This window comes from Photobacterium sp. GSS17 (genome assembly GCF_028621875.1).
GTDB classification, from domain to species: Bacteria; Pseudomonadota; Gammaproteobacteria; order Enterobacterales; family Vibrionaceae; genus Photobacterium; species Photobacterium ganghwense.
This window is the reverse complement of record NZ_CP117517.1, coordinates 1,614,804-1,845,489: the sequence shown is the minus strand read 5'-3', so window position 1 is coordinate 1,845,489 and position 230,686 is coordinate 1,614,804. Positions and strand designations below refer to the sequence as shown.

Sequence of the window (230,686 nt, the reverse complement as noted above, 5' to 3'; positions counted from 1 at the left end):
CTACCCTTTCAGTGTAAATAATATTCACTATCAGTGTTGGTTCACTGAACTAAATTGTAATTTGCCAAAATTACAACTTTTATGTCAGCATTTGAAAAGAGAGCAGCTACCTGTTGGTCAAAACAGCTTTACTCTTGATTTTGATTTGATTTCAAACATCGAAAATGATTCCTTCTTTGAGGAGCCAGAACAAAATGAGAAGCAAACTTATTCTGGTTTAAGGGTTCTCTCCAATTTTTTGATAGAAATCATTACCGCTCATAATGATACTTATGGGGCCCTTTTCTACTTTGCTCAGCCAGCTTCGGATAAATTATGTTCGTTTTATGAGCGATTTGTTGTTTTAAAACTAACTGATTTAGGCTATAACTATTATCATGACGAAGATGGGGATGGTTGGTATGTCTTCAAAAAAAGCTAATGAAAATCATAAGCTTAGGGTTATGAACGATCTTGTGGAGCGTTCGAAAGAGCTTAAATACGCCCGTATTAAAAACGAGTATGTCCAATCGGCAGGTACTTGTGAAGCTAGCATAGCACGTGAATCAGCGATTTATCATTGTAACAGTAGTAGTAGCAATAACTGTTTCTTAAAATCGGAAGAAAGTAAAGGTAAGCGCCTTTCTAAGAAAGAGTTTATTGATGAACTTTCGAATAAAAAACATGCGTATTAAGTTTTTTTGAAGCCCCTAATTGGGGCTTCATTCATTTGTATCTAATTTTTTGTAGATTTCTAGCTGTTTCTATTATCAGAGCTTTCATTCTTCTATCATCATCCGAATTTATTTCTAATAATGCGTTCCCAGTTATGATCCTATCAGGTGTCAGACTCCAGCCGTTTGGCGTAATCAATTCTCGTTGTATTATCTTCCAACCTCGCCAATCCTCATGCAACGGTCCTAAATCCCTTGATGAATAAAGCTTCATCAGCCGTTTGCATTCCGGAGGTATAGGGCTACCCCTATCCCAATCCGTGACAGTTCTCACAGATTTAAAACATAATTTCGCAGTTTCTTCTATGGATAAACCGCACTTGTACATCCTGAAAATCAGATTGTCTGTAATTTTTCTACGTTGATAGTTTGACGTCATGTTTCTTAAAGGAAACATCATAACGCAATATGCATGCTGTTTAACATAAACGACCATAATGCGCACTGAAGCTTCGGATTGTTAAACGCCAGAATCCCAGCCATACCAAGGGCTAAACCCCTAAACCCTTGGCGGCTTAACACCGTTATTTAAGGTTTTTCTTGTGGTGCGCACTCGTAGTTTGATGAATATCATTCCTAAAGCGGTGTGCCGGTACGCTCTAACGTGGTCACGCCGCTGCCGTTTCGTGGTGGCCGTCGCATGACACAGCCCCAACAGCAAACTGTGACAAAGGAAAAGAAAAAGGAAGTCAGGAAAGCCCAAGCTAAACGTGCGAGCCGAGCATCACCACCATAATGGCTAATAAGCAAAAATGAGAAAGCGTGCTATTTTTAAAATTGTAAATAAAGTGATATCTCGATTTAATTAACAGTTGATACAGTCCAAGCCATGAACTTCACTTTAGCTGTTAATAAAGGCCCCTTACCGGGTCCTGTTTTTTACTTTTGTTTTTTGTGGAAATCGAGCAATAGAAACAGCGCTGGAATAAGTGAGAAAAAATAGATAAACCCAGCGAATTTGATAATGAAAATCAATGCGATGCTGAAGGTGTCCGGTATTCCTTTTTGATACTCCCAGCTAACAATGACTGTTGCTATACCGACCCACCATACGAACAAAAAGCAAAAAGGCATTTGGCGTTCCCTCGCTTTTTATTTGACATTGCCTACAAAGATAATCCATCTTCTAACGAGATGGTGGCATATTTTATGGGGAACGTGAGTTGAAGTTCAATTAGTGCTTCTATTTATTTTTTGTCTCCTGACTCCCACTCTAATTTCATGATCCGCTTCTCATGCAATTGCAGCATTTCCTTTAATTCGCCCAACACCGATTCATGGGCTTTGACGGCGCGGACAGCAGATAACACATGATGAGAGTTGGAGGTGTCACCCCCAACTCAGCAAACAGCTTGATGAGCTCTCGCATACAAAACCGTGTCAAACAGGCCGCGATGAGTGCCGCCAATTTGCGCGCAGTTTTCACCGATAGTGACCTGGACTAACTCGCTGTGCCGGTTATAAGACTAGCTGCCATGATTTTTCGTGTTTCGCGAGGAATATAGTCAAAGGGTGACAGTGTCACTATTGGATTGTATGCTTTATCCCGTAAGCTGTTTGAGGAAAACTCTTCATCCAAGGCTCCGTGGAAATTCAGATTTGTGAGGTGGCGTGCTGATAAATATCTAGTGGGTAATGCGATGCAACCGCTTTGCTTTTAGCTAAACTCTTTTGGTCCAATCTTGTAGCATTCTCTGTTTTCCAAAAGGCACTTATCAAACATCAGCGATTAGTTATGTAAAAAATGCCAGGTACAAAAAAGCCCGCTTAACCGAGAGGTTTACGGGCTTTGGTCGTTGTGATATGAATCACGGAGTTCAGTTCAGTAGTTGATAAAACTTCCTGAGTATAAATTGTCTTAGTTCGTCTTCTTTACCGCTTGATACAGACTGCAACCACATAAATTGTGACTTGGTGGACATTTTCAGGAAAGCACATGAATCGATTTTATTCTCGCTAGGTACGTTGATAAAAGCTCTTTCAAGAGAAGTTTGTATGGCAGAAGAGATAAAAATATTTGTCGACTCTAGGTAGTCGTCCAGTTTTGACAGATCTTCCAATGGTAAGCGAGACTTCCTACTCATGTATAACGTTTATAATTTTATTTTTGTTTCTAAACCAGCATTGTAAACCTTATAAAATTTAATGACAATGCAATTAATGTTGCTTTGCTTAACACTGACTCTTACCCTCACCTATCCTAATTACTTAACAGCACTTGATTTAGCATTTGTGACACCGTGACATTTTTTAAAATCACTGATGTAAAAGCCATAGAGTCATATCCTATGATGTTGAAGGACCAACCTATCTCCTTAAATGACAGTGATTAAACGGGCTGTGTTTCATGGGTATTGGAACAACAGTGCTCACAGAGTGCTGCGTTGTGATAAATTTTTCTTGCATGTTCGCTGGCCACATGACTTGAATCAAAATAGCCGACACAAGTCATGCTTTCCGGAGAAGGTAGATTCAGGCAATCATTTCTATGTACTTCATGAATTTTAGTGTTTCTTTGAGGCTTATCACTTACAAAATATACAGAATACGTCATTTCTTACACCATATAACGTTCGATGACACTACTATTATGGCTCGGTAAACATGAAGGAATGATTACTTGCTTCAGAGAAACGTCTAAGCAAAAACTAATTCGTAAACTCTGCCAATGCTTCCATCGCTTCTTCTGCTCTCTGGCTTGGAACAAAAATATGATCGTGGTAATACGCGGCAATGACATTTGCACTGATACCCCGTTCACTTAGTTTTGATGCAACACTCGCGGTAAGCCCTACGGCATCCAGGCTTGAGTGAACGGTTAAAGTGATCATTTTGTATGTACTAGAGAAGAAAAGATCTTTATCTTCAGCCACATTTTTAGGAAGGATGATAGTTAACCCCTCTTTTTCCAAGAATGTCGCAATGGGTTTTAATGCCAACATTTCGGACAAAGTGTTTGGAACTGAACAAAAAACATATTCTTGAGGTTGGAGTTCCGGTGATAAAGATTTGAGTAACGATTCTAGCTCTAGAATTCCAGACATTGACATCCCTCTCTTTTTGCAAGACTTAGTATAAGCTAAAACACTATCAACATTTTTCAAAGAAGTTTATTTTTTGTTTTTTTAAACAAAAGTTATAGTGCATTAGATGATATGTTGAAATTTATAATTCGCAATTTGCGAACCTCAAAAAAACATAAGCATCTGTTTTAAAAGGATAATATTTCTGGCCAAAATATTGCTTTAAGAGCTATATGGCTAGAAAAGGATTACGGTATATAAGGATGAGACATAAGATCAGTAAGTCTCTAATGCTTCTACTAATACTCATTCCAATGGTGCTATCGGATATGACAGTGCCAGGTAGTCACGACCAATCAAATGAGAACATAATGGATGCGTCTCAACTGTCGAATAACAATGTGTTTAAACATGTTTCCAATCGTTCTTTTATTGAAAGTCAGCGTGAAGAGTTTACTCAACTCTCAGATCTGTATGCCACCTTACAGCAGAATGAAGTCAGAAATGAACAATTGCTATTTGGTGAATCAAATAGCGCTTCTTTACTTCCCTTACCTGGTTTTTTGTTCGATACAGCCACCAGCAGTGGTACTCCTTTAATTCAATTACCTGTCATACAGTTTATGTTTCCTTTTACTGTCTCCGACTTTCTACCACAGATGTCCAATCAGGTAGGAAATATGTTTAATCATCAAAGCCACACTTCCACCGGAATCCGCTACTCTGCTTCAATAGGTAATAATCTTGCAGCAGCAGCCCCCTCACTTTCAGTATCTCCAGCGCAATCCAGCTCGGTGAACTCAGGTAATATGACATTGAGTGGCGTGGGAGGCAGCACTGCTTCACCACAGCAAATGCAAGAGGACCCTGACCAAAACGAGGCTCAAGATAATAATACAAATACCAGTTCCAGTAATAAACCAGCTCCGAGTGGTAACGAGAGCAGCACGGCAGTATTACCATTAAACGAACCAATAATCACAGCGCAATCTACCCCATCCCACAAGGTGTCTAATGTTCCAGAGCCTCCTTCATGGGTACTATTTCTTTTTATAGTGATGTACATTCTTATTCAAAAAATTAATTGTTACCACGTCACTACCCTGTTACGGTCAGAGCCTAACAAAAGGCCAAGAAATTTATAAAAAACAGTCATGCCCTTTCATTTATCTGCTAATAAATCTCTTATCTTCGATGGATTAGCCTTTACTGATTATTTCATGATTAAGTGGTGGTTACAGACAAACTAAAGTTATAGTGCATTAGGTATTTGTGAGTGGGCTTGGGTCACATTTCTTCTGCTCAAATTTGAGCATTTGGTTAATAATCCTCCTCCAGATAGCTTATGATTAGAAAACGGTTGTTAGTTGTTTAAGGGATTCTGCATGAGCCGCTTTCTGATTATTGAAGACAATAAGATGATGACGCATATTCTGGCGCAATTGTTACGTAAATCGACAAAGATAGAAAAGTTGCTTTACGCCACTACTGCGCAGCAAGCATGTAGTCAGCTTAATCGGTTTGAATTCGACTGCATTTTTTTAGATTTAAACCTCTCCAAGCCATTGGATGGTATTGAGGTGCTTGAATTTATTCACTCCCACCAGCTACAGATTCCCGTCGTGATAGTCAGTACTGATAGTGAAATGGACGTCGTCAAACAAGTGATAAAATACAATCCAAGTGATTATCTGGTGAAGCCGATTTCTCTGCAAAAAGTAAAAAGGTGTATTGAAAAGCTTCGCCAGTCTCGTCAGGTTTATTTACTGGGCTAAACTACTCTTCTCTATTGATGTTATGTTCGCTCTTTTTAACTGTTTGCCCTTTATGTAGTCAGCTTATTAAATGACAGCTTAGAACCATCAAAGATAAGTTTGGATAGTAAAGATTTGGCATTTTCCCCTCCATTCACATCAAACAACACGCCACATTGATTTGCATTACCAGACTTTACAATGTTCTTTGTCACTCCAGACAAACGATACGGTTCCCCGCTCGACGGATGAACCACCCGAATGCTAAGCGGCATTCCTGGCGAAAATTGCGGGCCATGAAGCTCTGTCAAAAAACAGCAACCGCTGCTTGATATATCTTTAAGCTCAACGGTCAGCTTTCTGCTCCCTAGTTGAATTATCCCTGTTAGATTCACTTCATAACGTGGCTCCTGACGCAATTGCGTCAGTGTGGCCGTGACAGGAATATCCACTACGAATAAACGAACAGGATCTGTCACGAGATGCTTAATACGTGTTTTAAGAGTGATCTGAGCACCTTCCCCATGCTCCGAGATGGCTTTAATAGTTATCCAGTATCCCTGTTGAAAGAATTCTTCGCACTCGATTTTCGATATTTTTGGAGGCGCCAGATAAATCCGGTCAAGACCATCCGACCCGATGAACGTGGTTTCAGTCCGGTACAAATGTCCTAACGGAGTTTTAACGCTCACCATAACATCAGAGCCATGACGAATCATTTTTACACTTTTCAGGCCTGGTGCTTCTTCCTCTCGCGCTCTATTGGCCAGAATTTTTTGTTTCAACATTTCCGCTTGTTGATTCATGCTAAGCCTTATGTTTTTACTCTCCGTATTCACCGATTTTAATATTAGCGGTTCCCTATTTACAATCTGCTTACTTTTATTTCTGAGCAAAAAGACATCAATTAAACTTCGTTGACTCCTTTCACGCTGTAGCTTGTGATATCACCGACGAGGCAATTTGATTGCATTCTGTATTTCATCGATTTTTACCAACCCTCATATAAAGCTATCTTTTAGTTGAATCAGATGAAAATATAAATGACAATGCTATCAAACAAAAGCAATACAATAACTTATGGCAATTACGATTAGAAACATTGAAAAACATGCTTATATGATTGAAGAGCTAAAATCTTTAACAGAAAGCAATGTCACAACAAAAGCCTTAATCAAGGGTGGCTATTTAGCCGTCGAGTTAGGAAAGAGCTTGGAGGAAGAACGAAAACAGCGGCTTCTTGCCGAAGAAAAGCTCTCTGCTCTGCAGAACAAAATACAACAATATCTCGTAAGCCAAGCTGCACTGGTTGATGCCGTGAATACAGCACCCGGCAAAACCCAAGACTAAATATTTGACGATGAGTTACCCTGATTAGACCATTCATCATTTGTTTTCGTCATATACAAAGAACACTCCAAAGCATTCCCATAACCTTTTGCAGGTTTACAGGTCTTGCTTTCTAGAGGTCATTTACAGCCTCTGTTTTCCCCTGGCAGTGATACCCATATGAAAAGAAACCAGTAAATGATTTTGTAGACCGTCAATAGACTCGGGTGAAACTTCAAAGCTTCACCCGAACAATGTCACCAAGACGCTTATTTGATAGCTTTAACGACCAGCTCCGTGAACCCAGTTTGATTGTCCAGCTCACGACTGAAACTCAGGTTACGATACTCGGCAAGACAAATTTCTGCCGTAAACGAAACTAGCGTTCCTTCCAGCAAGTGGCCTCCATACACCTTACCTTGCTTGTCAGCGACGGATATATGTAGGTGAACATGCTCGGGGGTTAATGTGCCGGACAGTGTCAATATTTCCAGAGGCCCGTCTAAAAGTAATGAATCTGCCTCATTCGCCAGCCTAATCGTCGCGGCAGATAAGCAACCGACACCACTCAGTAAAGACCCGGCTTGAATCCCCGTTTCCTGAACATACTCTAAAATGGCATTACGTAAATCAGCACCTTGGGTTAGCCTGAAAGCATGCGGAATTAACATATGAAAGTGACCTCCCTGAAAGTCAGCCAATGCACTCACAAATTTAATCGATGAAAAAGGCTTCCGAAGAAGCCTTGATAACTCACCCATTGTAACGCCCTAGCACCAAAGACGCTCAGACATAATCACGTAGAAATATGAGTAGATTGCGCTATGCGCGTTTACCTGAACGTTTTTTGCTACCGCCAGAGTATGGAAATACGTTATGAACGCGTTGTTTAACTTTCGCGGGTACGGTTTTCGAAAAAACCAGCTTTGTGGTGAAACGGTTCTTGTAGACTTTGATTTTCCCGCTGAATGGCTGCTTATGAGCGATATCTTTACACCCATTCAGAAAACCAGCCGGAATTGTGCCTTTCTGTTTGGTGAGCTTACCGTCTTCAAACTCCATCACCATAACCGGGCGGTCTTTAAACACCAGAATAAAAACGACAATAGCGAGAACGATGACATATTCCATAGTGCACTCCCTATAAAAACACGGACGCGTTCAGTACATCGTATTCTGGGTTAACCAACAATTCTTCAGGTAGGAACACCATCTAATGGTATGAACGCAAAGTAATCTCAAATCAGTCGAGATTCAGCAACTCGTGCAGATCCTGTTTCAGGTCATGCACCTGACGACTTGCCATCTCAGTTTTACTGGACTCACTTAACAAGTATTCGATAGCATCTGACAAAGTACAGTCTAACTCACGGGATTTTTCCGCCAGTTTTTCCCATACCCGGTAGTCCAGATCGATAGATTTCTTCCGCGTATGAACCTGCTCAGCATTAAAATGTCGCTTACGCTTGGCACGGATCGCTTGCTTCAACTTGTTGTCTAGCTCCGGTGACATATGCTTATCAATCCACTTCAGCACTCGAGTCGGTTCATGCTCGATAGCAAAAAGTTCATTGATGGCAGCCTCCGCTTCACTGGTATCGATATAGCTGGTAATAGCTTCGCCTTCCTTCCACTTCTTAACCAGATACTTCCATTTCCAACCGGCTTCCAGATTTTCAAGCTGCTGATATTTCATAGTCGTCAGAATATCTCAATATGTCTACACTTAAGAGTGACAGTGTAACCTCAGTGTATTAAAAGCACAATTCTTTTCGGTTTTAAGCATTTGTTTTTAAGCCAGTCTCGCCTGACCTGCAAAACAGCTAAATAACATCACGTCACCGCTATTATGCGGCTATTGATTCCATTATACTGCTGTCTTTTTCACACTAACGATAGAAAAGCACAAAGCCTATGCATGAAGAAACCTGGCGTACGATGAGCCCAGATTATTCCCCGTACCACGCTATTTTAGCGCAGTATGACGATCTCTCCCCCGCTGTAACAGGAACGCTGCAAGATCGCCTAAAGGATGCTGTACGCCGGTTTACTGCTATTGAGCTACAACCTCGAGTGCTTTGCATTACTGCACCCGATAACAAAGTATATCGCGATTATGTCATTGAGCTGATTAATTTAACGGCGCCTCAACGCGACGAACCACCAGTAATTGTAGCGGGTGAAAATGTTACTGAGCTAAACTTGTTTGGCGCGGTCTACCCGCCTGAAGATGGCAATACTATGGCCAAACATCAGGTTAAGCATGGTTTAGTACATCAAGCTCATAATGGCTATCTGGTACTATCGATTGGGGCGATTTTATCAAACCCCGGCTTGTGGCCACGACTGAAAAGCATACTTATGAATGGCCAACTGGAATGGCAGCCATCAACGAATAAGAGGCTCTACCCACTGCCACCAGCAGAATCACTCAATATTAAGCTGGTTCTTATTGGCGATCGTTACCTTATGGCTGAGCTTGAAAATGCGGAGCCGGATATCTCTTCCGGATTTAGCATGTACGGTGAATTTGAGCAGGACCTGCTGCTTAGCGAAGATAATCTGCCACAATATATGGCTTACCTGAAAGCCATCATCACCAATGCATCCCTACCGGACTTGGCTGACCAGCAAGCTCTGGAAGCCGTAATGAAAACTGGCGCCCGCTATGCCGAAGATCAGGAGCGTCTTCCTCTATGTCCTATCTGGCATCTCAGTCTGCTGAGTGAAGCCAGCATCGAGTCTCAGGGTGCGCCGATTACGGCAGAGCATATAAAAGCCTCACTGAAGGCCCGTGAGTATCGTGAATCCTACCTGCCGGAACGCGCTATCGAAGATATTCATCACGGCCAGGTATTGATTGACTGCCAAGGCCAAGAGATCGGCCAGGTCAACGGCTTGACTGTGGTTGAAGTACCGGGTCATCCCCGTACGTATGGCGAACCGGCACGAATTTCCTGTGTTGTCCATTTCGGTGACGGGGATATTTCCGATGTTGAGCGTAAAGCAGAGCTTGGCGGTAACATCCATGCCAAAGGTATGATGATTATGCAGGCTTTTGTCAGCACCGCACTGGATTTGGACCAGCCGCTGCCATACTCCGCGTCCATCGTTTTCGAGCAGTCATACTCTGAAGTGGACGGAGACAGCGCATCGCTGGCTGAATTGTGCTCTTTAGTCTCAGCTTTGGCTATGCAACCTATTAATCAGCAAATTGCCGTGACGGGTGCGGTCGATCAGTTCGGCCGGGTGCAGGCTGTCGGTGGTCTAAACGAAAAGATCGAAGGTTTCTTTAAAGTGTGTGCCTATCGTGGCCTGACCGGTACCCAAGGTGTCATTTTACCGAAAACTAATTTGACTAACCTATGCTTAAATGACGATGTACTTGAAGCCGTAAAAGCGGGTCAGTTCCATCTGTGGGCTGTCGAAAGTGTTGATGATGCTCTGCCATTATTAACCGGTAAAGTGTTCCGCAGTGACGATATGGAAGCCGACACCCTTCTGGCCCGAATTGCGGTCCGGATTGATCACTTCCATAACGGCGATCACGATAATGAAGTCAATTGGTTATCGCGTATCAAAAACTGGTTTGTCCAGAACTGATCCGAGTTGTATGGCGTACATGTGTAAGCTAAATTGCCAGCATACTTTTTAAGGAGCTTAAAAGTCTGATGAAACGCCAACAATCTTATAACTACGACGAACTTGTTGCCTGTGGTAAAGGTGAGCTTTACGGTCCTGAATTCCCTTCACTGCCATCTGACAATATGTTGATGATTGACCGTATTCTTACTATCACTGACGAAGGTGGTGAGCACGGTAAAGGCTTCATCCAAGCAGAGCTAGATATTCGTCCTGACCTGTGGTTCTTTGATTGCCACTTTAAAGGTGACCCGGTAATGCCAGGCTGTCTGGGTCTGGATGCTATGTGGCAGCTGGTTGGCTTCTTCCTGGGCTGGGCTGGCGGCGAAGGCAAAGGCCGTGCGCTGGGTGTGGGTGAAGTGAAATTTACTGGCCAGATCCTGCCGGAAGCGAAAAAAGTCACCTACGAAATTCAGCTAAAGCGTGTTATCAATCGTAAGCTGATTATGGGTGTGGCTGATGGTCGCGTGCTGGTTGACGGCAAAGAAATCTACGTAGCGAAAGATCTGAAAGTCGGTCTGTTCAAAGACACGTCATCATTCTAATCAAGATTACGCTTACGAATAATAAAGAAAGGTCGCCCAGGGCGGCCTTTTTTGATCTCTGCTCTCGAAAAAAGTGACATCGTCACATGTAATACTATCGACTCTGCTAGCCAATGGGTTAACAAAGCATGAAAAATGGCAATCACGCCCAACCTATCAATAACATACAGACCATAAAATACAGTCGGCAAAAACAGTCCATATGTGACAGCGTCACCCAAGTGCACACCTCTTCTTCAAATACTACTGAATGATTGGATGATGAATGATTGGCTGAAAGTCTGAATGTATTTGGAAAATACCCAACTTAGCGCCGCAGAACCAAGAAGCACCAACGAAACGACAGATAAGAAGTAGCAGATATGATAGAGCCCCTATTCCTGGTAGGGGCTCGATAAGGGTGATAAGACGGAGGGATTTATTTATAGAGGCCAGATTGCAGATCTTGTCTTGCTTCTCGCCAGCCACCTAGCCAATTCGTACGGGCGTCCGTAGCATGATACGGACAATCTTCGCTGGAGCGACCATTAATACCAGCTTTATAACCTTGCGATTGAGCGCGTTCCAGGCGATCCCGCTTTTGTCTCTTCATAGTTCGATCCTCATCCTTATCGGTTCAGTCACTACTATTGCATAATGATGGAGCTTTTGTGACTCCACTATTAAGAATTGGCCAAACAGACTTTCAAATCAACCCTTGAAATGAAACAGGCTCACGATTTGTGAGCCTGTAGAAGTTTTGCGCAATATTTACACAAAAATCACTTGCGACGACGGAACCCTAACCAGCCTAGCACTGTCAAAGCCAATACACCCAAGCTACCACCGCCAGAACGTTCGATTGACGCTTCCTGCGTAGGACGTGATTCAACCGACGGAGATTGTGCTGCGTCAATTGGTACCAGTTTAACCGCAACAATACGCTCGACATTTGACGCGCCGCCCTGACAGAACGACTCTTTCGTCAAATCATCGTAACCGCCTTCACATTTGTAAGCCGTCGCTGAAATGACACCCGCATCATTGATACCTGTAGCTTCAAAGATACGGTATTGGTTCGCGACACCGTCACCCTTCACAACGCCATCATTAGTCAGGTCATCCAGCAGGTACACATCACCCTTCTTCAGTGCGGCTGAACCAGGAATGTCAGACATTACATATGTAAACGCACGCTGGCGACGGAATCGGCCATCAACCTGGTTGACAGACTCAGCATCCAGACGACCAACAATCTGATCATTGTTGTTAATTGCCGCTGCGTAACCATTCGCACCTTTGAAGAACAAAGATGAAATGCTGCTATCCAGGAACGTTGGGCTAGCACTTGGGTTGTTATTGTCATACACAAACATACGCTCAGAGTATGAACGGTTATCAACCAGGTAATTCTTCGCGACGCCGATTACTTTGTTGTTTTCATTCACGTCGGTCGCGATGCTGTAAGTCAGCTTACGCTCGCCGCCCCCGTCTTCGATATCCAGCCCAGGGATAATCTTACGGGTGAATGACTCGCTGCTGGCGGTTGTTGAACCATCTGGCAGTTCCCATACAGAAGCACGAATCGCGTAGTAATCTTTATCCGCTTCATCGATGGACGTCTTATCAACAGAGTCAGTTGTGAAACCAACCACTACTGGCTTGTCAGAAACCAAAGCAACAGCACGCGCACCTGCTTGATAGCTGCGATCGTTATTGTCCGGGTCAAAGGTCTGGTAAGTGTTACCATTTTTATCAACGCGCTTAGACAGCAAGTTCGCTTCAGCGTTGTTAGCAGAAGAGCCATCTACAGTCCAGAAGACCGCATCATTAGCAAAGACAGACAACTGGCACTCTTTAGTGCTGTAAAAACTGTCCGGGCTGGTTGAGAACAAGTTTGCACATTCACGGAATGTACTATCACTGAAGGTCGGATCACCACGGTCACTGCGGTTATTTGGCACCTTCAGGTCAGAGTCACGGAAGTCACTTGGTGCAAAAGAGGCACTGCCCACCACCAGCAGTTTGCCCTCAAGCTTTAACTCTACCGCATCAAACGCAAGAGACTGACCTGCAGTTTTGGTCAGTTCGTTGGCTGAGCTAACAGCTCCCAGGCTCAATTGCGAACCGTTAACGTTCACAAAGCCACGTTTGGCAAATTGACGAGCATAGCGGCCGTCTTTACCAAAATACGCACTGCTGGCGATACCCAATTCGTAAGGCTGACCACTCAGATCACCTACCTGAGTCACCACAGAATTCGAAGTCTCTCGGTCAGCAACCAGATCACCCAGCGCTGCGGATGCGGAATAATTAGCGGAATCAGACGCAAAAGTCTCAACCACACTAAACTCGTTACCATTGGTCAGTAACGCCTGTGAGTTTGCATAGAAGTTTTTAGTCCAGGCTTCTTGCTCACGAACTAAACCACCAAGCCCGGAACGGTCACCAATGTCATTGGTGTTATACCCCTTTCCGTAAAATTCGCTGCGTGCCCATGTATCACAGGTATTCGGCCCTAGATTGCGATCACAGTAACGGTACAGGCGATCTTCATCGTTGATCTCCTGATAGTTATCACTGATGAAAGGAACCACATCACGCATACGAAGACCTTCAGCCCCGAAACGGCTTTCGCCGAAGACCTGATAGTTATCACTGCTACACCCGCCGCTGACAAAACAGTTTTCGTCAGCAGAAGGGCTAATACCCTGACCATGATATTCAATCTGGCTGCGCGCTTTAACCTGATCCACATTCTCAGGGAAGTAATCGCGATTTGCGACAGTCGAGTTTGGGTCAATTTCTATTTCTACAACCTTATAAACGGCCGCGTTTGCACTTGTGGCACCGGCGATCAGTATCGCCAGTGTAGATAGCTTCAAGGTGTTATGTTGCATTAAGATTCCTTTTGCATCGCTTCAAGTTCTTCCCAACGTTCAAATGCCTGCTCAAATTCCGCTTCAGCATCAGCTAAACGGGCCAGGACCGCTTGGGTATCATTTTTGACGTCCTGAAAGAAGGCAGGATCATTGATTTTTTCCTGCAAATCAGCAATTTCATTTTCCAGTTGTTCAATTCGTTGCGGCAGGTCTTCCAACTCTTTCTGCAATTTATAAGAGAGCTTCTTAACATTGCGGGGGCGATCAGCCTGACGCTGTTTGTTGTCTTCTTTCTTCTTCGCAGTTTCAATTTGAGCCGCATGTTCTTTGGCTCTCTGGCTGTGCGAATTGGCACGCTGTTCCTGAGCGTCATGGTAACCACCGACATATTCTTCGATGACACCATTGCCTTCAAAAATCCAGCTGGTTGCTACTGTGTTATCCACAAACTGACGATCGTGGCTCACCAACAACAAAGTACCTTGGTAATTGGCAAGTATATCTTCCAAAAGTTCCAAAGTTTCAATATCTAAATCGTTGGTTGGTTCATCTAGCACCAACAGGTTGTTAGGCTTCAGGAACAACTTGGCCAGTAACAGTCGGTTTTTCTCGCCGCCGGACAAGGCTTTTACCGGTGTACGTGCACGTCGCGGATGGAATAGAAAATCCTGCAGGTAGCCCAGTGCGTGGCGCGTACGGCCATTAACGGTCACTTCCTGTTTACCATCTGCCAAGTTATCCATTACCGTTTTTTCCGGATCCAGCACTTCGCGGTACTGATCGAAATACGCGACTTCCAGCTTGGTACCACAATGGAAATGACCCTGGGCTTGCAGATCGCCCAACATAATTTTCAGCAGGGTACTCTTACCGCAACCGTTCGGACCAATCAGAGCAATCCGGTCACCACGCATTACATTAAAGCTGAAATCATTAATGATTTGCTTGTCGCCGTAGCTGTAGCTGATGTGTTCAGCTTCAAACACGATCTTACCGGAGCGATTAGCTTCCTGAAGCTGCATGTCAGCCTTACCCTGCACATCTCGACGCTCGCTGCGTTCACGACGCAGTTGTTTCAGCGCACGTACACGGCCTTCATTGCGGGTACGACGGGCTTTAATACCCTGACGAATCCACGCTTCTTCCTGAGCCAGCTTCTTATCAAACTCTGCATTTTGCTCTTCTTCAACCCGCAGCATCTCTTCTTTGGTTTCCAGGTACTTGTCGTAGTCACCCGGGAAAGAAGATAAGTTCCCTCGGTCCAGGTCGACAATACGGGTCGCCATGGAACGAATGAATGCACGGTCGTGCGAAATAAAGACAATAGAGCCTTTAAACTCTTTCAGGAACCCTTCCAGCCACTCGATAGTCGAGACATCCAGGTGGTTCGTCGGCTCGTCAAGCAGCAGAATGTCTGGATCGCACACCAGAGCTCGCGCTAGCGCTGCTTTACGTTGCCAGCCACCGGACAAATCTTTCAGCAATGTCCCTGGCTGTAACTGCAGGTGCTCCAGCACAGAAGTAATTTTGTTATCAAACTGCCACGCGTCGGCATGGTCAATTTTTTCCTGAGCACGAGCCAGCTTGGCAAAGTTTGACTCTGTTGGTTCATGAGAAATCAGATCGAGCAAGTGGTGATATTGCTTCAGAACTTGACCAATTTCAGCCAGCCCTTCAGACACAAAGTCAAACACCGTCCCTTCGGCGTCACGAGGCGGATCCTGCTCAAGGCGAGACACTCGCAGTTCAGACTGCTGTTGGATGCTACCATCATCAAGTTGAACGTCGCCGGCAATCACTTTCATCAAAGTGGATTTACCCGTGCCATTACGGCCTACCAGACAGACACGTTCGTTAGGTTGAAGAATAAACTCTGCTTTATCGAGTAAAGCATGGTCGCCATACGCCAGTTGGGCGTTACTGATGTGAATTAAAGCCATTATTGTTTAACCATGCAGCCAGCTTCTCGGCATCAAACGGCCAGCCGAGTTCCGGGCTTTGTTGTTCAGAATCAGGATATTGAATTGCAAGCACAGGAATAGTGACACCGTAACGAGCAAAGAGCGTATCATCAAAGGCAATATCAACCACCTCAACGCGATCTGCTACGCCGGCATGAACGAGCAGGCCATAGGCCTGCTCGCATAAGTGACACCCTTCTGTGCTATAGAGCGTAATTAGCACTTAACCTTCCTTGTGGGTAATGATCCAGCAGTTATGAATATGCTTATTACGACCGAAATCCAAAGGCAACGTTTTATCAGAAATGTTCTGCGCTTGTAACCCAAGTGCTTCAAGTTTCTCGAAATCCATTTTGAAATGGCGCTTATTGTTCGAGAAAACAATCTGACCATTCGGACGCAGCATACGTTTCAGGTTTTCCATTAACATGATGTGGTCACGTTGAACATCAAAACTTTGATTCATACGCTTTGAATTCGAGAACGTCGGCGGATCGATAAAGATCAAATCGAAACTACCGTCCGCTTCCTGCAGCCACTGCAGGCAATCTGCCTGGATGAACTGATGCTGACGACCTACTTTACCGTTCAGTTCCATATTCTCCTGCGCCCAGCGCAGGTAGGTGTTAGACATATCAACGGTTGTCGTCGATTTTGCCCCACCGCATGCGGCATGACAGGTCGCCGAACCTGTGTAAGCGAACAAGTTCAGGAAGTCTTTCCCTTGGGCCATTTCACCCAGTTTGCGACGGGTAATACGGTGATCAAGGAACAGGCCGGTATCCAGATAGTCAAACAGGTTAACTTTCAGTTTCACGCCGTATTCATCAACGACCATGTGACGCTCAGCACTCGACAGTTTCTGGTACTGGCTCTTGCCTTTCTGGCGTTCACGGACTTTGAGTACCACTTTGCTGGTATCAACACCGGTTACCTGAATTGCAGCACGCATAACATCCATCAGGCGGCGACGTGCCGTTTCTTCAGGGATAGATTTTGGCGCAGCGTATTCCTGAATAACCAGGTAATCCTGGTATTTGTCAATCGCAGCGTTGTAATCAGGCAGATCCGCGTCATACAGACGGTAGCAATCCAGCCCTTCTTTGTTTGCCCACTTAGACAACTTACCGATGTTCTTTTTCAGACGGTTGGCAAAATCCGGCGCAACCTGAGTTTCTTCAAGTGTCCCTTCTTGCTCGCCTTCTACGTGTTTCACGCCACCTGCCGAGATCAGGTACGTTTTCAGCACACAGTCCAGCGCACCATTTCGCAGCTTGAATTGCTTATCAGCACGCATACGCAGGCAGCTAAGCAACTCGTTTGATGACGAGTAAATCGCAGCCGTTGAACCCGCAAATGCCAGTTTCAGGCGATTACCAAACAAGGTGTAAAGGGAAATCAGCTCAGGTGTTGTACCCAAACGCTCACCGTATGGCGGGTTACACAGGATGACACCTTCTGCAAACCCTTCAGGACAAGTCAGTTGAGTCGCATCTTCCTGCTTAAATTGGATCAGTTCAGAAACACCAGCACGACCGGCATTATCACGCGCAATGCTCAGCACACGCTGATCTTTTTCACGACCAAAGAACAGTGGTTCAACGTTCGCAGGACCACGGCGAGCTTTTACTTTCGCTTCAGCATGAATTTCCATCCAGGCTTCTTTATCGAAATCGCTGATGAACTCAAAGCCCCACTGTTTACGCTTAAGACCTGGGGCAATGTCTGCTGCGATCATCGCCGCTTCAATCAGCAAAGTACCGGAACCACACATAGGATCCAGCAAAGGCTTGCCAAGAACCCAGCCAGATTTCAGAACCAGTGCTGCGGCATGGGTTTCGCGAAGAGGCGCTTTACCGGCATCAGTACGATAGCCGCGCTGGTGCAAACCGCTACCGGCCATGTCCAGACCCAAAATGCCGTTTTCGCCTGACAGACGCATATGAATACGAAGCTCAGGACGGACGCGGTCAATACTCGGACGAGGAAGATCAGCCTTAGTGAACTTATCCACAATGGCATCTTTTACTTTCATTGCGCCATACTGGCTGTTACGAATTTCGCGGTTAGTACCGTTGAAATCGACAATGATTCGAGTATTGAAGTGGAAGTAAGACGGCCAGTTGATAGCCGTCGCGCCAAGGTACAGATCCATATCATCACGAACAGTGAATTCACCCAGTACCTGAATGATTCGTGAAGCCAGTCGTGTCCATAGACAGCAGCGATATGCTGTACCCTGTTCCGCCTTAAAACGCACGCCGGCGTGGACAACTTTAATTTGTTGAGCACCAAGTTGCTCGAGTTCTTGGGCCAGAAGATTCTCAAGGCCACGGGAAGTGATTGCTAGATATTGATTCATGAGGTTCATTTCGCACTTATGTTGCGGTGAATTATAACTGAAAACCCTCTAAATACCTTGCACCAAAGGGATCTCCCGACCCATTTAGTTAAAAAAACAGCAATTATTTCACTCAAATTACGCTGCCCTGATTCAGCATACAGATTCAAAGGTAATGTCAAGGGCAATTCAAGCTAAAAGATTCACTCTGAATTGATGTCAAAGAAAAAGCAAAACAGTCCAAATGAGCACTCAATAGTATACAACCCCACCCATCTAAATTGTTCACATCAGGAAACAACGAGCAATCATCACAACCGTTTCCATTTAGAAACGGTCAGGGAAACCGTAGCAAAACAACGCCCACCAATCCCTCCATAATCGTCCACCCCTAGAAACAAACAATTAAAACCACTAATTATCAATGATTTGAAATCATAAAACAACAAGATGACTACGCACTTCCTGTCTGAGATGATTCATGCTTTCCCCAATTAATGAGTTTGCACTGACTATCACCAAAGGCGAATTAAAACAAAACACTCGTTAGTTTCCCGACTGGAAATAGTTCCGGTTTGTAACGGATATCTCTCATACATAACTTGTAATTTAATTACACGAACAAGGAAATTGAGGAAATAAAACAAATCACCATGTAGATTCAGGTGCAAAATATTGGTGTTTTTTTGCCCTCAGAAGACAAAAAGAGGCAGAAAAAACATTAAAAAAAGATAACTTTTTTAGACCCAGCTCACTAATTTTGAACATATTTTGCACAAGCAAATGGGCATTCCCTTACCTTCACGTCTGCTCAGGCAGACAGTTTTTGACGCGCAACGTCAAAAATACGCCACATGCTGACTCTGTTACTTGGTGATGCCCCGGTAATGAAATACTTCAGACCAGAGCATTGCCTTTATTTTTCCCTTAGATTCATCCTGCTTTTGCGGTGTAGAAAAGATCGCTCAAGAGCATACAATTTATCTGTCTACTAAGGCTGAGTAGGCCAACTATGTGTTGTAAACACACCCACTTCAGATATATGTGAACAAAGCGACGAAAAAGTATTTGGTAGACTTGCTGACACTCATTGGGGCTAATGTGCTTAGGGATCCACTTGAACGACGCATTAACATACCGACAGAACGCGTCCATACATGAGTATAAAAACCTAACGGCTCTATTTTCGACTTCCCTACCCTTTCTCATTAATATACAAACAGTTATGACCGCCACATGGTAAGTAACCACTCGTCTCTTTTTTGTTCAGTACATGGGGGATTTCGTTAGAAATTGCACCTGATGGTTTGGTCCGTGCATTGAGAGTCGTTCAGAGGCCATGAGTGAAAGTCGTTTTAGTGAGAGATGTCGACCATGGGTAACGAGTCAATAGAGATAGACAGGCACTCTCTCTCCAGTTGGTACACAAGCGATAGCGATTGGCCCCTGGTAGAGATTGAACTCAGGTAGCAATTGGCCACAAAATGAAGGGAGACTAGAGTACGCAGCTGTGGTTTGGTTGCCTGTGGCTGCTTAAAGTTAATGGAGGTTAATGTTTCCAGGGTTAGTTTTTCGGGGCAATGGACAAGCTTACAACGCGCTATTTTCAGCGAGGAAGGAGATATAACACTGTTTCATGTGCAGTTATCAGGCAGAAATAAAGGGAACAATTGAGCTGGTACGCGCTGGCTGTGAATGCCATGGAGAAACATTTCAGAAGGTAAATCAGCCTACCAGTGCGAAGCTGACAGGCATTTCTACGTGCGCCTCGAATGCTTCCATACGGTCATTCATCACTTTGATCGTATCGCAGAACTGCATTTGCTTCGCATTGTTCAGGTTAACGGCCTCCACTTCAGCCGACATACACAGGCTGGCGTTTCCGTTATTTTCAATCACCAGGAAGTTAGCCTGACCATCTTCCGTATACAACGTGACAACGTCACCTTCAGACGGGCAATGTGCGTTTTTAAGGTCTTTAAAAAACCAGCTTTTCGGCATCATTGGTTTATGAAAGCGGTTTGCAGCCACTGCATTCAGAGCAATTTCAACTTTGCGCGGTGCTGGCAGATCGAGAGCTGAAACGCCCTCAAGGTAGGTTTGGTAGGTACTGGCGTCGTCAACAGTAAATACAGAACGGGTAAATGCACAAGGCACCAGATTTTTGGTTGGAATAGAGACGCGAAAAATCATCTCCTCCCCTAGATCCAGCATCAGAGCGTCATGTTTTTGGTCGTAGTACCACATCCATGAATTGTTAGGTTTCAACATGTTCTCGCTCCAAAATCCGTTCGTTATACTGCTTTATCCAACGTTCGAAACAAAACTTTAGAACAATTTTACTGTGGTCAGGCCAAATAAAAAGAGGAAATAAACAGGGCTAAGTCGATGAAAAAAGGTGTAAGTTTGACAATTGCCCCTGACTTGAGTGTCTGTCATATACCTTAAACAAAAAAAAGTGCCTGCCGATGAACATCGACAGGCACGATATACATTTTTTCTCGAACCGCTTACTTCAGGTTAGAGACAATGTCCTTAACCAGTTTTGGTCCGTGGTAAATAAAGCCGGAGTAAACCTGCACCAGACTTGCGCCAGCCATCATTTTTTCTCGGGCGGCAATAGCAGAATCGATACCACCCACCCCAATGATAGGTAATGCGCCATCCAGTTCTTGTGCCAACAAACGAATCACTTCGGTGCTGCGGTTTTGAAGCGGACGACCACTCAGGCCACCCGCTTCATCGCAATGAGGCATCCCTTCAATCAGCGAACGATCCAGAGTCGTGTTCGTCGCGATGACACCATCAATTTCATTTTTGATCAGTGACTGGGCAATCTGGGCAATTTCGTGATCTTCAAGATCCGGCGCGATCTTCAATGTCAGCGGTACATACTTGCCATATTTCTCACACAGCTCTTTCTGCTTCTCTTTTAGCTGTGCCAGCAGCTCATCAAGCATTTCACCGTATTGCAAGCTTCGCAGGCCCGGTGTGTTAGGAGATGAAATATTGACTGTGATATAGCCAGCATATTCATATACCTTCTCCATACAGATCAGGTAGTCCTCAGCCCCTTTCTCAATCGGTGTATCTTTGTTTTTACCGATATTGATCCCGATGACACCGTCATACTTGGCCTTTTTGACGTTCTCAATCAGGTTATCAACGCCCAGGTTATTAAAACCGAAGCGGTTAATAATGCCTTCGGCAGGAATGACACGAAACAAACGAGGCTTATCATTACCAGGCTGAGGGCGTGGTGTGACTGTACCGACTTCGACGAATCCAAAACCCATCGCGCCAAATGCATCAATACATTCGCCGTTTTTATCAAGGCCAGCAGCCAGACCAACAGGGTTTTTGAATTTGATACCCATCACTTCGACAGGATGATCAGGGACGTGTTGACGATAGAAGAGATCGAGAGGTGTACCGGTGAAGCGAGAAAAGTTCTGAATAGCAAGATCATGCGCCTTTTCAGCGTCTAGCTTAAAAATAGCGGATCGTGCGAGGCGGTAAATCATTGTACCTCCTAGTAAAAGCCCCGTATAAACGGGAGAACATTATTCCTACTTTGTGCTGCCAATTCAACGATTATTTTATAGTTTAACGATAAAAATACTCGCTACCCTATAAATTGACTGGCTAATGCAAATAATTAACAGTTTGTTTTTTAACAGAAATAGCAAACGATTAACTTACATGTTAACCAGAGATAAAAAAGGCCACCTCACAGATGTGGGTGGCCTGAAAATCAAACAATTTGAGCAGTTGCTATGGTTTATTCACCAATTTTGCAGAATTACATTGCCGGACGGCAGTGCAGATTCAGCAGCATCAGTTCACGCAGTGCAACAGAGAACTTGGCAAATTCATGAGTTGTACCTACCTTGAACTCAGTCAGCACGGTATTCCAGCGACGAATCGCCTTCTTGTGTTCCTTCATCCAGCTCTCAATCAGGCCTTCTGCGTCACCCCCTACTAAACCACTGCTGATAACAGCAGAAGTCAGCTGACGCTGTTGCCAATCCAGATCTTCGCGGAATGAAGCACGCGCCAGTGCCTGCCAGTGGTTTTCTACAGGCTGATTGTGAACCTGTTTCAGGAACCAGTGCAGTGACAATTCAGCACCCAGGACAAAGTACACTCGAGAGATAAGGTCGATATCTTTATCCATCTCACTGGTAATTTGTGCAATATCCATTGCTGAGTACAGGCTGCTCAGGCGCGCAATATTATGCGCCAGTTCTGCCGGTACACCCTGTTTGATCATCGATTCAGCCTGATCGTTGTGCTCTTTCACTTCTTCAGTGACAAGGTAACGTTCCAGATTTTCACGCAGTTTGCTTACTACCGGCTGGTAGAATGCAATTTGCTCTTCGATGCTTAGCTTACGGTCGCGGTTACGCAGAATCCAGCGTGTCGCACGACGCAACATACGACGGCAACGGTACATAATGTCATACTGCACATCGGCCGGTATTACGTTATCCAGCTCACGAACCTGCTCGAAGTACTGAGCAAAGTCGAAAATGGCACGGCCAACTGAGTAGGCAGATGAAATTTCGGCCACTGTTGCACCGGTTTCTTCCTGCAGACGAGTAACAAAGTTACAACCCATCTCATTCGACATCTGGTTTGCCAGAGACGTCGCAATCAGCTCTTTACGCAGTGGATGCTGATCCATTTGCGTGCGGAATCTTTCTTGCAGCTCTTTCGGGAAGTAAGCCGGCAGCAAACGCGCGTGGTACGGATCATTTGCAATTTCATCCGTTGCCATTTCTTCTTTCAGAACCATCTTGCCGTAGGCAACCAGTACTGCCAGTTCAGGGCGGGTCAGACCCATACCTGATTTTTCACGCTCAGCCAGTGCATCGTCATCCGGGATATTTTCCAGAGCGCGATCCAGCTTCCCTGCTTTTTCCATGTGATGGATAAAGCGGATTTGCTCTTTGAGCAGTTGGACTTCCTGATGCTGTGTCACGGAGATTGACTCGCTCTGACAGTATGCATCATCAAGAACGATTTCAGACACTTCGTCTTCCATACGTTCCAGCAGTTCATTACGCTGCTTGTAAGTCAGATCTCCGCCGGCAACCAGTGTGTTCAGCAGGATCTTAATGTTCACTTCGTTGTCTGAACAGTCAACACCGCCTACGTTGTCGATAAAGTCGGTATTAACACGACCACCGTTCTTCGCGAACTCGACACGGCCCAGCTGAGTCATACCCAGGTTACCGCCCTCGCCCACAATCTTCGCACGTAGCTCACTACCGTTAATGCGCAGACCATCGTTTGCACGGTCGCCCACATCAGTATGCGTCTCAGCCTGAGATTTCACGTAAGTACCGATACCACCGTTCCACAGCAGATCCACTTCCATTGTCAGGATCAAACGGATCAGCTCATTTGGCGGCATGGTTTGCTTACGGGTGCCCAGCAGTTTCTGAATTTGTGGCGTCAGCTTGATCGCTTTACTGCGACGAGAGAAGACACCGCCCCCTTCAGAAATCAGCTCTGGGTTATAATCTTCCCAGCTTGAGCGAGGTAGATTGAACAGACGGTTGCGCTCTTCCCAGCTGGTTGCAGCATCCGGATTAGGATCCAGGAAGATATGCATGTGGTTAAAGGCAGCGACCAGGCGCGTATGCTTAGACAGCAGCATGCCGTTACCGAATACATCACCAGCCATGTCACCGATACCGGCACATGTAAAGTCTGTATTCTGGCAGTCAATACCGATTTCACGGAAGTGACGCTTGACTGATTCCCAGCCGCCTTTCGCGGTGATACCCATGGCTTTGTGGTCATAACCATTAGAGCCACCGGATGCAAATGCATCACCCAGCCAGAAGTTGTAGTCTTCCGACACTGAGTTAGCCAGGTCAGAGAACGTCGCAGTCCCTTTATCGGCTGCAACAACCAGATACGGGTCGTCTTCATCATGACGAACAACGTTCGCTGGTGGAATTAGATCGCCGTCAACAATGTTATCAGTCACATCCAGCAGCGCACGGATGAAACGTTTGTAACAGCGTTGACCTTCAGCCCAGATCTCTTCACGAGTTGACAGCTGAGGCTGACGTTTACAGATGAAGCCACCTTTTGCACCTACCGGTACGATAACAGTGTTCTTAACCTGCTGAGCTTTTACCAGGCCCAGAATTTCTGTACGGAAGTCTTCCTGACGGTCAGACCAACGCAGGCCACCACGCGCAACTTTACCGCCACGAAGGTGTACACCTTCCATATCCGGTGCGTACACGAAGATTTCGAAGAACGGAACCGGTGCCGGGATTTCAGGGATCTCAGACGGACGCAGTTTCAGTGACAGCCATGGTTTCGGCTGACCGTTTTCGTCCAGCTGGTAGTAGTTAGTACGCTGGGTAGCACGGATCATTTCCATGTAACGACGGATAATACGGTCGTCATCCAGGCTTTCTACTTCGTCCAGCTTCTCATGCAGTTTTGCAATCAGATCCTGCTCTGCTTTTTCTGTGTGCTTGATTTCAGGATCAAAACGCAGTCGGAACAGCTGAACCAGATCACGAGCCAGATCATTGTGATTTGACAGCGTTTCTTCGATGTAGTGCTGGCTGAATGGGAAGCCAACTTGGCGCATGTAACGGGCAAAACTACGCAGAATCGTGATTTCACGACCTGTCAGACCGGCACACAGTACTAGACGGTTGAAGCCATCACTTTCGATTTCGCCGTGCCAGATAGCAGAAAATGCTTCCTGGAAACGATCACGCGCTTCAGCCAGATCAATCCCTGTGCAGGCATTGTGGAGCATCGCAAAGTCCAGGATCCAGTACACCGTACCGCTCGCAGTCTTCACTTCATACGGTTCTTCACCAATCACGCGCAGGCCAAGGTTTTCCAGCATAGGCATAACGTCTGACAGGTGGATCGGCTCATCACGGTGGAACAGCTTCAGTTTCACGTAACGTGAATCGGTCGCTTCTTCCTGCGGACGGTAGAACAGCATGCCCAGCTTGTTATCTTCGCTCAGGCTTTCCAGTTGCTCGATATCCGCAACCGCGAAACCTGGCAGCATCTGCTCTTTGTATGAACGCGGGAATGCACGGGCATAGTTTTTCGCCAGCAGCGTCCCTTGGCTTTCACCAAAGTTTGCGATCAGAGATGAGCTAAGACGGTCTTCCCAGGAAGAAGCCGCTTCAACCAGATTGTGTTCGATGGCTTTAACGTCGACATCGAAGTTATTGTTTTCTACGCGCACGATGTAATGGGTTCTTGCTAGTGGGCTCTCAGAGAAGAAAGTAGTGAATTCAACGTCCTGTTCAGAACCAAAGTATTCTTTCAGTACGCGCTGCGTCTTACGACGAAGCTCAGTGTTGTAACGCTCTTTCGTGACATACACCATGCAAGAGAAGAAACGACCGAATGGGTCGCGGCGCACAAACAGGCGTAGCAAATCACGATCCTGCATACGTACAACACCACAGCCCACATCCAGCATTTCTTTTTCGCTGGCCTGGATCAGTTCGTCACGCGGATACGTTTCCATCAGGTTATTCAGCGCTTTCCAGGAGTGAGAACCAGCAGAATAGCCACTCTCTTCCAGAATACGGTTAACCTTATTGCTGATCAGAGGAATGCTCATGATCGACTGATTATAAGCCGTTGACGCGTACAGACCCGTGAAACGGTGCTCACCGATCACATTGCCGTCTTTATCAAAACGCTTGATCCCGATGTAATCGGTATAAGCCGGACGGTGGATCTTCGACTTCACATTGCCTTTTGTCAGGATCAGCAGATCCGGCTTACGCGCTTCAAAGCGGGCAGTCTCAGGCAGCTCAGACAGACGCAGTGTTTTCACCTTGCTTGACTTGCTCAGCAGGCCAAGGCCGTCTTCATTCGTCGGGCGCAGTTCATAATCACCTTCAATCGGCACCAGATCATAGTTGTGGTAACCCATGAAGGTGAAGTTGTGGTGAGTCACCCAGTCAAGGAAAGCAATCGCTTCTTCGCGCTTGTCTTTCTTAACTGGCATATTTGCATTTTTCAGTTCTTCAACGATTGACTGCAGTTTTGCCTGCATCAGTTGCCAGTCATTGACGACCAGATCAACATCCTGAAGCACTTGTTCTAGTTCTTGTTTTAATGCTTCCAACTCTTGTTTGTCGTTCAGGCGGTCCACTTCAATGTGGAACAACGTCTGAAGATCGCCGTCTTTACCACACGCTTCAGTAATGACACCTTCCGCGTTGCGTTTGAAGAAATACGGGCCGTTCAGCATCAGGTGACTGGTGATACCCAGACGGTTCAGTGTCATGCGTACTGAATCAACTAGGAATGGGCGGTCCGGAGTAATAATTTCAACAACAGTGTGGGTAGACTGCCAGCCGTAACGGCTCAGAGTTGGGTTGTAGACACGTACTGAGATTTGATCAGGTTTATTTTGTACCAGGTGGTGCCACAGACTTAGTACAGCACCGTAGAGGTCAGATTCATTCCGTTGAAGCAGATCATCTTCTGCCAGTTGTCCTAACAATCGCTGAGCAAACACTTCTACTAATGACTGCTGAGGGGTCTCAATCTTGTCCTGGATTAAGCCATAAACTTTCTCAAGCAATACCGGCACTATAGGGTCAGGTGCGGTCATAGCAATGCTCCATCGTTATATTTTTACAATAAAGTATAGAATTTTTATAAAAACACTCATGAGCAGAATTGGGGATAAACAACTCACGAATGACGGGTAATCCGCGAGTGCTATTGTAGGGCCTTTTGTTGCGAAATGGTTACGTTAATATCACTGTCTGAGCAGGAAAAAATCGAATATGTGACTAAGGTAGAGATTTTGACTGGTCGGATTATCTGGGTCTGATGAAAATAGCGTCAAAATTCCCACAGGCCCTTGTCAATTGGTCTAACCATTTATTTTTAGGGTTATTTTCAGCTTTCATTCAGCTAAATAAAACTAATGCAAATTAACTGCATAACTTTTATTTTTGCTCTTTCATTAAATTCATTGGTTACAAAAATGTTATCAAGATATTGGCAGCAGTTTTATGCCAGCTGCTCCAGTGAATGGAATCGATTTTCACTGTTTACTGTTAAACGAAAACGCCCTTTTATTCCTATTTGGCTTAAAAATGGCCGCAACCGGGCCGCAGGTAACTGCAACCTTAACCCTTCATCTGTGACCACCTGGACCGTGCTGGCTGCGCCGTTGTAGTAGTTAAGGTAATTCTGATATGTGATATAGATTGAAAAAGTATACGCTTTCATGGTTTTTCCTAACTCGGCCTCCTGCACCTTCTCACGCTATGTCCAGAGAACGTTCTGTATGGCATGACGTAAGCATACCGACTGCTCAAAAAATAAAGGGCAGGTCTCCCTGCCCTTTATAACGGTTAAAACATAGCCGTTAAAACATAACTGCTAAACCATCGCGGTTAAATCAGCGTTTAAAGCCGCTGGTTTACTGTTGCAGCGCTTTTTGAACTTTCTCGTACAGATCTTTTGCCAGATTTTCCAGCTTAGCCAGTTTCTCAAGCTCAGCGCGCATCAGTGACTGGCGGGCTTCGTCATACTGACGAAACTTTAGGAACGGCTCAATCAGACGAGAGGCGACCTGCGGGTTGCTGGTATTCAGCGTTGTCAGGATTTCAGTCAGGAACTGATAGCCTGAACCGTCTTTCGCATGGAAACGAACTGGGTTATTGGCACAGAAGCTGGCAACCAGACTACGGGTACGGTTCGGGTTTTTCAGATCAAACGCCGGATGCTTCATGGTTTCACGCACATTCTCCAGCGCATTCTCCGCCGGGTTCTTACCTTGCAGAATGAACCACTTGTCCATTACCAGACCATCGTGCGTCCATTTATCACTGAAATCAGTCATCTGAGCTTCGCGACAAGGAAGTTCCGCGTCATTCGCGACAGCCATCGCGGCCATGGTGTCAGTCATGTTATCAGACACCTGATACTGCTTGCTGACCAGCTGATTACCCTGCTCAGTCTGACCCAGATAAGCCAGACAGGTATTCCGCAATGCACGTTTGGCCATCGCGTCATGCTCAATGGTGTAAGCCCCCTGATTCAGGGCATGGTAGATCGCAGTAAACTCATCTTCCATTGCCTTCGCAAAAGCAACTTCCAGCTCTCCAACAACCTGGTGGATCGCATCCACATCCACCGTTTTGTACCAACCGGCAATTTCGTTTTCGTTTGGCAGTGTCAGGACTTCAGCGATGAAAGCAGGATCCAGCTTCTCATCCAGCAGCACGCCACGGAAGGCATCAATCACGGCTTCAGGCAGTTCAAACGCCTCACCCTGGCGAACGCGCTCTACATTGCGCTTAATGTACTTCGCCAATAGCATCTGACCCGCATCCCAACGTGCAAATTCGTTACGAGCATGCACCATCAGGAAAATCAGCTCGTCGTCGCTGTAATCGTATTCCAGGATCACCGGAGCAGAGAACTCACGCAGCATAGAGATCACAGGTTGCTCGTCGATGTTTTCGAACTCAAACACCTGCTCGGCTTCAGTCACATTCAGCACATGATGCATGGCTTCACCGTTACATTGTAACGGAAGAACATCACCCTGGCGGTTATACAGCTCAATATCAAATGGAATATGAAGCGGCAACTTCTCTTCCTGCTCAGGTGTTGGTGCAGTGTGTTGTTTAACAGTGACACGGTAACGCTTAACATCCGCCAGATACTCAGTATCAACCGTCACAACCGGTGTACCGGCCTGGCTGTACCAACGACGGAAACGCTCAAGGCTGATGCCCGATGCGTCTTCCATCGCCTGAACGAAATCGTCACAGGTTGCCGCAGTGCCGTCATGGCGCTCAAAGTACAGCTTCATGCCAGCCTGGAAGTTTTCTTCGCCCAGCAATGTGTGCATCATACGAATAACTTCGCTGCCCTTCTCATAGACGGTCAGGGTGTAGAAGTTATTCATTTCGATCACTTTGTCCGGACGGATCGGATGAGACATCGGGCCACGGTCTTCCGCAAATTGCGGGCCACGCATAATACGAACGTTGTTGATACGGTTAACCGGACGAGAACCCAGATCAGAGGAGAATTCCTGATCACGGAATACCGTCAGGCCTTCTTTCAGGCTCAGCTGGAACCAGTCACGGCAAGTCACACGGTTACCGGTCCAGTTGTGGAAATACTCGTGACCAATGACCGACTCAATACCCTGATAATCGGTGTCCGTCGCAGTATTCGGGTTAGCCAGTACATATTTAGAGTTAAAGATGTTCAGGCCCTTGTTCTCCATGGCGCCCATGTTGAAGAAATCAACAGCGACGATCATGTAGATATCCAGGTCATATTCCAGACCGAAACGCTCTTCATCCCACTTCATGGAGTTGATCAGCGAAGTCATGGCGTATTCCGCACGATCTAGGTTGCCTTTGTCGACAAAGATTTCAAGATCAACCACACGATCGCTTTTCGTCGTGTACTTATCACGCAGTACGTCAAAATCACCGGCAACCAGTGCGAACAGATAGCTTGGTTTCGGGAACGGATCCTGCCACTGAACCCAGTGACGACCATTATCCAGATCACCGCTGTCAACACGGTTACCATTACTCATCAGGTACGGATACTGAGCCTTGTCGGCAATCACTTTTGTGGTGTAACGCGCCAGTACATCCGGGCGATCCAGATAGTAAGTGATATTGCGGAAGCCTTCAGCTTCACATTGCGTACAGAAGGCACCGCCTGATTTGTACAGACCTTCCAGCAGCGTATTTGCTTCAGGGTTGATTTCTGTTTCGATCAACAGTTCAAACTCAGCAGGCACATTATAGACAGACAGTTTGCCCTCGCCTTCAGCAAAGTCGCTCCAGGCTACACCGTTAATTTCAATGCGCACCAATTTCAGGTGGTCGCCATCCAACTCCAGCGTCGTTGCGGTGTCTTTCTGACGGATAACCTTGCTGACCGCCAGTACTTTCGTGGCAGTGTCATACAGGTCAAATTCCAGGGAGATATCGGTGATGGTAAAGTCAGGAGACTGGTAGTCAGAACGGTATTTTGCCGTAGGCTGAGTCATCGTAGGTTGTTCGGCCATGTAAATTCCTTATTTCTATCCGCACAATTACCATAAAGGCAGAGCGAGAAGTCGCTGGCGGTTGTTTCCATTATTCTGTCTTTAACTGCGACAGACAAGAGCCACTGCCAGAATCGCTCTGAAGTTCAACACCAGATATGACAAGTGGTGAATATTCATGCAATGCAGGCAGACTTCAAACTAGTTATTCAGCTAAATGACAGGGCATCATTTTTACTATAATTAGTTTTATAAAAGATAATGGTTACCCAAAATCTTTCTCGCAGCAAGATCCTCGCATAAACATAGTGTTAACACTATGACACCAATTACCATAAAAAGTGCTTGGTAGGCTTGTCGTTGATGGCTTTTCAGCGTATGGTACTCGCCCTAAAAATTTCAACTATCTGAAACATTTTGAGGCAATCTCGGCTCAAAATAAGGTAAAATCCTCGGATTGCAAAAAACGACCAAACTAGTTATGAATCAATTAGGACACATTGGGATTATCGACTCCCTGCTTGATACCGATGCATATAAATTACATATGCAGCAAGCAATTTTTCATCAATACCCAGATATTGAGGCGGTCGCAGAGTTTCATTGCCGGAGCGAGGAAGACCTTCGTCCTTATTGCCAAGAGATTCAGGATCACATCAACCGTCTTGCCGGCCTGTCATTCACCGGTGAAGAGATTGCGTACCTGTCGACACTCAGCTTCTTTAAAGAAGACTACCTTGAGTATCTCAAGTCATTTCAGCTTAAGAGTGAGCAGGTACATATCGATGCAACCGGCGATCAGCTTGCTATCACGATCACCGGTAAGTGGCTGGATATCATTCTGTGGGAAGTCCCGCTACTGGCTATCATTTGCGAAATTCGCTGCAAACACCTCTACCCTGATGCCAGTTCAGACGACGCCCTTGCACAGCTGAAAGGAAAACTTGACCAGTTTTACCACCGTGCATCCGAGGAAGGTATTGATCTTGACGCCTTTGCACTGGTCGATTTCGGCACCCGTCGCCGCTTCTCTAAAGATGTGCATCACCACGTTGTGGATTATCTGAAAACAAACGTGGCTGAATTTAAAGGCACCTCAAACTATCACCTGGCGCGTACCCGTGGTTTGACACCTGTAGGCACACAAGCGCATGAGTGGTTCCAGGCGCATCAGCAACTGTCCGGTGAACTGGCAGATTCCCAGCAACTGGCTCTGAATCGCTGGCTACAGGAGTACCCGGACTCACTGGGTATCGCCCTGACGGACTGCATCAATATGGATGCTTTCCTGCGTGATTTCGATCTGCGCTTGTCTGAGCGTTTTATTGGCTTACGCCATGACAGCGGTGACCCGATTGCCTGGGGTGAAAAGGCCATTGCTCACTATGAAGCACTGGGCATTGATCCGAAAACCAAGTCTCTGGTGTTCTCAGACAGCCTGACTCTGGACAAAGCACTGACAATTTACAAACACTTTGCACATCGCATCAATATCAGCTTTGGTATTGGTACACAGTTGACCTGCGACTTACCCGGAGTGAAAACGCTGAACATCGTGCTGAAACTGACCGAGTGTGAAGGCCGCCCTGTGGCGAAAATTTCTGACGAACCCGGCAAAAGCATCTGCCGCGACGAAGATTATCTTTCCCAGCTGCGTCAGGCTTTCAAGATTGTTGGATGATGATACAGCACCGAGCGTTATTGACTGAGGCAAAGAACTAATTACCTCTGACCGCCAATTTACGTTCAATGCTCTTCCAAAAAAATAAAAAAGGCTTGTGAAAACAAGCCTTTTTTACATCGCTATTTCACCCTAACCTTGCGTCTTTTATTGCTTGATTCGTGTTGCTTGATTCGTATTGCTTGGTTCGGTGACCGATCAGCCAGCCACTCACCACTGTCCTCTCATAACCAATCTTTCATATGGACAACAACGCGATCAAGAAACCGTTATTCACGTTGCATGATAGCTTCCATCCCGAACAGCTTGTTAGTGAGAGTCAGAGTGTTACTGCCTAAGCGGAATTGACTGTCATGCTGGCCGTCTTCGTAAATCAGCACGATTTGATCATCTTCGATGTAGTAAATTCCGCGATGTTCGATTTTCTTGCCATTTTTGCCAGAGACTTCTGCTGAAAACAAAAAGTCAGGACGAAGCGATAATGATAACTGAGTGACAGCATCTCCCACATCCTGGCCGCTGATACGCGATGAACGCCAGTTGCCCGCCAGATGTTCAGGAGCCAGTTTTGTGAATCGCGCACCATCTAATAAAAACTGGTTGTAGCTCAGCATGTAAGTATGCTGTTGCTCAGGCTGGCCGCGACTGCGAAAGGTTACTGTTGATTCATCAATGTCGTAAATGCCGCTCCATTCTTCAACATTTCCGTCTACCTGCAACAGACGAATCACATAATGGTAGTCTGATTTAAACTTGATGTTCATTGCACGATAGCTGCTCCCTTCGCTTTCTACGCCCTCTTCCGTGTTGCTAAACCAGTACCAGTCACCAAGCAGCAACGGGTAATCAAATTCTGTCAGGTCAGCCTTTGCCTGCGCGGTGCCGGTTAAGGAAGCCAATAACATTGATACTGCCACTAACAATGATCTCACCATAGCGATTCCCTCGTGCAGAGTAAAACGGCCAGAATTTTGACATCTACCTTTAACCCTAGCTTTCATTGCCAGGAATGGATGAGAAATATGATGAATATCACGGTTATTAGGCAAGGCGTCTCAGCCATGAGACATGGTTTTAAAATAAAAATCGGACAAGAAAGTCTGATAAATCAAATAGAAAAGCGGCACCCTAAGGTACCGCTTTCGAAGGTTATACAGAATCTGTATGCCGTTAGCTCTGTACGCTGACAAGATCAGCGGTTACAGCAAGGGCTTCGTCCAGATACGCATCCGGCGCTTCGTAGTCTTTCGGCACATCATCCAGTTTGGCAAACGGCTGCTTGCCAAGTGCTTTCTGACGCTCGTTCAGACGAGTCAGACGCTCAGTATCTTCTTTATTCTGCTCCGCAATACGCTTCTTCTCGTTCAAAGAGATGGTGTTAATGTCCTTCTCTTCTTTATAACGATCGATGTCTTCCTGAATAAAGCCGAACTCCATATCCTTGTCGATACGTTTTTCGTGCTTGGTTTTCAGTGAAGGCAGAATCGGCGAAAAGTTATACATCTTCGAGTATTGCGCCGCTTTGATGCTGTCCCACGGAAGTGCGTTATCTTCGACGCTTTCACCGGTTTCAGACGGATCTACCGCCGTCGGGAATGGCACATCCGGAACAACACCCAGATTTTGTGTACTACCGCCGTTGATACGGTAGAACTTCTGAATGGTGTACTGAACGTGACCCAGCGGTTTATCGAACAGATCATAGATATGGTTCAGCGAACGGTGTTGCTGCACCGTACCCTTACCAAATGACTGCTCACCCAGAATGACCGCTCGTCCGTAATCCTGCATCGCAGCTGCAAAAATCTCGGATGCTGACGCACTGTAGCGGTTAATCAGCACCGTCAGAGGACCATCGTAGTAAACACGATCATCTGAATCACCGTTGACTTTAACCCGGCCATAGCTGTCACGCACCTGTACAACCGGTCCGCTGTTCATGAACAACCCGGTCAGTGCCGTCGCTTCCGTCAGTGCACCGCCCCCGTTGTTCCGCAGGTCGATCATCACCGCATCCACTTGCTCATCGCTAAGCTTCGCCAACTCTTTCTTGGTGTCTTCTGCCAAACCCACATAGAAGCTTGGGATTTCAATCACCCCAATCTTACGGCCGTGCGAGATTTTCACCTCTGACTTGGCTGCACGGTCTTCCAGACGGATTTTGTCACGGACAATTGTGACATCGTAACTTTTGGCATTGTTACCTTCAGGCAGGATCTCAAGCTTAACCTTGCTACCTTTAGGGCCTTTGATCAACTGCACAACATCATCAAGACGCCAGCCAATCACGTCCACCATGTCTTTGCCGTCCTGCGCCACGCCAATAATGCGATCACCGGCGGCCAGTTTCTTCGAGGCTGAAGCCGGACCACCAGCCACCAGCGAACGAATCACGGTGTAATCATCGACGACTTGCAGAACCGCCCCAATCCCTTCCAGAGACAGATTCATTTCTGACTGGAATTGTTCGGCGTTACGAGGAGACAAATAACTGGTATGCGGATCGACCTGACGCGCAAAAGCGTTCATGTAGATCTGGAATACGTCTTCACTGTGACTCTGAGTCAACCGCTTCAGCGCATTGTTGTAGCGCTTCTCAAGCGTTTCTTTGATATCAGGCCACTCTTTACCGGTCAGTTTCAGGTTCAGCGCGTCGTATTTAACGCGTTTGCGCCAAATCTCATTCAGTTCATTACGGTCTTTCGCCCAGTCCAGCTTGGAACGGTCGATCACCATGTCTTCATCGATATCAAATTTGATCTCACGATCAAGCTGATTCAATGCAAACTGGTATCGGTCATAACGACGCTTGAGCAGCGTATTGAACATATCAAAGGCAGCAGAGGTTTCGCCCCGTTTCAACTGATCATCGAGTTGGGTTTTCCACTTTTCAAACTGCTTGATATCTGAAGCGGTAAGGAAGCTTTTGTTGAAATCCAGCATTTCGAGATAACGATCAAACATGCCGGCAGAAAAGTTATCATCAAGTGAGAATTGCTTGTAGTGAGAACGAGTAAAGCGAGAAGCAACCCGCTTACTGGCAGTCGCATGCTGCTTTTCGGGTTCTAACTGAGGAATGTCACTTAATGAGTATTTGGCCTCAAGGGCCTGAGCTGAAGCTGCCAGCATCATGCCGGCAGCAATCAGTGAGAAACGGTATCGACATTTCATGCGTCGAACATTCTCCTTTATGAACGAAGGTGCTCCGCTTTCACTACCATGGTCAGACCATTTGATAGTCGCACTCGCACGTCGTCCTTACTAATTTCAACGATAGTCGCCGGCATGTTTCCGTTGCCCATGTTCACACTAACGTCTTTGCCGACAACAACTTCATCAGCAGCCAGTGCACGGGTCGTTTCTGCAGGCTTTTTATTTAGCTTAGTCGTTTTTTGCTTGGTGTTCTTTGGTTTAGCAGTTTTGGCGCGAATTTTTTTCGCTTTAGCTTCACCGTCTTTCTCACCCGCTGCCGCTTTCGCTTCAGCTTGTGCTTTACGACGTTCACGAACCTTGGCTTTGCTTTCTTCAAGTGCCTTTTGCGCGTGCTCAACATGTTCTTGTTCTAGCACACCGCACTCGTTGCCATCAAGGTCTACACGACTTACGCCTGCTTTCACACCGTGAAGATAACGCCAGGAAGAAGTGTATTGACGAAGCGCTGTACGCAGCTGAGTCTTGCTTACCTTCGGGTCATCACTAAGGCGCTCAGCCAGATCCTGGAAGATACCAATCTTCAGAGGCTTGGCTTCACCTTCAACAGTAAAACATTTCGGGAAACGCTCAGCAATATAGGCAATCACTTCTTTACTGTTCGTTAGCTTTTCAGAGTTTTCCATGGACTTTCCTGACACATGCGAGTCTTCCCCGCAGTTAGTACATAAATCAAAAAGAAATTGTTCCGCTATTATAATTACCTAACGCCGAAAAACCACCGAAAGCATCTAATTAGAGTCTTTTTTGTAGTTCTTCCAACATATATACCAAACCGTCTTCATCGGATTGGCTAAATCTTGATAATTTTGGACTATCAATATCCAATACACCGTATAGCTCACCATTCACATGAAGTGGAATGACAATTTCGGAATTGCTGGCTGCGTCACAGGCAATGTGGCCTTCAAACTGATGAACATCTTCAACACGCTGCACTTTGTCTTCCGCAACCGCAGTACCGCAAACACCACGGCCAACCGGAATACGTACACATGCCGGTTTACCCTGGAACGGCCCCAGAACAAGTTGATCCTCTTTCAGAATATAGAAACCTACCCAGTTAATATCTTCTAACTCCATCGCCAGCAGCGCACTAATATTAGACATATTAGCGATCAAATCAGGTTCACCTTCAACCAGCGCGACGGCTTGCTTCGTTAGTGTGTCGTAAAACCTCGTTACATTTTCCATGGCTTACTCCTTATATAGCCGTTAAAATGACACCAATATTAGTAATAGGAATCATTATCATTGTGAAAGAAAATTCGAAACAAATGATTAACTGGTCTTGGCTGATAAAGCAAGCAAAACATCACAAATCAAGACTGGTTGCTGCAAACGTTATCGCTCTTGCTGCGACTCTGATCAGTGTCCCTATTCCGCTATTGATGCCATTGATGGTGGATGAAATTTTATTGGGTAAGCCCGCCGACGGTATCCGCTTTCTGAACCTGTTTCTTCCTGAGTCCTGGCAGCAACCCACCGCTTACATTTTACTGGTTCTGCTGTTTGTAGTGCTGATGCGCATTTCCAGCCAGGCGCTGAACATTTTACAAAGCCGTCAGTTCACCCTCGTAGCGAAAGATATTACCTATAACATGCGCCGCCACCTGATCGACAAATTGGGTCGCATCAGTATGCGTCAGTACGAAGAACGCGGCAGCGGTGGGATCACCTCTCACCTGGTAACCGATGTGGAGACCATCGACAAGTTTGTAGGTGATACTCTGAGCCGCTTCCTGATTGGTTTACTGACCGTCATCGGCACGGCCATCATTCTGCTGTGGCTCAACTGGCAGTTGGGGCTGTTTATTCTGCTGGTTAACCCCCTTGTTGTTTATGCCTCTAAGCTGATGGGCAACCGCGTAAAAACGCTGAAGAAACAAGAAAATCAGTCCTTTGAGCGTTTCCAGCAGCGGCTGGTTGAAACCCTTGACGGTATTTATCAGCTTCGTGCGGCAAACCGCGAACGTGATTTCCTGGCTCAATTGAAAAGCAGCGCCAATGACATTCGCCGCGATGCCGATAAATATGCCTGGCAATCTGAAGCCGCCGGGCGTATTTCCTTCCTTTTATTCCTGGTCGGTTTTGAACTGTTCCGGGCAATGGCAATGATCATGGTGCTGTTCACCGATTTGACCGTGGGCCAGATGTTCGCCGTGTTTGGTTACCTCTGGTTTATGCTTGGGCCGGTTCAGGAACTGCTGGGCATTCAGTTTGCCTGGTACAGTGCATCCGCAGCGATGCAGCGCCTGAATGGCCTGCTGTCTATAGAAGAAGAACATCGTCCGGTGCAGAAAGTTTCACCGTTTAATCGTGACAAACTGGTGGATATCGACGTCCGGAATCTACGTTTTTCATACGATGAAGATAAAGAAGTACTGCGAGGGCTGAACCTGACTATCCCTGCCGGCAAACGTGTTGCTCTGGTGGGCTCTTCCGGTGGTGGCAAGTCGACGCTGATTCAGCTGTTACTCGGTATCTACCAGAAAGACGACGGCGAGATTCTGGTGAACGGCCATCCGATCGAAGATGTCAGCTACGAAGCCCTGCGTGACAGGATGGCAGTGGTCTTACAACATCCTGTTCTCTTTAATGATACGATGCGCCACAACCTGACTCTGGGTGGTGAGTACAGTGACGAGCAGTTGTGGCAAGCTCTGAAAATTGCCCAGATGACCGACGTCACCCAGCGCCTGACCGAAGGGCTGGATACGATCATTGGCCGTCAGGGCATCAAGCTTTCCGGTGGGCAACGCCAGCGATTGGCTATCGCACGTATGATTCTGACCGATCCTGAGTTTGTGATTCTGGATGAAGCGACTTCTGCCCTAGACACCGCGACGGAAGCGGCACTGCACACGGCACTGAATCAGTTTTTGGCAGGCCGCACGACGCTGATTGTGGCGCACCGTTTATCTGCCGTTAAACAAGCCGATGTAATCTATGTGCTGGAAGATGGTCAAGTCAGTCAAAGTGGTACCCACTATGAACTGGTCAACCGGGAAGGGCTGTATCAGACCCTGTATGGCAGCGTTCAGTCTGCTGAGCCGGTAAATTCTGAGTCACCGGCCACACTCTCAGTAGCCAGAGCTAACTTAAAATAATAATATAGCGTTCATTTTTAAGGGCTTAGTCCATTATTGTTTTACCAGTACTGATAAATCGAATGATGGGCAGGCCCTTTTTGATAAAAATTGCCCAAGCCTTAACCAAATTTTGGGATTGTTAAAGGATTAAACCCTCATGACAACAGCGAGACGATGTCCCGGTTGCGACCTGCCCGTTATGCCGCAAGTTGCCCGACACGGACAAAGCGCTTACTGCCCGCGATGCCAGACCCGGCTTTATCGCGGCAGTACTGTTCGCTTTACCGGCGAACTCGCTATTGCCTGCGCCTGCCTGATACTGTTCATTCCGGCGCATTTTTTTCCGTTGATCACCATTCGTCTGTTCGGGGTTATGATTCCGGCAACACTGCCTTCCGGCACCCTGACGCTAGCCAGTGATTTTCCGGCGGTTGCTTTACTGATCCTGTTTTGCAGCTCGATTGCCCCATTTCTGGTCAGCACTGCGGTTATTACTGCCCAGCTTGGCCTGAAGTTTCGCAAGTTCGGGTTATTCCATCGATCAATGTGGATTCTGGAACATCTCAAGCACTGGGCCATGTTCGATGTCTTTCTGGTCAGCCTGGGCGTCTCCTGCTTTAAAGTGCAGGATTATGCCGATATTTTTGTCGGCCCCGGTTTGTACTCTCTTGTGCTCCTCCAGTTACTGATGGGGATCTTACTGGCGCGTCTGAGCGTCAATCGCTACTGGGAAGCCTGGCAGCCTGAGACCGACCATAAGCAAACCGAGTTTTCGTTACATTGTCACAGCTGCCATATGACACAGGGCGACCACAGCCATTGTGTGCGCTGTGGTGAATCTCTTTACAAACGTATGCCCCATTCCATCCAGAAAACCTGGGCATATTTACTGGCCGCTACCGTCTTTATTTTTCCGGCCAACCTGTATCCAATTTCAATCTTCCTCAATAACGGTAAACGTGTTGAAGACACCATTTTTTCGGGAGTCGCGACACTGGTAAAAACCGACATGGTGGGCATCGCCATCATCATTTTTGTTGCCAGTATCGTGGTACCTGTCGCCAAGATCCTTGGGCTAGGATTCATTCTGCTGACCATCCAGTTCAAGCGCAAAGTTAACCATCTGCAACGAATGAAGCTCTACCGCTTTATTCAGTGGATTGGGAAATGGTCGATGATGGACTTGTTTGTTATCTCGATCATGGTGACGCTGATTGACCGCGACCAACTCCTGGATTTCACGCCCGGCCCGGGGGCAATTGCCTTTGGTGTCGTAGTGGTGCTAACCATGCTTGCCGCTGAAAGCTTAGATTCTCGTCTGATATGGGACAACTATGAACAACGGACTCAACAACCAACAACCCGAACCGGTCAACATCAAGCGTGATCGGGGCATCTCGCCGCTGTGGATATTACCGTTACTGGCATTAATGCTGGCCGGATGGCTGATTTATCAGGCGGTCAACGACGCCGGTGAACGCATTCGTATTCACTTTAACGATGCCGCCGGTCTGGTCGCCGGGCGCACGACGATCCGCTATCAGGGGCTTGAAGTGGGTATCGTCCGGGATGTTAACCTGTCTGATGACCTGCAAAGCATTTATGTTGAGGCCGATATTTATCCTGAAGCCGTTCAGACCCTCAAAGAAGGCACCCGTTTCTGGCTGGTGAAACCCAAAGCGTCGATAACCGGTATTTCGGGGCTCGATGCACTGGTTTCCGGTAACTACATTGCCCTTCAGCCGGGTCAGGGAAAATTCGCCAATGAGTTTAGCGCGCTGGACAGCCAACCGGCAGATACCCCGGTAGGCGAAGGACTGAAAATCCAGCTACGCGCCCCTAGCCTCGGTGCGCTGACTATTGGTTCCCAGGTACTGTACAAACAGATCCCGGTTGGTGAAGTGTTCAACTATACCCTGAGCAAAGACCGCAAGCGCGTGGTCATCGATGTGCTGATCAAACCGGCGTATGCGAGTCTGGTCACAAATAAAAGCCGGTTCTGGAATGTCAGCGGAATGAGCGCGAACATCGACTTTAATGGTGTCGATATTCAGTTTGAAAGCCTGTCAGCCATGCTCAGCGGCGCAATCGCATTTGACTCGCCTGACGAAGGACTGGCCATTGAGGCTAATCACCTTTTCCGTCTCTACCCGGATCTCAACACTGCCGGTCGTGGTATTGCGATCAGCGTTGCTCTGCCTGAAGACAACAACATCAGTGCCAGTGGTGCGCCGATTGTTTACCGTGGACTGAAGATTGGACAGATATCAGATGTTCGTCTTGACCACGACCGCAAGAAAATCATTGCTCAGGCGGCGATTGACCCAAGCATGAGCGATCTGCTGACCACTGGTTCAAAAATGCTGCTGGAAGAAGCTGAGCTTTCTCTTAACGGAGTAAAAAACATCAGCAACCTGATCCGTGGCAATTACCTGACGCTGATTCCCGGCGCCGGTGAAAGTACCCGAAAATTCGTTGCTATCAGCCAGGATGAACTGCAGGAGCAGCAACCGGGCGTGGCCACCTTCTCACTCTACGCTGAAGACAGCTATGGGATTAAGCGCGGCACCAAGATCCGCCATCGCGGCCTGGAAGTGGGTCGGGTGAAATCTGCCCGTCTGCAAGGTGATCGCGTACGTTTTGACGTTATTATCATGCCGGAATACACCGCACTGGTTCGCTCCGGCAGCCGCTTTTACATTGACGGCGGTATTCAGGCTAACCTGAGCACTCGCGGACTGGACGTCAACATCCCGCCCGCCGATCAGCTCATCAATCAGAGCATTTCGTTTACCACCAGCGGGAGTCATAAGATTCAGTCAACGTACCCGCTTTACCGCAGTAAGCAACTGGCAACGCTGGCCGCAGAGAAAGCACAAGGATTCTCCAGCTTTACCCTGTTTGCCGAAGAGCTGCCGCCTGTTACGGAAGGTTCCCCGGTGTTGTACCGCAACATGCCAGTGGGTGAAGTGCAAAACTACGCCCTCACCCGTGACGGCGTCACCATTGGTGTTCGTATCAGTAACAGTTACCGGCATTTGATCACGCCTGACACCGTATTCTGGAATCGATCCGGCGTCGAAGTTGAAGCCGGATTATCAGGAGTGAAGCTAAAAGCCGCCCCTATTGCTGCTCTTGTTCAGGGTGGGATTGCCTTTGACAATATCAGCGGTGTGGCGAACCGGGTCGGCAACCGATACAAGCTGTACAGCAGCCTGCAGGATGCGCAGGATTTCGGCCTGCTGATTACCCTGACAGCCGACGATGCCAGAAATATCACGACCAACACCGATATTCGTTATCAGGGGGTCAATGTCGGTAAAGTGATTGAAACCCACCCGGATTTCAATACCGGCAAAGTGCTGATTAACGCCCGCCTGTTCCCGCAGTATGCGAAAACACTGGCGAAGAAAGACAGTTACTTCTGGGTTGTGACGCCAAAAATCAGTCTGAGCGGCACCAAAAACCTCGACTCTTTGCTGAGCAATTACATTTCGGTTGCCCCGGGTACCGGTTATTACGCCCAGGACTTTACCTTAGGTACATCGGAGCGCATCAATTCCGGGCTGACAGTAATTCTGGAAAGCGAAAAACGCAATTCAGTCTCTGTCGGAACCCCATTGCTATACCGTGATGTTCAGGTAGGCCAGGTGGTGGATGTTGCATTGGGCGATTTGGCAGACCGCGTGATCATTAAGGCCCATGTGGAGCCTAACTTCGATCATCTGGTACGCACCAATACCGTGTTCTGGAATGTCTCCGGGCTGGATGTGACAATCGGGTTGACCGGCGCATCCGTGCAGAGCGGTACCGTCGACAGCCTGATTAGAGGTGGCATCGCCTTTGCCACCCCGGAAGCGCAACCGCTGTTGCCGCGCGCCAAAGGTGATACCCACTATCTGCTGCATGACATTGCCAAACCGGAATGGCACACATGGCGAACTGCAATACCAAGACATTAAGTCCTTGGCATCTGTTCACATTTTATTGAAAAGGAGCGCACAGGCGCTCCTTTCTTTTACGACAAGCACCACAAGTGGTAGACTCTGCGGCCATTGCCAGATAACTGAGATTCCCATCTTGCATCCTAATATTTTTATCCCGGACGCTTTCATCGAACAAATTCGCCAGATCATGCCTGAGCACCTCAGCATGGATGAATTTATCGCTATCTGTAAAACCCCGCTTCGCCGCAGCATTCGAGTCAACACACTAAAAATCAGTGTCGACGATTTTCTAGCCCGCGTAGCCGATAAAGACTGGACCCTGACGCCGGTTCCATGGTGTGACACCGGCTTCTGGATTGAACGCGAAGATGAAGACACCGTCTCACTGGGTAACACAGCCGAACACATGGCTGGCCTGTTCTATATTCAGGAAGCCAGTTCCATGATGCCGGTTGTCGCATTACTCAAAGACAACGACCGTCTGGACTGCGTGCTGGACATGGCGTCTGCTCCAGGTTCAAAAACCACCCAGATTGCCTGTGCGATGCAAAATCGTGGCGCATTAGTGGCCAACGAACTGGCAGCCAGCCGTATTAAAGTGCTCCATTCCAACCTGCAGCGTTGCGGGGTTCATAATGCGGCGCTGACCCATTTTGACGGTTGTGTATTTGGTGGCTGGGCACCAGAAGCGTTTGACTCCATCCTGCTTGATGCTCCTTGCTCCGGTGAAGGAGCCATTCGCAAAGATGATGATGCAATGGAAAACTGGAGCCCGGAACACGTAGAAGAAATCGCGGCCATTCAGCGCGATTTAATCATCAGTGGTTTTCAGGCGCTGAAACCGGGGGGCGTAATGGTCTACTCCACCTGCACCCTGAACCTGAGTGAGAATCAAAAAGTCTGTCACTTCCTGAAAGACACCTTCGGTGAAGCGGTGGAATTTGAATCACTGGCTGGACTGTTCGACGGTGCCGACAAAGCACTGACGGAAGAAGGCTTCCTGCATGTTTACCCACAAATTTATGACAGCGAAGGTTTCTTTGTTGCCCGTATCCGGAAGTTGGCTTCTGTCGAATCTCCGGAAGTGAAAAAACGCAAAGGCAAATTCCCGTTCAGCCAGGCCAGCCGCAAAGAGGCAGACGAGATTGCCAACCAGTTCAGGCTGGATTTGGATCTGTCGATTCCTGAGGACAGCGAAATCTGGCTAAGGGATAAAGAAGTCTGGCTGTTCCCAGCCAAACTGCATGCTCTCCTGAGTGAGATCCGTTTTCAACGTATCGGTATCAAGCTGGCAGAGACCCATAAGAAAGGCTATCGTTGGCAACATGAAGCCGTGATGACACTGGCTAGAGGCAATGAAAGCACCGCTGTGGCGCTTAATGCTGAGCAAGCCAAAGAGTGGTTCATGGGACGCGATATTCGCCCGGATATGCCTGCCGGCAAAGGCGAGGTTATTGTCACCTATCGCGACTACCCGATTGGCATCGGTAAATGGGTCAGCAACCGAATTAAAAATGGCCTACCGCGCGAGCTGGTGCGTGATACGAACTTATTTGAGATCTGATGTTCATTGCTGACACATAAAAATGCATGTTGTCACTGGCAGGTATACAGATAGTCAACAGAATCTGGCTATTAGGCTGAAATATTTGTTAACTATCAGAGTTGAATGACATTCTAAGCAGTGATACTGGCAAATTATACTGCTTGAACTACCATTGATAGTGTAATTGATCTCCATTTACTAACCAGTTAGCGCAAGGCTCTCACGAGCCATTCCCCTAAGCCCGAAACAGGAGTCGTTTCGGGCTATTTTTTACCTTGTCAGCCGCCCCCTAGCTATTCAGTTTTTTCCACCTCGTATCTGAAATCACATTAAAACGCTGTCTTGAAAACAAAATCCGCTGGGCCATCCGCCAAAAAATTAATTGAAAATCAGATAGCTACATGGATTGATTTGTAATTCAATTTTTTTGAACAAGTCGCGCGATTTTTTCCGCTATCATCCTCTGCGCCTGACTCTTATAGTTCTCATCAAGCACTACTGATTGAGATATTAAGGAATAACATCATGGCAAACGTACTCGTACTGAAATCAAGCATCCTGGGTGACTACTCACAATCAAACGGCCTGATTGATCACCTGGTTGATTCGTTACAAGGCAGCAGCATTGTAGAGCGTGACCTGGCCTCTAACCCACTGCCGGTACTGGATGGCGAGATTGCCTTTGGCCTGCGTGGCGGTGAAGAGCTGAGCCAGAAGCAGCAAGATGCATTGGCGCTGTCAGATACACTGATTGAAGAAATTAAAGCCAGCGACACCATTGTTATTGGTGCGCCTATGTATAACTTCTCTATCCCTACCCAGCTGAAAAACTGGTTTGATTTGATTGCACGCGCCGGTGTGACATTCAGCTACACTGAGAATGGACCAGTTGGTCTACTAACCGGCAAAAAAGTGATTGTGGTTACCACTCGTGGTGGTATGCACAAAGGCGGCGCAACGGATGTCATGGTGCCTTACCTGAAAACATTCCTGGGCTTTGTGGGCCTGACTGATGTTGACGTCGTGTACAGCGAAGCACTGAACATGGGTGAAGAATTGGCTGCCGAAGGCATCAAACAAGCCAAAGCAGAGCTGGATAAACTGACCGCGTAAATACGCAACACTTATCCCTCGCTATCCACCATTTTTCTATTAGGCTGAGCGTTCCATTTGCCATCGCCTTACCCGACCTGCTACCTAGCCAACATCATTCGGGTAAGGCTTTTTTCTTCCTCACTCGCAACTTTTCATTAACGCTCTACAACTTCTTCCGAAATCGTTTAAGGTCTTTCCCAATCACTAAACAAACGGAGAGCCCCATTCATGCTTTCAACCAATCCGTTTTCAGGTACTGACGCTGATCGTACCGCCATTTGGAATATGCTGGTACAGCGGGATATACAAGCTTACTGCCAGGCCAACTGGCAACTGGTAGAAAAGGACTTTTTGGCCAACGAATTCTTTGCCGTCAATGCCGGTAATCAAGCAGATCCCGGCAAATGGAACCTCGCGTTTTCAAGTCTGGAACAGTACCGGGACGAATGGCTGCGTCAGGCTAAACTGGCATCAGACACTGAGTATGCTGAACCGCTGGAGGACGCTGTCCATGCTGCTACCCGGCTTGAAGAAATTGAAATTGCGGATGGCCGGGCGATTGCTCGGAAGCAGTTTAACGGCAAGATTAAGAAAACCAATGGTGAGGTAGACATTTTACTGTGGCAAACCCTGTACTATCTGAAGAAAACAGAAGACGGCTGGAAAATCTGTGGCTTTACCGGCTACTTACCATATACGGCCTAACCACCCGCTGATTCATTGAAACAAAAAACCCGGCAACGGCCGGGTTTATTTAAGCGTTAAAGCAAGTCTCTACACGTGTATAAAAACAAGCCTCAAATTAGCGCCAGGCTTACACGTTGTGAGTGGCCAGATCCGCTTTCTTCAGCTCTTTAATGCTCTTGCTGACTTCACGGCGCTCTTTCGACAGCTCTGCACTGATGATGATGTGGTCATCCACACGATCTTCGTAATCCGCTTTCATGTTTTCGATGATTTCAACAATCTGATCGTGGGTCATGTCTGACTTGATGTAGTCCATCAGGTTTTCAAGAAGCTCAACACGCTTACGGTTGTCGCGAATTTTACGATCGTTATCCAGGATCTCGCGTTTCAGCTTGTTCTTACGGCGAGTTTGGCGAACTAGCTCTAGGATAGTGTTCATTGTTTGTCCTTATATGAATCTACAAAACCCAACTGACCCCGTTATAGCAGAAACCGCAGATGTTACTCAAGTCACATTTTAGCCAATCAGGCTGAATTTGCCCTATCTTTGATTTTTCTCAGAATTCATTAACAAATTTAATAATACCGTCTGATATCAAGTTTTTATGAAAAGGCTGTCTCTATATACAGTCTTAGGCATGGACTGTTTAACAATCTTGTATTTCATCACTTTTATCCTGTGAATTTAAGCACAATTTTCTCAGAATTAGATTTGCATTTAAGCCGGGTATGCCTAGGCTTGAAGAGACCAGTAATGTTTGGCAGTGACGCAACACCGTTAAGAATCGCTTCATCTTGCAATACTTTCAGAAGTACAGAAGAGCAAAGGGATTCATCAGTTGTTTTCAAGGTTAAATAGTATTGGCATGTATGCAGATGTAAGTTATTCAGGAGTCACCATGTCTAAAGCAACAGGTACCGTTAAGTGGTTCAATGAAGAAAAAGGGTTTGGTTTTATCACGCAAGACAACGGCGGTGCCGATGTGTTTGTTCATTTCCGCGCCATTACTGGTGATGGATTTAAAACTCTTGCAGAAGGCCAGAAAGTCAGCTTCGATACTGAACAAGGGCCAAAAGGCTTGCAAGCGGCAAATGTAGAAAAGATTTAATATTTTGTTCATTTCTGTCGATTTTAAAAAGGGCAAATGATGCCCTTTTTTACTTTATAGCTACTTTTCAGCACAAAAATTCATTTTTATTTTCTTTTTCACTATCTTAACCTACAACCGACCTCACATTTTTCCCCTAAATCGTTATACTTTCAAAGTATTTGCTTGCCACACACTTCCGGCTGTGGCCTAATATTCCTCGGCCTGTAATGCAGTCCTATTTATGTTACAAAGTGAAATAGAAACTTCGTTCCACCGCTTTACACAGCGTCGTCCTGAAGCATTCAACGTTCTTTTGTCCATAAGTAATTCATTATGCTGGCTTAAGTGCGCAATCTAGCGTGACATCTATATTATTTTCAGGAGACACATCATGTCTAAAGCAACTGGTATCGTTAAGTGGTTCAACGACGAGAAAGGTTTTGGTTTCATCACTCAAGACAACGGTGCTGACGTTTTCGTTCACTTCCGTGCTATCACTGGTGAAGGCTTCAAATCTCTGGCTGAAGGCCAAAAAGTAGCATTCGACGTTGAGCAAGGCCAGAAAGGTCCTCAAGCTGCTAACGTAGAAAAAATCTAATTTTAGTTAGATTAAAGAATTTTTAAAGGGCGTTTTTAACGCCCTTTTTTATTTTCCGATTACCCTCGCCGCTTTCTTCTTTTCTTACCCGTTTCTTTTTCACATTCCGGGCAATCTTCATTATTCTCCCACCCTCGGTGAAATACGTCTTCTTGGCGTTTTTTAGCTTTTACTGTCTACCCTTCTCACTCCAATACCCGGGCTGACGGCAAGCGGCTCTGCAAACTGTTATCAGCAAGTGGCCCACAAGTGCAACTACGCGCAATAAAATTACAAGCACATAAAAACCACTCAAACGGTAACTTTTGATTTTCCAACCACCTGTCAGCGGCATAAATGTGATCCCACGCAATCTGCCACCTGGGGACATTTTTCTATAGTCAGCACGCAAACTGTTAATCAACACTTTAGGATGATCCCACAATGAAACTGACTTCAAACACACCGCTGGCAGCAGGTTTGCTGTTTACGTTAGCCACTCTGTCCGGACAAGCACAGGCCGAGATTAAAGAAATTACTCTGCTCCACACTAACGACATTGAAAGCGTGTATGAGCCTGTTGACGCCTTCTGGAATGATAACATTGAACGCATTGGCGGAATCCCTTACCTCGCCAGCCTGATTAAACAGGTACAGGCAAAGGAGCCAACCAGCTTTCTGATGGATGCCGGTGATATTTTTACTGGCTCTCTTGCCAAAAAAACGCAGGGTAAACTCTCTTTTGACCTGTACAGTGCCATGGGATACGACGTCATCACATTGGGCAATCACGAATTTGAGTACGGTTGGGAGACCCTGCGCGATACCATGCCGAGAGCCAGCTACCCTGTGTTGAATGCCAATATTGTGTATGAAAACGGTGATGTACCATTTGCCCAGCCCTACACTATTTTAGAGCGCGACGGCGTACGCATTGGCGTTATCGGCGTCATGGGTGTTGATGCATTCTACAACACCATGTGGAAAGGCAACCGTAAAGGGCTCACAATTAAAGACCCGACAGAAACTGCACAATACTGGGCCGATAAAATTCGTGATGATGTGGACATGATTGTTGTGCTGACTCACCAGAACAAAACAGCCCCCATGCAGACGGATAAAGAAGCCGATGATGAAGTTCAGCGCGGCTTTGACGAAGACTACGCAATGGCAGGCAAACTTAAAGGCGTGGATGTAATTTTCGGCGGTCATTCTGATCACGGCCTGTGGCAGCCAGTTGTCCACCCTGACACGGGCACCGTCATCGGTCTTACGTTTGGCCAGGGCAAATACTTGGGCTACACCAAGTTCTCCGTTGACACAGATAAACACGATGTGAAGCTACTCGAAGGCAAACTGATTCCGGTTGAATCGAACAAGCTGCCACGTGATCAAAAAACAGGGGCTCTCATTGACCACGCCCGGGCGGCTTACCCGCAATTGGCGCAGGAGATCGCCACCATTGACGCAACGGCATATCGCCGTTATTACCGTGAATCCAATATCGGTAACCTTATCGCAGACATTATGAAGGATGCCGGTCAGGCAGATATTGCGATGATCAGCTCTGGCAGCATCCGGGCCGATCTGAACAAAGGGCCGGTGACCATGGAAAAAGTCATGGATGTGTTCCCGTTTACCGACAAGCTATCAGTGGTTTCCATCAACGGTGTCCAACTGAAAGAACTTATGGAGTACAGTTACACACTGCCGTACGGTCTGGCACAGTTTGCCGGTATTCAGTCAACCTATGACAGTACTCGCCCTGAAGGAAAACGCCTGATCTCGCTGAAAGTTAACGGAGAACCAGTTAAAGCAGATAAGATGTACCGGGTCGCGACATACTCTTATGCTGCCAGCGGCGGAGATGGTTACCACATGTTTGCCAAAGGTCAGCTAGAGTCAGAAGGTAAGTCGGTAACTCAGGTACTGATTGATGGATTCAAACAACGTCAAAAACTGAACGTACCTGAGATTGGCCGCCAGACTGATGTTAGCCGTGAGCTAGCGGCTGCCGGTCAGTAAGTCCTGTTGAGCCCATGCAAACCATGGGCTCAATACATTCCCCCAGCCATCTCATCAGACAAGGTCTGCACACTAAGAGGTTTACGGTGTTTCGTAGCGAATTCAATGGTTGTAAATCCTACGGGTGCGATAATCTCGGCAATCCCGATCTCGCTCTTTACACTTATTCCGAAAGACTGGGCTATCCGGCATACCACTGTCCGCTGTGTGGTGCCTATCCTCCCGTTCTGCACAATGCTCCCATTATTCAGCTCACGAAGCAGATATATTCCCCGGTCGCAATGCATTTACACTGGCCCCGCTGTCGCTGCACACCTCAGCGTTTCGCGTTTGAGACTAACGCCAAAGATGTACACCACGCCAACTTCGCGACAAAACTAGCCAGTCAAACACTGACCAAGCAAGAACCTGCACGATGGATTAAATATGGCCACACCAGTTCCGGTACGCCGCGAGTGCGCTGCCTGCAGTGTTTGGGAGTCACCAGCTTGCTCAATCCTTTGTCGCTCAGTCGCAGCCTACAGCCGCTTCTGACCGCGTTACTGGTTGCGTTCCGCAATAACGAGCCGCTGGAAACAGCCCTGACATCACTTTCACTGTCGAACAAAGTCCTCTATGAAAAATTAGGTAAGCTGCAACAGTTGTTGGAACATGCCAGCCGTTGCTACGAACGCCAATGGTTCTCCACATTACCCACAATTACCGTACAGACACACAGTACGGTCAGCCATTGTCGTTCAGGATTACAAGGTTATGACAGTACCGCATGTTGGTATCTCTCCACAGCAGAAAGTCGCACCGGTTATCAAACATTGATCAGTGATAATTTACTTCTGAATAACGTGCGTAGCGATGCTCACCAAACCGGCAGGTATTTATTGGATTATGTGGAACCGGATATGGCCGCGACTCAGTCCGTGTTTGAGAAAGCCAGGCTCACCTATGAAAGAATCATGTCGCGCAGCCAATTTGATCAACGGGGATATTGCTTACAGCAACACGCCGCCAGCAAAGAAGGTACGGTTTTGCGACCTGTTTACAGCGCCCACGCCCACATGCAGACCTTACAGGCACTGCTTCCACCCAACAAACCGTTGGCACTGGTACTTGAACATGAAAGTTTTCTTCGCGGAGCCGCCATTACCACCTTTGCCGAGTCAGTCCGTCTGCAGACTGCACAGCTGTACTATTTACATGCGCTGCCTCGCTCAATGCATTCAGAATCAACCAAACACTATCTGGCAAATAACAATCAACAGCCTTTGAATAAACCGGTCAGCGATATCCAGCAAAGCAATTTACCTCCGATAAATTTACAACAGAGCAATTTACAGCAGAGCGATAAACAGATTTTGAGCTGGTGGCAGGAAAGCTGGCACCAGTATGATCATTACTTTCCGGCGAAAAGTGGGTCAACAGCCTGGTCGCTGGGAATTGGCGTGCTCACCGGAAAGACTGCTAATGAGAAAACCCCAAAAGGAACCGCTACCGAGCAGTTAGCTTCGTTGCTGGTACCGACACATCCGAAGTGGCATGAAGATTTCTGGTCCACATTTGAACAGTGGTTGCCGGAGCAACAGCGCCGTCGATTGTCCCATCAGCGCGTGTCACAGTGGCTGGGTATTTTCCGTTATCTCTATAATTTTTGCCAACAACCCGCCAGCAATGGAGCAGCGCCTGGTTCTAACAATCATGTTGTTCCGGCAACTCGTACTAAACCAACATTTGAACCAACGCACATCGCGAGTATCGCCGAATACATTAACAGCCAGCCCCTGAAACAATCACACTAATGAACGAACTTGGGGCTGGCTGTTTCTGCATCATCTTAAAAATAAGGCTAATTACTGAATGCTATGCAGCTCTTTCCAATTCCCAGGATGGACCACATAGCCAAATAGCGCATGGCCGCCATAAACCAGCTCTGTGCCTTCCGGAATCCATAACATCTGCCCCGGATACACCTTATGGGTTTCCCCGTTGGCGGTCAGCTCAAAACATCCTTCAATGACGAAGACCACTTCGTCATACAGAACTGTCCAAGACACTTCCGCCCCTTCCCACCGGGCAAAACCAACACCAATATTGGGAGACACTTCAGGGCTCAGGGCGCGAGCCACATACGCCATACCCGGTGAATCGCCACGTACACTAAAATCGAGTGTTTGGCTATCAATCACTTTTACTTGCTTCATAGCTCACTCCGACTTTGCCATTTTGCCAGTTGAATTCGGCTTTTCACGCCCATACCAAGAAAAGGTTCCGGCGGATTCAGACTTGGCATTCCTGTCACTTGCTGAATATCTTTCAACGCAGAGGAAGATTCACCCGCTACAAGGTCTGCCAATAAAGTACCGGAGATCGTCCCCCAGGCTGCGCCCACACCGTTATCGCAGGCACTGGCATAAACCCCATCATCCAGTTGACCAAAGAAGTTAGTAAAGTTACGGGAAATCGCGTAAACGCCACCCCAAGTGTGTGTAAACGGTACGTCCTCCAGCTCAGGATATCGTGCCAGGAAAACCTGCCGATGATCATTTTGGATCTGTTGTTTTACTCTATCACTCACACTGGCGCCGTACTTCGGTACATGCTTATAAGTGTTACGGATTAGAATCCGACGATCCGCCGTCATACGTAGCGTTGTACCGGCATGATCGGCAGGAGTCAGCCCCCAGTTTAACTGTCCACCGTAACGTTGCATCTCTTCATCGGTCAGTGGCCGAGTCCAGCTGGCAAATGTCATTACCGGCAGCAGTCGGTTTTTCAGGTACCCAAATTCGCGGGTAAATATACTGGTACCCAGTAGTAGCTCTGGGGTTTTCACCACACCATGATCGCCCTGCAGCACCCAATGCCCGTTTTCTTTGTACAAACGACGTATTGGTGAATTCTCAAAAACTTCAATATTCTCAGGCAGACTTTCCCCCAAGCCGCGTACTAATGCTGCTGGCTGCATCAGGTAGCCACCGGGTGTATAAATAGCTCGACTGTAATAGTTCGTCCCCAGCACTTTTGCCAGCTCAGCACCATCAACATGTTCAAACGGTTCACCTAAATCTTTCATCAGGTGTTCAAAATGGTCTAGGTAAGCTTCACCTCGAGACCCAACCGCCCCCTGGTACTTACCGACGGCCGACCACTGACAGTCAATGCTGTACTGCTTCACCAACTTCGACAGCTGTGAAATAGCAGAGCGGTTCAGGGATAACAACTTTTGCTTATGTTCAGGATTCGGATGCTCCAGCGCAAACTTGTGTGGCAAATCGATCACGAAACCTGAATTACGCCCGGAAGCTCCCTGCCCGATACGCTGGGCATCGATTAACAAAATGCGGGCATAAGGGCTATGTTCAGCCAGTCTTCTTGCCATTGCCAATCCGGCAAAACCGGCGCCCAGCACCACATAATCTGTAGATACTTCGCCGATGAGTTGAGGCTTCATCGGAGTTGGTGGCAGTGCCTGATACCAGCCACAAGTATTATCGTCATTGGGTAAGTGAATCATTTTTCCTCCACTCACGCTGCTGTTTGTTTAAGGGACAATTGTCCCAGCCATTTTGCCCGCATTGACTGAGCATGCTTGCCTAACAAGGCAAATCCGGTCATTACCCCTTCAGGTGTATAAAATGCGGCTGTCATATCTTCACCCTGTTGCTCGATGCTCCATTCCCCGTAAGCAGGAGTTGAAACAGGGAAAACAGAAAGTGGCATCAACGGGGTTTTGACTATTACCGGGGTCGCAGACAGTATTACGGGAGTCACTTCACCGAGCAGACTTTTTGCCATAGACGGGATAGCCTGATTAATTGGCGCAATATACGGCTGCCAACCTTGAGATGTTTCGGCGCAATCGCCCAGCGCAAATATATGCTGGTCACTGGTTTGGCCATAGCTATTAACTATGATCCCACGTCCTGTTTCCAAACCCGCTAACTCGGCAAGTTGCACATTGGGTTTCAAACCGACGGCGCTGAGTATTAAATCGGCTTCAACCTGCTTTCCGCTATTAAGATGTAAGAGGTAATCGGTTTGGTCTGCACTTGTTCTCTGAGACGGCTCGATAAAAGAAATGCTGTCTTGCAATGCCCACTTGACCCCACGACTTGAAAAGGTGGCTTGCAAAGCTTCGCCAAGCGGTTGCGGTATCAATCGCTCCATCGGCCACTGCCCCAGACCGATGACCGTTACGTCAAAACCGCTTTCGATTAGATCGTTGGCAAACTCGCAGCCGATTAAACCGTCCCCCAGAATGGCTACTCGTTTTTTCTCTGCCAGGTGTTGGCGAAAATGGCGATAATCCACTAAATCATTGACACTGAAAACACCGGAACAATCACCGCCGATAGGAATCGCTATTGGTGAAGCACCCGTTGCCAGCACCAAGCGACTATACGCATAAGTGCCGATATTGGTATGCAGTGTGTGATTTTCACGATCGATATGCTCGACGCGGGTATGCGGATAAATTCGAATGTTCAGGCGGCTTTCCCACTCCAAAGCACTTTCGCTTTGCAGGCTTTCGCCATCTTTACCCACAGCCAAAGCATTTGACAGAGCTGGCTTGCTGTAAAGTGCCCCATCATCTGCAGTGAACACGGTGATGGGCACATCGACTGACTGCGCCCGAAGTGCAGCGGCCAACTGGTAGCCACTGTGACCACTACCGATAATGACAATAGGTTCAACCGCAACAAACAACGTTGGATTTACTTCCTGCTGTGAAGGTTGCTCGGCAGGAATCATTGATTCAGATGAACCCGACGGGTCTGCTACTACCTGTTCTGCAACAGCAGTGACATCAACAACTGACTCAGCTTCGTCCCTCGTAATTTCAATCATCTCGAAGTCAGCTTTACTTACCAGGCAATCCGGACAAAGCCAGTCATCCGGTACCTCTTCCCAGCGCGTTCCCGGAGCAATGCCATCTGCTGGCCACCCTTCAGCTTCATCATAAATCAAGCCGCAAATGATACAGAGCCACTTTTTCATCACTTTGTCTCCAAACTACCTTGTTCTGCTTTTACCGCATTGTTCTGCATTTTCCGCATTGCTCTGTCAGAGCAGTCCGGTGGCAATGAGCAACCTGCTTGTTGCAGGCTGTTCGGCACAACCTCTCCCTCACCGGCTCCGACGCCTTCCTTACCCGTCCCGTTAATCAGGTTGACGCCGGGCCGATGAAAGAGAGAATTGTTTCGGGTTACTCGTTGTCGTGTTGCAATCGAATTGCGATATTGCGGGTATGGACATAGCTGTAAATCGCCTCTTGTCCTTTTTCCCGGCCAAAGCCGGACAACCCAACACCACCAAATGGTGTTTCAATACCACCGGCAAACCACTCATTAATGAACACCTGGCCACCACGAAGTTGCTGCGCCACCCTCAAAGTCTGATTTAGGTTTTCACCGAATACGCCAGCAACCAAACCAAAGTCGGTGCCATTGGCGATATCTACCGCTTCTTTTTCGGTTTCAAATGATGTAATAACCAATACCGGGCCAAACACTTCTTCCTGAGCAATCTGCATATCCGGTGTTGCTTCTATCACCGTCGGCGCCACGAAGTAGCCTGACAACTCTGGGGCATAGCCACCGGTCAGAATGGTCGCACCTTCCATTCTGGCTTGCTCAATCATTGCCAGCACTCGCGATTGCTGATCTTTGGAAACCAATGGTGTAATGTCCGACTGGCTTTCACCCTGACCAATACTGAGCCCTTCAGCCAATGCCACAACCGCCGCTTTCACTTCCTCGTAGCGCTCTTTTTGCACCAACAAACGCGACATTGCTGAACACACTTGTCCGGCATTGAAGAAAATCCCAGTCTGAACACTTTTCAGTAAAGTCCCCAACACAGCATCTTTGAGCACAATGGCAGCTGATTTCCCACCTAATTCCATAACCGATGGCGTAGCGCGCTGCGCCGCATCTTTGAGGATCCGCTGACCGGTTGGTACTGAACCGGTAAAGACAATCTGATCCACTTCTGGATGCTGCACCAGATGACTACCCACTTCCGACCCTTTACCACACATCAGGTTAATAGCCCCTTGTGGAAAACCAGCTTTTTCGATGGCTTTGACCAACAAGGTCATCGCCAGCGGCGAGATTTCTGGTGACTTGATAACCACCGCATTACCTGCCGCCAGTGCCGGAGCTAAAGAACGAGCGCAAATCGAGACAGGAAAATTCCAAGGCACGATCTGCACCGACACACCAAACGGCACGTACTGGGTAAAATCGACATAGTCTTTGCCAAGCGGGATCGAGGTGCCTTCCAGTTTATCTGCCATGCCTGCGTAGTATTCGAAGTAGCGGGCCGATTCCAAAAACTCATCTTTGGCATCCTGCAGTGACTTGCCGTTTTCACGACAGGCCACCAGCCCGCCTTCGTCTACCATTTCGCGAATAGCGGCTGCGGCTTTCAGCATCCACCCGGTTCGGACTGCCGGGCGTACACCCGACAGCAACCCCTCATTAACACAGCGGCGAGCTGCCGCCATGGCACGGTCGGCATCAGCAATACTGGCCTGCGCAATGGTTGCGTAAGGCTCTGCCGTGCCTGGGTTCATCACCGTAAGGGAACGTTCAGCATCACACCACTGACCATCGATGTAATTAAGGTAATGCATCATGATCAGTCCTCCATGGCCGATTTCACTTGCTTCGCCAGCCAAGTCTGGAAAAAGTGTGTCGGTACATCCATCTCCGGTGAGAATACGCCGCCACTAAAGCCAGGAGAGTGACGTCCCTGCTGCATCCCTTCTACAGCACCAATATCTTCACCGAACACAACACGCCATGATTCAACGGTAGCGGTACGGCAGGCTGCAAACTCATCTTTGGTTGCTTCATCGCCGACATAGAAAATGCGCAGATGCTCAACACTCTTCTCGGCAGAAATTGGCTCTATCATCATGGCAAAAGCATGATCCGCCTGAATGCCCAGGAGCACGTTCGGAAACAGCGCAACATATTCCGCATGACGCAGCTTATCTTCCGGCCAACTCGGGAATTTAGGCAAATGCGTGCCTGCCGTGTCAGACAAGTTATAAGCCAGGCTGCCTTGACCGGCAAAACGTTCGTCAAACAGAATGTTGTAGTGATCTTCAAGACGCGAATAGCTGTTCAGACTTGGGTGAACCCAAGGTAGGTGGTACGCTTCACAGTAGTTTTCAACGGCCAGTTTCCAGTTGCTATTTACTTCAATTTCCAGGTTTCCGCCCATATTCACGCGGCGCAACAGGCCCAAACCGTCATCCCCCAGAAAGGTCTTCCAGCGTTGCTCAAGCGGGGCAATGTGCTCCGCAAAGCTTGGAGCTTCACCTGACAAATTGACGAACACCATGTCCATCCATACAGCAGAGCGCAGCGGCTTCAGACCGTGTTTCTCACACTTAAAACGCTCATCTTTGTGTTTTGCAATTCCGCCAATGTGCGGTGTGCCTTTCAGGTTACCGTCAAGGTCGTATGTCCAAGAATGATATGGACAGCGAATCATTCCCTGTACTTCGCCTGCTTCATGCACCAATTTCATGCCTCGGTGGCTACAAACGTTGTGGAACACCTGCACTTCACCCTGACGATTTTTCATCAGCAAAAGAGGCAGATTCATAAAATCGACAGGCATGACATAGCCGTTTTTTATCAGATCAGAAGCAAATCCAATACATACCCAGGTATTGCCAAATACATAATCACGTTCAAAGGTGAAATACTCAGCATTGGTGTAGGCGTCGTTTGGCATACCTGTCGCTTCGCTGATCGGATTCAGAACGTTTTCGACCAGCTCAATAGGGATAATGGTTTGATTGACATTGCTCATATTCTTATCTCCGCAAAATAGAGTTGCTTCCAGTGCTCACAATATCGTGTCGCGTTAATGGAGAAGATTCTGGTTAACAATGCCGTAACAAACAAACGACTTTTTTGGAGGGTGTTAATGAGATTTTGTCATTGATGCATGATCTCGAACAATTAATTTATCCACACTAATAACAAGACTATTATTTGCATGATTAATTATCATCAATTGATGATAATTAATCAGTTGAAACACATTTCCGCACTCACTACCCTTTCGAAAATTAACAATAACGTAACAACACTAAAAGCACTGAACAGCAAAGAACTGAGAGGGATGTTTATGAGAGCAACATCAGGGATACTGAAAGGGCTAAACCCTACTGTTACGATTGCATCAAAAATAGTAGTAATAGGATTTGTACTTTTCTGCGCCATTCTCGCTAATCAGGCCGGACAATATTTCGAAACGATTTCCGGCATTTTATTGCAGAATATGAAGTGGTTTTACATTGGTCTGGTGTCACTCGTTGTCGGATTTCTAATTTATTTAATGGTCAGTCGCTATGGCCATATTCGACTGGGTAAAGATGATGAAAAACCGGAGTTCAGCTATTTGTCATGGATTTCGATGCTGTTTTCCGGAGGTATGGGAATCGGCCTTATCTTCTGGTCAGTCGCCGAACCCATGTGGCATTACGCAGATAATCCATTTACGGAAGGACTGACCAATCAATCAGCAGCGACAGCAATGAGACTGACATTTTTCCATTGGGGTCTGCACCCTTGGTCAGTCTTTATCATTGTCGCACTGGCATTGGCTTACTTTTCCTACCGTAAAGATCTGCCTTTCACTCTGCGCTCCATCCTTTACCCGCTAGTGGGTGAACGTATTTACGGCCCAATCGGGCATACCGTGGACATACTGACCGTTGCAATAACCGCCTTTGGTATCTCACAAACATTAGGCATGGGCGTTATACAGATTAATTCCGGGTTAAATCAGGCGTTCGGGTTTGATATCAGCCTGGGAACACAACTAATTATTATTGTGACACTGTGTACCTGCGCAGTAGCATCGGTTCTGTCTGGGGTAGGTAAAGGGATACGTCGCCTGTCAGAGTGGAACATGCTTCTTTCACTGTTATTGGTGTTGGTAGTGCTATACATAGGTCCAACGCGTTATATTTTAAACACGATGCTGGAAAGTACCGGTGCCTATGCGCAGAACCTTGTAGGGATGAGTTTCTGGAGTGATGCGCAGAATGATTCTGGCTGGCAAAACTGGTGGACAGCCTATTATTGGCCATGGTGGATGACATGGGCACCGTTTGTCGGCATGTTTGTGGCACGTATTTCGAAGGGACGTACGATTAGAGAACTGATTGGTGGTGCCTTGATAGTACCAACCCTGATCACTTTCCTGTGGATCTCTGTTTTTGGTGGCGCAGCACTGAAAGTGGAGCAAGATGCCCGTATCGCTTATCAAAATAAGGTTGTCGCCGCCCAAGAAGCTAACCAGCCAACCCCACCCGCTTTTACCGGAGGTCCAATTCTGGAAGCAACAAAAGCCGATACAACTCGTGCCCTGTTTACCCTGTTTGATAATCTGGATACTGACCTGTTTGGGAAACTACTTAGTACTCTTGCCTGTTTGTTGCTAGGAACCTATTTTATTACCTCGGCAGATTCCGGCACACTGGTTTTGTGTACACTTGATGCAGCTGGCGACAGTGAGCCTCCGAAATCAATTCGGATTTTATGGGGTATTATGATTGCAGCCATTGCCGGCGTGTTGCTATATGCAGGCGGACTGAAAGCTATGCAGACGGCCTCTATTATTGCAGGCTTCCCAATTGCTATCTTTATCGCGGTGATGAGCCTTACACTGTTCCATTGTATTCGCCGGGAGCCTAAACCGTGGGCAATGCTGCCTGAACATGTACACCCAGAAAAAGATAAATTAGACGGGCCAGTTGAACCATTGTTAGAACCGAAGACAGAACTGAATACTGCGACAGCAACAGCAACGGCCGTTCAAGCAAATCTGGCTGATAAACCGGATACCGATCTCGCAGTGGACCAAAAACCTCTCTTAAGTTAGCCGTTTGATTCAAAAACGATTATGTAAAACAGACGCTTCATAGCATGCGACGAAATAAAAAGCTGGAATATATATTCCAGCTTTTTATATTCAGAGCTTCAACCTTATTCCAGGAGTCTAAACCAATCCTTTTTGTCCCACTCCATCGGGCAGTTGCCGCAACAACCACTCTCGAAAAAGTTTGACGCTGGATGGAATGACTCCTCTTCCCAACGGCTCCAACATTGAAAAATTCGATGGTGTCGACAGAACGTGTTCAACAGGCCTTACCAAAGCTCCACTTTGCAAATAGTCGTCAACCAGCGATCCCCAGGCCAACGCTATACCCTGCCCATTAATAGCTGCCTGCAGCAACATTGGATAATTATTAATGTTCACTCGATTTCTGGGAGTATAGTGAGGCAGACCAACAGATTGGAACCACTCTTCCCAGTTAATCCAGTCACGCTGTGATTCTTCCAGATATAAAAGGGTTTTATTAAAGACATTCTCATGATCGGTCGGATGACCTATTTTTTCCAGATATGTAGGACTACATACAGGAAACACTTCTTCAGAAAATAACGTCGTCACCTTCATTTCCGCAGGCGGAGTACGGCAATAAAATAAAGCTATATCGCAATCCAAACGTCGTAAATCCAGAATATTGTCCGAAGCCAAAATCCGAAGATCGATATCTTCATGGTCATTCTGAAACTCTGCTACTTTTGGAAGCAACCATAGCGCAGCCATCGCATTGGTCGTTGCTACGGTTATCTTTTGATCACCTTGCCATTTTTTAACATCACCGGTCACTTGCGCAATGTCCATGAGTGACTGGCTAATCGAATGGTAATATTGCAGTCCGGTCGGAGTAAGATGAATACTACGATTGGCTCGGGTAAACATCGCTTTTCCAAGGTACTCTTCAAGCTGGCGAATTTGTCGGCTGATCGCCCCTTGGGTCACATTGAGTTCATCAGCTGCCATAGTAAAACTCAGGTGACGAGCTGACGCTTCGAATGCAATTAAGCTGTTCAAAGGAGGTAACGGTTTGATTTTCATTGTACTTCCAGTAAGGCGTGTTCTGTAATTATTATGATTTCTATGCCCTTATCGGCATGAAGAACATCAGCACATTCTGAGCGGAATTCACTAAACAACAATTGATAAAAGTAAAAAAGGAGACTTGAGTCATAGTTAACCCAAGTAAATTCGCACTTTTTCGCAAGTCGCATCCTTTGACCGAAAAAGTGAGGTCAATACATAGAAAGGGTCTTAGGCAGCTAAAACCCATTACTGTACGCAAGGTTCAATGTTATCTCGTTATAACGATAGGAATTGTGCTATTCCTATATGCAATACACCGACCTAATTGAAGATAACAAACAGCACACTTTGCTAGCATTTTTCAATTTCAACGATTTCAACCGTATGAGAGATTGCAATCTTTGGCTGTAGCATCAAGCAGACATGGCAGTACTTATTGATAGCATCTGATGCAATTTCAGAAATTTGTGGTTCAGACACATTGTCCCCATCAACCACAAAATGTAAATTGACGGTTTCATACAAGCGCGGCGAAGATTCTGTCAGTGTGTAAGTCACTTGATTGCGAAAAGATTTCAGGACGACACCCTGCTCTTGCAATCCCATGACGACATCCGTTGCACTGCATGTTCCAAGGGCTGACAGTAGCACTTCTGTCGGACACGGCGCAGACTGGTTATCAGCATCAATATTCAGCGAAAAGCCACCGGATGTTTCAACGTTAAACTGGCAATCCTGTTGCCACTGTATTGTCAGACTCATTTCTTCCTCGTAATACACTCTCAGATGGGTATGTGGGTATGCGTTTCGCATACCAATCGTGCCACGATGACTATCACACCATACGCACATGATTGAGTAAACGGTAATTTCGAGCAGTCTTTACTTTCTCCCCGCTGGCCTCTGAAAAACAAAGCTTCAAAGTAACTAAACGTCTGCGGCCAAGGGCTTATAATCAGCAGTAAAAACCATTTTTTGTCATAGGGGGGATTGATTAACCTGACTTTCGGTTTCGGAATCGCGTTACCAGACAAGCCACAATCGACAGCAGAAAAAACAGCCAGAACAGTGGAATCAACCCGAACGGCTCCACCAATTGACCGCTTTCAGCCACATACGCACCTATCATGTTGTATCCAACCAAACAGCCTAAACCAAGAATTAAAAAGGTCAGAGATAACCAGTATTTTTTCAAAATCGTCATGAACTACTCACTCAATAAACCGGAAAGAACTGTCCTTAAGACTTGCTGCGAGCGCCAGAGTTCACGAGCGAATACCCAGACTTCAAGGGATTGACACGGTACTGACAAAATTTGCTACTATTACCGCCTCCGCCGTAACGTTATCGATGGAAAAATGTAACTCTTCCGTTCCTGCATTAATCCGCCTCAGTTGTATCAATCTCACTTTATCAAGCTAGCTTTGATCAATCTCTTTTTCACCAGCCTTGCTTTCATTTGCATTTTCGTTACGCATCTTTCCTGAAAATCCCGTTTTCTTTTCTCTCTAATTTTCATCTACCATTTTTAAGAGGTTCATCCATGAGTCAAAACGTCATTTTTACCGGTAGCCCCGGTTCGGGTAAAACCACAGTGATTCAAGCCTTAACTCGGAGAGGGTTTAGGTGCTCGGAAGAAGTCGGTCGCGCGGTTATCCAGAGCCAACTAAAGCATGGCGGCGACGCCCTGCCCTGGAAAAATAAAGCCGCGTTCCGTGATGCGATGGTTCAAGCTGAATTGAAAAACTACAACGCTTATCAAGCGCGGCAAAACACCCTCTTTTTTGACACCGTCTTTTTTGATCGCAGCATCATTGACTGCGTGGGTTACTCTAACCTCGAAAACTTGAGCGTTCCGGTTGAGTTAGATGCACTCTGCCAGTCATTGACATACCATAAACAGGTTTTCATTTTCCCGCCGTGGGAGGCCATTTTCACCAATGATGCAGAGCGTAAACAAGACTATGCCGAAGCGGTGAGAACCTACGAAGCCATGGTCGCGACTTATACCCAGTATGGCTACACACTTATTGAGGTTCCCAAAGTACCCGTCACACAGCGTGTCGCGTTTATTCTCGACAGGCTGGCTTAAAATAAAAGCGATGGGGAAATGAAACGATAAGGGGCAAGAACTGATGCTGAAAACTGCTGGTCTACCAATGGGCTAAACCAGCGGTCTCCTGATGAACCATCTCAATAGTTAAAACCAACCACTCTCTTCTGCTGTTGATCATTACTACTATTGAGCACCACTTCATTCTCTGTTTTTTGTCTTAGTACTCAGCTATAACTGAGCGATAAGCCAACACCCACATCTAATACATCAGAAAATTTTGAGAGCTTAATTTTGTATTCCAGACTGGTACAGTGACACGGATGAATATTGCTGATTGTATTTTCTTCAAAATACTTAAGTGTTCCTTTCGATTGAAGGTCACTGGGTGAAATCAAATGAAAACCACCTATAACATCTACAATTCGGTCATCATTACAGACTTTCTTTGCATATTCGATAATGTTGCAGATACCCGCATGGGAACAACCAGTAATGATCACTAAGCCTTCAGGGGATTTATACACCAAAGAAGAGTCGTCTTTGACGTGATCATCAACCAGTTGTCCATCCTTCTCACACAAGCCGATGGGATCGATATTTTCGAAATCATTCCCCCTTTCGATTTCCCCCAGGTAGACAAGGTTTTCAGTAATCCAAACCGGTGCTTTCGATAGCTGAATGTCATAGTACTGGCTCAGTGTCTGCTTATCCAAAGTCGAGCCAATGCCATCACCGTCATACTCTTTGTGTGAAAGTGCATCAGGATGGGAAATAATCATTGGCTTGGTAAAGCTAACGCCTGCATCCTGCGCTTGCGAATAATGTTTAATAAGAGGAACCAGGCCACCGGTGTGATCGTTATGGCCATGCGAGAGCACAATAAAATTAACGTCCATCAGCGATTCATTCATTTTTTCAGCATTTTGAATGAAGACATCTGAGTAGCCAACGTCAAACAACAACTTCACATCACCCTCTGTGATCAAATAAGAGACACCTGGCTCTCCCAGATAGTACTTATCAATAATTGTGTTGTTATCAACCAGAACTTTTAGCTCCATCCTGTGCTCCCTTCCATCATCTATCGCGTATTATTTGAACTGGCATCAAAGCATATAAAACAGAATGCGTAAATGCGCTCACCGCTATTTTCTACAGCATCTCTGTCAACTTTTCGCATACAAAAAGCACTGAGCACTGAAGCTTCTCTGATAACAGGTGACGCTCACCACGATGCAAACTTGTGTTCTGCGTGAGCAATCAATACGCCTCTACTTAAAAGATTTAAGTGACACAGGTCTCACATGAAAGCCAATGAAGCACAATTATCACGTTAATCATGCAGCATGACAGACACCTAAGAAAATAAGCACATTAATGCATACTTTGGCTATGTGATAATACGTGAGTTCAAGAAATGGATGATTGCCTTTAAATAGGCTTATCAATAAAAGGGCCAACTGCTCACGGACAAGTCACCCACTCGTTCATGATGAACATTAATGAGGGAGCCACATGAAAATATTGAAAATTGCCGGAGGATTAACAGCGCTCGCTGCTGTCGCCCACATAGCGATTATTGTTGGTGGTGCGGATTGGTACAGATTTTTCGGCGCCGGGGAAGAGATGGCAACAATGAGTGAGCATGGGTTTCTCTACCCTGCGTTATTAACTGGTTTGATTGCCACAATGCTTGCGATTTGGTCAGCCTATGCGTTCTCCGGGGCGGGTGTCATTCGGTTACTGCCATTTACCAATAAAATATTGGCACTCATTAGCATCGTATTTTTAGTTCGGGGGATTTTCGCCATTCCTGCGGTTTTGCTGTCTAGTTCACCCTATATGCTTGAACTAACTGATAAAATGCCATTTATGGTTATGAGTTCTCTCTATTGCTTGCTCTTAGGTTCCTGCTTTGGGTACGGCGTGTATTGCCGAACCAAGCATCAAGGTCATGCCTAAAACATGTAGCACTAATAGTGGTACTTTTAGTTTTCGCTTTTCCTGGTAATCCGCCCTCATGCATTAACGCGGCGAGCTCTTTACTCATTATTAATCGATGAATTAAAAGTAAGTTAACTTGAACAACGTCATTATCAGGGAATATAAAGACAGCAATTGGCCGGACGCCTGTGCAATTCATGATAAAGCCCGGCTCATTGAACTTAAAGGTTCGTGCGACGAAAGAGCATTTGTACCACTCACCACCGATGAATGTGATTTGTAGAATTTCTATTTATCCAGAAATTTTGTTGCTTGCATCAACGATAACCTTGTCGGATTTATAGGTATATAAGAGAACTAAGTCGCATGGCTGTGTGTCGATCCCGATGAGTTCAATAAAAGCATTGGCCGTAATTTGCTCAAACACGGTTTAAAGATTATTAATGACAAAGCGATTACCTATGTTCTCGATAGTAATCACACTGCTCGCAAACTGTATGAAAGTGAATGTTTCAAGCTTAATGCGGTATTTGATAGTACTAACACTAACAATGGCTACCCGTGCACGGTACTAAAGCTGTCACAGTGAATACATCCAAACTGTCAACCATAAGGATAGGATTAGTAAAATGGAATTTAATGAGAAAATAGTGATTAAAGCGTTGCCCGAAAATATCTATCCTTTTTATTCGCAGGTGAGCGAATGGAAAAATTGGGATCCTGACGTGGTTTACTCGTCTATTGAAGGAGATTTCACCCAAGGTGCTACCGGTACATTAAAGCCCCAAAAAGGGCCAGAAGCGAAAATCGTTTTCACCGAAGTCACACACAATAAATCGTTCACAACCATTACAAAACTGCCCTTTTGTACAATCACGTTTGTACATTTGTTAGAGCAAGTTGGGGCTGATACCGAAGTCACTCATGCAGTCAATTTTACGGGTTTCCTGTCTCCTTTATTTGGACAACTGATCGGAAAACAAATTAAGAGAACACTACCAAACACCATGCAAGGCTTAAAAAAGGCTGTTGAAATGTACGACGACGTACAAGCTGCATAATCATTCGACATACTAAAGGCGATAACCTGTAACTTCCCCCACTCGAAATCATGCGGGTGGGTTCATCCACATGTTTACTGTCCCAAGCTCTTAGCCCGATAGCGCATACAACAATTATATTCCCATCAAGCATCATCCCTCATCGAACATAAGAAGCCTGCGTCATTTAAGGGCCTAGCTCATCCACAACTATCATAGCTGTGTGTTGATAGTCCCATATCGCCACCATTGAGGGGCTTTGTTGATCAAATCAGAAAGCCAACTGAACATCAAGATGCGAAATTTATTGAGCAAGGAATATGGATGCTTGGTTGGGAAGAAATAGCTCAACCAGCACAATACAAAAACGCATCACAAATTAAATCTGGTGACAAAATAGCAATCAAACGAATGAAAGGTCGTGGTCAAACGGGTATTAAAATACTTCATCTTGGTATTGTTAAAGGAGTTATCCTCGATACAGATAAAGTTGTATGCACTATTGATTGAGTTGCAACCAACTTGAACCGTAATATCGAAGAGAGCCGTGACTGTTTCAAATCTATCCATGGACCATTTGAAAAAGATACATGGGTAGAGCAGGTTTTTTGCTTATAGCGACTATACGCATAACAAGAAACTATGGCGTCAATACTTAAATCTTGGCGTTGTTTCCCCCCAAGTATGCCCCACTTCCCTGTGGGGCTATGTAAATCACACCCTTTAGCTTCAGCCTCCATCTCCTCTTGTTCCATCTGCAGATCAGCCATTTCACCACGTTTTCCAGTACCGGTTTGTAACGCTTGAAGCGGATATATGGCAAAGGCAGAACTTGGCGAAGCGGGTTTCGTTCATTCAGGGTACGCGGCCATCTCTGCAGGCCGGGCATTGGCGGGTAACGCGGTACTTGTTGGTGGTGCGCCCTTTTCCCCGGCATTCTGGGCATAGCTGGCCGTGTTTCAGAGTGGCTTAAACTATCGCCGTATGTATATAGCAGGTTCAGTAAATGCTTCCAAAATCAAACCCGCACCCAACTCAAATCTTTGTTATTATGAGGGCAGACAACACTTTTACCTGTGTGTATTGATAATAATGAGTAACAACAATAACCAGCCAACATTGTTTTGGCTCGATTATGAAATATCGATTACAACTTATTGTTATTTTTAACTTATGCTGATAACCAGTCATAATTGGACACCGACTGGACACACTCCAGCTCACTTTTCTTATTGATACCTGACCAACCATGCATCTCAAACTTTTCAGAAGAATATAGTTAAGGTAGTTTAATTTTGAGTTCATACAGATAATCAAACCTATGTCGACAATAAATCAAACTCTAAGATACGAATCCTTTGCAATCGGTGATTTCTACACCAGAAATACTGTAGCTGACACAGGCAAAGTGCCGAGGCCAAACCAACCTCGTGATTGGACGGGTATTGTTCCATTTTCTAACTGCGTCCTTCTCTTCGTAACCTTGAACAAAGAGAGCTTCAAAAAAGAAAATCAGTACTACGATATCTTCAATGATGACGGCAAACTGTTTTATTGGGACTCACAAAACAACAACACCCCTAAAACCCCCTCTATCGCCAGAATCATTAGCGGCACACCAGTAATCCTATTCGCACGTGTAGATGCCAAACAGAATGGTAAATCCCAACCGTTCGTTTATGTTGGCCCCCTTAACTACATCGAGCATGAGAGTGAAAAGCCTGTTCACTTTTTATTCATGAATCTACAGCATTCGTTCATTGATCACAGAAACTTACAATCTCTATACACCTGGTTCCCTGCCAAAAGAACAAAATCTCTACCGAAACTAATTCAAAAAGCTAAGACAGCAAAGTACGGCCAAGGTAGGCTCATAGATCCAAAGAAAAAAAAGGCTATAGAACTGCATGCCATGGCAATTGCCAAAGCCCATTATGAAACAAGCGGATTCGCAGTAGAGGATACTTCTAGCTTTGCGCCATATGATTTCAAATGTTCGCGAGGTAATGAAATTCGGCTTGTCGAAGTTAAAGGGACACAGGGTGAGCCATCTTCTGTAAATGTCACATTTAATGAAGTTGAATCAGCGCGTAACAACTCATCTACCACTGATCTTTTCATAGTTCACGGTATAGAAATTGTTCAAGTGGAGAGTGATTACAAGGCGAGTGGTGGAAAAGTTGAGAAGATTGATGATTGGTTTCCAGAGGATCAACACTTAAAGCCTACCGCATATACCTACTTTATCCCTACCGAATAATTTCCTAGATGTTACGCATAATAACGCGTTCAGAAAATGCCGCCAGACAATGGCGGTGTATCTGAACCGGTGGTGATGACCATAGAGCCGATAAAAGAACCTTTATATTTTCTTGCCAACTCATCGGACCTCTTCTATTGTTATTTTAACTAACTTGCTTAACACTGGAGGGAATATGTTTAGACATATGTTTTTACTTCCTGAACTTCTCAGGAGCGCCATATCCTGATACTTGTGCATAGGGGAGTTAGCGAGGAATAGGTATAAGTGTGACCGCAGCTCGTACTTTATGGCGATGGTACGTGTGCTCTGTGAGACGACCATCTCACAGACCAAAGACTGATAAGGCATAGGAGCACAAGGGGCTGTATAGTATGAGCAATACTATTGCATTAAGAAGTTGCCTATGCTTTTCCTCAACCGAATATAAGATGCTATAACTGTCAATGGATTACTTGAATTCAAATTTACAATACACGAGTAATATCGCAACAAAACTGTAATTATTTTTTGGATTCACAACAATGGAAAACAGATCATGAGCAACAACCTAAACAACGTGAACGCGAAATTTGTATTTTCTTCCAAAACGGCAGGTGTGATATGGGGTTCTAACAACCAAGGCTACAACGGAATGACTGTAAGTCAGGTAAGAAAAGACCTCCATTCTATTGCAGATGTTCGCGAAGATACCGCCCTCATAGATGCGTTGAGACGATTAGCGAATGCACCAGATCTAACAATCACAACAAACTAAACAGTCCATGTAAGGTGTAATGATTCCGAGACCCTACACCTTTTTAAATCAACTGGGTTTTATATGACTATATTCAAAACCACCTGCTATCCCTCATCAGATAATGCCTCTCAAACAACCTCTTCAATAAACTGCTCGCCCGGAGTTCGACATGCAACTGCGTTTTACTCAGCTTCACCTGTCCGACCTAATTAGGAACGAAATGCGCTGCGTTCACTAAACTAGGGCTTATCCGGCCTAATATTGCGTGATCACCCATTTTTTATCATCCTCTGAGGTTTAAAAACGGATCCTACAGGAATCCAGCTATGGCAATTAAAAAGCGAAACTGGTAATAGCCACTTTCAATAGCTGTTGTAGCTTATTGTATGTGCTCCATGGTCACCAGAAATCCTCAGCTGCAGCCCGGTTTCACTAAGTGACCATTCCACCGCCTTAACGCGCCATTTCCCGTCTTCCACATCACCGAAGCCATCTAGGGTTACATGACCTTCAACGACCAAGGCCATCAGTGATGCTCTTGCTGGCAGGGTAATGTCCAGCGTATCACTGCCAGCTTTAACCTGTTTGGCGCGAGCAACCACTGCAGCTTTGGCTTCCTCATAGTTCGGATATGTATAAACAATCTTGAATTCAGGCTCACCGATCCCTGTCGAGACTTCCTTCGTATCGCCGCTCTCCAGGTCATGGTAGGTAGCCACCACCCGGCGGACATCATTCCGGCTGCTGAACCGACACTGCCAGGTCGTCACTTGGTGAGGATGGAGTGTGATGTTCTTTAGTGCTTTTCCTGATGCTGATTTCCCTTCCCCCTCTTTCAGAAATAGCCAATAGCCATTGGCCGGCTTACTGACTGCCCCATAGCGTTTTGCCAACCGAGTAAGCAGGTTCATGTCACTCTCACCGACCTGATCAATATGAGTCAGCTGGATGCTGGCCAGCTCGCTGCTGACCCGCGGCACCAGGCCGTGCTCTGACACGACGGTTTTCACCAAATCCCCCAGGGTAACGTCATCGAAACTGCGGGTTTTCTGGGTCTGCAAACTCCCGGGCTGCTTGCGGTTATCCATCGGGGCGGCGTTCGCCACTATCTGCACCCGCCTGGGTGGGCCACTGGAGGTCACCTCATCCACCACAAACTGCCCTTTATCAATCAACTCACCATTAAACCCCAGCCCAAGACGCAGGACAGCCCCTTTCTTCGGGGTGGCCACGGTGTCAGGCAGGCTCACGGTAATGGCAAGGCGATCCGACTCACTGCCAGCATTGTCGGTCAAGGTCAGGCTGATCAGATTTCGCTGGATGGCAGCCGTGATGTCGTTGCCATCGGCTGAGAGAGAAAAGTCCGGACGGTAATCTAATCCCATAAGCTCGAGGACTCCTTAGCTACAGGAGGCGGCAGGTCAGGCAGCGTGATTTGAATGCCACTAGGCAGAATGGCCCCACGGTCTGCCAGACCCGGATTGGCGTTTAACACCGCCGTCACGGCGTTTTCCCGCCCGTAGTGACGCCAACAAATGGCATCAAGCATGTCCCCCTCACGGGTTCTGTACGTCATCGCCATAAAATGCCAACTCCAGAGTAAACGCCTGGCGCCTTGGCAGGCCACCTTTGATGAATTTGGTATTGGTTTCACTTAAATCTGTCATCACCCAATACCCCATGACATCGCCAAGGCCGCTGACGAGCAGCTGAGGTCTATACTCATTGCCCATTGCGGCCAATTTTTCAATCTGATGGGTGCCAACCTCCCGGAACGTGGTCGCGATTTGCCCGTTCAGAGAGATTTTGACGGCGGCTTTGCCGGTGTACTGCAGCAGATCAGACTGGCCAATCCGAGACTGGGCATGCCATCGCCACTGCCACGTTCTGACCAGTTCATTGTAAGCGGCGGCATCAATGTGGAACTTGAAGCCGCCCAGGGACAACATGACTTGAGCCATTAGCCTGCCTCCGGTAAATCATAGAGCGCACTGTCCTGGTAACCACCAAGCTGAGAGTGAACAGCCTGCGCCACGTCTGCCGGGGATTGCCCCGGGGCGGCATACACTTTGATTTCACCCACGCTCTGGTGAACCGTATGGCCTTTACTGGCGGGATAGGAACTGTTGATAGCGGCAACGGTCCGGCTTTGCGCAGCGTCCTGCTGGACCTGGTGATAAGATTTCACCTGCGGTGCCGGGGAATCGCTCTCCCAGAACGTCAGCGAGTCCATCCAGCCGCTGACGGTGTCCCAAATGCCTGAGATCCTGGCGAGGCTCGCATCGAAGATCCCGGTAATGCCACCCCAGAGATCAGTAAAAAATCCCGTGATCGGCGCCCAATGGTTAACAATCAGCCCCAGGGGCGACCAATCAAATAGTGTCTTGATGACGTTGAAGGTGGCCGGAAACTCGGTCTTGAACCAGGTCAGTTTTTCGCTAAACCACCCTGTGACAGCATCCCAGTTTTGATAAAGCTGAATACCTGCGAAGATAAGTGCACTGACCGCTGCCACGGTCAACCCAATCGGGTTGGCGGCCATGACCGCATTAAAGCCAGCCATCCCGACTTTCATCGCACCGATGGCTTTAGCCGCCTGGTAACCGGTGGCTATCATACTGCCCAGCCCCACAACCAACTGACCCGCCATCAGGGAGGCAACCGCCAGACCCACCGTTTGCCAGCCACCGAAGGCCTGCACCACCCGGTTAACCGTGGCGCCCACATTCCACACGGCCACGGCAAAATCTTTGGCACCGTAGACAATGCTTTTTAATGTACCGACTACGGCCTCCTTGTTCTCCCGGACGTACTGGCTGACAGTTTGGCCAAGCCGTTGGATATCGCCTGCCATTTCACCGCCAACGATGCCTGATATTTCCTGCCAGGCTGAACTGATGACCGTTCTGAGGTTTTTGAATGACTGACCATACGCGACCGCACCACTCGCACCTTCCTCGGTCAGCATGTTGAACTGGCGCTGCTCATCCAGCAACGCATTCAGGCTTTTCCCCGTATTGCGGATATAGGTGGTGACCTTGTTCCCTTCACCGCCAAAGAGCATGTCCGCTAAGGAGGCAGCTTGCTGCTTATCCGTCACCCCTTGCAGGCGTGCCATGATGAACTCAAACTGGTCGGCCGCCGCCATGCCGTCCATCATGGCTTCATCGATCCCCAGCGCCCCAAACACATCCGCCACCGATGACTGTTCGCCCAGGGCTTTGAACTCACCGAACTTGTTGCTGAGCTCTTCAATCAGATCACCGATGTGCTCCCCGTTCAGGCCTGCCTGCTGGGCGACCCCACTCCATGCCTGGAAGCGCTCAATGCTCATGTCATAGGACTTGGCCATCCCCGCCAGGGTGGCGGTGCTGTCATTGGTGACGGTCATCAAACCGGTGATCGCCGTGGTCGTGGCCCAGATACCCCCCACGGCGGTCGCACCTGCCGCGCCAATCCCGAGTAAGCGGTCGCCCAGCCCGGACGCTTCTTCAAACGCCTCGGCTTTTACCCGGGCATCATCCAGCTCCTCACCCAACTGTTGATACCGGCGGGTGAGCAAGCTGACATCGGCACCGGCTAATTTTGACTTCCGGATCGATTTGGTGAGCTTGCCCTGCTCCCGCTCGAGATCCTTGACCGTTTTGGTTGCCTTCCCCATCGACTCATTGAACGCAGAGCCCATTTTATTGAAACTGCCATCCACGGTACCGCCAAGGGTAACCACCGTTTTAAGGTTTTGCGTGACCATCTGATTTTTCCTTTTTAGGCAGCAGTTCAATGAATTCCGTGAACGTGTTCAATGGCAGATCCAACAATTCAGAGAGTGACCAGCCGGTGTGGCTGGCCAGCACAATCAACCCTCGCTGGATGTGCCGCTCGCTGAGCGCTTCTGGCGAAAACCCACGATGACTTTTTGCACCTCCGTATAGTCATCCAGATCCAGCTCCTGGATCACGACGGGGTCCACTTCGGCTAACAGCGACATTAAATGCACTTCTTTGTCGGCGTCGCTCTTGTTCTGTTTGTCCGCAATCAGCTGATCGCGAACCTTCGGACGGCGCAGGGCAAGCACCTCAATGGTCTGGCTGCCTACCGTCACGGGATAGTCCAGTTTCACTTCTTTTTTTTCAGCTGCTGGGTATGTCATGATGTCACTCCAATAAAAAAGGCCGCATAAGCGGCCATAAAACGAATGCGACCGCGGGCGCAGGGTGTTAGGCGAGTTGCAGGATGGCGCGGATGCCCTCAAGGACATCGATGCCGCCCAATTTGCGAACGTGGTTAACCGGGTCAATTTCAATCAGCACGGCACCAGACCGCACCACTTTGTAATAATCCAGTTTCATGGTCACTTTCATGGCCTTGTCACGCTGGCTGCCGGTGTCCTGGGTGTCACGCTCAATCTTGGTGATCATGCCGCCCAGCTCTTCAACCAGGTCATAACTGTTACCGTACAGGTCGGTATAGGTCGAACGCACCGACACCGACGTTCGTGACCCCTGGCGCAACCCGAACAGCGGCAGCACCGTGATATCCATCCCGAACAGGGAAAAGCTGGACTCCATGCCTGCCATGCCATCATCCACAGGGATCGGCATATCCATATCACCGGCCTGAAAGTCAGAGGTCAGCACCTCAAGCACCGGTGGCGTGTACTCTTTGGCATTCCCGGCTTTGCCGACACCATCGACCCAGATAGCCCAGCGGCTCAGTAAGTTGTCCCCTGCCATCAGCTAAATACCTCTTCCAGATAATCATTGTTTAAGCGGCTGCGGAACACGATGTGCTCAGCCGGATACGGCGGACAGAAATCAAAATCAAAATACACCAGGCCTTTTTGAATGGTCGCAGGTGTGTTCAGCTCTTTATCCGCCCAACATTCTCCGCCAAGAATCGCCCCGAGCGCCTTTAATTCACGCAGATAAGCATTGACCCCGGCCGTCACATCATCGACGTAGGTTTTGGTGATGTTGCGGTCTACCGCCCACATGTGCGAGCGCTGTACGCTGTCATTGATAATGTCTGCCGTTCGGCGGGTCTGCTCAAACGTCCACTTAGGATCCACACTGCAGGTACGGTTCCCCCAGTGACGAAAGCCCCCTTCACGGATGATGGTGCTGACCTTGTTTTCGTTCAGCATGTTCGCCGTGGTGTTCGCATCCCCCAACGACCAGTCGACGGGTTGAGATGTCCCCACAATGCCATAGACCTGCTGGTTCGACTTCGACCACCAGAAGCCCTTCTCCGCATCGATGCGGGCACGCAGGCCTGCCGCCCGGGCGGAATAGGGACGATCAATCTCTTTGGCCAACTCGGTGTCGAACACACGCACCCATGGCCAGGTCACTTCAACCCGCTCACCAAACTGGCGGGCACGTTTGATAGCATCGGTATAACTGGCAGTACGTTCACAATCTGAGTAGAAGATAGCGCGCAGGCGTTTGGCTTTGGCTTCCCCTTCACTCGATACCGCATCCACCTGGCTAAACTCTGGCGCCACCAGGATGCGCGGGGTGTAACCGGTCTCCGTCTGGCTGTCCAGCCAGCCCTGCATGGCCTTGATGATGTTTGCCTGCGTGGTTGCCTCATCCGCCCCTTGTTCGGCACGCACCACGATGACCAGGGCACCGGTCTGGTCAAAGATGTCATCAATGGCCGCGGGTAACGTGCCAGCCGTCCCCAATCCTTCCGCCCGTTTGCGGCTGCCTGCCACTGCAACCGGCTTATACAGCGGGAAAGGTTCATTCTCGCCGCCAGTAAGGTAAGTACGCGGCGTTGCTGCCACATCACCACTGCCATCACCCAGCACGGCCACGCTTACTAAGCCAGCCGCATCAGCATCGGCGTCAATCGCGGCTTTGATGTCGGCGGCAGTCGATGTGACCACTTTGCTGACATCGGTGGCCAACGTAACCTTCACTTTGCTGCCGTCAACGTCGACGGCCAGCGCGGTATCGGCTGCAGCGGGGGCAACCATTTCAATGCTGATGGCGTTGCCTTCCGTGCCTGCGGTTTTCGCGGTAAACACCAAGCCATCATTGAGGATGGCACTGCCCAGGGTGTGCGAGGCTTTAACTGCTGAGGATGCTGCTGGGGCTGTCCCAACAAGGCCAATCACAGCGGATTTAACGGTTTGAATCGGGCGTGACCCGTCATCAATCTCGATGACTTCCACACCATGGAGAAATTGCGTCATTACGATTTCCTTTTTTGGGACAAGCTGCCCCGTTAAGAATTTTGTGTATACATCTCTAACAATCTAAACCGCTTATTAACCCTTTAGATTTGATAAATTCATAAATGGTCTTCCTTAACGTTTCACTCAGCTCAGCACTTTCATCGAGTGTTAATGAAATATCATCGATAAATAAAGGAAGATATTCTTGAGATAATTTATGCTCAATATTGATTGAAACTGATTCATCGTGAATTCCCACGAATCCAATTTTTTTATATGGCAATAAAACACCATAAATCTTCTCAGAATTTTGATTTAAAACTGCCATATTCAATCCTCGGACGCCTGCCAATGAACGGTAGAAGTCACATCACCTCTATTCGTAATAGTAAAACCATTAATTGTTGGTGCTGTCATAACAGGCTCTGAACGTTCCCCACCACCAAGTGTTCCTGTTGTAACTTTGGGAGGCGTGTAGAATGCCGTGGAAAAACTGACTGCCTTTGTTTCACCAGGAAGCAGCGTAACTGCCCCACTTTCCACTTGACCTGTTGTGTGATAACCATACTTTTGAGCTCCTTCACCGACGGCACTGTTAATTATTCGCACTAATCCATTGGGGTCATTCCTATTAAAGTCATCCCTTTTGAAAATACACTCTTTCATGGTTAACCGACGGCCATGCAATACTGAATATAATTGAACTTGAGGGTCTGGGATTTGGAATTCAACGCCTTCAAACGTATTCCCTGCCTGGACATTGCCGCCTAAAACGAGTCCCCTTTCATCAGGGTTATTAAAGGCCATCGTCCCGCCCAACATTCGAAAACCAGAAAACGCTTTTTCTGCATAAATCTGAGTGCCATTTTCCTCAAACCATGCGCCACTTAAAAGCACTCCCACAAGATTTTGATAGGCGCGAATACCGGCTGCATTATCTTCAACATTTGTTCCATATAATTGTAGGTTCTTAGTAAACTGACCCGCGGCGACATCTATGGCAGCAACTTTGGCTTGAGTGAGTGAACCACCAAATAAACGAATATTATTCACCCTGGCCTCAGCACCATTTCTTGACGTGGTAGCGATATTTTTATTGTTCGCCCTTAATTCACAGTCTCGCAATGTACCAATATATGTCTCAGATAATTCTACCGAGTTATCACAATTTGTTATGAGGAGATTATCCAGTATCCATTGACCGGCGTTTTTTTTAGATACCAGCCCATTACTTTTCATATCACCAATAATTGCAAAATCACTGGCATCAAGAAATGAGCCCAACCATAAGTGGCTGCCAATCCCCATCGGTCTTAATATTGACTTTCTACGGCCATGTCCTATCAAAGACACATTTTCAGTATCAAGGACACCAGAAAACTCATAATCCCCATCAATAATCAATGCTCTTTTTTCTGACACTGAAACTGCAAATAGCTTCTGTAAGTGAGAACGATTGTCTATCCCAGAACGGCATTTTCCCTCTGATAATGCAATAGGAGAAAGGTTTGGCTTTTTTAGCCGCCCCCCATTTTTGGGCGTAATTACGGTAATGCCATTTTCTTCTGTTTCAGCGTCTGATTTGTCATAAACAAAATCGCCACCTCCACCTGATAAATGCTCATTAAAATCAGCAACAGATGTTCGATAAACGGCTTTATCAGAAGCAATAATGTTTTTAAGAGAAGCTAAATCATGGCCACGTAAATCAAGCACATCCCGAGTAACAAATTCAAACTGACCATGCTCAGTCGTTACATAGTAACCAGCAATTTCATTGGGCTCTATATTTTTAATGGTATGGGTTGTTGCCCCAAAATTACCGCTGGGAGGCCAGGGAAAAATTAACACTCCGTGTTGATTCGATACCGATTCAATTCTTAAACCAGTCACTCCCTGCAATGAGACAACCGTATTTTGCAATCCCAATGGTAAAACTTTGTCTATATTCTCTGGCCAAATCACGCCATATTGTTGAAGTTCCAGTAAACGCAATTGATTCCTGGACCACTCACGGCTGGCCGTCACCACATTCGGATCAATCTCCACAATCGGCTCGGCACTGGTAATGACAAAGATCATCTCCAATGTCACCGGTGTGCTGACGTTACCGTTATTGACTGGGGCGGGGACATAAATACGAGCGCAGTTGCCCACCGCATGAAAGTAGGTATTGCCATCAAACGTCGCCACGGCGGCAAATTCACGGATAATCAGGTCATTGACATCATCAGGGAGAATCGCCTCGACCTTTAGCATCGGGGTGCTGTCGGGGGTGGGCTGCAGCACATCCACCGAATTCACCGGAATACGGGCCAGCTCATTGACCAATGCGGTCTGTTTACGATCAGGCTGCACATAGGTGTCATTGGCATCACCAATCGCAATATGGGTGAAGGTGATTTGTTTGTTCTTCAGCTTACCGTTCTGCTCGGCGTTTTCGCCGAGGATGGTCAGAATTGAGCCATATTGTTGCTGACTCTCAGGGGGTTGACTCATGTTTGTTACTCCAACACTAACGGTATCGGGCCGGACTTGATCTGTATGCCCTGGCGTGAAATGCAAGCCATGCCGTTATTTGACGAACTCACCATTGAGGAAATAATCCACGGACCCGCTTTCAGCTGCATCGCTTGCCGGCTCACGGCAACATGCTTTTCCGGCGCTTCCACCCGGCTGGTAATGGCGACTTTGGTTAAGGTGCTGCGGACATTTTTCGCCGCGTTGATAGCAGGCACGAGCTTGGCCAGCTCAGAGCCGTCAACCGGGGTGCCGGTTGATACGTAATCCACCGTGAACTCACCGGGAGCCAGGTTTGCTTTGTCTTCAAACCACTCGGTAATTTTGGTGTCATCCCCGCGGATGGCGCTTACAGCTCGCTCGACCGCATCCCGGGTTCCCTTTTTCCGGTGAATATACAGACTGTCTTTGATGACCTTGCGCTTGCGCTCAACTGGCCAGGTAGAATCCCAGTTATCCACCGACAACGCCCACGCCAGATGCGGCAGGAGGTGCTCAGGGCATTTGTCCGGGTTCCAGAGATCACGGTTGGGAAAAGAAAGAGGCGGTGAAATCACCGCCTCGATGTCTTTTTCATGTTTGCTGGCATTGGGTGGCAGCAGGCTTTTTCCCGTCACGTTGTCACCCTCGCGGTCAGTGTGATGCTTGAGGCAAACCCGGCACTGAATCGGTCATTGATGATGTCGGCCGCCGGCGAGGTTAAATGGACTTTGTAGACACCCGGTACCCTCAGCGAGGCATAGAAACCATCCAGGGTTAAATCCAGGCCCTGACGATGAGATTCACTTAACCAGGCATCCAGTTTTTGCCGGGCCGCATTCAACACTTCCGCCTGGTCCGGCCCCGAAAACAGCTCCAATTCAGCCTCCACCGCAAACTCATTGATGTGGGCACTTTGCACCACCACCTCATCACTGAGCGGCCTTGTGCCTTTTGGCGTGAGCGTGTCTTCAACCAACTGGAGAAGCTCCGGGGTGGCCGTGCCGTTCCCCTCATGGGACAGCACCGACACCGTCACGGTTAACGTGCCTTTGGGGGAGTCAGTGGCAATACTCTTTACCCGGCCATCTGCTGACAGCGCCCAGAACTCATAATCATCCGCGCTGCCTGCCGTGTTCTTGGCCCGGTTGGATAGCTGTATCCGGTACCGAAACGCTTCATCTGACTCCATAATGCGCGGGCGTGGCGGCAGGGCTTCGGGATCCCCGTGATCAATCACCAGGCGCTCAACATCAAAATCAGCCCCTCGGATATCCAAGTCGGTACCAGTCGCATACGCCAGCATCGTGGCATGCGCACCATCATTCACACGCTGACGCAGCACCATTTCACGAAACGCGGCAACCTCCATCAGCTTGTAAACCGGATCAGACTCGTTCACATCCTGGTAGTCCGGGTCGAGTCCCTGATAGCGAACAATCCATTCCTGGAGGATTTGTTCATAGTCTAACTGCTCTATCACCGCAGGTTTTGGCAGTTGGCTCATGTCTACATTCACGACTGCCATTAACTCACCTCAATGCCTTCCAATGTGATGGGCTCACCATTGGGTTTGTATTTCCCCTCGATGGTGAGTATTACCGAGCCCGGCCGGGCTGATGTCACCCGAACCCGAGACACCTCAATCCGCTTTTCCCACTTCTTCAGGGCCTGGGCACTTTCTGCCACAATGTCCGCCACCGTTTCGGGGTTACCCGGGTTATCAATCAAATCGAACAGGCGGCTCCCGTAGTCACGGCGCATTACCCGTGAGCCAATGGGCGTGGTGAGGATATCCCGTACCGACTGTTTGAGGTGCTCCATTCCGCTCAGTGCGCGGCCTGTCGCGGCATCCATCCCTTTCATACCTGCCCTTACTGTTGCGAATTTGGCTCACTGGTGTTGGGCTCACCATGGCGGTGAGTATGGCCGTTAAAGATGTCCCGGTCGTCGCCCATGCTCCGCACGGCGTCGGTCACCGTCTTTCCTTTCACCTGCTCTGTCGCCGTCACGTTATTTAGGACGGTCATGTCACCGGTCGTGGTCTGGTTGCCGTCATGCTGGATATCCGCATTGATGTAGAACGTTTTGCAGTTGAGCTCAGCATTGCCGTCACTACCCAGCGAAATGGTAAGCTTGTGTTCGGCGCGGTTGTATTTGATCTCGGTGCCATCGGTATACCGGCTGACATGCTCATCGGGCGAGGTGCTCGGTACCGGGCTGGACGCATCGGCCAAAGAGGGGATCACCACACCGGCAGCCAATTCGCCAGACTCTGACAGAATGATCACCTGCTCCCCGACCGCCAATGGTTCCCAATCTGATCGACTGCTTTTCGAGGCCCGGCCCGACACCCAGGGTAACCAGGCAGTCACCGCGCCTTTGGCATACTCAACCCTGACCCGCGGCGGCAGCTGGGTGAAATCAACACTGTGGACACGCCCCCGGCGAATCATGTTGGCCATCCGCCGCTGCAGATCCCGGACGATATAATTCAACTCACTCATTCGGTACCACCTGCACGTAATCCGCCTCATGTGCCGCCCCAATCTCCGGCGCGACGCCAACCAGCACAGTGGCGGGCGTCAGTCCTTCCGGCTTGAACGCATCCTCACCCACTTCCACGTTCTGGCTAAACCGAATCGACCAGACCGCGTAATCATCCAGCTCGGGGTTGAAGCCATCGGGTTCCGCGCTGATAAACACGGCAGGTTCTACCGGCAAACCAAAACGGGCGCCTTCTAGCTTCAGGCCAATGGCCATCGCCGCGTTACGTACTTCAATCTGATATTTCGCATCGGCCATGCCAAGAACTGCAAGGATTTCACAATTCAATGTGACCGCCAGCTGTCCATTCATGGGCTGATTTTCAGCTCGTTCCCAATCCATCACTCCGAAAAACGCACAGGGGGTGACCATAGATGTGCGTGTTTCCGGGTAATACTCTATGGAAGCCAGCCACGGCAGGTTATCCACCAACCATTGCCTGACTTTGTCGTGATACTCAGTTAAATGAATGCCATCACTCATGCCAACCCTTCCGATTCAGACCCATTTTCACGCGACCCTTCAAGTCAGTTTCAAAATGCCTGAGGAAAATCTCTGGCAGACGCTCAAATACCTTATCTTCAATCGTCACATGAAGATCATCAGAAACAGGCACCCTCGCCTCCTTTATTGGAAAACGCCCTTCCGTCGTTCGCGTGAAAATCGAACGTCGCTTATAACGCCTCGCGATGAAGCCTTGTTCGTAAGTTTGCGAAGACATTTTCCCCTTAGGTACAAACGTGGCGCCATTGGGAGAACGCTGAGTACCATTGCGGCGAATTCGGCCTTTTAAATAACCAACGGAGATATCATTCAGACCAAACCAAAGCCGAAGCTCATCAAGCTTCTTCTGCTTACTGGGACTTTTTAATCTGAAATGCTGAAACCTTTTTCTGATGGCCTTCAGGCTTTTTACCTGCATAGCATCGCGAACTTCTTTGTTCGCGAGAGCGCGCACCGTTCTTGCCGTGCGACTCAATGCTCGGTTGTATGCCGCTTTTACCTGGCTCTCTGTAGCGCCAAGGATATTCTGGATGGCTTCCAGCTCTTCGAGATCAATATCGAATAGCAGATTCTGAGGATTGCTGGCCATTATGATGCCCTAAAATCAGTTTCGTCATGCCTGTCCCGTCAGGCTCAGGCGGTTTCACCACCAACCAAACTTTCCCACCAACTGTTACAGCGTCACGAGTATGAATACCCACTGCATCAGCATCCTGCAAAAACAGCTCAGGGTCAGAGTCAGCCACGTACCCTCCGCCTGATATCAAACTCAAGCTTGTGGGATTATCAAAGATCCCGCTCACTTGTCGGTCACCGGAGACCAGATGCAGAACAACTGGCTGCCCGAATCCATTCGTCAGTTTGCTGTTCATTCGGTTAACCCGTCTAAGCCACTTACTCATCAGTTATTCCCTGCTGAACGCCCCGAATCCCGAGGCATTCAGCCTTAGTTTAAAAGCCCTAAACCCCACCCACATTAATCGCGACATGCACTGACGTGGTACCGCCACCAGCCGTGATCCAGGCTTTGCCTGCATATACCCCGGTGTTATCAGTGCCGATTTCGCCGTCTTTCAGATACACACTGGCACCTTGCGCAATGTCGGCGGCGGCAGTCTTAGGCAGGTCGAACACGCCAACCGCATGCCCGACACCAACTTGTCCGGCTGCCACATCACCATGAGACACCACAATCATGTCGCCGATGGCCACAGCCTGGCCGGACATTACCGCCGCGGCTGCCGTGAAGTTCAGGGTTTGGCCACTCTGAACGAGGTTCTTAGCCATGTTGTTTCTCCGTATCGAATTGGATTCATTAAAAAAGCCGGAGCATTCCGGCTTTCACAGCAGGCTTAGCTTTTCGCCGGACCTTTTACTTTCACTAGGCCACGGTAATCACGCGGTGCGACACCGGCATCAATACGCACTTTGGTCGCTACACCATCGACATTAAAGCCCTGTTGCTGCTCGATGTACGGCGTTTCGACCCCGTTGAGATATGCCACTTCGATGGTGTCGCGGCCACGGGCGGCAGCCAGGTACCAGTCCAGCGTTGCGGCATCATCCAGGCGAGGTTCGGCAACCACTTCTGCGAAGTTCTGGATTGGGTTAATGACACCTGAGTTCACATCCGCCCCTTTCACGCTGGCCGATTTCACCGCCTGATTGGTGGTGGTTTCCAGCGCCGTTGGTACCAGAATGAAGCCCGGACGGATATTCAGGTGACGTTCACCGCTCTTCTGGCTGCGCATCAACTGACGGCCTTTATCCAGCCCCGCCACATCTGTCGTGGTGCTATCCGTGATCAGGTTGTTGTGAGTGGCATGGAACAGGTCTGTGCCGTCACGCATCTTATGGCCGTTGGTCAGTACCCCATAAACCAGATCCCCAATCGTCGCTTTGGCCGCTTCACCCATCAGCATCGGGATATCCGTTAAGGCCTGCATGTCATCGTTGATGATGGTCTGGCGGTCGATATTGAACAGCTCGCCATAAGTCGCCAGCGCAATCTGCTCACCACGGTCACCCAGCGTGATGTACTGGTATTCCGCCCCCGGACGGATCTGACGCAGGTTCGGGAACGTCTCTAGCCCGACGCGGTGCGCGATCTTGAAGTCCGTCAGCGTGCCTTTCATCGTCCAGCGCTCAAACGTCTCTTCGGCTGTTTCCCAGCCCTGCAGCAAAGACTTATGCGCCACATCCAGCAGGATCTGCCCGAAATCACTGGTACCGTGCGTGAACGCCATCCCCACCATTTGCATTGGGTTGTAGCTGGCGACACCGACACCGCGTTCCGTCAGCGACATCCGCGCCAACTCACGCAGCGTCATGTGCATGTACGGGTTATCCCGGGTGTCGTTTTGCTGGGTACCTTCCGCATTGTGACCTGCACGCACCATCAAAGCTGCCAGCATCGCATCACCCACAATATTGCCGTTACCCGCGAAGATGTGGGTCGCCGCACTGGCCGTATTGGTCGGCTCGGTATTGCGGCCCAGCTCGGCCAACAGCTTGTCTTTCACCTGTTCGACGGTCAGCGACACATCCATCAGGCAGTCATTCATCAGCGACATGTGACGACCGCCGAAGTTAGCGAACAGATCTTTAATCGCATTGTTGCGTGACTGAATGATGGTCGCGTTATCCGTAACGCTGGCACTTGGATTGGCTGGCGCTGGTTCTGCAGGCTCAGGGGTTGGACTTGGTGTTGGCGCCGGAGTCGGCGCATTCGCAGGGGGTGTCGTCTGGCTGCGAGGTTGCATTAAGCTTTTGAATGATTGAGGCATATGTTCAAAATCCGTCAGTCGGTGTGAATTAAAACAAGCGGCAACTTCAAGGGGTGACAGCAGCGTATCGGCAAAACCGGCAGCAACCGCTTCTGCGCCTCCCATCCAAGTTTCGTTTTCCAGCAGTTGGGTAATCTCGTCGTCCGATTTCCCCGTTTTCTTGGTGTAAGCCGAGATAAGCGCGCCCTCGACTTTATCCAGCAGTTCGGCATAGCGGCGCATGTCGGCCGCATCGCCACCCTGAATACCCCAGGGCTTGTGAACCATGATCATCGCGTTCTCGGGAATTTGGATTTCATCCCCGACCATCGCAATCACAGAACCCATCGACGCAGCCAGCCCATCAATCTTGACGGTGATCTGCGCGGGGTGCTGAGACAGCAGGTTGTATATCGCCATCCCTTCGAACACGTCGCCGCCCGGGGAATGAATGCGTAGCGTGATTTGGCGAATATCGCCCAGTGCTTTCAGTTCATTGGCAAACTGACGGGCTGAGATTCCCCAGCCCCCAATTTCGTCATAAATCCAGATTTCAGCACTCTGGTTGGCACTGGCCTTAATCGAGTACCAGTGGTTATTCCTCGTCGGCGTCTGACTTGCTGACGCCATCGGCATCATCATTGTCGTCTTGCTCTTCTTCACCGTTGCCTCCGGTTCGTTTAACAGGCTCAAGGCCATGCGTTTTAAAGAATTCACTGTCAGCCAAAATCTGGCGGAAGACTTCATGCGGGTTCTGGCCACTGGCCCGAATCCACTGAGAATGGCTGGCGCCGTAACTGCCAACCCGCTCCTGCCACGCTTTCACTTCTTTGACCGGATCAATCCATGGCATCACCGGACCGAGGTAAACGGCATCAAACAACGTGTCCTTGTCGATGCCCTCGGGAATCTCCAGCCCGTTCAGCAATTCCATTTGCAGCCACTGGCGATACACAGGCCGCGCCCAGTGCGCAATAAACCACTGCTGCAACACGGTCACACCGTCCCAGCTTTCCACCAGTTCCTGCCGTTGTGCCGACCAGGTACCGTTGTAATCACGCGCCACGCTCGAATAACCCGAGCGGGTACCGGCAGCCACCATTCGGATCTGCCCGTTCCGGAAATCCGTCAGGTGAACATTGGGCCGGTTGGATTCCACCATGCCCAAATCCTCACCCATGCGGAGATCGTCAAAAATCATCCCCGGGGCGATATCGATATAGCGTGGTGTCTGCCGCTCTGACGGTTCGTCATACGCAGAGGCCTCACCCTTTTTGATGTAGAAACCAAGGGCTGCCGCGATTCGCGCCGCGACACGTTCTGCCTCTTCGTAATCTTTGATGTCTGAAAGACGGGTGATCACCCCGTGCAAAATAGAAACGCCGCGAACTTGGTGTAAGCGGCGTCTGAAAGCGAGATGAAGCATGCGTTCTTTGGGGACCGGTTTCGTTTTGAACCGTATCCCCGTGGTGCTGCCGGGGTGATCGTAGAGCTTCATGAACTCCAGCGGTTGCCCCCAGGCATTGTGGCGAATCCCCTGCTTGATGCCTTTGCTGACATCGTTGAGCTGGTACGGGATGAAATCCGGCTCCAGCGTCTCAATGGAGAACGCGGTGCCGTTCGGATTGGGATGGACCAGACTGGGCACCTTGCCGATCACCAACTGGCCGAAGCACTCGCCATCGCGTAACGCGGTGCGCAGTACCAGCCGCTCCAGTTCAGGGCGGGCAAAGATGCCGGTGACCTCTGGCTTAATCGACCACGCCGCCCAGCGACGGCGGATGTCATTGGCCAGTTTGGTATTCACGGTTCCATCGGCACTGAGCGGCTGAGGCTCAATCATGATCCCGTCGGCGCCTATAACCCGGTCTTCCAACTTATCGAGCAAGCCAATCACCAGATCATGGTTTTCATCCAGCCACCGAGCCTGTTCGCGTAAGCTCTGCCCGGCAAAGTTCATCGCATTATCAGCACTGCGGCCTTCGCGTTTCGCTTTATGCAGGCGCGACGGCGAGGCCGCTTCATACGCCTGAATCACCGCTCGGGATTTCAGACGACTTGCCGCCCATCCCGGCGCAATAGGCGCGATCACTTTATCGAGAAAATTCATCAGAACCTCGCCAGCCCGTATTTCACCCGGCTGCCACCTGATTTCAGGGTGGCCAGCTTCTGCTCCCACTCCTGCCGGGCTTTACGGATATCCGTCAGGTTTTCCATCGTCACGGTACGACCACCAAACGAGGTGGTTTTCCCGTCGAGCACATCCAGCTCAGCCTGAAAGCAGGCCTGAATCATCTGCTCACATTGTTGTTGGGTTATAGCCACCCACCACCTCCTCCCCGATTTCCGCCATTAAGCCAGCCGCTTGAAACAGGTGCGGTCGGCATTGCCGGCGATGGTTGGGGTTGTTGATTTACAGGTTTAGGTTGAGACTGAACTGTCTCATGAGACGGCACTGAAGGTTGAACCTGAGACGTCTCCACCGCATCGGCCTTACGATCCAGCCTCAGCATTCGGGCGACCATGTAGTTCATCCCTTCACAGTCCAGAAAGTGGTTATCACGGTGAACCTGTTTGAACACGCCTTTTTCGTCGTCAAACTCTTCCGCGATAATCTGTTTACAGTAGTCTTCGGTGATATCAGCCGGCAGCAGCCAGTCGCCAACGGTTCCCCGTTCCCAGCGAACCCGACTGTGTACCCAGGCTTTGGCCGAGGTGGCATTGAAGTCCCAGCGTTTATCACCGCGTTTTCGTGTCCGGCCCCGTTTGTCCACTTCCACATTCACCATGCGGAAAGGCTTAGGCATTGTCTGGAATCCCATCAATGCCCGGGCACGAGCCCGATGTTTGCGAACCCAGGCATACACCTCATCGGTTCGGTAACCGGCATCCACCCCACACATCGCGAGGGGCATGCCTTGCCAGTCCTGATCCATCAGCAAGTCCAGCTCTTCCCAGACTTCCGGCTTGTCCGTATCACCCCACAGTTCGCCGAATTCAATCAGACGTGACGACATCCCCGCCATCCAGCCACGAACCACGTAGACCAGACGGTTTTTCTGCACGTCCACCGTACAAATCAGCGACTGCACACCGTCCGGCACCGTGCCGGATGTGTAACTGGAACGCTGGGCAAACACCTCTTCCCATTCCGGCGCTTCACCGGCAGTGGCAAACACTTCACCGAATCCGGTGTTGTATACCGCCAGCAGCTTGTCATGCTCACCGCTTCGCACCGCCTGCAGCAGCTTACGCGCCAGATATCCATAGCTCTTTTTCGCAGAGAACGAGCACAGCCCGCTCACCCAAATACTGAAATGGTTGTTGTCTTCCACCGGATGAATCATGGAGTGGTAAGGCATGATGACCGTCTGGCCGTCCTGCTCGAATTCAACATGCTTGTCGTCATGCTGGCGAGCCATCTGACCGGGTGCGATCCCCACGCCTTTGGCGTTCATCCCTTTGCGGTGCCTGTCTTCGATTTGGGCGCCGCAGTGAGGACAAATCAGCCGCGCGGCGGTAGAGGCTCTGGCCGGGGAACATTCATTACCCGTCCCCTTGCCCGGCCACCACAACAACTCGCTGCGTGGAATGAAATACTCATGGCAGTGCGGACAAGGCACCGACCACTCATGCCGTGTCCCCTGTTCCCACTCCAGCCAGATAGGACTGGACACTTTCCCTTTCGGCGCAATCGCCCAATGGGTCATGTCGGTATCGGGGTGTATCCAGGTCGATACCTTCCCGTAGGTCGGCGTGCTAGTCAGGCCCAGCTTGGAGTCGATATACGCATCGCCCCGCGCCTCGGCAATTTCTGCCAGCGAACCTTCACCGGTCGCATTCGCATCCGGTCGGTCAAGTTCATCCACCAAGGTGATCACCGCCGAGTCCGACGCCAGCTCCGTGGCCGACCCCGCCCAAGCAAAACGCAGCGACACACCGCCAATGCGCTTTTTGTGTTTCGGGCTTTTCACGTCGTACTTCATCCAGAGACTCGAGCACTCCCTGAACATGTCCATGATTTTGGGTTCAACCACGTTGTTGATGTTGGACTCGGTCGGCCCGACGTAAATAATCGGCGCCGGGTGATCATCCAGCCGCCAGCCAATCACGTTCTGCATGGTGGCCGACTTCCCCATCTGGGTACCCATCACAAAGGTAATCTTGTTGAAGGCCGGATCAGCAAAGGCCTGACAAACCGGAATCATGTATGGCGTTGACGTGGTATCGAACGGCCCCGGTATCGGCGAGCCCGGCGGCATAATCCGGTTTTCAGACGCCCACTGCGCTGCGTTCCTCAGTGGTTTCCCTCTCACCATCTCTGCTGTGTTCTGCAAGATAGTCAGCAACGAACGCACAGATGCCGTCGGCGGTGGAAGCCCGGATACGTCGGTTTTCCTGGTCGATAATGAATTTACATTTAACTGGGTCATTTTCAGCAGCTACCTCTTGCGCGGTCCTCGCACCTGCACCATCTAGCTCACTGCCAAACAGGTTGGCGATGGAATACAAGAACTGAGTGAGGTCACCCAAATCAATCACCGCTTCTTCTGCTTTCTTGGCTTCAACATCTGCCTTCCGGCGTCTGGCCTGAGTCAGCAGCAGGTCTTCACCATCTTTCGTTCCCTCCTTAGGCGAGGCGTTTTCCTTTTCATAAATCCCGACCTGCTTTTGCACTTCGCGGTCGATAATCCACTGAATCGCTTCTTTCGTATCAATGACGACCTGCTTACCTCGACCACCGCCCCCTTGGTGAGGAAGGCCATCTTTAATGAGGTCGCCAATCCACTTGGGCGAATACCCCAGGATTTCAGCGAATTCATTTCGGTTTACTTCAGCCATATCAATCTCTGTTACGTGTGACGGTTACTCCTTTCTTTTTCCCAAAATAGAAAGGACCTGATTTTGCCTTTCTCAACAAGGCAGAAACGGCGAGTGTTGACCCCGTGGTAATTCAGGCTCTCCGGGAGGACCCAAAATCCTTGCGAAGCCTTGCGGCGCAAGGGTTCATCGAAGCACGTAAATTTAACCGTATGGAATTCGATAAGAGCCTATTTTTACACCGTTTTTTTAGGCAAAAAGAAAGGACCACTTTTTGGCAAAATCGCGATTTACTCCCTTCTCGATTTTTCTCCATTTAGCCATCTATACATCCAAAATCAGGCACTTTAGGGTAAAAGACAGATTTTCTTATAGATTAAATCGGTAATGGGTCGCTCAGCCCTTGTGGGATCTGGCTTCAGGGCAAATGATCCCATTTCAGGATCTTCCTTCTGTCTTCCCATGGAAAAATAAAAAGCCCTGCAAATCTAACCAATTGTGGTAGGTTTGCAGGGCCTTTCGTTTCAGTGTTTCTGTTGTGGTATGGATGTATGCCTGATCAAGATCTGACATCTTATGATTGAGTATCCGTTCACCCACAAACTTATCGATACCCAGGTCAGCCAACCGGCTGCGAGCCAGCTTACGGCAATGATGACTGGTCCACTCGCCGCCACTCAGTGACGCATAAATCGTATTCGCCGTGTCTTTACACATAGGTGCAGTCGACTTTGCGTTCGGGAACAGGAACAACTGCCCTTCCCGTTGTGTTGTTCGGTATTACCTCAGCAGGTTCTTCATCTGCCAGGTCAGTGGCAACGTCAGCGCTTCCCGGTTCTTGGTGTAACTGGCCGGAATGCGCAACAGGCCTTCATCCCAGTCAATCCACCGCCAGCGCGCCAACCGAGTTTCCGTAATTCGCGTACCGTGTCCCAACTGCATCAGCACAAACACCTGCTGCTGTACCGGCACCGCTTTCAGTTGCTCAAATAACACAGTCACCATATCGGGCTGTAACCTCCCTTCATTGGGCGGAATCTTCTTACTGATGAAATCACTGAAATTCATGGCCGCTATCGGGTTCACCGTCAGGTGCTCTTCCCGCACCGCCTGATTAAACGCCGCCTTCAGAATCGCAAAATAGCTCTTCACCGTGCGCAGCGAATACCGGTTGTGCAACGGCCATATCAGTTGATCTTTAATGTGATGTTTGCGCACTCCCGCCAATGGCAGCTCCGCCACCGCAGGCATCAAATGCCGACGAATCGCCGACTTCACCGTGCTTTTGCGCTCTTTACTCAGGAAATGACTGCTCTCTACATGGTCGGCATACCAGTTCAGGCAATCCCCGAACGTATACCAGTCGGTCACAATCTCATCCGTGCCGGTTGCCATGCGCGCAATCTTTAGCGGCAGCAGTTCAAACAGCGAACCCGCCGTTAACCGCGGCCATGTGCCTAAGCGCTCCCAGTTTGGCCTGCCTTCCCGGCCATTGCTTTTCCGTTTATCGATAAGCCACCAGGTCGCACTCTCACGGCTTTTATGAAAGCGAAGCTCCAGCGCGTAACGTTCATCCCGTAAACGCGTGACAGCATCACTTTTTAAATACTTCCGGATATTACTGTCTGATATTCGTAATCGCTTGGTAGACATAACCATTAAACCAGTTGGTCCCGTCTCTCCGGGTGTCACGCCACTTTCTCGCATTCGGCTGACGTTTCCGTTAATGGGGCTGTTCTCGGCCCTGCTTGTACCTTATTGAATGACTCATTGCGCTCGCGCTCAAGGACGAGCAGCCTACAGCTGCTCACGGTCATCGCTAACAATGAACACAGCGAGGTACCCACGCTCTGGAGAGTTACTAGAAGAGAATGACTTGAAATGAGAAGAAAAGAATAAGGACGGGCGACGTAAGGTAACGGTGGACGACCACCCAATAGGTAATGACTTATTCGCCCGTATTCGGTAAAGCCTGAAAGCCCTGATCAAAACCAGTTTTAAAACCAGGCTCAAAACCATAAAAGGCTCTCAGGCGCAAAATCTTGTTGGCGCACTCTTTCCATGCCGCAAACCACACAGGATCGCGTTCGACTGCCTCCCCATACGTTGCGGGAGGCAAATCAAAAGGCTGCAGACACACAGTTAAGTCAGAAGCGGGAGGCTTAATCACCACCTCCCGGTATTCCGTCACAACGTCAGTCGTAGTGCATCCGGTCAGTAACAGCACGAGGCAAAGGCCGGGTATAGCAATCTTCATGTTGAATCACCGTCCGAATCCCCTCAACACGCACCTTCGCATCGTGCCGCAGCTGCGCCACCTCCTGCTGAACCACATCTGCGGCCAGTTGCGCCGCATCACGCGCCTGCACCCAACCCTGCACCTTATTAGCCAGTGCATGATTGTTAGCCTTTAATGATTCAACAGATTGCTGAGAAGCCGAGAGCGATGTGCTCAAGTTCTGATTGAGGAGAGATTGGGAATAATTGAACAATAGGCTGACCGCCAGCGACCCACCCAGCCCGACACCAAGGTAAAACCTAAGGCGAGTGAGCATTCAGGCACACCTCCCTTTCGGCATGTCGGCGCCGTACTAGCCCGCTCAGGCGCTGGCCATCGGCATACACCCAGCGGGTTAACTCGTTACACGCGCCGGTGTAATCTTCGGCGTTGAGCTTTTTCAGCAACGTAGACCGCTGAAAATTCCCTGACCCGACGTTAAACACAAAACTGACGAACGCATCGAACTGATGCTGCTGCATAGGCACCGTCACCCACTTATCAACCACCGCTTCCGCCGATTGCACATCGCTAACCAGGTTCCCGACCACTTCTTCATGGGTCACCACCGAATTCGGCGTTACCCCAACCGTGTGGCCATAACCGTTAGTCCAGACATTGGCAGAACATTGATACGCGTTTAACTGGCACCCCTCGTAATCCATAATCAGCTTCATGCCGGTTTCACTGGTTTTCAGCGAACCGGACGGCAAAAGCGACAGCAGACCCAAAATTACAGCAGCCGAACAACGCTTAACTGTTGACGTCTTCATACAGCTCCCTCAACTGAGGGTGCTGCTGCAGCAACTTATAGCTCTTCTTACGGTAGTACCAGTTATTGGCAAACGTGCCCGCGGCAAACAGAATACCGATGACGGTAGCCCAGTCCTGCAACGAGAACGCCCCGAAGAAAGCCAGCAGCGAGGCACAAAAGTACGACAACGCTGACGATAGCTTTTCCTGCATGCTTTCCACCCATACAAAAAAGCGCCGCGAACCCGAAGGTCAGCAGCGCCGTTTGGTGTTGATAGTGCTAAAACGAAAAAACCCCGCCATCAGGCGAGGTTTTCCAACGTGGAAAGTGTGCGTCATTTAGGGGTGAGTGTCAACACTCACCCACTACATATAGTGGCTGTATGATGTGAGTCACATATCAACCCCATTGAGACACTCCTTTCACCTTTCTCAGTTACACATGATACGCATCAAATAGATCAGTGTTTGATCACACAAATCACCAATAGTGTGACGCAGTGTATACATCAAAACTGGAACCAAGGTTAACATTGGCAATAATGAAATCGTTATCGTAACCAGTTGAAAATACTGAATATATATACAGGTAAGCGGCATAGTCAGTTTTGGGAATACTATCGGGCACAAAGCCAGAATGTATGCAGCTCAACGAGCACCGCCTGCCCTATTGCATTGATTGATATATGTTCATCGTCGGTGGTTTGGGAACTAAACGGCAGCCTGGAAACGGACTAAACAGGCGCGGAGCCGTCTAATAAATTGTTATGCGCCAGAGACCGATGGCATGAAAACGAACTTAATAAATATCAAACTCTTCATCTTTCTCTAGCTGCTTTACAAGTTTCATCTCATTAATCTTGTTCAAGATCTCTGTTTTGGTTGGCTTCTTACGATCTGCTTTCTTTTTCTCAAGGATCTCTCTAGCTCTTTCGACTTGTTCAGGGGTTATTGGTTTCATCGGTACTTTCCTGCATCAAACATAATCTGAATATCACCGTTGTAATTATAGACATCTTCAAGGTTGTGAGCAATTTGACTATTCGAAGCCCTAAAGTGCTTCATCATACTATCAAATACGTTGTCAAACCTAGTGGTTGTATTGATTAATAGTTGATAACCAGTAGGATAAGGAGGGGGTAAAGTGTTGGCAAAGATGACCTCACCAGTATTGCTACTTGGCACTGGGGTGCGTGGTTTGTGGTACACTAACGATAGTGAACGCTTTACGTGTACTGTAATATTTGTCCTTTTTTTATTATAGAAAACGTAGTAAGCAAATAGATATGCAGCAGAACTAACAGCATAACCAGAAAAAACTAAGTGTACTTGGAACGCTTTTGTTTTATCTATGGCATCAACGAGCCTTTCAATTGCAGGTGTAAACCCCCCATTGTTGAAAATAACAACAATTGTAATAATATCGGAGCTATTTGCCTGCTTCAGTCTTCTGGTAGCATAAGCAATTCGTTGATCGGCTTTACGGATATCCTTATCAATGGTTATGTTCATAACTTAGTACTAGCTAGGTAAAACTTCAATTATATCATTGGCATAAGGCGCATAACAAACAATTTAAGAGTGATTCAGCACGCTTGGCATTTTAGGTTTGAGTTAAATTCAGTGATTACGGGGGTCAAGTTAAGTGTCGTGGTCGCGTGCTTCACACCTTAATTGGGCGTTAGTTTTAAGGAAATATCAGAATGTATTGGGAATTGATTGGTTCAGTATTGGCATCACTTGGTGGTGCTTCGGTCGTAATTGCGGGCTTCGCTCACTTTTTAGGAAAAATTTGGTTAGATCGAATTTCGAAGCAAACTGCAGCAAAGTATGACGCGGAGTTACTAACACTTAAATCAAAATCAGAATTCGCACTTTCTAGCTTTAAAACTAGAGCTGATGCGGAATTGAAAAGTAGAGAAGAGTTTAATGGAATATCCTTGGAAGTGTACCAAGGCTTCTTTCAGAATCGAGTGTCAACTTATCTCGAATTATTGAAAATTAAAAATGCTTATACTACCAAAATGAATGAAGATTTCGTAACTGAGGAAACCGAAGATTGGGGGAATGCATACTACTCAATTTACTCATCATTACGAAAGCTGGTTATCGAAAATCAGCTGTATATCTCAAATGAACTTGAACAACGGTTTTCATTTCTTCGAATGAACGCTGCTGAGTATATTAAAGAAGCAGATATGACGGAAGGTTATAGTGTTGGGGATGGTGATGACCCTAATGTTACCCAAGAGCAGCTATCTAAAGTCTATAAAAAGCTCGCTGGTGAAACATATCAAGAAATGGAAGATTTCTTTAACCAACTAGATGCGGACGTAAAAAAGCTTCGTTCTCGTATCGAAATGGACAAAAACTAACAAACTGTTTAAGAGTGATTCGCAACGCGTGGCATTTTAACTATGCGTTGTGTTCAGTGTTTAAGGTGGCATGCGGAAGCATCGGTATTGCGTTGCTCACACCTTAACAGGGCGTTATACCTATACAACCACTTGAGTTTCCGAAATATGCCCACATATTGATATTGTCAATTAATCAAATGTAGGGATACATATGTCAATTCAAAATCTAAATGCTGGCGATATTGTTGTCAGCAACTTCGGTGTTTATCAGCACTGGTCTCTAGTTTCAGATTCTTTATGCGAAAAGGGTCTACCTATGCTTATTTCTGCAACTCAGCGAAATGGCACTGTTCAAGAAGAAAGTTGGGATGTTGTAACTCAAGGTAAACATACCTATCCAGCTAAAGTTACTTACGACCGCCCAGTGCCAGAGGTACTCGAACTTGCTCGCTCTCAAATTGGAGCGTGGAAATACTCATTAACAGATCGAAACTGTGAGCATTTTGCTAAATGGGCTACAGGGTTAAAAATGTCTTCGACTCAAGTTGTCGCTGGTGCAACTGGTGCTGTTTTAGGCGCAAGCTTAGTTGGTTTATGTTCGGAAAATCCGAAGTTTGCTAAATTTCTCGGTGGTGCTTTAGCTCTTGGTAGTTTAGCTGTTTTAGCTACTAAAGCAGTCGAGAAAAAATAGGTATAACAAAGCGTTTAAGACAGATTCCCAACGCATGGCATTTTTCATTCCATCGTTGGGTTTTGTGTTTAAGGTGGTATGGTTAGGTTCAGTGGTAGCGTTGCTCACTACTTAACGCGGCGTTATGTAAATCAATATTTCTCGATAATTGATATTAAATGCAACTTGATGCATCATTCATGTTTCTATATTTATCAATGGAGTATGTCGAACTATGGAAAATCAAGACCTTAAAAATCTAATTGATTGCATTCTTAGTGAAGCTAATAGTGATAAGCAAGCTGGGAATAAAGTCACTACATATCAACTTCCTCCGGAAGCGCTTGTTACTGAAGTACTGGACGTATTACCAGAGCATTTTCAGTGTTTCGATAGCTGTAATATTGATCAAGCTACTGGGTTACTGACCCTTAAGCATCCAGATAGTTATGAATAACCTTGTTAGGTAAATTTACATAACAATCTGTTTAAGAGTGATTCGCAACGCTTGGCATTTTTGCTATGCGTTGCGTTTTGTGTTTAAGGTGGTATGCGGTAGCTTCGGTATTGCGTTGCTCACACCTTAACAGGGCATTATGTTTTTCGAGATAAATTGATGTATATACTAGAAATGAGCCTGTTACAAAAAGGTGATGTAATCTTAACAGCAGAGAGAGCTTGGTTGAGTAAAGGTGTTCGTATTTCGACGTGGTCTAAGTTCTCCCATGCGACGTTATATGTAGGCAGCGGAAGTTACATCCACTCAGATAGCAAAGGGGTTCACGCGGACAATATCCAGCGTCTGCTATTCAAAAGTAAAAATCATGTGGCAGTTTTAAGACCTAACAAGCCCAAATATATTGATGCCACGTGTGTCTTCGCAAGAACACAGATTGGTAAGCAATATTCTGTTAAAGAGGCAATAAGGACAAAAAAGAACTTGTTCTTAGCAAAAGAGCAGAATAGGCAATTCTGCTCTCGACTTGTAGCTCAATCATACGCTGACGCAGGATTAAATATTTCTCGAAAAATTGATTACTGCACACCGAAAGATATATACAAATCCAGTGAGTTTCACGAAATTAAGAATTGTATCCGGAAAGCCAAGGAAGAGGAGCTCGATTTTGCCCACAGATACAATCCGTTGGAGGCTCAAAAGCAGATTACAAATTCAATCTTACGGTATGCTAGAGAGATTGCCGGATGCGACATACAAACTTTTGAACAACTGACAGATCTCGTTGTGAGTACACCGAGTATTGATGCTCAGATCGCTGACTTTATGACTAACTCTGGTTATTTTGACATGTGGCGTTATGAGTATCAGAAAAATCGATGGCGTTATGATTATGAAACTCTAATTTCACTGAATGTAGATGAAGCTACGATGATCGAGACTTGTCAAAGAGAAGTGGAAAACGCAAGTGAACGTCTCAAACTGTACAGCTTTAGTTTAGTGCAACATAAAATGTCATTCCGTAACGTTAACTTGAAATATATCCAAAAGCATACAGAGCTTTATGAGAATCTAGTACAGATGACTGAAAAGAACTTGCATGTATGTTCACAGTATCTGAGTTCCAAAACATAACAAAACGTTTAAGACAGATTCCCAACGCTCGGCATTTGCGGTTTGCTTCTGCTTAAGTGTTTACGACACAATGCTTTATCTGCGGTGGCCTGCGTTACTCACCACTTAATGCGGCTAGGGCTCAGGAGATAAAATGGATAATTTTGGCGGGCTTCCCCCTTACTTTTTAAAACAGTTAGAATGGATAGATAGGGTAGCTAACCCAATTACCAATATTATTCCTCCGGCTTTGCAGCAGCAATTGGAATTAATAGACAAGCTGTTTCCTCCCGGACTACGGGATTTATTAAACGATATCGAAAACCGACAAGACCAGCTTAAAGAGGCTATTGTTACATTAGCTGATCATGGTTGGTTTGTAGGTTTAACTTTGCCTTTAAGAATCCAACGAGAAGCGCTTAAGAACATCTCAGAGAGCCCTGAGAAAGTCGATGAAATCCTTTGTGAATACTATGAATCAAACCTCGAAGTTCTTGAGCAAGAGTTGGTAAATAGACAACCCGAAAGGAAAAATGTTTTGAGGGACATATTCGCAGGTCATAGAGCTAAACTTTACTCATTAACAGTACCTACAGCCTTTTCACAAGTAGATGGTATATGTGCTTCAAGCAAGTTTCAGGGGTATCTGTTTATGAGACCTCGTGGCAGCAAACTATCGCAGTTTGGTCAAAATATCATTGATGCTGACTTGTGTGATTATCAAAAGTTATTGTTAAGCCCGTTTATGAACACGCTCTCGATTACATTTAACCTCAAAGAGCGCATGTCAGAAGAGGTAGAGAAATTAAACAGACATACTGTAATTCACGGTGAGTCTATTGATTATGGAAATAGAGCAAACTCATTGAAATCTATAGTTTTACTATGCTACGTGAGTGAAGCCCTAACAAAGCATTAAAGAATGATTCCCAACGCTTGGCATTTTTCATTCCATCGTTAGGTTTCGTGGTAGCGTTGTTTACACCTTAATGCGGCGCTAGCTATCACATCAAATTTCAAATTCGGAGAAAAAATGAAAACTGTTTATGTATTGGGAGCCGGATTTTCTGTTGAAGCAGGTGCACCAACACAAGCTTCGATTATCAAAGAAGCTTTTAGAATTGAAAATTCTAATGCAGGATTATTCAAACCACAAGAGTTCAATACTTTCAAAGACTTTCTTTCAAAGCAACTGAATATGCCTGAAGCACTATTCCCTGAAGTTGAGCTTGAGGACATATTTACCCCTTTGGATAGATGTCTATCGGACAGCTCACAATATCGAGGAGTTGGGCTTGATCAAATAATGAAAATCCGACAAGCGGTTTTCTATGTAGTAGGCAAAACTATCCAAGTATTATTAGATGAGACCGAGTCATCTAAACAGTATATTGATGATTTTGCGAAATATCTTGTGCAGAAATCGTCAATCCGAGCGAATAGTAATTATCGTCAACAAGATCCTGTTAGTGTTATCAGTACGAATTGGGATATTTTACTTGATAACTCAATTTACAAAGCTATCGCGGATAACGACAACTATGATGCTGTGGTTGATTACTGTTGTTATATCAGCTCTAAAGATGAAGAAGACGTTAGTGTAAAACCTGGTTTAGAGAAACTCGGTCAAGGTGGGTTCAACGTCAAGTTGTTGAAAGTCCACGGTTCGCTGAACTGGCTACAATGCCCTAGATGTGCACGCCTTTATGCACGGTTCTCAAAAAAGGAAGCTGTACATAGTTTTACAACAAACTCATCTTGTCGTCATTGTGATAAAAACTTCAATGAAGAAGCTGGCAAGCATGTATTGGCTCCAAACTTAATAATGCCTACTTTCATTAAAGACTTATCGAACCCGCAATATAGAATCATTTGGCAAAATGCGGGTATCGAGCTTTCTGAGGCTAGTAAAATAGTATTCATTGGGTATTCGTTGCCAAGTGCTGATTTTGAAATGCGCCAACTGTTGTCAAGGATGACAAGAAAAGATGCAACAATCGAGGTTGTAGATTACTGTAAAAATGACGATCTACATCAACAACAAGAAGCAAGAAATGACCTAGAAAAACATTGGCGTAAGTTTTTTGGTAATAGAGACATTCAATTTCATTTTGATGGTGCAAGGAATTACTTACAGTACCTAGAACCAAAAGTTGTGTTGCTATAACCACTGAAGTTGCCTACCAATAAACATAAAAAGATAAGTTGACTCCTGACCCATTGCCACAATGATGAATTGCTTGTCATGATTGAAGGCAATGTGGATTTTAAGGTCAGGGAATGAAATCAAGAATGTGAAGAAAGGTGATCTTGTTTTCATTCCTAAAGCGACTCTTCACAGAACCATTTTAAAAGAAGGATAAAGCTTTGCGGCACTGTCAGTGTTTGCTCCCTATTTATTTGATAGAACTAAGAACAACATCAAATGGGACTACGGACATTAGCCACTCAGGGGCGTTAAGCCCCACCCCCCACCCAAATATGACACCGATTCCATAACACCAATGAAATTTTGATACCGTGCGGCCATAAAAGCAAAATGGGACTGGTACTTTTAGTCATAGGCTTGAGTGCGATTCCCGCCCAACGCCCACAATGATTTTCAAAAGTACTCGCCGAGAGATTGAACTCCAGTATGAGGAAACATTGTGTCAGCAAGCTTCATAAGGCGAACCATGGAACAAGCAAGTGGTCTGCGCCTGCTTATGGAACGACGTGTCAACGTAGCTAAAGTCCGGTTTATTCAGTCAAAATTACGCAAATCAATCATGAAAGGTAAAGCCAAAAAGGTGAACAAGCTGATGCTTAAATTAGAACAAGCGCAGCGATCACTGGAAAAAACGTATTGAATACCCTGTTTTTGCCGCGCTTCAAGTCAGTCAGCCCCACTTCCCTGTGGGGCTATGTAAATCACGCCACTTCCGCCTCCCTTACCTCTCGTTCCATCCGTTCCTGAATGGCCAGCATGGCGGTGGTGCGGTTGCTGATAAGCCATTTCACCACGTTTTCCAGTACCGGTTTATAACGCTTGAAGCGGCTGTATGGTACTGGCAGCACTTGTGCGAACTTGGCGAAGCGGGTTTCGTTCGTCCAGGGTACGCGGCCATCTTTGCAGGCCGGGCATTGGCGGGTAACGCGGTACTTATTGGTGGTGCGCCCGGTTCCCCGGCATTCAGGGCAAAGCTGGCCGTGTTGCTGCGTAGCCTCCGCAATCGCAGTCAAGCATAACGCGTCCAGTGCTTTTTCTGGGTAAGTGCCGCGCCAGTGTTCCATTTCGCGGTTTATCTCGGCCAGTGTCGCGGTTTGCAGCAGTTTCAGGGCATGCACGTCGCTCAGCCCTTCTACGAACAGTACCAGCCAACCAACGGGGGCATCTTTCCAGCAGAAGCCCACAATCGCCAGCTGCTCTTCCACACTCAGCAGGCCGCGGCCACCCTGATTCGGTTCGTAGTTAATCCCTTTGATATTGAATTTAGCCAACAGACGTTCGATTCTCATGCCGCTTCCTCCACAGCCAGTTGTGCAGCGCCGCAGCCGCGTTTAAATGGAATTCGTTGTGTTATTTTCACTTTATGCGGCGTGAACAGCACAAACACCGAACCAAAATTAACGCCGGTTTTCTTGGTTTCGCCGTCCGGCATCAGGAAGTTGTAGCGGCCATCTGGCGTGTACACCGCCGTCGCTTTGTCTTCCACCAGTTCCAGCCACCAGGTGGTCAGTGGTTCGTAAGGCAGCAGCATCATGCCCGACTTCCCTGCCCCGGCTTCTTCACTGGCCTTCACCAGAAACTCACGCTTACGGTCGAATGGCGGGTTGCAATACCAGTCGTTATCCCACGCGCAGGTCAGGCCATCGAACCCAATAATCTTACGGTTCGGGTTTAACCAGAACGTCTCATGGCCATGAACGCCATACTGCGAAAGCCGGTTATTACTGAACCATTCGGGCGACACATAGAAGCGATCGCACTTGGCGGTTTCCGGCTCGGCGCACACATCCAGCATGAAGGGCTTGCCGTACAGATGCAGCGCGTCCGCGAAACACCTCCACTGCGTTCCCCAGCGGTTTTTGTCATCCTTGTGCGAGGTGGTTCTGACTAAAATCGCCATGCACTCACCCCTTTAAATTTCATACTCATTGCAATGTTATCCTTAGGCCGCTGACACTTGTGATCGGTAGCTTGGCCAGTTGAAAGTTACCCACTTACCGTTTTCCATGATGCGATCAATCGCAGCACGCCCCAGGGTTTTAACCAGCTCCTCACTCTGCAAATTGGTCAGAATGCCAGTGGGAAGCTCCTGGGTGTAACGCTCATCAATGATGCGGTTGATCACCACCCTTTCGTTGTTGCTGTTGTGTTGAATCCCCAGTTCGTCAATCACCAGCAGATCAACGTTGCTGAGGTACCGGATAATGTCAGATTCACTTACCTCCGCGTCTTTCCGGTACGAGTCGCGCAGTTTCAGCATCAGCTCTGCCACCGTTACCACCACCACAGAACGGCGGTGCAGCAGCAGCTCGTTGGCAATCGCGCAGGCTAAGTGGTTCTTGCCGGTGCCAGACGTACCCGCAAACACAAACCCGCCCGATGCTCGGTTCAGGTAGCTCGCCAGCAGCGCTTTCGCATCCGTAAACACCGTTTGCTGCCCTGCCGTATTCACCACGTAATTCTCGAATTTGCAGTTCTGGTGACGTTTCTTAATGCCCGAACGGCCAATCGCTTTTGATGCGAGGGTTTGACGGTTTTCCTTGTCCAGCTGCTTCTGGTACGCCTCGGCCTCTCGCTGGCGAATCTCCGCCATCTGGTCCGCCGTGTACGGCTGAATGTGCTGTGGCATCGCCTGTGACAATCGCTGCATGAAGTTCATCGGTATCCCTCCGGTGGTCCGTAATTGCCATTGCTGGCACCCATTCGCTGAGTCGTGGCTGCCGGTGATCGGCTCTCCCGCTCCAGCGCCCACTTGTTCGCGTTGCGCATTCCGTTACGCCAGGCGGCTGGCCAGTCTTTGTACTTGGTCTGCTTCGCCAGCATCGCGTCTTTCCACTGCACCGTTGCCGCGTTCATATCCACGATGAACTCCGACTGCTGGGCATACCACGTCGCCATGTCATGGGTGATCGTGAAATCGCTTGGCAGTGTCACAGCCCGTAATCGAGGCTTACGGATTTTCGGCTCAGACGATTTGGGGATTACAGGGGTATTACTATTAGAGATTGATGGATCTAATGATGGTTTGGGGCCAGATTCCGGCCTACCTTCCGCCAAATTTCGGCCTAGGCCAGTTTTCGGCTGAGGTGAATTCTGCCCTAGGTCAGATTCCGACCTACCCAGCGATTGAGTCACAATCCAGTACAGATTAGTGTCATTCGTGATCTCGCCAGATGACGTCGTTTTCTTGCGTGTTTCCTTCCTGATGTAGCCATCATTGCACAAAGTATTAAGTTGCGCTTTCAGCGTACTGAGCGAAATACCACACTTCTGCGCAATGCGGTTCAGGCTCGGCCAGCAGCAACCTTCATCGTTAGCGAAGTCGGCAAGGCAAAGCATAATCAGCTTTGTGTTGCCGCGAAAAGACGGGTCATCCCACACCATAGACATGATTCTTACAGACATACGGTGCCTCCCGGTTTAACGGGTTCAGACAAGTAAAGGCTCATTGCAATGTCCTTAAATATTTAGGCCAGTGGTCAGCTAGCCGCGTGTTGCGATTTGTTGTTCCACGTAAGCAAGCAGCGGGTTATGCGACTCCTTACTTTCGACGAGTTCTTTCAGGGCCGCACGCAGTTGGTCGAGGCTGGCGTGTTTCCCCAAAAGCAGAACGGCACTTACCGCTTCCGACGTTTCTTTGTTCATGGAAGCCAACAGCCGATCACGATCGTCCGAGTCATATCCCCCACTCTTTCCCGCCACCACAAAGCCGAGCGGGTTCAGGAACTGATTGAGCAAATCCAGCGCCCGTTGCTGAGGCAGCGCAAGCAATACTGCCGGCAGCAAATCCATCATGTTGGCTTTGGCCTCGGCGGAAATACGCTCGTTATAGCGCCAGAAGTTTTGCGAGTTGTTAGCATCGTCTGCCCCAGGTACTTTCAGCACCAGTTTCTTGGGCGCATCCGGCTCCTGATGCAGATTCAGCTTGTGATAGAAGTGCGCGATTTTGTTAGCGACAAAGTCTTTCGAGACTTCACAACGCCAACTTTCGATAGCGTTACGCATAACGCTTTTTAAACTGAGCATGGTTTTTCCTTATACCTAGCCTGATTATCAGTAATCAGTGAATGAGATAATTTTGTGATAACTTTTTATTAAGCCGCTTTGTTCGGCTCAGGCTTTCGTTTGAGTTCGCCGTTAGTGATTTGCTCGATTTGATATGCGCGCAGTAACGGGACTTTTTCAGGCCATTGGTAAACAGCCGAAGGTTTGATTCCCAGCGCTTTTGCTACTTTGGCGCCACTACCAAAATGGTTGATGACTTCTTGCTTATCCATATGCAACACCTCAATTAAAAAGTAAGCATGCTTACATTACAACACAAGATAAATTACTTCAATAAAAAGTAACATTGCTTATATGCGAACATAAGAAGGCTAACACCATGCTTGAGACTGTAGGCAGTAGGATAAGAAGGCTAAGAAAGGCACTAGGTCTGACACAGAAAGATGTCGCCAATTATCTGAAGACAAGCGCCGCAGCTGTTACTCAGTGGGAAAATGATCAAACGAAGCCGAACAGCAATAACATCATTACCCTGGCTAAACTCCTTGAGACAACGCCAGAAATGATTGTTGAAGGGAAAGAAGCCCCGAAAACTCATTTCCCTCATACGGTTGAAACCCGAGTAATTCCAATCCTTTCATGGGTACAAGCAGGCCATTGGACTGAATCATGCACCGCTGAAGAACTTGGTGATAATGTTGAGTGGCAAGAAACGACCGCAAAAGTATCTGCAAACGCGTTTGCTTTAAAAGTTCGCGGGGATTCAATGACCAACCCTTATGGTTCCCCCTCTATTCCTGATGGTGCCACGGTCATTATTGAACCGTGTCCAGATCCAGAAAACGGTAAAATCGTAGTTGCCATGCTGGAAGGCAGCAGTGAAGCGACTTTGAAGAAGCTTGAGAAGGACGGGCTTTATAAGTACTTAGTCCCTCTCAACCCTAAATACGAACCGATGAAGATCAACGGTAACTGCCGGATTATTGGTTATGCCAAGCAGATTGTGATGGATCTTTAACCACCAAATCTCCCCAGAATTAAGCGCCCTTGCGGCGCTTTTTTTATACCTAAATTTCCCTCCCTTACATCAAAAAGTAAGTAATCTTATTTTTTATCTTGACTTATAAAGTAAGCATACTTACCTTATAAGCATCACGAGGCACAAGGAAAGAAAGGGAATAATCATGAAAGAACTGAATGAAATCGTCACAACCAAACTTGCCGCCATGATTGACGACGGCTCAATCGAAAAGATGATCGAAGAACGTCTGGAATCGCTGATGCAAGACACCATCAAATCCGCGATGGGTAGTTACAGCGGCTTCGGCAAGTCTCTCACCAAAACCATCGGAGACTCCATCGGGATATCTTTAAATCAGATTTCATTTCCCGAGTACAACCACTTCGTCGCGCAACTGGTTCAGGAAAAGTACAGCCAGGCACTCGATCAACACGCCGCCCCACTGCTTGAACAGCTATTAAAAGATGAACTCAGCCCCGTTCCGGCAGAACTTAATGCTCAGGAAATGCTGGATGAAATCAAAAACTGTTGGAGAGAATCAGCTCTCAACGAACGCGCTGATGAAATCGAACTCGAGTGGGATATGTACAGCAATGACACCATCTTCCTCATCGCCAAGCACCCTGAGTATGAGTTCTATAACATCAACGTCACTTTCTACAGCCACGCCAAATCCAATGGCAATTTCCACGTTGGCTATATCACCGAAGGTGAACATCGAATCAGCGGCAGCATCAAAGGGGCCACACGTGCCATGGGGTTAGCCAGTTACTTCTACAAACTGTACTGCCGCCGCACCAAAATCTCCGGCCTGAAAGATGTTTTCGGAGACAACATTAATGTGACGGATTACTGAGGGAAGCAGCATGAGCCAGCAGCTTATCGAATTCTACAACGCCGTAATGGAAGACTTAGTCGAGCGGGAATTCATGTTCACGAACAAGGCGGGCAAGCCTTTAAAACATGACGCCCAGCTAACTGAAAAACTGATTCAGGCACAAAACATCCGGTTGTTAATCACTCGCCGCGCCAGACTTTTCGGCCTGCCGATTGAGACAACACCTGATGAAGAAACACTGAAAAAGATCGTGACGGAGAAAATAGACCATCAAGATTTCAGCCGAGAAACGCTGGATAACTCGCCAACACAGGTGTTCCTGAACATTCGCACAATGCACAACACCCTATTACGGCTGATGACGGTCATTCGCGACGCCCCCGAAAACACGTTGATGTACCGGGGAAAATGCATCAAAAAATCGACCCTGTGGCGAATCGTTCTGGCGGTAGATATCGCCGCCAGACTCCACCAAAACCACGAGCGTTATTCATCAGCCAGTTCGACATCAATTGTGGAAATTTCGCCGAGTGTAATAGATATACGAAGTAGTTCGGATGGGATTCGGAATTGAGAAAAACCCCGACTCGGGGACCAATCCGAACCGGGGTTTAACATTGCAATGAGCCTTCATTACAAAGGCTTAGTGAGTATAGCTGACCACTAATCTGCCCACAAGCCCACAGGGTGATTGCCAACAGTCACCCTAAAAAACGAAACGGAGATCGTTATGAGTAAACAAATTGATTCACAAGATTTCATCCTTCGGTTTTGGAAAAACCTGGAGTTGCAGATCAAGACAACTCGCATACAGTTAAAAATTGCCCATAGAAATGATACCGCTATAGATAAATTTCATCTCGACGAGTTGTTCGCCCTTTATCAGCAACTTGGCTCTCGAATAAGCGCATATATGAGCAGCTCTTGTCCTGATTTTGAATCGAAAGAGCAACGCTGGCGGCGTGAAGGCCGGAGAGAAGCGGCTTTGCTATTGATGGAAAAGCTATCAGCAGAAAGCATCGAACATACAGAATTGGTTGGCTGGTCATCCATTGCTGACACTGGTGATTACAGCGGTCACTGGAATGAACAAGCCGTCTTCCAGTTCTTCAATGCAGACATTACCGAAAGCTACCTTGAAGCCCAACTCGCAGCTGCGATGAAAACTAAATCTGCCTATATGGATGCAAAATTCATTGAAGGAATGCTGAGAACAATCATTGAAGACTATCGGCATGACCTCAGTACGAACGGGATGACTCAACTTGATAAAGCAGCCTTCTATCTGGGTATTCATAGCAAGCCACCGCAAGAGACACAGTGATGACTTCGGAAAAGCAAAAAGAACAAACCCGCAAACGGCAACAAGCCTTGCGTGATCGCCGAAAGGCTCTGGGGCAAAAGACAGTGTCGTCTGTTCTGAGTAACAAAGAATTCGAAATGCTGACCGAGATATGTGCCTTCTTTGCCCCACCCGGCCAGCCGCTGACAGAAGACGAAGCTGTGTCTTCAATGATCAACCGGTTCCACAGTTTTATTCCTGCGTTACGCGTAACGCTCGGCAAATGCGACAAATGCAGCCGTGAATTACCCACCGGCTGCGACGGCTTCTTCAAAGGCGATACCCAATGCTGGCACACACTGAACCGAATTCAGTTACACCAGCTCACCCGACCCAAGGATTTTGTAAGGACCATCAAACTAGAAACCTGACAGGGAGAAACGGAATGAATCCCACTGAGTTTTTAAAAAAGAACATCATCGAACATTTGATGAAGCAAGGGATCAACGAAGCGAATGCAGAGTACTGCGCCATTCAGGGTATTCAGTTCTTCGAAAAGAAAACCTCGAATACCAAAGATGCATTCAAAGATGCCTGCAACCATGCGGGGCTAATCGCCGAACAACGTTGTTTCGGATTTAAGTACAAGCCACCTGTTTCCAAAACAACCCGGCGGCTTAAACGACCACAAGAAGCGTTCAACTTTTAACTGAATTTACCTGACCAGTAAATTCCGAGAATTCAGGAAACATTGCAATGAGTAAAACACTACACCCTACATGGCTGACCTGCGAAAAATGCGGCGGCAGCCAAATTGAAGTAACCACCGAACAAGGTGATGAAGAATGGCTGTATTCCGGCGACTTTGCCAAGTGCCTGGAGTGTTCAGCCACTGGCACTATCGAAGCCGACGGCGAACAAGCCTGGTTTGAAGTTTTTGAGGAGAAGGACGATGTTTAACTATGCCTGCTACCCCGCTGTCGAAGTATCGTATAAAGTCAAAACTCCAGATTCAGTGACACCGTCACAGTTAAAATCTGAGGAAGAACCAGACCAATCATCTAAGTCTTTGATAGAAGCAACCGAACAGTCAACACCGCAACTGATCAGTCATAAGGAAGTGTTGGAGATGTTCCAAATCACCAGCAAGGCCACCATCTACAAATGGCGCCAGAACCGCGGCTTCCCTGACCCGGTTACGTTAATGCCGCTCAGGTGGTTACGGTCAGCAATTGAGGAATGGAAGGAGAACGTTGGTGGGTGTGGGCGATGATATTAAAAAGCGGCCGGGTGGCCGCTTCACTCGACAATTCTTCGACATTAACTATTTAGCCTTTGAATCAGTTTGCTAGGAAGCCGTATATAATTATATTTTACGTTTTCAGTCGTTTTTTCAAACGCAGCATCACTCTGTTCAAATGATGCTGCTACTATCGTTTGGGTGCCACTTAACTCAGACATTGATAGAAGTAATTTGTTCATACTCGTTAAACTCATTGAGTGTTGTGCTGGCTCATCAAAAAGCAATAAACCTAAGTGATTTCCATTATTTTTGCTTGATACATAGCATATAGAAATCAAGTACGACCAAATTAATCGGACAAAGTCACTTGCTGATGAGTCAGCTTTAATATCTGATACTTTACTATCGTTTATTTCTCTAAGTTCAATTCCTTTCAAATATGGAATTAATGTATATCTATTAATTTCAATTTCTTCTGGTTTTGCACTTCTGTAAGAAAACAATTCAGCAAGTGTTCTGAATTTATCCTCAAACTTAGATAACTTAACGTTATCATTATAAGAAAACTCATACTGATTCATACCTTGAATATCGCCTTGACATTCTGAATATTTATCAGATATAACTACCAACGATTTAATTTCTTTTTCGATTGATAATTTTGCATGTGTAAGTTTTTCAATTTGATTTTCAGTTAAAACTTTTCTTCTGACTTCGACTTCACTCACATTTTCTACAGATTTAATATCTCTTTTTAATGAAGAAAGCTCTTTAGTTAATCGAGTAATTTCTCTATTTACTAATAAAACATTTGATTTACTTTCTTCAAGTTTCTTTCTCAACCCATATACTAGTCCATTAACCATAGATTTTTGGTTTGTTAAGTATTTGATATTCTCATCTACAGTCATATTAATTACTGTATTTTCTTGAGGCTGTAGAGAACCATCCAAAGGACTATGGCATGTAGCACATATATCATTCGCAATCGGAAGATTAAAATCTGCACCAAATCTATTTAACTTATTAGTTATTTTATTTTTCTCAAGTTCATCTTCAATATCAGAGAGTGTGCTGGAGTATAGTTTAAGCTTTGACTCATTGATACGAACATTATCACCATGCATTTTTTGCATAGTTATTAATTCATCGATTCTGTCCTGAATTTTTTCTATTTGCTCAGCTAAATTTGGCTGTTGTTCTCGTAACTTATCTCTTGAGGTTTTGTTAAGTTCTTCTAATTTTAACCTCTCTTCTTCTAATAATATATCAATGCTTTTAAATGTATCTAAAGCATGGCCAACATATACTGTTGAATCTTTAAAGTCTAGTTTAGGGCTAGAATCCAGACCCCTTACTGTTAACTGAGCATTATTTGCTACTAACTTTATATTTGATACAACTTCAGACCATTCTTTAGTCAAACTATTTCTTAATGCAATTTTTTCATTTAATTTTTTTTCTTTTTCGAACGTATCAAGATTCAACAAGTAGCTAACAGTTTTGTTTACAACACCACTAATCCCATAATAAGGAATATTAGCTATATAGTTCGTCCAACCACGCTTTTGTTCAATAAGCATAGAAGCAAAAATATATTGTAGATATAATTTCCTTTCAGTACCTTTGTTATCAGTGATCTTTGGCAGCTCAATACCTAAGAATTTTTCAAAAACTGCATAAAAACCAAATTCTGTGTTTGTTGCAGAGTTAGCATCATGAAGGTATACCGGACTAGAATCAAATATTCCGCCTTCTTTCTGTGTTAGATAATCACCATAGATAACTTGAACAAGTTTGGTATCTTTACTTTCTGAATTAATATAACGTTTGAAAGTTATTATCTCTCCTTTTGAATTTTCAATTTCAACTAAAGTCATTGATTCTAAAATTGCCAATTTTTTTCCATCACTCTCAAAATGAGTGCGTAAAGCATATGGCAAACTAGATGGCCCTTTACTTCCAATAATTTCTTCCATTCCAATGGAATATATCAAAGAGGATACAAGTGTACTTTTCCCTGATGAATTATCACCACGAATAATATTTAGGTTAGATTCAAATTCATATTCAAAACCGTACCAGTCTCCCTCTGAGAAAATTTTAACTTTAAGCTTTCTAAACTTCATTCTTCCACCTCAACACAATCTGATCTACCATTCCTTGTGTGATCTTTTTCTTAACTATTGAAAAAAAGTCCTCGTATATATGGAAAACTTCCTTTATTTTGAATTTTTTTAAGAACTCTTCCCCTAAGTTAGTTATCTTATATCCGGTGGATATTTTAATAACAAGACCATTTTCAACTGCATGATTAAGAGCAAAATTAACAGTCGGATCCATCCCCCAAACATCGAACGTTAATTCTTTGTTTTTTGCAGATAATATTAGCTGTTCAGTTCTTAACTTATCCTTTAATGCCCAGTTAAATAAATGCAGCCTTATCAAAGATGATTTCCCACCTGTCGAGCACTCTTTCAAAATGAGTAGAATCAAAGATATTTTATACATTGGCCTATAATCTGATATGACAGGCATCGCCTTTCTTTTAAATCTTATTGAATTCATCTACTCAACCTCTAGTGGACAAAGTGCTATCCATTTAGAAACCATATGATCAACTATTTCATCAATATCAGAGTTACATATTGAACCAGTAATATTATCATCATTGATCAACCTCGACTTTAACTGACTTTTAACTTTATCGATTAAGTCGGAAGGCGTACCAAACCAAGTACAACAAATCTCTTCAACTTCTTTTTCATACTGGTTAATTTTTTTTGAAAGCATCCTGTATATTTCAGGTGCCGATTTTTCTATTTTTCTTATTAACTCATCACCTAATATGAATTTTTCTTCAGTAATTTCGTTCAATTTTAAGTGACGCGATTCCTTATAAACCCCGCCAGATGTACATCTAACTTTGTTTTTTCTAAATATATTGTTAGAGTATTCATTAGGTTCATCAATTTTTACAATTTTGCTATCATAAGAATCTGAAAATGGAACCTTTACCCCATTTAAATTTTGTATGGTTAGAATTTCATCATAGTAATCATCTATTGTATGGATAAGCAACTTGATTTCAGAAGAAATGAACGGTAAATTTTTTCCTCTAATTTCTTTTTCTTTCTTCTGTAAATGTTCATATATATCATTCTTAGGAAATGATGGTATTAAGAAAATCCAACGCTTAATAAGATCATCAGGGTCATTACCAATTCTAGAACCTAACTCTATTTTATAGGTTTCTAATTTTTTCAAGTCTTTTGTTATCTTAGCTACAATTTTTGTATGCAAAACTGCACTTGAATACCATTTATCGGGACAATAACACTGTATAGCGATTCCCTCGCCCCTTACGAACCCTTCGATCCCCCAATCACCTGGCGACGATACCATTTCTTGGTAATCTAGGTATTTTCGTTTAAAGACCTGCTGACAGAGGTCCTCCCATGAACCTCCATCTAGTACTCCAACTTTAGTTTCAATCACTCACATACTCACCACAGCGCATAACATGGAACAATATTAACCTCGTTAGCATTGCGGTGTATTCTCGGCTTTATCTCCTTCATGTATTAAATTTATTTATTGAGAGTTCAATCACATTTAACTCCGTTAACCTTTTGTTTAATAAAATTATTTATAAATAAATGCATGTGTATTTATACATATATTTACTAGTTTAGAGTGAATTTAACAGCCTCTCCGAATATTTTTCATACCCTGCCAACTGCTCTTCCAGCCAGTCATGCTTGTTGTACACGGCGAGTACGCCGCCCAGCTCGTGGCCTAACATCTTTTCGACCACATGAGGCATCACACCCAGCTCTGACGCACCGGTTGAAAGTGAACGGCGGAAATCGTGCGTGCGCCACTCTTCTAATGGCAGGCTGGCACGTATGCGGCGTATGTAGCGGTTGGCGGCGGCAATACTGATTGGAGTGTTGAGGTCTTGCCCTGGGAACAGCACGTCGTCGTAGGTTTCCATGACGCGCTCTAAAATGGCTCGGGCTTTGGAGGGAATCGGTCGGCGGATAGGCTTGTTAGTTTTGCTGAGTTCTTTAGGCACAGTCCAGATACCGGCTTTCATATCGAAGTGGGAACGGCGGGCCAGGCGGAGTTCTGAGAGGCGGTTGCCCCATAGCATGGTGAGTTGGTGAAGGGTTTTGTTGGCGGTGCTGGCGCGGCTGCGTTCGATGGCCAGCCAGATAGTGGCGAGTTCAGACCAGGTTGGTACCCTGCTGCCGTTTTCAGGGCGGGTGCCGACGTTCTGTTTTTTGATGCGTTCAAGATCGGTGCGCTCAATGATGAATTTGCTTTTACAGAAGTTCAGGCAAGAGCGCAGCTGAGCGAAAAGGGAATGCGCGGTTTTGGGTTTGTCGGTGCCAATGGCGTCCAGCCACTGCATCCATTCACGGGCGGGGATGGTTTCAACGTTTCTGTCGGGGAAAGCGCCAAGGAAGTAGTTTCTGGCGAAGGAGCGATAGAGCGCCTGAGTGCCCTTTTTCAAGGTGGGGACATAATGCTGAAGCCAATAATTTACGCAGTCGTCTAAAGTGACGAATTCTTGTTCACCGTTGATAGCAATTTCGGGATTTCTTCCTGATTCCCTCAATTCCATCATGATTTTATGTTTCCGCCTTGCCTCTTTCAGGGTAGTTGCGGGATACTTACCAATCTTGATTCTGAGGCTTTTGCCATTGAATCGGCAGCGATACTGAAAGGTGATATTTGCGGTAGGTGAAATGCGGGCCACCAGCCCTTCCCCGTCACTGATTTCGGACGGGCCATCGTAAGTTTCTTGCTTGGCGATCAGTTTCAGCTGCCGGTCTAAGATTGTCATACTAAATCCTTGTTTCGTCCCTGTTAGGACGCTGCTTTTAGAACGCGATTTGGACACACAGCGCAAGAATTTTGGACGCAGATTTGGACGAAAATGCAAATCCCAAACGTTATTGCGCAGGAATTAACTACTGTGTATACATACAGTATAGCATTTGAAAGCCATTGTTAGAACAAGTACTTAATACGAAAGCAGTGGTTTCTGGAAAATACTATGAAAGATACAAATGAACCAACATTGTTTTGGCTCGATTATGAAACCTTCGGTGCCAGCCCGGCGAATGACCGTCCGTGTCAGTTTGCGGGTGTGCGTACCGATATGGATCTGAATGTGATTGGTGAGCCGCTGGTGATTTATTGTAAGCCACCCGTGGATTACCTGCCCTCGCCTGAAGCCTGTCTGATCACCGGTATTACTCCGCAGGAAGCCCACCAGAAAGGGCTGCCAGAGCCGGAGTTTATTGCCCGCATTCATGATGAGCTGTCTAAGCCGAATACCTGTGTGATTGGCTATAACAACATCCGTTTCGATGATGAAGTTACGCGCTATACCCTGTATCGCAACTTCTTCGACCCATATGCCTGGAGCTGGCAGAACGGTAACTCGCGTTGGGACATGCTGGATGTGATGCGCACCTGTTATGCGCTGCGTCCGGAAGGTATTAACTGGCCGACCAATGAAGATGGTTTTCCTAGCTTCAAGCTGGAGCACCTGTCGGTCGCCAACGGTATTGAACACGCTAACGCGCACGATGCGATGGCTGATGTGTATGCGACCATTGAGCTGGCGAAGCTGGTGAAACAGCATCAGCCAAAACTGTTCAGTTATTTCTTTGATCTACGCAACAAGCGTAAATTACAGAACCTGATCGATATCGTGGAAATGACACCGCTGATGCACGTTTCTGGTATGTTTGGCGTGGAATGCGGCAATACCACCTGGATTGTGCCGATGGCGTGGCATCCGGATAACAAGAACGCGGTAATTGCGGTCAATCTGGCAATGGACCCGGCGCCGCTGCTGGAGCTGTCTGCCGATGAGCTGCGCGAACGTCTGTACACCAAGCGAGCGGACTTAGGGCCGGATGAGTTGCCAGTGCCTCTCAAGCTGGTTCACATTAATAAGTGTCCGATTCTTGCACCGGCTAAAACCCTGCGTGCTGAAGATGCGGCGCGTATCGGCATTGACCGTGAAGCCTGTCTGAAAAACCTGCAGCTATTGAAGTCTCACCCGGAAGTGCGCGAGAAGCTGCTGGCTATCTACAGTGAAGATCGTGAGTTTACGCCGAGCGATAATGTGGATGCACAGTTATATGACGGTTTCTTCTCTGATGCGGATCGCTCCACACTGGAAATCATCCGTAAAACGCCTTCTGAAGAACTGGGTAAGCTTGAAATCAATGTCAGTGACAAGCGTATCAAGCCGCTGTTGTTCCGTTACCGCGCCCGTCACTTCCCGATGACACTGGATTATAAAGAACAGCAGCAATGGAAACATTACTGTCAGGACTTCTTTGAAGCCAAGCTGCCTGGTTACATGCAGAACCTGGAAGCTGTGGCGATGGAACACCAAACCAGTGAACGGGATATGAAGATTCTGAAAGCAGTGTATGACTATGTAGAGTCACTGGTGTAAAGAATCAGATAGTTCGCTGTTTTTATGGTTCACCAGCAACTCTGAGTAACCAACAGAAAATGCTATAAAAACTACTAGCCTCTTACTGCAAGTGCAGCAAGAGGCTTTTTTCTAAGACAATATCCTTAGAAGTGAAATTGCGCATCCCCCCTTCACCGCTCACACTTAAATCAGACCGGTGTAATCAACACCTTATTTCCGTTGTCTATTGGCCCTGCTGCTGGGCGTATTTACCGCATAACCAGGTTGACCTGAGATCACCTGTCAGGTTGTGCGGAATCATCAGGACACTGTCATTCATGGATTCGAAGTTTGAATTGAAGTAATTGATATGGCAACCAGAACTCTGACACGCTGTTACCGTTTTCCTGACGTGGACTTCGAGCCTGACCTGCGTTTGCTGGTGTGGAAAGACAAGTCAGAAACGTCGCTGACTCAGCATGAATCCCGCCTGCTGGAAGTACTGTGCTATTGCGCGGGGGAAGTGATCAGCGCTGAACCTTTGTATGAAAAAGCCTTCTCTCAAATCGACCCTTACGAAGATGCCAGCGGGCAGCATTATGACATCAATGCTATTTTCCATTCGCTGACGGATAAGCTCAATAAAGACGGCAAACTGGCAATTCCAATTGAAGTTTTGCCCCATTATGGATTCCGTGTGCCTCTGCCGGACAAAACATGCCGGACGGTACATCAGAGCCAGTTGAAGCCTAGCCTTCCGGCCCCGGAAGAAGATGTCCCGCCTCATTACGAAGAAACCCCGACCGAAAAAATCGTGAAATACAGCGTCTGGCACAAAATCTCTGTGGCAATACTGACGCTGGCCGGGGTCGCCATGATCGTGGCCTCCACATTCTGATTTTGCAATCTAACTTCCATGGTCCGAGCAGGTCATTTTAGTGTGGTCTGCGTCACATTTATTTTGTATGATGAATGTGTGGATTCCTGATAGTGAATGGCTCATGGCGTATCTCCGTTCTTTCTTTATCATCTTTATTTGCCTGATGTTGGGCAAAGGTATTCAGGCCCTGACTGGTCTGGCAATTCCCGGCAGTATCATCGGGATGTTAATCCTGTTTACTGCCTTGTCGATGGGTTTACTCCCCGCTCATTGGGCGATGAAAGGCTGCCACGTACTCATCAAGAACATGGCACTGCTTTTTGTACCTGTCGGTGTCGGACTGATGAATTATCTGGACCTGCTGACAGATAACACGCTAACTATTTTGCTCAGTACCCTAGGCAGCAGCCTGGTGGTATTTATGGTGATTGGCATTGCTACACACTATAAGGAAAAACAATGATCTGGCTTCTGACTACCGTTGTAGTGTTTTACACCGCACGGCTTATCTCCAAACGTCTACAGCACCCGATTGTTAACCCTTTACTGATTTGTCTGCTGGTGATTATTCCGCTTCTGATGTGGTTGCACGTACCGTATGAAACCTACTTTGAGCAGAACAAATGGATTAACGCCCTGCTGGAACCCGCAGTGGTCGCTCTGGCCTTTCCATTGTACGAGCAACTAAGCCAGATTCGCGCCAAATGGAAAGTCATTTTTTCCGTGTGTCTGGTTGGCAGCGTGTTATCCATGCTGACTGGGGCGGGTATTGCTTTCATGATGGGTGCCGACGCCCAGCTGACGGCATCGATTCTGCCAAAATCCGTAACGACCCCCATCGCAATGGCGGTCGCCGATCAGATTGGCGGCGTGCCTGCTATCGCTGCAGTCATGGTCATTATCGCGGGCTTGTTTGGTGCTGTTCTGGGTTATCCGCTGTTTTCTCTTTTTGGCGTGAAAGCACCTATCGCCAAAGGACTGACCATGGGCACCGTGTCTCACGCGCTGGGCACGGCAAAGGCGGCAGAAGAAAATTATCAGGAAGGCGCATTCAGCTCGCTGGCACTGGTTATTTGCGGCGTCATGACATCAATTCTGGCACCATTATTGTTCCCACTGCTCACAGCGGTGTTTCAATAGTGCTAATGTTTCTTAGCATAATTCTTTTTTAGCGTTTTCTTTAGTGCACAGGTTCAATTGATTCACCAGGATCAGCCAAACTAAGAAACAGACAAAATGAGTGGGTAATCGAATACAATCTCTAACTCACTGATAAATATTGCACTTTGAAAATTAACTTGTGTGAACTCACTCTCAATAATGAAAACAATGAAACAAACAAAACAATAACGTGATCAATATCACACAACAAAGTAAGGACACAGCCTACAATATTTCTCCATACACAAGACGGAGTGATAACTCATGCACACTAAAGTAATGGATGCTTTAGGCGCTTTACCCGCTGATTTAGCATCGGCCATCAAACCGATCGTGGAAGCGGATCATTTTGATGCAACTCTAAGCCCTGAGGTGTTTGCTCAGTTGCTGTCACAAACTCAGATGACAGACACTGAATTACGTGTTGCATTACTTCCGCTTGCCGCCGCTTATTCAATTACCCCCATTTCGCATTTCAATGTAGGCGCAATTGTGCGCGGTTTGTCCGGCACTTTGTACTTCGGCGCCAACATGGAATTTGTTGGTACCAGCCTGTCGCAAACGGTTCATGCTGAACAATCTGCTATCAGCCACGCCTGGGTAAAAGGTGAAACTGGCCTGCAGGACATTACCATCAACTACAGCCCTTGCGGTCACTGTCGCCAGTTCATGAACGAGCTGACGTCAGCGAAAGATCTGATTGTGCAACTGCCTGAGCGCGAGGCAAAAAATCTGCAGGAATATTTACCTGAATCGTTCGGCCCTGCCGACCTGAACATCACCGATGCCCTGCTGGCAACCGTTGATCACGGCATGCACACAGAAGCAACCGAAACACTGGTTCAGGCGGCCTGTCAGGCGGCAAACCGTGCCCACGCGCCATACACCAACAATTTCAGCGGTGTTGCGCTAAAAGCCAAAGACGGAAACGTTTTTGTGGGCATGTACGCAGAAAACGCAGCTTTTAACCCGAGTCTGCCTCCGCTGCAAGTCGCTATGATCAATATGAACATGGCTGGCTACCCGCTGGCTGATATAGAGGAAGTCGCTTTGGTTGAGAAATCGGACAGTACGATCAGCCACCTAGCTGATACCCAGACCACTCTGGAAGCGCTGAATCCCGACATTCCTCTGACTTACGTCGCGGTGTAATCCATCGTAAATACGTAAAAGTCATGCTTAAAATCAGAAAAACCGCCGTAATGGCGGTTTTTTTATACTTTTGTGTCAGCAACCAAAGAAAGCGGTTTCTTATCCTTCCTCTCGCGGGTATGATTTTTCAAGTTTTTCATTACCCTATCAATTTGAATGTCACACCAACATAATCCTATTCAGGGTGCCAGCTGGATGCTGATCGCCGGACTGGCTTTTGCCCTGGTTAACAGCCTGGCACAGTATGTCAGTATCAATTTCGGCATCCCTTCAACCACTGTCGCACTCATTCAGTACGCCATTGCTCTGGTCGCGATATTCCCTTGGCTTCGGACGCTAGGGCTTCGTCGTGCACTACGCACTCAGCATTTTGGCATGCACTGCCTGCGGGTTTTCCTCGCGGTAATAGGTATCCAGCTCTGGCTATGGGCGCTTGCCTATCCGGTTCCAATTTGGCAAGGCATTGCATTACTGATGACTTCGCCGTTGTTTGCCACGATTGGTTCTGGGATTTTTCTGAAAGAAAAAGTCGGCACGGCGCGTTGGGTAGCTACCCTGACAGGTTTTCTGGGAGCGATGCTGATTCTTGAACCTTGGGCCGACGGCTTTAACTGGGCCAGCCTGTTACCGGTCGGTGCCGCGTTCTTCTGGGCCAGTTATTCCCTGATGGTGAAGAAGATGTCAGCGTATGATCCACCGGCCACTATGGTGGTGTATCTGCTGATTCTGATCACTCCCTTCAATATTTTTCTGGCTGTACCTGATTTCACAATGCCCGATACTGGTTTCAGCTGGTTGTTGCTGTTCGGAGCGGGTCTGATGACAGCACTGGCACAATGGGCTATCGCTAAAGCCTATGCGGTGGCAGATGCGTCGTTTGTGCAACCTTTTGATCATGCCAAACTGCCGCTGAATGTACTGGCAGGCTGGCTGGTTTTTGGCTGGGTACCGCCAGGACGTTTGTGGCTGGGCGCAGCCATCATAATTGCCTCTGTGGCGTTCATTACTCAGTGGGAGAATAAGAAAGCGGCGGGTCAACAGGCTGCAAGAGCATAACGCTGTCTGTCGGTCGCAGTTTGATTGCATCGCGCGCTGTCTCACTTTTCTTCCCCACCGTCTGCGGGTGTCAGTTAAGGTTTTAGAATCTATGGTTTCAGAAGCTGTAGTTTCATAGCCTAAGCTGACCCCCACAGGCGACAGGGATTGTCTTAATCCCACGACAAGTCTCACTCTCTCAACGTCTAGACTCAGACCTAATGTCGTTTGCTGAACATTCTCTGTGAATCAAACCACTCTTGATCAGCAAACACAACGTAACACCCAACCCTTCTTTCCTCTGCCCGTATCTGCGAGGTCATTATGAAACGGTTCCGCACGCTGACTATCGCTTGTTTGTCCTGCTTCAGTTTGCTTCTGGCCGCCTCCGCCTTATCCGAAACCTTTATCACAATTGGTACCGGGGGCGTAACCGGCGTGTACTACCCAACAGGAGGCGCCATTTGTCGGCTGGTGAACAAAGACAGACCGGTACATGGCATTCGCTGCTCCGTCGAATCCACCGGTGGTTCAATCTATAACATCAACAGCATTCGTGCCGGTGAGCTGGATTTAGGTATCGCGCAATCTGACTGGCAGTATCACGCGTACAACGGCACCAGTATTTTTGCCGAGAAAGGCCCGTTCAAAGCGCTGAGATCAGTCTTCGCCCTTCACCCCGAACCTTTTACCGTGGTTGCCAGAGCAGATTCAGGGATTAAAACGTTTGCTGATTTGAAAGGAAAACGGGTCAATATCGGCAATCCCGGTTCAGGACAGCGTGGCACGATGGAAGTGTTAATGAAGGCCATGGGTTGGTCGCAGTCCGATTTCAGCCTGGTCGCTGAGTTAAAAGCGTCGGAACAGTCAAAGGCCCTTTGCGATAACAAAATCGATGCCATGGTGTATACCGTGGGACACCCAAGCGGTGCCATTAAAGAAGCCACGACGGCCTGTCAGAGTGTGATTGTGGATGTTTCAGGGCCGGTGATCGACAAGCTGATAGCAGAGAATAATTTTTATCGGGTAGCCACCATTCCCGGCGGTATGTATCAGGGAAATCCCAAAGACGTGCACACGTTTGGTGTCGGGGCGACACTGATCTCTTCAGCATCAGTGGATAAGAACATCGTTTATCAGGTCGTGAAATCTGTTTTTTCCGACTTCGAGACGTTCAAGAAGCTTCATCCCGCGTTTACCCTACTGAAGAAAGAAGAGATGATCAAAGACGGACTGACCGCTCCCCTCCATGACGGCGCGAAACAGTATTACATTGAAGCCGGGTTAATGAAGGAATAGCGACACAACTCGCTGTTTACGGTAAATCGGACTGCGCAGAAAAGCAGGATGTCACTAGTCTGAAACCGATAAGCTGCATACCGGTAAACAGAATCCCGGTAAACAGAATACCGATAACACAAGAAACAAGGGAATAGACATTCCACAGCCCCCTCATTCTCTCCGAAACCGGAAAGAATGAGGATGGAACTCATGCGAAAGACTCTATAGAACCGGCTCGATTATACCTCAGAGTCAGTCGCATGAATCACGGATAACAGCTATCAGAAACGGTAACGAATACCCAGCGCGCCTTCAAGATCCGCATCAAAATCTTCAACCATGTACAGTGTCGGGCCCAGTTCACCGTAAATCTCGAAACGCTCGACCGGCACTTCAAAACCAACACCGGCACGTACGCCCAGTTTATTGTGTTTGTCGTCCACATACTGCCCGCCTACGAAGGTGTAGAAATTGTTCATAGACGGATCATTGGCCAGAGAACCCAGATTAAAGGTTTTATCTACCGCCACACCAAAGTCATCCACCCCCAGCGAGAAACGCAGATCGTGATGCTTGTACTGGACACCCGACATCGGGCTACCGAAGAAGGCACCAATAGACTGAGCCGCATGAGCCGACAGCGGCAGCGCCGCTAACAAACTTAAACCTAGAATTGCTTTTTTCATGATCCACTACTTTTTATTGCTGAATTTATGCTGGGTAATCTAGCCGCAAAAATGTCCTAATTCGAGGCCAGACCGGCAGGAATGACAGAACTTTTACAATTCTGCACACCGTTTTGCAGCTGCACTTTTCAGCATACGAACAGACAAATGCTCCTCGCCTGTAGCGTGTATCAACCATGTAGATGAAATACTCTCCGCTATTCCTGTTAAGCCATTTGACTGCGTCACAACAAAATACAGCCGCCGCACCTTGCCATACTTTTATCGCCTAATCTGTTTTACCATTTATTTATAAATCAAGGGGGATAAACAACAAAGCAAGTATACAATCACACACGCAAACGTTTGCGCATTTCATAAAATCCGGTATCATGCCGACTATTCACTGACACTCGGTAAGGATTTTCGATGATTGGTTCAGCTACCCGTTTAAACGCAACCCGTGTTCTTCTGCTTGGCTCTGGTGAGCTGGGGAAAGAAGTGGCGATTGAATGTCAGCGCCTCGGCCTTGAGGTTATCGCGGTTGACCGCTATGCAGATGCCCCGGCCATGCAAGTGGCTCACCGCAGCCATGTGATTGACATGCTTGATGGTGCCGCCCTGAAAGCGGTTATTGAGCAGGAAAAACCGCATTACGTGGTACCGGAAATCGAAGCCATTGCAACTGATATGCTGGTTGAACTGGAAGCGCAGGGACTGAACGTTGTTCCTACGGCCAACGCGACCAAACTGACCATGAACCGCGAAGGTATCCGCCGTCTGGCTGCCGAAGAGTTGGCTCTGCCAACCTCGCCGTACGCGTTCTGTGATCAGTTTGAAGAGTTCACTGCGGCTATTGAGCAGATTGGCATGCCTTGTGTGGTCAAGCCGATCATGAGCTCGTCAGGCAAAGGTCAGAGCGTGGTGAAAACAGCGGCAGACATCGAGAAAGCATGGCGTTATGCGCAAGAAGGCGGACGAGCAGGCGCTGGTCGGGTGATTGTCGAAGGCTTTGTCGATTTCGAGTATGAAATCACCTTGCTGACAGTCCGTGCTGCAGATGGCGTGCATTTCTGTGCACCTATCGGCCATCGTCAGGAAGACGGGGATTACCGCGAATCATGGCAGCCACAGCAAATGTCTGAAGCGGCGTTGCAAGCCGCTCAGGCGGCAGCAGAAAAAGTGGTGAACGCGCTGGGTGGATACGGTCTGTTTGGCGTTGAACTCTTCGTAAAAGGTGACAAGGTGCTGTTCAGCGAAGTGTCGCCCCGCCCTCACGATACCGGGATGGTCACACTGATTTCCCAGGAGCTGTCAGAGTTTGCTCTGCATGTTCGTGCTTTCCTGGGACTGCCTATTCATTCGATTACACAATATGGCCCGAGTGCGTCAGCTGTGATTCTGGCTGAAGGCATCTCTGAGAACATTCGCTTTGATAACCTGGCAACGGCGTTGGCCCGTCCGAATACTCAGGTTCGTCTGTTTGCCAAACCGGATATTCATGGTCGCCGTCGTTTGGGTGTGGCTCTGACCCGTCGTGACAGCATTGATGGTGCCGTCGATGATGCCGTAGCGACCGCTGCGGATGTAAAAGTGATCCTGTAACTCAACCTTACATCAAAACTGTGCCCTAAAGGCCGCGCTCGAAAAAGCAGGCATTACTAATCTGGCACTAAAGCCTGGTATTTTAGCTTGCATTGAGATCTAGACATTAAAAAAGGAGCCCTCGGGCTCCTTTTTATGATTCTGATTCGCTTGATTTTACGACGGGCTCATAACCAATTCGTGATTACACTTTCAGGTTATTTAGCCACTTACCACGTAATCCGTCGTTTATAACGAAATCAACCAGGCTTCTTCTGCAAACCAGCTTACCCCACGTTGGATACGCGGATGGTTCTCATCGCCTTCTTCGCGTGACAGATGACGGATCTGGTAGCCTTCGAACAAACGCTCCACTTCTTCCTTCGCCACAGAAAACGGAGGGCCGTCCATTTCATGCTGCGGGTAATCCACTGTAACCAGCAGAATACGGCCACCCGGTTTAACCAACGACAGCAGCTTTTCCACATACATCTGACGCATTGCTTCCGGCATCGCAATCAGTGCTGCACGGTCATAAACCACATCAGTCGGTTCAATGCGCGTCGAGAAAAAGTCACCGCAGTAAATGGAAATTTCATCAAACTCATACAAACTCTGGCCATTGCCCAGTGGCGTTACCAGCGGGGTATACAGGTGCTCAGAGAAGTAAGCGCGAACCGCAATCTCACTCAGTTCAATGCCAATTACCTGATTGTGTTTTTCCGCCAACCAGGTCATGTCCAGTGATTTACCGCACATCGGCACCAACACGACATCTTCACGCGTTGCCTTTACCTCCGGCCAGAAGCGTTCCAGCATTGGGTTGGTATCATTCTGGTGAAAACCGATGCGGTTTGCCGCCCAGCGGCTGTGCCAAAATTCTGCATCCATTGATTTCTTCTCATTTATTCAGGCTGACTGGCACGTTTATACCAAACTTCATCCACAATGGCTAACCGAGTGACATCACGCTGCATAAAAGAAAAACGCGATGCAACGCTTACATGATCCCAGCTCTTAGACCTTCTCAGCCGCATTCTGAGACCGTTTTAGCGACTCAGCCCCTGCATCCCACAGAGTCACGGCCAGAACGCCACCAGCATCGTTTCAGAGAGCACTTATCACACAACCACGCACCATTTCGGACAATAATCAGCCATCCTGGTGAAATGACTGCGCTAAATGCCAGCCAACAAAAAAGGATGCCTGGGCATCCTTCTTCGCTAATGGAATTTAGCAAGGGCAAAAATCCATTAAAAATTATTTCTCAATTTTCTTTTATGAGAGTCATTGAATAATCGATGTTATCTATCGAATTAAGAAATTCGGAATAGCTTGATCGAGTCACGACGAACAGTTACGCCACGGAAAGTTACTGGCTCCAGCAGGGTCATCAGCTGCTTAGAAACGAAGAACTTGCCACCGTAGCTACGATCGCCACCACGATTTACCCAATCTGCAAATTCATCTGCCAAGCTGAACATAGAGTTTCCAACAAGCAGAACCAACACTTTTGCGACTTCACTGTCATTCTGTTTATTAAACTCCGCGTCGCGAACTTTCTTACGATATTCCTCGACGATTCTTTCTAGGCACTCAAATCTGCTCATATACACCACCATAAAAAAAGAGGTGCGGATACTACTGCTCAAACCCAACGAAATCAACCCATTCAGCATGCTTTCATGACAGAATTCCGTGAATTTTTCTTTCTATTAACATCGGCAACCCAAATTACGCGAAAAATTAAGATTTAGGTCAAATTATTACCGCCACTTTAAAGTTATATTTTACATATAAGTTTAAAGCAATGACGTCGAAGGTGAGTCATGACTAACCAGGCCCCCTCCCCTGTACCATCCCCGGTTTTGCTGGGCAGTCTCGATACCGAATTAAAAACCATTCAAGCTATGGTGAAAATCTACTGCCGGGATCACCATGGGCCAACGCTGTGCGATAGCTGTCGCGACTTTTTGCACTATGCCCACACCCGCTTGGATCGCTGTCCTTACGGTGAAAATAAGCCAACTTGCCGAATATGCCCGATCCACTGCTACAAAGCCGATTACAAAGCCCTATCTCGCACAATAATGCGCTACTCTGGTCCGCGAATGTTGCTTCGCCACCCTATCCTGGCAATCCGCCACCTGATTGCGGAAAAAAGGCCGGTGCCAGAAAAACCGCAAGACAAAGCCTCTAATCGCCACAAACGCAAAGCACTGGAAGCGGAAAACACCAGAAACCAGAAACCAGAAACCAGAAACCAGAAAAGATAATCACACGCAGTAATCCGGCGCCGACTAGCGATTAGCCGCCAATCGCGTAAAAATCGACAACAACAAAAAAGGGTCACCCTCGGATGACCCTTTTGTTTGTTGTGAATCAGCTGCGTTTATCGGTAGTAATCAACGACCTGAATTTTGGTCGGTGAGTCATTCGCCACCAGCGCCATCGAGAAACGATTACCACCCAGCATTTGCACCGTCGAACCTTGCGAACCGGTAACACTCACCCCTTCAATTTTGTCAAAGCTACGTGTTTCGCTGTAATGCATATTCACAGTCAGTGTAATGTCTTTGTTGGATGACAGCTCAAACTGACAAATACCGGTCACGCAGTACACATTCAATTGCTCGTCCTGATACTGCATGGTTTGTACGTCTTTTACCGGGTTTGCTGTGATCTGCAATTTCTCACCACATCCGGCAAGCAGCATTGTCAGGGCACTCACAGCGACCAACGCCTTTAAGTACTTCACGAATTTTCCCTCAAAAGATAACAACTTGCCTCCAGTATACCTCAATCGCATTTGGATGCGGTCAGATAATCCGTACAGATACACCTAGTATTTATACGTGATTACAAAACAAGACACACAGTCTCAGCCTTGTCTTTCCTACACTCATCATGACTGTTTTTCTGGGCAGTCACTATTAGGACACCAAAAGGATACCCTCATGAAAACAATGAGCTACCGGCACACGCCCGATGTTCGGGGCGTGAGGATAACTATTGTTCAGCATATGGTTCTGCGTATGGCGATGTGGATGATGAATAGCTTAACTCAACGCATGATCTGGGGGCTGCTGTTATTACCTTTTGTGGTACTGGCGCAGCACCCGACGGGGAATGAAAAATGGCTTCATCCCCATAAACCTACCTCACAGGCTGAGATTGATGCCCAAATGCCGTTTTACCCCTCCCGCGCCAGCACCGGCGGGATGGATCTTAAACCCGAAATGTTTGAAGACCCGCAAGTCTGCAAAGGCTGCCATCAGGAAATTTACCGACAGTGGAGCCAGTCGGTAATGGCGAATTCCTGGGATGACCCTATCTATCAGGCGCTCTTTAAACGAGCCAGCGAAGCCACCAAGGGTGAGATCGATAATTTCTGTATCGCCTGTCACAGCCCAATCGGGATGACCAGTATGAAAGCGACCTCCGCCATGATAGGCAGTGATCAGACACTTCCGGGCGTGAACTGTGAGGTATGCCATAACATTTCTGAACTGTCAGGGCACGACAACGCCGCTTACGTCTTAACCCCCAATCGGGCAATGCACGTAAAACTGGGGCCAAGAACCGATGCCGAATCGCCGTACCACAAAACCGAATTCTCTGATTTACACACCCGCTCCGAATTCTGCTCCGTTTGCCACAATGTCACCCACCCGATGAACAGCACCCCGATTGAACGCACCTACGATGAGTGGCAGGAAAGTGTGTATAACGAGCAAGGTGTCCAGTGTCAGGATTGCCACATGACCCCGGGGCCGGGTACGTCAGACAACCCGGGCAAATCCGCCATCATGGGAAAAGATCGCAAGCACATTTACTCACATGATTTTTCCGGCGGTAACTCGACGTTACTGGAGTACCTGGGCCATTCGGAAAGTGCTCAGTTGTCCCGGGACATGCTGCGCTCTGCCGCAACCATTGAGTTCATGAACTTGCCGAGCCATGTTATTCCGGGCGAACCGGTAACCATTAAGGTCAAAGTGACTAACACCGGTGCCGGACACAAATTGCCAACCGGCTTCCCGGAAGGCCGTGAAGTTTGGATCGATTTCAGTGCTAGTCACGACAAAAACCGTCCACTGTATCGCTCTGGCGCTGTCGTTAACGGCGAAACAGAGGCCGGAACCCGTAACTTTAAAGTCTGGCTGGGAGACAAAAACGGCGACATTGTGGATCTGAACGTCTGGGAAGTTGACCGGGTTCTGGCAGATAACCGGATCCCCCCCAAAGGCTTTGCCATTGTCGATTACACGTTTGTGGTCCCTGAGGACAGCAAAGGCAAGCTGACCCTTGCTGCCAGTCTGAAATACTGGCCTTTCTCTCAGCATTTGGTCGACGAACTATTGGGCGCAGGCAAAATGAAAGTGGATATCGTGGAGATGACGGCGGCAACCACAACACTGGCTGTCAAAAATGAGCCTTTGCCAAACCTGATTGCTCAGGATAGCCACCATTAACTATGTTGATTACTTTCAATCACTTAGCAATCAGCACGGCATAACGCTTAATGAGAAAACTTGGTAACTAAGAATAAGCTGAGTAGCTTAGAATAAGCTGGGTAAAGAAAATGGATACTTAGTTTATCACTGTCTTTAAGCCCAGCGTCCTTCGCATTTGCCCCGTGTCCCCTGAGTAACGGGGCAAATGCGTAGCTGGCCAAGCCAAGCCAAGCCAAGCAGTTAAAACTAAGGACATTCAAAGCTTATGCTTTCAGTTCCTTACTGGCTATTGTTGTTAACCAGCCATTCGTCACGGGTAATGCGATACAGGCAATGGCGTTTTACAGCAATGGGTTTATCCAATAAACGGGGGTGGTCAAAATCCTGCCCCGTGTTGCTCATACCAATTTTATCCATCACCTTTTGCGAAGGAATATTTTCCAGCGTGGTAAACGCATACACTGCGTCGGCGATGTTTTGTTCGAATGCAAAACGCAAGGCTTCCCGAGCAGCTTCCGACGCATACCCTTTCAACCAGTGAGATTTGGCCAGACGCCAGCCAATTTCCACAAAGGGCGTATTGGGAATAGCAACGCCTTCTTCCTGAAAATGCAGACCGACAAAGCCGATAAACTCACCGGTTTCTTTGAGCTCTGCTGCCCAGAATCCCCAGCCGCGCTGGCTAATCAGCCCCTGAATTCGGCTGGCCCCTGCATCGCTTTCTTCCCGGCTCAGCGGAGCGGGAAAATAGCGCATCACCTCTGGGTCTGCGGTCATATCAGCAAAAACCGGCAGGTCTTCAGCCTTCCAGCTTCGAAGTCGTAATCGTTTAGTTTCCAGTTCAAAAATTCGCTGCGTCATAATCAGTCCTGATGCCAAAATGTGGTGAAGTGAATGGCTCATCCCTCTTACTCATCCCTACGATGAGAGAAATTCGCTGAGGGTTCGCACAAAATGATAATGCATGGCACACCTGAGTTAACTCAGGGATCCAGAACTGGATTGAGAGCGGTAAAAACCGTAAACCGCATGGTTCAGAATACGATCGCCAACTTTTTCTTTGCGAGTTATGATGCCTTCCAGCGTCATCCCTAATCGCTCACACACGGCCCTGCTCGGTGTATTGTCTTCGGCAGCAGAAATCTGGACTTTTTCCATCGCCAGTTCACTGAACGCATAATCGATCAGATGTCGGCAGCAACGTGTCATGATGCCCTTACCCTGGCAGGATTCCGCCATCCAATAACCAATCTCGGCCACCTGAAGCGTAGGATTAATGCTGTTGAAGCCAACGTTTCCAATGATCTCGCCGCGGTATTCAATTGCGCAGTTCATGGCAACGCCGTCAGCATATTTGTGCAGCGAACCTGCCACGAACTGCCGAAAATCCTCTTCGGTTGAACACACTGCCGGCCAGGCCAGCCATTGAGAAAGGTACGCTTTGTTCTCCGCCGCCAACTGGACATAGCGGGGAACAAAACGCTGGTGTACCAGACAAAGGTTTATTTCATCATCAAGCTTCCATTTGAACAAAATGCATCTCCTTTCATAACAATATTTTCACGTTATATCAGGGTATTGCATTAATCCAGTGATTTCTTGAACCGCAGTGAAGCTACAATCAGACCGATAACGGTAAAGCCTACCAGCCACACCGCATCGCGCCACAGATCGGCCAGATCAGCCCCTCGTAAAATGATCCCACGGATCAACCGAATGAAATGGGTAGCCGGCAACGCTTCTGAAATCCATTGCGCCGGAATCGGCATGGCTTCATACGGAAAAATAAAGCCGGACAGCAAAATCGATGGTAGCAGGATGAACACTGTCATCTGCATCGCTTGCAACTGGGTTTGCGCCACGGTTGAAATCATCAGGCCCAGTGTCAGGCTGGCGGCGATAAACAGCAGCGTCCCGAGCAATATCTGGCTCAGGGAGCCATTAATCGGTACATCAAAAATGAAATGCCCCAACCCGAGAATGATGGTGACCTGAATCAGGCCGACAAAAATATACGGAATAATTTTGGCGATCATCAGCTCCAGCGAATGTACCGGCGTGGTAATTAACAGCTCCAGATTGCCGCGTTCACGCTCGCGCACGATGGCCGCAGAAGTGAAAAGGATCATAGTCATGGTCAGGATCACCCCTAACAACCCCGGCACAATATTAACCGCCGAGCGCCGTTCCGGGTTGAAAAACAGAGCCACCTCAAAAGTTTTGGGCGGCGGTGGCTGATAATTGACCAGCTCTCTGAGCGGCATAGTCTGAAGCTGGAGCAGTGCGGTACTCACCATGGTGTCAGAGCCGTCCACCAGCCACTGACCGACCGTACGCTGTTGTGCCACTCGCTGCGTCAAATCTTTAGGCAGCACCAGTACCCCGCGCACCAGCCCCTGATTAATGGCTTCCTCGGCTTCAGCCACCGTCGGATACCGATGGATCACATGGACCACCTGTGTCGCTTTCACCGATTCGGTGATCATCCGTCCCAGTGCCGATTCACTCTGATCAACGATCGCAATCGGGATATTACGGACATCCGTATTGATGGCGTAACCAAACAACAGCAGCTGAATGAGCGGAATCATGACAACCATGCCAAATGTAATTCTGTCCCGCGACAACTGGCGGATCTCCTTGCTCATGATGGCTTTCATTCGCAGCAGGCTCATCACACAGGCACGCAGAAATGTGACCTTCTCTTCCACTCTCATTGCCGTCCCTCCCCGCCGGTGGAGGTGACAAACACATCTTCCAGACTCGGTCGTGCCAGATTCAATTGTTCAGAGCGCAGTTCAGGAAACCGACTGGTCATCCAGGCAATCGGATCTGCCACTTCTTTTCGCACCAGCACCCGCAGTCTTACTCCCAGCTGAGCGGCAGAGCGCACTTCTGCACATTTCAGCAATCGTTCCTTAAGCTGACGGAGCTGACTGGCTTCCACTTCCACCACGTTCACGCCCATTTCCTGCATCAGCCGTTCTGGCGGACCATCGGCCCGCACCACGCCAGATTCCATGATCGCCAGAGCGTGACAGCGTTCAGCTTCATCCATGTAATGGGTCGTCACCAGTATCGTGGTGCCCTGATCACATAAATCAAACAACTGCTCCCAGAATTCACGCCGATTTTCGGGATCCACCGCAGAGGTCGGTTCATCAAGAAACAGTAGATCCGGCGCATGCATCGTCGCTGCAGCCAGTGCCAGTCGCTGGCGCTGACCACCACTCATTTCTCCGGCGCGCTGTCTGGATCGCTGATCCAGGCCATAGGTCACCATCTGCTCCTGAATACGAATCCGGCGCTGCCGCGCCGGTATGCCATAGATTTCACCGATAAATTGCAGGTTTTCAAATACCGAAAGGTCATCGTACAGCGAGAATTTCTGGGTCATGTAGCCAATACGGCGTCGTAACAACTCTGCTTGTCTGGGAATCGACAAGCCAAGAACTTCCACCTCGCCAAAGGTCGGGCTCAGCAACCCGGTTAGCATCCGCAATGTCGTCGACTTACCGCACCCGTTCGGACCGAGAAAACCATAAATACTGCCTTTCGGCACCTTCAGGTTCAGCCCTTCAACGGCGGTAAAATCGCCGAACTTCCGGGTCAGCCCGCTGGCTAAGATGGCATAATCACTCATCCGGCATCTCCACCTGCGCCGGCACCCCGGCGGGCAGTGAACGCGCTGAGTCCGGCAGATCGATTTCCGCCAGATACACCAGTCGGGACCGATCCTGCTCATTGAGGGCGTAGTAAGGGGTGAACGCCGGTTCGGTGGCTATCCAGCGAAGCGTGCCGCTGAATGGGTCACTGACACCGTCGACATACACGGTCAGGCTGTCACCAACGGTCAGTTTCACCCGATACGGCTCAGGCACGTACACTCGGGCATACGGTACTGTGTCGGCCTGAATCGCCGCGACAATGGCATTGACGGGCACGCGTTCACCGACATTGTACGGCAGGCTATCCAGCACACCGTTTCGGGTCGCCACTACCGTTAAATCGTCGAGTACCTGTTCCTGCAGAGCAACTTCCGCATGGGCAGCAGCCAGCGCGGCTTCGGCCTGTTTAATATCTTCAGGGCGCTCCCCGCTGGTTAGCTTCGCCAGATCTTCTGACGCTGACGCCACATCGGCACGAGCGGCATCCCGCTCTGCCCGGGCTTTGTCTCGCTCGGCGTAACTCAGCAGTTTCTGGTCCACCAACCGGTTAACACGCCGGTAATTTTGCTCGGCTTCCCGTAACGTTGCTTTGACGCGTTCAAGACGGGCCGCCGAGGCCGCAATGTCTTCCGGTCGCTCGCCATTTGTCAGTCGCAACAAAAAAGCTTCTGCCTTGGCCTCTTCCGCCCGGGCCCTGGCCAGAATGGCCACTTGCTGCTTGGTGTCCAGTTTGACCAGTACCGCGCCTTGCTGGACGTAATCCCCTTCCGCTACCGGCTGCTCACGGATAATCTCATTGGCTGTTGCGGTAAGAGTGACCCTGTCACGTTCAATCGTTCCCAGTGCCTGCTTTGGTGGCTGACTGTCGCAGCCTGCCAGCGCGATCATCGCGACTCCCAGCCAGATTCCCTTTATTCCCATACGCCAACCGTGCTCTGTTGTCTATTTAGCAAAAAGTGTAGCGGGATTGCCCGTAAATAGAGTGGGTTAGATTCACACTCTGCGCATAAAGAGGTGAATGAAATGTCACTTTTACAACAACCTCTCCGTTCTGCGCATACTTGAAAGGCATCAGAAAGCTGAGAACATGCCACCGCCGTCTGACACAGGTACTCTCGCCATAACCAACTGCCACAAAACATAAAAACGCTAACAAGCGCTTTTTTGCGGGAAAAGATTGTGATACACCATGAGTCACTTTATTATCCCACCGCATAAACGTACCCCTACAGGATTTATTAATGAAAGGTATTCTCTCGATTCAATCCCATGTCGTATATGGCCATGCGGGCAACAGCTCGGCCGTGTTTCCGCTTCAGCGCATGGGCTTTGAAGTCTGGCCGATTCATACCGTTCAGTTTTCTAACCATACCCAGTACAAGGAAGGCTGGACCGGGCGCACGTTTGATGCGCAGGACATTCACGCATTGGTCAACGGCATGTCTGCCATCGGCCAACTGGCCAATTGCCAAGCCGTGATCAGTGGTTACCAGGGTAGTGCCGAGCAATGTGCCGCGATTGAAGACACCGTCAAGAAAGTAAAAGCTGAGAATCCGGCCGCGCTTTACGTTTGTGACCCTGTGATGGGTGCCCCAGACAAAGGGTGTATTGTGGCTCCTGGTATTGCCGAGCAGCTGATCAACACCCTGATGCCAATGGCAGATATCATCGTCCCGAACCAGTTTGAACTGAGCCAGTTTGCCGGGATGGAAATCACGTCACTGGGCGATGCCATTGAGGCGTGCCGTGTTGCGCTGAACAAAGGACCGAAGATGGTGGTGGTTAAACACTTACACAGCGTGTCGGACGAGATGTTTTCAATGATGCTGGCAACAGAAGCCGGTTGTTGGCTGGCACAGCGCCCTCACCTGCCGTTTGATAAACAACCGGTTGGCGTGGGTGATCTGATTTCAGCCCTGTTCACCGGTCAGTTCCTGGCACAAGGTAATGCCGTGGAAGCTTTCGCTCACTGTAACGATGCGTGCTACGCGGTGCTGAAAGAAACCGCCGCCCGTGGCGAATGGGAACTGCAAACGATCGCGGCACAAAACGAGATCGTGACACCGGCGGAACGTTTTACCCTACAGGCGCTGTAACCGCTTTTTTCTTGGCTAAACTGTGGCGGTAAAAACGCTAGCCATCATAATGCCAATCAGCAGCAAAAAGCCCTGCATTGTAGCAATGCAGGGCTTTTCATTTAGAGCACAATCACTGTCCGAGTCAGCAGGTCAGAGCCAACGCCTAACCTGTTGCAGGTATTGTGGATAGGAACCCGGAAAAACTTTTTCCAGCATGCGCTCTTCCGGCTTGATCTGAAACTGGGTCAGATACCATGCAAAGCCGACACTCAGCATGATACCTGCCCCACTGGCCAGCCAGCATGACCATGCCAGTAACATCAGTAAAAAGCCCAGATACATAGGGTTGCGGGTCACACGGTACACACCTGACGTCACCAGAGCTGATGAGGCATCCGGAGTCATTGGGTTCACCGTGGTTTGCGCACGTTTGAAACTAACAACACCGCCCCATGCTACGCCAATACCCGACAGCATAAGGATTACAGCCAGCCATTTCCCGCTCACCATCAGTCCACTGACCGGAGGAACGTACGCCGCAGCAGCACCTACCGCAATACCAAACACCAGTAACAACACCAAAGGTGGTATACGTAACTCTAATGATTTCATCGTTTATCTGCTTCCATTCTCAAACAACTTGTATCCTTTCTGTATCTTACTTCAGGGCCGAGCTTCAAAACTGAGCTTCAAAACCGAGCTTCAGCGCTTTCCGTTTTCTCTGGCACTGGTTCTGGCTTTAGCACAGCATGATCCTCACTGCTCAGAAGGAGCTTCGCAGTATTCCTCAAATGCCTCTGTTGTATTCTCAAAACCGATTTTCTCAGCAAGCTCCCATGGGCGTTCGCACTGCTGGGTTGACTCACACCAGCTATAACCCGCCGAGGCTTTACACCCGTGTTCATCACTGTCGCCGCCCACTTGATTGTCATCAGCCTTCTCGTTTGAGCTGGTTTCTGCGGCAGCATCCGGTTGTCCCGTCGACTCTGGTACATCTTGCTCTGGGGTATTGGCTTGCTCAAGGCCGTTTGCTTGTTCAGGACTGCTGACTTGATCAGCGCCGGGCGCTGGTGATGACTGACTGTCCTGAGCCGGTTCACCGCACCCTGAAAGCATCAATGCTAACGCAAGCCATCCCGCACCATACCATTTCACACCGTTTTTGCTATTCACCTGGTTCATTTCTGACTCCTGAATATTGACCAAATTGCGATGTTAAGACACTGAATCAGTGTAGTTTTATTTTTGAAAAGAAAAAAGCCACTCGTAGCGAGTGGCTTGTTGTTAATTTCGTTTAATACGGTTTATTGCGGTTTAGACAATATCCTCGGGAAACCGCAATCAGTAGTGGAACCGATCCAATACCGCGTCCGCAACTTTCTCAGCAATTAACCGGTGTGTACTGGTCGTCGGATGTGTCACGCCCCAGAACACATAGCTGTCAGAACCGTAGGTCGCGCAGTCATTCCTCAGTGAATGACTCATCAGGTAGTCTTTCGCGGAGTTGCGGTTAATATCCAGACACGAATCCGTGGCATTACGGAAACCAAACTGCTGCGGGTTCGCGGTCAGATCTTCAAACAGACGGTGCGTGTCAAACAGTGCCACATTGACCCCTGCCATCTGATACTTCATCACCTCGGCTTTCAGGAAGGTGTTGTACGCGTCGATTTTCTGTTTCACTTTCTGCGCTTCGGCAGGATCCGCATATTTAAACTGCGGTGCTTTCGACGCATCCGGCAAGCTCAGAATGACAATGTGCTGCGCGCCATTGCTGGTCAAGCGATCCATCGCCTTGGTGAAATCACGACTAACGTCTTCAACGGAGCGGTTATAATTCACGAAGTCATTTAATCCGAACTCCATCGTAAACAGCGAGTTTTCCGGTCGGTAATTCTTCGCCATCTTCATGTAGGTCAGATAAGATTCAACCTGATCATGAATCCCGGACAACAGTAAATACTGAGTGTCGCCAGCGGCTCCGCCGACGGCCCAGTTATACATTGGCAAGCCCATTTTTTCTGCCAGGTATTCCGTCCAGACAAAACCGTTTGAAAAATGGCCCAGAAACCAGGTATTGCTGTTCGGGAATGTCCATTGTGACGCGTTGAAGAAATTCCCCGTATCCGAAATGCTGTCACCCAGACTGATCACTTTATTGATTTTCTCTGGCTGGTTCGGCTTATCGTTTGTCCAGAATGTGTGGTTATAGGAATAACGCATATCTGAAGCAAAGAATGTCAGATCCCTGGTGTCATGCTCAACCCCAATGGTCTCTTCACAGCGATCTTTGATGGTTTGCTGCGGTGTGTCCGTGAAGAACATATTCATCAACGACACGGAAGAGTACCAATATCCCGGCACAGTGTAATAGCTGCCGTCCGGATTTTTCGCCCACTCCCACTGTGTGGCAGAATCATCATGGTTGTAATGCGGACGATACCAGCAACGTACATAGGTGTAGGTATTGTCATTCTGCACCAGGCTGATTTGAGCGGCGGTAATTTGCTCGGCACGTACCGGCATTTCAGTGGCCATTATGGCGTTACCAACTGGCCACTCAGCGGCGGACAACAGAGTTGCGGGTAACATTAAAGCGATGGATAAAGCTGTTTTTTTCATTCTTATTTTACGTGACATTTTTATTTTACGTGACATTCTTGTTTTCCGTGAATAGATATCTTGCCAACATCTAGCCTGGCAACGTGACAGCCTGACCACATAGAAAGCTGGCAGACTGTCAATGGTCATACACGTTTATGGTCGAACGGTGCTGAAATCTGTAAACCGACTGGTATACAGAACCCCAACGGGTTTCTCGGCGGTATCGTCCAGCGTCACAATGGCCGGTTTTGCATCCGAAGCGCCTGCACTGGCATCAATGGCGTTGATCGTACGGTCATGATTGACGGTATACAGAACGTCATTGGCAAAGCTGTTAGGCTCTTGCCAGTACCAAACCTGGCTGTTCGGCGCGTAATCAGCATGACACTGATTGCTCAGGGTCAGCTGACCACCTGCACTGTCGAGACAGTAATCCAGAAACTTAACGCTGCGGTAACGTTGCTCCTGGTCATAAACGAACGACTGCGATGTGGCACCTTCCACACAAGATGTGAACGAGAGCTGTTTGTCTTCTCCCACAGTCAGGCACTGCGCACTGTCCTGGCTCAGATACGTCGATTTGATCGTGACGGCATCAGCCCCCAGGAACCACGGACTGTTCCAGTCAACACTGAGCGTAAACTCATCGTGGTAAGCCAGTTTTTCAAAGTCTCGGTTTTCCTGCCAATCTGGATCAAACGAGGTTTTCTCTTTCCATAACTGACTGCCGGAGGCATAGCGACGACCAATAATCCAGCGGTTGTGACCAAACAACGCCAGCCCCTGCACCGTGGTTTTCACGCTGATATCTGATGTTCCTTCCACCTCTGGTTTCGCTGCGACTTTGGCAACAAAATCAGGTCGCATCCCACTCACTGCCAGAGGGTTATTCTGCTTCAGCTTGTCAAAGTCCCACGGTTCACCGTATTTATCGTCATAGTCCCAGCACCAGCCATCAGCGGTTCCTAAATCACAGAACCCCTGTTCTGCCGGTACTGCTGAGCCATAACGGTTATTGACGTAACGAATACTGTAACCGTCCGATTTTGTATCGGTGACCAGAGAAAACTCTTTCTTGTTGGTAATGGTGTATTTATCGCGAAACGTGTATTCAATGTCTTTAAGCGGTATCTTTGCCGAAAAACCTAAACCTAATTTAATACTGGTGCTGGTTTCTTTTTCTATTTTTGAATCAACCTGATCCTGCATACGCGGATATAAATCATTAAAATAAATCTGTCCTGATTTCAGTTTTTCTGCATCATGGACAAGAATATCTACATTTACCGCATCGAGATATTCGTTATACACATAACTGGTGCTGCTGTTATGGTTCCAGCGGTAATAAATACTGGACCAGTCATTTTCCAGTCCCATATCAATGCCTGACCCTTCGGCCAGTACTACTTCCACATATTTATCTTTATCACCAGAGCGAGAATAAAAGGGCGACTTACTGTAATAGCGCACTTTATATTTCAGTGTTGCGTTACCATCGCCCTCACGCTCCACCGTAAAACGGCGATGAAGGACAAATTCCATGACATTGCCATTTTCTTCTGCCAGCGCACGTTTGACACGACGAGATGGGTTCTGCTCAGCAGATTGCCCCAGATCATGTTCCAGTTGCTCGACCAGATAATCGATATCCAGGTCATCCAGTAGATATATTTCACGTTTGCGAATCTCACCCGGACGGGTGATCAGTAAATAACGGGTATCAACCCCGATACCGAGCAGGCCCATCGTAAAGTGTTTGCGCTCTGCCTCATCCAGGTGACCGAGGTTCAGAGCCAGATAGTCACAATCCGCGGGAATCATCGTTTCGTTGCCAAACAGATGGCATTCCTGACGGTAGTACGCCGTCGAACTTTGAAACGCGTCTGCCACGGGGTCTGGTAAACCCTTGTTCGCTAATGCTACTTCCGGTGAAACAGAGACAGAATAAGAGGTTTCCGGAATAGCGTCGGTAGACGGAGTTACAGCCAAGGCGGGACCAGCAAAAAAGCCCCCTATCAGTGCCAAGCCAAATGCCGTTTTTTGACCACTCAAGTAACGAGCCGAGTGATGAGGGGGATGATAAAAAGGTTTGTCACGGCCGCGGAGCGTAGCGCTTCGAATAGCCCTGAATAGCGTGTTGTGTATGACCATAGTTATTTCCAAGGTTATTGTTATTCACATTCGTAAGCAGAATGTGGGCGGATTTTATGCTCCGCCGGAATATACAACTACGGGCAATATTCACATTTGAGTGACTGCTGTAAAAATTAGACAGCTTTTCAACATGCAAGCGAAAAAATGCCAACCATGCATTGAAGGGATGATTTATTACCGTCACTTTGGGTCTGATTTATCACTAATCATCAGATTTTTGGTCGAATTTATGACTCATCACAGTAAATCATGTAGTCGATTACACTGTCGATATATCAGTATCCGTTACAGGAAAAAGTGAGTCATTCAAAAAGGACAATGGGTAATTAGGTGAATGAAAAAGGAAGAGATGCCCATAAAGTTAGCCATTTGCTATCTGCTTTCAAGAGCTATCTGTTTTATGAGCCATCCGTTTTATAGCCACGGATGACTGAATTGCAAAAGAATGAGTCACTTAATAGCTAAATCACAACCACAACCTTCATAGCGATAACACAAAGTGCGTACCAGAACGATATTCGAATCCCAGCCTGATAAAAAATTGTCTGGATCGCACATTGCCGTCATCAATATCTGCAATTGCTTGCTTGATGCCATAACGAGATGCCAGTAACAACAATGCCGTCACCGCTTCTGACATGTATCCCTGACGCCAGTAATCAGAATGCAACAGGCAGCCGATTTCAGCTTCCGTCCGGCAGGTACTAAACGAATGAATCCCGCATGTTCCAATAACCATGCCTGACCCTTTGAGTGATACGCACCATTCAAAAGATACCCCTTTTCGGTGTAAATTTTCGACACTTTGCAGCATTTTATCGACTGTAGAAATATCGGTAAAAACCGGGTCAGCCGCAAACTCCATCACCGCCTTATCGCTGTAAATTGAATATAATGCCTCTCGGTCTTCATTCTGTATGGCTCTTAATATTAACCTTTCGGTGTCGATGACCGGTAATATCATCCCTGCCTGTAATGTCATAGACTCTCCTTCCGATGGAAATTTATTTATGTGACGTTATCCGTTTTATTAAAACTAGATATTCGCAATCTTAGCGCGCTCTTCTGGTGTCGGAATACAATCACTGAATTTTTCATCCAGCCAATGGATGAAAGTATTTTCAAGTTCAGTCGGCGCCGTATCCTGTCGCAATAAAATATAATTATATCCCGATGGGTTAAAACCAAACGGGGCAATTAAATTTCCCCGCCGAAGATCATCCGCCACAAGCGGGTAAGGCCCCATTGCGGCCCCAAGACCGTCAACCGCCGCCTGAAGCGAAAAATAAAAATGCGCGAATGTTTGCTGGCTGTTATTTGCAAATCCTGCGTACCCGGTACGACTTATCCATTCCGACCAGGCTTCAGGCCGTGTTTGGGTGTGCAATAATTTCACCTGTTCGATCTTCTCTTTCATTTCATCCCAGTATCTGGGCGCAAATACCGGCCCCACCCACTCTTCCGTCAGGTGACGTTTCTGATAATCAAACACGACCGGAAAGTCATCCCGACGTATGGCCATCGCAATACCGGACGGACCTAACGTTACCGCGCCTCCCGCCGTTGACAACCGAATGTCAGTTCCGGGGTGTTCAGTATAAAAATCAGATAGCCTTGGCATCAGCCACCGCATCGTTAACGTAGGCTCACAGGAAATATCCAGGCTCTGCTGATTCAAGCCAACCACGGCTTCAACCCCTGCTTCCAACGTAGAGAATGCCTGCCCCGTATATTCAGACAGGGTTTTACCGGCTTCTGTCAGCACCACATGTCTGCCCTGACGTGCGAACAGCGTAAGCCCCAGATAACCTTCCAGCACTTTGATTTGTTTACTGACCGCTCCGTGAGTCAGATTCAACTTCTCTGCCGCTTCCGTAAAACTGCTCGACAGCGCAGCCTGATGAAAAATATAGAACGCTTTCAAGTGTCTCACTGTGAATTTTTCTCACACATCATCCGAAATCTCTTCGATTATAGTCAGCCCTGACATTGGCTACAATCACCCTCAACCTAAACATATATACGGAGAGCAACATGGATATTTGGGGTCTGGCATTGCTGGGAATTTTAATTGTGATCAGTCCAGGAGCAGACTTTGTTCTGGTTTTACAAACCAGTCTCAATGCCGGACGTAAAGCCGGTGTATGGACAGCGCTGGGAATCAGTGTAGCAATCACCCTTCACATCAGCTATTCCATGCTCGGGTTAAGTTACTTTATCTCACAAAACCCGACACTGTTTGCTGCGCTGCGATACCTGGGTGCTGGCTACCTGATTTATCTTGGAGTCAAAGGACTGCTGTCAAAGGGTCAAACGCTACACATTGAGCGCAGAAAAACTGAGGAACAATCCGGCTTTTATTATTTCCGGCAAGGGCTGCTCTGCAATGCGCTGAACCCTAAAACGATGTTGTTTTTTCTCAGTGTCTTCAGCCAGGTCATGATGATTGACACCACCAGCCAAACCATCCCGATGTTTTATGGTTTGTATATGATTGCACTGCACGGTCTTTGGTTTTCAGCTGTAGCCATGTTACTGACCTCTGATGCCTGCCAGTCATTGCTGCTGTCAGCCAAAGAGCATATCAATAAACTGTGCAGCGCCGGATTAATTGCGTTTGGGGCATCATTAGGATTGCTTGGCTAACTAAAATCTGACAAACACTCAGGCTAAAAACAGCGCTGTCCAGCGACACCACAACCGTGCCTTGCCATTTTGTGCATTCTCTTGCCATTGTGTGGATAGTTTTGCCATAAGGCATCGAACAAACTCGGTGAGGTTGTCGCTGGACAGACTGGATAAGATTTCGCCACACAAGCCATTGATAATGAATAAAAAACAAACGAGCCAGGCTCTATTTACGGTAAAAGTGTGACAAATGTATCAAATTGATTTTTATCTCATTGCTGAGACAGACCATTCAGCACTAGTATCAATCCCGTAGTCAGGCAGAACGTTATGCGGACATCGTATAATGGTATTACCTCAGCTTCCCAAGCTGATGACACGGGTTCGATTCCCGTTGTCCGCTCCAGATGTTCACTGACTCATCACTTAAGGTTGTATGCGGTGGTGGCGGAATTGGTAGACGCGCTAGCTTCAGGTGCTAGTGTCCGCAAGGACGTGAGGGTTCAAGTCCCTCCCTCCGCACCAAACCTTGAGATACCTTTCAGATAGCACTTTTCAAAGCTGACATTCTCTGTTGCGTTCCTAAATATTTTTAAGATGCATCCGTGCAGCTTTCACTTTCTAGCGTTTCTGCTGCTGAATCATGGTTGCAATACCCACCAAAATGGGTGACGCATACTCATAAAACGCTTTCAACCCAGAGCAAAGGTAGTTGAGCCCAATTTCGCCTTCTGGCGTTTTGATCAACCTGTTTTTCGGGCACTCTCCCCAACACAAATTCAAGTGATCGCACGATAAACAGTAGTCAGGCAAACTATCCCGTTTTGACATGCCAAACGCTTCCTGACGAACAGAAAACACTATGTGATTGAGCTTGTGATCTCGAATGTTACCCAGCTTGTATTCCGGATAGACAAAGTGATCGCACGAATAGACACTACCATCATGTTCAATCGCGAGCGCTTTACCACAAAACTCTGAAGTTACACACAACTGAGAGGGATACCCCATGGTTTGGGCCACGGCAGTTTCAAACAGATTGACCAGTACCCGGCCCAGATCATGATTCACCCACTCTTCAAACACCACTTTTAGAAAGTTGCCCCAGTCATCCGGGTCAACAGACCAATCGGTAACCACAGACATTGGGTGACCCGGTTTACTCAGTTCTGACCCAACCACTGGCAACATCGATGCATTCCAGAATTGTGGCGCTGTTGTTTTAAATGCATTGGCTTCAACACAAGGCGTAAACTGAATGTAGGTGGCTCCCAGATCTTTTGTCAGGAACCGATAAACTTCAAGCGGAAACTTCGCGTTGTGCCGATTCACAACAGTCAAAGCATTAAATGGCACATCATGTTTTCTCAGGCACTCAACGGCACGCATAACAGCATCAAACGTCGGTTTGCCGCTTTTTGTTACGCGGTATTTATCGTGAATCTCTCTGGGGCCATCAATGGATAATCCAACCAGAAAATGATGTTCTTTGAGGAACTGACACCAGGCATCGTTCAGCGCAATTCCGTTTGTCTGCAAGTCATTATGAATTGTTACACCTTTTGGCTGATATTTTTTCTGCAGCGCGACAACGTTGCGAAAGTAGTCAATACCTAACAGCGTTGGCTCGCCTCCCTGCCAGGAAAACACGATTTCATTGCCATCATGACTGTTTATATAACTCTGGATAAAGTGTTCGAGGGTTTCATCATCCATGCGAGGTTGTCGAGGCTGATGCAATAACCCCTCTTTATGGAGATAGAAACAGTACTGGCAATCGATGTTGCACTTAGCTCCACCCGGTTTCGCCATTACATGAAACTGGCGGGCATAGCGTGCTTGTCCTGATGGGTCCTTCTCTGCCGTTTTCAGTGGCACAAGAGACATTCGGGTCGTATCGCTGGTTTGCATACGTCGCATAACATTACACGTCCTGTGACAAATCGCTACTCAATACGCAGAGCCCAATCACAAACCATTCACAAAAAACCACAAGTTAGTGCTTGGACTCTGCGTTCAGCATCATGCTACTGCTGTGTCTTTTTCATCGCATCTTCAATGGTTTTCGCCATATCAAATGTTGAGCCACCCTGTACCGGCGGGTATTTCACCAGTGACTCAACGTGTTGCTGAACCATTTCACTGATTGGTGCCAACAGCCACGACACTTTCTGAGTCAGGTGGCCATAGGCATCGATAGAATCATAACTCTCGAACGGGTCCGCTCTCAGGTTATAGACCTTAGGCTTGGCCTGACTAACGAGGTTGTCATAGTAGTGTTCTGCAGTCGCAAAGTGGAATTTCCAAGGGCCAACCCGGACTGCCGATAGCTGACTTTCAAAGTAATAAAAGATAGACGTGCGGGCGGATTTGTCGCTGGTACCCTGCCAGTAAGTCAGGTTATCAACACCATCAATATATTGTTTTTTCTCATCCATCATTTTCTTGCCGACATCCTTAACACCGGCAGCAGAAGCTAGGGTGGTAAACAAGTCCTGATGCCCCTGAATACCGTTTAGCGTTTTTCCGGCCGGTAAGACTTTCGGCCAACGAACCATCATCGGCACCCGGACACCACCTTCATAAGTCGTCATTTTTTCGCCCCGGAATGGCGTAGTCCCACCATGAGGCCAGGATGAATGCTCGGGTCCGTTATCGGTGGTGTAAATGACAATCGTGTTTTCTGCCAGCCCCCGTTTTTTCAGCTCATCCAAAATAAAGCCAATATCATCATCATGCTGAAGCATGCCGCTGCCGTAGAAATCATACTCACTGGTGAAATTTTCTGCGGCATAACGCCATTTATCATTGAGGCGGGTATATAGGTGCATTCGGCTGGTGTTAATCCAGGTGAAGAATGGCTTATCGGCTTCAATGGCCTTATCAATGAACGTCAGGGCCGCCGGGATCATTTCGGCGCGGTCGAAGTCTTTCATCCGTTCATTGCCCAGGGGGCCGGTATCGGTACACTTCTGCTTACCAACCACTCCAAAACGCGGATCTTCCGTGGCATCTTCAGCCTCTGTTGCAAAGCAATGCAGTACGCCGCGGGTTCCGAATTTCTTACTGTACTCTTCTATAGAGCCGGAATAGGCTTTCGCGAAATTCTGGTAATCGCGTTGCTCATGCTCTTCCTGGGTGTTGAGGTGATAAAGATTGCCGAAGAACTCATCGAAACCATGCACCGTCGGTAAGGCAAAATTGTGGTCACCCAGATGGTTTTTACCGAACTGACCAGTGGCATATCCCGCCTCTTTCAAGACTTCAGCCAACGTTGGAGACTCTTTCTTGAGCCCCAACGATCCGCCGGGCATCGCCACCGTTGTCATACCTGAACGTATCGGATACTGACCCGTTATAAATGCAGCACGGCCAGCCGTTGAACTCGGCTGCGCATAATGATCGGTAAACTTGAGACCCTCATTGGCAATCCGGTCAATATTCGGGGTGGTATAACCCATCGTCCCCTGACCATAGGCACTCACATTCTGCCAGCCAATATCATCACCAAAGATAACAACAATATTTGGTTTATCCTGCTGCGCCAACACACTCCCCGGCAGCAAGATACCAATAACAGAAGCTAAAGAAGTTAGCCGCGTGGTACTTATGGTCTTCTCCATGTGCTCATCCTTATAGATAAGTAAATGCCAAATGACATACTCAAGCATAGACGCCAATCACAAAGGGGTAGAAGACATGGCATGGTTGGAAAGAAAAATCAGAACCAGATTCAAGAATTCAGGGCTCAATCAGTAAGCCGTACAGCGACAATGACCCGTAATCCTCCTAAAAAGGCGGTCGAAGTACTTGCATCAGCAGTCTAGAAATGTGAGGTAATTAACAGCCTTATTTTATTGAATCAACCACTCAAAATAATAATGACAATAATCAATAGAAGCAGAGACGCATTCCGCTAGCATGATGCAAAACATGGCCAGGTTACTTCCCCGGGTTACTACAATGCGGACGTTAAGATATTCCTCCTATTACCTTCTGACCAAGCTGTCTTTGCTTATGGGTATTCTTATCTTCTGCCTGACCCTGCTTCTTTCCGTTGGCCATTATCACAACTACATTCATTTACGAATGAACACCTACCACGACATGCTCAATGTCATTAAAAACATTTACCTGTTGGAACTTGTCGTCAAAAGTGAACGTCAACTGACTTCCCTCTCAGCATTACTGGACAAAACAGACATAGAGAACGGCCAGTCTGCCATTAATCACACCTGGCCAATTGTGCATAAAATCAAGATGGAGGCTGATCATTATATTTACTTCTATAACGCACAGACCGGGAACATTGACAGCTACCCAGAGTGGAAGAGACCTGACGACTTCGACCCGGTTACCCGTCCCTGGTACGCATTGATAGAACAGCCGACTGACAAACCGTCATGGATTGGCCCCTACCCGGAATTTGGCAGCGATAAACCGGTCATCAGCCTGGGACAAACCATTCTGTCGGCCGATGGACGCACACTTGGCGTATTGTTGGTGGACATGTCGTTGGATTCCATCCACTGTGTCATGGAAAGAGTATCCGGCGGGTTAGACGTCGCGATCTTCATGCGCTCAAAAGAAAATAACGAGATGATCTCTGTCATCAATGAATCGCTGTTAAAGATTGAGCATATTATCCCTAATGATAATTCTGTCGCGCTCAGTGGGTTAACGCAGGGGGCACTTATACTGTATTCATTACCCTACCTTCCCTGGGAAATCGGGTTATACATTCCTGCCCACCGTTTCAGGCAGGCTTTTATGAATGAACTGGTTATTCAGGTCTTACCCGTAACAGCCATCACACTCATCACTTTTCTGGGCATACTGTTCTTACTGAAGATTTTTTATCAGGAACTCAGACTGGTTGAAAAAGAAGTCCGCCGATTAGGAAAAGCGGCTCAGCCACACTCCGTTGCCTTACCGTTTTCTTCCTGGTTTGTCGAAAAAAGCCTCAAAGCCCTGAATAAAAAACACCAAAGTCAGTATCAGACATTACGACGAGATCCATTAACCCGCGTTTTAAACCGGCGCGCCTTTGATCAAGATAAAAAGGTGCTATTAACGACTAATCAATCTTATGCTCTGATCCTGATCGACATCGATCATTTCAAGCATATCAATGACAGTTTGGGGCATCAGTTTGGCGACACCGTGCTTTGCCGCATTGCCGAACTCATCGCGTCAGTCGTCGGAGAAGATCACACCTACCGGATCGGCGGCGACGAATTCGCATGTATTGTTCCTGCTGACGTTGAACACCTTGAATCAACCCTAAACAAAATACAGCACTGTGCCAGCCACCAGCAATGGCGCGAGACAGAATATCCGATTACATTGAGCATAGGGGCGGCAATGGGGCCCGACGAGCCAACGACTCTCTTTCAACATGCTGATGCCGCGCTGTACCAAAGTAAACACATGGGCCGAAACTGCTGGCACCGTTCAGCAGACCAAGCTGACAACCAGACGCCACAGTGATCCATTAACAGAGTTCAACGGAAGGTTCGTTCTAGCCCAGCACGTACCAGTCAAACTGACTAAGGCTATTAACCCTCACCTCAGAGAAAATGAGATTGTACCAGCCACAGTGTTTACCAGTACAATCCATTCCTATTGATAGGATATATCAGTAAATATCTCTGCTGCTGCGAGCCAAATAATTAAAAGGCGTGCTGCGGTTTAGGAATAGTCTTGAAGGTAGCGTCAAATACGCTTCGGTCACCTTCCGACAGGTTAACTTGAAAACCCACTGCTCTCTCATAAAAGTCGTGAGCTTTAGCGTCTTCTCCAACAATATGGCAGGCATGACTTAATACGGCATTCGTGAAGGCCTGAACCCAATCAGCCCCTTGACCATCAAAATATTCAAACGCTTTTTCTGCATATTGAACACTCAACGAAGAACCATTTACACAAAGTGCTCTTGCAACGGCCAAATAAGCCAAATGTTTGTTCTCTTCCGTCCCTATTTCTGACCAATGAAAGAGTGAAGTAAACGAAGCGGTTAAAAGCCTTTGCTTGTCTTCATTACTCAAATCACCCTCTGAAAGTGACCAGAATTCGTTGTTACTCTCTATCGCAAAATAACGATGAAAACGCGAAATATCTTCCATATTCGGCTTAGCCATAAAACATCCTTATTATTAACTTCATAATTACTTTCAGAAAAATATCAACTGGACATACCAAAACATACCCTTAAGGTATATTAAAAAATTTATCCATTCTGACAATGACCTAAATTACCATTATCTACACTTTTCATTTCACAGCAGGCTAGATATATTGTCACTGTAAATATTAAAACCAGAAAACCTCAGTGAACTTAGTAGGTATTGAAAGAAAGTCTACTCTCGACATTATCTATAAATGCATTTTCTGATTTTCATCACATTCCATATGTTCATTCATGAAGTAATTCTAATACCACTATGTGTGAATGGCTTATCACTTCATGTCAGAAAATTTGGAATCTAACCATAATGATAAAAGATGAGAAAGAGGTATCGAGTCATTTATGAGTTTCAACTAAAACTGAGCTTTTATTTTTCTTACGAAGGCATCAACTCGAGCTTGTGACGCATTTTCACTCTTATAAAACGACAACATTTCAAACTTACATCGCTTTGCACATGCGCCTAATAGAGCCACTTTCAGTACCCTTTTCACAGGCTGCCAAAGTACAAACTTGTCCACCCACCAGGGGGAACCCAGTGTTGTTATCACCTTTACTTCTTGAAGGTTGTCTAAACAAGGTGTAATCGCGCCCAAATCTGAAGCATGATTGTAGGCATGCCCCGGAGCCCACACACGATCAAACCCCCCTTTCAAAATAGCCGGGAAACCAAACCACCACGTGGGAAACACCAATACTAGTGATTCTGCTTGCTTCAACTGCGCAATTTCCTCAGCAAGTAAAGTATCATCAAAATCACTTTGATAATAACTCAGCCTCTCTTGCTGAGTTAAGGCTGGAGAAAAGCTATTTTCATACAGATCAAGTAAAGTAATCTCATAACCTTTTGACTGTAGGTGTTCAATCGTATGTTTTGCTAAATAGTGACATAAACTTTCCTTTATTGGGTGTGATACTACCATCAAACATTTCATTTATTTTCCCTTTAACTTTTAACAAAGACACTATTTATATATTAATGGTTACTATCAACAACCAGACATTTTATACATTCTATAATCAAAAAGAAAAAATCCACATGGCGTCTGATGAGGCTATACAACATTTATCATAGACGCCATCAGTGTTATAAACTTAACCAGCACATGGGTTGGCAATGGATATATCGACTATATTTATCGTAGACTCGATAAAAGAAATACTATCCTTACTCCCTTCAAGCTTGTAGCTGTTTTTTGCAGTACCTTCCAAACCAATATACAAATTATCAAATAACTCATTAAATCTAATATCTATCCGTTTACCAACACTGATATTGAACCTCTCAGATGAATATGATTTAGTCGATTCAGATGTAAAATACTCATAGTTAAAATAACCATCATTAATTGCATTCCCACAAAGATAATCTGCAAACATGAAGTCTGAATAAGAATTCTGGCTTCCAAAACTATCTTTTTGACTTTTCAGTTCTCCAGAGCTAAGCCAAAATCCGTTAACGTTATCATCAATAAGGACGGTATAGGTAACGAAATCTCCTACGAGTACATGGCTAATTTCTTTTGAGGTAGTATTGTCGTTAACTCTAGTTACGGTTCCTTCTACGGTAACGTATACTGGTTCAGCACAAATGCTGAATGATACGAAGAGTAATGCAAATCCTGTTTTATTCATTTTAATCCCTTGTAACAAATAATCGAATGAAAGAAAAACAGTGAAAAGATGACATCAGTTAATCTTAAGCATGTTCTTAAATCAACTACATCCCTTAGATACTGTCATGGTAATACTCGGCAACAAAGAAAATAGTTAGCCTGTTTCAATCTAGCACAGTTTTTAAAAAATCAAACAAATAAGACAGAATATTAAGTTGAATTTCTTACTGATAAAAACAACCTTTATTACAAAGGCATTACCACTTCATTAAAAATCACGTCTGTAGTTTTTATTTATTAATAGAAATATAATTATATGATTTCATAAAAACTAAAAAAGATTAAATGGCACATAAGTAAAACATTTCAGGACAGTACTAAAATCCAAAATTACACATGTGCCAAATAGCTATTAAACGCTTCACTTGCTTAGTTAGTCAAACACAGGCCTGAAAAAACTGCGCTCATAGCTGACTATACAATTTGTTTTTTCAGCAAACTTAATAGCGGCTATGCATTCATTATCTTTAAAAGAATCGTTCCGATATGACTCATACTCCGCAAGGCTCGGAAAAGTAAACAGAGCAAGAGCGACGTTGTTAGCACCTTCAGATGGAAGAAAATAACCATGATGCTGACCACCAAATTTGGCGACAAGCGGTATCCACATTTTTGCGTATTCTTCAAACTCACTGATCTTCGCAGGATCAATGATATATCTCAGGTAACACGTAACCATTTAATGTACTCCTTTTCGAAATTTCAGATGCTCTGCCAGCGTATGACCCACGCTACGAAAGCTTGCTCTAAAAAAGCCTCTGTACGTTTCAATACTTAACCCAAAGCAGACAAAAAAAGCAATGAGTACCCATCGCTTCTGAACGCGTTATCAGGTCATTTCTACAGATATGTCCCGACAACAGACATACAATGTTGAACTGTACTTTCTTTTTCGCCTACTGGCGCCACATAGTGAATTGCAGCTTCGGCGTGTGACCTCCCCGCAAGCTTACACAATACCCATGTTGCTAAATACTGCGAGGATAAACAGCCACCTGCTGTTGCCAGGTTACCTTTTGCATAGAAAGGCTGCTCTAATACTTTGACACCCGCCTCGATAACCCAAGGTTTTGTTGTCAAATCTGTACACGCTGGAAGTTGGTCTAGTAAACCCAACATTGACATCAGTAACGTTCCAGAACATTGCCCACCGATTATCTGCTTTTGCGGATTGAGGTTGAACTGCGATAACAATTGACTATCTTGCGCTATATCCCGTGTAAACACACCGCTACCAAACAACACCGCGTCGGCAGTATGGGTAAATTCTAATAGCTGTTGAGCGCGAATGGTCACACCATTCATTGACGTAACAAACTCAGTGGGACTTGTAATTTGTACGTTCCAACCAAACTCTTTCATTCGATTTAAAATGCCGAATGCAACAAACGAATCCAACTCATTGAAGCCATCAAAAGTAAGCACCGCGATGTTCATATTGATCTTCCTTTTCCTGAATCCACATTAAGATGTACAGCGCCACTATCACTCCTGAACCAGCCCGTAAATACAAAATCCACATTTGGCCAGTTAATGCCAAACAGTGGGAATGACGCTTAACTACTTTGCTATGCCTGTACTACCTTTTGAGTGTAATGCTCAAAGGCCACACGCTACCGCCCTTGGATGGCGTCATTGCCTCCGGCTAGAACACAAGTTACCGAATGACAGTACAGTGTATCCACAACATCTGACAATCATGACTAGCACCCACAATATGCATGACAACACATAATATTAAAACCCATAATTACATGATTTTGTCCAAAGCGATAATCAGCGTATTCAGTTTCATTGAATAACTGAGATACCAACCCCACTCATTCGTTCGCCCTTCGCCCAGTAAACACAAATATGGCCTGACCAGCCTGCTGATATGCCTGAGAAGGCTTTTATTTGGGCTATCGCGATATACGCGGCATACATAACTACCAACTCAATAGGTACACAGTGATCTTTTATATATCCTGTCTGTAACTGGAAAATCGTACAGTTAGTATATTGTCATGGCAGTACCCCAAATGATTAATGCTATCCTGAGAGCATGCCGATCCCCGTTTTTCCCAACCATCTTGACCTAGATTAGATTCACAACCATTTCGAATTTTCGCTTGGAGTAATTCCGAATATTAGCAATGTTTTTTCAAAACAAATGACAATAGTGGTGAGTCGTAATTCATCCTTCTTTATTGCAATATGTTTTATCATCTAATAAGTAATTTATATGTTATTTCAAAACTTAGGACAAAATATGCTGCATATAGCAATACTAAAAAAATTTTCTTGTTCGCCTTGTTTTATGAAACATTTGAGTTTTATTCTAGGTTTTCGAACATGAATATTATGTTTCATTTAATGACTCACTACAGCAGATATTTTTGCACAAATGGACAAACAGCATGCAAATGATGATGAGCAGTAAAACTAACCATTCACCCATTCAGTATCTAAAAGAAGAAGCACCTTTTTTATCAATAGTACTCACCTTTCTTGTATTTCAGTTTGGCATGGATGGCGTATTGGACAAAGCGGTAAAACCAGGTACCGCTAATCCCTTTATTTGTGCACTGCTGGGTTTATGGTTATTAGGTGTTACCCTATGGGCTGCATTCGGTGTTGTTCGCCATGCCGAAGCATTGGCAATAAAGTTAGGTGAGCCCTTGGGCACTATCATTCTGACATTATCTGTTGTCGGTATTGAAGTCGCCTTAATTTCAGCTGTCATGCTAACAGGTGAAGCTGCCCCAACCATGGCAAGGGATACCATGATGGCAATACTCATGATCGTACTAGGCGGCTTGACAGGAGCTTCCCTACTGATTGGAGGATATATTCACGGAGAGCAAGAATACAGCTTACCCGGAGCAAGGACTTTTCTGGGTGTATTGCTGCCACTTGCTGTATTTGCACTAGTTCTACCTACCTTCACTACTTCAACAGACACCGCCACTTTCAGCCCTTATCAAGCGGCTTTTTTCGCATTTACAACGCTCTCCCTCTACGTCATTTTTTTAAGAATACAAACCAATCGACACAAGTCATATTTTGAGCAACCCCGAAAAGAAAGAACGGACGATCATGAAGCCGCACCCGACGACGCTCATCATCACGGAACGCTGCGTTCGACGTCGTATCATGCCATTTTCCTTCTTCTGACCTTACTACCCATTGTTTTGCTTTCGAAACGCATTGCAAAAGTCGTTGATTACGGAATCGTCGAAATCGGGGCTCCAGTTGCACTCGGAGGTATCTTAATTGCGTTTATCGTGTTAATCCCGGAAAGTATGGCCGCACTGTCGTCTGCTAGGGCGAATAAACTTCAGCGTTCTGTAAACCTGTTACTTGGTTCTGCATTATCAACAATAGGGTTAACACTGCCTGCAGTGCTTGCTGTAAGCCTAATGACAGGACAATCGTTAATTTTAGGGCTAGAAATCGCGCCTATGGTACTGTTGCTTTTAACACTTACAGTTTGCCTCATGACGTTTAGTAGTACGCGCACAAATATCATGCAAGGTGCAGTTCATTTGGTTATGTTTTTTGCTTACTTATTGTTGATCTTAAATCCTTGAACAAGACGAACTATTCAATTTCTAGGATTCATCAAGCTGAATCCTAGAATAATATAGTGTGAATAAAACATGGGTGGCTTGCACTGGTGTGGGCCATTCGTAGAATTTATGGAATTAACGGGATCTTCTTTGTCGGTGTTCTAGCAGCTAAGAACTCTGAACTCACCGTCAAAACTGCATATTCATCTCTTGCAAATGGTAATATATCAATACTGATTACCGTGTTGAAGTTGCCGGAGATATTTCTAATCTCACCTATCCCAAAACCGAGGTTTAACTCAGCACTAAAGAAATGAACAAATAGCCTTATCTGATATCCGATGAGCTTAGAACAAGATTAGAGCCGGGATGGGAGATGGCATAGGTGGTGACCACCTATGCCTTTAGAGCGAGATTGTATTAACCGATCAGAGCAGGAATACCCGGAAGCTGGCCAACGACAGCAAGGGAGCCAGCACAAATGATAAAGGCAATACCAGGAATCAGGTATTTATCTTTGCTCGATAGCTCGTTGGCGCGCTCATGGTCGCCGATAAGTCCGAGGTTATCCAGCAGCATAGTGATTGCCCAACCAAAGACTGGGTTAACGAATGCACAGGCAAAAATACAGATACCTGCACTAAGTGAATCTTTATGCTTATGGATCATCTGCATACCCGCTTCAAGAAGTGGTAAGAACACACCAACAATCAGCGCAACGCGTAAAACAGGCTCCCACATCGCGAGATCCATTGGATAACCAATTACTGCCGCGGCAATACACATTAAGCCAGTTAACAGCGCGCCACCAGGAATAGGACGTTTGGCAATTGCGGCTGGAATCATGTACGTCCCCCAAGAAGAAGCTAGGTTACCGCCACCTAATAGTGAGCCAACACCCTGACGAACAGATGCTCCGACCATCGTGTCGTCGACATCCATTAATACGCCTTTTGCTTCTTTTGGGTAGTTAAGTTCTTGAAAAACACGATGCCCGAGGTAGTCAGGAGACCACATCGCGACGGCTAGCAGAGCAAATGGAGTAACGGCAATAAAGTGCTCTAGGGTTGGCCAGCCTAGTTGCCAACCGGTATTTTCACCCCACCAGTAGAATGGACTGAAATTAGGCAGGCCCGGCTTAGTGGTAAAAGCAAACTCGGCGCCCATCACATAAGCGACAATCCCCGCTAGTGCAGAACACAGTGGGATGGCCAACCAACGTTTGTTGATCTTGGCTAAGTAGGCATACACCATAACCGTTAGACCAATGACCACAAACGAAATGTACCCTTGATCCGTACTTGCAGCCCACGCTTCAGTCTTATTAATCTGTCCGATCAACCCCACTGCGCCGAGGTATATCAGCAACCCACCTCGAACCCCAACGCCAGTCAGGGTCATGAGTTTAGAACCACCTTTAGTCAAAGCGAGAATTAAACCAAAAGCACATACCATCAAACCGAGAGCCAGAGGATGTCCCCCTGCTGCAGCAATCAGAGGAATCAGCGGTATCATTGGGCCATGGGTACCGGCTAAGTTTGCGTTCGGGTTTAGGATGGCAGAAAACAGGATAACAAACAGAGCGCCCGCGATAAGCAGTTCGTAACGCACGTTTTCTGCAACGAACTCCGGAGATAAACCGAACTGAACAGCAAAGGCGGAAACCATGGCTGTTACCATCACCACTTTACCAATGGTTGCTGCTAATGCAGGTACCCAGTCTTCGATTTCAATACTGTAATCACGTGATGGCAGATGAATCCCCCAGCGACGAAAGCTCATGACGGTTAAATCATGGTTTAGAAAATCTTCTCGGTTTTCAAATTCATGCGGTTTTTTGCGCACATCCCTGTAAAAAGTCTTACCTGTGTCAGACATTGAGTTATCCTTTTTATGTTTCGAAGTTGAACTATGTCAATTGGAGTTTCGCTTGGTATACAGACCCTCGACCAATACGAGACGACATCCTAAGTGCTATCGAGCACCTTTATTGATTTGAGCTTATTAAGCATGTGTTTCCACCGGTAGGAATATTAGACATTAGTCAAAGAGCAACAAAACTCTCACTTATTAAACATAAATTTAACATTGTATTGGGCGTATTGAACTTTGGGGAGTAATTTTACTAATGCAAATACGTATGAATGGAATTAAATAGATTTCATATCTCTAAATGATTTCGGGGCAAAAGTCAGTTAGACATGGCAGATCAAGATGATGTCTGCTCAAATCGTGCCAGACACATTGCTGAATTAACAATTATCACATAACCTCAGGTATGGAAAAGTCGCTTAACTCAGTGTCAAGTATGAGGGTGCAGATCAGAGCCTCATCGCCTTTCTTTTCCTATCGTTTTCGATGATACTCTTGCACATTATTGTTTAGTTGGAAAACTTCATGCCTCAAGCAAATTCCGTGGTAGTACTTGACTTTGAAACCACTGGCCTTTCTCCTAATTTGGGTGACCGCGCAATTGAAATCGGTGCGGTTAAATTAGTCAATGGTGAGGTTGTCGATACTTTTCAGCAACTAATGAATCCTGGCTTCAGAGTGAGCTCATTCATTGAAAGTTATACTGGTATCACCAATAACATGTTACGTACAGCACCAAGCTGCGACGAGGTAATGGCATCGTTTAGTGAGTTCATTCTCGATGAGAACCTTATAGCTCATAACGCTTCGTTCGATAAACGATTTCTAGACGCAGAGCTTGAGAGAATCAACCGTGGTTATTCAGGAGAATTCGCTTGCTCCTTACTGGTGGCAAGACGACTGATTCAAGGTGCACCGTCACACAAACTTGGTGAGCTCGTTCGCTACAAAAACATCGACAACGATGGTGTTTTTCACAGAGCATTAGCCGATGCACAAATGACAGCCAAACTCTGGCTTCTAATGGTAGATGAATTAGAGCAATTAGGTATCGCCAAGCCTAGCTTTCAGTTTATGAAAACCGTTAGTAAAACAGCAAAAGGGAAAGTGAATCTGCTACTCGCTAAAAGTCGTGCTTAACTCACTCTTACTCAAGTACTTCTTGATAAAACTTTGAAAAGTATTTGATTTTAGAGTCTTCGACGTTTAAGTGAATTTCAAAATATCAGCGACAAAGTTTTCCATCAATGTCGCGTATTTCTAAATCATAACAATCTTGACCAATTCAAAAGCATTATTGGACAATTTTGAGTTAGACCTCTTGCTCTACATATGTAACATCAGAGGAATTAGAGTACCCTTACACCTGAAATCAAGGGAGTTGATGATCTAGCTATCTAGATCATCTAACCTGAATCTTACCGATCTCATTGCTACGGCTATATAAATACTTCGGATGATATATCCAATATATATTTGGGTTATCAGAGTCTCGCGATATCCACAGCTCAAGCTCTCCAGAATTAATAACAATACGCAATGTGGTTCTATCTACTGGTCGAGTTTTATTGGTAGAAATGTATATCTGATTTTTTAATGCACTGATCAATCTTTTTTCATCAAACTCAAGAGTTGTGCCTACGATAAAACTGTATTCACTCAACTGCTCTGACAGTTCATTTCTAATCATACGTTTAAGAAACAGTAATGAAAAAAAGCTGACCAACATGACACAAAACAATAGAATTATGACTTGCTTTCTTATCTTCCATTCTTTGAATAAAGCAGTAAAGAAGATTGTAAAAACACATACAGGGATAAGCGCATGTACAACCACATGCCATGTGTCAAATAGCTTGATCATAAATAACCTTATTACATAAGTCACCAGACCTCAATGTGTGTAATTTCCATTGCGCTTTATCCTTGAAAATTCACATCAATGAGAGATATGGTGACTTCTTAAGCTCATTTTCTGAAAAACATTACCAATTATAGGTATCACTTCTTCAGAGAGTAAAGTAAGCCAATAATCTATTGATTAAAAAGAGGCTATAACTTCCCATCCCAATTAATGGTATTTACAACCCACTCATTTTTTGACTTGTAGAAAATACAATTACACCGCATAGCGTGATATTAAAACTTAATAGCATAAGTGTGCATCACAAAGCTTGAACCAGCTTTTCGGGTTCCAATAAACTCAGTTCCCAATGCAGAACCAGATCTAAATGTAAATAGTTCAAACTGAGACATTCCTTGGTGAACAAGCTTATTAATTTCTTCTTGATTAATCGGCCAATGCGGTACTAGAGTGTCTGCTAGATCTTTCATTTTACCTTTCTCGAGCAACTTAGCTGAACTATGACATAGTTCTTTGATACCATCTAAATCTGGCACACTAGCGGTTACTTTTGTGGCAATTCCTAACAATAAAATCGCAATATAGACTCTCAAGATCAATGCTCCCTTTATCTTGAACTCTTAATCGACCTCAGCATGCATTCTTTGAATGCAGCTTGCTAACACCATTAACAATCAATATGCAACTAGGTTGGATTAAATACAAGTTTGATTAAGAAATAGTGAGAGCACTGATTACAATTTTTCAACCCTATCTTTTGATTTACGTATAAATTCCTCTATATCGGAACATTTCTTGATTTTTTAAGTCTCAACTCACTTATACGCTGTTTACTGTCAAACTAACCTTGGGTCCAGTCTTTTAGTGTGGTCCACACATCGTCAAACTCAGTACCGGCGTTACCAGCCATAGCATCGCGGCTCGCTAACATTAATAGCACAAGTACGAACATGAAAGATAGGTTTCTCAGCGTATCTTTGTTTTTGGCTGCGTTTTTAATGTCGTTGACAAGATTTTGCATGTTCTACTGTCTCCAAATTGGCGTTATTACAATGAAAGATGTTGAGTTAGGCCCGATGTTTAAATGCGTCGCCTAACCATGCATTCATTTAAAAACAGTTGAACAAAGAATAAATTGGGGCTTTTGCCTATTTTGGTTCTTTGAGCATTTTTTTCCTTAATCAAAATTGGCAACTTAAGTAATATCGGTTATTGTTTCGGAATAAAAATTGGAACAATTGACGTTTGCTAATTTTATTACTATTTAAAATATTGCCTGAAGACTTTATAGCGTAAGTTGTAAATAAGCAGGTACGCAAGGTATCTAGCCTACAAATAGCATTCCAGTTCAGTTTTATATTTTTCTAAGGAATTAAGGATGAAGAACTTTATATTTTCTGTTGCGGCTTGTGCCACGCTGACGGCTTGCACAGTCCCACCACGTGAGTTTGATGAGTCACACAGCATGGCTTGGAACGTAGCTCGAGCTGGTGGTATCTATGATATTCAGGATAAAGAATTATCAGCTGAAGATTTCAATCGAATTAACCGATTCGAGTATGGATACAACACAGCCTACTGGGGATTGGAAATGGCTTCAGGGCCTTTCTTTTCGATGGATTGGTCTAATGCATTGCTTGCTGGGGTTGTACTCTCTATGTTTGAACCCGACAAGCCAGCAGCCCAAAACTCTGTACTTTCTTGGATGCCCAAACACATGGCTGCCGACGAGGAACAAGCCCGCCAAAAGCTGCTAGAGATTTACAAGCAGTCGATATCGCGTTCGCTTAAAGAACTCGGTTTCGAGTACTCTGAGCACACAGTAAACGGGGCACCTAACGCAGTATATTACCTCTTTTGGTCAGATGAGCCGGAGATGAATTGCAAACCATTGAATGAGTTACCTGCACTACAAAAAGGTGATTTTTGTGGGGTGTATTTCGCAGTTAATCGGGTTCAAGCCTACAGAACCAGTCCAATCATTGCCAATCTAAGTGAATTGAATCCATTGGATCCGGTATGGCTTGTTACAGGAAACAGCCAACAAAGTTATTTGTACGTATCAAGTGGTGACAAGTCCACCCCTCCAAATGATGTGATTATAAATAAAGTGTCAGAAAACTTACCTGATTGGAATTTCATCTACACAACAGGAAACTTAAAACGTTCTGGGAAAAATGCGAATAACAACAGCATTCCAATGAGTTACCTTTCTCACAAAGGCAAGCCTATGTTTTTCGTAGTGGAGAAGAGTTAAGGTTTATGTACAACGGCAAAAAAGCACAACACTGCCAGGTAGTGTTGTGCTTTTTTTTGCTTGGTTTTGGTGCTTAGTCGATGAAGAATGCCCTGATTCAGCCAGCTAACGACTTCACATCAGTCTCAATATTTTGAAAGGGCTTTATGTAAGACTGGAAAGCACACAGCTTTTCCCATTTACTCCCAAAGTGGAACAAAAACCACACTGAACTGAGACAGTAAAGATAGCTTAACACTATGGTGTTTTTGACCACACCTCCTTAAATTACTGTATAAGACAGCTATATCAATGTGATGATCATAAAAAATTCATCACAAATATTCGCCTTTATTTCTCGCTAAACCTGGATAGCCTTGATCTCCTACCCGTTCAAAAATGAACAACAAAAACCTTATTTATCAATACTTTAAAATTAACCCCATAATCCCATTCAGCCGGACAGAATCCAAAATGAGACTGGAACTGACACACAAAAAACACTTGCATCAATATCCGAACACAACTACTGTATAGGCATACAGCATGTATAAATAAACACTGTGAGGATGATGGACTATGGCAGATTACCTTGAACACTTACATTCAATCTCTGCTTCTCAAGCTTATAAGGCAACATTTACGGCGCAGACTGCTGCCCCATCGTCTCCGAAAGCTGTTAAATGCCCGATTGAAGTCTGCTTTTCAGACCGTACACAAACGCAACTGGCGTATTTTCTTCGTATCCTGAAACAGGCTAGCGAACAGAATCGTTGGATCATGTTTATCGGACAAGAATCCTTGGTGGATAAGAATTTGCTGAAAAGCGCTGGCATTGATCTGCACAAAGTTCTGGTGCTGACCAATAAGAAAGGAAAGAGTGATCAGGCTTTGATGGCACAAGCACTACGTTCAGGTAACTGTAGCGCGGTAATCGCTACGGGTGAGATTGAAGCCTTCACCAGTACCGATATTCGTGACGCTTCCGATTTTGGTGCCAGCTATGCCTTTGTAATTAATCGTGATAGCAAAAGCCAAATCACTTTTCATTGATCAAAGCGGCACATTTACTCCCTGTTTATAAACTTTTCGTGCCATCCTTTTGATAAAGCCATTTGCAAACGCTGATGGCTTTTTTGATCCAGTACAATGAATAGTGTTTTTAACTGCTCATTACGTGACTTACATCACCTTAGGCGTGTAAGTTCATAGAATTACCTCATAATAGACCCGAAAATATCCTGCAATAAGAGATTAATACCGGATAGAAAAATGGATAACAAACTGGGTTTAGGCTCGCTAACCGCCTTAGTCATCGGCTCTATGATAGGTGCCGGAGTGTTCAGCTTACCGCAAAACATGGCAGCGGTTGCCAGTCCGGCAGCGGTCATCATTGGCTGGACTATCACCGGCATCGGAATGATCTTTCTTGCTCTGTCTTTTCAATATCTGGCTGAACAAAAGCCACATATTGTCAGTGGAGTATTTGGCTATGCACAAGCGGGTTTCGGTGACTTTATCGGTTTTTGTTCAGCCTGGGGGTACTGGTTAAGTGCAATGCTGGCAAACGTTTCTTATCTGGTCATCGTATTCAGCACCCTGGGAATGCTGTTCGACCAGCCAGATAACATTTTGTTTGGTCAGGGCAACACCTGGTTGTCAGTCATTGGTTCCTCGGTCTTATTGTGGATGGTTCACTTCCTGGTTAAACGCGGGGTACAGACCGCAGCACTGATTAACCTCGTGACCACATGTGCCAAACTGATTCCTCTGTGCCTGTTTATCATTACTGCCCTCATCGCGTTTCGCTGGGACATTTTTGTTTTTGACTTCTCGGGTCTGCACTTCGGCGAGAGCCACAATCTGATCACTCAGGTTAAATCCACCATGCTCATTACAGTCTGGGTCTTTATCGGGATTGAAGGTGCTGTGGTGGTGTCAAACCGGGCACGCCATCGCCGTGATATTGGTCGCGCCACTATTCTGGGTCTGCTGACCGCGCTGACTATCTATGTGTTTGTCACGTTATTGTCGATGGGTGTTGTTAGCACAGAGACATTAGCTAGTTACCAAAACCCGTCAATGGCGAAGGTACTGACCGAAATCCTAGGCCCATGGGGAACGTATATTATTGGTGGTGGCCTGCTGATTTCGGTTTGCGGTGCATTCCTCAGCTGGACAGTGCTGGCTTCGGAAGCCCCTTATCTGGCAGCAAGAGACAACATGTTCCCGAAACGCTTTGCGGAACAAAATGAGGCCGGTAGCCCAATCAAATCCCTGATGCTGACAAACGTCTGTATTCAGCTCTCACTGCTATTTGTGATGTTTGCCGGCAGTACGTACGACACATTGCTGGCCATCGCCTCAGAGATGATCCTGGTTCCCTACTTCCTGGTAGGAGCCTACACTCTCAAGCTGGCGCTGGAACAAAAAAATCGCGGCAAACTCTTGTTTGTCGGTATTGCCGCCAGCTTGTACGGCCTCTGGTTACTGTATGCTTCAGGCCTGAACTACCTGTTATTATCAGCACTGCTTTACCTGCCTGGGCTGTACTTTTATATTCAGGCTAAACGCGAGCAGAATATAAACCCGTTCGTCGGAAAAGAAAAAACCGCAGCCAGCCTGCTTACTGCGGCGGCCTGCCTGGCTGTCGGCATGCTCTGGCAAGGTATGCTTCATTTATAAGTTGCGCTTAGCAACCCGACTCTGCTTGAGCGCAAAAAGAAAAAGCCAGCACTTATGTGCTGGCTTGTTTTTTGGTTGATTGGGCCTGTTACAGCATATGCGCTCTGATTACTTCACCCTGCTCATCCAACAGGATGAGTTTGCACATTGATTTTGATTCGATCTCACCTAATTGTTCATCCTCGAACGCATAGGGAAGCTGGATCGTTAACTCATCAATGTGCTCTGCTCGGGCCAGACGCAACAATCGAATAATATTGTTGGTATCACTCACACTGGTAGATAAAACTTTCAGTGCCTGCAACTGCAATTTTTCAGAGTTTGTCATTCCCGACGGCATTGTCGAAGTCCATGATATTTCAAATGCCGGAACGAGTGACTTTAACGCATCAAACAAAGTCATCCTCTGTTTGCAGGATGCAGATAAGAATGTGGTGTAGTTAAACGTCACATTCTCATGACTTGAGAAATCAACTGATGTTTCCATAATCGTCCTTACAAGAAACATTACTGCTGTTGGTAATCACTCAATGCATCGGGCTGATTACAAACTACCCTGTTTCCACTATACGTCGTAGCATTATTTGATCTATGTCGAATTTATAAAAATATGCAGCGGATCTTCTTTTTAAGTCATCATGTAGCAAATAGAAAATACATAAGAAACAATTGATTAACATCAACAAAACCGACGATAAACTTTTGGCCTTTCTTGATATAAAAGTCAATTTTTGCTAGTACGCTTGGATTTTGGCAGGTAAGCAGCGCTGGCAATTCGCTACATCTCGTCAAACTGCCAGCCTGAACATTTAAAACTGATAATCGGAAGGGATCACGACAACACCATTCGGAGAGACTTTGAAACGTTCTGCATCTTGCTTTTTGTTGACGCCAATTTGGGTACCCGGTGGAATCACAACGTGCTTGTCGATGATACAATTTTCAAGGTGTGCACCATCACCGACCGAGACATTCTCGAAGAGGATGCTGTTAATCACTACCGCAGCATTATCCACACGAACCGTTGGAAACAGGATAGAGTTCTGTACCGAACCACCGGCGACGACAACGCCGCTTGAAATGATGGAATTAATAAAAATCCCTTCATTGCCCTGTGGTGAAGAAACCGTCCGCGCTGGCGGTAATTGCGGCTCATAGGTTCGAATCGGCCATTCTTTCTGATAAAGATCCATGGGCGGCTGCGGCGATAACAAATCCATGTTCGCTTCATAGTAGGAATCAATCGTCCCCACATCTCGCCAGTAGGCATCCTGACTCACCCGCCCTTCTTCACCACCGAACTGATAAGCATACACCCGCTCGCCATCAATCAATTCCGGAATAATGTCATTCCCGAAATCGTGACTGGAATCCGGGTTCGCGGCGTCTTTACGCAGGGAACGCTCAAGTGCATCCATCGAAAAGATATAAATCCCCATCGAGACCAGACAGGCATCTGGCTTATTCGGGATAGGAAGCGGATCGTCAGGTTTTTCTGTAAATGACTGTATTTTATGATTTTCATCAACAGCCATTACCCCGAAAGCACTTGCTTGCTCACGCGACACTTCCATACAAGCCACAGTCAGTTCGGCTTCACTTTCAACATGGTGTTTGAGCATTGGCGCGTAGTCCATCCGGTAGATGTGATCACCCGACAATACAACGACATACTTGGCTTCGCTCCGGGTCAACAAGTAGAGGTTCTGATAAATGGCATCAGCCGTGCCCTGATACCAACTGGCACCAGTGCGCATCTGAGGGGGGACGGCTGTGATATATTCCCGCAACTCCGGATTGAAAATCGACCACCCATCCCGTAAATGCTTCTGTAAAGAATGGGATTTGTATTGCGTCAGCACCAGAATGCGTCTCAGGCCAGAATGAAGACAGTTGGTGAGCGTGAAATCGATGATGCGGTATTTACCACCAAATGGCACCGCCGGTTTTGCACGATTATCGGTCAAAGGCGATAATCGCGACCCCACACCACCAGCAAGAATGACGGAAATTGTCTCTTGTTTCATTACTTATCCCCTAACGCTTAATCCATATGAGCACATTTCAAAAACATAGACAGCAAGATTCAGACCAAAATGAGGGAATCGTAACCCAATGATTATTAATAAAAATCCTTCACCTTTTCATCAGATGGGTTTTCAACGCTTCATTTTGGTGCCTCCAGTAAGAATAGTGCACTAAAAAAGCCCTAATGGCGTATGACCGCACCATTAGGGCTAACTGGTTCATTCAGATTAGGTTTTTGTTGTTATAAGCTGTGTTTCTTTTGCTTGAAGCCCGCTTTATTAGTCAGTTCAGATTCCCCGCCATGGAGAACCAGATGACGCTGCACCAGATCGTGGCAGCGCAAACTAAGCCACCAGCATCAAGCATACCCTCAAGGGCGTTCACCTTCCGCCAGACGACGCTCAATATCGGCTACAACGTCTGGCAAATCCGCAATGGTATCAATTTGGTAATGTGCACCAGAATGGGCAAAGGCATCCTGCGCTTTGGCTCGCGCGGCAGCCAGCGTCGCTTCATCAGACGCTTCAAACTCCGCTTGAGTCAGACCCGCTTCGTTACCGGATAACAGCAGTGCGACCGTCCACATACCGGCATTCAGACCTTCTGTAATACCCGGCACAGAGTCATCCACTTTAATACACGCTTTGACATCACTGACCTGAAGCTCAATCATGTTCTGCAGCACCATGTAAGGTGCCGGACGACCGCCCGCAGCTAAGTCATCAGTTGCAACCGCGCAATCCGGGCTATAACCATTCGCTTTTGCGGCTGGGATGAGAGCGTCCAGCACGACACGCGGATAGCCGGTACATGAACCAATTTTAATGCCCTGCTCGCGCAGACCATCCACAACGGCTTTCGCACCAGGGATCAAATCCGCATGCTCACTGACCTTCGCTACCTGGAGCGGCATGAAGGTTTGATAAATCTTATCGATATCCGCTTTTTCCATCGCCCGGCCAAACTGAGCCTGCCAGCGCTGACTGACACTCGGCAGCGCACCAACCGCCTGAATGTGATCCCACTTACCGAGTCCCATCGGAACACGCGCTTCTTCCAGGGAAATGTCGAAGTCGTATTCACGGCGGAATGCTTCCACAAAAATGGTGGTAGGTGCAAACGAGCCAAAATCAACAATTGTACCGGCCCAGTCAAACATTACCGCCTGAACATACTTAGTCATGGTTCTATCCTTTTCTGTGTGAGGAGCCGCCCCGGGTTAACTGCACAATTATCGGGCAAACTCAGAGTTCAATCTTCTTTGATGTAAATAATGGTGATTCAACTGCCGCTAGCAGTTGTGCTGTAAATCCGATACTTCCCGGATTGCCTGTTCGACAATGTCCAAAGCGCGTTCCAGCTCGCCCCGCTCAATAATCAACGGTGGGCTTAGCTGCAAAACGTTACCCTGTGACACTTTAAAACTGAGACCCAACTCAAGGCAGCGATACAAAATAGATTCGGCTTCATCCAAGGCACGGCTTTTCGCTTCACGGCAGGTCACCAGCTCGATTCCCCAGAGCAGCCCCATTCCCCGAATGTCGCCAATCAGTGAATAGCGCGACTGCATTGCCCGGAGCCTGTCACGCACGTAGGCCTCATCGTCTTTAACTTTGGCCAGCAGTGATTCCTGCTCAATGACTTCTATCGTGGCCAGCGCAGCGGCGCAGCCCACCGGACTTTTCTCATGGGTGTAATGCCCCAGCGATACCTGTGAAGCCGTGTTGTATTTGTCTTTGGTCAGCATGGCCGCCATCGGGACGATGCCCCCGCCCAATCCTTTTCCAATACAAAGGATATCCGGTTCGATACCAAAAGCCTGATACGTAAACCAGTGACCAGTTCGGCCCATGCCGTTCGGTATGTCATCGATGATCAGCAACACATTGTGCTTGTCACAGATTTCTCGGATACGCTGCCAGTAGGCGCGGCTTGGAATTTGTACATCGGTATTTCGCAGTCCTTCGGCAATAAACGCGCCAATGCCGCCCTCTTTTTCGATAACATATTCCAGATAGTCCGCATAGTGCACATCACTGCCATCCGGTGACGGGAAAGCACCCCGGTAAGTGATCGCTGGCGGAATTCGCTCCACTCCGGCCAGTAACGGCCCCATACCTTCACGGAAACACGCTTCCCCGCCGACCGCAATCGCATCCAGGGACGCCCCGTGGAATGAGTCCCACAGCGACACCACTTTGTAATTACCGGTAACATGGCGAGCCAGCTTCAGTGCCATTCCGACAACCGACGTTCCTCCCGGCGCAAACAGTACCCGGTTCAGTTCCCCCCCGGCGATTTCTGTCAGCTTTTTCGCGCAATCAATCGCTGTCTGATTGGTAAACCGGCGCGGTGAGAACGGCAACGCTGCGATCTGATTCTGAATCCGGTTCACCACGTGCGGATGCCCGTAACCCACCTGATGGACATTGTTGCCATGAAAATCCATATACCGTTTACCAGCGGCATCCCGCAGGTAAATCCCTTCCGCTTCAACCAGCGCATCAAGGCATGGCGTTGACATTGACTGGTGCAGGAAATACCGGCTGTCCTGCTCCAGCATTTGTTGGGTCGTGGGGTCCGCAATACTTTGCGTCCAGCGTTGTCGGGCTGGTGTAATATTGGTATCCCCTTCGCTGCGCAGTAACTGTGCCGTCAGCGATGATTGCGAGTGGACCTGGGTAGACATGTTCAGAGCCTTTCTTTCCCGTGATTCTTTAAGCCTGCGCTTCGTTGAGTCATGCTTCTTTTATTACCAACGCATCCGTAAATTAATGCGTCTTTACAGCCATCACTTTCAGGCCCAGTACATTGACGCACGAATTGCATCAATCAGGCGGTGCATGTCTTGGTTGTGAACGTCACCGATATTTCCGATACGGAAGCAATCAGCGTTAGAAACCTTACCCGGATAGATAACAAAGCCTTTTTCTTTCAGCAGCGTGTAGAAACGTTTGAAATCATACTCAGCATGTTCCGGTGAGTAGAAAGACGTAATGATGGGTGAATGCAGCGATGCGTCCAGCAGACAACGGAAACCCAGTGATTCCATACCTTCAACCAAAATTCTCTGATTGGTACGGTAGCGCTGATAACGTGCCGCTACGCCACCCTCGTCAGCCAACTCAATCAGGGCCTGATGGAAAGCTCGAACCGTATGCGTCGGTGAGGTAAAACGCCATTTACCCTGATTTTTTTCCATGCATGCCCACTGATCAAACAAGTCCAGAGACAGCGAACGGGCACGACCACGGCATTGTTCCAGTTCCGCCTGCTTGGCTATCACAAACCCGAAACCCGGTACGCCCTGAATGCATTTGTTGGCCGAGCTGACCATAAAATCAACACCCATCACACCGATATCCATTGGGATCCCACCGAAACTGGACATCGCATCCAGAATCATGATTTTGTTTCGGGCTTTTACTACATCACATACCGCAGCAACCGGGTTCAGCATACCGGTCGTGGTCTCACAGTGAACCATAGCAACGTGTGTAATGGCCGGATCCTGATCCAGTTGCTGAGCAATATAGTCAGCGTCAGGCTGCGCCACTTCACCGAGATCCAGCACTGTATGGGCAATGTTAAGGTACTGGGCAATCTGGCCGATACGCTCACCATATGCACCGTTATTGATCACCAGTAACTTACCGTCAGTCGGTATGACACTACCAATAGTCGCTTCTACTGAAGCGGTTCCGCTGCCCTGCATCAGGACACTTGTATAACCTTCCGATTCTGTTGCCAGCGCCACCAGTTGCTGACGGATCACTTCTACAACCCCTTTGTTGTATTCATCATCCCAGGTACACCAGTCTTTTAGCATGGCTTCACGTACTGTACGGCTGGTTGACAGTGGGCCCGGTGTCAGCAACAGATATTGATTATCCAAGTTTTCCATTTTTCTCTTCCAATTTTGGACTATACCAGATTGGTTAAACTATACCGACCCGGATTATTTTGTGTAAATCCCCGGCCGGGACATTTCACAAAATCTTCATATGTCACTTTCATGACAAATTTGCGTTGATTAGCCGGAATTTGTCGTCAAATCCCTTTCAATAAAATTGTTAGCAAAATGCAATATTCCAATCATCTAACTGTCATCTTTCCTTCCTAGCATCATCCGGGTCGAAAACATCTGGTAAAGACCAGTTTGGTCGCCAATATCATTCATGGAGAAAGAACGATGAAAAACCGTTGGATTATTGCCCCTCTGACTGCAATTGCAGCCCTGACCGCTTCTTCTGCATTTGCAGCTGAGGAACTGACGGTCTACACAGCATTCGAAACTGACATGCTGGCGAACTACAAAAAGACCTTCGAAAAAGCTAACCCAGACATCAAAATCAAATGGGTTCGCGATTCAACCGGTATCATGACGGCCAAACTGCTGGCAGAAAAAGACAACCCGCGTGCTGACGTCGTCTGGGGTCTGGCAGGTTCATCAATGGCGCTGCTGAAAGAAGAAGGTGTGCTGAAGCCTTACTCACCAAAGGGTCTGGCTGACGTTCGTCCAAGCATGGTGGATCCACAGGACAACAAAGCCTGGTTCGGTAACGATGCCTTCTTTAATGCGGTCTGTTTCAATGAAATGGTTGCCAAAGCTCAAGGTCTGCCAAAACCGGAAAGTTGGGACGACTTACTCAAGCCGGTTTACAAAGGCCACATCGCGATGCCAAACCCGGCTTCATCCGGCACCGGCTACATGCAAGTTTCCGCCTGGATCCAATCTATGGGTGAGCAACAAGCATGGACCTACATGGAGAAACTGGACAACAACATCGCGCACTACACACATTCTGGCTCGAAGCCATGTGTTCAGGCCGGTATGGGTGAAGTGGCTATCGGCATTTCAATGGCGCTTCGCGGAGCAACCCTGAAAACACAAGGTGCTCCTATCGACATCATCCTGCCAAAAGGCGGTGTGGGCTGGGAAGCTGAAGCCGTGGGTCTGGTGAACACGAAATCTGACGCTGCGAAACGTCTGGTTGACTGGTCAGTTTCGAAAGATGCGAACAAGCTGTACAGTGAGTACTACCCGGTTGTGGCACACAAAGACGTGAGTGCGCCAGTGAAGAATTACCCGGATGTAGAAAAAGCGATGCTGAATCTGGACTTCGGCAAAATGGCAGTCAGCCGTGAAGCCGTGCTGAAAACCTGGTCTGAGAAGTTCGACGCGAAATCTGAGCCTCGCTCATAAACGTTGGCCTAATCAGCACAAACAAAAAAAGCGTGGTGACGGCAGTCACCACGCTTTCGTTTTTCTCTTAAACAGTCTGGCAACGCATCATAACTGATAATGCGCATAAGAGAGGCTCACCTGTTGTTCTTGTTGTTGTGCACTCTCTTGCTGCTCTTTGCGGGCATCCAGCTTTGCCAGCTCTTTTTTCATTTCAGACAGCTCACGCTCCATATAAGAGATATTGCGAATTAACATTTGTCTTTCCATGCTTCATTCCTTATGAAGTAAGTGTAACTTTCAGGGCCCCACCTGCCCGCATTCCCAGGTGGCCTCAAAGCATTAATGGATAGACTGGCCTACACCTTTCTGGTCAGTCCCCCCTCAGACATCGACATATTGAAGCTTCCGGGAAACAAAAAACGTGGCTTGCTCGTCATACTGCTTATTTTTGTACAACAAAAAATGCCGCATTCAGCACTGGTTAAGTATGGTCAGCCCGGACAATATTTTCCATGTCAAAAATGTCTTTTTATCGTAAAACGCTTGTCATTTAAGTGTCATGCTGCGCCTTTAAATTTGGTATATACCAAATTTAAAGAGAAACAACATGGAAACGTATCTGAAGATTGAACATGTCAGTAAGCAGTACGGTCAGTTTACTGCGCTGAACGACATCTCCCTTGATATCCGCAAAGGCGAATTTATCTGTTTTCTGGGGCCGTCGGGTTGCGGTAAAACCACACTGCTGCGTGCCATTGCCGGACTGGATCTGGCCTCTTCAGGCAAAATTACCCAAGGTGGTAAAGAAACCACGTTCCTTTCCCCTGAAAAACGCGATTTCGGGATCGTTTTTCAGTCTTATGCCCTGTTTCCTAACCTTACCGTGTCAGAAAACATCGGCCTTGGCCTGCGTAATCAGGGCAAGGACAACAAAACCGTCGATGACGCCGTCAATCACTGGCTGGAGGTTATCGGTCTGCCTGATGCTGGTATCAAATACCCGAACCAGCTTTCCGGCGGTCAGCAACAGCGTGTCGCACTGGCTCGCGCCTTATCATTATCACCAGGTTTGTTACTGCTTGATGAACCTTTGTCCGCCCTTGATGCAAAAGTGCGATCTCACCTGCGTGATGAAATCCGTCGCCTGCAACGCAAACTGGGGATCACCACCATCATGGTGACGCACGATCAGGAAGAAGCGCTGGCAATGGCTGATCGCATCGTGGTGATGAATCACGGCGTCATTGAACAGGTTGGCACCCCACAGGAAATCTACCAGAAACCGGCCTCACGATTCGTGGCTGACTTCGTGGGCAACATGAATTTCATTCCGGCGTCTGTGGTCAGCGAGCAAGACATCCGTATTGGTGAAACCCTGCTGCCAAAACCGTGTGACAGCCTGAAACGCGGCGTGCAGTTCGAACTGGGAATGCGCCCGGAAGACCTTCACTTCCTGGAAATCGGAAAACAAACCGCTTCCAGTTTCCCGGTCAAGATTGAAGAGCTGGAGTTTCAGGGCACCTATGTACGGGCTGAATGCCGCGTGCAGGGGGAATACCAGGGCGGCACGATCAAAGTAGATGTCCCTATCCGTGAATTACGTGAACTGGCGCTGGAACGCGGCCATTACCACTTCGTCAATCTGTCGAACAAACACGCCCATATTTTTCAGGCGCAAGCATGAATTCGGGCATGGACACAGGAAGAGAAACTGTAATGGATACTGGAATGAGCACGTTAAGTCCCCAAGAGACGGCCAAACGACAATCGCCAATGAACACGCAAACGGCACCAATAACAACGCGCCAGCGACTGGCACAATTTTCCGCCTCTCTCAGTAAAGATAACCTGATCCTCGGCACCGTTCTGCTGCTGATTCTGGCCATACTGGGCACCTTTGTGATTGGTCCGCTGTTCGCTATGCTGCAAAAAAGCGTGCTTAATGCGGACGGAGAGTTCGTCGGACTTGCTAACTTTGTCACGTACTTTGCTTCACCGGCCCTGTGGCAGTCCTTGCAAAATACCCTGACCCTAGGGATCATCGTCACACTGTGCGTCGGGCTACTGTCATTTGGTTATGCCTTTGCGCTAACCCGCAGCTGCATGCCACTGAAAGGCCTGTTCAGTATTCTGGGCTCTGCACCTATTCTGGCGCCATCTCTGCTGCCGGCGATCAGTCTGATCTATCTGTTCGGTAATCAGGGGATCGCCAAAGATCTGCTCATGGGCCATTCAGTATACGGTCCGATCGGGATCGCCATGGGCCTGATCTTCTGGACGTTTCCTCACGCCGTGATGATTCTGACTACCTCACTGCGCACCTCGGATGCCCGTCTGTACGAGGCCGCCAAAGCGCTCAATACCTCATCCCTGAAAACCTTTTTCATTGTTACTTTGCCAGCCGCGAAATATGGCCTGATCAGCACCCTGATCGTGGTGTTTACCCTCGTGGTGTGTGATTTCGGGGTACCGAAAGTAATCGGCGGCAGCTACAACGTACTGGCAACGGACATCTTCAAGCAAGTTGTCGGTCAGCAGAACTTCTCGATGGGTGCCGTCACCAGCGTATTGCTGCTGTTGCCTGCTCTGCTCGCCTTTGTGGCCGACCGCTGGGTACAGAAAAAACAACAGGGGCTGTTTGATTCCCGTTCGGTGGCTTACGTGCCAACACCGAGCCCGGTGCGAGACGGCCTGTGCTTCCTGTTCTGCGCCACTCTTTCGGTGATGATCCTGGCCGTGATCGGTATGGCGGTCTATGGCTCTCTGGTGACCTTCTGGCCCTGGAACCTGACGCTCAGCCTGAACAACTACAATTTTGAGCAGTTCAGTACTTATGGCTGGGAACCGTATTTCAACTCGCTGCACCTGTCTGGCATGGTCGCTTTACTGGGAACAGTGGTGATTTTTATCGGGGCGTACTGCATTGAAAAAGGCCGCTTGTTCGCCCCGCTGCGCAGCCTGCTGCAAATGCTCGCCATCCTGCCTATGGCTGTACCGGGCATGGTTCTGGGTCTGGGCTACATCTTCTTCTTTAACGATCAGGCAAACCCACTGACGATGTTGTACGGCACCATGGCCATTCTGGTGATCAACACCGTGATTCACTACTACACGGTCGGACACATGACGGCACTGACGGCACTGAAGCAGCTGCCAGCCGAGGTCGAAGCTATCTCTGCATCCATCAAAATGCCGCAATACAAGGTGTTTTTCAAAGTCACGGTGCCGGTTTGTCTGCCAGCCATCCTCGACATTGCGGTGTACCTGTTCGTGAATGCCATGACAACCACCTCTGCCATTGTCTTCCTGTATGCGACCGACACCCTGCCCGCGTCGGTATCGGTACTGAATATGGACGATGCCGGTCAGACCGGTCCGGCCGCTGCGATGGCTGTCATGATTCTGCTGACGGCCGCAGGCGTGAAACTGCTGCAAGTGGGTAGCCACCAATTGATTGAGCGTTACACCCAGGCGTGGCGCAAACGCTAATCGCCTCAGTGATTTTGGCGCAGGCTGTCACAACTTGTCTGTTTGCCTGCCGGGCCGTAACTCCCTGACTAATAAATCCATTATTAGAAAGCGTTGCGGCCCGATTCAACAAACCGTCATACTCATCGATTACCGTCCTAGTGCCGTTGGGTTTGTGCTTACAGCCGGTCAGGCAAGCCTGATATAATGCCAATCCGATTAACCGCCCGCAGGTGCCGTTAATCGAATTTGCATTCTGATAAGGTGAATTGTGCAATATCTGAAAATCATGGAAGCCATCAACGAGCAGATTGATGCCGGTCTGTTGGTTGCCGGAAATAAACTGCCTGCAGAGCGAAAGCTGGCAGAGTCTTTCAATACCACGCGTGTGACATTACGTGAATCCCTCGCGCTGCTGGAAGCCGAAGGGAAGCTGTACCGGGAAGACCGACGCGGTTGGTTTGTCTCGCCGCAACCGCTGCGATACGACCCTACCTACACCACCAATTTTCCGGAAATGGCACGCCAGCAAGGCCGGACGGCACGCAGTGAACTGATTCAGGCCCGGTTGATCCCGGCCAGCCGTCGTGCGGCATCGCTGCTCAAAGTTCCGCCTTTGTCGGAAGTTTACCGTATCGATCGGGTTCGTTTTCTCGAAAACCGCCCTGTGGTGGTGGTGACCAACTTTATCCTGCCGCGCTTTTTCCCTGGCTTGCTGGAAAGGTCGTTTACCCACTCGCTGACAACTATATACCGGGAAGAGTACGGCGTGCTGTATTCCAAAACACGTTACCGGGTCAGAACCACTTCGTTACTCGGTGACACGGCCCAGCACCTGCGTGCTACGGCAGGTAGCCCGGCGATGCTGGTCGAGCGACTGAACTACGACCAGCACGGCAATGTGATTGACTGTGATCTGGAATACTGGCGACACGATGCGATCAGCATTGAGTCTACCGCTACGCTCGACTAAAACCTTGACTCACCATCGCGGTGGCCAAACGTGTTTGCCATACCACTGCTTTAACCCCTGATAAAACAAAAAGCCCGGACCAATTGGCCCGGGCTTTGTTTTTACGGGTGTCTCATGGATAACCGTGTGCTTATCCATCAACCGTGTTTGTATTTAACAACCTTGTTTTTATCCAACAACCGTGGTTTTAGGCAACAGCAATGAAGAACACGGCTGTCGAGATAATACCGATCAGTGCATATGGCAGCTGAGTCAGGGCGTGTTGCATCGCTGTACAACCAGAGCCTTGTGCTGACAGAACTGTTGAGTCACTGAAGAAGCACGAGTGGCTGCCCGCGGCTGATGCTGACAGTAGCGCGCCCACAGTGATGTGAACCGGTACCCCAAGATGCTCACCCAGCGGGAACACGATTGGCATCGCTACCGCAAACAGTCCCCAGGACGATGCTGTCGCAAACACCAGCCCTGTCATTACCAGGAAGATAATCACCGGGAAGAAGCCAGGTGACATCCATGGTGACACCGCTTCAATCACGTATTGCGTCAGACCCAGCTGATCGTTCACGTTTTTCAGCATGAAACCACCCACTACTGTTGCCAGCGGCACCATCATCACTTTGATACCGTCGTAGATAGCATCAAACATGGTGTCCAGGCTCAGCAGTCGCTGAATACCGTAGAAGAAAATGGTGAACATGATTGCCGCAAATACGCCAGCCAACAGGTCAATGTCAAAGTACCAGCTCGCACCAACCAGCACGACCATTGGCAGTACAAAGTTCATCACACCCAGGAACGCATTCGGATGAGGCTCAATGTTGTCACCGAAGTTGATCTCAGTAGCGCCTTCGGGCTTCACCTGTCCGCTCTTGGCACGTGCTTCCGCCACTTTCATCGCGCCCATGTCAGGCAGTTTGTCAGTTGCGACCAGCAGTACCACCACCAGCGTTACCCAGCCGTAAGCCATGTAAGGAATCGCCTGAATGTACACACCCAGACCACCCCCGGTTTCGGCCACGTTGTTATCTTCCAGCAGGGAACTGAAGAACACCGCCCAGGTTGAGATAGGAATGATGATACAGATGGGTGCCGCCGTTGAATCGACCAGGTACGCCAGTTTCTCGCGAGAGATCTTGTAGCTGTCGGTGATGCGTTTCATTGATGATGAGATGGCAATTGCATTCAAGTAATCATCAATGAATACCAGAATCCCCAACAGGAAAGTCAGCAACATTGACTGCTTGCGGCTCTTCACTTTGGTGACCAGCGCACTGCTCAGGCTAAGAATACTGCCGCCTTTTTCGAGGATGGCAATCAGACCACCCATCAGACCACACACCAGAATAACCCAGGCGATCGTCTCATCCATCATCACGCTGAGAGAGACATCGACGACCCCGCCAACCAGGTTTGCCGGATCAATCATCAGCAAGCCCATGATCGCACCACTGAACAGGGCTTCAACTGTCCTGTGAGTGATCAACGCAAACGCAAGGACAAACAGGGTCGGTAACAGGCTTACCCAACCGTAAGCCTCACCCTGTATATGGTTGTTACCGATAATGACAAAGGTAGCAATGGCGCCAAAAACGGCGACCAGATAGAACCAATAGCTATTGCTGGGCTTGACGGGGGTATCAAGCACTGTGTTTTGGGTCGTCATACAGATTCCTTCCTTTATTTTGGTCTTTGCTAAGCTGTGTGCAGCATCCATTCAACTTCTAATGGCGTGACCGCAGTTTCAAATTCAGTCAGTTCGCTTTGCTTACAGGCTGAATAAATGTGAATAAATTCCTCTGATAGATACTGTCCGAATTCGCCCTGCTCCAGTTCAGCCAATGCATCAGACATTCGGGTCGGAATCGAGGCCGCATTCTTGCTTAATGGCGGTGGGCACTGCTCCGGAGTAAAGTGCGGAGCCGCCAGAACACTTGACAACACCACTGACGCCAGAACATACGGGTTTACATCGGCGCCGGCAATACGGTGCTCAATACGACGGTTACTGCTGTCACTCATCGGAATGCGAAGCGCAACACCACGGTGGTTTTCGCCCCAGTCCGCTTTTGTCGGAGTATACGACCCGAGCGAGAAACGGCGGTAAGAGTTCACATTCGGGCACAACAGTGCAATGGAACTTGGGATAGCGTGAATCATCGCCGCCAGCGTCTGGTAAAACAGCGGGCTGGCATCCCCATTCGAGTTCGAGAACAAGTTTTCGCCATGCTCATCCACCACACTCATATGAATGTGCTGACCGTTACCGGCTTCATGCGCAAAAGGTTTCGCCATGAACGTCACATCAAAGTTGTGCTGATGCGCAACCTGACGGATCAGACGCTTGGCAAAAATCAGCTGATCACACGCCTTGAGCACATCGTCGGTATGGTTGAAGTTGATCTCAAACTGACCCGGCGCCGATTCTGACAACGCACCGGACGTATTCAGATCCTGCTTCTGCGCTGCAGTATTAAGGTCAGACAGGAACGCCGCGTAATCATCAAGGCTGTCGATGTCATACACTGCCGTGTCTTTTTCCTGACGATTCTTAGTCGGGTTATGTGCCGGTCGCACCAGCCCGTTTTCCGCCCGCTTCTTATCGACCAGATAGAACTCCAGCTCCAGCGCGATAACCGGGTATTTTCCGTCTTTATGTAGCGTGTCCAGGATCTGCTCCAGCACGTTTCGAATAAACAGACGGCTTGGCTTCTCGCCGGAGCTGTCCATCATCGAAAGCAAAAGCTGCGCCACACTTGGATTGGCAGTCGGCGTCAGCGTACCCGGAATCGGCATACAGATATGATCCGGTTCACCCAGCGCTTCTCCCAGCCCGGCTTCTTCAATCACGCTCCCTGCATTGCTCAGTGTGATTGTTGAAACCGGCAGTGGTACACCATTCACCACCTTCTTCAAGGCATTGACAGGAATACGCTTCCCGCGAGGGGTGGCATTAATGTCGGTAAAAACGAGATCCACAAATTCGGTTTCAGGCCATTTTTGTAAAAAATTTTTAATTTCAGATTCGAATGTATCCATACAATTGTCTCCGGCTAATTTTTCATCGCCTGTCATATTCAACCGAACGCAAAAATTAATTATTTAGAACACACCATCGAATGTTACAACTAAGCAAAAAGAAAAATATTCCTTATTTTTTAATTGTTTATTCTCTGATTGCGCATTTCAATTGACTCAAGCGAGTAACAAATTATTAACACAACGATCGAGTTTTGCTCAATATTTTAAACACTATTTTGGTGATTAAATGGCATTTCAGCGATCACAATCACAAAATTTCATTCTTTTTGAGCATGAACGTTGCGTAAATCGATTACGTTTTGTAACGTCAATGTTAAATATTTCGAACAAGAAGTGTTAGACAAAAATGAATAGATCACCAGTCATCGCCATCGTTAGCTGCCAGAAGAAATTGAATGGTTATTTAATTCAAGCGGTTAATGAGTTTTATATTAATGCTGTCACTGACTTTGGCGGGATCCCGGTTCTGTTACCGGCGGCACTGAACAAAGATGCGCTGGGCACACTGTGCGAACAATTTGACGGCTTCCTGTTTCCAGGCAGTCACTCCAACGTTGCGCCACACCGCTATCAGGCCACGCATGATGAGGATTACACCGATGAAGGACGTGATGAACTCGCATTGCAGCTGATTCGCACCGCTATAGAGCAACGTATCCCTGCTTTGGGGATTTGCCGTGGCTTCCAGGAAATGAATGTGGCGTTAGGCGGCAGCCTGCACCCACACGTGCGTCATGTGGGTTATAACGACCACCGCGAAAATCCGTCAGAGGACTTTGCGGTTAAATACGGTCCGGCCCACCCGATTCATGTTGAACACGGCGGCCTGTTTTCTGACTGGCTGGGCGAGCAAAATACATTTAGCGTCAATACCCTGCACAATCAGGGGATCAACCAGCTGGCGCCTGGCTTACGCGTGGAAGGTTGCGCACCTGACGGCCTGATTGAAGCATTCAGTCTGCCTGAACACCCGTACTTTGTTGGTGTGCAATGGCACCCAGAATGGCAAGCAAAACACAATCAGTTCTCACAGTTTTTGTTCAGACACTTTATTATGGCTTCATCTCAACGTAATGGAGCCAAGAGAAGTGGACAACGAAGCGATAGGTAACAAAATAGCCAGTTTGCGTAAAGAGCACGGAATGTCTCAACGCGAACTGGCAGAGAAAGCACACATGACCAACAGTGCCATTTCATCGATTGAAAACGGCAAGGTCAGTCCATCTGTCAGTTCCCTGCAGAAAATCGTCAATGTGTTTTCTTTGTCGTTATCTGAGTTTTTCACGTTTGAACAAAACGAGAAGAAAGAAGCAAAGGTTGTACTCACTGCCGAAGAACTTGTTGAAATGGGCAGTGAAAGCGTATCGATGAAGCTGGTATGTAACGGCACCAAAGAACGCAAAATGGGTTTTCTGATTGAAGAATACAGCCCACATTCCAGTACCGGTGCGGCAGTGATTCAGCACGAGGGTGAAGAAGCCGGCACCGTACTGGAAGGCGAAATAGAACTGGAATACGGCGATAAAACTTATGTGATCAAGCAGGGAGAGTCTTACCTGATTGACACAACCATCGCCCACAAATTTACCAATAAATCCGACAGGGTCTGTAAGATCATCAGTGCTCACACGCCTGCGACTTTCTAGCGCCCTGTCCTGTTCAAGGAGAGCGTATGAAATCGCAGCAGGAATGGAAGCAACTGAAAGACCAAACCCGGCTTGAAACGCGGGCATTCATCAACGGGGAATATGTCAGTGCCGCTGACGGCGAGACATTCAGTAACATTAACCCTGCGACCGCTGAAACACTGGGCCAAATCGCACGCTGCAAACAACATGATGTTGATCTTGCTGTCTCATACGCCCGCCAGGCATTTGAAAACGGCTGCTGGCAACACCAGCCACCAGCCGCTCGTAAAAAAGTCCTCTACCGCTTTGCGGAACTGATTGACACTCACCGCGATACATTGGCGCTGCTGGAATCACTCGATACCGGCAAGCCCATTGCACACGCCCACTCGACCGATATTCCGGGTGCCGCAGCTTCTCTGCGCTGGTATGCCGAAGCCATTGACAAGGTGTACGGCGAAGTCGCCCCAACCGAACATGACGTTCATGCCTTTATTACCCATCAGGCGATGGGAGTAGTCGCCGCGGTTGTGCCATGGAACTTCCCGCTCTGGCTGGCCTGCTGGAAACTGGGACCTGCCCTGGCGGCAGGCAACAGCGTGATTCTGAAACCGTCAGAAAAATCGTCCCTGACTGCTATTTATCTGGGTCAGCTGGCCAATGAAGCCGGTCTGCCTGCCGGTGTGTTCCAGGTCATTCCGGGCTTGGGCCACGAAGCCGGTGAAGCACTGGCCCGTCATCACGATGTTGACTGTATTACCTTTACCGGGTCAACCAAGATTGCCGGACACCTGATGGTGTGCGCCGGTGAAACCAACCTGAAAAAAGTCTGGGCAGAAGCCGGTGGTAAGAACGCCAACATCGTCTTTGCCAACTACCAAGATCTCGACAAAGCGGCTGCCGAAGCGGCGGCGGGTTGTTTCTACAATCAGGGCGAAGTTTGTGTGGCTGCCACTCGTCTGTTGGTTGAAGAAAGCATCAAAGATGCCTTCATCGACAAAGTGGTATCAGCTGCGCAGCGTTTTGCGCCGAAAGATCCGCTCGACCCGACGTCTTCGATGGGTGCACTGATCGACCAGGATCATAAAGACAAAGTGCTGTCCTACGTTGACCTCGCCCAACAGGAAGGCGCCACTGTGCTGTGTGGCGGTGATGTGGATGCGAAAGGTGCCTTTGTCGCCCCGGTTATCCTCGACAACGTTACTAACCAGATGCGCGTTGCCCGTGAAGAAATTTTCGGCCCGGTACTGTGTGTGATTCCGTTCAAAGATGAACAGGACGCCATTCGTATTGCCAACGACTCCCCATACGGCCTGGGTGCCGCAGTATGGAGTTCTGATCTGAGCCAGGCACACCGTGTGGCCAAGCAGCTGGAAGCCGGTTCAGTATGGGTCAACAACTACAACGAAGGCGACATGACGGTGCCTTTCGGTGGCTTCAAAATGAGTGGCAACGGCCGTGACAAGTCACTGCATGCCATCGAGAAATTCACAGAAACCAAGACCACTTGGATCCGCTTGTAAAAATAAAAGGACGTGATTATGAACAAGCACACTGATTCTTACTACGCCAACTCCATCGACAATATGCCCGATTACCCGCAGTTGCAGGACCATATCGAGGCGGATATTTGTATCGTCGGAGCCGGTTTCTCGGGTCTCTCCTCTGCCCTGCACCTGAGCCAGAAGGGATTCAAAGTGGTCGTGCTGGAAAGTGCCAAGATTGGTTTCGGCGCGACCGGACGCAACGGCGGCCAGATTGTAAACAGCTACAGCCGTGACGTGGATGTTATCGAGAAGCGCTATGAGCCGAAAATCGCCAAAGCGCTGTGTGACATGATTTTTGAAGGCGGCGACATCATCCGCGACCTGATCAACACCTACGATATCCAGTGTGATCATAAGCCAGGCGGCGTATTTGCAGCACTGAACCATAAACAAATGCGTGGGCTGGAAGAGCACAAAACCAACTGGGAACGCTTTGGTAACGATCAGCTGAGTTTGCTGGACAAAAACCAGATGCGTGAAGCCCTGGGGACCGACGCCTATGTCGGCGGTATGCTGGATAACCGTGGTGGCCATATTCACCCGCTGAAGCTGGCTCTGGGCGAAGCAGCAGCTGTTACTCAGCTGGGTGGCCAGATTTTTGAACAATCCGCAGTCGTGCGTATCGAAAAAGGCGCCAAAGCTGTCGCGCACACCGCAAAGGGTTCCGTAAAAGCCAGTTACCTGGTTCTGGCCGGTAACGCCTATCTCGGCGGTCTGGCACCCAACATCAGTAACAAAGCGATTCCATGCGGCACGCAGGTCGTTGCTACCCAGCCGCTGACCGATGAACAACTGCAATCTGTGCTGCCATCTGACTACTGCGTTGAAGACTGCAACTACCTGCTTGATTACTTCCGCCTGACGGCTGACAAGCGCCTGCTGTTCGGAGGCGGTGTGGTGTACGGTGCCCGTGATCCGGAAAACGTCGAACAACTGATTCGTCCGAAAATGGAAGGGATTTTCCCGCAGCTGAAAGGCATCGGCATTGATTACGCATGGACCGGCAACTTCCTGCTGACCTACTCCCGCATGCCGCAGTTTGGCTGTTTTGATAACAACATTTACTACCTGCAGGGATACAGCGGCCACGGGGTTACCTGTACCCACTTGGCGGGCAAGCTGCTGGCTGAAACCCTGACCGGCCATGCCGAACGCTTTGATGCCTTTGCATCGCTGAAACACTATGCCTTCCCAGGCGGTCGCCACTTCCAGGTGCCGTTCACTGCACTGGGTGCGGCTTATTACAACCTACGAGACAAACTGGCTATTTAATAAAGGATTATCATTATGCCTAAAAACGTCACTTTTGCTGCCGTCCAGCTTTCTATCAGCTGGGATTTAGACAACAACCTGGAAAAGATTCGCCAGCATGTCCGTGAAGCAGCCGAGAACGGTGCTAACGTGGTGGTACTGCAAGAACTGTTCGCCGCTCCGTATTTTTGCAAGAAACAGGAAGCAAAATACTTCGAGCTGGCACAACCGCTGGAAAACAGCCCGCTGATCAAATCCATGAGCGAGCTGGCCAAAGAGTGTGGCGTGGTGATTCCGGTCAGCTACTTCGAGAAATCCGGTAACACCTTCTTCAACTCGCTGGTCATGATTGATGCCGATGGTACGGTGATGGACAACTACCGTAAATCGCACATCCCTGACGGCCCTGGCTACAGCGAGAAGTTCTACTTCAGCCCTGGCGACACTGGCTTCAAAGTCTGGGATACCCGCTTCGGTCGCTTCGGTGCCGGGATCTGCTGGGATCAGTGGTTCCCTGAGCTGGCGCGCAGCCTGGTGCTTCAGGGCGCGGAAGTGATCTTCTACCCAACCGCGATCGGCTCTGAGCCGCAGGATCCGACTCTGGACTCCCGCGATCACTGGCAGCGCACCATGCAGGGCCACTCTGCGGCAAACCTGGTACCGGTGATTGCTTCAAACCGTACCGGTGTGGAACTGGACGACGGTATTGAAACCACTTTCTACGGCTCCTCGTTTATCACCAACCACACCGGTGAAAAACTGGCCGAAGCCAGCCGTGATGAAGAAACCATCATCTATGCCACGATTGATCTGGAGGCCACGGCCAAAGCTCGCCACAGCTGGGGACTTTTCCGCGACCGTCGCCCTGAACTTTACCACCGCGTAAACAAGCTGAGTGATAACTGATTCAGAGAGATAAGGAGATCCCCGATGGAACTAGCCAGCACGCCTGCACAGGATGGCTTTTATTTCCCTGCCGAATTTGCCCGGCAGGAACAAGTCTGGCTCGCCTGGCCGGAGCGGACTGACAACTGGCGTAACGATGCCAAACCGGCGCAACGCGCGTTTGCTGATGTGGCCAATGCCATCGTGAAAACCGTCCCGGTATGCGTTGTTGTCAGCAAATGGCAGGCAGAATATGCCCGCCAGCTGTTGGATGATGTGATTTCACTGGAAATCATGCCGTATAACGATGCCTGGATGCGGGACATCGGTCCAACCATTCTGGTGAACGACCAAGGCGAGCGACGCGGCGTCAGCTGGCAGTTCAATGCCTGGGGTGGCGACTATAACGGGCTGTATGACTACTGGGAAGATGATGACCAGGTGGCGGCAGCCGTATGCGCCAAACTCGGTTTAGATCACTACCGTGCACCGTTTGTACTCGAAGGGGGTGCGATTCATACCGACGGTCAGGGCACACTTTACACGACAGAGGAATGTCTGCTGAGTCCGGGGCGTAACCCGTCCATGTCAAAAGCCGACATTGAGCAACAACTGGCCGAGTATCTCGGTATCCAAAAAGTCATCTGGCTGCCAAATGGCCTGTTCAATGACGAAACCGATGGCCACGTTGATAACCTGCTGCATGTGATTGCGCCGGGAAAAGTAGCACTGACCTGGACTGACAATGTCCGCGATCCGCAGTACACACTTTCCCGTGAGGCTCTGCGGGTACTGGTGAACAGTACCGATGCCCGCGGACGCCGGATTGAAGTGGTCAAGCTCCCACTGCCGGGACCGCTGTATCTCAGTAAAGAAGAAGCAGAGGGTGTGATTCAGTCAGAGGGCATGAACCGTACTGAAGGGGAGCGTTTAAGCGGCTCGTACGCCAACTTCCTGATGATCAACCATACGGTGTTTATGCCACTGCTGGATCCGATCACCGATCGTCTGGCAATGCAATCCCTGCAGGATGCCCTGCCCGATTATCAGATTGTGGGTATCCCGGCACGAGAAATATTACTGGGTGGTGGCAACATTCACTGCATTACCCAGCAGATCCCAAGCGGATTATGACAAATTCAGGCCGCGCGCTATGCGGCGGCCTGCTCTGAATTAGGACAAGCTATGCACCAGATTAACAATGCAAGTTTGCTCAGTGGACTGAGCGAACAGGGTTCTCACACCCTGACCATCACCAATCCGGCTACCGGCGAAGTACTGGGTCACGTGCCTACCGTTAGCGAATCCGCCTTACAGGACATGATTGAGGCCGCTCACCAGGGGCAAAAAGTTTGGGCAAAGACCACGGCCAAGCACCGTGCTCAGTGCCTGAACCGCTGGTTTCAGCTGATTCATGACAACCAGGACGATCTGGCACGCATCATGACGCTGGAGCAAGGTAAACCGCTGGCAGAAGCAAAAGGCGAAGTGGCCTACGGTGCCAGCTTTATCGAATGGTTTGCAGAAGAAGCCAAGCGTACTTATGGTGAGACCATTCCGGGTCATACCGCAGACCGCCGCCTGATGACCATCAAACAGCCAATCGGTGTTGCCTGTGCCATTACGCCGTGGAACTTCCCGATTGCGATGATCACACGTAAAGCCGCCCCTGCGCTGGCAGCCGGCTGTAGCTTCATTGTCAAACCCTCAGAACTGACTCCCCTGTCTGCGCTGGCTATCACGGAACTTGCCTATCAGGCGGGAATTCCACGCGACATTCTGAAAGTGGTATGCAGTGATAACGCGCGCATGATCGGCCAGATCTTCACCGCCAGCCCGCTGATCCGCAAACTTTCTTTCACCGGCTCAACCCGGGTTGGCAAATTGCTGATGGAACAATGCGCAGACACCGTGAAACGCACATCGATGGAACTGGGTGGCAACGCGCCGTTTATCGTGTTTGATGACGCGGATATTCCGGCTGCTATTCAGGGAGCCATCGCATCTAAATTCCGCAATGCCGGACAGACCTGTGTGTGCGCCAACCGCTTCTACGTTCACAGCCGCATTTACGACGATTTCGTGGCTCAGTTCCACGCCGCAATCAACAAACTGGTGACCGGTAACGGACTGGATGAAGGCGTCACTATCGGGCCGGTTATCAACCAGGCCGCCAAAGACAAAGTCACCCACCTGATCAATCAGGCTTGCCAGCAAGGTGCGACCCAACTGGGTGAGCCAATTCCGGCAGACGGCCTGTTTGTTCCACCTCAGATTCTGGTCAATGTCGACCACCAGATGGACATCGTTCAGCAGGAGATCTTTGGCCCGGTTGCTCCGGTGATCAAATTCGACAGCGATGAAGCACTGATCGAGATGGCAAACGACACACCATACGGTCTGGCCGCTTACTTCTACAGCCAAAACATCAAGCGCATCTGGAAAGTCGCAGAAGCGCTGGAATACGGCATGGTCGGTATTAACGAAGGCATTATTTCAACCGAAGTTGCTCCGTTTGGCGGAGTGAAAGAGTCCGGCATTGGCCGCGAAGGTGCCAAACAAGGCATCGATGAGTACATGGAAATCAAATATCTCTGCTTCGGCGGCATTAACGAATAAGGAAATGAACATGAAATCCAATCAGGAACTGCACAACCAAAGACAACAAGTGATCGCTCAAGGCATGGGTGCCGCGTATCCGCTGTACGTAGAGAAAGCCCTGAATGCCAAGGTATGGGATGTGGAAGGCAACGAGTATATCGACTTCGCCGCCGGTATCGCCGTGAACAATACCGGCCACTCCCACCCTCGCATTGTGGAAGCCGTAAAGCAGCAGCTGGATAAATTTTCCCACACTTGCGCCATGGTCACGCCATACGCCTCATTTGTTGAGCTGGCTGACAAACTGACAACAGTGGCTCCTATTCAGGATGCTAAAGCGGTCTTTCTGACCACGGGTGCCGAAGCGGTTGAAAACGCGATTAAAATTGCTCGTGCCCACACCAAGCGCAGCGGCGTGATTGCTTTCAAAGGTGGTTTCCACGGCCGTACTAACCTGACCATGGGTCTGACCGGTAAAGTCGCACCATACAAAGCGGGCTTCGGACCGTTCCCGAACGAGATTTACCACGTACCTTACCCAAATGCCTACCACGGTATTTCAATCGATGACAGCCTGCAGGCCATTGACGACCTGTTCAGCTGTGATATCGAACCAAGCCGTGTGGCAGCCATTATCTTTGAACCGGTTCAGGGTGAAGGCGGTTTTTATCAGGCACCTCCTGCATTTGCTCAACGCATTCGCGCCCTGTGTGATCAGCACGGTATTGTCCTTATCGCCGATGAAATTCAAACGGGCTTTGCCCGTACCGGCAAGCTGTTCGCCACAGAATATCTGGGTATCGAACCTGACCTGATGACCATGGCAAAAGGTATCGCCGGTGGCTTCCCGCTGTCTGCGGTTGTCGGTAAAGCCGCGATCATGGATGCCGCGGGCCCGGGTGGTCTGGGCGGTACTTACGCCGGTTCACCACTGGGCTGTGTCGCAGGTCTTGAAGTGCTGAACATCATTGAAGAAGAGCAGCTGTGTAACAAAGCCCTGAATATTGGTGAAATTGCCAAAGCCCGTCTGGAAGCACTGCAACAGGACGTGCCAGCCATGGGTGATATCCGCGCACTGGGTGCCATGATTGCCATTGAATTTACTGACCCGGCAACCGGTAAACCGCTGCCAGACCTGACGAAAGCCATTATCGGTCAGGCACAGCAAGCCGGCCTGATTCTGTTGTCCTGTGGTGTGAAAGGCAATGTCATTCGCCTGTTGCCACCGCTGACGATTGACAATGAAACACTGGATCAGGGTCTGAACAAACTGGCTGAGGTACTGAAAGCCACAGCCTGATAACGCCTCACGATATCCCGAGATAAGACCAACACCGCCTGTCGGGGCCAGCCGACATGGCGGTGTTTTTTATTGCAAGCAAGCAAACGGAGCAACACCACCAAAAAAGAGCGATAAATGGCGATTATGCTTTATCTGCCTTTCCGGCAGCATTGGCCAGTTTAGCCAGCTGCTTATCAAGCCACAGCGGGGTTTTACCTGCGTCTTCCGCCGCTTCTTTGCGTCGAATCGCATTTCGCACCAGCATGGCACCGGTCCATCGGAAAGGCTCTGGCGGAAAGTACCCTTTCGGTCCGGTTGTTAAACCACACCGGCTCCATTCATTGTCCAGATCCAGTACCATCGCAGAGAGGATCTTTCCCCCCATCCAGGTCTGCACCACGCCATTACCGGAATACCCCAATCCGTAAATGATGTCCGAATTTTGTTTCATGCGCCCGAAAAACGGCATGCCCGTCACAGAACGATCTGAAGCCCCGGTCCAGGTGGCGACAAATTTCTCCGCTTTCAGCGTCGGAAAGAAGCGGTCAAATGCCCCACGCAACAAAGACTGGTAACAGCTGGGTTCATCAAAGACCGGGCTGATGCGGTTGGCAAACGAAAAATGGTTTCCGCCTTTCCCCAACATCAAACGGCCATCCGGCGTTGTCCGGTAGTAGTGCACAAATGTGCGGGAATCAACCACGGCTTTACCATCCTCCAGCCCGATTGACGCCAGTTTGTCCGGCATCGGTCGGGTAATCGCCATGTCGGATGAGACCAGTACCACGCTGCGCCTGAACTCAGGAAACTGCTCTGTCATCCAGGCATTCAGCGCCAACACCACCTTGCGGGCATAAATCTCACCCTGGGGTGTTGAAATGGTCACCGGCACCTCAGTGTTGATACTCTCCATCGGGGTATTCTCGTAAATGATCACACCCAGCTCCTCCGCTACCCGCTTCAGGCCCCGCACCAGCATCGCTGGCTGTACGCTTCCGGCAGCGGGCGAATAGAAGCCTTCGCTGTGCAAATCGGAGCCGGCGGCCCGTTTGACTTTGTCGGCCTGCCACGCCTGCCAGCTGTTCAGCGCCTTCTCATCCAGCGCAGCCATCACCGAGGCCATGCTGCCTTCCTGAGCCAGACTGGTTGCGGTGTACAAGGCACCATGGCGACGCAGTTGCGCATCTATGTTGTGGGCCTGACAGAAGGCTTCTAATTCATAAACGGCCTGCTCCGAGGCCGCAACCAGACGGGCCGCTTCTTCTTCACCGTACAGCTTTTTCATCGACAGGTACTTTGTTGACCAGGTCAGCATACAGCCACCGTTTCTCCCGGAGGCTCCGCTGCCGCACAATCCCTTGTCGATAATCACAACATCCAGATCTGGCTGCTGCTGTTTGATATTGATTGCCGTCCACAATCCAGTGTACCCGCCTCCGACGATACAGATATCGGTCTGAATATCGCTGGTTAAAACGTTCGGTTGAGCGCCCTGCTCCTGCTTCATTGCCTGTGCAAACCAGAAAGGTTGGCTGGCAGTCCCGTTGTGTTGCTTGTCCTTTGCCATGTAGTGTTGTTATCCCGCTCAGCTGTTGTCAGAACTAGAATGACGATAGTAAATTGGTATAGACCAAATTTGTTAAAGGCACTCTAGCGACCAACTGTGAACGCTTAATGACAATCCTTCACAAACAGCGTATAACTGAAAACACCAGCCAGTTACTTTTCCTTTGATGCGATACTTAGCAACACCAAGGGCAAAAAAGTGATACGGGCTGAAAAAGTACTGGCGTATTTTATTTTTTCTTCTTAGAATGCGCCCGCTTTGGGGAGTAGTCACCTTAGTTCGTCTGTCGTCATCTCGAAGCCAACGCTTCCGGCAGCCGAGGGTGGAACCACCATCCTGACGAGACCAACGCCATTGAACTGACACAACTGTGTCTGTGTTTTCATGCGCGAAAGGTCTTGGCACGTCTCATCATCCCGCCCCTTTCGCGCACCTGTGAAAGGAGATTTTCATGAGTCTTATCAGCTACGAAGGGTTTGCCCTGCTGACATTGTGTATGTTAGCGCTCGATTTATATCAAACCCGAAATGGCCAGGTCACGATCAAAAAAGCCGCCATCTGGAGCTTGTTCTGGGTCGGGCTGGCACTGATTTTCAACGTGGTGATTTATTTCTACTGGCCGATGATGGCGCCGGACAGCAGCTATACCAATGGTGAAGCCGCGACCGCGTTCCTGACCGGCTACCTGCTGGAAAAATCCCTGAGTGTCGATAACTTGTTTGTCTTCGCCCTGATCTTCAGCCAGTTTGCGGTACCGGAAGCGATTCGCCCTCGGGTACTGATGTTAGGGGTCGTCGGGGCACTGGTGCTTCGCGCGATCATGATTGGTGTCGGGGCTGAGTTGCTGACCCAGTTCCACTGGATTCTGTACGTGTTCGCTGCATTCCTGCTCTACACCGGTTACAAACTGTGGCGGGAAGACGAAGAAGAGGATCAGGATTTTTCAACGTCACTGCCGGTCCGGCTGGTTAAACGTTGCTTCCGGGTCAGCGACAACTATCAAGGCCACCGGTTCCTGGTTAAAGACAGTCAAGGCTGGATGGCAACACCGCTGTTTATCGTGATCGCGGTGATCGCAATGACAGACGTCATGTTCGCCCTTGATTCAATACCGGCGATTTTTGCTGTCACCAAAGAGCCGTTTCTGGTATTGACTGCGAACGTCTTTGCCCTGTTGGGTCTGCGCTCGCTGTACTTTGTGCTGGAAGGCATGCTCAGCCGGTTCTGCTACCTGCGCCCGGCTCTGGCATTCATTCTGAGCTTCATCGGGGTTAAAATGCTGCTGATGGAAACGCCGTACGCCATCCCGACCCTTGTGTCTCTAGGGGTAATCGTGGTGACTATCACCGTCGCGATTGTCGCGTCGTTACGTAAAACCCGACGTATTGAAGCGCCTGAATCCAACTAAAGTCCGTGAGCACCCGTTACACTCTTGAGCGAATAGCGGCATGCTGAGTAACGGGAAACCAAAAAAACGGGGGCAACTGCATGGCAAGCCAAAAAACAGAAGAAACTGCCCCATGATACAAAGACAAAAGAGCCCTGCAATGCAGGGCTCTTTTTCGTTGACGGCCATCGGTCAAGCGTGGCTGACTGTCACAGAGACTGACACGATCACTGGGTGTAACGATAGTTCTTCATTGTCGAGAACACAGGATCAGCCGGCTCATCCGTCGGCCGGTCATAGCCATAGATATCTTCCCGCATCTGCAGCTGATCATTATCATCAACCCATGCCGTCAGATAGGTCATGTCTACATCAATTCTTCGCGGCAAGCTGATAGTATCCGTGGAGCTGCCCGCCACCAGCTTATCGTAACTGCGCCAGCTTGGCCGCTGCTGGTAATCAATGATAAACCGGGCCAGATCCGCCGCTTTTTCAACCCGAACACACCCCGAACTCAGATTACGTTTAGAGCGGTTGAACAACCCTCTCGCCGGGGTATCATGCAGGTAAATCGCGTAGTCGTTAGGCATGAGGAATTTCACATTCCCCAGTGAATTTGTCGGCCCCGGCCCCTGCATAAACTCATACGGAAAAGTTTCTGGGGTGACGCTTGCCCACTCGATCTGATCCGGTGAGATCTCGCTGCGATCCCGCCAACTGCGGATGATCTTCAGATCTTTCTTCCGCAGATAATCCGTTGATGCTTTCGCTTTAGGAATCACATCTTTTTTCTTGATGGTTTCCGGCACATTCCAGTTCGGATTGACCACCATGACATTCAGCGCCGATGAAAACAGGTTTGTCGGACGGGAATTACGCCCGACGATCACTTTCGACTCGAACACGATTTGATCGTGGTAAGCAATTTCCATACGGTAGTCCGGAATGTTAATCCGGATACTCGGCCGGTTTTCCCCGCTGGCGACCAGTTGACTGCGGTGCAGGTTCAGCGCCAACACGCGCGCAACTTCACTATACGGCAGCGCCAGTTGTTTCGCTGTCGCCGGGCCAATAACACCGTCATCTGCCATGCCGTTGCGGTGCTGGAACCGGCGAATCGCCTGATTCACTTCACCGTCATTGAGAATTTGACGACTTGCACGATAATGGTCAGCCACCTCACTGCTCATATCCCCATACGCAACCAACACATCCAGCATTTCATGGCCTAGAGGGATCACCTGCCCTTTTTTCACCAGCACCCGCCCCTTAGGCGTATAGTGGTGAGCCGGTAAGCGTTGGTACTTCTCGGCCATTCGAACAACACGTGACATTTGCTCTGTTAGCGTCGGGCGACCCTGCAATTCATTCAGCAGCGTTGATTCATTAATACCCGAGGTGATCACCGAAACCGGCAGTGTCGTCAGTGCAGAGCGCTCAATGGGTAGTAACGACTGATGGCGGAACAGACGGCTGGGCTGGGCTTTCAGTTGACGGATAAACGCCTGATACACCAGATAGCTGTCGGTCGCTAAAATATCAAAGCCCCGTTGATCATTGTCATGTTCACGCTCTTTAAGCTCTTTCACACGCTGCTCGATACCCGGCGCAAGACCTGCGTAACCCAAAGCTGTCAGACGCAGAAACAGTGCATCACGTAACGCTTTCGTGTTCCAAAGCGGCATGTAGCCATTGATGTCATAAATACGATTAACCGGCCCGGCAAAGCACACTTGTGCCGCCGAATGCGGGCACAACGCCGCCACGCTGTCGAGTGGCTTCGCACCCAGAAGACTGAAATCCAGCCCTTTGTGACTGGCCGTCGTCGACCGTGAAGCGTCACTCGCTGCGGGCGGGTTTTCCGGCGTCGTCTGTCGGCTGACAGCAGCACGCACCGGCGATGATATCACCGGGCCACTGTCAGTAGATGGAACACGTTTTATTTGTCCCGGAACAGTCGTCACGGAGGAGACAACATAAGAAGTGCCGGACGTACGTTCAGAAACAGACTCGAGAGAATGCGCCTGTTGCGCATAACCACCTATCACAAGTGCTAACAAACTTAGTGCGGTTGGTCGGTGTCGGTAGCAAGACATCACTGGTACCCTGAGCTAAACAATGCTTTTTAATGCTCAATCCTTGAGGGAGTTATTGTAATCAATCATCCTGATTGTGATTTACTTCTCATTATATTTAGTCAAATTTTTGACATCATGACAAGTAAATAGTCATGATTATCACCAACATTATGAGACACAACGCATATATTATCATCTCGTTGCACTCAATCTTTCATGGGGATAAACCAATTCGTGATCAAAACCGTTGGATTTCAGATATAGAAAACAGTGATTGTATTTTTTTCACTTCAGGATTTGATGAATATAACTCTCAGCTAAACGAAATAATCAAGAACCCCGTCGCTATCACGCAGCAAACTTTAGATACAAATTGGGTAAACATTGAGAAAACAGTCCAGCAAAAATAATCAGAATAATGGCTGAAGAAAAATTTGAAACAACTTGAGACAAGATGACGAAAAAATGGGAATAAGATCTGTCAGATAAATGATGGAGGCTGCCCCCCATCATTAAATCACCCTACTTGACATGTTCATTTAGCAGAATGTGAAGTCAGCCTGCGTTAGTCAAAATCACTGTATAGCTTCGGTACCGCTGGTGGAAACTCAATAGGCTGCCAGCGATCATTGAAGGTATATTTGGCATAGAACATAAAATGGTTCGGCGTGTAAAAATCTGACCGTTGCAAATCAAAGGATGCCCCAAGATACCAACGTTCACTGACTCGTTTTTCTAAAGCAGCTTGCAGCGAGTAACCAAAACCACCTCCGGTATCTGACTGACCACTGGATAGATAAGGCGCATCTTCCTGCGTCCAGGAGTTCGATACCGAGCCACTGATCAAGTACGACCAGGTATTGTCATAACGACCATAGTAATTAACCGGCAAAGAGATAGAAAAATAGCTTTGCGGACTGTAATAACCACCATGCAGTAACGAATACTCGCTGAGATTTTTGTCATAGCTGAGATACATCAGGTTAGTCCCGACACTCAGGCGACGATCATCGGTAGCGATAAGCTTATAATATGCCCCTCCCAGCAGCCCCAGGCGCGTGTTGTCGGCCACCTTTTCACCATTCATAAAATGGAACTGCGCACTACTCCAGAACCCGTAAGATCCGCCGTCGTCCCAACTGGCATTGAATTTCACGCCGGTTCGTACAACACCGCCCCATTCTGTGCCGGCTGGGTCTGAAGCCTCTGAAGGGACCGTCATTCCCGCATAAGAGAGCGTACTACTGGTCTCCGGACGGCGCGATACCGTTGCCGTCCAGCCAATATCTCCGAGATCACCATCCACACTTAGACCGCCCACCCAGGTCGAATGATTAAAACCTAACGGGGTCGTGCCTATGTCAGCTCGCCAGTTTTCGGCTTCCCAGCCAACTCCCAGCGCCATACCGGATGCCTTGTTACGGAATCTGGTGATATCTTTGTCAGTATTTTTGTCGTAATAGCCCAGCTCACCGGAATCGACAGAGATATAATCCGCTCTCAGTAGAAGATGCCCCTCCCATTGGGTAACCGGAATACGTGCTTCAATGGGTATCTGACTGGATTTATTTTCACCGTCACGGGCGCTGTAATCCCAACCAATCAGAATATGGCCATCAGTACGATCACGAAGCTTATCAATATCCGTTTTAACGTTTCGGGTTAACCAGTAATCGTCTGCTGTGTCGTAAAGCTCCCTGGGCGTTGGTGTTTCAGACTTAGCCACTGCGGTGTCTTTGCGTTTTTCGATACGATCGCTGTTTAATGCCTGATAGGCCCGCATTTCAGCCAGGTTCCACTGCTGATTGTCCATGGCAATGGCCATACTGTCGCGATAGTCCATGGCATCAGCGTCCGACCGACTATCCAGCAATGCGTTAAATTCACTGGCTTTTTGTTGATAACCCACTCGATGTAGCACTGTCGCAGCAGCCATAAGCTGACGCGCACTAAGTGAATGGCGCTTAGCATCTAAAGCCGCCACCAAATTCGGATAGCGCGCTTTATCACCTAACTCTGCGGCAGCCAGAAGCATACCTATCTGGCCCTGAGTCTGATATGGCTCTTGCTCCGATGACGCTTTTTCGTAGCCGTCAAAGGCACGTTTTGCATCGTGACGGGCCAAAAGAATATCGGCCTCTGCCAACCAACGTCGGGTTTGGAGAGCATCCAGTTCCCTCAATTCAGAGGCTGATAGTTTGTCGGAAACTGAACGTTTTCCTGTCGTGAGCTGAGGGGACAGAGTGTTGTACCAGCGATCAAAATCGGCAAAATGCATGAGACTGACCATCAGCCCGCCATACGCCAAATGCGCATCAGCGTCCCAGCTACCGGAAGGCTGTAACGTTCGGTATATACGTTCCGCCTCTTGCGGATGCCCTACATCTACCCATGCATTCGCGATACGAGAAAGAGGCTGAACCTGACCCGCAAACTGTTTCTCCAGACGATGAAGTGTCTCTCTGACCGCTGACGGGGAGATCGCATACTGCTTATGAAGATCAGTAAGATCACGGTTCAGTTGCAACCGGATCAGATTGCGCTGCATCGACTCAGTACGGTTGTTTACCGGCACACGTTCCAGTGCCGCGATGGCCGCATCCGGCTGCTCGGTATCCGCGAGATACAAGGCATACGCAAACTGCATTTCAGGATCCGCAGTCTCGGCCGCCCATCGCTTCATCTGAGCATCAGCCCGGGATCGCTCGCCCAGAGACAGCAGCACATTGGCGATATCCAGACGTAACCACGGTGACGTTGGATTAACCTCAATCAACGCTGCCAGATATTTCTCTGTCCCGGCTCTGTCATCATTCGCCATGGCTGTACGCAAATTGCGCAAAATAGTGTCCGACTGAATAGCCGCCATTTTATCGGCAACCACAGTTTGTTGCGCCGGAGTATAGCGTTGCGCCAGTTTCAGAGCTCCAACAGCATCATCCTGCTCTAACAGCACATCAAGACGACCACGAAGCGCTGAGCCATTGAGCTTATCCCGCTCAAGTGCCATACGGTAATACCTGTCCGCGGCAGCGTACTTACCTTGCTGAAGGTATAACGCACCCAGTGATGTAAACGCGTAAGGCCCGTTTTGATCGATGGTGATGGCGCTTTTATAGCGCTGCTCAGCCTTGGAAAAATTACCCCGCGCAGCAAACTTGTCCCCGTCGTCCAGATAGGTCCAGTAGCTCGACGTCTGAACCAGGTTCTCCCATTTGGACTGCGTATCCGGGTTGGTATTCAGCGCCAGCGCCTGCTTGAAATAATTGAGCGCTTGCTTTTGATTACCCGCTCTCAGGTAAACCAACCCCAGCCCGCCAAGAATGTCAGGGTCTTGAGGTCGTGTCGATAAAGCGTAACGTAACTGTTTTTCCGCCTGCGCGTTTTTCCCTTCATCCAGCAGCTTCAAGCCTCTCAGCTTAGCGAGATAAGTCGGATCTTTCCTCAGCTCCTGCTCGATTTCCCATCGCTTAGCCGCTCCCTGACTGGCTCGCTGAAGATCCATGTCCGATGGAAAATAACTGGCAAGCAAAGAGTATTGCTTAACGACGTCGGCCGAGATAGGAACGATATCCAAAGCCCTCATCCATGAATTACGGACAGTCGTTCCCAATCCCGGGGTAAAGGCAAGCTGACGATAAGTGTTCAGCACCCAGGGATCCGCCGGGTTTTCTTTCATAATATGATTGGCCAGTGCCAGCTGATATTGCGGCACTCCCGGATAATCAGCATTCAGGCGTTCCAGCCCGCGTTTAACGTCCGCCCAGCGACTGCTCAGATTGCCTTCCAGCTGGAGGTATTCCAGCTGCAATGCCGGTGACGGCATTCCTTGGGGAAACAGTGTGTTATATGCGGAAAGCGCTTCCTGATAACGACCTGATTTCGCCAGTAAGCGGGCATGTTGATAGGCCAGCCTGTCTTTACCGCGAAGGGCCAGAATGACGCCTAACGCCTGAGTGTGGCTTGAGCGAGGCGCTGATTTTTTCAGACGCTCATAAACCTGCTGGGCCAGTTCGGGTTGTTGCCTTTTCAGGTACATATTGGCTTCATAATAAAGCCCGGCAGGATGATTCTCTTCAATGGCGAATAATCGTTCCAGCGTGCTTTCGACAATATCATCCCGTCCGACCGCATCCGCCAGCTTAAGCTGATTCAACAACCACTCCACCGAGTTAACCCGAGGCACAGCCGTCGCAAACTGCGCTGGCTGTACCGGCTGATACACCGCCTCAAGTTGAGCCTTGGTTAAAGGTGCCGTCGAAATCTGCTGGATACCGGCGTGTGCGCTCAGGGAGGAAAAAAGGCTACTTACCCCCAAAGCAACAGGCATCAGATGCGTTACACCTATTTTTACGGCTGGTTTTAAAGCTGGACCTGTCCTTACTGGCATTGATTACTCCATGAAGGAAGAAGTTCGCCTTTAGGACCAAAACGATAACGCTCGTTGTGCCAGCCTAAACCAAACAGCGCCAGCACATTGTCATAGTAGTGATCGTAACGGTCGTGGTTAAACACTGCTGATGCCCGGTCAGCCTGTGAAACCAGGACAGCCTGCTGGCCGGAAGCGGCCAGTAATGGCAACATAGCCGCTGAAAAACCGGCGCTTCCAGATTGGGAATAAGTCCCTTCAACGGTATTCACTTCTCTTGGCGGCGCTTGCAACTCGATTGTTGCCTTCACCATTGGCTGCATGGCTTTTACTAAGCGCGCTTTTTCTTCGACACTATCATCCAGCATCCCCGCCCATAAATAGGTACGAATGGCGTTATAGCTGCCTACCGGTCCAGTCTCAGCATCTGCTGAATATTGCCCGCCTTTCAGCCTTGCCCAATCAGGACTAAAACCTGCGGGCATCGTCTTCATCAACATGGCGGTGCTGGATTGATACAAGGATGCCCATTCCGGCTGCGGGTACAGGGAATGCATTCTTGCAACCAGCTGAAGCGGCTGATAACTCGGATTAATCCGGAATTCACCATTACCCTGCGCAAACCCTTCCGGTGCCGGAAGCAATACCGTTCCGATACCATCAAGCGTAATTGTCTCTTCACGCAAAATCCGGCTGGATAACAAGTAAGCCAGCGACTGATAATAATAGTTGTCCCAAATACGCCCGGCTTCCGCCAGTGAATATGCGATCCACAGATCAGAATCAGAGGCCGGATTGGCATCCAGCACACCAAATTGACCATCTGGCTTGCGACCCCACAGCCAAGCCGGTAAACGAGCCGTTAAATCACCACCACTCAGGTGTGTTTGCGTCCAGTCCAGCACGTCACTAAATGCCTGTTTGTCATTCGCGACCAGAGCAAAAAACAGCGCATACGACTGCCCTTCAGAAGTGGTGATCAGACGGGCATCACTCCCGTCAATGACCCGCCCCTGCTTCATGTAGACAGACTTAAAATGCTCCCATTGCGGCCAGTCGCAACTGTTCGCCAGTTCCTGGGAAGCAAGCACCTGTGACGAAAGCACCTGTAACGAAAGCATCATGGTCAGGATCGCAATCCACTTTCTCATTCTTCGTCCTCGGTATTTTCAGTGCGTTTCTGGGCAATCTGACGCAGTACCCGCCACAGTACGATAGTCACAATCACCACCAGCAGAGCAGCAAAGAAAGCAACGATCACCGGATGATTTGAGAAGTGATACCAGACAAGCTGCCATACCGGTAATTTACCCATATAGTAGTGCGAGCCAACGTTGTAACTGGCGACCTCACCATTGCGCAGCGTCACCACAGAACCAAACATGTGTGCCACTTTACCGGAATCAGTGATTGCCTGATCCACCGCGGCAAAGTCTGCCGGTTTGGATGCCATAATGGAGACCAGAGTACGGTTTGGCGTAAATGGGGATTCCATGCCCGTAATGGCGGCAAACGAACCGCTCGCCTCAACAGAGACGAAATCAGCGGCATCCTGTTTGCTATTGGACGGATTCATCCAGTTCAAGCCAAGCTGTTGTTCGTTTTTACCCGGCAACAGAATCTGGCGTTTTCCGGCTTGCAGAACCAGATTGACCTGATCAGCATTTTGCGCAGCGTCTTTCAGTTCTGGCACCACACCAATACTCAGAATGTCTTTATTCTTCAGCGCCGCTTTATCCCATTGATCCGTTAACGTGACTTTAATGCCCGGATAGCCCGAGTCACCGCCCAGAGAGCCCATCACATTCATAAACGTTTGCAACGCTTCACGTGAGGCATTTTGCGGAATGACAACCACGGTTTCAGACAAGTCAGCCATACGCGTATACGGGAAACCGGACGTCGCAAAGGCACGCATGTTCGGCATTTCAATGTAATGCGGGAAGCCACTGAAATCGATGGTCGAATCGCCATCAATAACAGCATATTGCTTGCTCGGTTGCGTGACCAGACATTGCCCGTCAGTCACCGATGCAAAACCAAATTCAAACTCAATCTGGTTCTCACTGCCCACTTTGAACGCCGGGATACGAACCAGATCGTTAGTGCTCAGGAAACTGTCATCCAGCAGAGGGACACGAACGCGGTTGGAATCACCGCCCTGTCCTGAAGTGGTCAGGTTGAAGGCTTCCACAAACTGATCGTTAATACTCAGCGTCAGGCGCGACCCGGAGTTATCTTTGGTCGGTGGTGAATAGCGGTAGCTCAAATCCATCGGAATACCGCGACTCTGCCAGGTAAACAGATCCGGCGGCAGACGCAAGCTGACATTGATCGGCGGCGGTGTCCGACCTTCTACCTGCAGCATGCTCTTTTGTTCAACCAGCTCTGACAACGCGACCGGGCGACTGGTGCTAACCCAGTTTGGCGCGTCATAAGGCACCCGAGGCTTAATCTGCTTGACCTCGTTGATTTTAGCCATGGGACCGGTCAGCAACTGGTTACCCAGCGCCAGTCCCTGCACTGCCGTGTTCAGATCATTGCTGTCACGACCGATCACCAGCAGCAGTTTGACATACGGATTTGTCGGATGACTGATGATCTGCAAGCGTGGGCCATCGGCATCAGGAAAATCACGCAGAAACGCCGGTTTGTTGTCATTGCTGACAAATACCACGGCGTTATGCTCAGGAACGCTATCGAAACTCAGCGGAAAGTGAGCGCCCCGCCAACCGGCTAACGAGCCAAAATAGGATGACAAGACCCCGGCCGCTTTGATTTCACTGAGCGAATAGTTATCTCCCATGATAATCGGCAGATTCAGCGGGCTGAAATCACGCACATCAAAGAAAGGCGCTGGCAGTAAACTCAGATCACTCTCCAGTTCCGTCTTTTGCACGTACATTTCGATACGGCTGCTCTGGCTAATTTCGGCCCAGATACTGGAGTCATTCGGGTTTGAACACTCTTTTTTGGTATTACCAATCAGTTCAAAACGAATCTGGTTAAAGTTACTGAAAAAGCGCGTATCCAAAGGCATCGAGAGGCTGAGCTTTTTCCCCTGCTGACCATCTTCAATGGAAGTGACACCCATCAGTTCATTATTCAGGTACACCTTGATATGCGAAACCAGTGACAACAATGCAGGTGACGGTGTCACATCAAAGTACAAGTTAGCCTTCGACACCACCTCATCAAGACGGGAACCAAAGCCAATGTATGCGTTTGCCTCACTGCCCAACATAGCAATCGAGCGGTTAAAGCCCAATTGGTTAAACGGCATCACCTTCTTGATAACAAGGGAAGCATCAGGTGTTTGAGACTGATCGTTGGAAACTGAAGAAAGCTGACTGACTTCCACAGCGGCAGCATCACCTGCCAGACAGGCAAGGCTTAATGCCGCAGTAAGCGCTGTTATTTTTTTATTAATTTTCATGAATAATGGTCCTGTTTGGGACATTTCGAGGTCGTAATGACCAAATAAAATTGCAACCTGCCATTACCGCACTGACACAAACGGTAACCGGCTTCGGACTGTGCTTAAGCAATCGCTTATAACCATTAAGCCCGACAAGAAGAACGGCCTGCATGCTCGACAAAGGCTTATCTGACTGATAACTCTGTTGCCATTTTGCCCATGTATCCGCGCGGGCAAACGTACACTGGACGTAATCTATTTGCTGCTGGTTAGTCAGTTCAGACAACTGCAAACCAACGATGCCATTGCGCGCGTAAGCGACAACCATAGGGAAAACATACTCATGGCCGCCACGATTGAGCACGACGTCCAGCGGCTGCCCATTCTCGAACAAACCGATATCAGCCTCAGATTCACTCATCTGAATGCGAACACCACCCAAAGAGAAGTCTTTCATTTCCGCCTGCACCAAATGCCCGGAATTGAGTCGAACGGCAATAGGGATAGAAACTTCAACGCGATGATCTTTACGTACTTGCTTGGCTTCTACAGCCACCGCGACAGCAGCCCCCAGAATCAACAGGTTGTATAGCGTCCAGACGATATTGACGATGACAGTACCAATTTCGTCCTGCGGCCCCCATCCGAGTCGGTAAACACCGGCTGCCAGACCTAAAATATTCAGCGCAACCAGTGCCAGATATGGCCGGGAGATAACCCAGTCGTAATGTGACTTCTCGACCAGACCACCTTTCGCCGTTACGTTAAAGGTTCCTTTATGCGGCGCAAACAATGCAACTGTGGTTGGCCTTGCGATATACCAGGCCAACACCGTTTCATAGACCTCACCCCAGAATGAGTAGCGATAATCGCCCTGCATCCGCGAGTTAGTCATGCTGGCGTGAATCATATGCGGCAGCACGTACAGAATGATTGCTAACGCCGGTGCATAAATCACATAAGAGTGCAGAAGCAAATAAGCCAGTGGTGCGATCAAAAACACAATCCGTGGTATGCCCGATAAAAAATGCAGCATGGCATTGGCATAACACAAGCGCTGGGACAATTTCAGCCCTTTACCTTTAAAGGGGTTATCGACCCTGAAGATCTGCGCCATCCCCCTCGCCCATCGAATCCGCTGCCCCACATGGGCTGACAAGGTCTCTGTCGCCAGACCTGCTGATATCGGCTGCTTCAGATACGCAGAGTGATAACCCAAACGGTGCATACGTAACGACGTGTGCGCATCTTCCGTTACCGTTTCAACCGCAATCCCGCCAACTTCTTCAAGCGGTTCACGACGCAAAATGGCGCAAGAACCACAGAAGAACGTTGCATCCCACAAGTCATTACCATCCTGAATCAAGCCATAGAAAAGGTTGCCTTCATTCGGCACATTCCGGAAGTTAGACAGGTTACGCTCAAACGGGTCCGGCGAGAAAAAGTGGTGTGGCGTCTGAATCAGCGCCAATTTCGGATCTTTCAGAAACATACCCATGGTGAGCTGAAAAAAGGCCCGGGTTGGAATATGGTCACAGTCGAAGATCGCCACGTACTCGCCACTGGTCTGCTTCAGGGCGTAATTGATATTACCGGCTTTGGCATGCTCGTTCGTTGGCCTTCGGATGTAATTCACCCCAATACTTTTGGCGAATTCACGAAAGTTGTCGCGTTTACCATCATCCAGAATATGGATCTTCAGCTTATCTTTCGGCCAGTCGACCCCCAGCGAGGCGTACACAGTTGCCCTTACAACGTCTAAATCTTCGTTGTAAGTCGGTATCATAATGTCGATTGTTGGCCATAAAGACTGATCATCCGGCAATGCCACAGGCTTGCGATTCAGCGGCCAGATATTCTGGAAATAGCCCAGAATCAGCACGACCCAGGAATAGGTTTCTGCCAGTAATAGAATGCCGCCAAGAAACAAGGCAAGCGGATCATCCCAGTTGAGCGTGGAAGAGTATCGCCACCACAGGTAACGGCACGACGCGGTGACCGACAAAATGATCAGCAACATCGTCGGGAAACGTCCCGGCATGCGCCGAAACATCATCGCCAACGACCATAACAGAAGAACAAAAACGATTTGCGCTTGATACCCAAATGGTACGGTAAAACACAGCAGTGCCAGGAACACAACCACAAACAGCAACAGATAATTCAGCAACATCGCTGACTTACTGGCTTTCATCTGTTCTCGTACTTCAGGTGATTTCGCCTGATTCGCCTTCTTCTCAAGCCATTGCACACCTTTGGTAATGAATTCAAACGGCAGGTAGAAGCACTCTGTCAGGACATCCAATGCTTTACCGGCCAGAAGATGTAAACGCTCAAGAAAAGCCATCGTCGCCTGCTGTTTGAAACACAGCAGCCAGATGCTCTGGATGATAAAGCGAAGAGGATCCAGTAACCCCGGTGCAGCAAAGTTAATCTGCGGGAAATACACCAACGGCAGTTTCCATGACGGAACACCTGCGATTGTTGGTTTTAAGAAGATAAAGGCAAAGCTGAGCCAGATTGTCAGACAGCACTCCCCTATCCAGGACGCACGGCAATCCCACTCACGTTCGTAAGTTCGCTTTTGCTTTTTGAACTGGTCAACAATCCAGTCCTGAAAAAAGAGATTCAGGCTACGAAACATAATCTAGTCATCAAGTTGATGTGAGGACAGAAACGACACGCACCAGAATGCCAGCGATTGAAAATCTTTTGCCGCCTGACTGGCCGGCGCATAGTGCTGAACTGTCGTAAGGTTGGCGACACTGTCCATGAGAGCCGTATCCTGATGAACAATAACCGGGACCAGAAGACCAGCCAGTTCCTGTTTCAGTACCAGCATAAAATCGCGGCCAACTTCCGTTTCTGGCTGGTATTTATTGGCGATAAATCGCAGCTTGCCTTGTTTGCTTAACACCTCTGCCGCAGGATGCGACTCTAACCATGACTGTAAAACCGTGTAGCTGACGGCATCTGGCGTTACAACAACAAACACCGCATCCATCGATGCCACAGCTTCTGTCAGGTATGAAGCATTCAGATCGGACATTTCCGCATGAAACAACATCCATTGCTCCCTGTCGGCAGAATCAAGCAGGTAGGTTTGCTTATTCAGGTCAACCAAGTACTGTTCGCGCGAAGCGTCAAATTGCTGTCTTTGTTCCGGTGACAACTGGCCAAAAGGTAATAAGGCAGCACCCTGAGGACTCTCAAAGCCAGCCTCATACCATGGGAGCCCTTTGAACAGATGGTGTGCCCATCCGTCAGTAGTAAAATTAGGAAGACCAAAATGAAGGCGCAGCAGGTTAGCCGGCGCCGTATCAATCGCCAGCACATGCTTGTTGATCTTAACCAGAGCCTGAGCTAGGTTGGCGGTCACTGTCGTTGCGCCGCATCCACCTTTTAGGCTGACAAAAAGTAGTCGCTTCATACAGTATCCTGTTGTTCAGTGCCAGCAAAGGAGTGCCCTTTCTGGTCTGTATGGGTTGAAGCGATATCTTCATTTGACTGCAACACCAGCCATTTACGACGAGCCCGCAGGTACGCTTCCTTTTCTGTAATTTCAATGTACTGGTGATTGTTCACCTTATATGATGCATAGATCGCATTAATATCTTTTGCTGATTCTGACACAACAATCATCCACTAATATGAGAGGGTTAACGCAACCTTGATGTTGCTTACGAAAATACTAAGAAGAAGCTTGAGCTAGGCACGCTACATGAAAAACCAGACTGTTAAGTTTTTGTAATCAAGTCACAAACAAGAATCAACACAATATGGTAGAATTGAGACCTTAGTTCTGCACATCACAAGCATTGTCATCAAAGAGGATGAATCTGATAAGAACACATCATTAAGAATGATATTATCCCTGACAATATAATTACTTGTGATTTTTTGCTTGTAATTAATTGATTTACTTATCCATTAACAACTATTGCGCAAAATTGTATATCTATTTTTATTTTTTATCAATTTAGTTTAAGATTAAAGCGCCATTTTTTTGTCACTAATGATAAAATTCTGTCAGAAGACGTTTAAAGGCACTAACTGAAAGGCTATAACCTTTCTTAAGTTGCAAGAATTTAAGGTATTTTTATGTCTGGCATTCAAGGCCTAACTGCTATTACAAGCGAAAAACAGCTGAGATCTGTTTATGTCAATTTATTTTCACATAAAAGCTTAGCAATCGATTACCTTGCAAATTCTTGCTCTGTTGAAGATAACATTACCTTTACAAGCTGTTCTGATAAAGAATCCTTTTATTCGGGATTAAACAACCACAGCCAAGAGCAATTTAATGCTTGCGTCAATTCACGAATAAAGAATACCTATTTCCTTAATATTAAATACTCATCAAAGTTAATTAATATTTCTGATCTATCTGAAGATCTGTGCCGTATTAAAATTCAGAATAAATCCATTTTTATTCTTCTTATTCCTGACGCATTACTTTCAAATAGCAGTGATGCAGAAATTAATGATTTTTTGAAAAGGTTCAGCTCCTTTTCAAAAAAACACACAGCAACAGTACAACTTTTTATATACGGTTCACTGGCACTGTCCCTGCTAAAGCCCAAGCTGCTAACAGCCAACAGTTATTTATCAGGTCTCGCAACGATGACCGTACTGGACGAGTACCGTTACAGTTACCTGGTGGATTTCTGGTCTAACACTCACGGTGTAAAGTCAGATGTTGAGTATATTTTGTCCCGGCTCGAAAATGGCGAAATTATTGCCGAGACGAATGAAAGTGCAGCACCAAGCATGCTAATTGAAGATAAAGCAGACAGTGAGCGTATGTATCTGAGTCAAGATGTACTTGGCGATAATACTATTCCGCCCAAAGGCGTGTATATCGCAGAGAACAATAAAGCCTTATTAGGCTTACTCCAGAGTCCGCGTGCTTCTACGGTGATTTTCAGTTGCAGCAGTCAGAGCGAGATCCGTCAATTAACGATTGATTGCTTCCAACTTCGTAACCGAGCTGGTAATCAACTCAAAATCATTATTCGTGAAACCAGTCAGTGTTTACGTTACGCGGATGAAAAGTTTCTTATGCGGGCGGGGGTGAATCTGATCTCACCTTTCCAGGTGCCATTCGTAAGATTCATGACACAGGTTGAAGCTATTCAAGGACAAATACTTATCCGTCCTCAGCCAAAGAGTCTTGAAGAGTTGCTTAAATTTGATCAAAAGTTCGGCCGAAAAGGATATTTACACAATAGCGACTTTACACATTATTGTCGGGACGTATTGAATAAATCCCTACAATCTAATATTCGCTTTGCGTTAATTCGCCTTCAGTTACTTCCGGGTATGAATGCAGAAGAATGTTTACGTCTTTGTCATATTCGCCGCGATGGCGATGTTATTACTGCGAGTGATAAAGCGCTATATGTTCTGTTTAGTGCAATCAGGCAAGATGACATTAATATTGCGCTAAACAATATTTTTGAGTTTCCGGTGAGGGATTTGTTCCATTCTGTTCGAACTTTCGAGAATCACCATGATATCGAAATTGAGCTCAAAAAGATTGATGAAAATGAAGTGATAATTTCTGAAGAAGTTTCAATGCTGGCTACAGAGAAACGTATTTTCTCATCAAAACCAACATCAAACGAAAACACGCCATCACTTTATGCCGTCAAAAAACCGCTTTCAGTTAAGGTGAGCGCATGAATATTAATGATTTCCTACTCACAACCGGAATTAGTTTAACCATAGGATTGCTTGTAGGTTATTTCATTCGGGATTTAATTGAGAGCGGTAAACGCTTTTATCAACGAAATCTCAAACGTTCGCGTTACTTTGAACAAGATATGACTACTAAGAAATAAGACAACCAGACAATGACGACCACTTCGAAAAACACCCCAACCCTACTGCAGGGACTTGGTTGGTGGAACATGTACTTTATTATCAAGATTGCCTTGTTTTTACAGGGGGTAATAGACTTCCACCCTGTCGAGAACTTTGCTCTGCTACTGTTGATCTTGTTTCCACTGCGTCAGAAAGCAATCAATGTGACCCGCCATATCGTTGCGGTTCCATTGGCTGTCTGGTTGATGCACTACGATTCATACCTGCCCCCGTTGGATCGGCTATGGGCACAAACCGGTCAGCTGCTGCAGTTTGAAACCGCTTATCTCATCGAATTACTGGGACGACTTGTCACATATCAGGTAATGATCGTGCTGTTCGTGCTCTGTACGGCCTATTACATATTGAGTAAGTTTTTGCGTGTGTCGGTACTTGTTGTAGCAACCATGATGTACATCAGCATCCCCCAACAGCAGACAGCACAAACCGTGGTGGCAGCGCCGATCACAAACCAGCAAACAGGTACTGCGGCCGGTAGCAAAGGAAACATGACAACAACACCTGTTGAAATCAATGACAGTGTTCTAAACAACCTTAAAGCGGACTTCTTTGAACGGGAATCAGCTCGTCAGGTTAACTTCAGTGCAGACAGCAGCAACGATGTTCCGTTTGATCTGTTGTTTCTCAGTATCTGTTCTGTTGCTTGGGATGACATCGAAATTACCGGCCTTGGTGACCATCCCCTGTTCAAAGAATTCGACATTATGTTCGATAATTTCAGTGCTGCTACCTCGTACAGTGGTCCGGCGGTCATTCGTTTGCTTCGAGCCAGCTGTGGCCAACAAGAGCAAGACGCGCTCTTTGAACCTGCACCAACTCAACAGTGCTACCTTTTCGACAACCTGAAAAACCTGGGCTTTGAAGAAAACCTGTTATTGAACCATAACGGTGTATTTGACAGCTTCCTGGATTTGATCCAGAAAAACGGAAATCTGCAAGCCAATATGATGCCTCAGACGGGATTAACCCCTTACCAGAAGTCATTTGATGGCTCGACAATTTTCAGGGATAAGCAAGTCTTAAATCATTGGTGGAACGAACGCTTGTCCAGTAACAGCGACAAAGTTGTGGCTCTGTACAATACCATCTCGCTTCATGACGGTAACCGTATCATCAGCGCCAACTCGTCAACCTCCATGGTGAGTTACAAGCGACGCCTCAATAATTTACTGGATGACTTGTACGATTTCTTCCAGACCTTGAAGGCATCAAAACGCAACATCGTGGTCGCACTTGTTCCAGAGCACGGAGCAGGTATGCGTGGTGATCGGATGCAAATCTCCGGTATGCGTGAAATACCGGCTCCGACCATTGTTCACACACCAGTAGGGCTAAAAATCTTTGGTGAAGGGATGGAACGTATTGGTGACAGCGTCGCAGTGAAGGCACCATCCAGTTATCTGTCTTTATCTCAGTTGGTGGCGAACATCCTTGAACAGGACATTTATAAAACCAAGCGTTATTCTCCAATCGCTTTAACTAAGGGTCTGCCTGAAACTCGTATGGTTTCTCAAAACTCTGGTTCTACGATGATGGAAGTAAATGGCAAGTATTATGTCACGCTGGATGAATCAAGCTGGAGTGAATACCCGGTTAAATAACGCAAACCACGTACCTCAGTCAGCCAGGAATAGATCATTCGACTGACTGAAAGACCACAGTACTCATCCAGTAACCCGCCGGATGAGTACTGCAACCTCAGGCTAAACTCTATTTAACCTTCTGGCCGCGTATGCTGAGCCGTTTTATCGTTCCTGCCGTCATCATTTACATCGGAAAGAACAATGAAACCTGACCTTCTAACTACCATTAGCAGTGATATTTTGCACTTTTCCTGCCACAGCGCACCGGGCAACCGCTTAGCACTGTATCTGCAAAATTGCCGTTCCCGCAGTCCCAATTGCCATACTCCTTCGTCTTCTCTCCCCTCAACAGATGTTGTGAGTTACCGGGTTCCATCTTGCCTGTGCGACCCTGCTGCCAACACTTTTGCACTGTCCGTTGAAGAGGCATTGACGCATATTCATCGCGAGCTACCTTTTATATCTGGCATCACGATTAGCTGTAATGAGGCAACACTGAAAGCCGATCTGGCGTTAGAATTGACGGTGGCGCTTTTCTCCGCCATCAAAAACAGTCCGGCACTGTGTCATTTGACTTGCTTGATCGACAGTAGCGGTTGTTTCAGTGAGGAAGGCTGGCTGAGACTGATGCCGTTTATGGATGGAGCGATGATTGATCTTCAAACCTGGCAAGCAGATACCCACCAATGGGTCACCGCTCGAGATCAGCACCGAGTAATTAGATCAATTGCTTTACTGTCACGTCATGACAAAGTGGAAGCGCTGAAATTGTTTTATATTCCGGGCATCACAGATTTTGAAGAAGAGTTAATTGAGCTTGCCCGTTGTTTAGGACAATTACCAGATAGAGCGCAGATTCAAATCAATCGATTTCAGCATCATGGTATGGATAGTGAGGTAGTGAACTGGGATATCTGCACCCACTATCAAGCAGTCGAATTTACTGAACAACTCAGGTTACTGGGAATAACCAGCGTCTGCCAAAGCGGGCTTGAAAAGAGGAAGAGCTAATGTGGCAAGGCAGTGCATTCGCTCCGACCCATCCGCTCCATTCATTCACTTTTCAATGCTTTCGATTTTCAATAGTATCACTTTTCAATAAAGAGGCAGATGGCTGGAACTCTGGTGATTAGCTCTCGCGAGCAACATGGACAATCTGCTCATAGAGCCACCGCTGGGCTGGATCATTCATGCCGGGCTGATGCCACACCAGTGAGTAAGCCACTTCACCGTAATCAAACGGCAGGGATTTAACCACTAAGCCCTTAGCCTGCCGCGCCGTTTCCGCCCACTTTTTCGAGCAGGTGAACAACAAATCGCTTTCGTGACACATGACTGCTGCGCTGCCAAAATCAGGCAGTTGTACTGACACCCGACGATGTCGGTGCTGCTGAGCCAATTGCAATTCAAAATATGGCACCGCGAGTTCACCATCAGAGATGCCAACATGGTTAAATCGCAGGTAATCATCAATCGTTAACGAATAAGCGGCCAGCGGATGCTCAGGCCTCATCAGGCACACCATCTCGTCATCCAGCAAACGTTCCCAGACCAGGTTACTCTGCGAGCTGGGCGGCTGGCTTTTGTCATGCGGCAAAATGATAAAATCCAACTGACCTTTACTCAGGCTATCGAACCCCATACTATCCCGCGAACAGATTTCCAGTCTCATGCCCGGAGCCTGACTCAATACCCGCGCGGACAATCGAGCAGCCAGCAATTCAAATGTACTTTCACGCATCGCCAGAGAAAACCGCCCCTGATAAGACGCCGGATCAAATGCCTCCTGCGTCAGCATCTGGTTCATTTCATTTATCATCTGGTGCACGGTTGGCCCCAGCCGACGAGCCAGCGGTGTGGCAATCAACTGATTACCGTGCCGGTAGAAAAGCTCATCATTGAGGCTTTCACGTAACTGACTCAGGGTTTTACTGACAGAGGAAGGACTCAGGCATAGCCGCTCAGCACTCACCGTCACGCTCAGAGTGTCCAGCATGACATGCAAAGTGATGAGGTGTTTCATACTGACACGCGACAGCTTGATAAGATCCATAACCCTTCTCTGGCTGAACAGTGGTAACAAAGGACGTTTAAACGTGAAAAAAGCCAGCAGTGAACCTGCTGGCTTATTGATAGTATCTGAACCGAGTGGTTATCTTCAAATGAAGATTTATCTTACACCATGCAGAAATTCAGCACGGGTCGCAGGGTTTCGTTTGAAAATCCCCCCCAGTGCCGTTGTGGTGGTCACACTCGTCGCATCCATAACACCACGCGCTTTCACACAGTAGTGAGTGGCATCCATGGTCACAGCCACATCGTCACTTTCCAGCAAGGTTTGTAGTGCAACCAGAATCTGCTGAGTCATACGCTCCTGCACCTGCGGGCGCTGAGCAAAGAAGCGAACAATGCGGTTGATCTTTGACAGACCAATAATTTTGCCACGCGGAATATAAGCGACAGTCGCTTTACCGTCGATAGTAACCAAGTGGTGCTCACAGGTACTGGTCAGTGTAATGTCTTTAACACGTACCATTTCATCACAGTTCATTTTATTTTCAATGACCGTGATTTTTGGGAAGTTGGCATAATCCAGACCAGAAAAGACTTCGTCGACATACATTTTCGCGATGCGATGTGGTGTCTCAACCAAGCTGTCATCGGTCAGATCCAACGACAAAAGCTCGAGGATTTCACGCATGTGATACTCAATCCTCTCTTTTTTCTCTTCGCGGCTGACAACCTTGTCGGTCATCGGGGTTTCAAGGCCACGATCAATCAGTGCCTGGCGCACCTTCAATGCAGATTCGCTGTATGCAGTCATTCTTTTCCTCCAACCGGCTGGCCGTACGACAAAACCATCTGCAGTTTTTGACTGAGACAACTTTCCGCTCCCCTTCCCCGTCATAAATCGGGACTGTCTTCTTTTCGCTGTAAGCAAATCGCATGCAATAAAAGAAGACCTGAGCTCCTGAACCTTCCGCAGCGATGAACACGAAAGACGCCTGAAACCCAGCAATGACATGAGATGAGAGCATGCCAGCAAACTTTGAGACCGAAGGATACCTGTAAATGGGAACAATTACACCACGAATTTGATCGGGTATTAGTGAACAACTTATTTTTTTGTCATAATAAGTGCTTACACAAAACAACGAAGATTATAGACGGATAGCAATTATGGGATGTTGTGACACACCAGGGTTGATGCCAGTTGAAGACGCACTGCAGAAGATTCTGGAACAAGTTAAACCACTGGAAACCGTCAATACGGTATCCCTGGCAGATGCCATGGGGCTGGTACTGGCTGAAGATATTCGCTCGCCGATTAATGTACCGCCTTTTGCCAACTCAGCGATGGATGGTTACGCCCTACGCAGTGCCGATCTGGCGCAGTCAGATACCTTGACCCTTGCCGGTAAATCATTCGCCGGGATCCCGTTTGAAGGCACCTGCGAAGCAGGCCAGTGTATCCGTATCATGACCGGTGCCCAAATGCCGGACGGTACTGATACAGTAATTATGCAGGAAGAGACCGAAGCGCATGGCGAGCAAATTCGCTTTCTGACGAAAGCGCCGGCGGGTGATAATGTGCGCCCGATTGGTGATGATGTTCGCCAGGGGGATGTTGTGGTTGCCAAAGGCACCCGTATCACCGCACGTGAAATGCCGTTACTTGCCTCTCTGGGTATTGCTACCCTACCTGTTTATCGTCGCCCTGTTGTTGCTTTCTTCTCAACCGGTGACGAACTTAGTCCGGTGGGTGAACCACTGGAAGCCGGGCAGATCTATGACAGCAACCGATACGGCATTCGTGCTCTGCTGGAAAAATTCGGTTGTGATGTGATGGATTTGGGCATCATCCCGGATTGCCCGGAAAAACTGCGTGATGCCTTTGCGGCGGCCACTAAAGCGGATGTTCTGGTCACTTCCGGCGGCGTCAGCGTCGGTGAAGCAGACTACACCAAAGATATTCTGGATGAGCAGGGAGAAATTGGTTTCTGGAAAATTGCCATGAAACCGGGCAAGCCATTTGCTTTCGGTACCATCAAAAACACCTGGTTCTGTGGTCTGCCCGGCAACCCGGTATCCGCCATGGTAACGCTATACCAGCTGGTTCAGCCTATGTTGGCTAAACTGTCTGGTCATACTCAATACCAGCCACCGCAACGCATGAAAGCTAAAGCGGCGACTGTCTTTAAAAAACGTCCGGGTCGGGCTGACTACCAACGCGGTATTTATCAGATTAATACCAATGGTCAGCTGGAAGTCTCCACCACCGGTAATCAGGGCTCTGGCGCGTTCAGCTCAATGCACCTTGCAAACTGTTTTGTCATCCTTGAGCAAGAGCGCGGTCGCGTGATGCCTGGCGAAGAGGTGACTATTGAACTGTTTAACCAGGCCATGTACTAATTCAAGGCAGTAACTGACAGGATATACCCGTGGTAGAACTTACCGATGCAGAGATGCTGCGTTATAACCGCCAGATCATTCTGCGCCAATTTGATTTTGAGGGTCAGGAGGCACTAAAAAGTGCTTCTGCCCTGGTACTGGGAGCTGGCGGACTTGGATGTGCCTCAACCCAGTATCTGGCTGCAGCCGGTATTGGCACGTTAACCCTGATTGACGACGACAAGGTGGAAGTCTCAAACCTGCAGCGTCAGGTACTGCATAACGACAATACGGTCGGTATGCTCAAGGTTGAGTCTGCGAAGCAAGCATTACAGACCATCAACCCGAACGTATCCGTCTCCACCATTGCCGCACGTCTTGACGACAGCGCTCTGCATGATTTGATCGAAAAGCACGATATCGTGCTGGATTGCAGTGATAACGTGGAAACCCGTAATCAGCTGAATCGTTTGTGCCACCAGCTGAAGACGCCTTTAGTGTCAGGGGCCGCCATTCGCATGGAAGGCCAGATCAGCGTCTACACCTATCAGGCCAATGAACCTTGCTACCAGTGCCTAAGCGCACTATTTGGACAACAGGCACTGACCTGTGTCGAAGCCGGAATCATGTCACCTGTGGTCGGTATCGTGGGCGCAGTACAGGCAATGGAGACCATCAAAGTGATTGCTGACATGGGGCAGCCCTTGTCAGGAAAAATCCTGATGCTGGACGCCATGACTATGTCGTGGCGCGAGATGAAGCTCAGTAAGCAACCTGCCTGCCCGGTGTGCGGATAACAGTCGCCATCAGCTCATTGATATAAACGGGCAGCGAACAAGAATTAATCGGTTTATTTGTTCACTGCCCGCTTTCTTATTGTCGATTTTATTTTGGTTTCCTGCTTCTGACAGGCTCACTGGTAAACAGGCGAGTTCGCGGACTCCCCTATGCTCCGTACTATTACGGCGTTGCCTCTTCAAATTTTGGCGACAATCTCGAAGCTATATTTTGACAATGACGATTGTGCTTGCGCACCGCCATATTGACTCTCAGCAATCAGCGCACTTTCCCTCCTGCTTACCTCCTGCGCTTGCGGAGGCTCCTTCCAAATCGATCAAGTTCTCAATTCACCGACTAACCTTCTATAAGGCAATCACAACGCACTAGAATAGATTCAAAGACTTAGCGTTATCAGATCCCTTAGCTCAGGAGTATCTCATGCAGGACTTATTCACGGTTATCGTTACGGTATTTATGGGTTTTTTTGCCATTATGAACCCCATTGCCAATACCGCAGTATTCGTCGGCCTCACCGGACAACAATCCGTCGAACAGCAACGCAGAACCGCTTTTAAATCAGTATTTACCGCTTTTTTGGTTGTCGCCGTATTCAGCCTTTTAGGCAAAGCCATTTTCTCGCTTTTTGGTATCACACTACCGGCATTACGGCTGTCTGGCGGTATTCTGGTTTTTATCGTCGGCTACCACATGCTGCAAGGCAGTAGTTCAACCATGCACAGCTCTACTGACAATTCTGACCAGGACATTGCCATTTCCCCGCTCGCAATCCCGATTCTGTCCGGGCCCGGAACCATTGCCACCGCAATGAACTACTCGGCAGCAGGAGGATTCTTGCAAATTCTGGTAACCATCGTCGCTTTTGCCATTTTGTGTGTCATTACCGTGGTTTGTTTCCTCTACGGTCAGCGGCTTGTGAAATATATGGGTTCGGAAGGCATAGGGATTGTCACACGTCTGATGGGACTCATCCTGACAGTCATTGCGATGCAGATGTTTATTCAGGGTGTGCATGATGCCAAGCACCTGTTTGATAAGCTGACCTGATTCGCCTGACCGTAACCAGAACGTGTCTCAGAGCAAGATCCTAATGCACTGTACAATGTATGGAATTGTATGGATTTAGGGTCTTAATAGTGCATTGCGATAAAAAGTCGTTATGATAGCCACCAACAAATTGAACAACGTTTTATATCAAGGTTATGGGCGACCCATGCGGATATAAAACCGCGATACAAACACAATGGCTTTCGAGAACGACGATGAATAAAGCAAGCATGACACTCTGTGGTTTAACTGCACTGATCCTGGCAGGTTGCGCCACCCCTTATGACACCGACAAAAGCTCCTTCTGGTCATTCGGTAAAGGATTCGAAGTAAGTAACCTGTCCAGCGATACCTGGCAAATCAGTTTTGTCGGTAATGAATACACTGATCGCACCAAAGCCCGTAATTACCTGCTGCACAAAGCTGCGGAACTGGCGCAGAATGCCGGTTACCCTTACTTCATGCTGCGTGGCGAACAGAATTATCGCGATCAGACCGGCACCAGCGGTTTTGGTACCAGCAGCCATGACTTTCTCTATGGCGTAGGCAACATTACTTCAGAAACAACCGTCATGGTAGAAGCTATCGGCCTGAAGGAAAAACCGCAAAACAGCACCCTGCCAGTCTACGAGTCAGGCTTTATCCTGCAGAACATTCAGGTTAAGTCTTAATCGCAAGTCAGGCTGCTACCACCAGCTAGCAACGTTTAATCGAAGATAAAAAGCCGGACCATGGTGGCCCGGCTTTTTCTGTTTTGATCTTGCTGATTTATTTCCGGTTGCCTGATTCCTCCGTGTGATACGGCAGTATCTGTAACAGGCATCAGGCTTCAGGCTTCAGGCTTCAGACTTCAGGCTTCAGGCTTCAAAGTTCAGACATCATACGAATTACTGGATTTTATACAGATCACGGGTGTACCGGGCATCCGACGCATTGGTGGTTGAGTATCCACCGACTTTCGGGTTTTTCAGCACAGAACGTGTGTAGTGATACAGCGGGATAGCCGGCATCTCTTCTGCAAAAATCTGCTCAGCCTGCTGATAGTAATGATTACGTCCTTTACTATCTTTTGCGAGAATTGCTTTCGCCATGACCTCGTCATACTTCGGATTTGACCAGTCACCGTAGTTCATACCCTGGCTGTCAAAGAAAGACAGGAAAGTCGATGCTTCATTGTAATCCCCCATCCAGGCATAACGGGCCACACTGAAATTACGCTGTGACAGTTTTTGCAGAAACGTTTTCCATTCCTGATTGGCGAGTTCAACGTCGGCGCCCAGCGTTTTCTTCCACATCGAAGACATGACAATGGCCAGCTTTTTATGCGCTTCCAATGTGTTGTAAACCAGTTCAAACTTCAGCGGATTCGCCGCGTTAAAGCCTGCTTCTTCCAGCAACTGTTTCGCTTTCTGATTACGCTCTTTCTGATTCAATTCACCCCAACTCAATCTCGGCGCAGCAAAACCGTCCACTGACGGTGGTGTCAGGCCATAAGCGGGAATCTGTCCCTGCCCCAGAATCACATTAGTGACAACGTCACGGTCAATCGCATAAGCCAGCGCTTTTCGTACCCTCGGGTCATCAAACGGCTTCTTGTTAACATTGAACAAGTAATAGTACGTGCCGAGCGATGGCATGGTCAGCAGTTCATCCGGGCGCTGCTTCTTAATCGCATTGTACTGCTCCAGCGGAAACGACGACGTAATATCAATTTCCCCGGTACGGTAGCGATTGTATTCAGCGGTCATATCAACAATCGGCAAATATTTCACCTGGTTGATAACGGTCTTCGCGTTGTTCCAGTAATTCGAGTTTCGTTCCAGCACGATACGCTCATTCAGCGTCCATTCTTTCAGCTTGTAAGCACTGCTGGTAACAATATGCTCTGGCCTCGTCCAGGTGTCGCCGTGCGCTTCAATGGCTGGCTGATAAACCGGATAAGTGGATTCATGTACCAGCATTTTCAGCAAATACGGTACCGGCTTATCCAGCGTGATTTGAAACGTCTTATCGTCCGGAGCAGAAACACCCAGCTCTTCTACCGGCACCTTCCCTTCACTGATTGCGGTGGCATTTTTAATGTGTGCCGTACCGTAATACCAGGCATAAGGCGCGGCTGTTTTAGGGTTGATGACACGTCGGAAGCTGTAAACAAAATCACCGGCGGTAATGGGTTCACCATTGGACCAGGTGATGTTATCGCGAAGGTGGAAGGTATAGACTTTACCGTCAGCGGATTGTTCCCACCGGGTAGCGAGCGCAGGAATGATTTCCCCTTCAGGACTTTGAGTCACTAACCCTTCAAACATATCACCTATAACACGGGAACTGGCAGAGTCAGATGAGAATGAGGGATCCAGCGTGGGCACCTCATCACCGTTACCGCGTACAAGCACCTGCTCTTTTGCCAGTGTGACATCAGACGGCACATTTGCGGCCCAGGAGGGTGAGCTGGCGACAAGTCCGATAACCGCTGCGATAACGGAAAGTTTACTTCCTTGCATATATTGTCCTTTAATGCAGTTGTCTCTTTAGTGAAAACACCCATTAACATACACAGTTATAAAACATGACGATAGGTTTTCGGTCACAAAAAAACGGACAAAAACCATGCAAAAAGCCATGCCTTAAAACAAGTCAAACTGTTCCGATTAAGTCATACAAAACTGACAGCTTTTCATAGAGTTAACCGTGATTGAAAGCCGAAGGATAAACAGGCGATTTACGATGCTTTTTTATTCTTTTTATCCGCTTGGCTAAGCAATTGTTTCAGTACCCCGATTTGTTGTTTCATCGCGAGATACCCCGCATCGACTGCCGCTTCACGCTCCGGCGTGCGCCCGAAATTTACCAGGCTGTTATCCGGTGGGATGGGAGTGATCACCATATCAGCACTGGCAATTTCATCGCTGGCCAGCTGACAGCTTTGCAACCAGAAGGTATTCGCCATGGTATCAACGGCCTTCTCTCCCAGTGGAGGTGGTTGACTGCAGAAAACATCGACGGCAATAACGACATCGGCTCCCAGTTGGCGGGCGGCATAAACCGGCACCACAGACAGCACCCCGCCATCCACCAGTACATCCCCATGATGATTAACAGGCACAAATACCCCAGGTACACTGGCTGAGGTCTGAACGGCCTGCCCTACGTCACCGGCAGTAAACACCACCGGTTTATGACGGGTCAGGTTCGTGGCAACAATGCCGGTTGGCATTGGTAGCTTGCGTATATCATCGTAGGCAACATGTTTATTAACCCACTTCGCGAGCGCCTTTCCTTTCAGCACACCCTCTGGCGAGAGGTTGACATCGGTAATGTCATGCTCGGCAAATTGAAACAGCAGGCGATGAACGGCGCTGTAATCATTCGCACTGTATAACGCTGCGGCAATGGCGCCCACAGATGTCCCCGTTACAATATCTGCTTTGATACCCTCTTCTTCCAACGCCTTCATCACTCCAAGATGCATCATGCCTCTGGCAGCACCACCGCCAAAGGCAATCGCCAGTCTAGGGGGATAGCGCCCGGATGAATCAGTACGTGGACTCGACGGAACAGAATCAGCTGGCCGACGAATCTCAGTTGTTTGCAAGTGGTCATACTGATTGACCGTGGAACATCCCGACAACGTCAATGATGCCAGTGGAACCAACACCAGCATCGTAAGTGCGTTTCGTAAATGGTGAAAAGGTTGCATCTGGAGCCAAACATGTTTCCTGTACGCCATACCTCACTCCTCCGGACCCGATCTAAGCCCTAACCGCGCAAGTTCCTTCTGATCTTCCTTTTCGTCATACGCTGCTATATCCCTGAACGTGAGGTGAGTAATACGTTTGCGCCACAGATTGTCCGGAATATGGGAGAAAGATGAACGGTACTTGCTGTTAATTTCCAAAACCAGCACAGCAATCTTATCCAATTCCAGGTCATAAAGGCGTGATGGCAGAGACAAGATTACCGGAAAATCAGTGACTTCACTCACCTGCGATTTAGCCAGATACGGTCGCTGGGTATCTCCCAGTAAATAGTGACGTTTAAGTACCATGTACTTGCTAGGGATCGATTCCTGCGAGTCCCACCAGATGCCATCAACTGCATCCAGCGCCATTCTGGCCTGCGTCTTGTCAACGGCATCCAGCTGACGCAGACTGGCATCCAGCCACAGCGTCAGATTCCGATTGTAGTCTTCTTCACTTAATATCTTGCGCTGCTGAATCAGCGCCAATACCAGCTTCGCCCCAAGCATGTTGGAATAGAGATCTTCTATCGAGTAGGCAGAGATCGTCTCCGGCCAGGCTGTAAAGCTGCTGTAACCGTGCCACTGGGCAATTTCATGGGATTCTGCTTTGAAATAGGCCAGTCGGGCTGCAACATGAGCGGCGATTTGCCACCGCTGTTCGGCGGTCAGCGCTGACGTATCAAAAGCTTTTAGTTCGATATACCGAGGACCAAGCTCCGAGGGCAATTCAATACGATGGGCCTTGCCTAAGTGAGCCAGGATGTCAAAAAACAGCGCAATAGTATCGTCTGCGGTATCCCGAACATGCGCCAGGTCGATAAACCCACCGCGCCTGGTGTACATCAATCCGTTATTCTCCCCACCCGCTTGGTTCAGCGCAGAAGCCGACGCGGGGGTAAAATGGTAAATACCGCTGGCAAATTTATGCGGGCCCACATCCTCTCTGGCTCGCAGGTTGTCGAGACGGAAAAACGGCACCGGGACAGCGCCGACATTCACTTTCTGCATATCACCAAATGCGCAGCATGGCCTGACATTCTGGGGAACCCGAAACTGAGGGTAATGATGCTGACTGAGTTGCCACGAATCTTGGTTGATCGCCTCGCCATTCAGCATGGCATGAATCTGCTGCTCATCAGGCAGCGTGTTTGTATTCCACGATTGTGTCGTGCATCCCTGTACGGCCATTATCACGGCTGATAATAGAAAAACACTGAAAGTCTGTCTTTTCATAGTAAAGAAAGCGCCATATGCACTGAAAAATGTTGTTTCCTGAGAGGCTGTGTTAGCTGGATGCTCTATGCATTGGATAACTTATTGGCAGGATTACCTATTTAACTAACTGGCCACATAGCCAGCCGGGCAGTCCAGCCCCTAAAAGGCTTCATTGATAGAAAAGTAAAAACCGCTCTGATCGTTGCCAAACCCCATATCCAGACGGAGGTTCACCCGCTGCTTTATTTCAAAGCGATAGCCAACACCGGCTGAATACAGCCATTTGTCCTGCCCCAGCTCGGAAAAGTCGCTGGCTAAGGTGCCGCCTCCCAGCCAATACACCATCCCGTGACGTCCACCCAGCGGCCTTCGGTATTCCACCTGAGAAAGCAACATATTGCGATCGCGGTAATGCCCTTGCTCATAACCACGCAATGCATCGGCACCACCCAGTAAGGCCATTTGATCCCAGCTGACATCACCGCGGTTAGATTCGAGCCGCACCTGCCAGGCTACAATTCCTGGCATGCCGGGTATCCCTTTCAGCGTCAGGTAATCGCTGTAGTTCAGTTTTATCCGTTCGAAATCATGATCCGAGCCTAAGGCTTGATCAAAATAAAAGTATTCAATCTGAACGAGTCGGCCAGACGAGGCATTCAACGCAAAGTCTCGGGAGTCATAAGTCAACGAGGCTTTTAGACCGATGTGGTTTTGTTTATGCGGAAAAGCGGTCATTGCTGGCATATCCGCTGCGTCCCGATAAGCAATATCTGAGTTACCGTTTACAGAGCTGTTTGCTACAAAACGGGGGGGTTCATCCCCTGTGTTTACCGAACCGTCACTGGCTTCCGTGCGAGTAAATTGCGCCCCCAACCCGAAATACGTAGAAGGAAAGATTTTCCTTTTTCCTTCCATTGAAACCGAATACGCCCGTCGAGTGTAGTCAACTCGAGGGTTGTACTGTCCGGCATCAATCCCGACCCCATAAAAGATATCCGGTGAATCAATCACTTCTGCGTTAAAGTACAACCGATATGTATCACGCTGAAGGTAACTGGCGTTGCTGACAGACAAACCATACGCGCCGTTTATCGACGCAAAGCCATTCAGCGTCACTGCGCTGGGTTGCGATACCTGATCATTCAGATCGGGTAAATACAGCCCAATCGCGGAAACCCCAACCCCCAGCTTTTTCTCCGGGGTATAAAACGGCCCAGGCATGACACTCCAGTCGATGCCTTTTTCCGGCGTAAATTGTCCGTCAGCACCCAGCTCCAGCAACAAGTCGGAAAACCATGCCTGAGTTCGCTGATACAAGCTGAGGTCATTGTCAGCAGGTGGTGTCTCGTTTCCCGCCGCGGGTTTTGCCACCGCGGACACGGTAAACAACATCGCAAGCCATAGTCGCTTATGCTTCATACTGACTTAAAACCGCCGACCTAAGGAGAAAAACAAGGTCTCGCGGCTACCGAAACCGGCCTCAAACAAGGCTTCCCAATCGCGGTTGAAGGCATACTGAAAACCAATCACCGAGTTCCATTTGTCTTCCGCATGCTGACTGACCTCAAACTCACCATCGGGTGCCAGTGATCCAAGCAGGTGGTCGAGTTCTGACGGAAGCCCAATATCACGTAGGTTGCCGGACAAAAACTGTTCAACGTTCTGATACATCGCACCGGCAAACACCCGCAGCTCCCTGCCGCCGTCATATTCCCAGCGATAACCGACCCGGGGTGCCGCAACAAACGTTTTGATATTGCCGTTAATCGCCGAAATGCTGGTGTAGGTATAGTTCATATCAAGCAAGGCAAACCAGTTGCCAATGCCACCCGCCAGTGTGGTGCCGACCCCATACGTGCCGCCATCCATATCGAGCACAAATTGGGTATTCTCCGGTAACGATTCGCCGCCCTTGTCTATGGCGGCGCACAACAAGCGGTTAGGATTCAGCAATCCCGGAAACTGACTGGCATCACAGTGGACCGCATTGATGTTTGCCTTACTTTTCCCCTGGGTATAACCGATGATGCCGTACACATTCATAAAAGGGAAAACCCAGACATCGCCACGTAAAGTAATGTTTGAGCCTGAAAAATGCGCCTGCCTGGCATCCACATCAACGGCGTTGAGTACGGGGTGGCCTGAAAAAGAAATGCTGTCGATAGTAATCGGATTATTCATGTCCATGTAAGACAGAGATAACCCATAAGGCTTAGGTAATGTGTATCCGCGCTGCTCTGCTTCCTCGCCCCAGATAGGGAAAAAACTGTCCTGGGCACTGAGGCACGACGAGGTCAATGCGGTAAGTAATAATAGTTTTTGTCGTTTCAAGGTGGTGTTTCAACCTATCCGCCCATTAACCATGAGCTAAAAGTGGTTATTAAAAGGGGGCCAGTATGGTTTCGGAATACTTAATGATTTCTTAATCAACCTTCCAATAATCCCAAGAGTCATATTTTCAATGTGTAACAATTCATGATTTTAACGCTAACTCATTGTCGGCATGTGGAATTATTCAGCGCTGTTTACATGTAAAAAAAGAGGGGGAAATGAGAGGCAAGCAAGAGGAAAAGAGATGGGAAAACGTAGGTCAATTGTGGTTCTCCTGTCGCACCTGATACACATGAGAAACACACGGGGAAACGGGCGAGATAACCGGCATAACGCACGGATAAAAAAATGCCCCGTGAATACGGGGCACTTTCGAAGCAGTATTAGTTATCGTTCAGACGGATACCGTCACGCTCGATAATGATCAGTCCCTGTTTGTATAAGCTACCGATGGTTTTTTTGTAGGTCGCTTTACTGGTACGGAACTCTTTAAAAATTTCATCCGGGCTGGATTTATCGCTCAGCGGAATGAAACCGCCTTTGCGTGCCAGTGTGGTCAGGATTTTATCTGCCAGATCATCAACGCGTGCACGACCCGCTTTTTGCAACGACAGGTTAATCTTGCCGTCAGGACGAATCTCTTTAATGAACGCTTTCAGCTTCTTACCCGGGAACAGTTTACCGAACGCTTCAGTTTTGAAAATCAGTCCCCAGTGCTCACCTTCAATCACTGCCTTGAAGCCAAGATCACTCACTTCGGCAATCATTACCTTTACTTCTTGGCCTACTTTGTAGTTTGCAGGGGTTTTATCCAGGAAGCGGTTAAACTTGGTACTGCCCACGATACGACCTGATGCCTTATCTGTGTAAATGCGCACCATGATTTCCTGTCCGACTTCCAGACGACGGCGCTGCTCACTGAACGGAACCAGCAAGTCTTTCTCCAGACCCCAGTCAACAAACGCTCCGACACCGCAGATACCCACGACTTTCAGGCGTGCAAACTCACCAACGGTCGCCAGTGGCTGCTTCGTGGTCGCAATAATTTCGTCTGATGAGTCAAAATAAACGAAGACTTCCAGTTTATCACCCAGCTGAGTGCCGGCAGGAACGGAAGCATTTGGCAGCAGGATGTTACCAAAGTCCTCACCACCATCAAGAAAGACGCCAAAATCTACCATCTTAACGACTTCTAATGTGTTGTATTGTCCGATTCTAATCATTCTCTCGACACTCTCTGGATACATGACATGGCGACGTTACCCACAGGCACACAACTTGTCACAACATGTCTCACAAACTATGGCCGCGCATTATACGTGATGTTACTCCACTGCGCCTGACCTATCTTAAAATTATTGGCTACTTTTCCACCTGTCAGCCTTATCATGGTGAATAAGCCATGCTAATAACTGATTAATTCATCTAAAATTAAAGTCATTTCCGACGCCTTAATACATACTGTCAGCCCCCTACTGTTTCCCCGCGGCCCGAAAGAGGATAAATACAAGCGTGATCACTGTTGAAAAGAAAGACGGACATAAGATTAAAATCTCTCATGTCATTCAGGAAACCACCAACAGGCAGCTTGACCTCTTCATTTTTGTCCCCGGCGAACTGGGGCTGAACAGCCATATTATTTCCGCTGACGAATTTTACCATAATGCCATTCAGGGTAAGCGGACTTACTACAGTGACGTGAACCATTTACCTTTGGTACACAGTCGGCTGGCCAGTCGCGGTAAACTCTCTACCGAGCAATACCGTCTGAGCCTGAGCCTCTATGCCTTCCAGTATGCGCTGGCATTAGAAAAAACGACCCAGGCGCTGCTTGATTCGCAGGAAGAGCGAACGCTGGAAGAAGTCGAGGAAGTCGCCCAGCTCACCATCCGTATCCTCAAGCGTCTGCGCCGTAATGTGCCGTCCGACAAGAAACTGCACAAATACTACGAGAACATCGACAATTACCTGTCATGGTTTACCGAACAGCGCCTGCTGGAGCTGGTTGCCCACCTGCCACGTAACAGTGAATACAGCAACATCAAAACCATGCTGCTGGAAGTGTGCGAAAACGAGGCCGAACACCGACTGAATCACGAGTACAATTCGTCAAAAGCCCGGTCTGATTTAACCCGGATGTCCAACAAAATGCGTCTGCTGCGACGGTTGATCGAATATCCGGTCACCATGAAAGAGAAGACGGACGAGCTGGGTCAGAACACCCGCAAAATTGTCACCGGTTTTGCCGCAGGTTTTGTGATGATTTTCGTGACCCTGATGCTAATCAAAGCCCGAGGCGTACTCGGGGACATTACCGCCTCCTTTATTCTGGCGTTGTCTTTCATTTATGCGGCCCGCGAAGTGTTCAAGGACGACCTCAAACTCATGCTCTGGCGCTGGGTACGCAAAGGCAAACCTAAGTGGCGCAAACAGTTTTACGACGTCAACACCAATCAATTGATTGGCCGTCAGCTGGAATGGATGGAGTATTGCAGTTTCAAAAATCTGGATGAAGAAATCCGCCAGATTCGTAAACACAAGGTCTCACAACGGGAAGAAACCATCCTGCATTACAAAAGCACCACCCGTATGTCTCCCACTAAATTCCTGAGTGGTTATGAACAGACGCTGGAATCGCTGATGCTGGATCTGCGCGGTATCACCAAGCTGATGGAAAAAGGCTCTCAGAAAATCTACCAGCTTAACGATGGTCAGGTTTCCAAGGAATCGGTCGATAAGCGCCACCTGATCAACCTGATCACCCGTGAAAGGGATGAAGACAACACGGTGCGAATCCAGCGCTGGAAAATCGTCATGAACCGCTCAAAAATCGTTGATATTGAGCCAATAGAGACCGAAAGCAGCACCGAACCTTCCGGGCTTGAATAGCCCTACTTTCTTTCCGTTGTAACCTGAGACCAAGTTGTTACGCTTAAAGGGAGAATTTTAAATCCGAGCCCTTTATGAAAACACTGTCGCAACTGGTTTTTAATAACACTTACCGTCAACTGCCAGCGTCTTTTGGCACCCCGGTTTCTCCTCAACCGCTGGATGACCCATTTCTGGTCAGCGTGAATCAGAAAGTCTGCCGCTGGCTGGAGCTGGATCCGGCGGATGCCGCGACGCCCTATTTCATCGACGTGTTTACCGGCAACGAAGACCATGACGGGTTTGAACCTTTTGCCATGAAATACACCGGTCATCAGTTCGGCCAATATAACCCGGACCTCGGCGATGGCCGCGGCCTGCTGATGGGCGAAATCGTGACGTCTGAAGGTAAAAAGTGGGATGTCCACCTCAAAGGGGCTGGCATGACACCCTACTCACGTCAGGGCGACGGACGGGCAGTATTGCGCTCCAGCATCCGTGAATACCTGGCCAGTGCCGCCATGGAAGGACTGGGGATAAAAACCACTCATGCGCTGGCCGTGTTATCCAGTAACACGCCGGTTTATCGTGAACGTATTGAGCGCGGAGCGACTCTGATCAGAATCGCGGAAAGCCACATCCGTTTTGGCCATTTCGAATATTTCTTTTATACCAACCAGCACGCAGAATTACAGTTGCTGGCCGATTATCTGGTTACACACCATTTCCCCGAAATTGCCCAGCAGTCTGACAGCCGTGACCCTGAGCGCTATTCCCTACTATTTCGGGAAATTGTCCGCCTCACCGCCGAGATGATCGCAGACTGGCAGGCCGTCGGCTTTGCCCACGGGGTAATGAATACCGATAACATGTCTGTACTGGGGCTCACCTTCGACTACGGTCCGTATGGCTTTCTGGATGACTATAACCCCGGCTTTATCTGTAACCATTCCGACTATTCCGGTCGTTATGCCTTTAATCAGCAGCCATCCATTGCCCTCTGGAACCTGTCTGCACTTGGCTACGCCCTGTCACCGCTGCTGGACAAAGAAGCTATCGACGATGCTCTGAACAGTTATCAACCAATACTGCAGACAGCCTACAGCCGGAACATGCGCAGCAAACTCGGACTCAAAGAAAAACGGGATGAAGACACGCCGCTGTTTTCCGATTTGTTCCAGCTGATGACCCAGCAAACCGTTGACTATACGCTGTTTTTCCGCACCCTATCGGACATTGAGAGCTCGGCGCTGCCAGACGCGGCAGAACAATTCGGTGCTTTCGTGAAGCAGCAGCCACCACTAAAAGAGTGGCTGGGGCGCTATGCAGAAAGACTGCAACACGAAGTCGTGCCGGACGAAGAGCGTCTCACCCTCATGCGCGCCGTCAATCCGAAATACATTTTGCGGAATTATCTGGCGCAACAGGCCATTGAAAAAGCAGAAGGCGGCGACTTCGCAATGATTGATCAGCTGCTGCATGTACTCGAAACGCCATATCATGAACACCCTGATTACGCGTATTTCGCCGACCTGCCACCGGAATGGGGTAAACACCTGGAAATCAGCTGCTCATCGTAGCATCGTCTTCAGGCACTCTGGTCAACAGCCAAACAAAGCCCGTCCGAGCACCTAATAGGCTCGGACGGGCTGCTTTTTGAATCGGTGATTTTGCGATTTTTTTGTTAACTAGATTTTTGGGTTAACTATATGGTTAGCTGTTTGGTTTGCTTGCGGGAAAAGGCAAGGGGGAATAGGTGAAAGGCAGCGCCCGATCCCTTCCCTCACGGCTTCTTTAGTAAGCAATCACCCGAGTCATCCCCTGTTCCAACAGCCACTGCTGCAGGTTCGGTGCCTTGCTGATAAAGTGGCTGAGTACTTCTGCCGGTTTACCGGCTTTGCGTGCTGCACGGAGAGACTGAGCAACCAATTGCAACACGGCTTCGTTCTGATCATCATGCAGATATGCGAGCGCCGGATGATCAAAGTCCACGCCCAGCGCAAACCGGGCAAGCTGGTCAACATCAATGATCAAACCATCAAAGTAGTGCAGGAAGGTTTCAGCAGTCAGGGCATTTGCCGGCAACTCGGCCATCAGATGCACCTTCAGGCCGTCGGTTCCCCGGCTGAGCCCCTGCTCGGCCAGCAAATCCATCACTGTCGCCGCTTCGCTGAACGTGCGTACAAACGGGATCACCAGCTCTATGTTTTTCATTCCCGCTGACAAACGTGCCCGTTTGATGGCCTCACATTCCAACTCAAACGCCTTGCGAAAGGTGTGATCAGCAAAACGCGACACACCACGCAGCCCGATCAGCGGATACGCTTCTTTCGGCTCTAACTCCGCCCCCGGCAGCGCCTGACGGTGGCTGGAATCCGCGCCACTGAGACGAACACGCAGCGGCTGCTCTCCGGCCAACTTCGCCGCCTGCACCAGGTGCTCTGAAAGGGTCGAAACAAAAAATTCAGCCGGATTTCCCTGACAGCGCTTCAGCAACGACTGCTGGCTGTCCTGAGCAAGCTCAGCCACATACGCGGCAGCATAAGGGTGAATGTTCAGTTCACTGATTAAGTCATCCATTGACACCAAACCTATCGACACCTGTCCGATGGCAACATCCTGGTTTGCCAGTTGTTCTGACGACGTCATCACCGTCATGAATTGAAGTCCAGACTGAGCACAACTTGTCATAAGGCACCTTACTGCTAGCGAATATGCACATTGATAGAATGGCAGGCTCCGGACAGCTATCCCGAACATGCGCGACTGGTATTCAACTTACTGACAACATATGGATAACGCAAGGTGTTACTGGGCATCCCGTCTTTCCTTTTGAACAGGCAGATATTATTCCTGCAAGACTATTAGTTGACAGCATATTGATCGGCGGATTGCTTCACTGAATGTCTAAAAACTCACCACGCATTGATCCGGGTTGACTATTTTTGAATAAAAGGAAAGACGCAGAGAATAAAAAACTAAGCTATATCACAAGTTTGGTTTATTCCTACCGGCTTTTAAGCTATCTTTACGCGTTATTAATTTTTGCAATACCGAGATAGGCACGACTATGCCAATGAAAACCGATGAACTTCGTACCGTGAGTCTGGGCCCTATGCCTACACCTGCTGTGGTCGAAGCCGCATATCCGATTACGGATGCTATTGCGGAGCATGTCGCCCAAGCGCGTCGTCAAGTTGAAGCAATTCTGACGGGTGAAGACACTCGCCTTCTGGTTATCGTTGGTCCTTGCTCGGTGCATGACCCTGAAGCAGCCATTGATTACGCCACCCGCCTGAAAGCGTTGCAGGACAAGTATCAGAATGAGCTGTTCCTCGTCATGCGCACCTACTTTGAAAAACCGCGTACTGTGGTCGGCTGGAAAGGTCTGGTTTCCGACCCGAACCTGGACGGCAGTCTGGACTTGGCAAAGGGCCTGCATACCGCACGCAAATTGCTGGTAGATATCAATCGCCTTGGCGTGCCAACCGCAACGGAATTCCTTGATATGATCACCGGTCAGTACATTGCAGATCTGATTGCATGGGGAGCGATTGGGGCTCGGACAACAGAATCTCAGATTCACCGTGAAATGGCCTCGGCCCTGTCCTGCCCAGTAGGTTTCAAAAACGGTACTGACGGGAATATTAAAATTGCGGTAGATGCCATTCGTGCCACCCGTGAGCCACACGTCTTCTGCTCACCGTCTAAAACCGGCGAGATGACTATCTACCGTACGTCCGGTAACCCATACGGACATGTCATTCTGCGTGGCGGCAAATTGCCTAACTATCATCAGGAAGACATTGATGCTGCGTGTGAAACGCTGGCATCCTTTGAATTACCACCACGTTTGGTGGTGGATTTCAGTCACGGCAACTGCCAGAAGCAACATAAACGTCAGCTCGACGTTGCCGCAGACATTTGCCGACAAATAAAAGCCGGTAGCCGCCATATTGCTGGTATTATGGCTGAAAGCTTTATTGTCGAGGGGAACCAGAGTGTTGACGCAGGCAATCTGGACGCCCTGACTTATGGCCAGTCGATCACGGATCCGTGCATCAACTGGGACGATACCGTTACCATGCTAAACATGCTGGCGGAAGCAGTAAAAAATTCTTAAGCCGTCTGAATCGACAGCGGCTATGCTGAAAAACATTACAAACACACTGTGAAAGACGTTAGGACATCAACATGCCTTCTTTTGACATTGTCTCTGAAGTAAACACTGTAGAACTGAAAAACGCGGTTGAAAACGCCATCCGTGAACTGGATACCCGCTTTGACTTTCGTAACGTTGAAGCCAGCTTCAAACTGAACAAGGATATCGTGACCGTTTCTGCGGAATCTGACTTCCAGATCAGCCAAATGGTGGATATTCTTCGCAACAACCTTGCCAAGCGCGGCGTTGAAGCTAAATCCATGGAACTGAAAGACATTGTTCATTCCGGTAAAATGTTTAACCGTGAAGCCCACTTTGCGCAAGGTATCGACACCATGACAGCAAAGAAGATCGTGAAAATGATCAAAGATGCCAAGCTGAAGGTTCAGGCTTCTATCCAAGGCGAAAAAGTACGCGTTACCGGCAAAAAGCGTGATGACCTGCAAGCGGTTATGGCACTGATTCGTCAGGCTGATATGGACAAACCGTTCCAGTTTGAAAACTTCCGCGACTAATTATCCGGAAAAACGCAAACAACACAGCATGAACGCAAACGGGAAAAGGTCACTTTTCCCGTTTTTCTTTCTGTGCAGAATATCTCAATCATATTAGCTCTCGCTGCCCCACCCGTTTCAAAGTGAGTGAAATGACTCGCAACCTCATGGTTTCGACCAGCGATAATTCGCAATAAAAACTATCTTGTTTTTTGTCTTTGACAATCAACATCATAAGGAAAACCATGATAAAACGTTCTCATAAGCCGTTGCCGCACAAACACCTGCTTATTGCCGCCAGTATTTCCGCAGCCATGTTTGCCGGCAGTGCCTTCGCCAGTTATCCGAATTACAGTGCTGATGCCGTCTATCACAGTGGTGATCAGGTGCTCTATCAGGGGCAGGTCTACAAAGCAAAATGGTGGACCACCAATGAGCTGCCGGGTAGCAGCAGTGGTGTCTGGGCTCTGGTTGATTCAGGCACGACTCCGCAACCAGAACCCACCCCTGAGCCGCCCCCTGTTCCGGAACCGACACCAGAACCAACGCCTGAGCCAATTCCTGATCCGGCTCCGGGTACTGCATCCTACCCTACGTACGAAAACGGAAAAGTGTATGTCGGAGGTGATAAAGTCAGCCATAACGGCAAGCTATACGAAGCCAAGTGGTGGACGCAGAATGAAGCGCCGGACGCTGCAAACAGCACAGGAGTTTGGCAATACATTGGAGAAGGCAGCACAACGCCTGATCCGGGGCCAAACCCTGACCCGACACCGGATCCAGATCCCACACCAGACCCAACTCCGGATCCTGTTCCTGAAAATGGCATCATCGGGCAAAACCCAGACGGCAGCTATATCATGAGTAAAGCGTATCTGGATGCCAAAGAAGCCGCACTCACCAATTCACCTCAGTTTGATCAGGTGCTGGCATCCATTGCAACTCAGCCAAACAGTGTGGTTGAAGCAATTCAACCGGGCGCGACCACTAACCCGGATAACGTAAAACGCGTTGAATCGCTAATCTCTGAGCAGCAATGGGACTACACCTTCCCCGAGCGTAATCCGGTCTACACCTATACCAACTTCCTCAAAGCTGTGGGTAAATTTAAAGGGTTCTGCGCTACTTACACTGACCACAGGGCTGCGCAGTCAGATGACATCTGTGCCAAATCGCTGGCCGTGATGTTTGCTCATTTTACGCAGGAAACGGGGGCCCATAATCCGCATTCACCTAACGAAGAATGGCGTCAGGGGCTATATTTTGTTCGCGAATCCGGCTGCTCTGAAGAGGCAGGGTCCTGCGGCTACAACAGTGAATGTGCCGCAACAAACTGGCAGACAGAGCAATGGCCATGCGGTAAAAATGCAGATGGCAGTTACGTGAAATATTACGGACGCGGTGCCAAGCAACTTTCTTACCACTATAATTACGGTCCATTCTCTGATTTCATCTTCAATGATGTGAATGTGCTGCTGCAAGATCCGGATCGGGTGGCGAACAGCTGGCTGAACCTGGCTTCTGCGGTCTTCTTCTTTGTCTATCCGCAACCGCCTAAACCTTCCATGCTGCATGTGATTGACGGCACCTGGCAGCCAAGCGCGACCGACATTGCCGAGAAACGCACAACCGGTTTTGGTGTCACGACCATGATCATCAACGGCGGGATTGAATGCACTCTGGAGACGGAAAAGCCGCAGTCGGTCAACCGTATCAAGTACTACCGTGGCCATGCTGCGGCGCTGGGTGTACCTGTTCCTGCTGACGAACAACTGGGTTGTGCCGGTATGAAACCGTTTAAGAAAACCTCAGATAACAGCTTCGGCCTATACTGGGAAAATGACTGGGGTTACTACCCGAATAATCCGGGCGGTGCCAGTTTCGCCTGCCGGATTGAATCCGGTTACCAAACTGCACATACCACACTGAAAGAGGGTGACTACGCGAAGTGTGTTCAGAAATACTACAATGTGACCATTGAATAACACCCGTAGTTATTAATAGCTTTTATCAAATTACGCCCACTTTTTAATATTTGAAAGTGGGCGTTTACAATTAGTTACCCTTATACATAACTGCCTATAACCCTGATTATCAGGGGGATCTACATATGCTGTAATTTTATGCAAACAGCGCAGCCAGAGTCGAAAATACATAGGTGTTAGATAGCTAATCCCATATACTTTCTGTGTCCTATTTAGGGTTCAAATTGTTGTTGATTAAAGGTAGATAATAAGAAATATAGAGCGAAAATGACCAAGTAGCGTTCTACTTGTATGGAAACAATATCGCCAGACCCAGGACGTCACCCCTAACATTTCAGGAAATTGAAACTGTTAACTCCCCAGCACGCTTCTTTATCATTCCAGATGAAAAAATCTTTTTCAGGCTGCTCATATTCCTTTGCCAGATAACTTTTTATGATGGCAAAGCAGGGAAGGTACACAGTGTGAACCCTTTAAGGCTAATAAATAATACCTATAAAGGAGATGTCCATTATGGGCACTGTGAAAACAAATACAGTTCATTCTCAAATTACAAGCAACACAAAACCAACTTGGAAAAAAAGCGATACACTTTGGGTACTTGGCCTTTATGGCACAGCTGTCGGCGCTGGTACTCTGTTCCTGCCAATTAATGCCGGTGTCGGCGGTCTGATCCCTCTGTTGGTGATGGCTGTTCTGGCGCTACCTATGACATTCTTTGCCCACCGCGGAATGACACGCTTTGTGCTGTCCAGTTCCAACCCGGGTGCCGATATCACTGAGGTGGTTGAAGAGCATTTTGGTACCGGTATGGGTAAAGTGATCACCCTGCTCTACTTCTTTGCCATTTATCCGATTCTGCTGGTGTACAGTGTCGCCCTGACGAATACCGTTGAAAGCTTCATGCAATACCAGCTTGGCATTGAGCCACCAGCCCGCGCATTGCTGGCCTTCATGCTGATTATCGGCCTGATGGCAATTGTCCGACTGGGCGAGCAGCTGATTGTTAAAGCCATGAGTGTACTGGTGTTCCCGTTTGTTGCGGTGCTGCTCATGCTGGCGATGTATCTGGTTCCTTACTGGAACGGTGCAATTTTTAACAACGTGATTCCGGCTGAAAATGCTGTGTCATCTATTCTGATGGCTGTCTGGCTGATTCTGCCTGTGATGGTATTTTCCTTTAACCACTCACCGGTTATCTCATCGTTCGCAGTCGCAACCCAGAAAGAACACGGCGCACAGGCAGAGCAGCAATGTTCACGCATTCTGGCCCGCAGCCATATCATGATGGTCGTGACAGTCATGTTCTTCGTATTCAGCTGTGTGCTGAGCCTGTCTCCGGCTAACCTGGCAGAAGCCAAAGCGCAGAATGTTTCGATCCTGACTTACCTGGCGAACCATTTTGATACGCCGATCATTGCTTACGCGGCACCGGTTGTGGCGATTATCGCGATCACCAAATCGTTCCTGGGCCATTACCTGGGTGCAAGCGAAGGTCTGAAAGGTCTGATGATTAAAATGGCACGTGGTCGTGGTAAAACGGTCGGTGATAAAACCCTGAACACGGTGACTGCCTTGTTCATGCTGGTTTCGTCTTGGGCGGTTGCCACTATCAACCCGAGCATTCTGGGTATGATTGAAAGCCTGGGCGGCCCGATCATCGCTATGCTGCTGTTCATCATGCCGATGTACGCGATTCAGAAAGTTCCGGCTATGCGCAAATACTCCGGTGCGCTGAGCAATATTTTCATCGTCGTGATCGGTCTGATTTCAATCTCAGCGATTTTCTACTCGCTGGCGCAATAATGATCAGAGGCCATCTTCGGATGGCCTTTACTGTTTTTTTTCATCATCAACTTCTTCATATTGTTCTTTTTTCTTCTACATTTTATTGGCCCTTTAGCCGGGCACTCTTAGCACACTTTTTCTGCAGCCACTTAGCCCAACATTTAATCCCCCTTGCCCTACATCAACATCCGGGCTTGAGCTTACCCGGTCGGCTCTGATAGCCTACTACACTGATTTTTGGACATGAGCGTTTATGCTACAGCCTCAACCACAGCCCTCCGTACCCACACCAGATCAATATGAAAACCCGTTTGTCTGGCCGATATACAATCTGCTCTGCAATCAGTCTGAAGGGTGGAAAATCCATACTCTCGCGGCGGAGTTAAGCGCCAGGAAATTGCTTACCCGACTCGACAATGATGACTATCAGCATCTGTTCAAAACCAATTTTCTGATCATGAATGCGCTGTATCAGTTGCAGAACTTGTTGCTGCCAGCGCAATGGTTGCAGGTTGATGCCATGAATATCCGCCTGCAGTCCGCGCAAGAAATCGGGCAAGCGAACGCAACCCTGCCATACGCAAGTGATTCACTGCGCGATTATTACCTTGACTGGCAGCACTACACCTTGGACTCAGAAGAAATTCAGCATCTGCTGACTGACTTCTGGACACGCTATGCTGCCTATCAAGGATTAGCCACAGCATCAGCCACAAGCCTGGAAGATGATTTACAAGCATTCGGCCTTAGCAACAACGCTTCAGCACACGACGTACGTAAACGCTGGCGACAACTGGCGCTGAAATGGCATCCGGATCGCCCGAACGGTAACGCAGAGCAATTTAGGTCACTGTACGTCGTCTGGCAACGCTTGCGTGTCAGCATCCCGGCCTAGCGTGTGTCTCTAAGCGTAAACCTCTACTCAACATCATCTGAGCAACCCAGTAGCCTCCCACGATAAATACTGCGTTATCTGAAGCTTGCCTTTGATTAAACGCGTTATACAAAGTCATTCAAATTTTTGAAACAAGCTGTTCGTTTCAGCCCTCTGTATGTCTGCCCTAATGCTTTCTACACTGTGTGCATAACGGTTACATGCCGTATCAGAGCAAATTCGCATTCAGGAGGCCACCATGGCAATTCGACACGTCAAACAGCTCATTCGTTCTCACCCATCAGCAGATGGTGACGGCGTTAAAATTCAACGTGTAGCAGGATTTGATAACCCGGTGTTTTCTCCTTTCCTGATGATCGACGAGCTAAAATCAACCAGTGCTGACGACTACATCGGCGGCTTTCCTCCGCACCCCCACCGTGGCATTGAAACCCTGACTTACATGCTAAATGGTCATTTTCAGCACAAAGATCATATGGGTAATGTCGGCGAGTTACGTGACGGCGGCGCGCAATGGATGTCTGCCGGACGTGGCGTGATTCACAGCGAGATGCCAATCATGACAGCGGGCCAGTTGCACGGTTTCCAGATCTGGATAAACCTGCCCGCCGCCAAAAAAATGCAACCGGCTGACTACGCAGATTTTCAGCCTGAAATGCTCACGGAGCACGCCCTCAATGACAACAGTCTGATCCGGGTGATCGCAGGGGATCTGACCATTCGCGGTACGACTCTGACCGGCCCGCTGCAGAAAACCGGAGTTGCCACGACCATCGCAGACTGGCACGCCAGCCGTGGCGAAGTATTGACCAGTTGCCTGAACCCGGATTTTCAGGCACTGATCTATGTCTATCGCGGGGAGGCTGAAATCAAGGGGGTCAGCATTGATGCCGGCACACTTGCTGTACTCGATCATGGCGAAGGTATCGAAGTTAGCGCGAAACAGGATACCGGTCTGCTTTTACTCTCCGGACTGCCGCTGAATGAGCCGGTTGTCCACTATGGGCCGTTTGTCATGAACTCACTGGAAGAAATTGAACAAGCCATCACCGATTATCAAAACGGTCAGTTTGTTTAGTTCGTAGCAAATGTAAAACCCGGCGAAGCAATCACCATTGGCTTTCCATAACAGCCTTGTCACCACGGTCATCGCCATAGTTGGCTGTTTAGAAATAAAAAAGCTTCCCACAGTGGGAAGCTTTTTTCACAGCGTTTGTTTTTAATTGATAACCTGAAATGCTGTCAGCGCACTCAGTAAAGCGACGGCTCACCTTCAGGGCGCGTTTTGAACCGGCGATGCAACCACATATACTGCTCTGGCGCTTCCATGATAGAACGCTCAATCGCTTTATTGATATACGCAGCCGCTGCATCCGGATCATTGTGCGGGAAGGCGTCCAATGGCGGGAAAACCTTCAGCGTGTACTGACCAGAATCGGTATTGCGGACCATCGCAAACGGCACCACAGCACATTTCGAGGCGTCCACCAGCAGGCTGGTACCTGTGGTGGTACACGCTTTCTCTACTGCAAACAGTGGCGCAAAGGTTGAACGGCGGCGACCGTAATCATGGTCAGGTGCATACCACACACGTTCTGCTGTACGCAGCGCTCGCAGCATCCCTTTTACGTCTTTACGATCAATCATGTATTTGTTAGAACGCACGCGGCCTTTAAACTGAAAGTAGTCAAAGCACGGGTTCTTATTAGGACGGTACACCCCAACCCCCGGCGTTTGCATACCAAAAGCACGCGCACCCAGTTCAAGGTTCAGGGAGTGACAAGCAACTAGCAGCACGCCTTTGCCTTCCGCTTCCAGCTGACGGATATGTTCCATACCTTCATAGGTTACATGGCGGCGTACACGAATATCCGGCCAGAACCAGGCCATGCCGGTTTCGAACAACGCCAGCCCGGTATTATCAATGTTCTTTTTCACCATCTCGTCGCGCTCTTCCTGTGACATCTCAGGAAAACACAGCTCCAGATTTCGAACGATGGTTTTCTGGCGTTTTTTCAGCAAACGAATCCCCAACCGCCCCAGCAGCTGACCCAGACGGAACTGGATGAAATAAGGAAGCCAGCTGATCAGATACATCAGACCAATCATGACCAGTGTCAGCCAGTAACGCGGATGAAGAAGCGCCTTGGTGAAAGTAGGAGCTGTAAATTTACTCATTAGAATCGCTGTCCCGTTGTCTTTATTGTTATCGCACCCAGTCATCGGTAAGAGTCTGAAGCGTAAACTGAACAGCAAATTTTATGCTGCTGCCCCCGGTCATGCAAGGCTTAACACCTTCACATAAAGGGGAAGGTGCCTTTCCGAACCAACCCTAGCAGTAACCTGCTTCACCGGTTCACAATAATGCGGACAATCAAACGAAACAGAGGCAGAAAAAGGGATGACTCAGAATGACACGGCGGATGCCGTCACGGTGCAAACCTGACGACAGTCGTTTGCAGATCGCGTGTTACAGAGAGCGTATTGCAGAAAGCGCTTGCTGAATACGAGCTTAAATCAGGCGGCTGCATCCTGCAGCCTCATCACATATGTCTAAGATAATAAATCCATTAAAATCCTTCCACACCACTCATATTCGGCAAGCGGTGAGCAATCCCTTTGTGGCAATCAATACAGGTTTTTGAGCCATCAGCCAGGGAGCTTGAATGTTGTGTGGATGCCCGTGATGATTGACGGGTGAAGTCCATATAACTGAACTCATGGCAGTTACGGCACTCCAGCGAATCATTTTTCTTCATTCGGATCCACTCACGCTCAGCCATGTGCAGACGACGGGCATCAAACTTTTCTTTGGTCGAAATCGCACCGGTTATCCAAGCCCACACTTCTTTGGATGCCTGCATCTTACGCGCCATTTTATCCGTCCAGTTGTGAGGTACATGACAGTCAGAGCAAATCGCCCTCACCCCGGTTCGGTTGGTAAAATGGATCGTGCCCTGTATTTCCTGATAAACATTGTTTTCATGACAACTGACACAAAAAGGTTCGGTGTTGGTCAGTTCCATCCCGGTATTGAATGCCCCCCAGAAAATGATCCCGGCGATGAATCCGCCAAGAGTAAGGAAGCCCAGACTGAAATATTTCGCCGGTGAGCGTATGATTCCCCACCACTTCTTAATCCATTGCCACATAGGATCCTCCGTTACTCTTGCTGATCTAGCAATGTATCGAGATCAGAAAAAGTGGTCCCGACGGCAGGCTTAGCATCT

The 230,686-nt window shown here is 48.0% G+C and carries 213 protein-coding genes and 2 tRNA genes (2 of these 215 only partly in view); 91 read left to right on the top strand and 124 right to left on the bottom strand.

Going from position 1 to position 230,686, the window contains the following annotated elements; translation table 11 throughout:
- Positions 1-421 carry the 3' portion of a hypothetical protein gene (locus tag PGW97_RS08275; protein WP_273857045.1) on the top strand. 5 nt of this gene lie to the left of the window's left edge, so only the last 421 of its 426 coding nucleotides appear in the window; the start codon falls outside the window, past its left edge; the stop codon is at positions 419-421.
- Positions 402-674, top strand: coding sequence for a hypothetical protein (locus PGW97_RS08270; RefSeq protein ID WP_273857044.1), 273 nt, complete (start codon positions 402-404; stop codon positions 672-674). The genes PGW97_RS08275 and PGW97_RS08270 overlap by 20 nt, the downstream gene beginning before the upstream one ends.
- A 31-nt stretch (positions 675-705) precedes the next feature.
- Here the strand turns inward: PGW97_RS08270 and PGW97_RS08265 are convergent, their stop codons facing one another.
- Both PGW97_RS08265 and PGW97_RS08260 read right to left on the bottom strand, forming a co-directional pair.
- Complete coding sequence (locus tag PGW97_RS08265) at positions 706-927, bottom strand: DUF3653 domain-containing protein (RefSeq protein ID WP_273857043.1); 222 nt, start codon at positions 925-927, stop codon at positions 706-708.
- A gap of 2,434 nt (positions 928-3,361) precedes the next feature.
- The gene (locus PGW97_RS08260) at positions 3,362-3,757 is read right to left on the bottom strand and encodes an ACT domain-containing protein (protein WP_273857042.1); all 396 of its coding nucleotides are present in this window, start codon (positions 3,755-3,757) and stop codon (positions 3,362-3,364) included.
- Between the two features lie 350 nt (positions 3,758-4,107).
- Between PGW97_RS08260 and PGW97_RS08255 the strand changes: the two genes are divergently transcribed.
- Both PGW97_RS08255 and PGW97_RS08250 read left to right on the top strand, forming a co-directional pair.
- Positions 4,108-4,881, top strand: coding sequence for a hypothetical protein (locus PGW97_RS08255; RefSeq protein WP_273857041.1), 774 nt, complete (start codon positions 4,108-4,110; stop codon positions 4,879-4,881).
- A 240-nt stretch (positions 4,882-5,121) separates the two neighbouring features.
- A complete protein-coding gene (locus PGW97_RS08250) occupies positions 5,122-5,511 on the top strand; it encodes a response regulator (RefSeq protein ID WP_047886720.1) in 390 nt (129 codons plus the stop codon).
- 50 nt (positions 5,512-5,561) lie between these two features.
- Here the strand turns inward: PGW97_RS08250 and PGW97_RS08245 are convergent, their stop codons facing one another.
- Complete coding sequence (locus PGW97_RS08245; protein WP_273857040.1) at positions 5,562-6,296, bottom strand: PilZ domain-containing protein; 735 nt, start codon at positions 6,294-6,296, stop codon at positions 5,562-5,564.
- A 274-nt stretch (positions 6,297-6,570) separates the two neighbouring features.
- Here PGW97_RS08245 and PGW97_RS08240 point away from each other — a divergent pair, with 274 nt between their 5' ends.
- Positions 6,571-6,840 carry a hypothetical protein gene (locus tag PGW97_RS08240; RefSeq protein ID WP_273857039.1) on the top strand — a complete coding sequence of 90 codons (270 nt, stop codon included), beginning with the start codon at positions 6,571-6,573 and terminating at the stop codon, positions 6,838-6,840.
- Positions 6,841-7,088: 248 nt separating this feature from the next.
- Here the strand turns inward: PGW97_RS08240 and PGW97_RS08235 are convergent, their stop codons facing one another.
- The 3 genes from PGW97_RS08235 to matP all read right to left on the bottom strand — a co-directional run bounded on the left by PGW97_RS08235 (position 7,089) and on the right by matP (position 8,515).
- The gene (locus PGW97_RS08235) at positions 7,089-7,490 is read right to left on the bottom strand and encodes a PPC domain-containing DNA-binding protein (RefSeq protein ID WP_273859646.1); all 402 of its coding nucleotides are present in this window, start codon (positions 7,488-7,490) and stop codon (positions 7,089-7,091) included.
- A 151-nt stretch (positions 7,491-7,641) separates the two neighbouring features.
- On the bottom strand, positions 7,642-7,950 hold the full coding sequence (locus PGW97_RS08230) for a DUF3634 family protein (protein ID WP_047886718.1): 309 nt from the start codon (positions 7,948-7,950) through the stop codon (positions 7,642-7,644).
- Positions 7,951-8,062: 112 nt separating this feature from the next.
- Positions 8,063-8,515 (bottom strand): macrodomain Ter protein MatP, encoded by a 453-nt coding sequence (gene matP, locus PGW97_RS08225; protein ID WP_047886717.1) that lies wholly within the window; start codon positions 8,513-8,515, stop codon positions 8,063-8,065.
- Positions 8,516-8,733: 218 nt separating this feature from the next.
- On the opposite strand from matP, the gene PGW97_RS08220 reads away from it, so the two are divergent.
- A complete protein-coding gene (locus PGW97_RS08220) occupies positions 8,734-10,422 on the top strand; it encodes a Lon protease family protein (protein WP_273857038.1) in 1,689 nt (562 codons plus the stop codon).
- A gap of 68 nt (positions 10,423-10,490) precedes the next feature.
- Positions 10,491-11,006 (top strand): bifunctional 3-hydroxydecanoyl-ACP dehydratase/trans-2-decenoyl-ACP isomerase, encoded by a 516-nt coding sequence (gene fabA, locus PGW97_RS08215; protein ID WP_047886715.1) that lies wholly within the window; start codon positions 10,491-10,493, stop codon positions 11,004-11,006.
- 418 nt (positions 11,007-11,424) lie between these two features.
- Here the strand turns inward: fabA and rmf are convergent, their stop codons facing one another.
- The 10 genes from rmf to pepN all read right to left on the bottom strand — a co-directional run bounded on the left by rmf (position 11,425) and on the right by pepN (position 30,248).
- A complete protein-coding gene (gene rmf, locus PGW97_RS08210; RefSeq protein ID WP_084712662.1) occupies positions 11,425-11,598 on the bottom strand; it encodes a ribosome modulation factor in 174 nt (57 codons plus the stop codon).
- Positions 11,599-11,767: 169 nt separating this feature from the next.
- On the bottom strand, positions 11,768-13,885 hold the full coding sequence (locus PGW97_RS08205; RefSeq protein WP_273857037.1) for a DUF3466 family protein: 2,118 nt from the start codon (positions 13,883-13,885) through the stop codon (positions 11,768-11,770).
- Positions 13,885-15,807 (bottom strand): ATP-binding cassette ATPase Uup, encoded by a 1,923-nt coding sequence (gene uup / locus PGW97_RS08200; RefSeq protein ID WP_273857036.1) that lies wholly within the window; start codon positions 15,805-15,807, stop codon positions 13,885-13,887. The genes PGW97_RS08205 and uup overlap by 1 nt, the downstream gene beginning before the upstream one ends.
- Positions 15,785-16,051: a glutaredoxin family protein gene (locus PGW97_RS08195; RefSeq protein ID WP_217392528.1), complete on the bottom strand. Its 267-nt coding sequence runs from the start codon at positions 16,049-16,051 to the stop codon at positions 15,785-15,787. The genes uup and PGW97_RS08195 overlap by 23 nt, the downstream gene beginning before the upstream one ends.
- Positions 16,052-18,190, bottom strand: a complete 2,139-nt coding sequence (rlmKL, locus tag PGW97_RS08190) for a bifunctional 23S rRNA (guanine(2069)-N(7))-methyltransferase RlmK/23S rRNA (guanine(2445)-N(2))-methyltransferase RlmL (RefSeq protein ID WP_273857035.1) — start codon at positions 18,188-18,190, stop codon at positions 16,052-16,054. It lies immediately after the preceding gene.
- Positions 18,191-19,894: 1,704 nt separating this feature from the next.
- Positions 19,895-20,440 (bottom strand): cell division protein ZapC, encoded by a 546-nt coding sequence (locus PGW97_RS08185; RefSeq protein ID WP_217392530.1) that lies wholly within the window; start codon positions 20,438-20,440, stop codon positions 19,895-19,897.
- 239 nt (positions 20,441-20,679) lie between these two features.
- Positions 20,680-21,693: a quinone-dependent dihydroorotate dehydrogenase gene (pyrD, locus tag PGW97_RS08180; RefSeq protein WP_273857034.1), complete on the bottom strand. Its 1,014-nt coding sequence runs from the start codon at positions 21,691-21,693 to the stop codon at positions 20,680-20,682.
- Between the two features lie 278 nt (positions 21,694-21,971).
- Positions 21,972-26,801: an NAD-glutamate dehydrogenase gene (locus tag PGW97_RS08175; RefSeq protein WP_047886708.1), complete on the bottom strand. Its 4,830-nt coding sequence runs from the start codon at positions 26,799-26,801 to the stop codon at positions 21,972-21,974.
- A 407-nt stretch (positions 26,802-27,208) separates the two neighbouring features.
- Entirely contained in the window at positions 27,209-27,430 is a 222-nt protein-coding gene (locus PGW97_RS08170; RefSeq protein ID WP_217392532.1) for a DUF2835 domain-containing protein, read from the bottom strand.
- Between the two features lie 193 nt (positions 27,431-27,623).
- Positions 27,624-30,248, bottom strand: a complete 2,625-nt coding sequence (gene pepN, locus PGW97_RS08165) for an aminopeptidase N (RefSeq protein WP_443147100.1) — start codon at positions 30,246-30,248, stop codon at positions 27,624-27,626.
- Between the two features lie 460 nt (positions 30,249-30,708).
- Here pepN and pncB point away from each other — a divergent pair, with 460 nt between their 5' ends.
- On the top strand, positions 30,709-31,908 hold the full coding sequence (pncB, locus tag PGW97_RS08160) for a nicotinate phosphoribosyltransferase (protein WP_047886706.1): 1,200 nt from the start codon (positions 30,709-30,711) through the stop codon (positions 31,906-31,908).
- A 269-nt stretch (positions 31,909-32,177) separates the two neighbouring features.
- Here pncB and PGW97_RS08155 read toward each other — a convergent pair whose 3' ends face one another.
- The 4 genes from PGW97_RS08155 to PGW97_RS08140 all read right to left on the bottom strand — a co-directional run bounded on the left by PGW97_RS08155 (position 32,178) and on the right by PGW97_RS08140 (position 36,312).
- Positions 32,178-32,843: a lipocalin family protein gene (locus PGW97_RS08155; protein WP_217392534.1), complete on the bottom strand. Its 666-nt coding sequence runs from the start codon at positions 32,841-32,843 to the stop codon at positions 32,178-32,180.
- 235 nt (positions 32,844-33,078) lie between these two features.
- Positions 33,079-35,079, bottom strand: coding sequence for a carboxy terminal-processing peptidase (gene prc / locus PGW97_RS08150; RefSeq protein ID WP_047886704.1), 2,001 nt, complete (start codon positions 35,077-35,079; stop codon positions 33,079-33,081).
- A 17-nt stretch (positions 35,080-35,096) separates the two neighbouring features.
- Positions 35,097-35,744, bottom strand: coding sequence for an RNA chaperone ProQ (gene proQ / locus PGW97_RS08145; protein WP_047886703.1), 648 nt, complete (start codon positions 35,742-35,744; stop codon positions 35,097-35,099).
- Between the two features lie 109 nt (positions 35,745-35,853).
- Positions 35,854-36,312: a GAF domain-containing protein gene (locus PGW97_RS08140; protein ID WP_217392535.1), complete on the bottom strand. Its 459-nt coding sequence runs from the start codon at positions 36,310-36,312 to the stop codon at positions 35,854-35,856.
- Positions 36,313-36,395: 83 nt separating this feature from the next.
- Here PGW97_RS08140 and PGW97_RS08135 point away from each other — a divergent pair, with 83 nt between their 5' ends.
- The 6 genes from PGW97_RS08135 (at position 36,396) to PGW97_RS08110 (ending at position 45,503) form a co-directional block, all read left to right on the top strand.
- Positions 36,396-38,228, top strand: a complete 1,833-nt coding sequence (locus PGW97_RS08135) for an ABC transporter ATP-binding protein (protein WP_273857032.1) — start codon at positions 36,396-36,398, stop codon at positions 38,226-38,228.
- Positions 38,229-38,367: 139 nt separating this feature from the next.
- Positions 38,368-39,597: a paraquat-inducible protein A gene (locus PGW97_RS08130; RefSeq protein ID WP_273857030.1), complete on the top strand. Its 1,230-nt coding sequence runs from the start codon at positions 38,368-38,370 to the stop codon at positions 39,595-39,597.
- Positions 39,545-42,172, top strand: coding sequence for a PqiB family protein (locus tag PGW97_RS08125; protein WP_273857028.1), 2,628 nt, complete (start codon positions 39,545-39,547; stop codon positions 42,170-42,172). Before PGW97_RS08130 ends, PGW97_RS08125 begins: the two co-directional genes overlap by 53 nt.
- 118 nt (positions 42,173-42,290) lie before the next feature.
- Positions 42,291-43,721, top strand: coding sequence for a 16S rRNA (cytosine(1407)-C(5))-methyltransferase RsmF (gene rsmF / locus PGW97_RS08120; RefSeq protein ID WP_273857026.1), 1,431 nt, complete (start codon positions 42,291-42,293; stop codon positions 43,719-43,721).
- A 507-nt stretch (positions 43,722-44,228) separates the two neighbouring features.
- Positions 44,229-44,816, top strand: coding sequence for an FMN-dependent NADH-azoreductase (locus PGW97_RS08115; RefSeq protein ID WP_047886698.1), 588 nt, complete (start codon positions 44,229-44,231; stop codon positions 44,814-44,816).
- A 210-nt stretch (positions 44,817-45,026) separates the two neighbouring features.
- On the top strand, positions 45,027-45,503 hold the full coding sequence (locus PGW97_RS08110; RefSeq protein ID WP_273857024.1) for a hypothetical protein: 477 nt from the start codon (positions 45,027-45,029) through the stop codon (positions 45,501-45,503).
- Between the two features lie 109 nt (positions 45,504-45,612).
- Here PGW97_RS08110 and PGW97_RS08105 read toward each other — a convergent pair whose 3' ends face one another.
- Positions 45,613-45,924, bottom strand: coding sequence for a DUF496 family protein (locus PGW97_RS08105; RefSeq protein WP_047886696.1), 312 nt, complete (start codon positions 45,922-45,924; stop codon positions 45,613-45,615).
- A gap of 460 nt (positions 45,925-46,384) precedes the next feature.
- Between PGW97_RS08105 and cspE (PGW97_RS08100) the strand changes: the two genes are divergently transcribed.
- The 4 genes from cspE (PGW97_RS08100) (at position 46,385) to PGW97_RS08085 (ending at position 50,971) form a co-directional block, all read left to right on the top strand.
- Positions 46,385-46,594 carry a transcription antiterminator/RNA stability regulator CspE gene (gene cspE / locus PGW97_RS08100; RefSeq protein WP_047886695.1) on the top strand — a complete coding sequence of 70 codons (210 nt, stop codon included), beginning with the start codon at positions 46,385-46,387 and terminating at the stop codon, positions 46,592-46,594.
- A gap of 373 nt (positions 46,595-46,967) precedes the next feature.
- On the top strand, positions 46,968-47,174 hold the full coding sequence (gene cspE, locus PGW97_RS08095; protein ID WP_047886694.1) for a transcription antiterminator/RNA stability regulator CspE: 207 nt from the start codon (positions 46,968-46,970) through the stop codon (positions 47,172-47,174).
- A gap of 423 nt (positions 47,175-47,597) precedes the next feature.
- On the top strand, positions 47,598-49,178 hold the full coding sequence (locus tag PGW97_RS08090) for a bifunctional metallophosphatase/5'-nucleotidase (protein WP_273857018.1): 1,581 nt from the start codon (positions 47,598-47,600) through the stop codon (positions 49,176-49,178).
- Between the two features lie 281 nt (positions 49,179-49,459).
- The gene (locus PGW97_RS08085; RefSeq protein ID WP_273857017.1) at positions 49,460-50,971 is read left to right on the top strand and encodes a hypothetical protein; all 1,512 of its coding nucleotides are present in this window, start codon (positions 49,460-49,462) and stop codon (positions 50,969-50,971) included.
- 51 nt (positions 50,972-51,022) lie between these two features.
- On the opposite strand, the gene PGW97_RS08080 is transcribed toward PGW97_RS08085, so the two are convergent.
- From PGW97_RS08080 to PGW97_RS08055, 5 genes are all read right to left on the bottom strand, one after another.
- Positions 51,023-51,373 carry an ethanolamine utilization protein EutQ gene (locus tag PGW97_RS08080; protein WP_217392541.1) on the bottom strand — a complete coding sequence of 117 codons (351 nt, stop codon included), beginning with the start codon at positions 51,371-51,373 and terminating at the stop codon, positions 51,023-51,025.
- On the bottom strand, positions 51,370-52,686 hold the full coding sequence (locus PGW97_RS08075; protein ID WP_273857016.1) for an NAD(P)/FAD-dependent oxidoreductase: 1,317 nt from the start codon (positions 52,684-52,686) through the stop codon (positions 51,370-51,372). The genes PGW97_RS08080 and PGW97_RS08075 overlap by 4 nt, the downstream gene beginning before the upstream one ends.
- Positions 52,687-52,697: 11 nt before the next feature.
- Positions 52,698-54,170, bottom strand: coding sequence for an FAD-dependent oxidoreductase (locus PGW97_RS08070; protein WP_443147123.1), 1,473 nt, complete (start codon positions 54,168-54,170; stop codon positions 52,698-52,700).
- Between the two features lie 208 nt (positions 54,171-54,378).
- Positions 54,379-55,812, bottom strand: a complete 1,434-nt coding sequence (locus tag PGW97_RS08060) for an aldehyde dehydrogenase family protein (protein ID WP_273859608.1) — start codon at positions 55,810-55,812, stop codon at positions 54,379-54,381.
- Between the two features lie 2 nt (positions 55,813-55,814).
- Positions 55,815-57,002: an aromatic ring-hydroxylating oxygenase subunit alpha gene (locus PGW97_RS08055; RefSeq protein ID WP_273859607.1), complete on the bottom strand. Its 1,188-nt coding sequence runs from the start codon at positions 57,000-57,002 to the stop codon at positions 55,815-55,817.
- Between the two features lie 321 nt (positions 57,003-57,323).
- On the opposite strand from PGW97_RS08055, the gene PGW97_RS08050 reads away from it, so the two are divergent.
- The gene (locus PGW97_RS08050; RefSeq protein ID WP_337960371.1) at positions 57,324-59,084 is read left to right on the top strand and encodes a BCCT family transporter; all 1,761 of its coding nucleotides are present in this window, start codon (positions 57,324-57,326) and stop codon (positions 59,082-59,084) included.
- Positions 59,085-59,201: 117 nt separating this feature from the next.
- Here the strand turns inward: PGW97_RS08050 and PGW97_RS08045 are convergent, their stop codons facing one another.
- The 3 genes from PGW97_RS08045 to PGW97_RS08035 form a co-directional block, all read right to left on the bottom strand.
- Entirely contained in the window at positions 59,202-60,128 is a 927-nt protein-coding gene (locus tag PGW97_RS08045; RefSeq protein WP_273859605.1) for a LysR substrate-binding domain-containing protein, read from the bottom strand.
- A 336-nt stretch (positions 60,129-60,464) separates the two neighbouring features.
- Positions 60,465-60,875, bottom strand: coding sequence for an OsmC family protein (locus PGW97_RS08040; protein WP_273859604.1), 411 nt, complete (start codon positions 60,873-60,875; stop codon positions 60,465-60,467).
- Positions 60,876-61,107: 232 nt separating this feature from the next.
- Complete coding sequence (locus tag PGW97_RS08035) at positions 61,108-61,317, bottom strand: DUF3955 domain-containing protein (protein WP_273859603.1); 210 nt, start codon at positions 61,315-61,317, stop codon at positions 61,108-61,110.
- A 339-nt stretch (positions 61,318-61,656) separates the two neighbouring features.
- Here PGW97_RS08035 and PGW97_RS08030 point away from each other — a divergent pair, with 339 nt between their 5' ends.
- Complete coding sequence (locus tag PGW97_RS08030) at positions 61,657-62,205, top strand: AAA family ATPase (protein ID WP_273859602.1); 549 nt, start codon at positions 61,657-61,659, stop codon at positions 62,203-62,205.
- A gap of 188 nt (positions 62,206-62,393) precedes the next feature.
- Here PGW97_RS08030 and PGW97_RS08025 read toward each other — a convergent pair whose 3' ends face one another.
- The gene (locus PGW97_RS08025) at positions 62,394-63,230 is read right to left on the bottom strand and encodes an MBL fold metallo-hydrolase (RefSeq protein WP_273859601.1); all 837 of its coding nucleotides are present in this window, start codon (positions 63,228-63,230) and stop codon (positions 62,394-62,396) included.
- A gap of 454 nt (positions 63,231-63,684) precedes the next feature.
- Between PGW97_RS08025 and PGW97_RS08020 the strand changes: the two genes are divergently transcribed.
- The 7 genes from PGW97_RS08020 (at position 63,685) to PGW97_RS07995 (ending at position 68,170) form a co-directional block, all read left to right on the top strand.
- Positions 63,685-64,131: a hypothetical protein gene (locus tag PGW97_RS08020; protein ID WP_273859600.1), complete on the top strand. Its 447-nt coding sequence runs from the start codon at positions 63,685-63,687 to the stop codon at positions 64,129-64,131.
- 397 nt (positions 64,132-64,528) lie between these two features.
- Positions 64,529-64,702: a hypothetical protein gene (locus tag PGW97_RS25185; protein WP_443147114.1), complete on the top strand. Its 174-nt coding sequence runs from the start codon at positions 64,529-64,531 to the stop codon at positions 64,700-64,702.
- Positions 64,703-64,742: 40 nt separating this feature from the next.
- A complete protein-coding gene (locus PGW97_RS08015) occupies positions 64,743-65,174 on the top strand; it encodes an SRPBCC family protein (protein ID WP_273859599.1) in 432 nt (143 codons plus the stop codon).
- Positions 65,175-65,477: 303 nt separating this feature from the next.
- On the top strand, positions 65,478-65,663 hold the full coding sequence (locus tag PGW97_RS08010; protein ID WP_273859598.1) for a hypothetical protein: 186 nt from the start codon (positions 65,478-65,480) through the stop codon (positions 65,661-65,663).
- 306 nt (positions 65,664-65,969) lie between these two features.
- Positions 65,970-66,101, top strand: a complete 132-nt coding sequence (locus PGW97_RS08005) for a hypothetical protein (protein WP_273859597.1) — start codon at positions 65,970-65,972, stop codon at positions 66,099-66,101.
- Positions 66,102-66,474: 373 nt separating this feature from the next.
- Entirely contained in the window at positions 66,475-67,413 is a 939-nt protein-coding gene (locus PGW97_RS08000; RefSeq protein WP_273859596.1) for a DUF3427 domain-containing protein, read from the top strand.
- 538 nt (positions 67,414-67,951) lie between these two features.
- Positions 67,952-68,170, top strand: coding sequence for a hypothetical protein (locus PGW97_RS07995; protein WP_273859595.1), 219 nt, complete (start codon positions 67,952-67,954; stop codon positions 68,168-68,170).
- Between the two features lie 344 nt (positions 68,171-68,514).
- Here PGW97_RS07995 and PGW97_RS07990 read toward each other — a convergent pair whose 3' ends face one another.
- The 30 genes from PGW97_RS07990 to PGW97_RS07845 all read right to left on the bottom strand — a co-directional run bounded on the left by PGW97_RS07990 (position 68,515) and on the right by PGW97_RS07845 (position 92,012).
- On the bottom strand, positions 68,515-69,537 hold the full coding sequence (locus PGW97_RS07990; protein WP_273859594.1) for a contractile injection system protein, VgrG/Pvc8 family: 1,023 nt from the start codon (positions 69,535-69,537) through the stop codon (positions 68,515-68,517).
- On the bottom strand, positions 69,528-69,701 hold the full coding sequence (locus tag PGW97_RS07985) for a tail protein X (protein WP_443147113.1): 174 nt from the start codon (positions 69,699-69,701) through the stop codon (positions 69,528-69,530). Before PGW97_RS07985 ends, PGW97_RS07990 begins: the two co-directional genes overlap by 10 nt.
- Positions 69,702-69,708: 7 nt before the next feature.
- Positions 69,709-70,113: a phage tail protein gene (locus tag PGW97_RS07980; protein WP_273859593.1), complete on the bottom strand. Its 405-nt coding sequence runs from the start codon at positions 70,111-70,113 to the stop codon at positions 69,709-69,711.
- Positions 70,113-71,903, bottom strand: a complete 1,791-nt coding sequence (locus PGW97_RS07975) for a phage tail protein (RefSeq protein ID WP_273859592.1) — start codon at positions 71,901-71,903, stop codon at positions 70,113-70,115. Before PGW97_RS07975 ends, PGW97_RS07980 begins: the two co-directional genes overlap by 1 nt.
- A 105-nt stretch (positions 71,904-72,008) precedes the next feature.
- Complete coding sequence (locus tag PGW97_RS07970; RefSeq protein ID WP_273859442.1) at positions 72,009-72,302, bottom strand: phage tail assembly protein; 294 nt, start codon at positions 72,300-72,302, stop codon at positions 72,009-72,011.
- Positions 72,303-72,369: 67 nt separating this feature from the next.
- A complete protein-coding gene (locus PGW97_RS07965; protein WP_273859440.1) occupies positions 72,370-72,885 on the bottom strand; it encodes a phage major tail tube protein in 516 nt (171 codons plus the stop codon).
- Entirely contained in the window at positions 72,885-74,351 is a 1,467-nt protein-coding gene (locus tag PGW97_RS07960) for a phage tail sheath C-terminal domain-containing protein (RefSeq protein ID WP_273859591.1), read from the bottom strand. Before PGW97_RS07960 ends, PGW97_RS07965 begins: the two co-directional genes overlap by 1 nt.
- Positions 74,352-74,406: 55 nt before the next feature.
- The gene (locus tag PGW97_RS07955) at positions 74,407-74,661 is read right to left on the bottom strand and encodes a hypothetical protein (protein ID WP_273859436.1); all 255 of its coding nucleotides are present in this window, start codon (positions 74,659-74,661) and stop codon (positions 74,407-74,409) included.
- 2 nt (positions 74,662-74,663) lie between these two features.
- On the bottom strand, positions 74,664-76,832 hold the full coding sequence (locus PGW97_RS07950; protein WP_273859434.1) for a phage tail-collar fiber domain-containing protein: 2,169 nt from the start codon (positions 76,830-76,832) through the stop codon (positions 74,664-74,666).
- Positions 76,833-76,837: 5 nt separating this feature from the next.
- A complete protein-coding gene (locus tag PGW97_RS07945) occupies positions 76,838-77,470 on the bottom strand; it encodes a phage tail protein I (RefSeq protein ID WP_273859590.1) in 633 nt (210 codons plus the stop codon).
- Entirely contained in the window at positions 77,467-78,360 is an 894-nt protein-coding gene (locus PGW97_RS07940; RefSeq protein WP_273859589.1) for a baseplate assembly protein, read from the bottom strand. The genes PGW97_RS07945 and PGW97_RS07940 overlap by 4 nt, the downstream gene beginning before the upstream one ends.
- On the bottom strand, positions 78,360-78,698 hold the full coding sequence (locus PGW97_RS07935; protein ID WP_047885558.1) for a GPW/gp25 family protein: 339 nt from the start codon (positions 78,696-78,698) through the stop codon (positions 78,360-78,362). Before PGW97_RS07935 ends, PGW97_RS07940 begins: the two co-directional genes overlap by 1 nt.
- Positions 78,699-78,706: 8 nt before the next feature.
- Positions 78,707-79,339, bottom strand: a complete 633-nt coding sequence (locus PGW97_RS07930; RefSeq protein ID WP_273859588.1) for a phage baseplate assembly protein V — start codon at positions 79,337-79,339, stop codon at positions 78,707-78,709.
- Positions 79,332-79,862 (bottom strand): hypothetical protein, encoded by a 531-nt coding sequence (locus PGW97_RS07925; protein ID WP_273859587.1) that lies wholly within the window; start codon positions 79,860-79,862, stop codon positions 79,332-79,334. The genes PGW97_RS07930 and PGW97_RS07925 overlap by 8 nt, the downstream gene beginning before the upstream one ends.
- Entirely contained in the window at positions 79,855-80,472 is a 618-nt protein-coding gene (locus PGW97_RS07920; protein ID WP_273859586.1) for a phage tail protein, read from the bottom strand. Before PGW97_RS07920 ends, PGW97_RS07925 begins: the two co-directional genes overlap by 8 nt.
- Positions 80,435-80,785: a head-tail joining protein gene (locus PGW97_RS07915; RefSeq protein ID WP_273859585.1), complete on the bottom strand. Its 351-nt coding sequence runs from the start codon at positions 80,783-80,785 to the stop codon at positions 80,435-80,437. Before PGW97_RS07915 ends, PGW97_RS07920 begins: the two co-directional genes overlap by 38 nt.
- A gap of 58 nt (positions 80,786-80,843) precedes the next feature.
- Positions 80,844-81,170: a DUF2190 family protein gene (locus PGW97_RS07910; protein ID WP_273859584.1), complete on the bottom strand. Its 327-nt coding sequence runs from the start codon at positions 81,168-81,170 to the stop codon at positions 80,844-80,846.
- Positions 81,171-81,235: 65 nt separating this feature from the next.
- A complete protein-coding gene (locus PGW97_RS07905; RefSeq protein ID WP_273859583.1) occupies positions 81,236-83,311 on the bottom strand; it encodes a ClpP-like prohead protease/major capsid protein fusion protein in 2,076 nt (691 codons plus the stop codon).
- Positions 83,244-84,758 (bottom strand): phage portal protein, encoded by a 1,515-nt coding sequence (locus PGW97_RS07900; RefSeq protein WP_273859582.1) that lies wholly within the window; start codon positions 84,756-84,758, stop codon positions 83,244-83,246. The genes PGW97_RS07905 and PGW97_RS07900 overlap by 68 nt, the downstream gene beginning before the upstream one ends.
- Entirely contained in the window at positions 84,758-84,973 is a 216-nt protein-coding gene (locus tag PGW97_RS07895; RefSeq protein ID WP_273859581.1) for a hypothetical protein, read from the bottom strand. Before PGW97_RS07895 ends, PGW97_RS07900 begins: the two co-directional genes overlap by 1 nt.
- On the bottom strand, positions 84,964-86,964 hold the full coding sequence (locus PGW97_RS07890; RefSeq protein ID WP_273859580.1) for a terminase gpA endonuclease subunit: 2,001 nt from the start codon (positions 86,962-86,964) through the stop codon (positions 84,964-84,966). Before PGW97_RS07890 ends, PGW97_RS07895 begins: the two co-directional genes overlap by 10 nt.
- A complete protein-coding gene (locus tag PGW97_RS07885; protein WP_217393067.1) occupies positions 86,921-87,490 on the bottom strand; it encodes a terminase small subunit in 570 nt (189 codons plus the stop codon). Before PGW97_RS07885 ends, PGW97_RS07890 begins: the two co-directional genes overlap by 44 nt.
- A 417-nt stretch (positions 87,491-87,907) precedes the next feature.
- The gene (locus PGW97_RS07880) at positions 87,908-88,186 is read right to left on the bottom strand and encodes a hypothetical protein (RefSeq protein ID WP_273859579.1); all 279 of its coding nucleotides are present in this window, start codon (positions 88,184-88,186) and stop codon (positions 87,908-87,910) included.
- Positions 88,187-88,249: 63 nt separating this feature from the next.
- Positions 88,250-89,122, bottom strand: a complete 873-nt coding sequence (locus PGW97_RS07875) for a tyrosine-type recombinase/integrase (RefSeq protein WP_273859578.1) — start codon at positions 89,120-89,122, stop codon at positions 88,250-88,252.
- A 295-nt stretch (positions 89,123-89,417) separates the two neighbouring features.
- Positions 89,418-89,639 carry an Rz1-like lysis system protein LysC gene (gene lysC / locus PGW97_RS07870; protein ID WP_273859577.1) on the bottom strand — a complete coding sequence of 74 codons (222 nt, stop codon included), beginning with the start codon at positions 89,637-89,639 and terminating at the stop codon, positions 89,418-89,420.
- A gap of 25 nt (positions 89,640-89,664) precedes the next feature.
- On the bottom strand, positions 89,665-90,024 hold the full coding sequence (locus tag PGW97_RS07865) for a hypothetical protein (protein WP_273859576.1): 360 nt from the start codon (positions 90,022-90,024) through the stop codon (positions 89,665-89,667).
- On the bottom strand, positions 90,008-90,520 hold the full coding sequence (locus PGW97_RS07860; protein ID WP_273859575.1) for a lysozyme: 513 nt from the start codon (positions 90,518-90,520) through the stop codon (positions 90,008-90,010). The genes PGW97_RS07865 and PGW97_RS07860 overlap by 17 nt, the downstream gene beginning before the upstream one ends.
- The gene (locus PGW97_RS07855; RefSeq protein WP_217393070.1) at positions 90,501-90,713 is read right to left on the bottom strand and encodes an HP1 family phage holin; all 213 of its coding nucleotides are present in this window, start codon (positions 90,711-90,713) and stop codon (positions 90,501-90,503) included. Before PGW97_RS07855 ends, PGW97_RS07860 begins: the two co-directional genes overlap by 20 nt.
- A gap of 586 nt (positions 90,714-91,299) precedes the next feature.
- Positions 91,300-91,461 (bottom strand): hypothetical protein, encoded by a 162-nt coding sequence (locus PGW97_RS07850; protein ID WP_273859574.1) that lies wholly within the window; start codon positions 91,459-91,461, stop codon positions 91,300-91,302.
- Positions 91,458-92,012 carry a hypothetical protein gene (locus PGW97_RS07845; RefSeq protein WP_273859573.1) on the bottom strand — a complete coding sequence of 185 codons (555 nt, stop codon included), beginning with the start codon at positions 92,010-92,012 and terminating at the stop codon, positions 91,458-91,460. Before PGW97_RS07845 ends, PGW97_RS07850 begins: the two co-directional genes overlap by 4 nt.
- Positions 92,013-92,203: 191 nt before the next feature.
- On the opposite strand from PGW97_RS07845, the gene PGW97_RS07840 reads away from it, so the two are divergent.
- From PGW97_RS07840 to PGW97_RS07800, 7 genes are all read left to right on the top strand, one after another.
- Positions 92,204-92,875 (top strand): hypothetical protein, encoded by a 672-nt coding sequence (locus PGW97_RS07840; protein WP_130194347.1) that lies wholly within the window; start codon positions 92,204-92,206, stop codon positions 92,873-92,875.
- Between the two features lie 193 nt (positions 92,876-93,068).
- Positions 93,069-93,548, top strand: coding sequence for a lecithin retinol acyltransferase family protein (locus tag PGW97_RS07830; RefSeq protein WP_273859572.1), 480 nt, complete (start codon positions 93,069-93,071; stop codon positions 93,546-93,548).
- Between the two features lie 214 nt (positions 93,549-93,762).
- Positions 93,763-93,984 (top strand): hypothetical protein, encoded by a 222-nt coding sequence (locus PGW97_RS07825; RefSeq protein ID WP_273859571.1) that lies wholly within the window; start codon positions 93,763-93,765, stop codon positions 93,982-93,984.
- Positions 93,985-94,143: 159 nt separating this feature from the next.
- Complete coding sequence (locus tag PGW97_RS07815) at positions 94,144-95,118, top strand: YiiX/YebB-like N1pC/P60 family cysteine hydrolase (RefSeq protein WP_273859570.1); 975 nt, start codon at positions 94,144-94,146, stop codon at positions 95,116-95,118.
- A gap of 133 nt (positions 95,119-95,251) precedes the next feature.
- On the top strand, positions 95,252-96,016 hold the full coding sequence (locus PGW97_RS07810) for a hypothetical protein (protein ID WP_273859569.1): 765 nt from the start codon (positions 95,252-95,254) through the stop codon (positions 96,014-96,016).
- 114 nt (positions 96,017-96,130) lie between these two features.
- Entirely contained in the window at positions 96,131-97,264 is a 1,134-nt protein-coding gene (locus tag PGW97_RS07805) for a hypothetical protein (protein WP_273859568.1), read from the top strand.
- Between the two features lie 508 nt (positions 97,265-97,772).
- Complete coding sequence (locus tag PGW97_RS07800; protein ID WP_273859567.1) at positions 97,773-97,946, top strand: hypothetical protein; 174 nt, start codon at positions 97,773-97,775, stop codon at positions 97,944-97,946.
- A gap of 61 nt (positions 97,947-98,007) precedes the next feature.
- Here the strand turns inward: PGW97_RS07800 and PGW97_RS07795 are convergent, their stop codons facing one another.
- The 6 genes from PGW97_RS07795 to PGW97_RS07770 all read right to left on the bottom strand — a co-directional run bounded on the left by PGW97_RS07795 (position 98,008) and on the right by PGW97_RS07770 (position 101,583).
- Positions 98,008-98,595, bottom strand: coding sequence for a hypothetical protein (locus tag PGW97_RS07795; RefSeq protein ID WP_273859566.1), 588 nt, complete (start codon positions 98,593-98,595; stop codon positions 98,008-98,010).
- Complete coding sequence (locus PGW97_RS07790) at positions 98,592-99,206, bottom strand: DNA N-6-adenine-methyltransferase (RefSeq protein WP_273859565.1); 615 nt, start codon at positions 99,204-99,206, stop codon at positions 98,592-98,594. The genes PGW97_RS07795 and PGW97_RS07790 overlap by 4 nt, the downstream gene beginning before the upstream one ends.
- A gap of 42 nt (positions 99,207-99,248) precedes the next feature.
- Positions 99,249-99,965 (bottom strand): ATP-binding protein, encoded by a 717-nt coding sequence (locus tag PGW97_RS07785; RefSeq protein ID WP_273859564.1) that lies wholly within the window; start codon positions 99,963-99,965, stop codon positions 99,249-99,251.
- Positions 99,962-100,711 carry a helix-turn-helix domain-containing protein gene (locus PGW97_RS07780; protein ID WP_273859563.1) on the bottom strand — a complete coding sequence of 250 codons (750 nt, stop codon included), beginning with the start codon at positions 100,709-100,711 and terminating at the stop codon, positions 99,962-99,964. The genes PGW97_RS07785 and PGW97_RS07780 overlap by 4 nt, the downstream gene beginning before the upstream one ends.
- A 78-nt stretch (positions 100,712-100,789) precedes the next feature.
- Complete coding sequence (locus tag PGW97_RS07775) at positions 100,790-101,332, bottom strand: hypothetical protein (RefSeq protein WP_273859562.1); 543 nt, start codon at positions 101,330-101,332, stop codon at positions 100,790-100,792.
- Positions 101,333-101,400: 68 nt separating this feature from the next.
- Positions 101,401-101,583 carry a Cro/CI family transcriptional regulator gene (locus PGW97_RS07770; RefSeq protein ID WP_273859561.1) on the bottom strand — a complete coding sequence of 61 codons (183 nt, stop codon included), beginning with the start codon at positions 101,581-101,583 and terminating at the stop codon, positions 101,401-101,403.
- A gap of 107 nt (positions 101,584-101,690) precedes the next feature.
- On the opposite strand from PGW97_RS07770, the gene PGW97_RS07765 reads away from it, so the two are divergent.
- The 8 genes from PGW97_RS07765 (at position 101,691) to PGW97_RS07730 (ending at position 105,725) form a co-directional block, all read left to right on the top strand.
- Positions 101,691-102,329 carry a LexA family protein gene (locus PGW97_RS07765; protein WP_273859560.1) on the top strand — a complete coding sequence of 213 codons (639 nt, stop codon included), beginning with the start codon at positions 101,691-101,693 and terminating at the stop codon, positions 102,327-102,329.
- A 166-nt stretch (positions 102,330-102,495) separates the two neighbouring features.
- Positions 102,496-103,188 (top strand): hypothetical protein, encoded by a 693-nt coding sequence (locus PGW97_RS07760; RefSeq protein ID WP_273859559.1) that lies wholly within the window; start codon positions 102,496-102,498, stop codon positions 103,186-103,188.
- Between the two features lie 10 nt (positions 103,189-103,198).
- On the top strand, positions 103,199-103,744 hold the full coding sequence (locus tag PGW97_RS07755) for a hypothetical protein (protein WP_273859558.1): 546 nt from the start codon (positions 103,199-103,201) through the stop codon (positions 103,742-103,744).
- Positions 103,745-103,900: 156 nt separating this feature from the next.
- A complete protein-coding gene (locus tag PGW97_RS07750) occupies positions 103,901-104,494 on the top strand; it encodes a hypothetical protein (RefSeq protein WP_273859557.1) in 594 nt (197 codons plus the stop codon).
- Positions 104,494-104,883, top strand: coding sequence for a hypothetical protein (locus PGW97_RS07745; RefSeq protein ID WP_273859556.1), 390 nt, complete (start codon positions 104,494-104,496; stop codon positions 104,881-104,883). Before PGW97_RS07750 ends, PGW97_RS07745 begins: the two co-directional genes overlap by 1 nt.
- A 14-nt stretch (positions 104,884-104,897) precedes the next feature.
- Positions 104,898-105,161, top strand: a complete 264-nt coding sequence (locus PGW97_RS07740) for a hypothetical protein (RefSeq protein ID WP_273859555.1) — start codon at positions 104,898-104,900, stop codon at positions 105,159-105,161.
- Between the two features lie 47 nt (positions 105,162-105,208).
- Positions 105,209-105,412, top strand: a complete 204-nt coding sequence (locus PGW97_RS07735; protein ID WP_273859554.1) for a hypothetical protein — start codon at positions 105,209-105,211, stop codon at positions 105,410-105,412.
- Complete coding sequence (locus PGW97_RS07730; protein ID WP_273859553.1) at positions 105,405-105,725, top strand: helix-turn-helix transcriptional regulator; 321 nt, start codon at positions 105,405-105,407, stop codon at positions 105,723-105,725. Before PGW97_RS07735 ends, PGW97_RS07730 begins: the two co-directional genes overlap by 8 nt.
- 47 nt (positions 105,726-105,772) lie before the next feature.
- Here the strand turns inward: PGW97_RS07730 and PGW97_RS07725 are convergent, their stop codons facing one another.
- The 4 genes from PGW97_RS07725 to PGW97_RS07710 form a co-directional block, all read right to left on the bottom strand.
- Complete coding sequence (locus tag PGW97_RS07725) at positions 105,773-107,824, bottom strand: hypothetical protein (protein WP_273859552.1); 2,052 nt, start codon at positions 107,822-107,824, stop codon at positions 105,773-105,775.
- Positions 107,814-108,263, bottom strand: coding sequence for a hypothetical protein (locus PGW97_RS07720; protein WP_273859551.1), 450 nt, complete (start codon positions 108,261-108,263; stop codon positions 107,814-107,816). Before PGW97_RS07720 ends, PGW97_RS07725 begins: the two co-directional genes overlap by 11 nt.
- Positions 108,264-109,193 (bottom strand): hypothetical protein, encoded by a 930-nt coding sequence (locus tag PGW97_RS07715; protein WP_273859550.1) that lies wholly within the window; start codon positions 109,191-109,193, stop codon positions 108,264-108,266.
- 193 nt (positions 109,194-109,386) lie between these two features.
- A complete protein-coding gene (locus PGW97_RS07710; RefSeq protein WP_273859549.1) occupies positions 109,387-110,547 on the bottom strand; it encodes a tyrosine-type recombinase/integrase in 1,161 nt (386 codons plus the stop codon).
- Between the two features lie 213 nt (positions 110,548-110,760).
- Here PGW97_RS07710 and sbcB point away from each other — a divergent pair, with 213 nt between their 5' ends.
- The 7 genes from sbcB (at position 110,761) to PGW97_RS07675 (ending at position 117,670) form a co-directional block, all read left to right on the top strand.
- A complete protein-coding gene (gene sbcB / locus PGW97_RS07705; RefSeq protein ID WP_273859548.1) occupies positions 110,761-112,182 on the top strand; it encodes an exodeoxyribonuclease I in 1,422 nt (473 codons plus the stop codon).
- A 331-nt stretch (positions 112,183-112,513) separates the two neighbouring features.
- Positions 112,514-113,041 carry a hypothetical protein gene (locus tag PGW97_RS07700; protein WP_217393097.1) on the top strand — a complete coding sequence of 176 codons (528 nt, stop codon included), beginning with the start codon at positions 112,514-112,516 and terminating at the stop codon, positions 113,039-113,041.
- Positions 113,042-113,144: 103 nt separating this feature from the next.
- Positions 113,145-113,486 carry a CidA/LrgA family protein gene (locus PGW97_RS07695; protein ID WP_273859547.1) on the top strand — a complete coding sequence of 114 codons (342 nt, stop codon included), beginning with the start codon at positions 113,145-113,147 and terminating at the stop codon, positions 113,484-113,486.
- A complete protein-coding gene (locus PGW97_RS07690; RefSeq protein WP_047886675.1) occupies positions 113,483-114,163 on the top strand; it encodes a CidB/LrgB family autolysis modulator in 681 nt (226 codons plus the stop codon). Before PGW97_RS07695 ends, PGW97_RS07690 begins: the two co-directional genes overlap by 4 nt.
- Before the next feature lie 285 nt (positions 114,164-114,448).
- Positions 114,449-115,336 carry a cytidine deaminase gene (gene cdd, locus PGW97_RS07685; RefSeq protein ID WP_047886674.1) on the top strand — a complete coding sequence of 296 codons (888 nt, stop codon included), beginning with the start codon at positions 114,449-114,451 and terminating at the stop codon, positions 115,334-115,336.
- A gap of 156 nt (positions 115,337-115,492) precedes the next feature.
- Complete coding sequence (locus tag PGW97_RS07680) at positions 115,493-116,392, top strand: DMT family transporter (protein ID WP_273859546.1); 900 nt, start codon at positions 115,493-115,495, stop codon at positions 116,390-116,392.
- Positions 116,393-116,695: 303 nt separating this feature from the next.
- Entirely contained in the window at positions 116,696-117,670 is a 975-nt protein-coding gene (locus PGW97_RS07675; RefSeq protein ID WP_047886672.1) for a TAXI family TRAP transporter solute-binding subunit, read from the top strand.
- Between the two features lie 263 nt (positions 117,671-117,933).
- Here the strand turns inward: PGW97_RS07675 and PGW97_RS07670 are convergent, their stop codons facing one another.
- The gene (locus PGW97_RS07670; RefSeq protein ID WP_047886671.1) at positions 117,934-118,338 is read right to left on the bottom strand and encodes a hypothetical protein; all 405 of its coding nucleotides are present in this window, start codon (positions 118,336-118,338) and stop codon (positions 117,934-117,936) included.
- A 408-nt stretch (positions 118,339-118,746) separates the two neighbouring features.
- On the opposite strand from PGW97_RS07670, the gene purT reads away from it, so the two are divergent.
- On the top strand, positions 118,747-119,922 hold the full coding sequence (gene purT / locus PGW97_RS07665; protein WP_273859545.1) for a formate-dependent phosphoribosylglycinamide formyltransferase: 1,176 nt from the start codon (positions 118,747-118,749) through the stop codon (positions 119,920-119,922).
- A gap of 228 nt (positions 119,923-120,150) precedes the next feature.
- On the opposite strand, the gene PGW97_RS07660 is transcribed toward purT, so the two are convergent.
- Together PGW97_RS07660 and PGW97_RS07655 are read right to left on the bottom strand one after the other, a co-directional pair.
- The gene (locus PGW97_RS07660) at positions 120,151-120,792 is read right to left on the bottom strand and encodes a thiopurine S-methyltransferase (protein ID WP_273859544.1); all 642 of its coding nucleotides are present in this window, start codon (positions 120,790-120,792) and stop codon (positions 120,151-120,153) included.
- A 425-nt stretch (positions 120,793-121,217) separates the two neighbouring features.
- Positions 121,218-121,511 carry a hypothetical protein gene (locus tag PGW97_RS07655; protein ID WP_039461086.1) on the bottom strand — a complete coding sequence of 98 codons (294 nt, stop codon included), beginning with the start codon at positions 121,509-121,511 and terminating at the stop codon, positions 121,218-121,220.
- A gap of 219 nt (positions 121,512-121,730) precedes the next feature.
- Here PGW97_RS07655 and PGW97_RS07650 point away from each other — a divergent pair, with 219 nt between their 5' ends.
- Positions 121,731-122,177, top strand: coding sequence for a nitrous oxide-stimulated promoter family protein (locus tag PGW97_RS07650; RefSeq protein ID WP_273859543.1), 447 nt, complete (start codon positions 121,731-121,733; stop codon positions 122,175-122,177).
- A 116-nt stretch (positions 122,178-122,293) separates the two neighbouring features.
- On the opposite strand, the gene PGW97_RS07645 is transcribed toward PGW97_RS07650, so the two are convergent.
- Entirely contained in the window at positions 122,294-122,659 is a 366-nt protein-coding gene (locus tag PGW97_RS07645; protein WP_053061915.1) for a hypothetical protein, read from the bottom strand.
- Positions 122,660-122,858: 199 nt separating this feature from the next.
- Between PGW97_RS07645 and PGW97_RS07640 the strand changes: the two genes are divergently transcribed.
- Positions 122,859-124,376 carry a multiheme c-type cytochrome gene (locus PGW97_RS07640; protein WP_254463179.1) on the top strand — a complete coding sequence of 506 codons (1,518 nt, stop codon included), beginning with the start codon at positions 122,859-122,861 and terminating at the stop codon, positions 124,374-124,376.
- 261 nt (positions 124,377-124,637) lie between these two features.
- Here the strand turns inward: PGW97_RS07640 and PGW97_RS07635 are convergent, their stop codons facing one another.
- The 5 genes from PGW97_RS07635 to PGW97_RS07615 form a co-directional block, all read right to left on the bottom strand.
- Positions 124,638-125,219, bottom strand: a complete 582-nt coding sequence (locus PGW97_RS07635) for a GNAT family N-acetyltransferase (RefSeq protein WP_273859542.1) — start codon at positions 125,217-125,219, stop codon at positions 124,638-124,640.
- 117 nt (positions 125,220-125,336) lie between these two features.
- Positions 125,337-125,891, bottom strand: coding sequence for a GNAT family N-acetyltransferase (locus tag PGW97_RS07630; protein WP_217393103.1), 555 nt, complete (start codon positions 125,889-125,891; stop codon positions 125,337-125,339).
- A 50-nt stretch (positions 125,892-125,941) separates the two neighbouring features.
- Positions 125,942-127,036, bottom strand: coding sequence for an ABC transporter permease (locus PGW97_RS07625; RefSeq protein ID WP_273859642.1), 1,095 nt, complete (start codon positions 127,034-127,036; stop codon positions 125,942-125,944).
- 35 nt (positions 127,037-127,071) lie between these two features.
- Positions 127,072-128,001, bottom strand: a complete 930-nt coding sequence (locus PGW97_RS07620) for an ABC transporter ATP-binding protein (RefSeq protein WP_217393104.1) — start codon at positions 127,999-128,001, stop codon at positions 127,072-127,074.
- The gene (locus PGW97_RS07615; RefSeq protein ID WP_047886664.1) at positions 127,994-128,947 is read right to left on the bottom strand and encodes an HlyD family secretion protein; all 954 of its coding nucleotides are present in this window, start codon (positions 128,945-128,947) and stop codon (positions 127,994-127,996) included. The genes PGW97_RS07620 and PGW97_RS07615 overlap by 8 nt, the downstream gene beginning before the upstream one ends.
- Positions 128,948-129,267: 320 nt before the next feature.
- Between PGW97_RS07615 and pdxY the strand changes: the two genes are divergently transcribed.
- A complete protein-coding gene (gene pdxY / locus PGW97_RS07610) occupies positions 129,268-130,122 on the top strand; it encodes a pyridoxal kinase PdxY (RefSeq protein ID WP_273859541.1) in 855 nt (284 codons plus the stop codon).
- 132 nt (positions 130,123-130,254) lie between these two features.
- Here the strand turns inward: pdxY and PGW97_RS07605 are convergent, their stop codons facing one another.
- The 6 genes from PGW97_RS07605 to PGW97_RS07580 form a co-directional block, all read right to left on the bottom strand.
- Complete coding sequence (locus PGW97_RS07605) at positions 130,255-130,716, bottom strand: methyltransferase family protein (RefSeq protein WP_273859540.1); 462 nt, start codon at positions 130,714-130,716, stop codon at positions 130,255-130,257.
- Positions 130,717-130,860: 144 nt separating this feature from the next.
- On the bottom strand, positions 130,861-131,286 hold the full coding sequence (locus tag PGW97_RS07600; RefSeq protein ID WP_273859539.1) for a hypothetical protein: 426 nt from the start codon (positions 131,284-131,286) through the stop codon (positions 130,861-130,863).
- Positions 131,287-131,445: 159 nt separating this feature from the next.
- A complete protein-coding gene (locus PGW97_RS07595) occupies positions 131,446-132,726 on the bottom strand; it encodes an SGNH/GDSL hydrolase family protein (RefSeq protein WP_273859538.1) in 1,281 nt (426 codons plus the stop codon).
- 135 nt (positions 132,727-132,861) lie between these two features.
- Positions 132,862-134,760 (bottom strand): hypothetical protein, encoded by a 1,899-nt coding sequence (locus PGW97_RS07590; protein WP_273859537.1) that lies wholly within the window; start codon positions 134,758-134,760, stop codon positions 132,862-132,864.
- Between the two features lie 583 nt (positions 134,761-135,343).
- Positions 135,344-135,844: a GNAT family N-acetyltransferase gene (locus PGW97_RS07585; protein WP_273859536.1), complete on the bottom strand. Its 501-nt coding sequence runs from the start codon at positions 135,842-135,844 to the stop codon at positions 135,344-135,346.
- Between the two features lie 54 nt (positions 135,845-135,898).
- Positions 135,899-136,795, bottom strand: coding sequence for a LysR family transcriptional regulator (locus tag PGW97_RS07580; protein WP_273859535.1), 897 nt, complete (start codon positions 136,793-136,795; stop codon positions 135,899-135,901).
- Between the two features lie 101 nt (positions 136,796-136,896).
- On the opposite strand from PGW97_RS07580, the gene PGW97_RS07575 reads away from it, so the two are divergent.
- The 3 genes from PGW97_RS07575 (at position 136,897) to PGW97_RS07565 (ending at position 138,015) form a co-directional block, all read left to right on the top strand.
- Positions 136,897-137,508 carry a LysE family translocator gene (locus tag PGW97_RS07575; protein WP_273859534.1) on the top strand — a complete coding sequence of 204 codons (612 nt, stop codon included), beginning with the start codon at positions 136,897-136,899 and terminating at the stop codon, positions 137,506-137,508.
- A gap of 314 nt (positions 137,509-137,822) precedes the next feature.
- Positions 137,823-137,896 (top strand) — tRNA-Gly (locus PGW97_RS07570).
- 32 nt (positions 137,897-137,928) lie between these two features.
- Positions 137,929-138,015: transfer RNA gene (locus PGW97_RS07565), tRNA-Leu, on the top strand.
- Positions 138,016-138,111: 96 nt separating this feature from the next.
- Here PGW97_RS07565 and PGW97_RS07560 read toward each other — a convergent pair.
- Both PGW97_RS07560 and PGW97_RS07555 read right to left on the bottom strand, forming a co-directional pair.
- The gene (locus PGW97_RS07560; RefSeq protein ID WP_443147122.1) at positions 138,112-139,377 is read right to left on the bottom strand and encodes an anaerobic sulfatase maturase; all 1,266 of its coding nucleotides are present in this window, start codon (positions 139,375-139,377) and stop codon (positions 138,112-138,114) included.
- Between the two features lie 140 nt (positions 139,378-139,517).
- On the bottom strand, positions 139,518-141,113 hold the full coding sequence (locus PGW97_RS07555) for an arylsulfatase (protein ID WP_047886656.1): 1,596 nt from the start codon (positions 141,111-141,113) through the stop codon (positions 139,518-139,520).
- 340 nt (positions 141,114-141,453) lie between these two features.
- Between PGW97_RS07555 and PGW97_RS07550 the strand changes: the two genes are divergently transcribed.
- Positions 141,454-142,980: a diguanylate cyclase gene (locus tag PGW97_RS07550; protein WP_273859532.1), complete on the top strand. Its 1,527-nt coding sequence runs from the start codon at positions 141,454-141,456 to the stop codon at positions 142,978-142,980.
- Between the two features lie 182 nt (positions 142,981-143,162).
- Here PGW97_RS07550 and PGW97_RS07545 read toward each other — a convergent pair whose 3' ends face one another.
- The 5 genes from PGW97_RS07545 to PGW97_RS07525 form a co-directional block, all read right to left on the bottom strand.
- Complete coding sequence (locus PGW97_RS07545; protein WP_273859531.1) at positions 143,163-143,630, bottom strand: hypothetical protein; 468 nt, start codon at positions 143,628-143,630, stop codon at positions 143,163-143,165.
- Between the two features lie 400 nt (positions 143,631-144,030).
- The gene (locus PGW97_RS07540; protein ID WP_273859530.1) at positions 144,031-144,612 is read right to left on the bottom strand and encodes an NAD(P)H-dependent oxidoreductase; all 582 of its coding nucleotides are present in this window, start codon (positions 144,610-144,612) and stop codon (positions 144,031-144,033) included.
- A gap of 160 nt (positions 144,613-144,772) precedes the next feature.
- Positions 144,773-145,312, bottom strand: a complete 540-nt coding sequence (locus PGW97_RS07535) for a hypothetical protein (RefSeq protein WP_217391233.1) — start codon at positions 145,310-145,312, stop codon at positions 144,773-144,775.
- Positions 145,313-145,726: 414 nt separating this feature from the next.
- Positions 145,727-146,032, bottom strand: coding sequence for an NIPSNAP family protein (locus PGW97_RS07530; protein WP_273859529.1), 306 nt, complete (start codon positions 146,030-146,032; stop codon positions 145,727-145,729).
- Positions 146,033-146,193: 161 nt separating this feature from the next.
- Positions 146,194-146,790 (bottom strand): DJ-1/PfpI family protein, encoded by a 597-nt coding sequence (locus PGW97_RS07525; protein ID WP_273859528.1) that lies wholly within the window; start codon positions 146,788-146,790, stop codon positions 146,194-146,196.
- Positions 146,791-147,752: 962 nt separating this feature from the next.
- Between PGW97_RS07525 and PGW97_RS07520 the strand changes: the two genes are divergently transcribed.
- Positions 147,753-148,925 (top strand): calcium:proton antiporter, encoded by a 1,173-nt coding sequence (locus PGW97_RS07520; protein ID WP_273859527.1) that lies wholly within the window; start codon positions 147,753-147,755, stop codon positions 148,923-148,925.
- A gap of 399 nt (positions 148,926-149,324) precedes the next feature.
- Here PGW97_RS07520 and PGW97_RS07515 read toward each other — a convergent pair whose 3' ends face one another.
- Positions 149,325-150,782, bottom strand: coding sequence for a DUF3360 domain-containing protein (locus PGW97_RS07515; protein WP_047886647.1), 1,458 nt, complete (start codon positions 150,780-150,782; stop codon positions 149,325-149,327).
- Positions 150,783-151,301: 519 nt separating this feature from the next.
- Between PGW97_RS07515 and PGW97_RS07510 the strand changes: the two genes are divergently transcribed.
- Positions 151,302-151,916: a 3'-5' exonuclease gene (locus PGW97_RS07510; RefSeq protein WP_273859526.1), complete on the top strand. Its 615-nt coding sequence runs from the start codon at positions 151,302-151,304 to the stop codon at positions 151,914-151,916.
- A 262-nt stretch (positions 151,917-152,178) separates the two neighbouring features.
- Here the strand turns inward: PGW97_RS07510 and PGW97_RS07505 are convergent, their stop codons facing one another.
- From PGW97_RS07505 to PGW97_RS07495, 3 genes are all read right to left on the bottom strand, one after another.
- Positions 152,179-152,640, bottom strand: coding sequence for a hypothetical protein (locus PGW97_RS07505; protein ID WP_273859525.1), 462 nt, complete (start codon positions 152,638-152,640; stop codon positions 152,179-152,181).
- 275 nt (positions 152,641-152,915) lie between these two features.
- Positions 152,916-153,233: a hypothetical protein gene (locus PGW97_RS07500; protein ID WP_273859524.1), complete on the bottom strand. Its 318-nt coding sequence runs from the start codon at positions 153,231-153,233 to the stop codon at positions 152,916-152,918.
- Positions 153,234-153,481: 248 nt separating this feature from the next.
- The gene (locus PGW97_RS07495; RefSeq protein ID WP_217391227.1) at positions 153,482-153,661 is read right to left on the bottom strand and encodes a hypothetical protein; all 180 of its coding nucleotides are present in this window, start codon (positions 153,659-153,661) and stop codon (positions 153,482-153,484) included.
- Between the two features lie 357 nt (positions 153,662-154,018).
- Between PGW97_RS07495 and PGW97_RS07490 the strand changes: the two genes are divergently transcribed.
- The 3 genes from PGW97_RS07490 to PGW97_RS07480 all read left to right on the top strand — a co-directional run bounded on the left by PGW97_RS07490 (position 154,019) and on the right by PGW97_RS07480 (position 157,561).
- Positions 154,019-154,897, top strand: coding sequence for a hypothetical protein (locus PGW97_RS07490; protein WP_217391226.1), 879 nt, complete (start codon positions 154,019-154,021; stop codon positions 154,895-154,897).
- Positions 154,898-155,455: 558 nt separating this feature from the next.
- A complete protein-coding gene (locus tag PGW97_RS07485; protein WP_273859522.1) occupies positions 155,456-155,929 on the top strand; it encodes a cell division inhibitor SulA in 474 nt (157 codons plus the stop codon).
- 219 nt (positions 155,930-156,148) lie between these two features.
- A complete protein-coding gene (locus PGW97_RS07480; RefSeq protein ID WP_047885471.1) occupies positions 156,149-157,561 on the top strand; it encodes a basic amino acid/polyamine antiporter in 1,413 nt (470 codons plus the stop codon).
- A gap of 88 nt (positions 157,562-157,649) precedes the next feature.
- Here the strand turns inward: PGW97_RS07480 and PGW97_RS07475 are convergent, their stop codons facing one another.
- The 5 genes from PGW97_RS07475 to phnW all read right to left on the bottom strand — a co-directional run bounded on the left by PGW97_RS07475 (position 157,650) and on the right by phnW (position 163,484).
- On the bottom strand, positions 157,650-158,048 hold the full coding sequence (locus PGW97_RS07475; RefSeq protein ID WP_047885472.1) for a hypothetical protein: 399 nt from the start codon (positions 158,046-158,048) through the stop codon (positions 157,650-157,652).
- Between the two features lie 322 nt (positions 158,049-158,370).
- A complete protein-coding gene (gene glgC, locus PGW97_RS07470) occupies positions 158,371-159,588 on the bottom strand; it encodes a glucose-1-phosphate adenylyltransferase (RefSeq protein WP_217391224.1) in 1,218 nt (405 codons plus the stop codon).
- A gap of 371 nt (positions 159,589-159,959) precedes the next feature.
- Positions 159,960-160,772 carry a phosphonoacetaldehyde hydrolase gene (gene phnX, locus PGW97_RS07465; protein WP_217391223.1) on the bottom strand — a complete coding sequence of 271 codons (813 nt, stop codon included), beginning with the start codon at positions 160,770-160,772 and terminating at the stop codon, positions 159,960-159,962.
- A 108-nt stretch (positions 160,773-160,880) separates the two neighbouring features.
- On the bottom strand, positions 160,881-162,278 hold the full coding sequence (locus PGW97_RS07460; protein ID WP_273859517.1) for an aspartate aminotransferase family protein: 1,398 nt from the start codon (positions 162,276-162,278) through the stop codon (positions 160,881-160,883).
- A gap of 108 nt (positions 162,279-162,386) precedes the next feature.
- On the bottom strand, positions 162,387-163,484 hold the full coding sequence (phnW, locus tag PGW97_RS07455) for a 2-aminoethylphosphonate--pyruvate transaminase (protein WP_273859641.1): 1,098 nt from the start codon (positions 163,482-163,484) through the stop codon (positions 162,387-162,389).
- 297 nt (positions 163,485-163,781) lie between these two features.
- Here phnW and PGW97_RS07450 point away from each other — a divergent pair, with 297 nt between their 5' ends.
- Positions 163,782-164,795 (top strand): putative 2-aminoethylphosphonate ABC transporter substrate-binding protein, encoded by a 1,014-nt coding sequence (locus PGW97_RS07450; protein ID WP_047885476.1) that lies wholly within the window; start codon positions 163,782-163,784, stop codon positions 164,793-164,795.
- Between the two features lie 87 nt (positions 164,796-164,882).
- Here PGW97_RS07450 and PGW97_RS07445 read toward each other — a convergent pair whose 3' ends face one another.
- On the bottom strand, positions 164,883-165,044 hold the full coding sequence (locus PGW97_RS07445; protein WP_157038321.1) for a hypothetical protein: 162 nt from the start codon (positions 165,042-165,044) through the stop codon (positions 164,883-164,885).
- Positions 165,045-165,384: 340 nt separating this feature from the next.
- On the opposite strand from PGW97_RS07445, the gene PGW97_RS07440 reads away from it, so the two are divergent.
- From PGW97_RS07440 to phnR, 3 genes are all read left to right on the top strand, one after another.
- Positions 165,385-166,461, top strand: a complete 1,077-nt coding sequence (locus tag PGW97_RS07440; protein WP_207103178.1) for a putative 2-aminoethylphosphonate ABC transporter ATP-binding protein — start codon at positions 165,385-165,387, stop codon at positions 166,459-166,461.
- An 89-nt stretch (positions 166,462-166,550) separates the two neighbouring features.
- Positions 166,551-168,266 (top strand): putative 2-aminoethylphosphonate ABC transporter permease subunit, encoded by a 1,716-nt coding sequence (locus PGW97_RS07435; RefSeq protein WP_047885479.1) that lies wholly within the window; start codon positions 166,551-166,553, stop codon positions 168,264-168,266.
- A gap of 250 nt (positions 168,267-168,516) precedes the next feature.
- Positions 168,517-169,218 (top strand): phosphonate utilization transcriptional regulator PhnR, encoded by a 702-nt coding sequence (phnR, locus tag PGW97_RS07430; protein ID WP_047885480.1) that lies wholly within the window; start codon positions 168,517-168,519, stop codon positions 169,216-169,218.
- Positions 169,219-169,405: 187 nt separating this feature from the next.
- Here the strand turns inward: phnR and PGW97_RS07425 are convergent, their stop codons facing one another.
- Positions 169,406-170,881, bottom strand: a complete 1,476-nt coding sequence (locus PGW97_RS07425; RefSeq protein ID WP_047885481.1) for a Na+/H+ antiporter NhaC family protein — start codon at positions 170,879-170,881, stop codon at positions 169,406-169,408.
- A gap of 29 nt (positions 170,882-170,910) precedes the next feature.
- Complete coding sequence (locus PGW97_RS07420) at positions 170,911-172,254, bottom strand: glutamine synthetase family protein (RefSeq protein WP_047885482.1); 1,344 nt, start codon at positions 172,252-172,254, stop codon at positions 170,911-170,913.
- Positions 172,255-172,603: 349 nt separating this feature from the next.
- Between PGW97_RS07420 and PGW97_RS07415 the strand changes: the two genes are divergently transcribed.
- Genes PGW97_RS07415 through gabT form a run of 8 tightly spaced genes read left to right on the top strand, consistent with a single transcriptional unit; the run spans position 172,604 to position 181,469 of the window.
- A complete protein-coding gene (locus tag PGW97_RS07415; RefSeq protein ID WP_217391220.1) occupies positions 172,604-173,368 on the top strand; it encodes a gamma-glutamyl-gamma-aminobutyrate hydrolase family protein in 765 nt (254 codons plus the stop codon).
- On the top strand, positions 173,346-173,903 hold the full coding sequence (puuR, locus tag PGW97_RS07410) for an HTH-type transcriptional regulator PuuR (RefSeq protein ID WP_047885484.1): 558 nt from the start codon (positions 173,346-173,348) through the stop codon (positions 173,901-173,903). Before PGW97_RS07415 ends, puuR begins: the two co-directional genes overlap by 23 nt.
- A 26-nt stretch (positions 173,904-173,929) precedes the next feature.
- Positions 173,930-175,408: an aldehyde dehydrogenase gene (locus PGW97_RS07405; RefSeq protein ID WP_047885485.1), complete on the top strand. Its 1,479-nt coding sequence runs from the start codon at positions 173,930-173,932 to the stop codon at positions 175,406-175,408.
- A gap of 18 nt (positions 175,409-175,426) precedes the next feature.
- Positions 175,427-176,704: an NAD(P)/FAD-dependent oxidoreductase gene (locus tag PGW97_RS07400; protein ID WP_047885486.1), complete on the top strand. Its 1,278-nt coding sequence runs from the start codon at positions 175,427-175,429 to the stop codon at positions 176,702-176,704.
- Positions 176,705-176,719: 15 nt separating this feature from the next.
- Positions 176,720-177,589, top strand: coding sequence for an N-carbamoylputrescine amidase (aguB, locus tag PGW97_RS07395; RefSeq protein ID WP_047885487.1), 870 nt, complete (start codon positions 176,720-176,722; stop codon positions 177,587-177,589).
- A gap of 24 nt (positions 177,590-177,613) precedes the next feature.
- Positions 177,614-178,702: an agmatine deiminase gene (gene aguA, locus PGW97_RS07390; RefSeq protein WP_273859513.1), complete on the top strand. Its 1,089-nt coding sequence runs from the start codon at positions 177,614-177,616 to the stop codon at positions 178,700-178,702.
- Positions 178,703-178,753: 51 nt separating this feature from the next.
- Complete coding sequence (locus PGW97_RS07385) at positions 178,754-180,187, top strand: NAD-dependent succinate-semialdehyde dehydrogenase (protein ID WP_273859512.1); 1,434 nt, start codon at positions 178,754-178,756, stop codon at positions 180,185-180,187.
- Positions 180,188-180,197: 10 nt separating this feature from the next.
- On the top strand, positions 180,198-181,469 hold the full coding sequence (gabT, locus tag PGW97_RS07380) for a 4-aminobutyrate--2-oxoglutarate transaminase (RefSeq protein WP_217391216.1): 1,272 nt from the start codon (positions 180,198-180,200) through the stop codon (positions 181,467-181,469).
- 124 nt (positions 181,470-181,593) lie between these two features.
- Here gabT and PGW97_RS07375 read toward each other — a convergent pair whose 3' ends face one another.
- Positions 181,594-183,018 (bottom strand): FAD-dependent oxidoreductase, encoded by a 1,425-nt coding sequence (locus PGW97_RS07375; protein WP_443147112.1) that lies wholly within the window; start codon positions 183,016-183,018, stop codon positions 181,594-181,596.
- 451 nt (positions 183,019-183,469) lie between these two features.
- Between PGW97_RS07375 and PGW97_RS07370 the strand changes: the two genes are divergently transcribed.
- Complete coding sequence (locus PGW97_RS07370) at positions 183,470-184,426, top strand: TerC family protein (RefSeq protein ID WP_273859509.1); 957 nt, start codon at positions 183,470-183,472, stop codon at positions 184,424-184,426.
- 206 nt (positions 184,427-184,632) lie between these two features.
- Here PGW97_RS07370 and PGW97_RS07365 read toward each other — a convergent pair whose 3' ends face one another.
- The 7 genes from PGW97_RS07365 to PGW97_RS07335 all read right to left on the bottom strand — a co-directional run bounded on the left by PGW97_RS07365 (position 184,633) and on the right by PGW97_RS07335 (position 197,903).
- The gene (locus tag PGW97_RS07365) at positions 184,633-186,501 is read right to left on the bottom strand and encodes a L,D-transpeptidase family protein (RefSeq protein WP_273859508.1); all 1,869 of its coding nucleotides are present in this window, start codon (positions 186,499-186,501) and stop codon (positions 184,633-184,635) included.
- Positions 186,502-187,048: 547 nt separating this feature from the next.
- Complete coding sequence (locus tag PGW97_RS07360; protein ID WP_273859507.1) at positions 187,049-190,813, bottom strand: cellulose synthase subunit BcsC-related outer membrane protein; 3,765 nt, start codon at positions 190,811-190,813, stop codon at positions 187,049-187,051.
- Between the two features lie 50 nt (positions 190,814-190,863).
- Complete coding sequence (gene bcsZ, locus PGW97_RS07355) at positions 190,864-192,003, bottom strand: cellulose synthase complex periplasmic endoglucanase BcsZ (RefSeq protein ID WP_273859505.1); 1,140 nt, start codon at positions 192,001-192,003, stop codon at positions 190,864-190,866.
- Positions 192,000-194,288, bottom strand: coding sequence for a cellulose biosynthesis cyclic di-GMP-binding regulatory protein BcsB (gene bcsB / locus PGW97_RS07350; RefSeq protein ID WP_047885495.1), 2,289 nt, complete (start codon positions 194,286-194,288; stop codon positions 192,000-192,002). The genes bcsZ and bcsB overlap by 4 nt, the downstream gene beginning before the upstream one ends.
- Complete coding sequence (bcsA, locus tag PGW97_RS07345; protein WP_047885496.1) at positions 194,278-196,914, bottom strand: UDP-forming cellulose synthase catalytic subunit; 2,637 nt, start codon at positions 196,912-196,914, stop codon at positions 194,278-194,280. The genes bcsB and bcsA overlap by 11 nt, the downstream gene beginning before the upstream one ends.
- Before the next feature lie 3 nt (positions 196,915-196,917).
- Positions 196,918-197,700, bottom strand: coding sequence for a cellulose biosynthesis protein BcsQ (gene bcsQ, locus PGW97_RS07340; protein WP_207103180.1), 783 nt, complete (start codon positions 197,698-197,700; stop codon positions 196,918-196,920).
- On the bottom strand, positions 197,697-197,903 hold the full coding sequence (locus PGW97_RS07335; RefSeq protein ID WP_146149649.1) for a hypothetical protein: 207 nt from the start codon (positions 197,901-197,903) through the stop codon (positions 197,697-197,699). Before PGW97_RS07335 ends, bcsQ begins: the two co-directional genes overlap by 4 nt.
- A 468-nt stretch (positions 197,904-198,371) precedes the next feature.
- Between PGW97_RS07335 and bcsE the strand changes: the two genes are divergently transcribed.
- The 4 genes from bcsE (at position 198,372) to PGW97_RS07315 (ending at position 202,750) form a co-directional block, all read left to right on the top strand.
- A complete protein-coding gene (gene bcsE / locus PGW97_RS07330) occupies positions 198,372-199,955 on the top strand; it encodes a cellulose biosynthesis protein BcsE (RefSeq protein WP_273859501.1) in 1,584 nt (527 codons plus the stop codon).
- Positions 199,952-200,113, top strand: a complete 162-nt coding sequence (locus PGW97_RS07325; RefSeq protein WP_207103182.1) for a hypothetical protein — start codon at positions 199,952-199,954, stop codon at positions 200,111-200,113. The genes bcsE and PGW97_RS07325 overlap by 4 nt, the downstream gene beginning before the upstream one ends.
- A 12-nt stretch (positions 200,114-200,125) precedes the next feature.
- The gene (gene bcsG, locus PGW97_RS07320) at positions 200,126-201,757 is read left to right on the top strand and encodes a cellulose biosynthesis protein BcsG (RefSeq protein ID WP_207103183.1); all 1,632 of its coding nucleotides are present in this window, start codon (positions 200,126-200,128) and stop codon (positions 201,755-201,757) included.
- A gap of 183 nt (positions 201,758-201,940) precedes the next feature.
- Entirely contained in the window at positions 201,941-202,750 is an 810-nt protein-coding gene (locus tag PGW97_RS07315; protein ID WP_146149650.1) for a YjjW family glycine radical enzyme activase, read from the top strand.
- Positions 202,751-202,868: 118 nt separating this feature from the next.
- Here PGW97_RS07315 and PGW97_RS07310 read toward each other — a convergent pair whose 3' ends face one another.
- Together PGW97_RS07310 and folE are read right to left on the bottom strand one after the other, a co-directional pair.
- Positions 202,869-203,792, bottom strand: a complete 924-nt coding sequence (locus PGW97_RS07310) for a LysR family transcriptional regulator (RefSeq protein ID WP_047885500.1) — start codon at positions 203,790-203,792, stop codon at positions 202,869-202,871.
- A 117-nt stretch (positions 203,793-203,909) separates the two neighbouring features.
- Positions 203,910-204,563: a GTP cyclohydrolase I FolE gene (gene folE / locus PGW97_RS07305; RefSeq protein ID WP_047885501.1), complete on the bottom strand. Its 654-nt coding sequence runs from the start codon at positions 204,561-204,563 to the stop codon at positions 203,910-203,912.
- A 356-nt stretch (positions 204,564-204,919) separates the two neighbouring features.
- Between folE and moeA the strand changes: the two genes are divergently transcribed.
- The 4 genes from moeA (at position 204,920) to PGW97_RS07285 (ending at position 208,647) form a co-directional block, all read left to right on the top strand.
- Positions 204,920-206,152 (top strand): molybdopterin molybdotransferase MoeA, encoded by a 1,233-nt coding sequence (gene moeA / locus PGW97_RS07300; protein ID WP_207103184.1) that lies wholly within the window; start codon positions 204,920-204,922, stop codon positions 206,150-206,152.
- A 29-nt stretch (positions 206,153-206,181) separates the two neighbouring features.
- Positions 206,182-206,928, top strand: coding sequence for a molybdopterin-synthase adenylyltransferase MoeB (gene moeB / locus PGW97_RS07295; protein ID WP_207103185.1), 747 nt, complete (start codon positions 206,182-206,184; stop codon positions 206,926-206,928).
- Between the two features lie 421 nt (positions 206,929-207,349).
- Complete coding sequence (locus tag PGW97_RS07290) at positions 207,350-207,976, top strand: MarC family protein (protein ID WP_047885504.1); 627 nt, start codon at positions 207,350-207,352, stop codon at positions 207,974-207,976.
- Between the two features lie 215 nt (positions 207,977-208,191).
- Positions 208,192-208,647, top strand: a complete 456-nt coding sequence (locus PGW97_RS07285; RefSeq protein WP_047885505.1) for a CC0125/CC1285 family lipoprotein — start codon at positions 208,192-208,194, stop codon at positions 208,645-208,647.
- A gap of 216 nt (positions 208,648-208,863) precedes the next feature.
- Here PGW97_RS07285 and PGW97_RS07280 read toward each other — a convergent pair whose 3' ends face one another.
- From PGW97_RS07280 to PGW97_RS07255, 6 genes are all read right to left on the bottom strand, one after another.
- Entirely contained in the window at positions 208,864-210,480 is a 1,617-nt protein-coding gene (locus tag PGW97_RS07280; RefSeq protein ID WP_047885506.1) for a peptide ABC transporter substrate-binding protein, read from the bottom strand.
- A gap of 218 nt (positions 210,481-210,698) precedes the next feature.
- Entirely contained in the window at positions 210,699-211,706 is a 1,008-nt protein-coding gene (locus PGW97_RS07275; protein WP_084712568.1) for a patatin-like phospholipase family protein, read from the bottom strand.
- Positions 211,707-211,709: 3 nt separating this feature from the next.
- A complete protein-coding gene (locus tag PGW97_RS07270; protein WP_217391203.1) occupies positions 211,710-212,951 on the bottom strand; it encodes a DUF4056 domain-containing protein in 1,242 nt (413 codons plus the stop codon).
- Between the two features lie 141 nt (positions 212,952-213,092).
- On the bottom strand, positions 213,093-214,352 hold the full coding sequence (locus tag PGW97_RS07265) for a BamA/TamA family outer membrane protein (protein WP_047885507.1): 1,260 nt from the start codon (positions 214,350-214,352) through the stop codon (positions 213,093-213,095).
- A 6-nt stretch (positions 214,353-214,358) separates the two neighbouring features.
- The gene (locus PGW97_RS07260) at positions 214,359-215,264 is read right to left on the bottom strand and encodes a hypothetical protein (RefSeq protein WP_047885508.1); all 906 of its coding nucleotides are present in this window, start codon (positions 215,262-215,264) and stop codon (positions 214,359-214,361) included.
- A gap of 383 nt (positions 215,265-215,647) precedes the next feature.
- Positions 215,648-216,487 carry a CvfB family protein gene (locus tag PGW97_RS07255; RefSeq protein WP_207103189.1) on the bottom strand — a complete coding sequence of 280 codons (840 nt, stop codon included), beginning with the start codon at positions 216,485-216,487 and terminating at the stop codon, positions 215,648-215,650.
- A 289-nt stretch (positions 216,488-216,776) separates the two neighbouring features.
- Here PGW97_RS07255 and PGW97_RS07250 point away from each other — a divergent pair, with 289 nt between their 5' ends.
- Positions 216,777-218,153: a hypothetical protein gene (locus tag PGW97_RS07250; RefSeq protein WP_047885510.1), complete on the top strand. Its 1,377-nt coding sequence runs from the start codon at positions 216,777-216,779 to the stop codon at positions 218,151-218,153.
- A gap of 74 nt (positions 218,154-218,227) precedes the next feature.
- Entirely contained in the window at positions 218,228-219,712 is a 1,485-nt protein-coding gene (locus tag PGW97_RS07245; protein ID WP_047885511.1) for a protein adenylyltransferase SelO, read from the top strand.
- A 214-nt stretch (positions 219,713-219,926) separates the two neighbouring features.
- Here PGW97_RS07245 and PGW97_RS07240 read toward each other — a convergent pair whose 3' ends face one another.
- Positions 219,927-220,790: a putative PEP-binding protein gene (locus tag PGW97_RS07240; RefSeq protein ID WP_242551809.1), complete on the bottom strand. Its 864-nt coding sequence runs from the start codon at positions 220,788-220,790 to the stop codon at positions 219,927-219,929.
- Positions 220,791-221,202: 412 nt separating this feature from the next.
- Here PGW97_RS07240 and PGW97_RS07235 point away from each other — a divergent pair, with 412 nt between their 5' ends.
- The 6 genes from PGW97_RS07235 to PGW97_RS07210 all read left to right on the top strand — a co-directional run bounded on the left by PGW97_RS07235 (position 221,203) and on the right by PGW97_RS07210 (position 228,534).
- Positions 221,203-222,255: a 3-deoxy-7-phosphoheptulonate synthase gene (locus PGW97_RS07235; protein ID WP_207103190.1), complete on the top strand. Its 1,053-nt coding sequence runs from the start codon at positions 221,203-221,205 to the stop codon at positions 222,253-222,255.
- A 71-nt stretch (positions 222,256-222,326) separates the two neighbouring features.
- On the top strand, positions 222,327-222,809 hold the full coding sequence (locus PGW97_RS07230) for a YajQ family cyclic di-GMP-binding protein (protein WP_047885514.1): 483 nt from the start codon (positions 222,327-222,329) through the stop codon (positions 222,807-222,809).
- Positions 222,810-223,033: 224 nt separating this feature from the next.
- Positions 223,034-224,773, top strand: a complete 1,740-nt coding sequence (locus PGW97_RS07225; RefSeq protein WP_273859495.1) for a glycoside hydrolase family 19 protein — start codon at positions 223,034-223,036, stop codon at positions 224,771-224,773.
- A gap of 513 nt (positions 224,774-225,286) precedes the next feature.
- Positions 225,287-226,579 carry an HAAAP family serine/threonine permease gene (locus tag PGW97_RS07220; RefSeq protein WP_273859494.1) on the top strand — a complete coding sequence of 431 codons (1,293 nt, stop codon included), beginning with the start codon at positions 225,287-225,289 and terminating at the stop codon, positions 226,577-226,579.
- A gap of 235 nt (positions 226,580-226,814) precedes the next feature.
- Complete coding sequence (locus PGW97_RS07215; RefSeq protein WP_273859493.1) at positions 226,815-227,456, top strand: DNA-J related domain-containing protein; 642 nt, start codon at positions 226,815-226,817, stop codon at positions 227,454-227,456.
- Positions 227,457-227,694: 238 nt separating this feature from the next.
- Positions 227,695-228,534 (top strand): pirin family protein, encoded by an 840-nt coding sequence (locus PGW97_RS07210; RefSeq protein WP_273859492.1) that lies wholly within the window; start codon positions 227,695-227,697, stop codon positions 228,532-228,534.
- 173 nt (positions 228,535-228,707) lie between these two features.
- On the opposite strand, the gene lpxL is transcribed toward PGW97_RS07210, so the two are convergent.
- The 3 genes from lpxL to PGW97_RS07195 all read right to left on the bottom strand — a co-directional run.
- Positions 228,708-229,634 (bottom strand): LpxL/LpxP family Kdo(2)-lipid IV(A) lauroyl/palmitoleoyl acyltransferase, encoded by a 927-nt coding sequence (gene lpxL, locus PGW97_RS07205; protein ID WP_273859491.1) that lies wholly within the window; start codon positions 229,632-229,634, stop codon positions 228,708-228,710.
- A gap of 392 nt (positions 229,635-230,026) precedes the next feature.
- Positions 230,027-230,608, bottom strand: coding sequence for a NapC/NirT family cytochrome c (locus tag PGW97_RS07200; protein ID WP_273859489.1), 582 nt, complete (start codon positions 230,606-230,608; stop codon positions 230,027-230,029).
- Positions 230,609-230,619: 11 nt separating this feature from the next.
- Positions 230,620-230,686, bottom strand: the final stretch of a protein-coding gene (locus PGW97_RS07195; RefSeq protein WP_047885520.1) for a nitrate reductase cytochrome c-type subunit. It continues 389 nt past the right edge of the window; only the last 67 of its 456 coding nucleotides appear in the window; the start codon falls outside the window, past its right edge; the stop codon is at positions 230,620-230,622.

What these genes read in the sequence shown, in the direction of transcription:
- PGW97_RS08055 (WP_273859607.1), bottom strand. Translation starts at nt 57,002, where the DNA reads ATGAGCAATGTCAATCAAACCATTATCCCTATTGAGCTGGTCGAAAAC.
- PGW97_RS07595 (WP_273859538.1), bottom strand. Translation starts at nt 132,726, where the DNA reads ATGAAAAAAACAGCTTTATCCATCGCTTTAATGTTACCCGCAACTCTG.
- PGW97_RS07365 (WP_273859508.1), bottom strand. Translation starts at nt 186,501, where the DNA reads ATGTCTTGCTACCGACACCGACCAACCGCACTAAGTTTGTTAGCACTT.
- PGW97_RS07495 (WP_217391227.1), bottom strand. Translation starts at nt 153,661, where the DNA reads ATGCAAAATCTTGTCAACGACATTAAAAACGCAGCCAAAAACAAAGAT.
- PGW97_RS07225 (WP_273859495.1), top strand. Translation starts at nt 223,034, where the DNA reads ATGATAAAACGTTCTCATAAGCCGTTGCCGCACAAACACCTGCTTATT.
- PGW97_RS08170 (WP_217392532.1), bottom strand. Translation starts at nt 27,430, where the DNA reads ATGAAAGCGTATACTTTTTCAATCTATATCACATATCAGAATTACCTT.
- bcsB (WP_047885495.1), bottom strand. Translation starts at nt 194,288, where the DNA reads ATGAAAATTAATAAAAAAATAACAGCGCTTACTGCGGCATTAAGCCTT.
- PGW97_RS07230 (WP_047885514.1), top strand. Translation starts at nt 222,327, where the DNA reads ATGCCTTCTTTTGACATTGTCTCTGAAGTAAACACTGTAGAACTGAAA.
- PGW97_RS07325 (WP_207103182.1), top strand. Translation starts at nt 199,952, where the DNA reads ATGAATATTAATGATTTCCTACTCACAACCGGAATTAGTTTAACCATA.
- PGW97_RS07815 (WP_273859570.1), top strand. Translation starts at nt 94,144, where the DNA reads ATGTATATACTAGAAATGAGCCTGTTACAAAAAGGTGATGTAATCTTA.
- PGW97_RS07370 (WP_273859509.1), top strand. Translation starts at nt 183,470, where the DNA reads ATGAGTCTTATCAGCTACGAAGGGTTTGCCCTGCTGACATTGTGTATG.
- PGW97_RS07935 (WP_047885558.1), bottom strand. Translation starts at nt 78,698, where the DNA reads ATGAAAGGGATGGATGCCGCGACAGGCCGCGCACTGAGCGGAATGGAG.
- PGW97_RS07620 (WP_217393104.1), bottom strand. Translation starts at nt 128,001, where the DNA reads ATGAGTGATTATGCCATCTTAGCCAGCGGGCTGACCCGGAAGTTCGGC.
- lpxL (WP_273859491.1), bottom strand. Translation starts at nt 229,634, where the DNA reads ATGAGTAAATTTACAGCTCCTACTTTCACCAAGGCGCTTCTTCATCCG.
- PGW97_RS08260 (WP_273857042.1), bottom strand. Translation starts at nt 3,757, where the DNA reads ATGTCTGGAATTCTAGAGCTAGAATCGTTACTCAAATCTTTATCACCG.
- PGW97_RS07995 (WP_273859595.1), top strand. Translation starts at nt 67,952, where the DNA reads ATGAGCAACAACCTAAACAACGTGAACGCGAAATTTGTATTTTCTTCC.
- sbcB (WP_273859548.1), top strand. Translation starts at nt 110,761, where the DNA reads ATGAAAGATACAAATGAACCAACATTGTTTTGGCTCGATTATGAAACC.
- PGW97_RS07360 (WP_273859507.1), bottom strand. Translation starts at nt 190,813, where the DNA reads ATGCCTGTTGCTTTGGGGGTAAGTAGCCTTTTTTCCTCCCTGAGCGCA.
- PGW97_RS07385 (WP_273859512.1), top strand. Translation starts at nt 178,754, where the DNA reads ATGCACCAGATTAACAATGCAAGTTTGCTCAGTGGACTGAGCGAACAG.
- PGW97_RS07415 (WP_217391220.1), top strand. Translation starts at nt 172,604, where the DNA reads ATGAATAGATCACCAGTCATCGCCATCGTTAGCTGCCAGAAGAAATTG.
- PGW97_RS08135 (WP_273857032.1), top strand. Translation starts at nt 36,396, where the DNA reads ATGATTAACTGGTCTTGGCTGATAAAGCAAGCAAAACATCACAAATCA.
- PGW97_RS07585 (WP_273859536.1), bottom strand. Translation starts at nt 135,844, where the DNA reads ATGACATTACAGGCAGGGATGATATTACCGGTCATCGACACCGAAAGG.
- PGW97_RS07485 (WP_273859522.1), top strand. Translation starts at nt 155,456, where the DNA reads ATGGCAGATTACCTTGAACACTTACATTCAATCTCTGCTTCTCAAGCT.
- PGW97_RS07445 (WP_157038321.1), bottom strand. Translation starts at nt 165,044, where the DNA reads ATGGAAAGACAAATGTTAATTCGCAATATCTCTTATATGGAGCGTGAG.
- PGW97_RS07650 (WP_273859543.1), top strand. Translation starts at nt 121,731, where the DNA reads ATGACTAACCAGGCCCCCTCCCCTGTACCATCCCCGGTTTTGCTGGGC.
- moeA (WP_207103184.1), top strand. Translation starts at nt 204,920, where the DNA reads ATGGGATGTTGTGACACACCAGGGTTGATGCCAGTTGAAGACGCACTG.
- PGW97_RS07805 (WP_273859568.1), top strand. Translation starts at nt 96,131, where the DNA reads ATGAAAACTGTTTATGTATTGGGAGCCGGATTTTCTGTTGAAGCAGGT.
- PGW97_RS07855 (WP_217393070.1), bottom strand. Translation starts at nt 90,713, where the DNA reads ATGCAGGAAAAGCTATCGTCAGCGTTGTCGTACTTTTGTGCCTCGCTG.
- PGW97_RS07860 (WP_273859575.1), bottom strand. Translation starts at nt 90,520, where the DNA reads ATGAAGACGTCAACAGTTAAGCGTTGTTCGGCTGCTGTAATTTTGGGT.
- PGW97_RS08235 (WP_273859646.1), bottom strand. Translation starts at nt 7,490, where the DNA reads ATGTTAATTCCGCATGCTTTCAGGCTAACCCAAGGTGCTGATTTACGT.
- PGW97_RS07525 (WP_273859528.1), bottom strand. Translation starts at nt 146,790, where the DNA reads ATGAACATCGCGGTGCTTACTTTTGATGGCTTCAATGAGTTGGATTCG.
- PGW97_RS08255 (WP_273857041.1), top strand. Translation starts at nt 4,108, where the DNA reads ATGGATGCGTCTCAACTGTCGAATAACAATGTGTTTAAACATGTTTCC.
- PGW97_RS08040 (WP_273859604.1), bottom strand. Translation starts at nt 60,875, where the DNA reads ATGAGTCTGACAATACAGTGGCAACAGGATTGCCAGTTTAACGTTGAA.
- PGW97_RS07450 (WP_047885476.1), top strand. Translation starts at nt 163,782, where the DNA reads ATGAAAAACCGTTGGATTATTGCCCCTCTGACTGCAATTGCAGCCCTG.
- fabA (WP_047886715.1), top strand. Translation starts at nt 10,491, where the DNA reads ATGAAACGCCAACAATCTTATAACTACGACGAACTTGTTGCCTGTGGT.
- PGW97_RS07725 (WP_273859552.1), bottom strand. Translation starts at nt 107,824, where the DNA reads ATGAAGTTTAGAAAGCTTAAAGTTAAAATTTTCTCAGAGGGAGACTGG.
- PGW97_RS07275 (WP_084712568.1), bottom strand. Translation starts at nt 211,706, where the DNA reads ATGGCGTACAGGAAACATGTTTGGCTCCAGATGCAACCTTTTCACCAT.
- PGW97_RS08075 (WP_273857016.1), bottom strand. Translation starts at nt 52,686, where the DNA reads ATGATTCACTTACCCAATGACGATAATACTTGTGGCTGGTATCAGGCA.
- aguA (WP_273859513.1), top strand. Translation starts at nt 177,614, where the DNA reads ATGGAACTAGCCAGCACGCCTGCACAGGATGGCTTTTATTTCCCTGCC.
- purT (WP_273859545.1), top strand. Translation starts at nt 118,747, where the DNA reads ATGATTGGTTCAGCTACCCGTTTAAACGCAACCCGTGTTCTTCTGCTT.
- bcsG (WP_207103183.1), top strand. Translation starts at nt 200,126, where the DNA reads ATGACGACCACTTCGAAAAACACCCCAACCCTACTGCAGGGACTTGGT.
- PGW97_RS07420 (WP_047885482.1), bottom strand. Translation starts at nt 172,254, where the DNA reads ATGGATACATTCGAATCTGAAATTAAAAATTTTTTACAAAAATGGCCT.
- PGW97_RS07990 (WP_273859594.1), bottom strand. Translation starts at nt 69,537, where the DNA reads ATGGGATTAGATTACCGTCCGGACTTTTCTCTCTCAGCCGATGGCAAC.
- PGW97_RS08000 (WP_273859596.1), top strand. Translation starts at nt 66,475, where the DNA reads ATGTCGACAATAAATCAAACTCTAAGATACGAATCCTTTGCAATCGGT.
- PGW97_RS07510 (WP_273859526.1), top strand. Translation starts at nt 151,302, where the DNA reads ATGCCTCAAGCAAATTCCGTGGTAGTACTTGACTTTGAAACCACTGGC.
- PGW97_RS07865 (WP_273859576.1), bottom strand. Translation starts at nt 90,024, where the DNA reads ATGCTCACTCGCCTTAGGTTTTACCTTGGTGTCGGGCTGGGTGGGTCG.
- PGW97_RS07490 (WP_217391226.1), top strand. Translation starts at nt 154,019, where the DNA reads ATGAAGAACTTTATATTTTCTGTTGCGGCTTGTGCCACGCTGACGGCT.
- PGW97_RS08115 (WP_047886698.1), top strand. Translation starts at nt 44,229, where the DNA reads ATGGCAAACGTACTCGTACTGAAATCAAGCATCCTGGGTGACTACTCA.
- PGW97_RS07770 (WP_273859561.1), bottom strand. Translation starts at nt 101,583, where the DNA reads ATGGATAAGCAAGAAGTCATCAACCATTTTGGTAGTGGCGCCAAAGTA.
- PGW97_RS07660 (WP_273859544.1), bottom strand. Translation starts at nt 120,792, where the DNA reads ATGGATGCAGAATTTTGGCACAGCCGCTGGGCGGCAAACCGCATCGGT.
- PGW97_RS08080 (WP_217392541.1), bottom strand. Translation starts at nt 51,373, where the DNA reads ATGAAGCAAGTAAAAGTGATTGATAGCCAAACACTCGATTTTAGTGTA.
- PGW97_RS07530 (WP_273859529.1), bottom strand. Translation starts at nt 146,032, where the DNA reads ATGGTTACGTGTTACCTGAGATATATCATTGATCCTGCGAAGATCAGT.
- PGW97_RS07695 (WP_273859547.1), top strand. Translation starts at nt 113,145, where the DNA reads ATGGCGTATCTCCGTTCTTTCTTTATCATCTTTATTTGCCTGATGTTG.
- PGW97_RS07515 (WP_047886647.1), bottom strand. Translation starts at nt 150,782, where the DNA reads ATGTCTGACACAGGTAAGACTTTTTACAGGGATGTGCGCAAAAAACCG.
- PGW97_RS07220 (WP_273859494.1), top strand. Translation starts at nt 225,287, where the DNA reads ATGGGCACTGTGAAAACAAATACAGTTCATTCTCAAATTACAAGCAAC.
- PGW97_RS08175 (WP_047886708.1), bottom strand. Translation starts at nt 26,801, where the DNA reads ATGACCGCACCTGACCCTATAGTGCCGGTATTGCTTGAGAAAGTTTAT.
- PGW97_RS08220 (WP_273857038.1), top strand. Translation starts at nt 8,734, where the DNA reads ATGCATGAAGAAACCTGGCGTACGATGAGCCCAGATTATTCCCCGTAC.
- PGW97_RS07280 (WP_047885506.1), bottom strand. Translation starts at nt 210,480, where the DNA reads ATGCAAGGAAGTAAACTTTCCGTTATCGCAGCGGTTATCGGACTTGTC.
- PGW97_RS07985 (WP_443147113.1), bottom strand. Translation starts at nt 69,701, where the DNA reads ATGCTTGATGCCATTTGTTGGCGTCACTACGGGCGGGAAAACGCCGTG.
- PGW97_RS07875 (WP_273859578.1), bottom strand. Translation starts at nt 89,122, where the DNA reads ATGTCTACCAAGCGATTACGAATATCAGACAGTAATATCCGGAAGTAT.
- PGW97_RS08050 (WP_337960371.1), top strand. Translation starts at nt 57,324, where the DNA reads ATGAGAGCAACATCAGGGATACTGAAAGGGCTAAACCCTACTGTTACG.
- PGW97_RS07850 (WP_273859574.1), bottom strand. Translation starts at nt 91,461, where the DNA reads ATGAAACCAATAACCCCTGAACAAGTCGAAAGAGCTAGAGAGATCCTT.
- PGW97_RS07765 (WP_273859560.1), top strand. Translation starts at nt 101,691, where the DNA reads ATGCTTGAGACTGTAGGCAGTAGGATAAGAAGGCTAAGAAAGGCACTA.
- PGW97_RS07215 (WP_273859493.1), top strand. Translation starts at nt 226,815, where the DNA reads ATGCTACAGCCTCAACCACAGCCCTCCGTACCCACACCAGATCAATAT.
- PGW97_RS08125 (WP_273857028.1), top strand. Translation starts at nt 39,545, where the DNA reads ATGAACAACGGACTCAACAACCAACAACCCGAACCGGTCAACATCAAG.
- pdxY (WP_273859541.1), top strand. Translation starts at nt 129,268, where the DNA reads ATGAAAGGTATTCTCTCGATTCAATCCCATGTCGTATATGGCCATGCG.
- PGW97_RS07285 (WP_047885505.1), top strand. Translation starts at nt 208,192, where the DNA reads ATGAATAAAGCAAGCATGACACTCTGTGGTTTAACTGCACTGATCCTG.
- PGW97_RS07755 (WP_273859558.1), top strand. Translation starts at nt 103,199, where the DNA reads ATGAGCCAGCAGCTTATCGAATTCTACAACGCCGTAATGGAAGACTTA.
- PGW97_RS07800 (WP_273859567.1), top strand. Translation starts at nt 97,773, where the DNA reads ATGGAACAAGCAAGTGGTCTGCGCCTGCTTATGGAACGACGTGTCAAC.
- rmf (WP_084712662.1), bottom strand. Translation starts at nt 11,598, where the DNA reads ATGAAGAGACAAAAGCGGGATCGCCTGGAACGCGCTCAATCGCAAGGT.
- PGW97_RS08105 (WP_047886696.1), bottom strand. Translation starts at nt 45,924, where the DNA reads ATGAACACTATCCTAGAGCTAGTTCGCCAAACTCGCCGTAAGAACAAG.
- PGW97_RS08015 (WP_273859599.1), top strand. Translation starts at nt 64,743, where the DNA reads ATGGAATTTAATGAGAAAATAGTGATTAAAGCGTTGCCCGAAAATATC.
- PGW97_RS07975 (WP_273859592.1), bottom strand. Translation starts at nt 71,903, where the DNA reads ATGGTCACGCAAAACCTTAAAACGGTGGTTACCCTTGGCGGTACCGTG.
- PGW97_RS07915 (WP_273859585.1), bottom strand. Translation starts at nt 80,785, where the DNA reads ATGAGTAAGTGGCTTAGACGGGTTAACCGAATGAACAGCAAACTGACG.
- rlmKL (WP_273857035.1), bottom strand. Translation starts at nt 18,190, where the DNA reads ATGAATCAATATCTAGCAATCACTTCCCGTGGCCTTGAGAATCTTCTG.
- cdd (WP_047886674.1), top strand. Translation starts at nt 114,449, where the DNA reads ATGCACACTAAAGTAATGGATGCTTTAGGCGCTTTACCCGCTGATTTA.
- PGW97_RS07655 (WP_039461086.1), bottom strand. Translation starts at nt 121,511, where the DNA reads ATGAGCAGATTTGAGTGCCTAGAAAGAATCGTCGAGGAATATCGTAAG.
- PGW97_RS07555 (WP_047886656.1), bottom strand. Translation starts at nt 141,113, where the DNA reads ATGGAGAAGACCATAAGTACCACGCGGCTAACTTCTTTAGCTTCTGTT.
- PGW97_RS08250 (WP_047886720.1), top strand. Translation starts at nt 5,122, where the DNA reads ATGAGCCGCTTTCTGATTATTGAAGACAATAAGATGATGACGCATATT.
- PGW97_RS07210 (WP_273859492.1), top strand. Translation starts at nt 227,695, where the DNA reads ATGGCAATTCGACACGTCAAACAGCTCATTCGTTCTCACCCATCAGCA.
- PGW97_RS07920 (WP_273859586.1), bottom strand. Translation starts at nt 80,472, where the DNA reads ATGGCCAGCAATCCTCAGAATCTGCTATTCGATATTGATCTCGAAGAG.
- PGW97_RS08230 (WP_047886718.1), bottom strand. Translation starts at nt 7,950, where the DNA reads ATGGAATATGTCATCGTTCTCGCTATTGTCGTTTTTATTCTGGTGTTT.
- PGW97_RS08270 (WP_273857044.1), top strand. Translation starts at nt 402, where the DNA reads ATGTCTTCAAAAAAAGCTAATGAAAATCATAAGCTTAGGGTTATGAAC.
- PGW97_RS07605 (WP_273859540.1), bottom strand. Translation starts at nt 130,716, where the DNA reads ATGAAATCATTAGAGTTACGTATACCACCTTTGGTGTTGTTACTGGTG.
- PGW97_RS08245 (WP_273857040.1), bottom strand. Translation starts at nt 6,296, where the DNA reads ATGAATCAACAAGCGGAAATGTTGAAACAAAAAATTCTGGCCAATAGA.
- PGW97_RS08205 (WP_273857037.1), bottom strand. Translation starts at nt 13,885, where the DNA reads ATGCAACATAACACCTTGAAGCTATCTACACTGGCGATACTGATCGCC.
- PGW97_RS07405 (WP_047885485.1), top strand. Translation starts at nt 173,930, where the DNA reads ATGAAATCGCAGCAGGAATGGAAGCAACTGAAAGACCAAACCCGGCTT.
- PGW97_RS07760 (WP_273859559.1), top strand. Translation starts at nt 102,496, where the DNA reads ATGAAAGAACTGAATGAAATCGTCACAACCAAACTTGCCGCCATGATT.
- PGW97_RS07965 (WP_273859440.1), bottom strand. Translation starts at nt 72,885, where the DNA reads ATGGCAGGGGACAACTTACTGAGCCGCTGGGCTATCTGGGTCGATGGT.
- PGW97_RS07540 (WP_273859530.1), bottom strand. Translation starts at nt 144,612, where the DNA reads ATGAAATGTTTGATGGTAGTATCACACCCAATAAAGGAAAGTTTATGT.
- folE (WP_047885501.1), bottom strand. Translation starts at nt 204,563, where the DNA reads ATGACTGCATACAGCGAATCTGCATTGAAGGTGCGCCAGGCACTGATT.
- PGW97_RS08090 (WP_273857018.1), top strand. Translation starts at nt 47,598, where the DNA reads ATGAAACTGACTTCAAACACACCGCTGGCAGCAGGTTTGCTGTTTACG.
- PGW97_RS07950 (WP_273859434.1), bottom strand. Translation starts at nt 76,832, where the DNA reads ATGAGTCAACCCCCTGAGAGTCAGCAACAATATGGCTCAATTCTGACC.
- PGW97_RS07615 (WP_047886664.1), bottom strand. Translation starts at nt 128,947, where the DNA reads ATGGGAATAAAGGGAATCTGGCTGGGAGTCGCGATGATCGCGCTGGCA.
- PGW97_RS08005 (WP_273859597.1), top strand. Translation starts at nt 65,970, where the DNA reads ATGGCAAAGGCAGAACTTGGCGAAGCGGGTTTCGTTCATTCAGGGTAC.
- PGW97_RS07600 (WP_273859539.1), bottom strand. Translation starts at nt 131,286, where the DNA reads ATGAACCAGGTGAATAGCAAAAACGGTGTGAAATGGTATGGTGCGGGA.
- PGW97_RS07740 (WP_273859555.1), top strand. Translation starts at nt 104,898, where the DNA reads ATGAATCCCACTGAGTTTTTAAAAAAGAACATCATCGAACATTTGATG.
- PGW97_RS07795 (WP_273859566.1), bottom strand. Translation starts at nt 98,595, where the DNA reads ATGAGAATCGAACGTCTGTTGGCTAAATTCAATATCAAAGGGATTAAC.
- PGW97_RS07575 (WP_273859534.1), top strand. Translation starts at nt 136,897, where the DNA reads ATGGATATTTGGGGTCTGGCATTGCTGGGAATTTTAATTGTGATCAGT.
- PGW97_RS07560 (WP_443147122.1), bottom strand. Translation starts at nt 139,377, where the DNA reads ATGTCTCTTGTGCCACTGAAAACGGCAGAGAAGGACCCATCAGGACAA.
- PGW97_RS07885 (WP_217393067.1), bottom strand. Translation starts at nt 87,490, where the DNA reads ATGGCTGAAGTAAACCGAAATGAATTCGCTGAAATCCTGGGGTATTCG.
- PGW97_RS07535 (WP_217391233.1), bottom strand. Translation starts at nt 145,312, where the DNA reads ATGAATAAAACAGGATTTGCATTACTCTTCGTATCATTCAGCATTTGT.
- PGW97_RS08240 (WP_273857039.1), top strand. Translation starts at nt 6,571, where the DNA reads ATGGCAATTACGATTAGAAACATTGAAAAACATGCTTATATGATTGAA.
- PGW97_RS07730 (WP_273859553.1), top strand. Translation starts at nt 105,405, where the DNA reads ATGTTTAACTATGCCTGCTACCCCGCTGTCGAAGTATCGTATAAAGTC.
- PGW97_RS07880 (WP_273859579.1), bottom strand. Translation starts at nt 88,186, where the DNA reads ATGTGTAAAGACACGGCGAATACGATTTATGCGTCACTGAGTGGCGGC.
- PGW97_RS07970 (WP_273859442.1), bottom strand. Translation starts at nt 72,302, where the DNA reads ATGACATACCCAGCAGCTGAAAAAAAAGAAGTGAAACTGGACTATCCC.
- PGW97_RS07750 (WP_273859557.1), top strand. Translation starts at nt 103,901, where the DNA reads ATGAGTAAACAAATTGATTCACAAGATTTCATCCTTCGGTTTTGGAAA.
- PGW97_RS07270 (WP_217391203.1), bottom strand. Translation starts at nt 212,951, where the DNA reads ATGAAAAGACAGACTTTCAGTGTTTTTCTATTATCAGCCGTGATAATG.
- PGW97_RS07700 (WP_217393097.1), top strand. Translation starts at nt 112,514, where the DNA reads ATGGCAACCAGAACTCTGACACGCTGTTACCGTTTTCCTGACGTGGAC.
- PGW97_RS07930 (WP_273859588.1), bottom strand. Translation starts at nt 79,339, where the DNA reads ATGAGTGAGTTGAATTATATCGTCCGGGATCTGCAGCGGCGGATGGCC.
- gabT (WP_217391216.1), top strand. Translation starts at nt 180,198, where the DNA reads ATGAAATCCAATCAGGAACTGCACAACCAAAGACAACAAGTGATCGCT.
- PGW97_RS08265 (WP_273857043.1), bottom strand. Translation starts at nt 927, where the DNA reads ATGAAGCTTTATTCATCAAGGGATTTAGGACCGTTGCATGAGGATTGG.
- PGW97_RS07680 (WP_273859546.1), top strand. Translation starts at nt 115,493, where the DNA reads ATGTCACACCAACATAATCCTATTCAGGGTGCCAGCTGGATGCTGATC.
- PGW97_RS07675 (WP_047886672.1), top strand. Translation starts at nt 116,696, where the DNA reads ATGAAACGGTTCCGCACGCTGACTATCGCTTGTTTGTCCTGCTTCAGT.
- PGW97_RS08130 (WP_273857030.1), top strand. Translation starts at nt 38,368, where the DNA reads ATGACAACAGCGAGACGATGTCCCGGTTGCGACCTGCCCGTTATGCCG.
- PGW97_RS07460 (WP_273859517.1), bottom strand. Translation starts at nt 162,278, where the DNA reads ATGTCTACCCAGGTCCACTCGCAATCATCGCTGACGGCACAGTTACTG.
- PGW97_RS07830 (WP_273859572.1), top strand. Translation starts at nt 93,069, where the DNA reads ATGTCAATTCAAAATCTAAATGCTGGCGATATTGTTGTCAGCAACTTC.
- pyrD (WP_273857034.1), bottom strand. Translation starts at nt 21,693, where the DNA reads ATGATTTACCGCCTCGCACGATCCGCTATTTTTAAGCTAGACGCTGAA.
- PGW97_RS07810 (WP_273859569.1), top strand. Translation starts at nt 95,252, where the DNA reads ATGGATAATTTTGGCGGGCTTCCCCCTTACTTTTTAAAACAGTTAGAA.
- PGW97_RS07900 (WP_273859582.1), bottom strand. Translation starts at nt 84,758, where the DNA reads ATGAATTTTCTCGATAAAGTGATCGCGCCTATTGCGCCGGGATGGGCG.
- PGW97_RS08140 (WP_217392535.1), bottom strand. Translation starts at nt 36,312, where the DNA reads ATGGAAAATGTAACGAGGTTTTACGACACACTAACGAAGCAAGCCGTC.
- bcsA (WP_047885496.1), bottom strand. Translation starts at nt 196,914, where the DNA reads ATGTTTCGTAGCCTGAATCTCTTTTTTCAGGACTGGATTGTTGACCAG.
- PGW97_RS08045 (WP_273859605.1), bottom strand. Translation starts at nt 60,128, where the DNA reads ATGAAAATCAAACCGTTACCTCCTTTGAACAGCTTAATTGCATTCGAA.
- PGW97_RS08185 (WP_217392530.1), bottom strand. Translation starts at nt 20,440, where the DNA reads ATGTTGAAACCTAACAATTCATGGATGTGGTACTACGACCAAAAACAT.
- PGW97_RS07710 (WP_273859549.1), bottom strand. Translation starts at nt 110,547, where the DNA reads ATGACAATCTTAGACCGGCAGCTGAAACTGATCGCCAAGCAAGAAACT.
- cspE (WP_047886694.1), top strand. Translation starts at nt 46,968, where the DNA reads ATGTCTAAAGCAACTGGTATCGTTAAGTGGTTCAACGACGAGAAAGGT.
- glgC (WP_217391224.1), bottom strand. Translation starts at nt 159,588, where the DNA reads ATGAAACAAGAGACAATTTCCGTCATTCTTGCTGGTGGTGTGGGGTCG.
- PGW97_RS07980 (WP_273859593.1), bottom strand. Translation starts at nt 70,113, where the DNA reads ATGGCTCAAGTCATGTTGTCCCTGGGCGGCTTCAAGTTCCACATTGAT.
- PGW97_RS07520 (WP_273859527.1), top strand. Translation starts at nt 147,753, where the DNA reads ATGCAAATGATGATGAGCAGTAAAACTAACCATTCACCCATTCAGTAT.
- PGW97_RS07910 (WP_273859584.1), bottom strand. Translation starts at nt 81,170, where the DNA reads ATGGCTAAGAACCTCGTTCAGAGTGGCCAAACCCTGAACTTCACGGCA.
- PGW97_RS08060 (WP_273859608.1), bottom strand. Translation starts at nt 55,812, where the DNA reads ATGATGCATTACCTTAATTACATCGATGGTCAGTGGTGTGATGCTGAA.
- PGW97_RS07940 (WP_273859589.1), bottom strand. Translation starts at nt 78,360, where the DNA reads ATGGCAGTCGTGAATGTAGACATGAGCCAACTGCCAAAACCTGCGGTG.
- PGW97_RS07200 (WP_273859489.1), bottom strand. Translation starts at nt 230,608, where the DNA reads ATGTGGCAATGGATTAAGAAGTGGTGGGGAATCATACGCTCACCGGCG.
- PGW97_RS07825 (WP_273859571.1), top strand. Translation starts at nt 93,763, where the DNA reads ATGGAAAATCAAGACCTTAAAAATCTAATTGATTGCATTCTTAGTGAA.
- PGW97_RS07480 (WP_047885471.1), top strand. Translation starts at nt 156,149, where the DNA reads ATGGATAACAAACTGGGTTTAGGCTCGCTAACCGCCTTAGTCATCGGC.
- bcsE (WP_273859501.1), top strand. Translation starts at nt 198,372, where the DNA reads ATGTCTGGCATTCAAGGCCTAACTGCTATTACAAGCGAAAAACAGCTG.
- PGW97_RS07960 (WP_273859591.1), bottom strand. Translation starts at nt 74,351, where the DNA reads ATGACGCAATTTCTCCATGGTGTGGAAGTCATCGAGATTGATGACGGG.
- PGW97_RS07245 (WP_047885511.1), top strand. Translation starts at nt 218,228, where the DNA reads ATGAAAACACTGTCGCAACTGGTTTTTAATAACACTTACCGTCAACTG.
- PGW97_RS07400 (WP_047885486.1), top strand. Translation starts at nt 175,427, where the DNA reads ATGAACAAGCACACTGATTCTTACTACGCCAACTCCATCGACAATATG.
- PGW97_RS07955 (WP_273859436.1), bottom strand. Translation starts at nt 74,661, where the DNA reads ATGGCAGTTTTAAATCAAAATTCTGAGAAGATTTATGGTGTTTTATTG.
- PGW97_RS07845 (WP_273859573.1), bottom strand. Translation starts at nt 92,012, where the DNA reads ATGAACATAACCATTGATAAGGATATCCGTAAAGCCGATCAACGAATT.
- PGW97_RS08020 (WP_273859600.1), top strand. Translation starts at nt 63,685, where the DNA reads ATGAAAATATTGAAAATTGCCGGAGGATTAACAGCGCTCGCTGCTGTC.
- prc (WP_047886704.1), bottom strand. Translation starts at nt 35,079, where the DNA reads ATGAAATGTCGATACCGTTTCTCACTGATTGCTGCCGGCATGATGCTG.
- PGW97_RS08085 (WP_273857017.1), top strand. Translation starts at nt 49,460, where the DNA reads ATGCATTTACACTGGCCCCGCTGTCGCTGCACACCTCAGCGTTTCGCG.
- PGW97_RS07425 (WP_047885481.1), bottom strand. Translation starts at nt 170,881, where the DNA reads ATGACGACCCAAAACACAGTGCTTGATACCCCCGTCAAGCCCAGCAAT.
- PGW97_RS07475 (WP_047885472.1), bottom strand. Translation starts at nt 158,048, where the DNA reads ATGGAAACATCAGTTGATTTCTCAAGTCATGAGAATGTGACGTTTAAC.
- phnX (WP_217391223.1), bottom strand. Translation starts at nt 160,772, where the DNA reads ATGACTAAGTATGTTCAGGCGGTAATGTTTGACTGGGCCGGTACAATT.
- PGW97_RS07635 (WP_273859542.1), bottom strand. Translation starts at nt 125,219, where the DNA reads ATGACGCAGCGAATTTTTGAACTGGAAACTAAACGATTACGACTTCGA.
- PGW97_RS07235 (WP_207103190.1), top strand. Translation starts at nt 221,203, where the DNA reads ATGCCAATGAAAACCGATGAACTTCGTACCGTGAGTCTGGGCCCTATG.
- PGW97_RS08035 (WP_273859603.1), bottom strand. Translation starts at nt 61,317, where the DNA reads ATGACGATTTTGAAAAAATACTGGTTATCTCTGACCTTTTTAATTCTT.
- PGW97_RS07315 (WP_146149650.1), top strand. Translation starts at nt 201,941, where the DNA reads ATGAAACCTGACCTTCTAACTACCATTAGCAGTGATATTTTGCACTTT.
- PGW97_RS07550 (WP_273859532.1), top strand. Translation starts at nt 141,454, where the DNA reads ATGCGGACGTTAAGATATTCCTCCTATTACCTTCTGACCAAGCTGTCT.
- PGW97_RS08110 (WP_273857024.1), top strand. Translation starts at nt 45,027, where the DNA reads ATGCTTTCAACCAATCCGTTTTCAGGTACTGACGCTGATCGTACCGCC.
- PGW97_RS08030 (WP_273859602.1), top strand. Translation starts at nt 61,657, where the DNA reads ATGAGTCAAAACGTCATTTTTACCGGTAGCCCCGGTTCGGGTAAAACC.
- pepN (WP_443147100.1), bottom strand. Translation starts at nt 30,248, where the DNA reads ATGGCCGAACAACCTACGATGACTCAGCCTACGGCAAAATACCGTTCT.
- aguB (WP_047885487.1), top strand. Translation starts at nt 176,720, where the DNA reads ATGCCTAAAAACGTCACTTTTGCTGCCGTCCAGCTTTCTATCAGCTGG.
- matP (WP_047886717.1), bottom strand. Translation starts at nt 8,515, where the DNA reads ATGAAATATCAGCAGCTTGAAAATCTGGAAGCCGGTTGGAAATGGAAG.
- PGW97_RS07785 (WP_273859564.1), bottom strand. Translation starts at nt 99,965, where the DNA reads ATGAACTTCATGCAGCGATTGTCACAGGCGATGCCACAGCACATTCAG.
- cspE (WP_047886695.1), top strand. Translation starts at nt 46,385, where the DNA reads ATGTCTAAAGCAACAGGTACCGTTAAGTGGTTCAATGAAGAAAAAGGG.
- PGW97_RS07240 (WP_242551809.1), bottom strand. Translation starts at nt 220,790, where the DNA reads ATGACGGTGATGACGTCGTCAGAACAACTGGCAAACCAGGATGTTGCC.
- PGW97_RS07505 (WP_273859525.1), bottom strand. Translation starts at nt 152,640, where the DNA reads ATGATCAAGCTATTTGACACATGGCATGTGGTTGTACATGCGCTTATC.
- PGW97_RS07290 (WP_047885504.1), top strand. Translation starts at nt 207,350, where the DNA reads ATGCAGGACTTATTCACGGTTATCGTTACGGTATTTATGGGTTTTTTT.
- PGW97_RS07255 (WP_207103189.1), bottom strand. Translation starts at nt 216,487, where the DNA reads ATGATTAGAATCGGACAATACAACACATTAGAAGTCGTTAAGATGGTA.
- PGW97_RS07840 (WP_130194347.1), top strand. Translation starts at nt 92,204, where the DNA reads ATGTATTGGGAATTGATTGGTTCAGTATTGGCATCACTTGGTGGTGCT.
- PGW97_RS07720 (WP_273859551.1), bottom strand. Translation starts at nt 108,263, where the DNA reads ATGAATTCAATAAGATTTAAAAGAAAGGCGATGCCTGTCATATCAGAT.
- PGW97_RS07690 (WP_047886675.1), top strand. Translation starts at nt 113,483, where the DNA reads ATGATCTGGCTTCTGACTACCGTTGTAGTGTTTTACACCGCACGGCTT.
- PGW97_RS07545 (WP_273859531.1), bottom strand. Translation starts at nt 143,630, where the DNA reads ATGGCTAAGCCGAATATGGAAGATATTTCGCGTTTTCATCGTTATTTT.
- PGW97_RS07925 (WP_273859587.1), bottom strand. Translation starts at nt 79,862, where the DNA reads ATGAGTGATGGCATTCATTTAACTGAGTATCACGACAAAGTCAGGCAA.
- PGW97_RS07775 (WP_273859562.1), bottom strand. Translation starts at nt 101,332, where the DNA reads ATGCTCAGTTTAAAAAGCGTTATGCGTAACGCTATCGAAAGTTGGCGT.
- PGW97_RS07745 (WP_273859556.1), top strand. Translation starts at nt 104,494, where the DNA reads ATGACTTCGGAAAAGCAAAAAGAACAAACCCGCAAACGGCAACAAGCC.
- bcsQ (WP_207103180.1), bottom strand. Translation starts at nt 197,700, where the DNA reads ATGAAGCGACTACTTTTTGTCAGCCTAAAAGGTGGATGCGGCGCAACG.
- PGW97_RS07780 (WP_273859563.1), bottom strand. Translation starts at nt 100,711, where the DNA reads ATGTCTGTAAGAATCATGTCTATGGTGTGGGATGACCCGTCTTTTCGC.
- PGW97_RS08070 (WP_443147123.1), bottom strand. Translation starts at nt 54,170, where the DNA reads ATGAAAAAGTGGCTCTGTATCATTTGCGGCTTGATTTATGATGAAGCT.
- PGW97_RS07790 (WP_273859565.1), bottom strand. Translation starts at nt 99,206, where the DNA reads ATGGCGATTTTAGTCAGAACCACCTCGCACAAGGATGACAAAAACCGC.
- PGW97_RS07310 (WP_047885500.1), bottom strand. Translation starts at nt 203,792, where the DNA reads ATGGATCTTATCAAGCTGTCGCGTGTCAGTATGAAACACCTCATCACT.
- uup (WP_273857036.1), bottom strand. Translation starts at nt 15,807, where the DNA reads ATGGCTTTAATTCACATCAGTAACGCCCAACTGGCGTATGGCGACCAT.
- PGW97_RS07375 (WP_443147112.1), bottom strand. Translation starts at nt 183,018, where the DNA reads ATGGCAAAGGACAAGCAACACAACGGGACTGCCAGCCAACCTTTCTGG.
- PGW97_RS07640 (WP_254463179.1), top strand. Translation starts at nt 122,859, where the DNA reads ATGAAAACAATGAGCTACCGGCACACGCCCGATGTTCGGGGCGTGAGG.
- PGW97_RS07265 (WP_047885507.1), bottom strand. Translation starts at nt 214,352, where the DNA reads ATGAAGCATAAGCGACTATGGCTTGCGATGTTGTTTACCGTGTCCGCG.
- pncB (WP_047886706.1), top strand. Translation starts at nt 30,709, where the DNA reads ATGAATCAATTAGGACACATTGGGATTATCGACTCCCTGCTTGATACC.
- bcsZ (WP_273859505.1), bottom strand. Translation starts at nt 192,003, where the DNA reads ATGAGAAAGTGGATTGCGATCCTGACCATGATGCTTTCGTTACAGGTG.
- PGW97_RS07735 (WP_273859554.1), top strand. Translation starts at nt 105,209, where the DNA reads ATGAGTAAAACACTACACCCTACATGGCTGACCTGCGAAAAATGCGGC.
- proQ (WP_047886703.1), bottom strand. Translation starts at nt 35,744, where the DNA reads ATGGAAAACTCTGAAAAGCTAACGAACAGTAAAGAAGTGATTGCCTAT.
- PGW97_RS08155 (WP_217392534.1), bottom strand. Translation starts at nt 32,843, where the DNA reads ATGGTGAGATCATTGTTAGTGGCAGTATCAATGTTATTGGCTTCCTTA.
- PGW97_RS08025 (WP_273859601.1), bottom strand. Translation starts at nt 63,230, where the DNA reads ATGGAGCTAAAAGTTCTGGTTGATAACAACACAATTATTGATAAGTAC.
- PGW97_RS07435 (WP_047885479.1), top strand. Translation starts at nt 166,551, where the DNA reads ATGAACACGCAAACGGCACCAATAACAACGCGCCAGCGACTGGCACAA.
- PGW97_RS08010 (WP_273859598.1), top strand. Translation starts at nt 65,478, where the DNA reads ATGCTTGGTTGGGAAGAAATAGCTCAACCAGCACAATACAAAAACGCA.
- PGW97_RS07440 (WP_207103178.1), top strand. Translation starts at nt 165,385, where the DNA reads ATGGAAACGTATCTGAAGATTGAACATGTCAGTAAGCAGTACGGTCAG.
- PGW97_RS07670 (WP_047886671.1), bottom strand. Translation starts at nt 118,338, where the DNA reads ATGAAAAAAGCAATTCTAGGTTTAAGTTTGTTAGCGGCGCTGCCGCTG.